A 230,686-nucleotide genomic window follows, 5' to 3' on the forward strand; every position below is an offset into this window, starting at 1 on the left:
GGGACAGACCTAAGAAAGGTTGTGAAAGCTACCTTGCCATCCGGATTGCGCAAGTGTTTTTTTTGAAAAAATTTTCGTGCCCTTTAGCCTTTGTCACGACAGCATCGCCGGCATGACTTTTGAAGAGATTTGTAATGCGCTGCCAAGCCAAGCCCGTAGGGAGGTTGCTCAATTTCCATACCCGAAAATTGCCAGTGGCAAAGTGCGGGAAATCTTCGACCTCGGCGACCGTTTGCTGATTGTCGCTACGGATCGCCTGTCGGCTTTCGACGTCGTATTGCCCGACGGCGTACCTGGTAAGGGCCTGCTCTTGACCCAGCTAAGCCTGTGGTGGTTTGAGCGCACGCAGTCCATTATTCAAAACCACCTGGTGCCGAATCACGCTGTGGAGCTATGTAAGGTGTTGGCGGATTTCCCCGAATGGATTCCCTACGCGATGCTCGTGCGCAAGCTGGCTCCGGTGAAGCTGGAGGCCGTGGTGCGTGGATATTTGTCCGGCAGCGGCTGGAAGGAGTATCAGCAAACTGGAGAGCTCTGGGGGCGCCCGCTGCCGGTTGGTCTGGTGGAGAGCAGTGCTTTACCCAAGCCGCTCTTTACGCCTACGACCAAAGCCGATGTTGGGGACAAGGACTTGCCGGTGAATGATGAGCAGGGGGCGGCGGTTATTGGTGAGGCGCGCTACGAGCAGGTTCGTTCCGTTGCACTGAAGCTTTACGATTTAGGGGTCGAGTATGCGGACAAGGCTGGCTTGATTCTGGCAGATACGAAATTTGAGTTCGGCGTCGACGAGGCGGGAGAGCTCTTTCTCATCGATGAGGCGTTGACGCCGGATTCGTCCCGCTACTGGCCCAAGCAAGGCTACGCGGCTGGCAAGCCGCAGCCAGCATTCGACAAGCAGTATGTGCGTGATTACCTGGAAACGCTGGATTGGGATAAAACACCGCCTGGACCGAGCTTGCCGGAAGAGGTCATCATGCAGACTCGTGAAAAGTATCTCGGTGCTCTCAAGGCGCTGATGGGGTAATGATTACTGTATTTGAAGCGGCAAATCGCCTGGTATCGCATTGCTTTTCTGCAATTTTACCGGACTTTTTTGCCGTGACACATCAGACTCACCCTCCGGAAAGCCACTAATAGACAGGGATTTAAGAAAGTTTAAATTTTTTGAAAGTTTCCCTTGCCAAGATGGAAACCCGCGGCATACTCCGAACACTTTATTGCCCGGTAGCTCAGCGGTAGAGCAGGTGGCTGTTAACCACTTTGTCGCTGGTTCGATCCCAGCCCGGGCAGCCATTTTAAGAGTTTCGGAGTTTTTCCTTTTTCGAGTGAGTGAACTTTCACTACACCGAAAACTTCGAGCGTTGAGCTTCTGTTTTTAGAAGCTTCACCAGCAACTCGGCGTGCGGATTAGGGCGCGTTGTGGAAAGGCCTATTGTGGCAGTGACTGGTTCAAACTTTGGGAAGAACGGTCGACACACAAGTGAGCGTGGTATGAATTCAATCACGCTATCGGCAAGGATCGCTGCAGCTTGGTATGCCTCTACGCTGGCGAAAAGGGTCGAGATTCCGTCTGTCTCCAAGGCTGAAAAGTGTGGCTTAAAACCAAAGGGTTTGAAGATCCTTCGGATGTGTGGAACGTAATCGGGAAAATTCGGCTGAGCCAACCCGACTAAAGGCACGTTGCGCAAGCGCTTGGGTGCAATGCGTTTCGATTCCGCCAACGGATGATTGGCGTGCATGACCAGCACAAGCGTTAACCGACGCAATTCGGTCCATTGAAATCCAGGTATGGCTTCGAGAGATGGTTCCAGTGCAATGATGACATTCAATTTGCCTTCGATTGCCATCTGCTTCATCTCCGGTGGTGAAAGATCCGCAAGTTCGATTCGGACCCTTGGATTCTCTGCCTGAAACTGCTGGAGAGCGCGGGGGAGAATACCAGCCGTTGCCGATGGGGAATAGCCGACGCGCAGCACTTCGCTAGCAGTCTCACCTCGCACACGGTGCACGGCGAGCTCCGCGCGGGCGAGCACTTCGCGGGCTTCATCGTAGAATAGCTCGCCAACTTCGGTCAGCTTCACCGCGTTCTTTCCGCGGATGAGCAACCGCACGCCCAGCTCTTCCTCAAGATCCTTCACCTGGCGGCTGAGTGCCGGCTGGGTGAGGTGCAGGATTTGCGCTGCCCGGTTAAATGAACCGTGCGCCGCTACGGCGACAAAGTAACGGAGGTGGCGAAGTTCCACATTTTTGATCTGACTCAAACTAAAAGTATTAGCGAGCCAAAAAACTCGGCATTGGACGTAGAGGAGACAATGCGGTATCCTACTCCAACTTCCGACCAATGAAAACAAACACGACCGATCACCTACCGAAACCGGTGGCAGAATACATAGAAGCGGTGAACCGCTTCGACGCCGCGGCTGCTGCCGCTTGTTTCACTTCAGAAGCGACAGTCCACGACGAGGGGGGCGACCATGTGGGGGCTGCCGCCATCGAATGTTGGGTTGCCAAAACGAGCCATCGGTATCGACCACATGCCACGATAACGAACGTGCAGGGGTTCGGAGAAAAGCTGAGGATGGCCGTGAAGGTGGCTGGTGATTTCCCCGGTAGTCCGATCGAACTCGACTATGAACTGCGGGTGAGTGACGGAAAAATCTTAGAACTGAGTATCCAATGAAAACGCAAAAGCCAGATATTCCAATTAGCGGAGATGAATTTGCCGGACAGCGTGTTTTCGTAACTGGTGGCACTAAGGGGGCAGGCGAAGCGATGGTGCGCAGATTTGCCGCCGCAGGTGCATCGGTCGCCACGACTGCCCGCCGGGCACCAACTGAGTCTAACCTCCCCGGGATTTTCTTCGCGGGCGACTTGTCTTCAGCAGAAGGCGCTAGAAAAACAGCCGCTGAACTCCTGGATGCCTTCGGCGTGCCGGATATCTTGATTCACAATCTCGGCGGCTCAAATGCGCCGGGCGGAGGCTTTGTAGCCCTCAACGACGAGCAGTGGGTCGAAGAGCTGAACTTGAATCTGTTGGCCGCTGTTCGTATCGACAGGGTCATCGTCCCGTCGATGGTGGAGCGCCAATCCGGCGTAGTGATCCACATTTCGTCAATACAGAGGCAGTTGCCGCTGCCCGAGTCTACCATTGCATATGCTGCGGCGAAGGCAGCGCTCTCTACATACAGTAAGGCATTGTCGAAGGAGGTAGGGTCCAAGGGGGTTCGCGTCACCTCTGTCTCCCCTGGATGGATCTATACCACAGCTGCACAAGCCATGGTATCCCGGCTTGCTGAACACGGTGGCACGGACGAGGAGACCGCGCGCCAAGGTATTGTAAATGCACTGGGCGGTATTCCCATTGGTCGCCCGGCCTGGCCGTGGGAAGTCGCAGAACTGGTGGCCTTTCTTGCCTCTGCGCGAGCCGGTTCTATCCACGGGGCCGACTATGTCATTGATGGCGGAACCGTTCCTACTGTCTGAGCGATTCACCTCAAAGTCCCCAAGGCTGGCGTATCAACACCCTTAGATGGCATTGTTTGAGTCAATTTTGGCACAACAAAAGCTACTTATTTACTACCAACTTTCCATGTTTTGCAGTAACGTTTCGATCAAAAGATTTAACCCAAAAAAGTATGAGTACCTTCACAACGAAAGACGGAACTTCGATCTATTACAAGGACTGGGGAACCGGTCCGGTCGTCAGTTTCAGTCATGGCTGGCCTCTGACGGCTGATGCCTGGGAAGCCCAGATGTTTCACCTCGCGAGCAATGGCTTCCGTTGCATCGCTCATGATCGCCGAGGCCACGGTCGTTCTAGCCAGCCTTGGCATGGCAACGATATGGATACTTACGCGGACGACCTTGCGCAGCTTTTTGAGTTTCTCGACGTAGACGACGTAATGATGGTCGGGCACTCGACGGGTGGCGGCGAAGTCGCCCGATACATCGGCCGGCATGGAACCCAACGTGTTTCCAAGGCGGTATTGATGGGTGCGGTACCGCCGATCATGTTAAAAACCGAGGCGAACCCGGGTGGTCTTCCCATGGAAGTGTTTGACGGATTTCGCGCTGCCTACATTGCGGATCGTGCTCAGTTTTTCCTGGACGTTGCGACGGGCCCGTTTTTCGGCTTTAACCGGCCAGGAGCGAAAGTTTCCGAAGGACTCATCCGCTCATGGTGGAGCCAGGGGATGATGTCCGGTCACAAGAACGCCTATGACTGCATCAAGGCTTTTTCTGAAACCGACTTCACTGAGGACCTTAAGCAGTTCGACGTGCCGACGCTTATCATCCACGGCGACGACGACCAAATTGTGCCCATTGACGCCTCGGCAAAGCGCGCTGTGCAGTTCGTCAAAAACGCTGAGCTTATTATATATCCTGGCGGGGGACACAGTCTTGGGGATACTGAAAAAGAAAGACTCAATGCCGACCTGCTTGACTTCGCCCGCTCATGAGTTCGAAGGCGTAAACTGACGCTAGATGAATCCATTGGCGCATTGATTTTAAGCCGAAAATCTAAGGGCGGTCGCCATCAGTCAGGTGGCTGCCCAGGTCTACAGGAACAAACGGGGAAATCTTGACCGTGGTGCAAGGGGTTCAGGCGAGAGTCTGTTTTTACGCGGCTCAATGCTTGGTTTTATCAATGTGCCCAGTTGAACTGAGTTTGCCCCGGTGTTTTCTGTCAGTTTGCCCATAGGTTTCGTGCCGCGAAAGGTATAGGCTTCGTGTCAGTTTGCCTAGGTGTTTCGTGTAACGAAAGGTATGGACAAACTGGCAGTTTCCCTATGTGCAAACTCGGATGTCAGTTATTTCCCTTTCAGGAGAGCGACTCTTGTCGCGGAAAATCGTGGATTTGAGTATGGAGTGCGCCAGCCCTCTGGCGCTTTAGCATTTTCAGAGGATTCTTCCCGACTGTAGTCGGTGTTGAACAAAGTAGATACAGAACCTTCTGAAGTATCCACAAAATCCCGAAAGCGCCAGAGGGCTGGCGCACTCCATAACTTGAGCGAATGTGGCGGGTGCCCTGGAGGTATTTTGGTGCCTGCTAGCCTCGCAGCTTGGCGAGGACGTCGAAGAAGTTGGGGAAGGTCTTGGCGCAGCAGCCGGGGTCGTTGATCGTGATCCAGGGGCGGCCGTCGCCGTGAAGGTCGTGGCTGCCGAGGATGCCGAAGCTCATGGCGACGCGGTGGTCCTCATAGGTGTCGATGGCCAGCGGGGCGTCCTTGGTGGCGGCAATGAGGGCGGCCTTATCGGGGTGGACGGTCATGCTGTCGTCGGTCTCGTCAACGCATTGGCCGAGCTTGCGCAGTTCGGTGGCCATGGCGTGGATGCGGTCGGTCTCCTGGTGACGTGTATGGGCTATTCCGGAGATCGTCGTCGGGCCGTCGAGCAGGGGCGTCACCGCCGCCAGCGTGAGGAAGGTGTCCGAGATCGGGTTGAAGTTGATGTCGACTCCGGGCGTCTGGCGCTCGGGGAACTCAGCCACCAGAGCGTTTTCGTCGACATTGAAGAACGCCCCCAGCGGCTGGATCGCCTCGATAAACTTGATATCGCCCTGCAGGCCAATGCCGTAGCAGCGCTCCAGCGTCAACGAGCCGCCGACGACCCAAGGTAGCATTGCGAAGTAGCTGGCCGCCGTGGCGTCGGGCTCCACGACGTAGGCTGGGCGCGGGTAGTAGTAGGTGCCCTCGCCGTTAAAGGTGAAAGGGCCGGTGTCGGACTCGCCCTGTGGCTGCACGCCGAACTGCTCGATCATGGCGAGCGTCATCCCGATAAACGGATGGGAAACGGTGGCACCGGCCAATGAAATCGTCAACGGAGCCGAGGCAAAAGGAGCAATCATCAGCAGCGCAGAGAGGATCTGACTGCTGGCGGAGGCGTCGACGCTCAGTTCGCCACCGGGCATGCCCTTGGTCTTGAGCGTGAAGGGGAAAAAGCCGGGCTCGCCGTGGTATTCCACTTCGGCCGCGCCATGGGCGACCAGCGCATCGAGCAGGCCACGCATCGGGCGCTTACGCATCGGGGCCGAGCCATCGAGCTTGAAAACGCCGTCCGGGCGCAGACAAAGCATGGCGGTCAGGAAGCGGGCGGCGGTGCCGGCGTTGCCAACGTAGATCTCGGCCTCCACATTGGGGATCTTGCCGCCGCAGCCGTTGACGAAAATCGTTTTGCCGGCCTCATCCTCGTCCACGGTGATGCCGAGCGCGCGCAGGGCGTTGGCCATGATTCGGGTGTCGTCGCTGAATAGCGCGCCTTCGAGCGTCAGTGACTCCCGCGAGAGCGCCGCGAGGATGAGCGCGCGGTTAGTAATGCTCTTCGAGCCGGGCAGGGTGACGCGGCCGCCAACGGGACGCGTAAAAGGCTGAATGGTCAAAGGATCGGTCATGGCAAAAGCAAGCAGTCAATCGACTGCGGTCACGGCTTCAAGCTTGAATGGGGTGGGTTTGCGTTCCGCTACATCTTCGACTTAAACTGGGCGCGGACGTCTTTGGTCTGCAGGGCCCAGATAGCGTAGCCGCCGCCGATGACCATGAGGATGCTAATCAACCAGAACATAATAAGCTGCGGGGTGGAAGCACCGCTGAGGGCGTCCGGGGTCCGCAGGACCATGATGATCTTACCCGCCGTGAAGATCACAAACACGTAGGCACAGGACAGGGCGAACGTACGCCACATGGCTTTGCGCTTAAGCAGGCCCCAACCAACGACCAGGAACACCATCAGGAAGTTCGGGGCGGCGAGGGGTTCGTAGATAAATGCCTGAACCGTCTGGATCAACGCCAACGCGCCAATAAAGATGAAAGCCCAAGCCACATAGACCAGGTGGTTTGTCTTTTTCTTTTCTTTCAGAGGTGCAGTTTCTGTCTCGGTAGGCTTTGGATCGTTTTCCATTACTTATAATCATGCAGGCAAAGCCCGCGCGGCGCTAGACTTTTTTCAGCGCCAAGCAGGGTTATACGTATTCCAGTGCGTTGCGACCGAGAAGGCGTTCTTTGGCCTCGATACAAAGACCGATGAAGGTTTCTTCAAATAAAGTCAGCTCGTGTTGGCGCGCCCAGTAGAAAGCCCACTTGCGTGTGGGGCCGCCCTCAGCAATGGGGCGGAAAGTCAGGCTGCCAACGGACTCATGAGTCGCGGCGACCCATTTTGGGGCAAAGGCGAGGCCTTGGCCGATCTTCACCATTTCGATGATGGCCTCCATACTGCCGACCTCGATTAACTCCGCGGGGCGGACGCCCTGACCGTGCAAGCGATCCTTGATGATGGCATCGGTCGGATTGTTCCCGCCATAAAGGTGAAGTGTCTCACCGCTGAGGTCGTTGAGGTCGATGATCTCCTTAGATGTCAGCGGGTGAAAAGGTGGCATGACGATCATCAGCTCGTCTTCGAACCAGTCGAGCGATTCCAAGTCGGCGGCGTCGGCTCCCACGCCAAAGGCGAGGACGAGGTCGATGTCGTTGTGGCGCAGTTGCTCCACGTTCTGCTTGCTGGGTGCCGGGTTGATGCTGATCGTGCAGCTGGGAAAGCTTTGCTTAAATTCGCGGATGATCTCGGGCAGCACGATGTGGGCGCAGGCCGGGGTGGCACCAACGCGGAGTCGGCCACGGCCCCAGCCATCGAAGTTGCCAATGCGCTCGCGCATGGATTCCAGGCGGGCCAGGATTTCGGTGGCTTCGCGTATAATATACTCGCCGGGCTCGGTCGGGCGGATGCGCCGGCCCTCGCGTTCAAACAGGCGGTGACCGACGTCAGTTTCCAGCGCTTTGACGGCGTGGCTGACGGCGGACTGCGTCAAATGTAGTGATTTGGCAGCCTCGGTGAAGCTCCGTGTTCGCGCGACGGCGACGATGGTCATCAGTTGTCTTGTGTCCAATGGAGCTATCATGGCATGGAACTGGCTAGCAAGCGCCATACCATTCATGGCGCAAACGACAGATAAAACTGACACAATGAAAATTGGGTTGGTGCGGCTTCTTGATGCCGCGCCCTATATTTTGGCGGGTGAGTTGGGCTATTACCAGGAGGTCGGGCTCAAAGTGAAGCTCACGTGGGAGCTTGGTTGGGCCACGATTAAGCACAAAATTGCTTATGGGGATTTAGACGCTGCTCACGCACTGGCCCCGCTGCCGCTGTCGATATCAATCGGTTATGAGGTCGCCGCTCGCGCGTGCAAGGCGCTGATGGTCACCAGTCGTCTGGGCAATGGGATTACGCTTTCCAACAATATTCGCGCGCGCGGGGTAAATAGCGCCGACGATTTCCGCGCGGAGGTCCGCTCAATGCGGGGGCAACGCCTGTACAAGCTGGGGGTGGTCTCGATGGACTCCTGTCACTGCTTTTTGCTGAAACAGTGGCTGACCAGCATTCGGCTGGACCCGGATCGCGACGTCAAGATCGTCGTCATTCCGCCGGGCCAGGCAGTGCGCAATCTTCGCGCCGGCACGCTGGATGGCTACTGTGTGGGTGAGCCCTGGAACAGCTTGGCAGTCCGTGAGGGCCTGGGCTGGACGGTGGCCATGAGCAATGACCTTTCACCGAATCACCCGGAAAAGGTGCTGCTCGCGCTCAAGTCGAAGATCGACGAGCGGCCCGCGCAATACAAGGCGCTCGTGGCCGCATTGACTAAGGCTTGCGCCTACTGCGCCGACCCGGAAAATATTACCCGGGTGGCTCGTCAAATGCGCCGCGTGCAGGTGTTGGGCAGTACGGCCCAAGGCGCGGAAAAGATTTTGCGCGGCGAGTATGACCGCGGAACCGGGCTGGGCGTGATGCCGGAGCCGGTTATTGACTTTTGCAAGAACGGCCAGACGCATATCTCTGCGGCCGATGTTGCCTGGATATCGCTCAGCGCCAAACAGGCGGAGTGGGGCGGTGTATCCTCGGAAGCCTTGATGAAAGCCGCTTCCAGCGCCTACGAACAAGCCGAGTAGTGGGCGTTTTCGACCGCTTGGGTCGGAATTGGCATGAATTTCGTGCCTATAATTTACCATTAGCGTGAATCTGCTGTGTTAAATTATCCATGAGGCGCGTTCATGTGCTTTCTGAATATTACAAGAGACGTTTCATGGCCAGATTTTGTGCGGTTTGCGCGATAGATGAATTTAATTCATGAATCGCATGAGATTAATGACCGATTGATTACGTGGGACTTACGTTATTTGGCATGTGCGGTGCAATAATTGGCACGAACAACTTTTGCACCGCTAACTTGCCAAATAACACACTCATGAAACGCACTCTCATCAACACCGCCGCTGCACTCGCCATTGGTATCACCTCGGTTTACGCCGATCTGAACCTCGAAAAGGATGAGCTCAAGTTTGGCTTTATTAAACTCACTGACTGCGCGCCACTCGTCATCGCTAAGGAAAAGGGCTTCTTTGAGGATGAAGGCATCCAGGCTGAAGTCATTGCCCAGCCCAACTGGAAGACGCTGCTCGACAACGTAATCAACGGCAATCTGGACGGCGCGCATATGCTCTCCGGCCAACCCATTGCGGCCACAATCGGCATCGGCACCCAGGCGGACGTCATTACCGCCTTCACGATGGATCTCAACGGCAACGGCATCACGGTTTCCAACGCCGTTTGGGAAGAAATGCAGTTTAACGACCCGGCTCTGGACACGCCCACGCCCAAGCACCCGATTTCCGCCAAGGCTCTCAAGCCTATCGTCGATGAAAAGCTAGACGCTGGTGAAAAGCTCCAGATGGGTATGGTGTTTCCGGTCTCCACGCACAACTACGAGCTGCGTTACTGGTTGGCCGCATCGGATATCCATCCGGGCATGTATACTGAGTCTGACACCGGCGGTCGCACCGATGCCGAGGTCGAGCTGTCCGTGACGCCCCCGCCGATGATGCCGACCGTGCTCGAAGCGGGTAACATTCAGGGCTACTGCGTGGGCGAACCGTGGAACCAGCAAGCCGTTGCCAAGGGCATCGGCGTCCCCGTGACCACCAACTACGACGTCTGGAAAAATAATCCCGAAAAGGTCTTCGGCGTGACCCAGGAGTGGAACGACGCCAACCCGAACACCCACGTCGCAGTGGTTAAGGCGCTGATCCGCGCGGGTAAGTGGCTCGATGAAAAAGACGCCGACGGCAACTTCGTCAACCGCGAGGAGGCAGTCCGCATCTTGTCCCAGCCGAACTATGTGGGTGCCGACTACGACGTCATCAAGAATTCCATGACCGGCACGTTCATCTTCCAAAAGAGCGACGTCCGCGAAATGCCGGAGTTCAACGTGTTCTTCGATCACTACGCGACTTACCCTTGGTATAGCGATGGCATCTGGTTCCTCACGCAAATGCGTCGTTGGGGTCAGATCACCGAGTCCAAGCCCGCCAGCTGGTATTTCGCCACTGCCGAAAAGGTCTACAAGCCAAGCATCTACCTGCAAGCCGCCACGCTGCTGCTGGAAGAAGGCCTGATCGAAAACGACGACATCCCGTGGAACACCGACGGCTATAAGCCCGCCACCACGGAGTTCATCGACGGCGTTGAATACGACGGACGCGACCCGATCGGTTACGTGAACAGCCACAAGATCGGCAACAAGGACCCTGAAGGCCTCGCCGCCAAGTAACGATTCTCACCCGTAATATGTCCCTGGGCCCGGCGGACTGCCATCTCGCCGCCGGGCCACAGGAACGACTTCGATATTTCAACTAAACGCTGACCGTTTCCATGAAATTCAAAATACTTAAAGCACTCGACGTCGCAGGCCTGCAGGTCTTCGATCCTGTTGTTCGCCTCATTTGTGGCGAAAATCCGCCGGAGCAATTTCGTAAAATCCTGCTCTTCATTGGCGTGCCGATTGTTACTTTTGTTGTCTTCCTGGGCGTGTGGACCTACCTGGCTCCGCGTCACACCACCAAGGCAGGCGAGGTGCCCACGCCCGGTGTGGTGAAAAGCGCGGCTGACGGTATCTGGACTTTCCACGTTCGCGAAAACCAGAAGGCCACTGACTTCCTCCTCGAAGGCGAAGCGCGGGAAGAAGCGCTGGCCACCGTCAAGGCCCGCATTGTCGAGCTGGAGCCACTGGCTGCCGCTGCCAAAGAGCAGTTGGACGAGCTTGAATCTGCCTCGAAGGCCAAGATCGACGCCGAGGTTGGCCCGCTGCAAGCGAAGTATAAGGAAATGCGCACGCAGTCGCGTGATGAGGCCAAGGCGCGCGAAGAGGCGCTGATTGCCGAGGCTCAGGCGCTGCCCGTTAATGACGCCGCTGCACGCGACGCGTTCCTGTTGAAGGTCGCCGAACATGAAGCCAAACTGGAGGCCGACAAGGAGGCGCAAAAAGATTTCAAGGCGCAGATCGACGCCGCCTACACGGCGAAGTTTCCCGAGATGGAAGCCGTGCGCGATCAATACAATGGCTACGAAGAGGAACTGCAGTATTTGAGCAAGCGCCTCGACTACCTGACTGCGGGCAACCAATCCGTGAAGGTGACCGGCGAGCAAAGCGAACTCACTGAGCTGCAAACCGCGTTCATGACCGCCACCGGTGGCAAGGAAACGTTCAGGGCTGCTGAGCAGGTGCTCAAGAAACAGCAAGCCATCGACCGCATTGCCGAGAGTGAATACTCCCGCCCATGGACTTTCCCGCGCCAGATCGCGCGCAGTGTCTGGTGTGTGTTTGTCGGCTTCTTCATTGGCACCACGATTGCCGTTCCGCTGGGTGTGATCTGTGGTCTGAGCCGCGTTTGTATGGCCGCGCTGACTCCGCTCATCGCGCTGTTCAAGCCGGTCTCGCCGATTGTCTGGCTGCCGATTGTTTTCATTATCGTTGGCGGATTTATCTCCGACCCGGAGCAGGCACCCGTCCACCCGGCGTTCCTTTCCTCGGCGATCACGGTGGCGCTTTGCTCGCTGTGGCCGACACTGGTCAACACCGCTCTGGGGGTTGCCTCGGTCGAGAAGGACCACGTGAACGTTGCCCGTGTGCTGCGTCTCGGCTTCTTCAGCCGTCTCTTTAAGATCGTGCTGCCATCGGCACTCCCGCTGATCTTCGCCGGGCTGCGCATCTCCCTTGGTGTGGGCTGGATGGTGCTCATCGCCGCCGAGCTGCTATCCTCCAGCGAAGGCATTGGAAAATTCGTCTGGGATATGTTCAACAACGGTTCTTCGCAGACCTTTGCCCAGATGTTCGTGGTGGTGTTCGTGGTTGGCGCGGTAGGCCTCTTGCTCGACCGCATCATGATCGTCCTGCAGCGCTCGGTGTCCTTCGATGGTGCCCCGACTGCAATCTAACTCTGCAACGCAAAGTAATTTCAACGACTGGTATTTTATGGCTTTCCTGGAAATGGAAAATGTCAGCGTGGGCTTCGGTCCGGAGGGTTTTCGGACCGAAGTCTTGCGCGACGCATCTCTCTCCGTGGAGGAGAATGAATTCATCGCCGTGGTTGGGTTTTCCGGCAGCGGTAAGAGCACTCTGGTTTCGCTACTCACCGGCTTGCTGCGTCCCGACAGCGGCGTCATCAAGCTCAAGGGTAAACCGGTGACGAAGCCCGGCCCGCACTTGGGCATTGTCTTTCAAAACTACTCGTTGCTGCCGTGGCTTTCGGTTTACGGCAACATCGAACTGGCCGCGAAACAGGTCTTCCCACACTACAGCAAAAAGGAGCGCAGGGCCCATGTGGAACGCTACATCGAAATGGTGAGCCTCACGCCGGCCCGCGACAAAAAGCCCAGTGAGCTCTCCGGCGGCATGCGCCAGCGCGTTTCCTTGGCGCGCACGCTCTCGATGCAGCCCGAGGTGCTGGTGATGGATGAGCCGCTCTCCGCGCTTGACGCCCTGACCCGGGCCAACCTGCAAGACGAGCTCGTCCGCATCTGGGAGGAAGACAAGCGCACGGTGGTCATGATTACCAACGACGTCGACGAAGCTGTGTTGCTTGCCGACCGCATTGTCCCGCTAACCATGGGCCCCGGTGCCACGCTGGCCAGGGACTTCCCCGTCACACTGGATCGCCCGCGCGATCGCACGACGCTGAACACCAATCCCCAGTTCAAGCACCTGCGCAATGAAATCATCCACTTCATGACCGCCATGAACAAAGAGGCCAAGATGCTTCGCGTCGATAAAGGCCTGGCCATGCCAGACATTCAACCAATCGATTTTTCCGCTGCTTAATCAAGCAACCAAAATACCTCAATCATCAACGCTGACACATCATGATTGACAACAGATATGTAGAAATTTCCAACCTCGTTAAGGCCTATCCGAATCCCTTCGGTGAAGCCGTGAAGGTTGTCGACGGGTTTAACCTGACCATCAAAAAAGGCGAAGTGATCGGAGTAATCGGTCACTCCGGTTGTGGCAAGTCCACGGTGTTGACCATGGTTGCCGGCCTCAACGATATTTCCGACGGTGGCATCGTGGTCGCCGGTAAAGAAATTGACGGCCCAGGCCCGGACCGCGCGGTGGTTTTCCAGGCACCTTGTTTACTTCCCTGGATGACGGCCTTTCAGAACGTCATGATGGGCGTGAAGCAAGTTTACCCGCACGCGTCCAAGCAACAGCGCCGCGTCATCGTGGAGTATTCGCTGAGTGTCGTTGGCTTGGCCGACGCCATGCACAAATACCCGCGTGAGCTTTCCGGCGGCATGCAACAACGCGTCGGCATCGCTCGCGCGATTGCGCTCAAGCCGAAGGTGCTGCTGCTCGACGAGCCGTTTGGGCGATTGGACTCGCTGACCCGGATGGAGTTGCAGGACGTTATCCTCGGCATCCTCGACCGTGAAAAGATCACGACGATGATCATCACGCATGACCCCGATGAGGCCATCTTCATGTGCGACCGCATTTGCATGATGACCAACGGGCCGCATGCGCGGGTGGGGCAGGTGATGCCGATCCATTTCGAGCGTCCGCGCAGCCGTGAGGAAATCATGGAGACGGACGAATTCTACCGCTACCGCCAGCGCCTGCTACAGTTTCTCGACGACTGCGAGGCCGAGAAGCATGGCGGCGGCCCGATCCGCTTCGATCCTGATATCGAGTCGGCCAGTGAGGCATTACCGCCCGCCGAAGCCGCCGCATCACACTGATCGCAGTATAAATATAGCCGAATGGTCAGCAGGCAGGAGTGCAAGATGTATAAAAATTACCGCCATCTTGTTTTCCTCACTGGCTCAGCGGTTTGGTTGTGGCTTCGAAATCTAGGCCCTGTGGGTGGAATGTTAAGCGTTCATGCCTATATGATAATCGTATGAATAATGCTCATACTTAGAATGAGCCGATTGATGTTTCTAAATCCCGCAGCAACAAGTAGTTGGCATGGCCGGTGCATCAATAGGAGCGAACATAATTTTTGAGTAATAATGATCTCCGAAGTCCATACGCTCGAGTCTGACGAAACGCCGATTGATCGGCTGTTGCGTGAGCAGGCGCGTCTCGAAACCCCCGTCACGGACTTTTCCCGCCGTTATGACGAGGGTGATTTCGAGGGACCGTTTCGTGACCTGTTGCCACTGGAAAACCCCAAGGAGGGCCAGCAGTTTGCCTTTGAGGTGGACTTGGATCGGTGCACCGGCTGTAAGGCCTGCGTGGCCGGTTGTCATAGCTTGAATGGCTTGGAGGAGAACGAAACTTGGCGCGACGTTGGCTTGATCCAAGGCGTGCGTGAAGGTAAGGCCTACCAGCAAACGGTGACGACTGCCTGCCACCATTGCGTGGACCCCGGTTGCCTGAATGGCTGCCCGGTCAATGCCTACGAAAAAGATCCGAAGACAGGCATCGTTCTGCACCTCGATGATCAGTGCATCGGCTGCCAATACTGCGTGCTCAAGTGCCCCTACGACGTGCCGAAGTACAGCAAGCGACTGGGCATCGTCCGCAAGTGCGATATGTGCTACAGCCGTCTTTCCGTGGGTGAGGCACCCGCCTGCGTGCAGTCGTGCCCGACGGAAGCCATTCGCATCGTCACGGTGGATAAGGAAGCTTTGCAACACAAAGCAAAGGAAGACGGCGCACCGTCATTCCTACCCGCTGCCCCGCATCAATCTTACACCAAGCCCTCGACGGCCTACATCTCCAAGCGTGACATCCCACAAGACGCAGTCGCGGGTGACGCCACTACGCTGCGCCCACAGCACGCGCACTGGCCACTGGTCATCATGCTGACCTTGACGCAGATTTCCGTAGGCTTGGCCGGTGCTGCCGCGATCTGGACTGCTCAGCAAGCTGCGCTTCTCGTCGCCTCAAGTATCTTTGCCGCGATTGGCTTGACTGCCAGTGTCCTGCACCTCGGCCAACCGCTCAAGGCTTGGCGAGCATTCCTCGGGGTGACGCATTCTTGGCTGAGCCGGGAGATCGTTACCTTCGGCGGTTACGCACCGCTGCTCTTCGGCCTGACCGCTGCGCAGTTTATCCCGCTGCCATTTGAAATTCCTGCCTTCGCACTTTGGGCGACAGTCGCTATCGGTCTGGCAGGCGTCTTCACCTCGGTGATGATTTACGCCGATACGCAGCGCCCATTCTGGCGGTTCACTTACTCCAGCGTCCGTTTCTTTGGTGCCTCGGCCATCGCGCTCGGTGTCGGCGGCTGCGTGTTTGGGCTGTGCTCGGTGAGCTTCCTGGCACTGTCACTCGGGGTGCTGGTAAAGGCAGCAGTGGACATCGCTGGCATGGTCGAGCTGGGCAACCCGCAGTTCAGCCCGGGCAAGCACAGTGCGTTGATCCAGCTCGAATGTGAACGGGAAGTGTTCATTGCCCGCTGGTTATTCACCTTAATCGGCGTGCTGCTAATCTGGTTTGGCGCGCAATCCGTTTTTGCCATAGGCGGTGCACTGCTCGTCCTGGGGGGCGAGATCGCGGAGCGCTACTTGTTTTTCCGGGCCGTGGCGGCACCCAAAATGCCGGGAGGAATTGCATCATGAACTCGACACGTTTTACCCAACGACCTGAAGCGAACACGCCGCTCCGCCAATGGAACGGCCCGCTGACGCAGGAGATCGTCCAGCGCCCGTCGGAGTTCGGCCTTGGCCAACTGCCCATGACGCAGCAGCCTGACGCCACCACCGAGAGCGTATGTGGCTACTGCGCCACCGGCTGTTCCCTGAAGGTTCACCTCAAAGACGGCCAAGCTTTTAATCTCTCTGCTGACAAAGCCTACCCGGTGAACATGGGCATGGCTTGCCCGAAAGGCTGGGAGTCGCTGGCCCCGCTTAAGGCCAATGACCGCGCCACCACGCCGCTGCTCCGCGACGCCGATGGCAAGCTGCAGCCGGTCTCTTGGGAGCAGGCAATGATGGAGATGGTCACCCGATTTAAGGGCGTTAAACAGGAGCATGGCGGACGGGCAATTTCCTGGCTCAGCACCGGCCAAATCCCCACGGAGGAGATGGCCTTTCTCGGCTCACTTTGTAAGTTCGGCATTGGCATGGTTCACGGCGATGGCAACACCCGCCAGTGCATGGCCACGGCGGTCGCCGCTTACAAGGAGTCCTTCGGTTTCGATGCGCCGCCCTATACTTATCAGGATTTTGAAGAGTCGGACGTGCTCGTCTTTGTCGGTTCCAACCTGTGCATCACGCACCCGATCATGTGGCAGCGCGTCATGCGCAATCGCCGCAATCCTGAGATCGTTGTCATCGATCCTCGCAGCACGGAGACAGCGATGGCTGCCTCGCATCACCTGCCACTGAAGCCGAAGTCGGACCTCGTTTTGTTCTACGGCTTGGCGCGCGCACTGATAGAAAACAACTGGATCGACCAGGACTTTATCGACGCGCATGTGGACGGCTTTGCCGAGCTGAAGCAGTTCCTGCTCGAAGGCGAATACGACCTCGCCAGTGTCGCAAAAATCTCCGGCCTCGATGAAGGTGCGTTGTTTGAAGTGGCCCGCCTGATCGGCAGCGGTAAACGCGTCTCCCTCTGGTGGACCATGGGCGTCAACCAAAGTCACGAAGGCACCCGCGTCGCGCAGTCGATCATCAACCTCGCTCTGCTGACGGGGAACATCGGCAAGCCTGGAACTGGCGCGAATTCCATCACCGGCCAGTGTAACGCCATGGGCTCGCGCTTGTTCAGTAACTCCACGAATTTGCTCGGCGGCCATAAATTCACCTGCCCAGATGATCGCGCCAAAGTCGCTCGTATTCTAGACATTGACGTGGCCTGCATCCCCACCGAAAACAGCTGGAGCTACGACCAGATTTTAGAAGGCGTCGAGCGCGGTGAAATCAAAGCCCTGTGGATCATCGCCACGAATACCGCGCACTCATGGATCAACCAAAACCGTTGGAACCGCCTCCGCGAGAAGCTGGATTTCCTCGTCGTGCAGGATATGTTTCACACGACCGAGACCGCGCAGATGGCAGACCTAGTCTTGCCCGCCGCCGCGTGGGGCGAGAAGGAGGGCACGCTAATCAACAGCGAGCGCCGCATCGGCCGCATTCGTAAAGTCAGCCGCGCGCCCGGACAGGCCCTGGCAGATTTTCACATTTTCCAACTCGTCGCACATTACTGGGGCTGTGGCGAAATGTTCAGTCGCTGGCGCTCGCCTGAGGCCGTGTTTAAAATCATGACGGAGCTCTCCAAAGGCCAGCCCTGCGACATTTCCGGCATTGAAAATTACGCGATGCTGGAGCGAAACGGCGGCATACAATGGCCGCTAGCTGAGTCCGTTGAAAAAGTCGAAAAGCAACGACGCCTGTTTACCGACGGCAAATTTTTCACCCCGAATGGCCGCGCGAAAATGATCTTCGATACGCCGCGAGAATTGCCAGAACCGACCGACGAGGAGTTTCCCTTTACACTACTTACGGGCCGCGGCTCGTCCTCTCAGTGGCATACCCAGACACGCACTGGAAAGTCCGACGTGCTGCGCAAACTTTACCCCGCCAAGGCATACATCGAGATCAATCCCGAAGACGCGCGTCGACTCGGTATTGGTTCCGAAGAATCGGTTGTGGTTCGCTCCCGTCGTGGCGCGATCACCGTGACTGCACACCTGACGCCAATCACGCCGGTGGGATCCATCTTTGCTCCGATGCACTACCGCCAAGTGAACCAACTCACGCACTCGTCCTTTGATCCGCATTCGCGCCAGCCCTCCTACAAGGCCTGCGCGGTGGCGGTGAAAAAGGCCTGAAATTTGACACTCATCAACGACTGACATCACCATGAGCACCAACCAGGAATTCAACCCGATACAGAAACAGTACTTGCAGGGATTTTTTGCAGGCGTTTCTCAGCGCGGTTACTTCGTTGGGCAGACCGCAAACGGGCAATTTACCCACGAGGCCGGATCGGCCGAAGGCGGAAACCTTGCCGAGGAAACCGTGCACGGCACGCCCATTGACGATCTCTCCAAAGAGGAAAAAATCAAATACGACCAACATGGCCTCGACGTGTGGGACACTATGCTCGATAACGCTGCAAGGGATAGATTTCCAGAGGGCGGCGATGTCTTCCGCTATAAGTTTCATGGCCTCTTCTATGTGGCCCCTGCGCAGGATGCCTTCATGCTACGCTGCCGGATTCCCGGTTGCGTACTGCGCGCGGATCAAATGATCGGCTTGGCGGAAATCGCGGAAGACTGGGGCGGTAATTGCGCGCACGTTACTACGCGCGGCAACTTCCAGATTCGCGAAATCAAAGCGAAAGACAGTGTTGATGTGCTGGTAAAAATGCGTGAACTCGGACTGACCGCGCAAGGCTCCGGTGCCGATAATGTGCGCAACATCACAGCCTCACCCACGAGCGGTTTTGACCCGCTGGAAGTTATCGACGTGCTGCCGCTGGCCAAGGCAATGCACCACTACATTTTAAACAACCGTGATCTCTACGACTTGCCGCGTAAGTTCAACATCGCCTTCGATAATGGCGGCGCGGTGAGCGTTTGCGCCGATACCAACGATATCGCATTTTACGCAGTGCGAGTCGGCGGAGAGCACGATGTCGAGCCCGGTGTTTACTTCCGCGTGCAGCTCTGCGGCATTACCGGACACAAGCAATTTGCCAGTGACTGTGGGCTGCTGCTCAAGCCGGAAGAATGCGTGGCCGTTGCCGCTGCGATGCTGCGTGTTTTTCAGGAACACGGTGACCGCACGAACCGCAAAAAGGCACGGCTGAAATACCTCGTCGACAACTGGGGTGTGGAAAAATACCTCCAAGAAGTTGGCAAGAAGCTGGCCTTCAAACTGCGTTACTTTGCATTGCAAAGTTGCGAGCCGCGCCAGCCCGTCACGCGCCATGGTTACATCGGCGTTTACCCACAAAAGCAGGAGGGTTTGAACTACGTTGGTGTCACTTGCCCGGTGGGCCACATGACTCCCGACCAGATGAAAGGCGCGGCCCGACTGGCCACGAAATATGGCAAGGGCGACATCCGCCTGACCGCCTGGCAGAACTTTATCATTCCGCACATCGCGACGGAGGACCTCGCTGCATTCAAGGCAGAGCTCCGTGCGCTCGGGATGAACTGCGAGCACGATTACATCATGAACGGTCTTGTAGCCTGCACGGGTAATGCCGGTTGCAAATTTGCCGCCTCGGCCACAAAGGCGCATTCGCTCAAACTGGGCGAGCACTTGAAGAGCGCAGTGACGCTGGACCAGCCGATAAACATCCACCTTACCGGTTGTCCGAACTCCTGCGCACAGCACTACGTGGGCGACATCGGCCTGCAAGGAGTGAAGATAAAAGTCGATGGCGAGTCCGTCGAAGGTTACCACATCGTGCTCGGTGGTGGCGTCGACAACGAGCAGGGGATTGCACAGGAGGTGTTCCAAAGCGTGCCATTCGAGGAGATCCCGCCGCTCTTGGAACACGTCCTCAAAACTTACCTGGCCTCACGCGACGGCACGGAGAGCTTTATTCAATTTACCCGCCGTCACACCACTGAAGAACTCAAACAAATTTTTGCGAACCATGTCCTCAACTAGTCCTCAAGCCCTCGTTCCGTTCTTGCCGGAAAACGCGCCATTCACTGCGGAGCAGCGCGCTTATTTAAATGGTCTGCTGGCGGGCATTTTCTCAGGCTCGCCTGCCAGCTTGCCAATGCCAGCCGAAAGTGCGGCCCCCGCACGCCCCCTAACGATCCTATTCGGTTCGCAAACGGGCAATGCCGAAACACTGGCCAAGCAAACCGCCAAAAAAGCCAAGGCTCAAGGCTTTGCCGCGGAGGTCTTCGACATGGAAGCATACCCGACGGAGCGCCTGCCCAATGAGCAGAATTTGCTCATCATTACCTCGACCTATGGCGAGGGCGACCCTCCCGACAATGCTGAGGAGCTGCACAGCTTTCTCCTGTCCGACGAGGCACCGAAGCTGGAGAAAGTCCGCTACTCGGTGCTGGGACTCGGCGACTCGAATTACCCGGATTTTAACCAGTGCGCCAAGGAGTTTGACTCGCGCCTAGCCGAGCTTGGTGCCGAGCGTTTGCACAATGGCGTGTATTGTGATGTAGAGTTCGACGACGACTTCGAGGAGTGGTTAAGCGGTACGTTGAGTAAAGCGAATGAAGGTGAAGCACCTGCGACAAACTCTGCGATGCAAAGTTTACCTGCGCCGACTGAAGCCGAAGAAGCACCCGGTTACAGTCGCAAGAATCCGTTTGCGGGCAAGCTGCTGAAGAACCACGTTTTGAATAAAGAAGGTTCGGCCAAAGAAATCCGCCACGTGGAAATCTGCCTGAACGGATCGGGGCTAGAATACGAAGCCGGTGACGCGCTGGGCGTGGTGCCGGTCAACTGCAAGGCGCTGGTCGAAGAGATTTTATCCGCGACCGGATTTACCGGCGAGGAGCCCGTTGCCAACCCCGAGGGTGGGGAGGTTGCTTTGTATGAGGCGCTATCGAAGTTTTACGACATTACGAATATCTCGAAGATATTTTTGGCCAACCTTGCGCCGTTTGCGAATCACCAAAAGCTGAACGAACTGCTGGCCGACGGCAGCGGCGATATCGACGATTACATGGCAGGCCGTCAGATCATTGATGCGCTGATCGAGTTCCCGGGTCAGTGGGAAACAACGATGGACTTCATCGGAATGTTCAAGAAGCTCGCGCCGCGCCTTTACTCGATTTCTTCCAGCCCGAAGGCACACCCCGGGCACGTGCATTTGACGGTGGGTGCCGTGCGCTATGAGACGCATGGGCGTAGCCGCAAGGGGGTTGCCTCGACCTTCTTGGCCGACCTCGAAGAAGGCGGCGAAGTGCGGGTTTACGTGCAGCCAAACAAACACTTTAAGCCGCCCGTCAATCCTAATACGCCCATGATCATGGTTGGTCCGGGCACCGGCATCGCGCCGTTCCGCGCGTTTCTCGAAGAGCGGATGTCGACCAAGGCACCGGGCAAGAACTGGCTGTTTTTCGGCGATCAAAAGAGCGAGTTTGACTTCATTTACGAACCGCAGCTCAAGCTGATGCAGGGAGAAAATTGCCTGACCCGGCTCGACCTGGCCTTCTCGCGCGATACGGCGGAAAAGGTTTACGTGCAGCATCGTATGCTGGAGCAGGCCGAAGAACTGTTTGCCTGGTTGGAAGAGGGTGCGCATTTTTACGTATGCGGCGACGCCTCGCGCATGGCCAAAGATGTCGACGCGGCGCTGCACGAAGTCATCGCGAAAGCGGGCGGTATGAGCTACGAAGATGCGACGGCTTATGTGGAAAAGCTACGCAAGGAGAAGCGCTACGTGCGCGACGTTTATTAAACGGTATTGGCTCAGCAGGGCGGCTATTCCGTTTTGCTGAGCTCTGCCTTGAGACGCGCCTTGCACTCGTCGGACATGCCTCGCGAAACGGCAGCCTCGCCGATGTCATCACAGCAGGCCCCGAGCTTGTTATGCATCAGGCCCACCTGCTTGTCGTAGCGGTCGGTGTAGGGGCACATGATGCACAATATCTTCAGCTTCAGCTTCTCGCTAAATGTCAAATTCCGCTCACACGACTCCGATACCAGGCGCGCGGCGTCCTGGCATGTTAAGAAGTTACGGGTGAACCATTTGTAAACGGCGAGAAGCATATATCCTGATTAATCCTTTTCCTTTAAGACGTAATTCTCCGCAATTCCTTGCATGCTTCAATTCAATTTTTTTATGGCAAGGACACGTTGAAGAGTTCGGCGATATTTGCGGCACCCGCTAAGTCGGATGCCGCCGCCTTGGGGCCAACGAGCGCTGCTTGCCAACCCGCACCAATCGCGCCTTGAGCGTCCTCTTTCAGGCTGTCGCCGACATGAAGCAAATGTGCTGAGGAGACGCCAACCTCCGCTTCAATTCGCCTGAAAATCTCGGGTGACGGCTTTTCAACGCCGAGCTCTGCCGAAACGAATATGGCTTCGAAATATTGGGCCAAGCCCAGGCCATTCAAGATGCCTCGCAGGCGCGAATCGTTGTTCGACAAAACGAACATACGGAAGCCGCGTTGCTTGAGGTCTTGCAAGGTTTCGCTGACACCTGGCAATACCCGCCAGCGATCAGGCATTGCGAAGGCATTCCAGAGAGCTTCAAAATGCGTGTCAAATTGGTCGCTTGGCGTCAGGCCATTCAGCGTTCCGGCGACGATGGTGCACCAGCTTTCTCGGTCGAGCACGGCGTCGGGCTTATTCTGTTTGAGTGCCTTAAAACTGGCCCGGAAATTTTGCTCCAACAGATCGGGATCAAGCGGGTAACCCAGGCCGCCAAGCACCTCGGCGTAAACCTCGCCCACCGACGGATGCGGAACGATTAACGTGCCCGCCGCGTCAAATGTGATGGCTTGAATACCATCGAGCTTCATGCCGGTGACTCCAAATGTTGGTCGAGCCCGACTGAGCAGCGGACGCGTTTTTCGTCCAATGTGGCTTGCAGCATTTGCTTGTTAGCGTCGTAGCGATCGCGGGACTGCTCAGGGTGGTTGAGATGCGCGAGCTGTCCGCGGCCATAGACAAATTTACGCTGCAAGCCGAGGTGGTAGAGGCGGGCGGCGAGATCGGAATCCTCGGCACCCCAGCCCTCGTAGGATTCATCGTAGCCATTCACGGCGATCAGGTCGTCGCGCCACATGCCAAGATTGCAGCCGAGGATGCCGTGCAGTTCGCAGTTGCGCTTAATGACTGGCCGGGGCCAGCGCACTGCCTTGAAGGCCCCGTGCAGGTTGCCACTGAGGAACAGGCTGGCGAGATTCGTTTGATTGTCGATCAACGCATCGACTTTACTTTGCACCACAAAGCAACGGCGCCCCTGCACGAAGGTTCCGCGCTCGGCGATGGCCCGGTGATCGGCAATGAAGCGCTTGAAGGGCAGGCAGTCGCCGTCGATAAAGACGAGGTAGTCGCAATGTGTTTGCGCAATGGCGAGGTTCAGAATGCGGGAGCGGCGGTAGCCGTTGTCCTCCTGCCAAACATGTCGCATCCTCCACAGTGGCATCTTGTGGCGCCAGACTTCGACCAACTCGCGCGTTTCTACAGTCGAGCCATCGTCGGCGATTAGGATTTCGTCGGGTGCCTCGGTGCCGGCGGCCAGCCAGCGCAGCACGGCGTCGAGCTTGCGCGGGGAGTTGTAGGTGTTGATCACCAGCCCAATGGCGGGGTGCTTGCTCATTGGCGCGGCTTAAATTTTTCCCGGACTTCCGGCGTGGTGTCGTATTCGTAAAGACGGCTGTGGCGGACGAAGGTTGCGAAGGAAGTCAGCACGGCCGCGTAAAATCCCGGAAAGCCGTCCATGAAACCGCGACGCAAAAAGTAGGCACGATAGAAGCGCCACGGCGGTCGCAAAATGGCGTGGCTGAGCGACCATTTTTTGCCGGCATCGAGCTGGCGCTGCAGGTAGATATCAGCAAAGTAATTGATCTTCTCGATCTGGTCGTTGAGCGTTGGGTTAGTGTAGTGATGCAGGTCCGCAGTGAGCTTTTTGGCGGTGCCTTCGAGGTCCATGCGGTCGTGTTCGCGGCTGCCGGCCCAGCGGCCTTTGCCAGTGCGGATCAGGCGTAGTGAGCGGTCGGGATACCAGTCGCCATGCGTCATCCAGCGCCCAAGGAACCATACTTTGCGCGGAAAAGACGCGCCGTTAAATGCCGGGTCGTCGGCCTCGATGAAGGCGCGTAGTTGATCGACAAGCTCGGGGGAAAGTTCCTCATCGCAGTCGAGGCAGAGCGTCCATGGCTGCGTGGATTTCTCCAGGGCGATGTTTTTCTGGTCGCGGTGGCCGTGCCAGGATTCCTCGAAAATTTGTGCGCCGTACTCGTCGCGGGCAATAGTCTCAGTGCCGTCGGTGCAGTCGTTATAAACGAGGATAATCTCGCTCGCGAGCGGCTTAACGCTGTCGAGGCAGCGGCGGATACGCGCGGCTTCGTTGTGCGCTATCAGGCAGACGGATAGCGGTAGGGTGTTCATTGGCTGCCCCCTTTAAGCAGTGCAAAGGCGGCCTCAGCGACGTCGGTTGGCAGCACAGTGTTGATGCACGGTATGGGCTGATCGCAGACGTGCAGGTGGCCGCTGCAAGGGCAGGGCGCACCTTGGATGCTCAGGTTTTGCGGGCCGAGCGGGGCCCAGCGGGAGGAGGCCGTGGGGCCGAAAAAGCCGACCGTTGGCACGCCTAGCGCCGCCGCCAAATGCAGGGGGGCCGTGTCGGGCGAAATGAAAAGCGAGGCGCGAGCGATGGTTGCGATATACAGTTCCAGCGAAGCAAAGGCGGGCAGGCAATGAGCCTCGGGAAGCGCGGCCTTGAGGGCTGTTAATAATGCCTGTTCACGCTCGGTGTGTCCGGCGGTGAAGACCATGGGCAGGCCGCTTTTTTGCATCAATGCGTGCAGCTCGACCCAGTGCTCGACGGGCCATTCTTTCTTGGGTTGGCTGGTGGACAGGTGGCCGATGATGCCGGGGTTGGGCAGGATTTTTTTGGCCTCGTCAGCCAAAGACGGGTCAGGCGTCAGTTCCAGGGAAAGCCCGTCGCGCAGGAAGGGGACGCTCCACGCCGAGAGCACATAGGCGTCCCGCACGATTTCATGGCGCGTGGTGTCGAGCTCTTCGATGGTTTGCGTGTAGCACTTGGCGCGGCCGGCGAAGCCCTTGGGAGCCATAACGCCGAGTCGTTCGCGGGCACCGATCATACGGGAAAGCACGGCACCGCGGTCGTTGCCGACGAAGTCCACACTGCGGTCAAATTGCTCGGCGCGCAGCTCACGGATCAGGGGCAGGCTGTCGCGGAGGCGGAGCTTTCCGCGCGTGCGCTTAAGCACCCAGACCTTGTCAATCCAACTGAGGCGCTGAAGCAGGGGGGCAGCTTCGGCGGCGACGAGGGCGTGTATCTCGGCCTCCGGCTGATGCTGGCGCAGCATTCTGAGCGCCGGGACCATCAGGGCCACGTCGCCAAGGAACTTGAATTTGATTGCCAGGATTTTTTCGCGTCGCACGGTTAGGGGGCGTTAAAACTCTCCACCAAAACGACTAAGCGATGAACGAGCAAGGCCGAAGCTTCTATGAACAAGCGCGCGATGCGCGGCGCCTGCTGGTGCTCGATTTGGGCTTTCTGGGCGACTCGGTCCACCTGATCCCGGCGCTGCATGAGATTCGCCGAGCCTGGCCGGATGCCCAGCTCGATGTGATGGCGGAGACGCGCGCAAGGCAGATTCTGCAAATTGTTCCCGGGCTCGACAATGTGCTTGGTTACCCGCGCTTTCCGAAGGGGCCGAAGTGGTATGAGAATTTTGGTTACGTGAAAGACCTGCGCGCCCGCCAATACGATGCGGTGATCAACCTGAACGGCTCGGACCGCTCCAGTATTCTGACCTGGGCCAGCGGTGCAAAGTGGCGGCTGGGCCGCGTGCCACCAAAGCAGTCGGCGTTTTGGCCGCATTGTTTCACGCACACGGTTGATGTTCCCCACGGCGGTCGCCCGGTCTTTGTTCAGCGTTGGGAATGCCTACCCGCAGCGGGAATTCCCGTCAGTGTGGCACCGGAATTTGCGGTAACCTTGCCCGCGGAAGTCGTGGCGGCGGTGGACGAAAAACTCGACGGTGAGCACGGCTATTTGCATATCAGCCCTTGCACGACGCAGGACCAGAAAGAGCTGCCCATGGAGGAATTAGCCAAGTTGGTCGCAGCGCTTATTGCCGATAAAAGCGGCCCCAAGGTGGTCATTTCCTGCGCACCGAATGAGCGTGAAAAAGGCAAAGTCGCCGAGCTGCTTAAGCGCTTGCCGGAACCGCCCTGGCGGGTATTTGCCGGAGAGTTGTCGCTGCTGGAATTAGCGGAGACCATGGGCCGTGCGAGTCGTCATTTTGGCGGCGATTCCGGTGCTCTGCACTTGGCGCTGATGATGAACACGCCGACGGTGTCCTGGTTTCGCGATTACGAGGGCAAGGACGAGTGGCTGCCCCCGGGCGACCAGCATCGCACAGTGCTCGGACAGGAGTCACCCAATGGCCTGCAGGGGCTCTCGGCCGAGCAACTGCTTCGTGCGTATCGCGAGGTGTAGATACAAGAAGGCGTCGGCTCACTCGAACCGACGCCACTCCTGCTGCTAACTATTACTCTACTATACTGACTGAACTCTTACGATTTTTCCGGGCTGTTGATAACGCCCTCTAAAGTTTCTACATATTTCTCGGCTCCGCCGCGCTGATAGCCCAACTGGGAAATCATTTCTCCGTCGGAGTTTAGAACAATGATTGTTGGAAATCCTCTGACACCGTATTTTTTGGAGAGTTCCTCATTTTGTGTGGATAGTGCTTCCGTTTGCGGCTTATTGTTAGGGAAGTCCAAGTAAAGGCGGACGAGGTTTTTCTCGGCGTAATCTTCAAAGGCAGCCTGGTCGAAAACTTCCTTATCAAGCTTCTTGCACCAGCCGCACCAGTCGGAGCCAGTAAAGTCGATCAGGACGGCCTTGCCTTCCTCTTTCGCCAAAGCGAGCGCGCCCTGATAGTCCGTCACCCAGCCTTCGGGGACGTTGGGCTGCTGCTCCATGGAAATGGTGCTAGCGCCAGATTCGGCGGGCGCAGCGGCGTTAGACGGCGTGCCGGCAAATGCGCAGGAACCGCTGGTGTTGAGGACGACCGCTGCGGCAACAGCGATAAAGGCGAAAATGAGAAGCAGGTCTTTCATAATTTAATTCTTTGGTTAATATGACATGAAGTCGGGGAAAATATTCCATCCTTTCAAAAAAAAATCTGTAGCGTTGATTTTCTTCAGCGAATTCTACACGATTACGCGCTTTACTCGTTGAAAATTAACCATTTCTAGAATTTTTGAAGGCTTTTGACGTCATTGTTGTGGGCTCCGGCATAGCCGGGCTGAGTTATGCTCTGGGAATTGGCCGCACCGGTCGCCGGGTTGCGATCATTACGAAAAAGAACCGCGCCGAGTCCAATACGAACTACGCTCAAGGTGGCATTGCCAGCGTGACTTCGCAAACCGACGACTTCGAATTGCACGTGAAGGACACGCTCACGGCGGGCGATGGACTCTGTGACGAAGGCGTCGTGCGCGAGATCATCAGCGATGGCCCGTCGCGCATTCAGGAGCTGATTGAGCTCGGGGTGGACTTTACGCATCTGGGCGACGGTCGGGTGTCCCTGCACCGCGAAGGCGGGCACAGTAAGCGCCGGATTTTGCACGTGAAGGACCTCACCGGTGCCGCGATCGAAGCCGCGCTGCTGGACGCCGTTGCCGCGTGCAAGGAGATCGAGGTGTTTGAGCACCACATGGCGATCGACCTGATCACCTACGAAAAATTGCGCCGCAAAGGCATGTCGATGGGGCCGATGGCCAATCGCGTGGTCGGCCTCTACGTGCTTGATTCGCAGCAGGGCAATGTGGAGACGTTTTCCGCGCGAGTAGTCATGTTGGCCACCGGCGGGGTGGGGCAGGTTTACCAGTACTCGACCAATCCCGATATCGCGACGGGCGACGGCATTGCCATGGCTTATCGGGCCGGTGCCGAGGTGCGCAACATGGAGTTTATCCAGTTCCACCCGACCTCGCTATTTACCTACACGCACGAGCGTTTCCTGATCTCGGAGGCTGTGCGCGGAGAGGGCGCGGTGTTGCGCAATCTACAGGGTGAGGCTTTCATGACGCGCTACGATGAGCGCAAAGACCTGGCCCCACGCGATGTGGTGGCCCGCGCGATCGACAGCGAGATGAAGAAGAGCGGTGCCCAGCACCTCTGGCTCGACATCACCGATCAATCCGAGGAAAGCCTGCGCGACCGTTTTCCCACGATTTTCGAGGCACTGCTCAAGCAGGGCGTCAATATGGCCAAAGACCCGATCCCTGTCGTGCCGGCTTGTCATTACCTTTGCGGCGGCGTGAAAACAGACCTCATGGCGCGCACGAGCATTCCCGGCCTCCTGGCCTGTGGCGAAGTGGCTTGTACCGGCCTGCATGGAGCGAACCGACTGGCCAGCAACTCACTGCTGGAAGCCTGCGTGCTCGCCCGCGACGGGGTCACGACCACGCTTAAGCTGCTGGAGGAGACCACCGCTATCCCCAGTAAATTGCCCGACTGGCTCGATGGCGACATGCGCGACCCGGACGAGCGCGTCGTTCTCTCGCACAACCTCGACGAGCTCAAGCGGACCATGTGGGACTACGTGGGCATTGTCCGCACAACCAAGCGCCTCCGCCGCGCCAAAACCCGTGTGGCCAACCTCCAGCAGGAAATCACTGAGTATTACTGGAATTTCAAAGTCGACGCCGCACTACTGGAGCTGCGCAACCTCATTCAAGTGGCCGAGTTGATTATCGACTGCGCGCTGCAGCGCAAGGAGTCGCGCGGGCTGCACTACACGCTGGACTTCCCTGACCGCGCGCCTGACCCGTCGGATAGCGTGGTCCGGCTGCATTCTTCGATGAAAAGTGGCTCTTTGATGCAACAATAGGGAGCCTGCGGGGTTGAGCAATTTAAGATGAAACGCCTGACTCTCGCTACCCTGTTCATTGCCCCTTTCACGCTGTTCGCCCACGGTGACCATGATCACGATTCCGACGTGGATTTGACCGCGGTGATTGCGCAGGCACCCAGTCTCGGGGCGGTGGAGATCGAGCAAATCGGCGACTATTTGGTCATCTCGTCGAAGGACCAGCCGGCGCATGAGACAGGGCAATTTCCCAACCGAAAGAATCCCAACGCGATTGCAGCGCAGTCGTTTACCTTTAAAGTCCCACTGCATCCTGAGCGCGCCGAGCGCCCGATGGCTTACGACGGCTACTTGTTCGGCGTGGCGATCAATGGCGTGCCTTTCGACCCGGGCACGGGCGAGACCTGGAATGGCGACCGCCGTTGGCGTGAGGAGGCGATTGTCGCGGGCAATCCCGGCAAACTGGGGGTCGATCAAAACAACGCGCACGTCCAGCCCAGCGGCATGTATCATTACCACGGCATTCCCTGGGGGCTGATCAACGAGCTCCGCGCCAAAAATCCCAAGGCGGGCAAAAGTGAGCCCTTGCTCATCGGATGGGCGGCTGACGGTTACCCGATTTATTACCAGGAAGGCATGCGCTCGAGTTGGCGGCTGAAAGAAGGCCAGCGCGACGGCGGACCCGGTGGTCGCCATAACGGTGCCTACACCCGCGATTACGAATACGAGGCCGACTCGGGCGACCTTGATTGGCTCAATGGCCGCTACGGCAGCACGCCGGAGTATCCCGAAGGCATCTATCAGTATTACGTGACGGAGGAGTTTCCCTTCGTGCCGCGCTATTTCCTCGGCTCGCCCAATGAAGGCTTCCGCAAGCATCATCGCGCTATGGCCGGCCGCCCACGTTAGCTGGCGGATCGCGAATTTCCACATTCGCTTACAATCCATCTGTATGAATATGATCGATTAGATGCGAATGTGGAAATTCGCGATCCGCTTGCCCCCATCCGCGGCAAAAATCCACTCTGTGTGAAAATTGACTGGCCAGCGCGGCGGCGGTGCGCGAGCGTAAAAGGCTATGGCGAAAGTCGATGTAGATTTAGTGAAGATGGTGATGACCCGCACCGGCCTGGATGTGCGCACGGTGGCCCAAGTCATCGAAGAGATTAACCTCGAACTCAAGGCGCAGGCAGACGAAGAGGAGAAGCCGCCACCCGTGAAAAAGCAGTTCGTGATGATGGTTTCCGACCCGGAAGGCAAACTGGAGGGCGTCGACCTCGTTGGCTGGGTGCTGCAAATCCCCGAAGAAGACTCTGTATACGTGACCGAAGAGCGCCTGTTCCGCTGCGCCTACGAATACAACATGAGCAAAAAGGGCCGACGCATGCCGGTGAAGACCATCGCTGAAGTTTGCGAACACGCCCCCGCCCGCATCGCCAAAGAACAGAAAGTTTGGATCAAAAACAAGGAACCCGTCCTCCTCCTGCGCACGAATAACAAAGTGCCGATGGAAACGAAGGACGCCGGTTTCTAGTGAGGAAAAAGGAAACGATTAAAGGAAAAAGGTTTGCTGTTGGCTCGGTTGCTACCTGCCGCAAGCTCCCGATAATTCCTGAGTAGTCGGCCATACTTTTTCCTTTTTCCTTTAATCTTTTTCCTCCATTCGCCGCAGGCTAATGGTTAGCCTTTACCTGTGCGGTTGGCTTGTTAACGTGGGTAACAAATCAACCCCGTTGCCCATGATCGCTGACTGTCCCCTGACCGAATCCGATATCGAACATTTTCTCGAATACGGCTTTGTTGTCGTGCCCGAGGCGATCGTGCCGGACGTCTGCGATGCCGCGGTAGAGGAGGCATTCGAGCGCTGTGGCTACGACCGTCGTGATCGGTCCACCTGGGTCGAAAAGAAGATCCACCTCGGCATCAGCCGCTCAACCGCGATCGCGGAGATAGCCCCCAAAGCCTGGGCGGCTACATGCCAGTTACTCGGTGGCGAAGAGCGGGTGAAAACGCCCGCGAACTACAACAACGCCTACATTTTAAACCTTGGCGTTGGCGCGGATGAGCCGTTCCGCGCGCCCGGTCCGACTTGTCCAGGCTGGCACAAAGACGGGGATTTCTTCCGGCACTTCCTCGATTCGCCTGAGCAGGGCTTGCTGACGATTGTCGCCTGGAGTGATGTGAAAAGCCACGGTGGTGCGACCTACATCGCCACGGATTCCGTGAGCGTCGTGGCACGCTATTTAGCGCAACATCCGGAGGGACTTAAGCCGGGCGATATCCCGATGCGGGATCTGATCAGCCAATGCTCGCAGTTTGTTGAGGCAACGGCGAACGCGGGCGACGTTTACCTGCTACACCCCTACATGCTGCACTGCCATTCTCAGAATATGCTGGAGGTAGCGCGGGTCATTATCAACCCACCCGCCATGCTCAAGGAGCCAATGCAATTCAACCGTTCCGATGGCCGCTATTCACCGGTCGAGCAGGCGGTGCTGCGCGGATTGGGTGTGGACCATTACGACTTCCAGCCAACCGGCCCACGCGAGGAGATTATTCCAGACCGCCGCAAAAAGCAGATGCAAATGCTCGAAGAGGAGATGAGGAGGAAAAAGGAAAAAGATTAAAGGAAATAGCAGGCTCGGTCTTTCGAGATAGGGACGCTACTTTTTCCTTTTTCCTTTAATCTTTTTCCTTAACTCGCTGCAGGCGAATGGTCTCAAACTCCGGGAAATTGAGCAGTTTGTCCACGGGTTCAAAGAGGTGTTCAAACTCCGGCATAAAGGCGTCACCCTCGGGCGATCCATACACGCGGGTCAACAGTAACTCGCCGCACATGGGCAGGGTCTGGCGGTAGATCTCCGCGCCGCCGGCAATGAATATTTTGCGTTCGCCGGGATCGAAGGTTTGCAGCTCTTCCAGTGAGCGCATCAGTAAGGCCCCGGGGACGTCCTCGGGGCTGGCCTGGCGGGAGATGACAATGGTCTCGCGGCCGGGCAGGGGGCGTCCGATGGAGTCCCACGTCTTGCGCCCCATCACGAGCACGTGGCCCATCGTGGTGCGTTTAAAGAATTTAAAGTCTTCGGACAAGCGCCAGGGGATGGCGTTGCCGTTGCCGATCACGCGGTTTTCGGCCATCGCGGCGATGGCAATCCAGTTGGCGTTGGGGGTGGTCATAAGGTGACAGCGGGCGTTTGGAATTCGTCTTTGCGCTTGAGCACGTAAATTAAGAGCAGAACGCCAAGGATGGTGCCGATGGGAAAATTGAGCATCCAGATAATGGAATACACGATCAAGAAAGTGAAAAACCACGGTGCTCGATATCGATGGCCAAAGAGCGCGATGCCGAGCATTACCAGGCCAATCAAACCGATTATAAAGCCGAACGCAGTCGTGACCAGGGCAACCCCCATCCCGCTTGCCAAGGCTTCGGGCTCCGCGGTTCCGCCCTCCGACATTTCATTGAACGTGGTGAGCATACCGATAATCGTCCCTAAGAGACCGATGACTGGTCCGAGCTGCATCCAGGCACCGTAAACGGCTAATTTTCTTCCGGGTAAATCGTTCATGGTATCTCTTTTGTTACATCATTTGCCATCATGTAACGCTGGCAATGGAAATTGCGTAAATCGCTCATTTCTCCGTTGCGTTGGGAAAAATTGAGATCAATAACTTGCTGATAACCAAAGAAAAAGGTTGCCAGTAGAGCCATTTTGCCACAGGTTACTTAAAACTCCTCCATGCGACTAGACCGGTATATTTCCAAGTCACGAATCATCGACATCGTTAGCTCGGATTTGGAGGGCGCGCTCAAAGAATTGCTCGAAGTCTGCAAGCTGCCCGAAGAGGCGGGGATGACCAAAAAGCAACTGCTGGGCGAGCTAATCGAACGCGAGCAAACGATGACGACTTACCTCGGTGGCGGCATAGGCTTGCCCCACGTGCGTATTCCGATGAAGCGCCCGTATCAGTTCGCCATTGGTCGGTGCCCGCAAGGTTTGGAGTTCGAGGGACACGATGAATACCGCGAAATCCGCTTGGTGTTCCTGCTGCTCGCCTCGGAAAAAGAGAAATCTTATCTGAATGTATTGGCGTCGCTGGCGCGAACTTTTCAGGAGCCAGGCGTCGTCGAAAAGCTCACCCAGTCCAAGGATGTTGGCGAGCTTCGTGATTCGGTGGCCGCTACCTTTGGTGGCAGCAGCACGAAGCAGGGCACGAAGGATAACAAGTTTAACCGCCTCATCTTGAAGGAAGCGGTCAAGGTCGCCAAGGGCTCTCAAAGCTCGGCGATCATGGTCTTTGGCGACACCTTCATCGGAGGCGTGGACTTGACGGAATCCTTCGGCGATATGAAGACGATCCTCGTCACGCAGTCAGCCTCAGAGGCAACCTTTGACAGTAAGACCGTCACGGCAATCATCCCGGCGCGATCGTTCGGGCACAGCCGCTTATCACAATTGCGCAGTGCAATGTTGATCGGTTTGACGCGCGGTATCATCAAGCACAACGAACGCTTGTGCTGCGTGGGTGGCCTGCCACACAGCAACCAATTTGACACGCTGGTTGTGGTCGACGTGGAGCGTGAATTCCAATCGGTGCTCACGCGGCAGACCGATATGCTACCCGCCGCCGTCAAGCCCGAGGTGCTAGAGCGCGTGCTTGCTATCGCCACGGAGCTTTCCATCGAAGGCCGCGAAGGCAAGCCGGTCGGCTCGCTGTTTGTGCTTGGCGATTCCCAGCAAGTGCGCCCACACACGAAGCAGCTGGTGCTCAATCCGTTCTTCGGCTACGAGGCCGAGGAGCGCAACATTCTCAACCCGTTCATGGACGAAACGGTGAAGGAATTTTCCCTGCTCGACGGCGCGTTCATCATTCGTGGGGATGGCGTGCTCGAAGCCGCCGGCACGCTGATTCACGCCAACGAACTACCTCAGCAACTGCCCAGTGGGCTCGGCACACGGCACGCCGCCGCCGCGTCGATCTCGATGGCCACGGACTGCATTGCGCTGGTGGTCTCGGCCAGTACCGGCCAGGTGACGCTTTTCCGCCGCGGCCAAATGCTGCCGCTGATTGAGCGCAACTCCAGTCGCGAGCTCTAAATTTCCTACCTGCTTGTTGCCACAATGAACCCCCAGCCAAACTAACCGAAACAACGAAGGCAGTTTGCCCGGGGATTTTTGTGGTCGTCGATAACCCCAACCCCACGCGACCATGGATCATTCAAAAGCCTGGCGTCCAATGCGGCGCTTGAGCCTGCTAATCACGCTGGCAGCCAGCCCGGCGTTTGCCGCCTACACGCAGTATTCGGCGACCGCTGAGGAACGTCATGACGAGATGATGGCCTTCTTCACCGACCACACCGAGGCGACCGTTCCGGACTCCGTGCAAAGTTGGTGGGACTATAAATACATGCTCGGCGACGGCTATTACCGCGACGATTTGGCCAAGGAGGGCCTGACGCTGTCGCTGAAATTCGTCACCGACAGCCTGGGCAACGTGAGCGGTGGCCGCGACCAGGGCTTTACTTATACGGGCTCAATGGGCTTCGACGCCGACGCGGATCTGGAGAAATTACTCGGCATCGAGGGTGCGGATTTTTACGTTTCAGCGGTCTGGCGCTCGGGCACGAGCTTGTCTAATAAATACATCGGCAATGTCTTCCAGACTCAGCAGATTTATGGTGGGCAAAACCTGCGGCTCTATGCGTTTTACTGGCGGCAAAGTCTATTCGACGACCAACTGCTGCTCAAGGTTGGCCGCATCGCGCAGGGTGACGATTTCCTTTCCCGGCCGATCTATTGGAGCTACGTGCAAAACGCTTTCGACGGCAACCCGGTGTCGATTTTCCTGAACACGCCGATGTATGCCTACCCGAATTCCACTTGGGGCGGTTTCGCTAAATACACGCCCAAAGAATCGGATTTTTTCGTGCAAGGCGGCCTCTATGGCGGCGCGAAAACCCCCACGCAGACTCGCAATAGCGCGCATGGTCTCGACTGGTCATTCGACTACGATAACGCCTACCTGATGGGTATGTTCGGTTGGCGGCCAGGGATGAAAATCAGCGGGCAAAGTGAGCTGCCGGGGAATTATTCGATGGGTGCGTATTACGTGACCGGCCACTTCCAGCAATTCCTGCCAGCGCCGGCACCACCAGGCACGAGCGCCGAGGTGGAGGGCAAGTGGGGCTTGTATTGGATGTTTGACCAGATGGTCTATTCCAACGGCGTCAATTCGAATGGTGATAAGACCGGCATTACCCCGTGGTTTGTGGTCAGTATCGCGCCGGACGAGCGGGTGAATCAGATGCCATATTCGTTCTACGGCGGCGTGCGCTGGGATGCGATTCTGCCTTCACGTAAAGACGACTTTCTCGCGCTGGGCTATGTTTACGGCATGTTTAGCGACGACTTCGCCCAATCGCAGCGCAATCGCGGCATTCCGGGGCAGAATTTCGAGTCCGTCATCGAGCTCACCTACATGATCCAGGTCAACGAGTGGTTCACCTTCCAGCCCGACCTGCAATACATCATCAATCCGGGCGGCGCGCACCAATATAGCGATGCCTTCGTGTTGGGCTTCCAGTCATCGGTGCAGTTTTAAAGTCTTCTAGCCGATGTCGAAAATCTCGCTGACCTCGGCCCAGATCAGGTCGGCTACATCATGCACGGCCAGCGAGCCATCCACGACGAAGAACCGCTCGGGCATTTGCTCGGCGAGGATCAGGTAGCCTTTGCGCACGGACTGGTAGAACTCGATGTTTTCCTGCTCCATGCGATCGGGCAGGTCGCTGGCGCGCTGGGCGGCACGCTGGAGGCCGATTTCGGCCGGCACGTCGACAACGATCGTCAGGTGCGGCATCGCATCGCCAACGGCGAAGCTGTTTATTGCGCTCACGGGATCTTCGGACAGCTGGCGGGCCACGCCCTGGTAAACTGTGGTCGAGTCGAGGAAGCGGTCGCAGAGGATGACTTTGCCTTCCTTGAGGGCCGGGATGATCACCTCGCGCACGAGTTGGGCGCGGCTGGCGGCAAAGAGCAGCAGCTCGGTCTCGGGGCACATGCCGAAGCCAGCGTCGGCGTGCTTGAGCAAGTGGCGGATTTCTTCGCCGATGGCGGTGCCACCGGGCTCGCGGGTCAGCAGAACTTCGCGTCCGGCTGCTCGAATTTTATCGGCGAGTTGGGCGATTTGCGTGCTTTTGCCGCTGCCTTCCGAGCCTTCAAAGGAGATGAGGATGCCTCCGTTTTCCGTCATTTAGGGAAGAAAACAATTCGGGCAGGGCGCCACAAGGTTTTTAGAACGGTTTTCGGGCGTTGGCCTGCTTTGCTTGGTCTTTCGTTGTGGAGAACGCCTGCCGATACTCCGAAAAACCGCTTGCCAAGTGCGGGGCCAATGATTTCCTAGGGCGTCATGGAATTGGCTGACTACCTGCCCGTATTGATTCAGATTTTGCTCGCTGTGGTGATTGCTGCGGCGATCCTGACGGCGAGTCACATCTTTGGCCAGCGCGCGCGCGGCAACTACGCGAAGGACGCCGCCTACGAGTGCGGTATGCTGGAGGAAAGTAAGCCACACCCGAAGTTTAGCGTGAAATTCTATGTCGTCGCGATGCTGTTCATCCTGTTCGACATCGAGATGGTCTTCATGATTCCGTGGGTGCTCGTTTACCGTGAGCTACTCGCTGTGGGTGTGCTTGATTTCTGGCCGATTCTGTTCTTCCTCTTCATTCTGACCCTTGGCTTGGTCTATGAAATGAAGAAGAAGGGCCTTGAGTGGGAGCGCTAATTCGCTGGTAAAATCTCCAGTCGGTAAAAGCAGAAGTCGCCTTCGCCCAAGCCGCCCACGGTAACGCTTTCAGTGCCGTCGCCATTGGATACCGGCGAGCCAATCTGCTCCAGTGCGCTGGCGCCGGTTTGCCAGTCTGCCAGATCGTCGCTGCAATAGACCTTATAAGTCACACCGCCAACGGTGTAGCCATCGACCGTTGAGCCGGTGCCCGAGCCTTCCAATCGGCGAAAGGTGAACAACAGACGATCGTTGTCTTCCTCGACTTTTGGCAGTTTAGTGCGCGCCTCCTCGGGGTCGTTATAGGAGCCGCCCGTGCCGTAGTTGACGATGTCGGAAATGCCGTCGCTGTTCGTATCCTGTTCGGCCAGGGTTTCCACGCTTTGGCCGAGGCCGAGGTTCTCGAAAATCCAGTGCTCCAGCTCGTTGCCGACGGTGAGGGTCCAGGTTTGCTCGTCGGAACCGGCGAGATTGCTCGCCGTCAAGGTGACGGTGTATTCGCCGGTGGCGTCAGGCTGGCCGGTGATTTCGCCCGTGGCCGCGTCTAGGCTCAGGCTGCCGGGCAATACAGTGGCGGTAAACGCTGTTGGGTAATTGGCAGCCGTGACGTCGAAGTCGAACGCCGCGCCGAGGAAACCCTGTGCCGAGGCCATGCTGGTGATCACTGGCGGCAGCAGGCCGTCGAAGAGGAAATCGTTCAAATTAACGCGCCCGCCGGAAACCGCTTTGCCCTCCAGATAAGTGACCGGCGTCACCGTGGCGAGTAGCATTGCTTTGATCTCGGCAGTGGTCAGCTCGGGCCGCAGTTGCATCATGAGCGCGACGCAACCCGCCACTTGCGGTGCTGCCATGGAGGTGCCACTCAGGTAGCCGTAGCGGTTGCTGGGCAACGTGCTGAGAATGCTGGATCCCGGCGCGGAGAGGTCCACGGTTTCGAGGCCGTAGTTGCTGTAGTAGGCGAGGTTGTCACTGGCCGTGTGCGCGCCGACGGCAATGATATTGGGCTCCTCACTAGAGGTCGGTATGTGAGAATTTATGTCGGTGTCCAAGCCGTCATTGCCAGCCGAAGCGATAAACGGCGTGTCGGTCATGGCGATGTATTCGCTGATCAGCGGGTGAACGCTGCCCAGTGCGCCCCAGGAATTACTGGTAATATCTGCGCCCATGAACGCGGCGTAGTAGATGCTGTTGAGGGCGTCGGAGAGCGAGCCGGAACCGGAGGCACTCAAAAATTTCAGGCCCATGAGCTTGGTTCGCCAGGCGACACCACTGACGCCGACGCCGTTGTTACCGACGGCGGCAATGATGCCTGCGCAGTGGGTGCCGTGCTGATTGTCGTCCATGGGGTCCCCGTCGTCGTTGGCGAAATCATAGCCGTGATAGTCGTCGATGAGGCCGTTTTCGTCGTCGTCAATGCCGTTGCCTTCTATCTCACCTGTGTTGGTCCACATGTTTGCAGCGAGGTCCTCGTGCAGGTGGTCGATGCCGCTATCGATCACGGCCACCACGACGTCGTCCGCGTGATTCAGCATGTCCCAAGCCTCGGTAGAATCCATGTCCGGATCTTTGGCGTGGGTTGAATTATGGCACCATTGGTTGGAGAAAAGCGGGTCGTCGGGCGTTGCGGTCGCAAACACGATTACGTCGAGGCTGGTCTGCTCAATGCCTTCGGCCTGGATTTGCTGAATGCTCAGCCCGAGCTGCTCCAGCGCGTCGAGCGATGGCTCCGGGCCACTGATCAACAACAGCCCAGGGGCCCAAAGCTGGCGGCGGACGCTGAGCCCGGCGTCGACCAAGGCGGCCATGGTGTCGTCAATGCTGGCGGGGTCCGCTTGCACGATTAGGTGGTCGGCCACCGCGACTTCGTCTCGCAAAAATTCGCTGTGTTCGTCCCAGATTGTTTTGACGCGCCAATGCGGATATTTTTCAGGGGTGCGGTAGAGGCGCGTTTCCTCCCGGCCGCCTGTGGCGCTGGTTTCGATGCGGGTGGCGAACTCGGCGGAGCGCGAAAGAATGTCAGCCAACACCGGGTTGCGCGCCGATAGATCACGGCGATTGGTTTGGGGCGCAGGCCAGGTCGAGGTGGCCTCGACAGCGGAGGCCATGTTGCAGCGCTTGTCCGATTGTGCGGCTTTCGTGCAGGGCTCTGAGTTGCGCGAAGCTTCTTGGCCCCAAACAAGCCATAGCGTAAACAAGGCGGTGAGTATTAAGCAGCCGCCAAGCTGGAAAATGCGCTTCATGAACACAGGGGATATTATACCACAGGAGTCTTAACGCGGCATTAAATTTCGGCTGGCGGCAGGTTTTAATTCATATTTACAAAGCCATTGGTGCACAAAAAACGCTGACTAATCTCTAGTCAGCGTTTTGGGGAAACTTTGGGATCTAGTATGCTAGATGAGAAAAGCTCTACACTTGAGCAGCCTCTTCGACGGCTTCGGGTTCGACCCATTTGCCGTGCTCGGAAATGAGGTCGACCAGGCGGTCGAGCGCCTCGACCTCGGGAATGTTGAACTTCACGCATTCCTTGCCGACGTAGAGGTTGATCTTGCCTGGGGCACCGCCGACATAGCCGAAGTCCGCATCTGCCATTTCGCCGGGGCCATTGACGATGCAGCCCATGACTGCGATCGTGACGCCCTTCAGGTGACCAGTGCGGCCCTTAATGCGCTGAGTGACCTCTTGCAGGTCGAAGAGGGTGCGTCCGCAGCTCGGGCAGGCGACGTATTCCGTCTTCGTGGCGCGCATGCGGGCAGCTTGGAGGAGATTGTAGGCGAGGGCGGTTGCCTGGTCGGCGCGGCCGATGTTTTCAACGGAAATCAAGTCGCCCATGCCGTCGACGAACAGGTTGCCCGCGACCATGGAGGCTTCGAGCAGTTGGTTACCAAAGCCGTCTTCTTGCAGCACCTGCATTTCCGGGGTCACGCGGACCCAGAGCGGTGCCTTGGTGCCGATTTCCTTCAGCGCGTCGCCCAGTGCGCGGTAAGCGCCGGTGGCGTGGGTGTCGCCCGGGACGCCTGTGCGGGTGAAGACGAGTCGACCGTCGCCTAGTTTGCGAATGGTTTCCGCCCACGCATGAACCTGTTGGGCGTTGGTGTCGATTGCCAAGAGAAAGTCATTTTGCACGGCCCATTGATGAGCGTGTTCAAGGCAATCTTCCTCATATTTGCAAATGAACATCCAGCGCACGTCTTTACTCCATTCCATCCCTTGAAGTGAGATGTCCTCGCTCATGCATTTTACGACGATGCATTCTACGGTAGTACCAAGTGCCTTGGCGAGGTTGGCGAGGTGCGGCAGATCGTCATTCGAGGCTACTTCCACCAGCAGGCCTTCGACCTTGGCGTCCTTGAACTTGCGGTTGATGTCGAGCACGTCCTTGACGATTTCCGCATGCTCGGAGAGCGGGCGGTGGGCCGGGGTGATAACGCGGGGCGGCTCCAGGTTGCCAATCGGGGCGTTGGCACCGAATGACAGGTCGACGATGTCGCGGCGCTGGTATTCGTAGAAATTGGCGTGCGCCTCACTGCGGTCGGAATCGGGCAGCTGGGCGGATTGCTCCCAGTGGGCATGCGCGCGTTTGACCAGCTCCTGGCAAACGGGGATTTCGTGCCAGGGGTCTTCCGTCAGGGAGACACGGACGGTGTCGCCGAGGCCATCGTAGAGTAGGGCACCAATGCCGACTGCGCTCTTGATGCGGGCGTCTTCGCCTTCGCCAGCCTCGGTCACGCCGAGGTGCAGCGGATACTTCATGCCCTCCAGGTTCATCTTTTCGACGACGAGGCGATAGGCCTGAATCATGACCTTCGGGTTGCTGGCCTTCATCGACAGGATGATGTCGTGAAAATTGTGGCTCTCGGCGATGCGAATGAACTCCAGCGCAGACTCGACCATGCCTAACGGCGTATCGCCATAGCGGTTCATGATGCGGTCGGAGAGGCTACCGTGGTTGGTGCCGATACGCAAAGCGCGGCCCAGTTCCTTGGCGCGGAGGACCAGCGGGCTAAACGCATTGTGCAGGCGCTCCAGCTCTTCCTCGTAGGCGGCGTCCGTGTATTCGGTGACGGCGAACTTCTTCTTGTCGGCGTAGTTGCCCGGGTTGACGCGGACTTTCTCCACGTGCTCCACGGCGACCATCGCGGCACTGGGCAAAAAGTGAATGTCTGCCACGAGCGGCACATGCTCAAAACCGGCGGCGGAAAACTGCTTGCGGATCGGGCCAAGGGCCTCGGCAGCAGTCTTGTTCGGCGCGGTGATGCGGACCACTTCACAGCCGACTTCCGCCAGGCGGATGCATTGCTTGACCGTGGCCTCGACGTCTTGCGTCAGGCTGGTGGTCATGGATTGGACACGGATGGGGTTACCACCGCCGACGCCGACGGGGCCTACCTTGACTTCACGCGTCTCACGGCGGGTGGCTTTAAAGCGGGAATGGCAATAAGGCTGCATAAGAAAAATGTGAACGAGCACTAGAACAGTAGCGCGGGGAAATATCAAACGGAAAGGTGGCCATCGCTATTTCATGCGCTTTTACCAAAAATCAGCCTGCGTATTCATTATCCCTTAACAGTCTTTATGGTAATATGGCCCCAATGAGATCGAGCCATATGCAGATGGGGTGCTAAAAATACCGTCAAAACCACGAATTGGAGCATTATCCTCTTAAAAACAGAGTCAAAAGGTCGTATATTCTTTAGCCTATTATACGCACTAGCCCCACTGCGTAAGACAACATCTAGTGCCAAATGAAAAACTATATCATTTCCACGAATATGCCTCAGCGGCGCTCGCCGGGGTTATCGCTCATCGAAATAATGGTCGGGATGACCATTCTGGGGTTGGTCATGGGCGCGAGCATTCTGGCTTTGCCGGAAATACGGCAGCTAAATTTTACCTCCGATAGCGTCCGCAGTGGTTACACCGTGCTGAATTCCGAGTTGGAGAATTTGCGCACGCAGACATTTGACCAACTTGCACAGGAGATTACCAGCTCCGGTAGCTCGCAGTCCGGCAGTGGGGGTGGTCTTTTTGGTGGTTTGGGAGGTCTTCTCGGCATCGGTGAGGAGGAGTCACCGACCGAGGTGAAGTCCAACTCCACCGCCACCGTCAATAACGTCGATTACGCCGTCACCCGGCAGTTGGAGTTCACGGATTCCTCGCAAGAGATTATCCAATCCACGGTGTCGATTAACTGGTCCGTCAAAAACCGCCCACACAGTATCGTAGGCCGCGCAATTTTCACCAAAGATGGTCTTTCGGATAAAAAGTTCAGCTCGGCAAACTAACGGCGCGCGTTCTGCATTCTCCCTGCCGGAGTTGCTGATTGCCTTGACCATTTTTGGCCTGCTCGCCGGAGGCATTACGGCGACTTTTCTGTGTTTCAGTAAAGGTCTCAAGGTGTCGATGGAGCATGCGGATCACGCTGCCCAGACCCAATTTGCCTTCGAGAAAATCAATAAAATGCTGCATTCAGTAAGCAGCGCGCACACGACCACGCCAACCAAGTTTGAGTTCACGACCGTCGATTTATCCGGTAACAAAGAGCGGCTCTCAATTTATTACGACGCTCAGAAGGAAGAAATCATCGAGACCGATGGCTCCACTTCACGCGTATTGCTGGACGATGTGCATTCGGCGAAGTTCACCTATTACGACCGTTTTGGCGCAGAGACCAGCACCCTGATTGACATCAATGCCGCCAAGTTGGAAATCGAAACCGAAGTCTCCACGACCAACGGTTCCAAGGCATACAAGACCGAAACTTCCATCATTACTTTCCGCAATCGCACACTATGAAATCGAACTTACCATCACGTCGCGGCTCTGTCATTCTGTTGGCGATGATCTTCAGCGCGGTGGCGATTTTATCGATCACCTTCTTGAGCCGTTCGCTTATTTCGCAACATCAGACTACTGTTCGTTATGGTCTGGGTTACTCGGCGTTTCATTTGGCGGAGTCCGGTATCGAGCTGGGTATGCACGCCATTGCCAACGAAGGCCTGGGTAGCGGTAGTTGGCCGAAGACCGCAGATTTGACCTGGGAATACCAAGACACCTCGCCGGTTGGCCAATATGGTTCGACGACCAAAGTGCGTATTGTCGAGCAAGGTGGTGGCGAGTATTTGATCACCTCACTGGCCAGCATTGATCTGGGCAAAAATCCCGTTGAACGCGCCGTAGAGACCCGGGTCAAACAAGCGGTCACCCAGGAGCAGGCAGACGAAAACACCGGCTCGGGCGTGTTTGCCTATGGCATGGTTGCCCGCGATTCCATTAAGCTGAACCACAACAATCCCGGGATGAAAATTTCCAGCTACGACAGCAACGTTAACAACGGCGTGCCGATTTGGGGCGTGAACACCGGCAGGTATGTCACCGTAGCGACGCCATCAGCAAACTATGGGGCCATTCAAGTCAACAACGCCGTCGTGCATGGCTCGATTCGTACGGGCGGCGGTAACATTACCTACTCTTCCGGCTTTAATAATCCAAACCAGCAAGCCCAGAATGCGACCATCATTGGGCCGGACTCGTCGCAAACGAGCGGTGTCGACAGCAATTACATTTCCAAGGATTTCGATGGGGAAATTCCGAATCCCGAGCTGCCAACAGATGGCGGTTACCTAAAATTGAGCTTCGACCAAAACTACTGGCAAAACACCAAGGATATTACTTTAGGGAACTCGCTGACGCCGACATGGGTGAATACCGAGCGCATCAGCACGAATCAAAACGCCACGCTGACCATTGTGGGTGATGTGGTGATCGATGCTCAGCGCAATTTGAACCTTGGTGGGAGTATTGATATCAAGCCCGGTGCCAGCCTGACGATCATGGCGGGTGAGAACATGCACGTGAATGCCAACTACATCGACCAGCAGTTCCCGTCGCAGTTTCAGCTAATTGCCAAGAACAGCCAGGACGTCGTGCTGAACAACTTCGATGTTTTTACCGGTGTGGTGAATGCGCCAAACTCAAACGTCCGTCTGGCAGGGGTTGGCGGCACGCCCAAGGCCCAGTTTCGGGGAGCCGTGGTTGCCAAATACATCGAAGTCACCAATGGCGTCGAGTTTTACTACGATGTCAACCTGGGCGATGGAGCGACTGACGACAGCGGTGACTATAGCGATGGTCAAGAGGAAGTCGGAGAATTGGAGCTCATTAGCTGGGCCGAGATTTCGCCTTCCAAAGCGCTGAAGTAGGCTACGTTAATCGATGCGCCTCAGGCGGTAAAAAGTCGGTTCATTGCTGTCGCTTTGGAAATCCAATCCGGCTTCGGTCTCATTGTTGACCACCTGCATGAGCGTGACTGGGGTGAACGTCTTTAGGTCCGTTGAGCTGCTTAGCTCGACCAGTCCGAATTCATAAAGTGACCATTCAGCGGAGCCTGCATTGCCCTTGGTGAACACAACTGTCGCGCTGAAATTGTCCGTCGGATCGGTGGGATCGGTCTCGCCGAGGAATTCCTGCATGTTGGTCTGGCCGTCACCGTCGAAGTCGTCGTCCGGCCCCATGTTGGCACCGGGGATCGTCTGACCAAAATGCTCGGTCATCCAGCTGTCCGGTAGGCCGTCGATGGCTCAGATGGGGTTTTGATCGAGGAACAAATTCTTCATGGAAAACGTCACTACTGGCGATTTATTAACGCCATCACTGACGCGATAGAGCATGCGTCGACCCTGGAAGAACGAGGTTGGCTCCGTGCTTAAGTCGAAGGACAGGCCTAAGGGCGTCAGTTCGATGCCGGTGTTGTCGTTGATGAAGGTATGCTGAATGCGCCCGGAATCGAAAGTGTCTAAGATTTCCACGGTCAGCTCGTCGCCATCTAGGTCGCCGACTGCGAGCCGATAGCGGTTAATTTCGTCGCTGAGGATTGGGCTCGGGGCGTTTACGAGCTTGAAGTATTGGCTGAAAGCGTAGGGCGGGTGATTGAGCGGGTGTATCAGATTCACGAATTGAACGTCCCAATCGCGGACCGATGCGCCGCGCCCGTCATTGCTGATGCGGAAATACATGGTGGCCGCTTTGAGAAAGGGGTCCGTTTCGTTCGGGTCTTCACTACTGTGCGAGAGGCCGATCACATGCCCCAATTCGTGGGTGAGCACTTGCTTGAGTTTCTCTAGCGATTGCAGAGACGTTTTCTCGTGGTCGAGCACCACATAGCCTTTGGTGGAATGGAAAAAATCGAACTCCCCAACAGTGCCGCCAACTGGCCCAATCGAGCTGGAAACCGCGGATCGTCCACCGACTCCCAGTGTGGTAGAGGCGTTGCTGATTTGGTCAAAATTATCGTGAAAATCGATCAGGATAACCTCGTCGCCGTAGATTGGAGTGGTGACTTCCCCGACCGTGATTTCGCGGGTGGACTTGATGAAATCCTCTTTGCCGATGATCTGGAAGCGCACTGTGCAAACGCCTTCCCACGCGGCTAGTGCTTCTTCCAGCGCTTCCAGGCATTGAGCCTCGGTGATGCCGGGTGGGCGTGTCGAGTCATTGTAGATAACGGGGATTGGGCGCCCACGGTCCGGGGCGAGAAAACGGCTCGGGGTGGTGTCGCCCAGTAAGCCCGTGCTGGTGGCATCTCGGGCGATTTTGGTGACGCCATAGGCGGTGAAGTCGACGCCGTCCTGCGGGTTGTCGGTGCAATATTCACGGATTTCGGTCAGCCAATATTCCGCGGCGTTTTCGGAGCTGGTCAGGTGGTCGGAATCCGGGTCGGCGGGGAGGGGCAACATACCATTGGGCACGATACAAAACTCCGGCCCATCCGGAGAATTGGCCAGCATGACGAGCGCCCGATCCTCGGGCGTTAGCGCGCTGTACATGCTGACGTAAGAATGCTCATTGCCGTAGCTGCCGCCGGATTGGCTGGCGTATAAGCGATCGGGTAGTGCGCCCTTAATGGTTTCATTGACGGTGATCAATGCCTTCGTGCGAATCTCACCCGTAGTGCTCAGATAGTATTCCAGATGAGAGATGCCTGCCACCGCGATGGCGTCCGCCTGTTCAACTGCCTGAGCGGCTGTTTGGCTCTCAGCGCAGGCTGCGTTTAAAACTGGTGCCGTGAGCCCAAGAGCAAACGTAATTAGTAATGCGAAACGGGTAGTCATTCGGTGCAAAATTCCGGTTAACGATATTGTATTTTTACAAGATCCGCTCGCGAAAGGCAATGATCCGCTCGATTTTCTAATGTTTATATCAACAAATCCAGATATATTGATTTAATGGCTTGATTTTCAGCCAAGCCTTCGCATGTTTTGGGACTCTTATGAGCAAATCTTACCACTTTTCTTCGGAATCGGTGGGTGAAGGTCACCCCGATAAAGTCGCCGATTACATTTCGGACAGCATCCTGGACGCCTGCTTGGCGCAGGACCCAAAGAGCCGCGTTGCTTGCGAGACACTCGTTAAGAGCAACGTGGTTACCGTAGCTGGCGAGATCACCACGAACGCCAAGTTTGACTACAACTCAGTCATTCGCGACGCCATTCGCGACATCGGCTACATTAACAACGACGACGTTTTCCACGCCGACGAAGTTTTCATTAATAACATCCTGACCAAGCAATCCGGCGACATCGCTCAGGGCGTAGACGCCGCTGCTGCCGCCGGTAAGGACACCGAAGAGCAGGGCGCTGGCGACCAGGGCATCATGTTCGGTATTGCTTGTAACGAGACGCCTGAGCTCATGCCCGCACCGGTCATGTATGCCCACCGCTTGCTGCGCAAGATGGCGGAAATCCGCAAGGCCGAGAACAGCCCTGCGCCATGGCTCCGCCCGGACTGCAAGAGCCAGGTAGCCGTTGCATACGAAAACGGCAAGCCGGTTAAGATCAACAACGTTGTTATCTCCACACAGCACGCGGAAGCCGTGACGCTGGCAGAGATCAAGGAGTTCCTGATCGAAAACGTGATCAAGCCAGAGCTGCCAGCCGACATGATTGACGAGGATACCCAGTTCCTGATCAACCCGACCGGCCGTTTCGTCATTGGCGGACCTCAAGGCGATGCAGGCCTCACCGGCCGTAAGATCATTGTCGACACCTACGGTGGCTATGGCCGTCACGGTGGTGGTGCTTTCTCCGGTAAGGATCCGTCGAAGGTTGACCGCTCAGCTGCCTACATGTGCCGCTGGGTTGCCAAGAACATCGTGGCCGCTGGCCTCGCTGAGAAGGTTGAGCTTCAGGTTGCCTACGCGATTGGTTATCCGCACCCGACTTCGATTCACATCGACGCATTCGGCACGGAAACAGTCGACACCGCCAAGATCGAAAAGGCCGTTAAGGAAGTCTTCAGCTTCAAGCCGGCAGACATCGTAAAGCAGCTCGATCTGCTGCGCCCGATTTACCGCGAAACCACGCACTACGGCCACTTCGCCAAGGAAGGCCTCCCATGGGAGTGCACCGCCAAGGCTGAAGAACTTAAAGCTGCCGTTGGCAGCTAAAGGCAAAATGATGAATGCAAAATTCAAAAACAAGAATAGCGCATTCATCATTTTTTGAATTTTGAATTTTAACTTTTGAATTAACACATGAGCACCGCAACAAAAACAACCACTGACTATAAAGTTCGCGACATCACGCTGGCCGACTTCGGCCGCAAGGAAGTCGAGATCGCTCAATTCGAAATGCCGGGCCTCATGGCCACGCGCGAAAAATATGCCGGCGAGCAGCCCCTCAAGGGCGTCCGCATCATGGGCTCCTTGCACATGACGATTCAGACCGCCGTGCTGATCGAAACCCTGAAGGCACTTGGCGCTGACGTGCGCTGGTGCTCCTGCAACATTTACTCCACCCAGGACCACGCTGCGGCCTACGTAGCGAAGAACCTAGGCGTGCCGGTCTTTGCCTGGAAGGGCGAAACCCTCGAGGAATACTGGTGGTGCACCGAGCAGGCTCTCACCTGGCCCGATGGCTCCGGCCCTCAGTTGATCGTGGACGATGGCGGCGACGCAACACTCCTCATCCACAAAGGTTACGAGCTCGAGAACGGCGAGAAGTGGGTCGACAGCGACTCCAGCAGCCTCGAAGAGCAGGTCATCAAGAAGCTCCTTAAGAAGATTCACGCCGACAAGCCTAACCACTGGCACAGCGTGCTCGAGGACTGGAAGGGTGTTTCCGAAGAGACTACGACCGGCGTTCACCGCCTTTACGAAATGCACAAGAAGGGCAAGCTCCTCGTGCCGGCGATCAACGTCAACGACTCCGTTACGAAGTCTAAGTTTGACAACCTCTATGGCTGCCGCGAGTCCCTCGTGGACGGCATCAAGCGCGCCACCGACGTGATGATCTCGGGCAAGGTTGCCGTGATCTGCGGTTACGGCGACGTCGGCAAGGGCTGCGCCCAGGCCATGCGCGCACAGGGTGCCCAAGTTGTTGTCACCGAAGTCGACCCGATCTGCGCACTGCAGGCCGCCATGGAAGGCTTCCGCGTATTGACCGTTGAAGACACCCTCGGCTGGGGCGACATCTACGTCACCACCACGGGTAACTTCGGCATCATCACCGCCGACCAAATGTCCAAGATGAAGGACCAGGCCATCGTCTGCAACATCGGCCACTTCGACAACGAAATCGAAGTCGACAAGCTCGATGACATGCCCGGCGTTGACCACGAGGAAATCAAGCCTGACCATCAGGGCGCGGTGGACAAATACACCTTCCCGAATGGCAACAGCGTCTACCTGCTGGCCAAGGGTCGCCTCGTTAACCTCGGTTGCGCGACCGGTCACCCGTCCTTCGTGATGTCCAACAGCTTCACCAACCAGGTCCTTGCTCAGGTCGAGCTCTGGAAGAACGTCGAGAAATACAAGCCCGGCGTTTACATCCTCCCGAAGAAACTCGACGAGGAAGTCGCCCGCCTGCACCTGCAAAAGATCGGCTGCAAGCTGACCAAGCTCACCGAAAAGCAGGCTGACTATATCGGTGTTACCGTAGAAGGACCTTACAAGCCGGAACACTACCGCTACTAAGCTGTAGCCCTCAGGCGATACTTTTCAAAGCGACCTCCGGTATAGGGGGTCGCTTTTTTTATCGCTATGGTTAATTATTCATTGGCTTGACTTAGATTGCTTGCAGCGACTTTAGCTTAAGTTTAGTAATATCCTGACGATATTTATTACATCGTTGGGATTGAATTTATAATGTCGCATCTTAATTACAGTAAATGGTTTACGCGTATTGGGGTCTTATGTATTTTCCTCAATACAGTCCAGACTGTATATAGCGTGGTGATATCGCAAGGTAGTGGCTCTCAGGTTTATAATAGCAATGTGGGTACGAATTCCACGATCACTATATTCAATGATGCCGATGCGATCTTTAACGGCAAAATTGGCACCGGCACCGATATCTTTATCCAGAATACAGCCATCGCGGTTTTCAACGGGGAACTGGCCAATAACGTGACGATTGACCTGCAGGGGGGCACCACGACGGTCAACTCCATCAAAAACAACGCGACGATTAACGTGAACGGCGGGACCTTGCTCCTGAATCAGTCGGTTGGGAATAGCGCGAGCGTTAACGTAAACAGTGGCACGCTTGAGTTGGGGGCGGATGATGTTTTCCCGACTTCAGGTAATCAGGCATCCCTTACGATGAACGGCGGCACCTTGGACACCCAAGGCTACAACGTGGAGTTTGACTCGCTGACGCTTAATGGCGATTCGACGATTGATTTGGGCGATAATCCCAATGTCACGGTTGATTTGGGCGCAATTAGCGGTTCTGGCACGCTGACGGTCATCAACTGGGTGGATACGAACTCCATCATCTTCAATCCCGGTTCTTCCAGCATCGATGTGGGCACTCAAGTGATGTTCGCGCCAGGCGGTGCCATTGTTGACCCCAATGACCCGAGCAAGATTATTCCCGTTCCCGTACCGGAGCCGTCCACATACGCCCTAGGCGCTTTGTTAGGAATTTTTGGGGTGATGTTCGAGATGAGGCGTCGGCACAAAACACAGCTCGCCAAGTGAGAAAATTTCGTCGATTACTTTTTCCATGCCGGAAAAAGAGTCAGGCAGTTTTGTCGAGCGCCTTCCGCTGATTCATTCGTTAATGGAAGTGGTGGACCCCGGTGTCTACCGTCGGCTGCCCGAGGACTGGCTGATCGCGGTGACCGACGTGCAGGGCTCCACGGAGAATCTGGCCCGCGGCCGATATAAGGAGGTCAACGGCGTTGGCGTGGCAGCGATCGCAGCCGTGCGCAATTTACACAAGCCCGAGGAAATCCCTTTCGTGTTCGGCGGCGATGGGGCGACTTTTTGCCTGCCACCGGAGCGCCGCGAAGACGTGGCTGCGGTTTTGCGCGCGAGTTGTCGCATGGCCCGGGAGGATTTCAATTTGTCGCTGCGTATTGGCATCGTGCCGCATCGCGAGATTCTGGCGCGTGGCCGCGAGGTGCGGGTGGCTCGTTTCAAATTAACCGACTGGGTGACGCAGACCATGTTTATGGGCGGTGGCCTGGAGCTGGCTGATGAACTCGTTAAAGACCCGCGCCCCAATAATCCCTACCGACTCAGCGAGAAAGGCCGCCAGAGCGCCGACTTCAGCGGCCTCGAATGCCGTTGGGAAAATATTCCCAGCCGCCACGGAGAGACGGTGGCCTACATTTTCCGGGCGATTGGCAATGAGCAGCAACGCGCGTCGGCGTTTCGCAAAATCATCACGCTGGTCGAGGAGGCCTACGGCGACGCTGAGCAATCCAACCCGTTGCATCTTGGCGGTCTCAAACTAGCCACCAAGCCCGCGCATCTTCGACTGGAGCATCGCGTGCGGACCTTCGCCGAAGGTGCGGTGCGACGTTGGAGTTATGGTAAATATTTGCGGCTGCAGGTCCTCGTCGGCCGGATCATTATGAAATACGGCCTCAAGTTTGCGGGTGCCGATTGGAGCCACTATCGTGAGGACTTGATCGCCAATGCCGACTTCCGCAAAATCGACGATTGCCTGCGCTTTGTGCTCTCCGGTACAGCCGCGCAGCGCCAGCAATTGCTTACCAGCGTGAAGGCTGCATTCTTGCCCAATGAGGTCGTGTATGGCCACCACGTGGCGGAATCGGCGATTGTAACATGTGTCATCGATAGCTACCAGCACGAGCACTTGCACTTCGTTGACGGCTCCTCCGGGGGTTACGCCCTCGCGGCCAAAGAGATGAAAGCGGCGATGAAAGCATTGGCACCGGCGAGTTGAGCTTTTCGGGTAATTTCCAATTGCCGCGCAGGGGCGAACTACCTTTATTGCCACCATGGCACTAAAGCTGAAACCCGTTGATATTATACGAAACAATTCTCCCGAGATGGAACCCGTGCCGACCGGCCAGTCGCCCAAGCTGAAGAAGCTTAAGGGCATCCGCGCGGTCATGTTCGACATCTACGGAACACTCTTTCAAAGCGGAGTGGGGGACATCTCCCTTGTCGCCAACGACAAATCCAAGACCCGCGAAAAGCTTATTCGGCAATCGATCGAAGAAGTCGGCTTCATCCTCACCGATGAAAAGACACCGATTAACGAGCTCTTCATGGACACCATCAAGGCCGAGCAGGACATCCGCCGCGATCAGGGAACGCCGTTTCCCGAGGTGGACATCATTGGCGTATGGGAGGACTTGATCGGCCAGTTGGAGGCCTATGAATTGATCCGTGGCCGCACGACCCGCAACAACCTCATGCAGCTCGCGACATTGTTCGAGGTCCGCGTGAACCCGGTTTACCCGATGCCCGGCGTGCTCGACGTGTTCGAGAGCTGCCTGGACAAGGGCAAGAGCCTCGGCCTCATTTCCAATGCTCAGGCCTTCACGCCGCTGCTGTTTGATGCGTTCTTCGAAGACAGCCCACATGATCTGGGCATGGAAGAGCTGCTCTGCATTTACTCTTACGAGCACAGTGTGGCCAAGCCAGGTGCCGGGCTGTATGAGATCGCAATGGAGCGCATGCAGGCGCTGGACGGGATTAAGCCGGAAGAGACACTCTTCATCGGCAACGACATCCGCAACGACATCTGGCCCGCGCAGAAACTCGGCTTCAAGACCGCGCTCTTTGCCGGTGATGACCGTTCTCTGCGTTTGCGCGAGGACGACGCCGATTGCAAGGACGTCAAGCCGGACGCCGTCATCACGGAGCTTGAGCAGATACCCGAGCTGTTGGGTTAATTCTACTTCGCAGTGCCGGACACCTTACGACTCGTCACCTTCAATATTGCGCATGGCCGCGGCCTGTCGCTTTACCAGAAATTCAGCTCGCCGGAGCGTATCAGGAAAAACCTGCGCGCCATCGGCGAGCTGATGGTGAAGGTCGATGCCGACATCGTCGCCATGCAGGAAGTCGACGAGGATTCGCATTGGAATTGGAATATCAACCTGCTCAAAGAAATCCAGGCGGTAGCTGGCTACGAATATGCCGAACTGGGCGTAAACAATCGCCGCACGGGCAAGCGTCCTCTGGCTTATGGCAACGCGATTTTGTCGCGCCATCGTCTTGAGCATTGGCACACGCAATCCTTTGGCGAGGCGACATTGGGCGAAAAAGGCTTTCTCTACGCGGAGATCGATTACAAGGGGCAAGTTGTGCCGCTACTGAATGCGCACCTGGATTTTCGCTCGCGCAAACGGCGGGTTGAGCAGGTGGAATCGATCATGGACTACATCATTGAAAACGCCCACCGAGGTCCTGATGAGCGTCCGCTGGCTCCGATCATTTGTGGCGATTTTAACAGCCGATCCAAGCCGCAGGCCGATGCGGTCAACCATCTGTTTCAGCACATTCTGAAGCACCGCGAGTATCACTTGTATCCGCGCGACAAACGAACATTCCCCGCACATTTACCAAGTAAGACGATCGACTTCGTCTTCTTGCCGGAGCCTTATCGGATGACGCGCTGTGAAGTGCTGCCCGGCTTTTTATCAGATCACAAGCCGGTGCTACTGGAATTCGAGCTGTAAGCGTTGTGGCCTACAGGTTCACCGGGCTTTCCAGCGTAAAAGCCAGCACTGAGCCCGAGGAATACTCGACATTGTCGCCCTTGTGTAAGAGGCCGCCCGCTGCACCACCTACGGCACCACCGGCCGCACCGTCGCCAGCGCCATCATTGAAGGCTCCGAAAATAGCGCCCATTGCTGCGCCCTTGGCGGCACCGCCCAACACGTCTTTGCCCGTTTCCCCAGCGGAGCTTTCCTGCTGAGTGCTGGTGCGCACAGCGACCATCTGGCCCTTGTAATTGATAGCGTTAATCGTCAGCACCAGATCGGCTTTTTTGCGAATGATGCCAGCGGACTTGGCGCTGACGATCTCTCCCTGCAGCTGTGTGCCAGCGGGCAAAATCACCTGATCGCCCACGCGTAAATCCGATACCAGGACGGCGGGGAAAGTCTCTCCGGCCTTCACGCTACCGGAGTTGATCGAACCCTGAAGCGAAGCAACCAGATTCGTGCCAGCCGGAATGGTCATGGCCGAAGGTGCCTCGGCTGGCGCGGCAGGAATGGGCCCAGGGATCGAAGCCGCCGCAGCACCTGGCCGATTCGGCGTCTCCTCGGAAAAGGTGATGCTGGCGATGTCCCCCCGGCTATATTCCTGTGTGGAGCCGTTGAAATAAAAGCGGACAACATCAGGCGTGCCGCCTTCGTAGGAACCTTTCAGCGTGGAGCCATTGCGTAACTCCAGCGTATCAGCGGATAGCGAAAATGATGCAAGCGCGAGCGCGGCAATCGTGAGTGAGCAGTGGTGGATAAGAAAAGATTTCATGGGCGAGCTTTAAAGTAGTTTTCGGTTCGGCTAAAGTACAAAACATTCAGTTTTACAAGACGGTCTTCAAAAATACAGCATTGTCACAATTGGCTGGTCATCGAGTAGGCAGCCGTTTGGATAACGGCCATATTATCGGCAAAAATTCCCCCACATGATGAAAACGCACGCCCCGATTATCCCTCATTTCGATGCGCTGCTGCACGGCGGCGACTATAACCCGGACCAGTGGCAGCACCGCCCGGACATTATTCAGGAGGACTACCGCCTGCAAAAACTCGCTGGCTGCAATGCCTTTAGCGTCGGCATCTTTGCCTGGACATCCTATGAGCCCGCCGATGGGCAATACGAGTTCGACTGGCTTGACCGCACGCTGGACGGCTTGGCTGCGCAGGGGAGTCGGGTCTTCTTGGCAACACCCTCCGGGGGCAAGCCCGCCTGGATGTCTCGCAAGTATCCGGAGATTCGCCGCGTGGCGGAGAATGGCTTGCGCGACACGCATAAGCGCCGACACAACCATTGCCAGAGCTCACCGGTTTACCGGGAAAAAATTGCCGCGATCAATGAGCGCCTCGCCGAGCGTTATGCGCATCACCGCGCTTTGGGTGGCTGGCATATTTCCAACGAGTATAGCGGCTCCTGTTACTGCGACGGTTGTCTGGGGGCATTCCGTCGCTGGCTGGAGGAACGCTACGGCTCGCTGGACCAACTCAACCGCGCCTGGTGGACCGAGTTTTGGAGCCATCGGTTTACCGACTTTGCCGAGATCGACCCGCGCGACGAAAGCATCGACTGCCTGGCCCTCGACTGGAAGCGATTCACGACGTGGATCACGTGCGACTTCATGCAGCACGAGATCGCTGCGGTGCGCCAGCATTCCGATCTGCCGGTGACGACCAACCTGATGGGCTATTTTGACGGGCTGGATTATTACCGCCTCGCTGAGCTTTGCGACTTCATCTCGGATGATAATTACCCTGAGTGGAATGGTCCCGATAAGGCGCATATTATTCAGTCGGTGGCGATGACTCATGACCAGCACCGGAGCATGAAGCAGAAGCCGTTCGTGCTGATTGAATCCACGCCCAGTAACACGAATTGGCAGTCCTGCATGCACCACAAGCGCCCCGGTATTCACCGGTTGCAGATGCTACAGGCCATCGGTCACGGCGCTGATGGTGCCATGTATTTTCAGTGGCGCAAAGGGCAGGGCGGCTTTGAGAAATTCCATGGTGCCGTCGTCGACCACGAGGGCAGTGAAAACAGCCGTGTCTTCCGTGAAGTTGCCGAAGTGGGTGCGAGCCTTAAGCAAATTGCAGCCGCGCGGGGTGGCCACGTGGACGCGCCGGCAGCGATTATTTACGACTGGGATGCACGCTGGGGCTTCGAGCTTTCGGCAGGCCCAATCAGTGGTCCGAAAAAGCAATATGTCGCCACGTGCCAGGCATTCCATCGCCCGCTGTGGGCTGGCAGCGTACCGGTTGATGTCATTGAAAGCACGGCCTGCTTTGATGGCTATCGGTTGATCATTGCGCCTCAGCTGTTTATGTTGAAGCCGGGTGTTGCCGACGCCATGAAGCGCTTTGTGAAAGCCGGTGGCACGCTGTTAATGACTACCCTGTCTGGCATCGTAAATGAAAACAACAGCTGCTTCCTCGGCGGGTGGCCAGGTGATGGGCTGCGTGAACTCTTTGGCGTGTGGGTTGAAGAGACCGACGAATTTAACGACCACCATCCGGTGAGCATGACTTTCGCTGCGGGCAACCGCCTGGGGCTCACGGGCGACTTCGCGATGAACGCCAACATTGATTGCGTCCATGCCGAAAGTGCGGAGGTCCTGGCGACTTTTAAGGATGGCTTCTACGCCGGCCAACCGAGTTTCACGGTGAAGGAGTCGGGTAAGGGGCGCGCCTATTATTTGGCCGGTCGCTGCGGCGAAGATGCGCTTACGGCGATCGTTGAAAGCATCTGCCGCGAAGCCGGTGTTGCGTCCTGCATCCCCGAAAAGTTGCCTCCCGGCGTCGTGGCCCAATTGCGCGAGAACGAGTCGGGCCGTTTTTACTTTTTGCAGAACACGACCGAGCAAGCCCAGGAGCTACAGTTGGCGCATGCCTACGTGGATTTAATTGCCGGGGATGCCACGGGCAGCGTGGTTCAAATGCCGCCGATGGGGTCGCTGGTGCTCAAAGCAAAATCCGATTAATCGGGCATGAGACCCACTTGACAAATGCGGGGAAGTGCACGATATTCTACTCTTTGATCTTTGAGAGGCATTTCAAGGTCATGCCTCCCCGATATGCAATGGGGGTGTTCCGGATTCGACCCGGAGCTGTAGGTTATGGCTGCAGGACGGAGATGATGGTTGGCTCCGTATCAAATCCATCAACACACTAAATGGCGAAAATAATATCGTCGAGTTCGCTCCTCAGGGCGAGCTTATGGCTGCTTAAGTTCAGCCTCGTCTCACCCCGGATGCTCGTTAAGGGAATGAGGCGTCAGCTAGCGAGTATAGTTTGCATCGGGTAACCGGGTGTAAACCGTATCTAACAGGTTAATTGGGAACCGGCAGCGTGTCTGTCCGCGTCTGGAACCTGAACACAAATGACTGACTATTTCTGTAGACGCTATAATTGAAACCTCCGGACACGCGGGTTCGACTCCCGCCACCTCCACCATTGCGCACTTCGGTGCTAAAAATTAAAACCGCTTCCGAGCTTGCTCATCGATTGGGGTGGGGCAACTTAGTCGCCATGAAGAAATGGGGAAAGTTCCTGCTCAATGTGGTGGCGCGCTGGATGCGGGCTGACGGGTTCGGGCTTTCCGCATCGATGTCTTTCTATATGCTGTTTTCGTCGGCACCGCTGATCGTGTTTGCGCTCATGATTGCGGGGAAATTTCTGGGCGAGGACGGGGCACGGGATGCAGCGGTCGACTGGATGCAGAGCTTTATGTCGCACAAAGAGGCGGCGTCGTTGATCGGGATGGTGAAGCCGGATGCCTTTGACCAACAAGGGTGGTGGCTGGCCGTGGTATCCGGGGTGACGCTGTTTTGGGCGGCCACCTTAATCTTTGTCCGCCTGCGCATCAGCGTGAATCGCCTGTTAGAGATCACCAGTTCGGACATGAAGCAGGCGGTGAAGCGCAGTTTGCTGGGCCGCTTGAATGCTTTTCTTTTTACATTGGCGGCAGGCCTGATCCTGGTGACGGGCATTCTGATCACGGCGATGGCACCGAAGTTAATTCCGCTGTTTTTGCCGCAACAATATGATTGGGCCAGCTACGTAATCGACGTCACCAACGCCTTCATGGTGTTTGGCGCGGTGGCGGCGATTATCAAATTGCTCGCCGTGCATGCGCCGAGTTGGAAGGCGACGCTGATTGGCAGCGCATTCGTGCTAGGCTCGTTTGAGATTGGCCGCTTACTGGTAAATGTTTACTTGAGCCAGAGTGAAATCGCCTCGGCCTACGGTGCGGCGAACACGCTGGTGGTCTTCCTGCTGTGGATTTATTATTCGACCCAGATGATGCTGTTTGGTGTTTGCATTGCAGGGGAGATTGATGGCGAAGTCGGGCAGAGGGATTAGCGGAATTTCTTGCTAAGCGGGCGACTTTCCGTTTGTTTTTCGCGTTTCGCCGATATCACGGCCACACATCATGGAAGGCATTCCCGACTTAGAACCATTTCGCAAAAGGCGCGCCGAGCTCGACGAGTTGATGGCGGAGCCTGACTTTTTCTCCGACCAGAGCAAGGCTACGGAAGTCTCCCGCGAGCACACACACATTTCCAACTTGCTTGAGCTTTACGACCGTTTGGCCAAGCTTGAGCGCGAGCTCGAGGAAAACCAGGCCATGGTCAATGACTCCTCGCTCGATGAGGAGCTCCGCGAAATGGCTCGTGAGGAGGTGGCCGAGGCCGAGAAAAAGCACGAGCCCTACCGACAGGAATTGCTGCTAGCCATGCTGCCGCCCGACCCAACGGATTCGCGTAATACGATCGTGGAAATCCGAGGCGGCGCGGGAGGTAACGAGGCCAACATTTTTGCCGGCGATCTATATCGCATGTATCAACGCTTTGCGGATCGCCAGGGCTGGCGAGTCGAAGCCATGGGTATGAATGAGTCCGATGCTGGCGGTTTCCGCGAAGTCGCATTCCTGATCAGCGGAGAGGACGTCTATAAAAAGCTTAAGTACGAGAGCGGCGTTCACCGCGTGCAGCGTGTGCCGGAAACGGAATCTCAGGGCCGCATCCACACCTCTACGGCCACCGTTGCGGTGCTGCCGGAAGCTGAGGAAGTCGACGTGGAGATCCGCACTGAGGACCTCGAAATCACCACCTGCCGCGCCAGTGGTGCCGGTGGTCAGCACGTTAACAAGACGGAGTCCGCGGTCCAGATGACCCACATCCCGACGGGCATCATGGTCTATTGCGCGGATGAGCGTTCGCAGCTCAAAAACCGCGCTAAAGCGCTCAAAGTGCTTCGCTCCCGCTTGCTCGAAAGGAGGCAGAAGGAGGAGGCCGAGAAGTATGCCGCGCACCGCCGCAGCCAGGTGGGCACTGGGGACCGCTCGGAGCGCATTCGCACGTATAATTTCCCGCAAAGCCGCCTGACCGACCACCGTATCGGCCTGACCTTGCACAGCCTGACTGCTGTCATGGACGGCGACTTGGACGAGATTATCGAATCCCTGACTCAAGCTGACAGCGCCGCGCGTTTGGAGGCACTGCTCGCCGAGGGTGCGCAAACTGTATAAGCCGGATGCCGGAGCTAACGATTTTTTCGCCTGCGAAGATTAACCTCGTGCTCGCGATCACCGGTGTGCGTGAGGACGGGTTTCACGAACTCGTCAGCCTGGTGGCACCGGTCAATTTCGGCGACGAGATTACTGTCGAGCTAGTGCCGGGGCAGGAGGGGGACGTCCTGACTTGCGATTTCCCGGGTGTGCCGACCGATGGCTCCAACCTGGCCTTGCGCGCGGTGACGGCTTTTCGCCAAAAGCACCACTTTGCCGAAGGGGTGCGTATTCAGCTCGATAAGCGCATCCCGGCGGGTGCCGGATTGGGCGGTGGCAGCAGTAATGCTTCGGCCGTGCTGGCTGCGTTGAATCAGCTTACAGGTGAACCGCTTACCAATGCCGAGCTGATAGAATTGTCGGCCACATTAGGCTCGGATTGCCCGCTGTTTCTGGCGAAAAAACCCGTAATAATGAGGGGGCGTGGCGAACATTTGTCGGACCTGGAGCCCGCAGCAAATGACGCCTTAAAAGGCCAGCGCCTTATCATCTTTAAGCCATCTTTTGGTGTCGAAACCGGGTGGGCTTACGGGCGGATGAAGGCTAACGGATCCTGGTATCTGCCGACCGAAAAAGCGGAGGACATGTTGTCTCAGTGGCAGGCATCTCCAAATAGCTCTAAAGTGCCGTTATTCAACAACATGCAGGATGCGGCGTTTGAGAAATATTTGGCGCTCCCCACTGTCCTGGAGCTGCTGCGTGAGCGCCATGCTGTCCGCTGCTTAATGAGCGGCAGTGGCAGTTCGTGCTTCGTGTGCCTGGAGGAGGGCGATGATGTTGCATCTATCACTGCCACGATTCGTGAGTGCTTGGGGGAGGATGTTTTTTGCGTCGAAACCTCAATTGTTTGATTAATATTCGTCTCTCAATTAGCGCCAAAAGGACTGAACGGAATTATCTTGCCTGTATCGTGAGTCGAACCAATCTGTAAAGAATACCGACACCGTCGGATACTTCCCCCTGCAAGACACTGATTGAATGGATTCCGATAAGCCTAAAGAGATCATCCTGGACGGCATCGCAGCTTCTCCTGGAGTTGCGCATGGATTGGCTTTCGTTATCTTGCAGAAGGAGTTAGAGATTCCGGTTTACGAGATTCCTACCAAACAGCTGGAGCACGAGAAGGAGCGTTTTGAAAAAGCGCTGCTGGAGGCCCGCCGCCAGATTGCAGAAATCCGCCACGAGATTGCCGGGCGTTTGGGGGAGAACGAAGCGCGCATTTTTGACGCACATATCATGGTCCTTGAGGACCGCGCTTTGATCGAGGAAACGCTTCGGGAAATGGAGGACACCGGCTACAACGTCGAGTATTGTTTCCGCGAGGTGAGTAACCGATTCATTGAAGCCTTTGAGGCCCTGCAGGATGATTACCTGAAGGAGCGCGTTAAGGACATCGAGGACGTCTCCCGCCGTGTTTTGCAGATCCTGCTTGGGCAGACTCAGCGCAACCTGATGGAGTTGGTCAACGAGCGCATTATCGTCTCCGAGGACATCACACCGTCGGAGGCCGCGAGTTTTGATAAAAAGAGAATTTTAGGCGTTGTGACGGACTCCGGCAGCCGCACCAGCCACGCCGTCATCATGGCGCGTTCACTGGGCGTCCCGGCTGTCGTTGGTTTGCACAATGCCTCAGAACAGCTTGATAATGAGGACTATATCCTGATCGATGGTTATGATGGCATTGTCATCATCAACCCCTCGGAGGAGACCCTGTTCCGCTACGGTGAGCTGAAAAGCGAACGCCAGAATATTCAGCGTGTCTTTGAGAGTTCGGCGCTTTTGCCGGCGACCACGGCCGATGGGCATCGCCTTGAGATCGGTGCCAATATCGGCGGTCCGGAAGACTGTGAATCCGCCCTGGAGCGAGGCGCAGAAGGTGTGGGGCTTTACCGCACGGAGGCGCTGTTTATGCAGCAGGACGCCTTTCCGGACGAGGAAGACCAGTATCAGGCTTACCGGGAGGTGGCGGAGGCCTTGTCCCCGCATCCGGTGATTTTACGAACGCTGGACTTAGGCGGCGATAAGCACCTGTCCGACTATTTTGTCCAGAACGAGAACAATCCATTTATGGGCTTCCGGGCGATTCGTTTCTGCCTGGAGCATCGGGATTTGTTTAAGGACCAGCTCCGCGCAATCCTTCGCGCCAGTGCCGTCGGCAACGTGAAGATCATGTATCCGATGATCAGCTCGGCCGAAGAATTGATTGCCGCCAATCTGCTGCTCGAAGAGGCAAAAAAGGAGTGCCGCGAGCGCGGACAGAAGTTTGATAAGGACATCCAAGTCGGCGCGATGATCGAGATACCTGGTGCCGCCTATACCTGCGATCTGCTGGCCGAGCATTGTGATTTTTTCAGTATCGGGACCAATGATTTGATCCAATACCTTCTCGCGGTGGATCGCGTAAATGATCGCATTGCCCACCTCTATGAGCCGAATCATCCGGCGGTCATCCGTACGTTAAAAGTGATCATCGAAACAGCCAACAAGCACAATGTCCATGTGGGTGTCTGTGGGGAAATGGCAGGCGATCCAATCTACGTGCCGCTGCTGTTCGGATTGGGTGCCGATGAGATCAGCGCGACTGGAACGGTTTTGCCGGAAATAAAATATTTAATCCGCAAAATGAAGCTGTCGGAGGCGAAGGATCTTGCAAAACGCATTCTCCGCGAATCGGACCCTCATGCAATTCGCAATCAGTTGACTAAGTTCTACGAGACGCAAATGCGCGACGTTTTGGAGCAAATCGACTAATTTTGCCGATTTTCAGACGATCAGGAGCGCGCCCAAACGCGCAGGCTGCTGAGGAGAAAATACTCCAGCGCCGCTGCTTCCTGGAAGTTTACTTCGAGCAGCCCGGCTGATTTTTCGAGTAGCTGAACCGCCTGATCCAAGCGTCGACCCGCACCGTTGGTGTCCTCGGTTTGCAAGGCGGCATTGCGGGTTTGTTCTTCGATTTCGGCGAGCATACGTCCACGCAGGCTCTTCATGTAGCCGGTCTCCATGGCGACGATTTGGTCATCGGTCATCGATTCAGGCAGGGTCAGCTTGAACTCCTTCCAAGCCTCGCCAGAGAGTTCGTTTTTGATGCCGACAAAGCGGGTGATGAGCCCGTAGGCACCAAGGATCAGCTCTGGTGCAGAGCTGCGGTTGGCACCGCGGCCGGCCAACTCCAGTAGAGTGGAGTAGTCGGCAAGCCATTGTTTCCAATCCGCAGACTGAATGCGGTCCCGATCTGCAGGGAAGTTGACGAGGAGGCATCGGCTGCGAATCGTGGCCAGCAAATCATAAGGGCGGGTGGTGATCAGGAAAATCGTTGTTTCCGCCGGTGGTTCCTCCAGTGTCTTGAGAAAGGCGTTGGCAGCCTGGGTTTGCAGGCGGTCAGCCTCGTAGATCACGGCGACTTTTGCGCCGCCCTGGTTGGAGGTTTGCTGAATGTTGCGGTTCAGGTCGCGAATGTCGTCCGTGCCGATGCGTCGCATCTTATTGGACGGGCGTACGCTGAAGAAGTCCGGATGGCTGGCAGGCTCCGGTGTATTCAGCAGACGGCTGGCTAGTTGGCGGCAGCCGTCATCCAAGGTTTCGAGGCTAGCCCCCTGCAGCAATAAAGCATGTGCTAGACGCCCTTGGGCAAATGCGTCTTGTAGGACGGTGAGGGGGCTGTTGGCGTCGACTGTTTCGTTCACGGAAGACAGGGAAGTGAATCCCGCATCTTCCGCCAACGAAAATCTTCGCCGATTTAGTACATTTCCAGAATCTGCTCGCGGCGCATGCTGTACTCTGCCGGAGTCATACCACCAGAGGCGTAGCTGCGGTCGAGCTGCTGCATTTGCATGACGCGTTTTTCGCTGGCAGTCATTTGCTGAGCTGCAGCTGCGGGTGATTCAGCCATTGGCTCGGCGGGCTTGGTCGTCGTCGTGTCTGCGGTATCAGTTGATTCGCAGCCAACGTTTACGAGCAGGCCAGCGAGTAGGGTGATGATGAGTAGCGATTTATTCATAGGTCTGTGTGTGTGGTTGTGTAGTGTGTCAATGTGCTACATTAAGCGCTTTTCGGCAAGCGTAATAATACAGCAGTCTTGGCGCCAGAGGTCTTGACAAGGCGCGCGGTCTTTTCATTATCGACGGTTAAAACAACTATCCGGTCAAACGATAGGTGGGTCTCGGCCCACTTTTTTTTATTTTAAAAACCCACACCAATGAGCAACGAAATCCTGTCAGTCCTCGAATACATGGAAAAGGAAAAGGGAATCAGTCGTGATGACATGATTCAGACTATTTCCTCTGCGATTCGCAATGCGGCGCAACGCGGCGTCAACGCAGGCCAGGAGCTGAAGGTAGAGATCAATCCCCGCAATGGTGCCCTCAAGGCCTGGGCGGAGCTTACGGTGGTCGACTCGGTCAGTGATCCTACCAGCGAAATCCATATTGAAAAGGCCGGCGTCTATAAGAAAGACGCCCAGATCGGTGACCTCGTTTACCGCGAAGTCGATCCAGCATTCCTCGGCCGCATTGCCGCTCAGACTGCCCGTCAGGCAATCATGCAGCGCATCCGCCAGTTTGAGAAGGAGCGTATTTTTGACGACTATAAGGACCAAGTGGGCGACGTCGTCACCGGTGTGGTTCGCCGCCGCGAGCGTGGCGACTTGATCGTCGACCTCGGTAAGGCCGAAGCCGTGCTGCCGCCGCGTGAGCGCGTGCCCGGCGAAGATTACGCCCCGGGTGAGCGCATTCGCTGCCTGCTGCTGAAGATTGACACCACCCCGCGCGGGCCGGAGCTAATCCTCAGCCGCGCCTCCCTGCATTTTGTCCGCCGCCTGTTTGAGCTGGAAGTCACGGAAATCGCTGATGGCACCGTTTCGATTGAAGGGATGGCACGTGAGCCAGGTTACCGTTCGAAGCTGGCCGTCCACAGCAACGACACCAAGGTCGACCCGGTCGGTGCTTGCGTCGGTGCGCGTGGTGCCCGCGTTAAGAGCATTGTTCGCGAGCTCGGCGGTGAAAAGATCGATATTATTAAGTTCGATCCGGACCCCATTGCCTTGCTCCACGAAGCGATCAAGCCGGCTATTCCGCGCAACATCCGCATGGACGAAGAGCACCGCCGCATCTACTTCGAAGTCAACGAGGAAGACCTTTCCATCGCCATTGGCCGTCGCGGTCAAAACGCGAAACTGACCTCAAAGCTCCTGGGCTGGCGCCTCGACATCGGCAAGCTCAAGGTGCAAGAGCAGGGATTCGACGAAAAGCGCCAGGAGGCGATTTTGTTGTTGGCGGAACGCACCGGCCTGCAAGTGCCGCGCGCGGCAATTCTCGTCGACAACGGCTTGAACAACATCGAGGCATTTGCCGGTGTTGAAGCCGACGACCTCATGGACATGGGCCTCAACGAAGAAGAAGCCAACATGGTCATCGCCAAGGTAGCCGAATCGATTTCTGGCTAAATTGAGCAGCAAGAATACTGAACGAAGAACAAGAATTAACTGTAGAAGAAGACACCAATACTAATTTATGAGCCGCAGAATATATGAGATCTCCAAGGAACTCGATATGGAGAACAAGGAGGTCATGGAAATCCTGCGCGAGCGGGGGTTTGAGGTGAAGAGTGCGTCCAGCACGATCGACAACATCTCAGCCGAAGCATTTATTGACGAATTTCGCAATCAGGCAAACTCCGAGGCTGAAAGCCCGGAGGAAACCGCGCCTGCGCCGGAAACTCCAACTCCAGCGCCCGCGCCCGCGCAACCCGTTAAGCCGAACATACCCGGTAACGCGATTGTAAAGTCCAAGGAAGACCTGCAACGCGAGCGCGCGGAAAAAGAGGCCGCTGAAAAGAAGGCCCGCGAAGATGAAATCAACCGTCGCCGCGAAGAACGTGAAGCCGCTGCCCAGCCGCAGCAGCCTTCGCAACAACCGGCCGCTGACGCCGGTCCGAAGTCCCCGAAAATGCCCACCATGCCGACGATGCCAGCAGGCAAGTCGCCGGGCATGCCCTCGATGCCGCGTCCGGCTACCAAGTCGCCCGCCGCGCCAAGTATGCCGACTCCGGTGGCACCGCCGCAAATGTCCATGCCCGCACCGACCAAGCCCAAGGATGAGGCTGGCCCGCAGGTAACTTTGCCGCCCAAGACTCCACCCGCACCGAGTATTCCTACTCGTGAGGAGACCAAGAAAAATGTCGTTATCGGTGCGACTCAGCCATCCAGGCCCGCTTCGGTCGAAGAAGGCAAGATCGTTGAGCAGGACGGCCAGAAGATCATCCAGGTCAAGCCGCCCATCGTGGTACGTGACTTTGCCGGCTTGATCGGCATGAAGCCCTTTAAGCTCATTTCCGAGCTGATGGATGCCGGTATTTTTGCCGGCATGAACCAGACCATTGAGGAGGATATCGCAGCAAAGCTCGCTGAAAAGCATGGCTTCAAGCTGGAGGTCCGCCACCGTGGTGAGGAGCAGGCGCAGGCCAAGGCCAAGAAAAAGGATAAGATTTCGGACGACGATCCGAGCCAGTTGGAGCCACGTCCACCGGTAGTCTGCGTGCTGGGTCACGTTGACCACGGTAAAACGACGCTGCTGGACTCGATCCGCAAGGCCAACGTCGTCTCCGGCGAAGCTGGCGGCATTACGCAGCACATCGGCGCTTATCAGGTCGAACAAAACGGCCAGAAGCTCACCTTTATCGATACTCCCGGTCACGCGGCTTTCTCCAAGATGCGTGAGCGTGGCGCGAATGTCACCGACGTGGCGATCCTCGTGGTGGCAGCGGATGACGGCTTCATGCCGCAAACCGACGAAGCCCTGAAGTTTGCCCAAAAAGCCAATGTGCCGATCGTAGTCGCGATCAACAAGATGGACTCCAAGGGTGCCAACATCGATCGCGTGAAGCAGCAGATGCAGGAGCGCAACATTGCCTCGGAAGACTGGGGTGGTGAAACGCTTTGTGCACCGGTTTCCGCCATTAATGGCGAAGGCATCGAAGAGCTTCTTGAGCTCGTGCTCTTGCAGGCCGAAGTCCTCGAACTGCAGGCCAACCCGAAGTGCCCGCCGCAGGGTATTATCGTGGAGTCTCAGGTCGAGCAGGGCCGTGGTTCCACGGCGACAGTCATCGTCCAGAAGGGCACGCTCAAGCCCGGCTGCGCACTTGTTTGCGGCCCGAACTACTGTAAGGTTCGCGCGATGTTAGACGAGAACGGCAAGCAGGTTAAGTCTGCGCCGCCCTCGACTCCGGTGCGCCTGATGGGCTGGTCTGATGCGCCGAGTGCCGGCAGCGAATTCATTACGCTCAAGAACGACAAGGACGCCCGCCGCGAAGCCGAAGAGAACGCGCAAAAAATCAAAAAGGAGCTACTCGACTTGCAGGCTAAGGCCAATGCGCCGATGGACCTCGATGAGTTCCTGGGCATGATCGATGAGACTCGCGCGAAGGTGCTGCGTGTCATCGTGAAGGCAGACGTGCATGGCTCGATGGAAGCCTTGGTTGGCATGCTTGAGTCGATCAAAAGCGACAAGGTCAATCTGGATGTCATCCAATCCGATGTGGGCCTCGTTTCCAAAAACGACGTGGTGCTCGCTACCTCGTCCCGCGCGACGATCGTTGCCTTCAACACGAAGATGGAGCCCGGCGTGCAGGCGCAGGCCAAGCACGGCGATGTGCACATCATCCAGCACAACATCATTTACGAGCTGATCGACCAGGTGAAGGAATCCATGGCCGAGCTGCTGGAGCCGGAGTTCCGCGAAAACAAGCTCGGTGCCGCCGAGGTTCGCGCGATCTTCCCCGTCGGCAAAGGCTTTGTGGCCGGCTGCATGGTTACCGAAGGTATCATCAAACGCGATGCTCACGCCCGCTTGTTGCGCAAGGACGAAGTGGTTCACGAAGGACGTATTGGCACGCTCAAGCGCTTCAAGGACGACGCCACCGAGGTGCGCGCCGGCTACGAGTGCGGTGCCAACATCACCGGTTGCAACGACTACGAGGAGAAGGACGTGATCGAAGTTTACGAGATCGTCGAATTCCGACCGAGTCTGTAAGGGAGTTTAAAGGAAAAAGATTAAAGGAAAAAGTGCGTGAACCGAATATAGTTGGTCTCAAACCTTTTGCTGATTTCTTTTTCCTTTTTCCTTTAACACTTTAATCTTACTCAATGTCTTCCCGCAGTGTCCGAGTTAACGAGCTGGTAAAGCGCGAAATCAGCACGGTGCTTCATACGAATTACCGTGAGCGCGCGGTGGCGGTGACGATTACCGAAGTGGATGTGTCGCCGGATCTCCGCAATGCGCGCATTTACTATTCGGTGATCGGCGATGCGGAAGCAGTCGAGAAGGCCGAGCAGTTCTTCAACAAAGAGCACAAAAACATCCGGCAGTTCCTGGCTAAGACGGTGGTGTTGAAATACCTGCCGAAGCTCAAGTTTAAGCACGATGATTCCATTGCCCGCGGCGTGCGGGTATTGGACTTGCTTAACGAAATCGATGAAGACGACATCGAGGACGACGAACAGGAGCCGCGCCAGTAATGTATTTTCCTGAGCAGAAAGAGGCCTTCGCCGAGCTATTGGCAGCGGTGAAGGGCCGGCGCGTTGCCGTGCTTGGGCACATGCGGCCCGACGGCGACTGCATCGGCTCGCAGGTGGCGCTGACCCGCGTGCTGAACGCCATTGGCTCTGATGCGGTGGCCGTGAACCGCCACCAAGTTCCGCGCGATATCGAGCCGATTGTTAAAGACACCCCGTTTCTGCTGTGGAATGAGTTTGAGAACAACGACCACATCCCAATCAATGTCGATTGCGCCGATCCCATCCGCGTATCTCAGAAGTTGATCGATATTTTTCCGCAGACCTACGCGAATATCGATCACCACATTTCGAATCCGGACTACGCCGAGTTGAACATCATCGACGCGGATTGCGCAGCCACGGCCGAGCTGCTCGCGGGCATGTTCTTCGACTTCGATTTACCGATCGATGCCACCACGGCGCAGGCGCTTTACGTGGGCATTGCGACGGACACCGGGCAGTTCCGCTCTCCATCGACTTCGGAGCGCGTATTCGGTGTCTGCTCCAAACTGATGGACTACGGTGCCTCGCCGAATGAGGCGGCTAAGCACCTTTTCGAAAACGAACGCTTTAACAAACTGGCGCTCTTGCAGCGTTTCCTGGCGTCGCTTCGCCTGGAGATCGGTGGCCGTGTTTGCATCGGTCGTCTGCCGCTCAAGGCCTACAAAGATACCGGTGCCTGGCGCGAGGAGGCTGAAGGTTTTGTCGACTACGCGCGCGACATCGCCGACGTGGAAATAGGCCTGCTGCTCGAAGAATACGAGGACGGCATGCTCAAGGGCAGCCTGCGATGCAAGAATCCGCTCTACCGTGTTGATCAGGTGGCGTCGTCCTTTGGTGGCGGAGGCCACACCTGCGCAGCCGGCTTTAATGTGGATTCCACCATCGAGCAATTCTACCTGGAGATCGTCGCCAAGCTGGAGGAACACCTCGCCGAAGTGGCACCCACCGCAAGCTAAGCGTTCGCTTTCGCTGGACAATGTTCCATAGCTTGCCTCAATTACACCCTTTTCAGAAATCCTAATGTCCCAAAGCACAAACGAATTTGAAGGCGTATTGCTGATTGATAAACCCGTCGGTTGCACCTCGCACGACGTGGTGGATCGCGTACGCCGTAAACTGAAAATGAAGAAGGTGGGCCACGCCGGAACGCTCGATCCGAATGCGACTGGCTTGCTCATTATTTTGGTCGGTAAGGCGACGAAGGTTTCCCAATACCTGATGTCTCTCGACAAGGAATACACCGGCGTCATGAAGCTGGGCGAGATCACCAACACCTACGATTGCGAAGGCGAAGTGATGGAAACTCGCGACGTGCCCGAGCTCAGCTCGGAACAGGTCAATGACGTGTTCGGGGAATTCCTGGGCGATCAATACCAGACCCCGCCGATGTTTTCCGCGAAAAAGATCGACGGTGTGCCGCTCTACAAGCTCGCGCGTAAGGGCAAGGAAGTGGAGCGCGAGCCGCGCTTTATCCGCATTTCCCACCTGGACGTGACGGAGATTGCATTGCCGGAAATCACGTTCGACGTGGCTTGTAGCAAGGGCACCTACATCCGCACGCTCGCGCATGACATCGGCGAGAAGCTAGGTTGTGGCGCGCACCTGAAGGAGCTCCGCCGCACACTGAGTGGCAGCTTCACGATTGCTCAGTGCACCGCGCTGGAGAAGTTCGAAGAGCTGACCGCTGTCGAAATTCGCCGCCGATTGATCCCCGTTTACCAAGCCGTGCCAAGTCACGTGCTGTAAACGCAACTTTCGCAAACGCTATGGCCGTGGTCGTCGACTCCTTGCAGCAAGCAGAAAGCAGCGGGCCGCTGCACTTGGCGCTGGGCATGTTTGACGGCGTTCACCTGGGCCACCAGGCGGTGATCGAATCGGCGGTACACTCGGCCCAACGCACGGGCGGGCAGGCCGGGGTGCTGACCTTTGACCCGCATCCGAGCACGCTGTTTCGCCCCGAAAGCCCGACGCGTCTCTTGCAGCCGCGTTCGGTCAAGGAGCGTTTGCTGCGTGAGCGCGGCGTCGATCTGATGATATTTCAACGCTTTGACAAGGCCTTCGCGGGTGTTTTGGCGGAGGACTTCCCCGCGATGTTGCGCGAGCATTTGCCGAGGCTGAAGTCATTGCATATCGGGGAGAATTTCCGTTTTGGTCGTGGGCGTCTTGGCGGCGTGAAGGATTTAATCGAAGCCTGCAAGCCGCTGGAGATCGGTGTGTTTAGCGTCGAACGCATCAAGCACAATGGCGACCCCATCAGCAGCACACGTATCCGCGAATCGTTGACCGCGGGTCGCATTGGCGAAGTGAATGAACTGCTGGGCTATACGTATTTTTCGTTGAGCGAGTGCATCCCCGGTCGACAGCTCGGGCGCACGATCGGCTTTCCGACGCTGAACCTCCGCTGGTCGCCCGAGCTCCAGCCGTGCTTTGGCGTCTATGCCGTGCGGGTGAAGCAAAGCGATTGCCCGGATGCCCGTTGGGAAAATGCGGTAGCCAACTACGGTCTGCGCCCAACGGTCGAGGCCGCGGCACCCGAACCCTTGCTGGAAGTGCACACACTTTGCGATACAAAGTTAACCACTGGCTCCAAGGTGATTGTCGAATGGGTGAAGTTCATTCGACCAGAGCAAAAGTTTGCCTCGCTGGATGCGCTCAAGGAGCAAATTGGCGAAGACAAACAGGCCGCGACTGCATACTTCGCTTAGGCCGATTAGAGTATTAAAAAAATGCGCTGCGCTTGAGCACGCTGAAGTTCAATGCGGCAACTTCCTGCTCGCACGCGCGAGCAAAGGTGGCGACTTCGCGGTAGCGCCGCACCAGGCTCAGGAAATTACCGAGCTGCTCGTTGTTTAAGTTCCTCGTCGCGTGCTCGACGCGGAGGAGTTTGGTCAGGCGTTTTTCCAGATTGATCCGGGCCTCGCGAAGGTTGTCATCGGTGCTGCTATATGCCGTTTGCTGAAAAGCTTCGCCGCAGCGTTGGAAGATGTCGGCCACCGCATGATCCATGGCTTGTAGCTCGGGGCGGAGGTGATCCAGAGAATTACGCTCCAGGTCACGCGCATTGGCCTGAGCCATGCCGCGCAGTGCAAAAGAGATGGCCTGCACTTGCAGGTAAACCTGAGTCAGCGCGTCTTTGTCTTTCTCCTCTCGATTGCGGAAACCAATTTGCCCGAGCCAATCGAACGTCTTCGCGGGCATACCTTCGATGTTGGCCAGATCGTGCTCCTGCGCGCGTTTGGCGGGCTCGGACTGCTGCACGGTGATGCGCTGATCCTGCTCACGCATGAACTGGCTGGCCTGCTGGAAGAAGGCGCTGAGCTGGCGGCAAAACTCCTGCTCCGGCAGCACGGGCCAGATGAGCCGGTGCACCAACGCGGCGACAAACACCCCCAGCAAGATGCCGAGAAAACGGTCCACACCGGCTTCGAGGTCCACGCTTTGCTGCGCGGAAATGGTGGTCATCAGCAGAAAAGCCAATTGCGCCTGAAAGCCCGCATAGGCGTATTTTACAGGTCCGTTGTTGATCCAGGAAAAGAAAGCAAAGATGAAAAACAGCGGCACGCAATAGCCGTAATAGGTGGCAAAGTTGGGCTCGATAAAGGCAAGCGTGAGCGCGCCAAATAACCCACCGAGCATGCAGCCTCCTAGGCGCAGCATGGACTTCTGGTTGCTGGCGACAGCGGAGACCTGCATCACGATCGCGCAGGTCAGGAACGAGGTGACGCCCGACGGCCACTGCAGCCAGAGGTAAAGATAGAGCGCGATCAAGCTCGCGATGCCGACCTTGAGGCAGTGGTGGACGCGTAGTTTGCTCAGTCCCCAGCCGGGTTTTTTCTCTTTGACGCGGGTGGGGAGCTGCTTGACCTCTTTGCCGCCGTAGATGGCGCGGTCGGCCTGCGCCAGGCGAATCAACGAGTCGTGCAGCGAATCGAGGTCGCCCATGTAGGCGTAAAAGTTCGTGGCGTCGTCGACAGGGTAAGTCATCGAGACGCCCTCACGGCGCAGCACGATGACTTTTTCGCGCAGCCGCTCCCGGGCGTCATGCACGCGCTGCAAGCGGCGTGCGGGTTCGTCCCGCTGCAAGTCTTCGACTATTTGCAGCAAGTCTGCCTGAAGCGCACTCACGTAATCCCGCAATTCGTCCTGCAGCTCCTTTTGAAATTCGCGTGGTGTTTCGCTAGCGGAGGCACGCATCACCGTCACGATCGCTACGTAGATTTGCCGAATCTCGCGGATAAATTCCTCCATCGCGTGCTTGTGGTGATGGATGCGGCTGCTGTCCTTGATTGCCGATTGATAGAGGCTCACCAGCGCGGGAAATTGTGTGGCGATTTTTTTGATGCGCTTTTCGAGGTCGGCGGGCAGCTGGGCACCCGCCTGGTAGTGCTCGACCGCGAGCGAGAGCAGGCCCTGGCAATCTTTCAACGTGTCGGAGGCCTTGAAGCGAAAGGCGTTGGACGCGCGCTGGGGGAAGATCAGGTTATTCACCGCTAGCGCGACAACGACGCCCAGGCAGACTTCCAGCGTGCGAAACAGCACGAGATGCCAGAGCTCTCCGGGGTTCACAATCGTCGTGCCCACGATGATACAGAGCGTGATGCCGCCGAGGATGAAAAAATACGGGTAGGTTGTTCCCGTGGCTCCATAGCCAAACAACGACAGGATCACGAACAGCGCGATGCTCATCAACACCTGGTCTTGCTCGAAAAAGCCAGTCAGTAAATACGCCAGGATGCCGGCCGCGAGGGTGCCGAGTATGCGCAGGATGGATTTCTCAATCGCCGCGCCGACGTAGGGCAAAAACGTGATGAAGACCGTGATCCCGGTCCAGTAAGGGCGCTCCCAGTTGAGCTTCATCGCGATGCCGAGAGCGATCACCACCGCGAGCGCCGTTTTAAAGGCAGTCAGCAATCGCAGTTGGTTCGCAGTGAGCATGTTAGAAGGGAATTAAAGAGGATTGTCTTTAGTCGCGAAATCTTTGCAATCATATGGCGTAGATGATTGGAGAGCTGCGAGCATTAAGTGATGTGACGGTCTGCCGCTGGCTGCCAGAAGGCATGTTTGCTCTGCTTGGCGATTGGTCGCTGAATCCGGAGATCGACGCGCTCGGCTTCTACCTGCCGTTTTCAATGATCGTGGTGGTGCTCGGGTTTTCCCTGGCCTGGGTGCTGGCCTGGGCGATGGACCTGGTCGGTTTAACGCGCTTCGTTTGGCACCCGCCGTTGTTTCTCTTTGCGATGATGGTGGGCTGTAGTTCGGGGCTGGCCTTGCTCCTGTTTCCCCGATGATGAAGAAACTGCTGAAAATCTTGATCACGCTGATCGCAGTCGCGGTGGCTACCTACGCCACGTGGCGCTTCTACCAGGAATACGAGAAGCATCCCTGGACACGTGATGGGCAGGTGCGGGCCTACGTTGTGGGAATTGCCGCGCGGGTGGATGGCCCGATGGTCGCCGTGAACGTGAAGGACAACCAATGGGTCGAGGAGGGCGCGCCGCTGTTTCAAATCGACCCGACGGATTATGAGAAAGAAGTCCGCCGCGCCGAGGCTGCCTTGGAGCGCTCTAAAACGGTGGCCGCCAACTTGAAGATGGAGGTCGAGCGTCGGCGTGGACTGGTGTCGCAGGAGTTAATTTCGCAGGAGATTTTTCAGGACTACGAAGCGAAATACCTCGAGGCCGTGGCTGATATCGCCGTGGACGAGGCCGAGCTGGAGTTGGCGCGCCTCAACCTGAGCTATACCAAGGTCAACGCCCCCGTCAGCGGCTACATCACGAATCTGGAGGTCACCGTGGGCTCTTACGTGACCACGGGACAGCCGCTCATGGCGCTGGTCGACGCCGATTCGTTCTGGATCTCCGCCTATTTCCGCGAGACCGATCTGCACGGCATCAAGGAGGGCGACCGTGTGCGCATTGTGATGATGGGCGACTTTTTCGAGCCGTTCCCCGGCGTGGTGGAGAGCATCAGTTGGGGCATTTTCCGCGAGGATGGTGCAATCAACCAAAACACCCAGCTGCCCATGGTAAAGCCGACGGTGGACTGGGTGCGCTTGGCGCAGCGTTTTCCGGTGCGCATTAAGCCGCTCGAGTTACCCGACGATATCCAACTGCGCGTCGGGCAAACGGTGTCCGTTCTGATTGAGCCTATCGATGAGAAATCAGCGCCGCCGCAAGCCGCCCAACCAACTGCCGGCTACCCGAAGACGCTCACCGATGGTCGCGGCGACCGCGTGACGGTTAAGGCGCAGCCGAAACGCGTCATCAGCCTGGCACCGAGCACCACGCAGTGGATGCGCCGCATGGGCCTGGAGTCGGCGTTGATCGGGGTTACCGAGCATTGCGAGGTCAGCGATGAACAAGCGGGCATTCAGCGTTACCCCGTTTATCCGTCCCCGAATTTCGAGAGTGTGCTTGGTGCGAATGCGGACCTGATCATTACGGCCGACATCGCCAAAGACAGCGATGTGCAGCGCCTGCGCGACCTCGGACAAACCGTGCTCGTGCTCAACAATGATGGCTACGATGGCATTTTGCGTGATGGGCAAACGCTGGCCGCAGCAATGGGCAGTGAGGCCGACGCGCAAGAGGTGCTGGCGCAACTTCAGGCCGACCGTGAGGCCGTGCTAGCCTCGGTGCAGAACCGGAACCTCTCGCCTAAGGCCTTGATCGCGCTAAGCCCGAAATTGGACTACGTTGCTGGCCCGGGGAGCTACCCCGATAGCTTGCTTGGCTTGGCCGGTGCGCAAAATGTTGCCGCCGATGCCGGTGCGCCGTGGCCATTGCTCAACCGTGAATCCGTGGTCCAAGCCGATCCGGATGTGATCATCGTGTCGCAGGATTTATCAGACGGCGAGGAGGCGGTTCGCATGCGCGTGCTCGACACCTTGAGCGAGGACCCGGTGTGGCAAAATTTGCGCGCCGTAAAAACGGGCAGGGTGGTCGTCGTAGACTCAAAATTGATGAATGTTCCCGGCCCGCGCATTGGCGAGGCGCTCAAGGCGGTGCATGCGGCCGTGGGCGAAAATTAGCCTTTGGGGTTGTCCACCTCTTTTGACGGGGGGACGGTATCGGACATAAGATAGGCGATGCCTTTGGTCTTTTCGCTGGATTCGAGCGCGACCTTGATCGCCATCGTGAGCGGCACCGATAAGAGCATGCCGACCGGCCCCAGAATCCATGCCCAGAGAAACAGCGTGACGATGATGATCATCGGCGAGAGGCCGAGCCCCTTGCCCATGTAGCGCGGCTCCAGGACGTTGCTCACGCCGACATTGATCGCGACATAGCCCACGGTGACGATTGCCGCATCACCCACGCCATGCAGGACCAGCGCCAGCAGGATGCCGGGAATCGAGGCGATGATCGAGCCGATGCTGGGCACGAAGTTAAACAGAAATGCGAGCACACCGAGCAGGACCGGGTAGTCGACCTTCATAATGAAGAGCAGGATCGAAACCAGGGTGCCGGTCAGCAGGCTCATCACGGCCTTCATGCCCATGTATTGCCGCACGTTGGTCACGATTTCGAGAAGATCGTCCCAGCGGTCATCGGTCATGCCGGGCAGGTGCCGGATTTTGTCTGGCAACCGCGCGGCCTCCATCAGGATAAAAATCGCAATCAGGATGATGATGAAGGCATTGGACAGCAGCACGCTGACGGATTTTAGCAAATTTGCCGTCTGCGCAAAGAGGGCGCGGGTATCGAGCGTTTTGGCCACGAGGTCTTCTTCGACTTCGACGCCGCGATCTTCCAGCCACGCGACGCCATTGTTTATCTGGCTGGATAGCTCGCGCTGATACTTATTCAGGTTGCCCGCAAAATCATTGACCGCGTTGGTAAAGAAGCTGGCGGCAAACATGCCCGTGCCCAGCATGCCCAGGATCAAGACGATCAATGCCGCCCATGAAGGTGCTCCCTTGCGTTGAAGCCAAAAATAGATCGGTGCAATGAGAATCACCACAAACACCGCCAGCAAAAATAGCACCACGATTGAGGCAGCTGCGCGCATGCCAGCGATGATCACCACAATCGCGGCCACTCCCAGGAGCGCATTCAAAGCAGTTGGGCGGATACTCGGCATGACGAGTTAAGCTAGGACCTGCCGCTCACAAATCAATGTGAATCGCTCTCGCTAAAGACGAACGGGCAGCGCTGCCGACGCCAGTGCTTCCTTGGCCTCGCGGATCGTGTAGGTGCCAAAGTGAAAGATCGACGCCGCCAGCACCGCGCTGGCCTTGCCGTCTTGCAGGACATCGACCAAGTGCTCCAAGTTGCCCGCGCCGCCGCTGGCGATGACAGGAATCGTAACGGCCTCGCTGACGGCCCGGGTGAGCTCGCAATCGTAGCCGTCCTTGGTGCCGTCGGCATCCATGCTGGTGAGCAGGATTTCGCCTGCACCGAGCTCGGTGACCTTCTGCGCCCATTCGATGGCGTCAAGGCCGGTGGGGTTGCGGCCGCCGTGGGTAAAGACTTCCCACTTACCGGGGGCCACGCGCTTGGCGTCGATGGCGACGACGATGCACTGGTTACCAAATTTATCCGAGGCTTCCTTGATCAGCTCCGGCGTTTTCACGGCCGAAGTGTTGAGCGAAATCTTGTCCGCGCCGGCATTGAGCATCGCGCGAATGTCGTCGATGGAGCGCAGGCCACCACCCACGGTCAGCGGCATGAAGCACTCGCTCGCCGTGCGCTCGACGACGTCGAGCATGATGTTGCGCTCGTCGCTGGAGGCCGTGATGTCCAAGAAAACCAACTCATCCGCACCTTGCTTTTCGTACGCCTTAGCTTGCTCAACCGGGTCACCCGCATCGATGAGATTGACGAAATTAACGCCTTTAACGACACGCCCGTTGTGGACGTCAAGGCAAGGGATGATGCGAACCGATAGCATTGCGAAAGTGCGGAGTGAGGAGTGCGGATTGCGGAATTAAGTGTTGGATTCAGTACGTTTACCGCCGCGTGCGGTATTGATGGAGGAGACGGTGATTGCGGTGAGCTCACCAGCTTCATCCATGAGTGACTGAAGACGATCAGAAGTCATGGTCTTCGAATCGCGGATCATTTCCAACCAGAAAAGCGTTTCGTCGGCTTCTTCTTCGACAATGCCCAGCTTGGCAATGAAATCTGCCTTTGACTTTGCACGACAAGCTGCCCGGTAGTTGGCCGCAACAGAACAAGCGCTGCGCCCAACTTGATTCGCGAAGATACGTCCAGCTCTGGTATCAGGCAAAGCTTCAACCAAATTCACCACTCGTAGCGCGAACTGCTTTGTACGGTCCTGTAGATTCTGATGACTCATTCCACACTCCGCACTTCGCATTCCGCACTCGACCTACTCGTCTGCCATGGCCAGGTCGGGCTCGAACTCTACCGTGAGGCGGTATTGCTGGCCGGGGCGCATGATGAGCGGATGGTCGCGCTTGAGCGATTGCAGGAAGTGGAGCTTGCCCCAGTAGGTCTTGTAGGCCGGGTCAGCGGTGACCGATTCGGTGTCCCACTCGGCATGGAAGTCGTCCTTAACGACTGCCGGGCGGAGGCCTTCAGCGCCGAGGGTAAACGTCATGCCGTGGCGGTATTGCGTGTGCGGCATGCCCAGGGCAATGACGTAGCGCATCGAATCCATGGTGACCTGCTGCTTCACGGTGAAGACGAACTCGCTGGTCATCTTGCCGCCGGTGAAGGTCCAGGTGACCTTGCAGGAACCGAGACCGCTGACGAATTTTTCGTCCTTGGTGATCAGGTCCGGCTGCTCGTAAGAGAAGGTGAGAGCACCGCGAAGGCCTTGGCGGATGGTGCAACGCTTGCCGTAGAAGGCGGGCAGCACAACCTTGTCGCCAAAGGTGAGCTCGGGCAGAAGAATCGGTGCATACTTGCAGACGGGCCAGTCGATGACGCCGGGTGCATGTGGGAAGGCGAGGGAGTCACTGAACTGCTCGCGGCCCTGGCTGATGAGCGGGATCTGCACGTGCAGACCGCTGTCCGGGTCGTGATACATGAACAGGCCTTGTTCCTTCTTGTGGGACTTGTCGAACACCACAAAGCGGCTGACGCGCTTAGGCTGGCTGGGCTTGGCATCCATGGCACCGCCGATGGAGCGGGCCAGGCGTGCCCATTGGCACAGGTAGCGCGCGGCATCGAAGTTGGCCATGCGCGTGGTGTGGTTGTCACCAGTGGTGCGCTCGTCGTCACGGATGACGAGGAAGCCGTGCTCGCGGTCGACGTATGTCAGGAAGAAGAACTGGAAGAGACGGCGCAGCAGGTCGACGTACTTCGGCTTGTCAGTCTCGGTGATCCAGCCGTCGCGCAGGGCTTGGAGGATCAGGCTGATGCAGTGCATCTGACCATAGGCACCGATGCCGCGGCCATAGGACCAGCCAATGCCGTCCATACGGACGATGTCGGGCAGCATCTTCAAATACTTTTCGGCGTGGGTGCGCAGGCTGGGCAGCTTGCGGTCGCGCAGGTGCATGTTGGCATGCAGTTGCAGGGCCTGGCGGATGAACACGAAGCTCAGGATGCCGTAAATGTCGAAGCAGCCGCCGATGCCTTCGGGCTCGTCGTCCATGAAGCCTGCGGTGCTGTTTTCCTTAATACGCTCAATGAAGCGGTCAACGAGCTTGCCGGTCTCATCCTTCTTGGAGAGTCCCATGGAGAAGCGGGTGACAGCCTTAGCGATGTTGAAGGACTGCAGGTGGTTGTCGTAGTCGCTGCGTTGGAGCAGGCGCTTGTCGAGCGTTTCCTGAGTCTGCTCCAGCAGGCGTTCCCATACCGGGTTACGTTCCTTAGCCGGGCTGAAGGACAGCAGGCCGAGTGCGGCGTAAGCCAGACCATTTTCCGCCTCTTCGTCGGTAAAGGTCTGCGCGGTAATGGTGCGCGCAGTCAGGTCGACCAAATCAAAGTCGCCGAACTTGGTTTCATTGGTGAGTCGGTAATACTCGCCAATGGCAAGCGCGGCATGGCCGGGCTCATCGGTGCGGGAATGTTCGCCCTCAATCGGACGAATGGTTCCATCTTCGTTGATGGCATCGAGATTGTGGCTCAGGATGGCCTGGGCCATATCAAGGCACTGGTCAGCAAAGTTCTGCATGTAAGGTCGGTTGGGTCTCCGCGCAGGGTGCGCTTTCAGAAAAAAGGTAATCAGTTGTGCGCTCCTCCGAACTGCTGTCAACCCCGTTTATGGAAGCGAATTTCATTTGCGGCGGTTTTTCTAATTTCTGACGCCATAATTGCCGCTTGCGCCAACAATCTCGGCCAAATAGCGTTTTCGTTACAGTGGAAATACACTTTTGGAAGATCATGCGCACACTATCGGCTTTGTTACTCACACTTTTTACGACGGTCAGCCTTGCGGGGTTCGACGGCGAATTGCTCGTTTTCAGCTCTGATGGCGGGCAAATCGTGGAATCGACGATGATCGTCAAGGGCAACCAGATGAAGCAGATTTTGCCTGATAGCCGGGGAAAGTTCATCATCGATTATGATGCCGGCACGATGACAAACATCATGGACAAGGCTAAAATGTTTACCGTTCAGGCCTATGATCCGGCCAAATCAGGTTTTAAAATCGATGGTCAGGTGCGGGATACCGGCAAGACCGATATCGTTCTCGGTTACAAGGTGAAAAAGCTCATCCTTGCCGAGAAGAATGGTAATGAAACCGTGTGCTGGGCCACCAACGAACTGGATAACCCTGCGTTGACCCGCCTGCCAGGCGTAAGCCCTCAAATGCGCCAGCAGCTGATTGAAATCTTTGGCGATGATCGCATTTTTGCGATGCAGATGGAGACCTTCGACCGAAATGGCTTACTGCTGCTCAAAATGGCGGTAAAGGAGATCACCGAGCGTGAGGTGTCCGCTGAGGAAATGCAGCCGCCTGCAGACTACCAGGAGGTAGGGTTGCCAGTATTCTCACCAAGCGGGCAGTAGGTTTGGCTGGGGTGAGCTCTCAGTTTACCGGTAGGCATTGCGACAGTTTGGGCATAGGTTTTGTGCCGCGAAAGGAAGAGCTTTCGTGGCACAAAACACCTAGGTAAACTGACAGTTTAGGCATAGGGTACGCGGCAGTTTGCCTACGTGCTTTGTGGCAGTTTGCCTATGCCTGATCAGGCGCGAAAAGCATAGAGGAAGATTTGGCCCGGGCAGCCTGCAATCGGTGGACGTCTTCGATCCAATACTGCGTCAAAACTGCCGCCTATTCGTAGCGCAAGGCGTCGATGACGGGTAGGCGGGCGGCCTTGATCGCCGGGAAGACCCCCGACAAAAAGCCAACGACGACGCTAAACATGAAGCCCCAGCCCATGGCGCGCATCGACAGGGCGACGTGCCCCTTGTCCGCGGGAATAAAGCCGCGCAACAGCTCCACGAGCCCCACGCTGGCAATGATCCCGATAAAACCGCCAATGATGCTGATGATCAACGCCTCGGCGACAAATTGGATGAAAATATCACTGCCTTTGGCACCGACTGCCTTGCGGATGCCGATCTCACGAATGCGCTGCGAAATGGATGCGAGCATGACGTTGGCAATGCCGATACCGCCAACGAGTAGTGTGATCGCCGCCACGCCGCCGAGTGAATAAACAAAGGATCGCTCTAGCTCCTGGAAGTCTTCCAGCTCCTTCTCGCGGGTCTCAACGGCAAAGTCTTGAATACCGCGGTGCGTGCTCAGCAGCGTCCGTTCGATTTGGTCGCTCAGTTCGGGGATGTCCTCCATGGTGGCGGCTTGGACGCCCAAGTCGTTAATCGTGTCGTCATCAGGGTCCGCGAAGTAATGGATGGCCGTCGAAATGGGAATGAACGTCACGCGGGAGCGACTCCACGAATCGGCCTCATCCGGCTCGATGACACCGATGATGGTAAACACGATGCCGCGTGTGGAAACATTTTGACCCACTGCGTCCGCAGGGTTTCCGAAGAGACGGCTGGCAGTGCGCTCGGAGAGCACCATGACGCGGTTTTTCTGAACGACGTCCCAGTCTGAAATGGCGCGGCCGCCTTCCTGAATGTAAAATCGCTCGATTTCAAAGGTCTCCGGTGTGGTGCCGCGAATGCGCGACCACTCGCGCTTGGTTTCGCTTTGCAGGGGGCTCCAGTTGATGTTTTTCTCGGCGGAGATGCGCCGCGCATTGGGCAAGGAGGCCTGCAGCGCGTAATAGTCCTTCATTGTGCGCTTGGGGGAGCGGTGGGCGAAGGGCCGCTGATTGATGGGGGGCTCCGCTTCCTCAATTTCCATTTTCTCGATGCCACCGGTGGCCTCAAAGGTCTTGCGAAAGCCGGACATCATGCCCTCGACGACGCCGACCATCGCCACCAGCGCGGCCACGCCGAGGATGATGCCGATCATCGAGAGCAGGCTGCGGAATTTGTGCGAGCTGATCTCGCGCACCCCGTGGACAATGGCGCTGGCGAGTATCATGATTTCACGCTCCCGGTTTGGTCTTCGTCCTTGGTGGGGCCGTCTTCCGTGCCGACCAAGTGGCCGTCGCGCACGAGGATAATGGACCGCGCGTGCTGGGCGACCTCCAGGTCGTGGGTGACGAGGATCAGTGTTTGCCCTTCATCCACGAGTGAGTCGAAAAGCTTCATGACGCGCTCGACGTTTTTGGTGTCGAGGTTGCCCGTAGGTTCGTCGGCCAGGATGAGCTTGGGCTCGTTGACCAGTGCGCGGGCGATGGCCACGCGCTGACGCTCACCGCCGGAGAGCTGGCCTGGGCGGTGGCCGACGCGGTGAGACATGCCCACGCGGTCGAGCGCATCCTTGGCGCGCGCGTCGCTCTTGCGGTCCTTGCGCGCGTAGTCCAGCGGGAGGCGGACGTTTTCCAGCACACTCAGCCGGGGCAGGAGGTTGAAAGTCTGGAAGACGAAGCCCAGGTGGTTCGCGCGATACCAGGCGCGCTTGGCAGCGCTCAGGCGGGATACGTCCGCGCCGTCGAAAAGCATCTTCCCCGAGGTGGGGAAATCCATGAAGCCGAGCAAGTGCATCAGCGTGGACTTGCCGGAGCCGGAGGGGCCAAGCACCGCGGCGTACGAGCCGGCCTCGATGTCCAGCGTAACGCTGTCGAGCGCCTTCACGGTCTCGTCGCCCATCTTGTAGTGCTTGCTAATTTGCTGGAGTTCGATCAGCGCCATGGTTTCTCAGGAATCCGCGGATGGGCCTTCGCCTTCGGGCATGGTCAAGCTGACGACGTCGCCCACCTTCAGGCCGCTTTTGACCTGCACATGGTGGACATCGCTCAGGCCGGTTTCGACGGGCGTTTTCTCCCACTGGTTCGCGCCCTTTTGCTTGTAGGCGACGAAGCCGTCCTTGGACTTGAAGAGCGCTGTGGGGATGACCACCGGCACGTCGTGGACTTCATCAATCGGCAAGGTGACGGTGGCGCTGATGCCGGGGCGGATGCGTTCGTCACCGGCTTCGAAGGTAACGAGCACGCGGAAAATGCGTTCGTTGCCCTCGGTTTCGGCGTAGCTGAAAATCTGCGAAACAACGCCCGAGAATTCTTCCTCCGGCAAGGCATCAAAGGTGACGCGCGCGGGCATGCCTTCAGATATCTGGTTGATGTCGAGCTCGTTGACTTTGGTGCGCACGTGCAGCTTGAGCAGGTCGTTGATCGTCATGAGCGTGGTGCCCTGGTTGACGGATGTCGCCCCGGTGATGACTTGGCCGGGGTTCAAATCGAAGTTACCCACGACGCCCTCATGCGGTGCGCGGATGGTGGTCTTGGCCAGGTTGTCCTTAGCCTTTTCCAGACGTGCGCGGCGAACTTCCAGCTCGATCTGCATCAGGCCAAGCTCGGTCTTAGCATCGAGGAAGTCTTTTTCGTTGGTGAAGTTTTTGGCGCGCAAATCCTCAAGCCGGGCATAGTCGCGCTTGGCCTGCTCCAGGCGGAGGTCCTGGGCTTCGAAGAGGCGCTCGGCTTCTTCGAGCTCGGTTTGGCGCTCGGTTTTTTCAAGCTCCAGCAGGATCTGGCCAGCTTGCACCTTTTGGCCGTCCTTGATCAGAATATTCTCAATGCGGCCAGTGATCTCGGAGCGCACTTCGGTGGACACCACCGGCTCGACGTAGCCGCCAGCGGTGACGACGTTTTCAATCGAGCCCAGCTCGACCTCGGACGTTTGCGGCGGCTTGGGCTTGGAGTTTTCAGACTCCTGCTCCAGCCGGTCCCAGGTCCACCAACCACCGGCTGCGAGGAGGGCGAAAAAGATTAACGTGGGGATGTGTTTCATTGTTCGGTCAGGGCGCCTTCGTAAGTTTCGGAAAGTGCATTGGGTGATTGGCCGTAGCTCGCGGGCAGCGTCGCCGGCTCATGGTTAAAGGTGTTAAATTCGGGTGCCGGCCAGCGGTCCTGGCTGAGCGGTTTTACGGGATCGGGCGGCGTTTGCGTTTCGTTGTCGATCTCCTGCCAGTCAAACCCATGGCGCGAGAGCAGGCGCCCATCAAGGCGGGCGAGCAGCACCACGGCTTCGCGGAGGTCATACAGTGCGGCGAGGTGGCGGAGCTTGGCGTCGTCGTAGTCACGCTGCGCTTCCAACACATTGCGGAAGTTGGACAAGCCCGCATCGTAGCGTGCGCGCTCTTGCTCAAAGCTTTCCATGTTGAGCCGCAGTGAGGCGCGCGTGGTGGCCAGCCGTTCGCGCCCTGAGGCGATGGAGCGCCAGGCCAGGCGCAGACGGCGCATCAGCTCTTGTTGAATTTCTGCCAACCGGGTTTCGGCTCGATAGATGTTTCGCGTGGATGTACGCAAACGGGCTTCCTCGGCGCGCATGCCCCAGGGCATGGAGAACTCCAGGCCAACGTTCCAGTCGTAGCCGCGCGACTCGAAGGCGCTTTGATAGGAGTCTGTCGCACTTTGTTCGCGGCCCAGCACGCCACCACCGGCAAAGAGATCGAGATCGGGGAGGGTGCTGTTGTTCGCCACGCGGCGGTCGACCTCCAGTTGGTCAATCAGTTCCAACTGGATCTGGCTTTCCATGTCGCTGGCGAGGGCCCCCGTCACGCTGTCGCGAAACTCGGGCAGCATCGGGTCGTTATCGGGTAGGGGCTCGACGTCGATCGGGTTCAGTCTCTCGGAATATAAAATCCCCAGGACTGAGCGGAGCCGGTCTTCGGCATTGTCTGCGGCTTCCTGCGCGAGAATCACATCTTCGCTGCGCGCGGCCAGTGATGCCTCGGCCTGAAGGACTTCCAAGCGGGTCGCCAGGCCCACGCGTTCACGCTCGGTATTCTCCTCTAATAAAGACTTGGCGAGACGCAGGTTGGACAAAAACAAAGCTTGGCGTTGGCGCGCCGCCGCCAGATTCCAATACGCGATCTCCACATCCGCAATCAGGTCCAGCACTTCGCGGCGGACTTCCAGGCGGCTGGCGCGCAGGCCAATTTGTGCCCGGGTAACGGAGGCCAGATTGACCGCCTCGCCAAAGCCCGCGAGCAGCGGCTGGCGCAAGGTGACGCCCAGGCGCGAAGAGAAATCCGGGTTCAACAGGGCGTTGCTGGAGTTGGTCGTGGCGCGGTTCAGGCGTGTGCCGACCGAGACCTCGGTGCCCAGCGAAAAGCGTTTGTCGACGCTGACATTGAACTGCTGGTCGGCGTTCACTGCGCGGCCGGAAATGACGCCAGCCAACGAAGTGGAGGGCGGAAACGCATCCTCGCCCGCTGTGAGTGAGGCGTTGATCGTTGGGTCAAATGATGCCTCGGCAACCGTGATTGCATCAAGCGAAATGCCAGGGGAATAACGGGTAATGCTTAGGCCGAGATTTTTTTCAAGTGCCAGATCCACGGACTGCCGCAGCGTGAGATGCATGGGGGCGATGTCGGCGTCGATATCCATGACCAGCGGGCTTTGTCGTACGAGTTCAAGAATGTCGTAATCCGCCTCCAGGCCTTCGACGTAATCCGGATAAGATTGCGGCGATTCATTCCAGGCATCGAGCGCAGCGCGACCAAAGTCAGATGAAAAATCGGCACCAGTGGTCTCACTCTCCATCGGTGTCTCAGGAAGCGTCTCGGGCTTAAGCGGATCATCGGCAAACGCCGCATTACACGCGCAAAAACTAACAAAAAGTGCAGGCGTGATTTTTATCCAATTTTGCCTTTTGGGGTTATGGTTGGATTGGGCGATGCGCATGGTCGCCATGCTCAAGCCGCTTTGTTGGACACGAATAATCCCCGCGGCCTGATTAACCAGGTAGGATGAAAAGCGCTCAAAGTAGGCAGAGAAAGCTGGCAGGAAAAAACGGGACATCGAAAACAGTGAAACGGTCAAAACAATGCACGTATCACCAGAAAGCCAGCGATTTCACTGATTTTTCATCCCGAAGGATAAAAAAATTGAGCAGTTGCCTCTCCGTTTAGCTCGGAGAGGCTGACTTTTCGCGTTCGATCTCGGACTCAGGCTCGTCGGAAGATCCAGACTCGGTCGATTCTTCGGCAACCTTGGCTTCGGGCTTGTCGGTTGACTCCTCCGTTGCTTCAGGCTTGGGCTCTTCAGCCTTGGTCGATTCCTCGGCAGGCTCAGCTTTAGCTTCAGGCTCAGCCGGTGTTTCCGGCTTGGGCTTTTTCTCGCCAGCAGGCTTGTCAGGCTTGGCGCTACTTTCCTCCATCGGGGGCGGCGCAAAGAGACGGCCGTCGCCGTATTCGGTAACGTAGCCTTCGGTGACGAGCCAACGCAGGTCGAACATCATCTGACGCAGTTGCGGGTCTTCCAAGTGGTCAACCGCGGGCTTGGCCGGGGCGACTGGCTTGGCTTCCTTTGCTGGTTGTGCTTCGACCGGTTCTTCCGACTTTGCTTCAGCCTCGGCCTCCGCTTGCTTGGCGGCGCGCTTTTGTTCGTGGGCTTCCACGATCTTGGCGGCTTCCTCCTCGGGTACCGACTCAATGTCCGGCGCTTTTTCCTGAGGCGGCTCAATCGTTTTGGCGGAAACATCAATGCCCAGATATTCTTCGGGCAGTTTGGTGACCTCGATATTCGGGTGCTTTTCGATGAAGTCCATCAGCTCCTGCAGCGACTCGGCAAGGCGGGTCGAGGAATTGCGGAACTTGCGCTTCACCGCGCAGACGAAGGAGGCACCCTTGGAGCCACGCTTATAGATGGTGAAGTGCATCCGGCGCAAGCGGCCGCGAAGGTTGTTCGCCGTCTCGAGCGGGAAGCGGGTCTGCTGTTCGCGCCAGCCGTCGATGGAGTCCTTCAGCGGGCCACGGGGCAGCAGCTCAGCCTGTTGGCCGGAGAAGCGTGCCTGATGCGTGGTGCGAACGATCTCCGCCTTGCGCTTGCTAAGCAGGTAAAATTTGAGCGACTCCAGATTGTCGAAGCTTTCGACAAGTTCGTCCGCGGTCTTGAGCTTGTAGCGCGTTTCCTTGCGCATCTTTTCCAGCCACTGGTTGACGACTTCTTCGTCGCGGACGGATTCAATGCGCGAGGTAAATTTCTCGAACGGCATGTTGGGCACGTTCATCGCGTGATGCTCGGTGAGCAGCGATTGGTAGCGATGGTAGTTGGGCGGTCCGATGAGCTCACCAGTCACGCCGCACTTGTTAACCACCGGGAAGTTACCGCTGGGCGGCTCGGCCTCGACTTCTTCGAGGTCAACGAACTTGTCGAGGTGGTTCTTTAAAACATGGGCGACGGCTTGGTCTTCACTGGAGAAGGGCAGGCCATCGGGCACGCTGACGTAAAATTCCTGAGGGCCTTCGTCCTTCTTCGGGTGCAGTACGACGACGAAACGGTCGGCCTTTTCCAGGATGAGGCGTGCGATCTCAAACAGCTCGTAGGTGCGGCAGTTGGAGCGCATCGCGTGGCAGAGGGCCTTAAAGGGAGCATCTTCCGGATAGAACGCCACGTCGACAATCGGCTTGAAGGGCGCGCGGGTCTCCTGGCGTCGGTCACCACCACGGGGACCACCGCGACGTTCACCGCGCGGTCCGCCCTGGCGTGGGCCACCGCGGCTGTCGCGTCGCTCGCCACCGGGCTGATCGCCGCCGAAGTCACGCTTGCGGGGCGGACGGTCGGGCCGTCGATCACGGGACGGGCCTTTGCCGGAGCGTGCCGATGGCTGCTGCTTATTCTTGCGGGCCTCCGCCGAACGGGCAGCATCGCTCCAGTCAGGACCTATGGAGAGATCCTGTAGTTGACTTAAATCGAGAGACAAGGAGTTCTCGGGTTTGGACTTATCAGATGTGTCGGACATGCGTAGCGCGGCAGCCGGAATTAGTTTTAGTTCAGGAAGAACGTTAGTAGAGGGGATTGGCGTTTGGCCAATAAAAAAGCGGGTTTCATGCCTGATTCATGCGATTTCATCGCTGAGGGCGAGCAAAAGATGACAACAATATCGAAATTAACTGAAATTTTTTGTTGATCCTTTGTGAAAGTGAGCTTTTCTAGCTCTCTTTCCTAGATTGCTCAGGTGGTGGAATTGGTAGACACGCTATCTTGAGGGGGTAGTGTCCTATGGACGTGCGGGTTCGAGTCCCGCCCTGAGCACCATTAATTTTTTAAGTTTAATGGTTGGGAGATGGCCGAGAGTTTAAGGCTATGCAGCGATCTTCGCCGGAAATGCTCAAGTGCAACTGCCACGCGTGATCCAGCCAATAACTTGGCACCTTTTGCGGCCATTCGATGGCGAGTACCCACGGTTCACGCTGGAGGTCTTCGATCAGCAAGTCTTCGGCGGCATCTGGATTGTCCAGCCGGTAGGCGTCGAGGTGCAGTAGCTGGCGCTTACCTTGATAGACGTTAAGCAGGTTGTACGTCGGGCTGGTAACTGGCTGGGTGATACCCCACGCGCGCGCCAGGCCACGAACGAAGGTGCTTTTGCCCGCCCCCAAGTCACCGGTGAGCGCGATGGTGCTATTGGCGGGGAGCAGCTCGGCCAGTTGGCGCGCGAGGGCCTCGGTGTCTTCCGGCGTGCGGGTGATGACGCCGTTTGATATTTGAGTGAGTAAATCGTCCATCGGTGTTGACTGAGTGCCTAGGAAAAAGATTCAATGCGCGCGTGACGAGACTTTGCTTAATGCTTTGCCTGGGAATGGCGACTGTGTTTGCCGGGGCGGATTCCCGGGTGTGGACGGATCGCAACGGGCGGCAAGTCGAGGCCGGTCTCCTTAGCCAAACAGAAGAAGCCATTACGATTCGCCGCGACAGCGACGGGCTTACTTTCACGCTGCCGATTGCTTCCTTGAGCGATGCGGATCAAGCCTATTTGCTTGAGCTGCAAGCGGCCGTGAAGCCCACCGAGCCCGAGAAACCGTTTGAAGGCCTGGAGTGGCCTCGCCGCGTGAAGCTGCCCGATGATTACGATGTGACCATTGTCAAAGAGGACAACGCGACCAATGAATACATCTATCGCACGCCGAATTTTGAGTTTCACTCCGACGTCAAGCTGGCACGCAAGACGGTGCGCGAATTTGGGAAAATATTTGAGACGACCTACGTGGCCATGCAGGCGTTTCCCCTCGAATGGAAGCCACAACCGCGTGATTCGCATTTCGTGACGCGTCTGTTCGCGGAAAAGGAGGATTACTATGAGGCAGGTGGGATGATCAACTCGGGCGGTGTTTATATACCGAGCCGTGGGGAAATTCTTACGCCTTTATCGAGCCTGGGCGTGGAAAAGGCGTCTAGCTCCTACACGCTCAGCAAGGACGGCGATCACTTGACGTTGATTCACGAAATCACGCATCAGGTGCATCATGACTGGTTGAACAAGCTGCCACCGTGGATCGTGGAGGGCATGGCGGTTTACATGGAAAGCGTGCCGTACGATGACGGCCAGTTCCGCTTCGATCGCCGTGAACTGGAGGATTTCCACCGCCTGCAGCGTGGCGGCGACGTGCTGATGGTGGCCCCCGATGAGCTGATGACGATGACCTACAGCCAGTGGTCGGCAAACTTCAAGGACTCCCCGGATCGATTGGGCGACTATTACCTTTCAGCATTTTTGCTGTGGAATTACTTTTTGCACCTGGATGGCGAGGGTGAGGGGCGCCGTGTTTACCAATACTGCCGCGCGGTGGAAAAAGGCTCCAGTGACGAGGAGGCGCGGGCAATCCTGCTGGGCGATCGCTCCTACGAAGAGCTGGATAAAGACATCATCGCTGCCTACAAGCGCGAGGGCGTTTCCATCGTCATGTTTTAGCGCCGCCGCGAGAATCCCGGCACCATGGCAACGACGAAAACGGGGAAAACGCCGTTGACGGCGAACTAATGGTCGCCAAGGGTGTCCCATTCGACAAATCGCCGATTCCCAATGATTGGATCTATTCTTAAGAAGTTTTCGGGCAGCCACTACCGCAAGTTTTACAAGCGGGCTCAACCCATTGTAGAAAAAATCAACCAGCTGGAGCAGGAATACCAGTCGCTCTCTGAAGAGCAGCTGAAAGCCAAGACTCCAGAGCTGATGGCCCGTTATCAGGACGCCTGGAAGGCGGGCGTGGAAAGACTCGGTGGCGAGAACGCGGAGCCAGACAAGTTGGTCGACCTCAACAAGGCGATCCTTGACGATATCCTGCCCGAGGCGTTTGCCGTGTGTAAAAACGCTGCCCGCCGCCTCTGCGGCACGCCAATTGAATACACTGGCACGCAGGACACCTGGAATATGGTCCACTACGATTGCCAGTTGATCGGCGGTATGGCACTCCACGATAATAAGATCGCGGAAATGGCTACCGGTGAAGGTAAGACACTCGTCTCGACCCTGCCGTTGTATTTGAATGCGCTGACCGGCCGCAATTGCCAGTTGGTGACCGTTAACGAATACCTGGCGCGACGTGACGCCGAGTGGATGGGCCACCTTTTCAAGTATCTCGGCCTGACCATCGGCGTGCTTTACAACCAGCAGCCCAACGAAGAAAAGCGCGCCGCTTACCAGTGTAATTTAACCTATGGCACCGCCTCGGAGTTTGGTTTCGATTACCTGCGCGACAACGGCATGGCTTCCACCAAGGAGCAGCAGGTCCAGAAGGAGCACTATTACTGCATCGTCGACGAAATTGACTCCATCCTGATCGACGAAGCGCGCACACCGCTGATCATTTCCGGCCCGATGGCCGAAGACCGCGAAGCACCGTTTCAGGAGCACAAGGCCGGCATCACCAAGCTCGTTTCCGCGCAGTTCAAGCTTTGCAACAAGCTTATCATCGAGGCCAAGAACGAACTGGAAAAAGAGGACGCCGACCGCAATGACGCCTTCCGCAAAATGCTCCAGGTCAAGCTCGGCATGCCGAAGAACCCGACCTTCATGCGCCTCATGGAAAGGGGCGATGTCCGCATGGCATACGAGAAGTATGACCTCGAGATGCACTCGGACTTCAATAAGGTGCAGCTCCACGCGCTCAAGGAGGAGCTTTACTACACGATTGACGAAAAGCAGCACCAGGCCGACCTCACTGAGGCAGGTCGTTCCACGTTGCGCCCCGGCGACCCCGACGCTTTCGTGATGCCGGACCTGCCGACCGAATTTACTGAAATTGACCGCGACGAGAGCCTCGACGATGAGGCCAAAATGAAGGCCAAGCAGGAAGCGGAGGCCAACTTCGCTCAACGCAGCGAAGACCTGCACTGCATTAGCCAGCTCCTGCGCGCTTATTCGCTCTACGAGCGCGATAAGCAATACGTCGTTACTGACGAGGGCAAGGTGGTCATTATTGACGAAAATACCGGCCGCCCGATGCCTGGCCGCCGTTGGTCCGAAGGGCTCCACCAGGCAGTCGAAGCCAAGGAAAACGTCAAGATCGAGAAGGAAACCAAGACCTACGCGACGATCACGATCCAGAACTATTTCCGCCTCTACGAAAAGCTTGCCGGTATGACGGGCACGGCGGAAACCGAGGTCCAGGAGTTTCATGATATTTACAGCTTGGAGGTCATGATTATCCCGACCAACAAGCCTTGCATTCGTGAGGACGAGAACGATGTCATTTACAAAACCGAGCGCGAAAAGCATGCGGCGGTCGTGGAAGACGTCGCCGCCGCCCACGAGCGCGGCCAGCCGGTCCTGTTGGGCACGGCGTCGGTTATTTCCTCCGAAGACATCAGCAAGCTGCTGACGAAGAAGAAAATTCCGCACTCGGTGCTCAACGCGAAATACCACCAGCAGGAGGCAGAGATCGTCGCCAATGCCGGTCAGCGCGGGTCTGTTACCGTGGCCACCAACATGGCTGGTCGCGGAACCGACATTAAGCTCGGCGAAGGTGTCCGCGAGTTGGGTGGCCTGATGGTCTTGGGCACAGAGCGCAATGAATCGCGCCGTATTGACCGCCAGTTGCGTGGTCGTTGCTCGCGTCAGGGCGACCCCGGCCGCACGAAGTTTTACGTATCGCTGGAAGACGATTTGATGCGCCTCTTTGCGAACGCGGGCCCGATTTCGAAGATTTTGCAAAGCACATTTAACGAAGGCGAAGTGCTCGAACACCCGTTGTTGAACCGTTCCATCGAGTCGGCTCAGAAGAAGGTGGAGCAGCAGCATTATTCGGTGCGCAAGCGCCTGCTGCAGTTCGACGAAGTGCTCAACCGTCAGCGTGAGGTGGTTTACGGCCTGCGGAATGACGCACTGCACAGCGATACACCGCGTGACATCATTTTTGAAATGATCGAGGAAGAGCTCGAAGAGCGCTGGGATGCCATCGCGCCTCCGGGCAAGGAGCCGAGTGCCGATGACTTGGAGAATCTCCTGAGCTGGCTCAATAGCCACTTCCCGATCTCGCTCAAGGCCGAAGACCTCGACGGCAAGGGCCGCTCGGAGGTCGTTCAGTATCTCTCAGCAGCCGTGAACAAGGTCTATGCCGAGAAGGAAGCACTGGAAGACCCGGATCACATCGTAGGCCTGCAGCGTAAGCTGATCACCATTTCGATCGATAATAACTGGCAGGATCACCTGACCGAAATCGAGGACCTGCGTCGCGCGATCTACCTGCGTGGTCACGCGCAGAAGGATCCACTGGTCGAGTTCAAGAACGAAGCTTTCACTTACTTCCAGGAAATGATGGGCCGTGTGCGCAACGAGCTCTGCCGCCGTCTGTTCCGTAGCTCCACTTCGCTGGAGGCTCACGTGCGCTCGCAGCAGATGATGCAGCAAAAGGCGCAAATGAGCGGCCCGGACGAAGGTGCCGTGGCGCAAGGGCAGGGTGTCGGATCAGCCGGTCTCGCCGTTGCCTCCCAGCCTCAGGCCAAGCTGCCGAAGGTCAAGAAGCCGGAGCCGGTCGTCAACTTGCCCAAGATCGGTCGCAATGAAGTGGTGACCATCCGCCGTGGTACGCAAACCGAGACGATGAAGTTCAAGAAGGCCGAGCCGCTCTTGCGGCACGAAGGCTGGGTGCTCGTCGAGCAGGTAAAGCAGTAAACGCGCCGCTAAACTTACCTACAACAAAGCCTGATTCGTAGTGAATCAGGCTTTGTTGCTAAATGGGTGGTTGAAGCGGTGCTTTAGCCGTCGCCGCGTCCGTCCGGGCGTTCGATATCGTCCATCGTTTCAATCAGGCGGAATTTGCCGCCAGTTGCGCCCGCAATACGTCGCATACCGGATGCGGCTTTTGGCTCGCCAAGTGCGATCGTGTGAATGCGCAGGTCGCGATTTTCACGCTTCCACTCATTGACCAAAGACATGGTTTCGACGATGTCTTCATCGCTGGTAGCCCCGTCGGTCAGGAAGTAAATGACCTCTGGTGCCGGTTTCAATGTACGGGCCAGGCGCAGTGGATTACTCCAAACCGTGCCGCCGGACATGTCCTGTTTCTTCAAATAAGTTAGCAGTTCGGAGCGGTATTTTGGGGTCAACCGGTTCCACTCGGGCTTTTTGAGGGCATCGAAATCCTTGGGGCGGTGACTGTGCCAATCACCCTTCTTGCCAGTGTAGAGGTCACGCACTTTGCCTTCGCTTTCTCCCACAGTCCAAGCAGGTCCGGAGAAGAGAATGACCGTAACGATAATATTTTCGTCCATGGCCTCAATGCTCGTTACTAGCTGTTCCTTGAGCAGTTGAAAACGAGTGATGTCGCTGCCCTTAATCGGGTCTTTCATGGACTTGGAGTAGTCCACAATGAAGCACACGCTTTCGGCCCGGTCGCGAATACCGCCAAAGCCGAGGTTGAGCTTGGAGAGATCAATAGCACCACCGCCGAGGCCGGAGCCGCCAAAACCACGGCCCGCTATGTTCGAGCGCTGCTCGATCACGGGCATATCGAAATCCATCTCAACCAAGGGCATCTGCTGATCAATGGCGATCACTTTTGCGGCTGGCGCTGGTGGCTTGGTGTCCGTCAATTGAACGGGAATTTGCTTGGGCGGAGGAATGACTTCCGCCATGGGAGGAGCGACCATTTCCACCTCTTCTTCGGTGATTTGATTAAAGATCGTGATACCTCCGAGGATCAGGAGCCCGACTATATGGATGACCAGGCTAACGATAATGACTTCAACGAGAGGAAGGTTAATTTTCTTCTTTTTCTTGGGCATTTGGGTGGGGGGATACTGTATTCAACGGTTTGCCTTACTATGAGCTTAAGGTGATTTAAGGAAATCATAAGCGCGAGCAATAGGTTGCTTTATCAGTAAATTACCACAAATGCGCGCAGCGTTAACGCTCACCGGCGGTTAAGCTATTAACTGACCGGTTGCGTTAGATTGCGAGGATGGCGGGCGATTAAATCGCGAGCGTGATCTTCGGCTGTACGTTTTCGTCGATGGCCTTTACCGCCATGTCTCCGCTCAAGGCTGCGCCTTCGATGGTGGCAGGTAGCCCGGTCTGTATCCAGTCACCGGCCAACCAAACATTGTCCCACGGTGCTTCATCCGTTCGCGGACGATTGCCGGCAGTAGTCGGGCGGGCGGAGAAGGTGGCATCCTTGCTTTTGTAAACCAATGAACGCTCGACCTTTACGTCGGTTGCGTCCGGGAAAAAACGGTTCAGCTCACCTTGAAGTTTATCCATGATCTCGTTGCTCTTGAGCTTCATCCAACCGTCGGCCGCGCTGACAATAATGGCGTAGAGATGCTTGCCCTGATGCTCGGGCGTTAGGGTGTTGGTGCGGTCAAAAATCCAGTGAATGGAAGAATCAAGCAGGCCGACGAAACCGGTGGGGTGCTTGAAAATTTCCTTATTAGTCAGGATGTGGATGCTGAGAATGGATGCAGACGGGATCGACGAAACGCGGTTTTTGATGGCCGTGCCCGAGGGCAACAGGCCGCGCAAAGCCGTCCAGGGAAGCGCGCAGATATGGATATCCGCCGAGATGCGATCGCCTTTGCTGGTTTCGATGGCGCAGGCCATATCGTCCACGGCGACGACGGACTTCACCTGCGACTTGCGGCGAATACCTCCGCCGATAGCCTGCAAGTAGAGCTCGGTTTCGGGCTCGAAAACTTCAGTGAGGCCAACCTTGGCCAAGTAGATCGCGGAGTCATCCACCGAGCCAAATAGCGAGCGGCGAATCGTTTCGTAAAGCAACTGGGCGCAAGCGGTGCTGAGCGGTTCGTTGAGCGCGGCCACGCAAAATGGCTCCCACAGGGCGCGCATGGAACCCTCTGTCTGGCCATTATCGCGAAGCCATTCGAGGGCAGTCTGCTGGTCGGCTGGCTGCGCGCCGAGGCGCATCTTGGCCCCCAGAGCAGTGATCGCCAGACGATCGTTCTTGGTGAGCGCGCTAAAATTCATCAGCCCGGCCAGCAGATGCAGCGGGGCGGTCACGTCCTTCGCTGCCAGCTCGGACCACTTGCCGCCGTCGCCGACGTAAGGCACGCAAAGGCGGTTCTGGCGCTCGAATTTGTGGCTGATACCGAGCGTATCCAGCAAATCGAGAAAGGCTTTGTAGCAGCCCATCACGATGTGAGCTCCGTTATCCAGCGTGAGGCCGGTGGGCGCATCACTGAGGCTATGGGCGCGGCCGCCGAGGTAGGACTTCGATTCCAGCAGTGTCGGCGTAAAGCCTTCGTAGCCAAGGCGTACTGCGGATGTAATGCCCGCAATGCCGCCACCCCAGACCAGGGCGGTCCCCGGCGCGCGTCGAACCGGCATCGGCTTGTTGATCGACTTCAGCGTGCGCCAGATCAGGTGAATTTTGCGACCTTTTGAAAGGCGTACCCGCTCCTTGGTTAGCCGGAAATCGCGGGCGGCGATCTTATCCAGAATGTCTTCGTATACGGCCCCCATGATGAGGGCGGCCTTGAGGTTGTGCCGCTCGGTAGCGGGTAGGAGGCGGCGCGCCTTGTTGAAGAAGTGCTTGCACCGGTAGTGGCACATGCGGAACAGGCGCTTGCAATTCTCGTTGTCGGCGGGGTGAGCGAGGTCAGCCTCCGTCACGCCAAAGGCCCGCAGCTCGGCTTGCGGCAGGTAAACGCGGCCAATGTCGTTGTAGTCTTCCACGACGTCGCGGAGGATGTTGGTAAACTGGAGCGCGTAGCCGAGTGTCTCGGCGTATTCGTCGATATTCGGGTGGTTGCAGCCAAAGATACGCACCGAAACAAGACCCACGGCCGAGGCCACGCCAAAGCAATATTCGCGCAGCTCTTCAAAGGTTTCGTAGCGCCGGTTGCCGATGTCCATCGATACGCCGTCCACGATCGCCAACAGGTCCTGTTCACGGATATCGAACTCCTTGATGATCGGAGCCAATTCGGCGGCCAGGCGGATCTCACCACGACCGGAATAGCAGGCCTGAATTTCCTGTCGCCAGGCGTTGAGTCCGGCAGCTTTGTCGGCATCGGGCTTGTCCGGATCATCGGCGATATCGTCCACGATGCGGCAGAAGTCGTAGAAGACGTTCATCGCGTCACGGCGTCGGCGCTCCAGCCAAAAGAGCGTCGCGGCGAGGTTGGACGACTTGCGGGCCTGGATGGCTTCAGCGGAGTCTGATGCCGGCGCTGGCGGCAGGGGCGTAGCAGTCACTTCAGCCATTTATCTTGCAAACATACATTCGGGGCAAACGGCGCGGCTACTTGCCATGCTCGCGGCTCAGGGCGTCGACCATGGCGTCGCTAATGTCTTCCTGAGTCAGCTTGAGTTGCTCGGCAATTTCGTGAATGGTGACCGATTCGATGTGGCGAATCACCTGATCGGCGCGGGACACGTCAATCAAAACGCCAAGGGCGTCGATGCGTTCTTTTTGCGTAGTGACTTCGTAAAACTCGCGGGCCAGACGTAGCAGGTCTACGCCTTGCGCCTCCTCGGAGAAAGCGATCTGTGTCAGGAAGGCGGCTTCCTGCTTGGTCAATTTCCAGCGGGAGGCGACGGCCTGTTCGATGACGGCAATTTCTGACGGGGCGACTTCTTCGTCCGCATTGGCCACGCGGGCCAGCAAAGCACCAAAGAGGATTAGACGCTGCTTTTCCTGCTGCGAAATATTCAGGTCGATTTCCTGTTCGGCAAAACGCTCTTCCAGGATCATGAGCAACTGTAAGCGGTCGCCTTGGCCGAGCTTCGTAATTTCGTCGGGGCGCAGCGATTTGCGGATGGCGTTATCGCGGCGTTTCAGGGATTCGTGAATGGCCTCCGAGAGGCCGTCGAGGTCGACTTTGTCCGACTCTTTGCGCAAGACGTAAGAAACTTCGCGAATGGCCTGCTGTTCTTCGGTGGTGATCACGCCGTCGGCCATAAACACACGGTTGGTCGCCTGGGTGATGAAGTCGCGGTCTTCATCGTTTTCCACGAGGTCGTGCAGCTCGGAAAGCAGTTCCTGGCGCTCGTTCTCATTGATCTGAGACTCCATGTACTGCGTGAGTTCCGTCCAGGCGGCATCGTCGACGCCGGGCAGGTGGAAAATGATGTCTTTCAGGCAATCAATCTCCTGTGGCTGAATCTTGCCATCCGCCCAAGCGGCAGCAAAGAGGGTTTTGCCTAAAATCAGGGAGAGTTGCTTATTATGGCTCATGGTTGGCGTTATATTTTTCTAGCCGTATTTGCTTAGAGATAAATAGGCAACACTAACAAGGCCTCTAGTTCTGGTGAAGCCATTTTTTACCTAATTGAAGCATCTAACGCGATGATCCTGAACGGGCTACAGTGGAAAAAATGCACGAAACAGCAAGGCGAACTTGTCCGGCTTGCCAATCTTGGGGCGTTCTTCCAAGGTGTTGTAATCCAACTGTTTAATCTTCTTCAGGATGCGAGTTCCGCCCAGCCAGGTGAGCCGTATTTCCATGTTTAGCGGGAAAGGGAGCTCGGTTGGCAGCGGTTTGCCTTCATTGAAAAGCACCTGAGCTTTTTTGACCTGGTATTCAATGCAAGCGCGCAGTTCCGGTGAGGTTGAATCCTGCTGAAACATTTCCTCAGTGACGCCGTATTCTTCCCAGTCTTCCATCGGAATGTAGATACGGCCGTCCTTGCGGATGTCCACCCCGACGTCCTGCCAGAAGTTCGCCAACTGCAGGGCAGTGCAGATATTGTCCGACCACTCGAAGAGCTGCTCGTCGAAGTGATTATGCAAAATCAGTACGAGACGCCCAACGGGATTGGCGCTCCGGCGGCAATAGTCGAGCACGTCGATAAATGTTTCGTATCGCAGCGTCGTGCAGTCTTGCTTAAAGGCGCTGAGCAGGTCGGTAAAAAGGTCCACGGGTGCCCCTGTGCGCTCGATCGTATCAGCGACTGCGATAAATATCCACTGGGTCTCGGGCTTGAGCGGCTCGCCGTTGACGGCGGCAATTAGCTGCGCTTCGTAGGCATCGAGCTGCTCCACGCGCTCTTCGGGGGTGGGGGCACCGGGCTCGCCCCAGCCCTCGTCGGCCAAGTCGTCAGCGTAGCGCGCAAAGGCGTAAACCGCGGCAACAAAGGGCCGAATGCGCTTGGGCACCAACCGAGCCACCGGAAAATTCTCATAGTGAGTCCGGGTCAGTTCGAGGCAGCGGCCGTAGGCTTCGTTAACAGTCATTGATTCAGTAGATCGGGCACTTAAAGCGGCTATCTTGCAAAGCGCAAAGGCAAAAGTTGGCTGGTTGATTTGAAACTGAGGCCGACTGATGCGTTTTTTACCTTTTCCTAGGCACGAACCTGCCTTACATCTTCCCGCTTATGTTTTTGCTACCGTCGAGCTTCAAGCAGACCTTCTTCGGGCTGCTGGCCCTGTCCGCAACCTTGAGCTTTATTCCGCAGGCCAGCGCTGCGAAGGACGAACACGTCGCTGCACAAGGCCTGATCAAGCCGAAGGGCGACCTGATCCACCTCGCCGCGCCCACTGGTCAAGCCGGCCAAGCCATCGTGCAAAGCCTGGAGGTCAAGCTCGGAGACTCCGTCAAGAAAGGGCAGGTCATCGCGACACTCGCCAATCGCGCCGTGGCCGAGGCCGAGCTAACTGTGGCTCAGCAAAACGCCGCGAGCACGGCTGCCGCACTGGACATTATTGAGGCCCGCTTGAAGGCGTTAGACAGTGAAATTTCCGCGGCGCAGTCCGAGGCCGACGCCATCAAGGCCCAGCTCACGGGCGTGGATGCTGCGGTCAAACAAGCGCAGGCTGGTGTCGACCAAGCACAGAAGGCACGCCGTGAAGCGTTGGAAAAACTGGATGCCGCAATGTCCAAGATCACCGGCACACGCGCGGCTTATCAGAACACGTTGGACGAACTCGATCCGCCGCGCCGCGAAACCGAGGAAATCAAATTTCAGCAAAAATTGCTCGATGAAGAATACCGCGAAGTGTCCGCTTCTCGTCAGGCCACCGTCGCGCGTTTGGATGCTGAGGTCGCAGCTGCCGAAGCTGCGGTTGCCGCTGCGCAATCGAAGACCGACGCGATCAATTCACAGGCCAAGAGCGCCGAAGCTGGTATTGCCACGATTGAGGCCAACAAGGCCGTGCTTGAAGCCGAGCTAAAGCAGGCGCAAGCCGCCACCGAGGCCGCCAATGCCGCCGTCGCACAGGCCAAGGCTTACCTGGCGTTGACTCAAGTGAAGTCACCCATCGACGGCACGGTGTTGCGCATTGGCGCACGGCCCGGCGAGGCGGTTGGCCCGGCGGGAGTCGTTGCGCTGGCCGACATGAGCGAGCTCCACGTGGAGGCCGAAATTTACATCGATGACGCGCGCAAGGTGAAGGCCGGGCAAAGTGTCATGGTCCGCTCCGACGCCTACGAGGGCGAGCTGCCGGGCACGGTGGTTGAAGTCGGCCAATTGGTAAACCCGCAGGGTGTCTTTAACTCCGATCCGCTGGCCTTCAGCGACAAGCGCGTCGTCCTTGCGCGCATCAAGCTGGAGCCGATTTCCGGCTGGGCACCGCCGGTGAACACCCAGGTGATTGCGCGCATCGCGGTGAAAGGCGCGGGAGAGTAGCATGTCACTCATGAACAAACTGATTCCGCTGGGCATCCCGCTGGCCTGGCTGAATCTCATTAAGGAAAAAAAGCGCTTCTTCGCGGCCGTCGCCGGGATCATCTTCGCGGTGACGATGATGCTCTACCAGATGGGCCTCAAAACCGCGATGTTCACGCAAGTCGTCTTCCCGCACCTGATGCTTAACTGCGACGTGGTCATGACGAGCCCGCAATATGAGTATTTTGGCATCAGCCGCGGCTTCACGGAGAAGCGCCTCAACCAGGCCTTTGCGTTGCCAGAGGTGGAGGATGTTGCGCCGCTTTTTTTGGTTAACTTGCCCATCAAAAACCCGAACACTCAGGTCAATCGCGACATCTTTATTATTGGGTTTGACCCGGCGGACAAGCCGTTTGACGACCCGGCGATCGAGGAGCAGCAGGGCATGTTGAAAATCCCCGGCAATGCGCTGTTCGATGAGCGCTCGCACGCGAAGTTTGGCCCGATTGTCGAGATGCTGGAAGAGGGCAGTGTGACCACCGAAACTAATGGACGTGCCACGGAAATCGTTGGTTCATTTGAAATGGGGACCACCTTCGCGGCCGACGGTAATTTGTTGGTCAGCAAGCAGACGTTTTTCGAAATCTTTCCCGGGCAAAACCCGAATCTGCCTGCCGTAGGCCTGATCCAATTGAAGGATGGCGCTGACAGCCAACTTGTTGCAAAGCGTCTTCGCGAGATGGTACCTACCGATGTGAAGGTCATGACGCGCGAGGAATTCATCCAAAACGAAAAGGAATACTGGGGCGAACGCACGCCGATTGGCTTCGTGATTTCGGCCTCGATGACGGTCGCGATTATTGTTGGCGCGGTCATCGTTTACCAGATTCTCTACACCGACGTCACCGACCACCTGGAGGAATATGCCACGCTGAAATCGATTGGTTTCAAGGACAGCTATTTCATCAGCCTGATCCTGCAAGAGTCAGTGATCCTCAGCGTGCTGGGCTTCATTCCCGGGGCGGCATTCACGGCCGGCCTTTACTACGTAACGCGCAATGTGGCCTACATGCCGACGTACTTCCAGTGGGACAATGCCGGCATTGTGCTGGGCCTGACGATTTTTATGTGCATGCTGGCTGGCGCGCTGGCCACCCGCAAGCTGCGCCACGCTAACCCGGCGGATATTTTTTAAGTCATGGCGGTTATTGAGATCAAAGACTTGCGCTATTCGTTTGGCCAGGGCGAGACCCGCCAAGAGGTTTTGCATGGTATCACGGCGGACTTCTCCCGTGGGGAAATTACCATCATTGCCGGGCCCTCGGGTTCGGGCAAAACCACCTTGCTCAAGCTGATCGCCGGTCTGCGCACAATCCAAACCGGCAGCATCGTGATCGACGGGCAGGCGCTGGAGTCATCCACGCAAAAGCAGCTCGTGGCCGTGCGCCGCAAGATCGGCTTCATCTTCCAGAGCCATCACCTGATCGGCTCCCTGGATGTGACGCAAAACGTGATGATGCCGCTGACCTTCGACCCGAAAATGACGGCGTCGAAGGCCAAAGAGCGCGCTCTGGAGATTTTGCACGAAGTCGACCTTAGCGAGCACGTGAACAAGAAGCCTGAGCAGCTTTCCGGAGGGCAAAAGCAACGCGTGGCCATCGCGCGGGCGCTCGTTCACCGGCCGACCATTATTCTGGCCGACGAGCCCACGGCTTCACTGGATGGCCCAACGGGGCGCGAAGTGGTCAACCACCTGCAGCGCCTCTCCAAAGAGTTCGGCAATACCATCGTGATGGTGACGCATGACAACCGCATCCTTGATGTGGCGGACCACCTCGTGACGCTGGTCGACGGCAAGCTTAGCGAGAATGCGCCAGAAGTGGGCTCGGACTTTTAAGCCTGCGGCGACGCCTTAGCTCGAAGTAACCCAGCGCGATCATGAGCGCGCCGCCCATCAGATAGGTCGAGGGCTCGGGCACGGGTGCTGGCACGCAGTTTAGCGGATCCGGCGCGGTCGCGTAGAGGAAGCTGCCGGGTGTCAGCGTGTTTCCATTGAGCGTGGCTTGGTAAAAGCCAAGGCCAGAACCATAGTCGCCATAAAAGCGGATTTGCTGCGCCTTGGAGTTACCGATGTTCAGGACCTCAAAGGTGTCCATGCCTTGCTGCCAGTTCATCACGGTCAGCATTGTGCCACTGGTAAATGTGCCCGCGCCATTGAAGTGCAGGCGGTTGGCACCGCTTGTCGAGCCAAAGTCAAAGGTCGAGTTTTTGCTAAGCGTCAGGCTTTGCAGGTTGGACTCCGAGAAGCCCTGCATATTGAAGATACCGCCCATCGCGTTGATGGTGTTGTCCGTCACATTGGAGCGGCTGAGCAGCAGGGTGCCACACTTGATGTCAATGCCCTGGTTCACGCTAGTATTGCCGTTATTCAGGTAGATTTTCGCGCCGCTGGTCACCTCCAACTTCTGCGTGTTCACCGTGGAATTGAAGATCGCGGTGCTGCCGTTGGACACCGAGGTAAGGCCGTTGCTCACGCTCACGCTGCCATTGAAGGTTGAGACGCTGCCGCCATCGATCAAGAGCTCGACAGCCGAGTTGAGGTTCACGTTGACGGTGTTGGTGCCGCTGTTGGAGAACTGGTAACGCACGCTGTTGACGTTGATCGTGGAATTGAACTCCGTGCTGCCCTGACCCACGAAATGCATGCGCTGGGCTTGAGAGAATTCCGAGGTGGCGTTAAAAACAAGTTTGCCCGTGCCAGTGTGGAAATTGAGGTCGGTGCCGTAGAACTTAACGGTTGAGCCGGACAGGGTCTGCGTGTTGGCGGTGTTGTTGTAGATGGCGTAAGTTTCGCCGCCCACATTGAAGCCAAATACTTCATACACCTGATTGCTGTTGATCGTGTAGCTGCCGCTGCCCGGGCGAAAATGAAAACCCGCCAAGTCCACATTGGGTTGGTTTACGTTCACGTTGTTGGTAACGGGCAGGGCGAAGTTCCAGACCTCAGATGACGACGAAAAAGTTGGCTTATTGCCGCCTACCCAGTTGTTCTGGTTGCTGATTTGGCTGTTTTGGCTGCCGTCCCAGTAGTAATTCTGGGCATGCAGTAGCCCCGTGCTCATGCACATAAAAATGACCCATACGCCTATGTGACGCATAACTTGCTGATAGCTCCTCTTCAATTAATCTAGTTTATCGACGCAATTTTTATAAATTAAGGCCTAATGCCCTAAAAAATACATTGTGCATCAAAGTTCTTGTAGGGCCGTAGGGCACTATTTCAATCAAATAGATTCCGTATTCCCCGCATTTTATTTGGGAATGGGGGCGCGCCGAAATATTCCCTGCATTCTGTACTTTATGCCCTAATCGTCAGGTAAGTCATCGTTGGACTTGTAACACGGTTGGGCAAATGTCATGGTTGCATCATGATTTCAAAATTCGGTGCGGCGTTAAGTTCAGGATTGGTCATTTGTCTGCTGGCAGGTTGCTCAAACAGCATTCCGGTGGCTGATAAATTCGAGCTTGCTGGCGAGCAGACACAGCGCGCAGTCGTTGGCTATGAAGTCACCGACTACGAATACCCAATCCAGGTGCCGAACACCAATCGTTACGTGACCATGAAGACCAAGGAGCCGCTCGACGAGCCGCCCACGTACGACGACTACCTGGCCTGGAAAAATTCTCAAAATTAGCGCATGGACGGCCAAGCGCCTAAACCAGCCGCTGGGCGAGGGCCGCGGCTGTTGCTGTTATTGATCCTTGTGGGCTTTGCCTATGCCGTGGCGCATTGTCTGTGGTATGCTGGTCAGCCAATGGGCGCTCATCCGGTACTGGATGGAAAAGAAAACCTCCAACTGGCTTGGGATATCGCCGACGGCGCATTGCCCAAGGAGCCGTTTTACCGCGCGCCACTTTATCCGCTTGTCATCTCGCTCGGGATGGGGCTGGGCTTACCGGAATCGCTGTGGCCGGACTTCGCGCGGCTGATCAATCTCCTGTCCTGGCTGGCCAGCCTGTGGCTGGTGGCACGCCTGGCGAGAGGCTTGTGGGACGACGATCGCGCCGCGCTTGGGGCCACTGCAATTTGGGCCTTTTATCCAGTGGGGCTCTTCTTCTTGGGCGATCCGCTGGACATCACGTTGAGCATCGCCCTGTTGCTCGGTGGCTTGGATCGCGCCGTCGCGTTTACCAAAACCGCGAGTGCGCAGGCGGCGTTGGCCAGCGGATTCCTCTTAGCGCTGGCGGCACTAACGCGCCCGCAGATGTGGGCTATCGCGCTGTCGATACCAGTATTGTTAATCTTTATCGCCTGCTATTTTGGCGGACGCGCACCGGAGATCGTCGACGAAAAGAATCCGCAAAAGTCGAAACGTCCGCCGCGTTGGACGGTGTTTTTCATTCTGGTTGGCTTGGCAATTCCCGCGCTAATGATGGGTGCCTTTAATCAGAAAATTTCGGGCAAATTTGCGATCATGCCGACGCAGGGGGCATTCAATCTTTGGGCTGCGAATAAGCCCGGGGCCCATGGTAAATACTATGCGCAGGGCATCGAAATCTATCAGCATGATCAGCACATGAACCCGGCGCGCGTGGAGTCGATTCACCAGTACCGCGAGGCGATGGGGCCCGACGCGCCGCTGGGCTGGGAGGAGGTCAACGACTACTGGCGGGCGCAGACTCGGGAGATGATTTCGGATGACCCGATTGGCTGGTTTGGCCGCTTGGCGCGCAAGGGCTATTACCTGCTCAACCACTACGAACAATACAATAACAAGACCTATTCCGTGCACCGGGAGTTGTCGCCGTGGCTGCGTTTCAATTTCCTGGGGTGGGGTATCTTGCTGGTGGCGGCCGCGCCGTTGATTTTCTTTGGGCGGAAAAATCCTTTTGCGCTCGCGGTTATTTTGTTCGCCTTTGCTGCGCTGTCCGCCGGGCTGATTTTAACCTACGTGAGCGCACGTTTCCGCCTGCCGTTGGCACCCCTGCTGGCGATCATCGCGGGCGGTTGGTTTACGCTGCCTTGGCGCGGCTCGAATGGACGCGGGTTAGCGCTGGGCGGTGTGGCATGTTTGCTCGCTGCCGGGCTGGCGTTTACGTCACTCTTTGCCGTGCGCGAGCCGGACACCCGCGTGCAGGATTATCTGCTGCTGGGTTACGCGGCACTCGATGCCGGGCAAGATGAAGTGGCGCTGGATTGGGCCAACACCGCCCTTGAAAACAATCCCTCGCGCCTTGCCGCGAAGGAGCTGCTCGTCGTCGCCCGATTTAATTTGGACCTCGCGCGCCTCATCGAATCTGGCGAGAAGCCCGATAATCTCGCGCTGGCGAGGCGTATCGAAGACGCCATGCCGATCAGCCAAATATCGCCGCGCGTGCGCTACGTTTACGGTGTGTATTTAAACTGGAGCACCATGCCTGATCTAGCGCGGCCGATCTGGGAGGGCCTGCTCGGATATGATGATTCTGTGACGCAAAGCGCGCTGACTGCCTTGATCATGGTCAGCGAGCCGACATCGCGTATGAAGATCGCGCTCGCGCAGTTGCCGCCGGAGGAATGGTCGCCGCCACTGCGCGTCGCGATCATGCATCGCAATGGACAGGCACTTTCCTCCGAGGACGAGGCGCTACTCGATCAACTTCAGTTGATCTACGACTAATCATCGGTTGGAGGCGGCTCGGGAATAGCCAACGCGGTGTCACGATTGGGCCCCAGTGGATTCACCAGAAAATACTCCTGAGATGAGAAATTCTCATCGGCTTTGGTGCGTCGAATCGGGCTATAGGCACCGTTGGCTTTGAGAACTTTTGCCGTGGTATCCTTGAGGTAGGCGGGCAGAATTCCCTTCACCACACGATCCTTCAACTCGGGGTCATAGATCGGAAAAACGCACTCGATGCGACGGAAGAAATTGCGCGACATCCAGTCAGCGCTGCCAACAAACAGCTCGGATTCACCATCTCCGTTTTCAAAGTAATAAATGCGGCTGTGCTCCAGGAAACGACCCACGACGCTGCGCACGCGAATGTTTTCGCTCATCCCGGCCACGCCTGGCACGAGGCTGCAAATGCCGCGAATAATCAAGTCGATCTGCACGCCGGCATTTGAGGCCTCGTAAAGGTTGTTGATCGTTTCTTTTTCAATCAGGCTGTTGCACTTGGCGATGATGCGCGCGGGCTTGCCTGCCTTGGCGTTTCGCGTTTCGCGCTTGATACGTTTTTGGATTTCCGAGTGAAGTGTAAAGGGTGCGACCAGCAGGTTTTTGAACTGCGGAGAGAGCGAGAAACCAGTCAACGTATTGAACAAATCCGCGACCTCGCTGGTGAGCTTTTCGTTGGCCGTAAAGAGGCTCAGGTCAGTATAAATCTTGGCTGTCTTCGGGTTGTAATTCCCGGTGCCCAGATGCGCGTAGCGACGCAGGCCATTGCCTTCTCGGCGGACTACGAGACAGCATTTGCAGTGCGTCTTGAGGTGCACCAAACCATAGACCACATGCACGCCGACTTCTTCCAGTTCACGCGCCCACTGGATGTTGTTAGCCTCGTCGAAGCGGGCCTTTAACTCGACGAGCGCAGTGACTTGTTTTCCATTTTCACAAGCGCGCTTGAGAGCGTCGATGATGGGTGAGTCGCCGCTGGTGCGGTAGAGTGTCTGCTTGATGGCAAAGACCTTGGGGTCTACTACCGCCTGGTTCAGGAAGTCCACCACCGGGGAAAAAGAATCGTATGGATGATGGAGCAGGTGGTCGCGGCTACGGATGTTGGCGAAGAGGTTCGACGTCGCTTTGAGCTCCTCGGGTACGTAGGCTTGGTGCGGTTTGTCCTTGAGGTCGGGGCGCTCAATCATCGAGTAAACGCTCATCAAGCGCAGCAGGTTGATCGGGCCATTGATGCGGAAAACGTAGTCCGACGGAATGTCATTGGCCTTGAGCAGGCTGTCCAACATTTCCTCGTCAACATCGTCCTCAATCTCCAGGCGCACGGGATCGCCCTTGCGCTTTTTGTTGAGCTCTTCCTCGATCTTGGTGAGCAGGTTTTCGACTTCCTCTTCGTCGATGTAGAGATCGCTGTTGCGCGTGATGCGGAAGGCCCAGGCACCCTTCATGCGGTAGCCGGGGAACAGCTCGTCATCAAACATTTTGATGAGGTCACTGAGGAAGATATACGTCTGCTGCTTGGCCCCCTCGACGTCCAGATAGACAACACGTGGCAGGATGCGTGGCACCGGGATGACGGCCATGCGCGGCTCTTTACGACCACGCCCGGGCTCAGTCAGCTTGACGAGGATGTTCAGCGATTTGTTGACCAGTTGCGGGAAAGGGTGGGAGGGGTCGATCGCCATAGGGGTGAGCACAGGGTAAACCTGCTCGGCGAAGTATTGCTTGGCCCAATTCAGCTCTTTGCGGGTCAGTTCCTTGCGCCCCTTGAAAACGATGCCTTCGTTTTTCATCTGTGGCACCAGTTGTGTGTGCCAGCACTTATATTGGTCTTTAACGAGTGAGGAGGTGATCGCGTGAATGCGGCGCAATTGCTCCTTCGGGCCAAGGCCATCGATGCCGACTTCGACTACGCCAGACTCTACTTGCTGCGCCAGACCAGCCACGCGGATTTCAAAAAACTCGTCCAGATTGGACGACACAATCGACAGGAATTTCAGCCGTTCGAGCAGCGGTTGCTGTTCGCTTTGAGCTTGTTCGAGGACTCGACGATTGAATGCGAGCCAACTCAGTTCACGGTTGAAGTAGGCGAGTTTTCGTTTGTTTTTTGCTTTTTTCTGCGTGGCCATTTCCTGTGTGTAAAATCCTCATCAGCAAGCAGTTTCAGGCAAGGCTAAAAGACAACGCCAAGCTGGGTTAATTTTATATTTTCCTGAATTCGACTCGCCTTGGGTCGGAGCCTAAATAGTTTGGTCGCAGTGAAGAGCCTTCTCATTAGCGGGCGTTGCCCGTATAACAACCATCAGGAAAATAGCCTTCAGGAAGCCGGTGTGGACGCCCGTATCTACGAAAACTGGGGCATCCATCTGCCCGAGCATTTGGATGCGATCCTCGACGAGCAACCCGACATCGTACACTTGCAATGGCCGGAGTCTGTTTGCCGCCACCAGGAGATCGCGCCAGAGGAAATCCTGAATGCATTTCCGGATGTTTTGGGTCGACTGCGAACCGCGGGGATCAAGCTCTTTTGGACAATGCATAATCTGCTACCTCATGATCGCGCGAAGGCCGATTTCTGGCGACGATTTTACCAGCTTTTCGCGGACCATTGCGACGTCTGTTGCCACCATTCGGAGTGGGGGAAGTCGGTTGCGCTTGATGCCTATGTCTATCCCCGAGCGCAGCACGTGGTGTTGCGGCATGGTTATTTCCATCAGGATGTTTTCCCTGCAGTGGAGAAAAGCAAGGCGCGGCAGGAGCTTGGCTTGCCGAGCGATGCACGGATTTTCCTGAACGTCGGATCGCTGCGTCCGGATAAGCAGGTCGCCGAAATCATTGACGTTTTCGAGGGGCGGCAAGACGTGTTGCTTCTGGCCGGTAGCGCCAACTCCGACTATGCGAAACAGCAAATTGCGCGCGCCGAATCGTTGAGCAATGTGGTCATCCATCCGGGCTTTATCGACGACCAGCAAGTTTCCCTGATGGCCAACGCGGCGGATTGCTTTCTCTTCATGCAGGGTGATCATCACCTGACATCCGGTGCTCCGCATTTATCGCAGGCTTATCTGTTGCCACAGATCACGCTGGATTTCCCCTACGCGCGGGAGGTGCTGGGCGAAGGCGCGGTTTACATCGAGTCCAGCGAACGCCGCTTCGAGCGCCTCGCAAGCACTCTGGATGCCCTCGATACCTCGCAGTTGAACCACGTAGTGCAATCCGTAAAAAGCAGTCGACGCCTATGGCATTGGAGCGTGATTGCCGAGGAAACCAGGGCCGCATACCTACAAGCATTGCGCTAAATGTTTGGCCGTTTACTATGACTGGATTCATTGGTAACATCTTCGTGACGCCATGAGTCTGCGCTTGTGCTCAGCGGATCCTTTCCCCAAGAACGGCTCATCAACAAGGGCTTATAAACCTTGCAGCCATGTTTGAATTCATTGCACTCATTTTCTTTCTATTCGTGGTGGCGCTGGCCTTTGCCTGGATTGAGATCAACACCGAGGGCACCCAAGGTGCCGGCTGGGCCGAGGATTTGCCAACGTGGAAAATCGACCACCCGCTCGTGGTCATGCTTTGGAGTGGGCGGCCGTTGACGGGATACCATTCCTCCATTCTGATCTTCATGCTCATCATGGTGCATTTTCCGTTCTTTGTAGGGCTGGAGTGGACCGCTGCTGCCGAGCGCAAGGTGATCGGGTTCTACATGCTGTTCTGGGTACTGGAGGACTTCCTGTGGTTCGTGATCAACCCGGCCTACGGAGTAAAGCGCTTCCGTAAAGAGTTGATTTGGTGGCATGCGCCGCGATGGTGGAAAGGCGCGCCGCTGGATTATTGGGTTTTCACGCCGCTCGGAATTATACTACTAGTTAGTGGATACTTTTAAACGCAACCCATCTCCACTCCATCTTTACCCATCTTGGCTAAGCAAAAATTAAAGTTCATGTTCATTGTCCAGGGCGAGGGCCGTGGGCATTTCACGCAGGCGATGGCCCTGCGCAAGCTGCTCGCCAGTCATGGACATGAGGTCGTGCAGGTGCTCGTCGGCAAAAATGACCGCCGCGATATCCCGCAGTTTTTCAAGGACGGTATCTTTGCACCGGTGCGGATGTTTCGTAGCCCGACTTTTGTCGTGGACGCCAACCGCCGCGGCATCCTGATCGGGCCGACTATCTTTAAAAACCTGCTGCGACTGCCGCTCTACATTAAGAGCTTTTTCGTGATCCGTCGCCGCATCCGCCGCGACAAGCCCGACGTGGTGGTCAATTTCTACGAACTGCTGGCCGGGCTGTCCTTCATGGCCTTCCGCCCACGCAAGACGAAGATCATGTGCGTGGGGCACCAGTATTTGCTGCATCATCCGGATTTCGAGTTTCCGCCTGGCAAGGTGGTCGATCGCTACTTGCTGCTGTTTAACAACTGGCTGACGGCTTTTGGCGCGGATAAATTGCTGGCGCTGTCGTTCCGCGAGATGGACGACTTGCCCGACCGAAAAATCTTCGTAATGCCGCCGCTGCTCCGCGATGAAGTTCTCGCGCTCAAACCAAGCAGCGGTGACTTCATTTTGCTCTACATCCTCAATGACGGTTACGCGGAGGAAATTGCCAAGTGGCAGAAGCAAAATCCGCATGTCGTGATCCACGGTTTCTGGGATCGGCCCGGTGCCGAGGAAGTCGAGGAGTTTCAGCCCAACTTGTTTTTCCACAAGCTGTCGGGGACAAAGTTTCTGGAGCGCATGTCGCAGTGTAAGGCCTTTGTGTCGACGGCTGGTTTTGAGTCCATTTGCGAGGCGATGTATCTCGACAAGCCGGTGATGATGCGGCCTACGGGCGGCCACTTCGAGCAGCAGTGCAACGCGATTGACGCCGTCAAGGCAGGTGCCGGTATGGCCGCCGAGGCCTTCCACCTGGACGAGTTCATGACCTTCATTGAGCGCGATCGGCCACCGAATGCCGCGTTTCGCAACTGGGCGCGCCGCGCTGACCAGCGTTTCCTCCAAATGCTGACGGGTGAAGCCTCCATTCAGCAGCCGGGCGAAGAAACTGCTGAAGAGCTAAGACCAGCCTCGCAATAGGGCGGGCCCGTTTGGTAATCTTGGTTTTGCAGTGAGTGACTTTCCTAAAATCATCCTCGCCCGCCATGGCGAAACCGACTGGACCATTAGCCGTCAGCACACCGGGCGCACCGACTTGCCGCTGACCGAAGGTGGCCGCAAGGAGGCCGAACACGTGCGCCAGCGTTTGGCCGACCAATGCGATGGCCACGAGTATTGCCCGATGCCGAAGCATGTCTTCAGCAGTCCGCTCAAACGCGCCAAAGAAACCTGCGAAATTGTCACCGGGAGCCATGGTTTCGGGCTGTGGGACGACCTCATGGAGTGGAACTACGGCGACTACGAAGGGCTGACGACGAAGGAAATCCAAGTCAACAACCCGGGCTGGAACATCTTTAAGGACGGCGCACCGGGCGGCGAAAGCGTGGCCGAAATCAGTGCTCGCGCCGATCGCGTGGTCGCCCGGTTAAGGGAGATCGACTCGCCCGAGCTTTTCGTCTTTTCGCACGGGCATTTCCTGCGCGTGCTCATGGCACGTTGGCTGAACCAACCGGCGGCAGCAGGTGCCTATTTTGTGCTGTCGACGGCGGCCGTTGTCGTTGTCGGCTACGAGCACAATCTCGACGAGCCGTGTATTCGGTTTTAGAGCAATTGTAGAAGCGGCAACATGCCGCATCTACTAGCCCGGCATCGCCACGCCTGCCTGCAAATCAATCGCCGAGGCAAAACCGCGTGAGAAAATAACTTTGGTCAACTCGGCTGAGCGACCGGAATTGCCGATGAACGCGGTGTGAAATTTCACCGGAAAACAGATGAACTGCAGCAGCGCCAGGCGGAGGTCGTAGAGCGCCTCTTGCCAATAATAATCGGTCACGCCTTCTGCGACGAGCGCCGCATACCAGGCGCGCAGGATTTCGATTTCGTGGCCGCGACGTTTTTCGGGCAGTGCGCTGGCAGCCATCAGGCGAGCCACGTCAAACACGCCCATGCTCCGCGTGGCCAACTGCCAATCAAGGATGATTACCTCCGTCTCCGCGCCCGATTCGTCGAAGAGCAGATTGTCCTCGCGCAGGTCATTGTGGACAATGGTCTTGGGCCGGTGCGCGATCTCGTTAAACAACCATGGAATGTGCGCCTTCATCCGGCGGCCCAGCGCCTTGCCTTCCTCGGGAATCAGGTGGCCGAAATGCTGTTCGCAGGAGTCCCAGTTCGCGTCGAAATTAAACTCGATGTCATTCGTTTCGGGCATCCAGTCCAGCGAGGCGAGGGCGTCGTTGTTCCAGTATTTTGCCTGTAGGCGGCCGATGATTGCCGCCGTTGCCAGGACGAGGTCGAGATCCATACCTTGCACTTGGTCGCCGGCCCGGCAGTAGGACAGGTCTTCCATGACGATGGCCATGTTGGGAGGTTCATCACAGGCAAAGTAAATCTTCGGCAGCCGCACGTCGACAGCGGGTGCCACATCTTTATAGAAACGAATCTCGCGCTGAAAGGCCTGCACCTCCTGGCCGATCTCGCGGAGCTTTTCGTGCTGGGTTTCAATCTTGATGACGACGGCCTCCGGTGCGTTGGGCTCTTTGGCGTCGTAGGTGAGCCCCAGGCGCGCCACCACGCTCAAAAAACCGATATCCTGGCCGAGTATGCGGCTCTCGATTTGCGTAATCGATGCCTGCTGGATGGCACCGCCAGAGCGGAGGATTTCAGTAACCCAGGCAGGGGAGATTTCGTCAATACTTCCGGGGACGGGAATATTCATAACGGTAGAGATGTGGCTATCGCTACAGAATCGACCCCAGCGCCGGGCCGCAAACTTTTTCTAAGCCTGGAGCGTTCGTAGTTCGTAAACCGCCGGACTGCGCTCGTCACCAAGGATGATCTCATTGACCGATTTAGTCAGGCGGCACACAAGCGCGCCGTCGTCCTGATGCAGGCGTCGCCCGTTGACCATTGTGCCGCGGCGCGTCTTGCGATCGCGCACCCAGATCGCGCCGTCCTCCTGCTCAATGGAGATGTGGTTTTTCGCGACTTGGCTCGGGTCGACGTTCACGAGCGAAAGGTCGTTTCTCTGGAGTAGGTCCGTGCCATTACCACCGGAGCGACCGATGCGAAAGGGGAATTTGGAGATAGGCACGCGCGGGCTGGCCAGCGTTTTTTGTGCCGAGGCCGACTTGGGGATGAGCACCAGTCCATTGCTAAAGAGTGGCCGTGTGCCGCGCTTGATCAGGGGGCTACGCGATGAGCCGTTTGCTTTCTCTGAAAGCTGTTTCGACAGGTCGAATACTTTCTCGTTCGCCGTGCGCAGGCGGTCGATCAGGCAGGCGAGGTAGGGGGCCAGCACGACAGGATTCGTGAAAAACGTCTCGGTGAAATCGCCCGGTTCCATGACCTCTACATCGCAGTCATCGACCACCGTCACCGTCGCCGAGCGCGGGCTTTCGTCGATCATCGCCATCTCGCCGAACACGTCTTCTTCGCCGAGCGTAGCCAGGACGACGTTGCTGCCGTTGCCCTGATCAATGCCCACTTCAACACGTCCGGAAACAATTCGGTAAACCTCCTGGGAGGTCTCACCTTGTTGGAATATCACCGATCCAGCAGAGTAGCGCCTTCTTTGCATTGAGGCAGGTTCTATCATAAATGAATTGTCGGATTCAATCCCCTGGATAACCCGATTGACCCTAGGGCGCGTCCGTAAAAATGCTTATTGGGAGGGCGATCCATTGGTCATGTTTCCGTGTCACGGCTTGCCTTTGCCGTCATATTAGTATTTATATTTTGGTAATGCCTGAATCGTCTCTCTGGAGTTTTTCGCTCTGCGAAATGCGTGAGCTGGATGAATGCAAATCCCAGTTGGCAGCCTATCTGCACCAATCTGGTGCGCCGGACGAGACGATTGAGGATGCCAAGCTCGTCGCCGAAGAGCTCATCAACAATGTGCTTCAGTATGGTGAATGCCCACAGGCACCGCAGGTAGAGGTATTGTGCGAATTAACACCCGCGATACGCCTGACGATCACGGATAACTGCACCGCCTTCAACCCGCTGGAGGAGATTCCGCCAGCGAATTTATCGGCCGATGACGAGGAGCGCGCCGACGGCGGTTTCGGTTTTCTTATCGTTCAGAAAATTGCGGCCAACTTGAAATATAATCGACGCAACCATCGCAACGTCCTACAAATAACTCTGCCATCCATACCTACTGAAACGTCATGCCATTAGAAATTGACTCTCTTGAATTGTCGAATGGTCGCATTACTTGCTTCCTCAACGGCTCGCTCGATTCAAACACGGCACAGGATTTCGACCAGCGGATTCTGGAGCTCATCGGTCCGAACACGAAAACCGTGGTGCTCGATCTAAAAGACTTGAAATATATTTCCAGCGCGGGCCTCCGTTCGTTCGCCAAGTTGCGCCGCCAATTGACCGGCCGCGGTGGCCAAGCAGTATTTGTCAACTTGTCTCCGCAAGTGGAGAAAGTCTTCGATATCGTGAAAGCGATCCCCCTGCGCGAAGTGTTCAGCAGCACAGCCGAAATGGACAACTATTTGAAAAACGTTCAGGAGAACGTTTAGGAGAGTATTAAAGTGAACAAATTAAAGTGTAGGGTCATCGTACCTTTAGTGACACAAAACGCCTACCTCTTTAATTTTTAATTTGCTCACTTTAATCTCTCGAACCTGCCTAAGCAGGTTCGAGCTCAAATCCATCTTTGCTGTCGAGGACAATCCAACCGGCATTTTGGATTTCAGCGCGGAGGGCGTCGGCTGTGGGCCAGTCCTTGGCTTGCTTGGCTTCCCAGCGTTGCTGGGCGAGCTGCTGCACGTGCTCCGGAGCGTCGGCTTTTTCGGCTTCGGGCTTGGTGAAGAGCTCAATGCCCAGGCAGTAGAGCAGGCCGGCTAGCGACAGAAGCTGCCCGGTGATTGCGCTCTTTTCGTAGCTTGGGTCGTTGAGGTCACCAATGGTACTGAAGATTTCTCCCAGCGCGCCGGGCACATTTAAGTCGTCGCAGAGGCATTCCCATGCGCGCACAAACATACCCGTCGTGGTCAGGGCGCTGGGCTCGCCGCAAAGCGCACGAAACTCCTCGGTGCTCATGCCGACGATTTCCAGGATCGGCTTCACGGCTTTTTCGAGCTTGGCCATTGCGCTGGCGGCGGCCTGCAAGCCGTTAAAGGTAAAGTTGAGCTGCGAGCGGTAGTGCCCGTTGATCAGCACGTAACGAACCTCCATCGGCGTGTGGCCCTTGTCGGCGAGGTCTTGCAGCGTGTAGAGATTGCCCAGGCTCTTGGACATCTTTTTACCCTCGACCATCAGGTGCGCGTTGTGAAACCAGTGGTGGCAGAACGGGCGGTTGCCGTTGGCGGACTCGCTTTGCGCGATCTCGTTTTCGTGGTGCGGGAAGCACAGGTCGACCCCGCCGCCATGCAAGTCAAACGACTCGCCGAGGTAGGCCGTGCTCATCGCCGAGCACTCCAAGTGCCAGCCCGGGCGACCGCTAATCGGCTCGCCAGTCTCGGGATGCTTTGGCCCTGGCCACTGGTTGTCGCCGTCCTCGGGTTTGTGCGCCTTCCACAGGGCAAAATCGCTGACCGACTCGCGGTCGTATTCATCGGCGTCGTTAACCTCGCCCGCGCTGTTTTCGTTCTGCGTTTGCAGCTGATCGCGGTCGAGGTGAGACAACTGTCCGTAGTGTTCGCAGCTTGAGACCTTGAAATAAACCGAGCCATCGCCGCCCACATAGGCATGCCCACCGGCAAGCAGTTTTTCCACGAGCTCGACTTGCTGCGCGATGTGTGCCGTGGCGCGGGGCTCCACATCGGGTGCCAGGCAGTTCAGCGCGGCGCAATCGACGTGAAATTTCTCCGTCCACTTTTCGGTAAAGGCCTTGAGTGTCTCGCCAAGCTCCTGGCTGGTGCGGATTGTCTTGTCGTCGACGTCCGTAATATTGCGGACGTGCTTGAGCTGAGTCGGGGCTTGGTTGGGCTCGGCCGAGGCCAGAAAATCCGTTTCGATCACGCGGCGCAACACGTCCTGCACGACAAACGCGCGGAAGTTGCCGATGTGCGCCGGGCCATAAACCGTGGGCCCACAGCAATAGAACCGATACGTTTCACCGTCCGAGGAGACGAGCGTTTTCCGGCTGCGGGTGAGGGTGTCGTGGAGTTCTATGGCCATTTGAACGGTCTAAGACATGCAATTACCGCCGCGATTCAATCATAAAGCTGTCTGAGCACACTTCGATGGTGCTATTGAAAATACTTGGATGCCATGGCGGCATTAGTAACATACCCACCAATGAGCGATATCGAGCCCAGTTTGAACTTAACCTACCGCCCGCGACGCCTGCGCCGCACCGACGCTATTCGCCGCCTCGTGCGCGAGACGGACGTGCGCGTCGATGACTTGATCCATCCGCTGTTTGTTATCGATGGCGACGGCGAGTGCGAGCCGATTGATTCCATGCCGGGGCAGTCGCGCCTGACTATTCAAGCGCTGGTTGACGAGTGCCTGCAACTGCGCGATCTCGGCATTCCCGGGGTTGCCATTTTTCCGAAGCTCGACAGTTCGCTGAAAACGCCTGAGGGCAAGGAAGCGCTCAATCCGGAAACGCTGGTGCTGCGCGCAGTGCGGGCGGTCAAGGCGGCAGCGCCGGAGCTGGCGATCATTACTGACGTCGCGCTCGACCCCTACACGAGCCACGGGCACGACGGCGTGCTGACCGCCGATGGGCAGGATGTCGCCAACGATGCCACGGTGGAAATCCTTTGTGAGATGGCCAAGCTCAACGCCGAAGCAGGCGCGGACTTCGTCGCACCTTCGGACATGATGGACGGCCGGGTCGGAGCTATTCGCACCGCGCTGGACGATGCCGGGTTGAGCAACACCGCGATTATGGCTTACTCGGCCAAATTTAACTCTGCCTACTATGGGCCGTTCCGCGACGCTGTGGGCAGCGCGAAGGCCGCTGGCACGAACCTGCTCGGCAAGCACACGTATCAATGCGATCCCGCCAACCGCCGCGCCGCAGTCATCGAAACCGAGCTCGACGAAATGGAGGGTGCCGACGTGCTGATGGTCAAGCCGGGCGGCCCGTATTTGGACATCATTCGCGAACTGCGCAACCGCACATCGTTGCCTGTCGCGGCGTATCAGGTGTCGGGCGAGTACTCGCAAATCCACGCCGCCGCCAAGCTTGGCTGGCTGGACTACACCCGCACCCGCGACGAAAGCCTACTGGGCATCAAGCGCGCCGGTGCCGACATGATTTTAACCTACTTCGCCAAGGAAGTAGCAGTTGGTAAGTAGCTTTTCGATCAAGCCTGACAACCTGTATGGAGTGCGGCAGCCCTCTGCCGCTTTAGCATTTTCAGTGCGCGTAAATACTGATGTGTGCAGTGTTGAATACTGTTAACGCGCGTCATTTAAACAGGCGCAAAATTCCAAAGCGGCAGAGGGCTGCCGCACTCCAAAACTTGGCATCCGTATTGCCGGTATGGATAATGTTATGCGGATAGGATTTCTTTCAACCGCTCCTTGAGGCCGGTCAGGCGACGCAGAGAATCTACATTGCGCACGGCCATGGCGTAGGCCGCCGGGTCGCCGACCAGAAACACTTTGCGTCTGCCGCGGGTGATCGCGGTGTAGAGCAAGTTGCGCTGGAGCATGACAAAGTGCTGCTTGAGCAGTGGCACAATGACAATGGGGAATTCGCTGCCTTGGCTCTTGTGGATCGTAATCGCGTATGCCAGGGAGAGATCAAGCAGTTCGGGGCGCTCGTAGTCGACCACGTCGCCGTCGAAGTTTACCGCCACGGTGCCCGCCTCAACATTGACGGCATTTACGCGGCCGAGGTCGCCGTTAAAGACGCCTTTCTCGTAGTTGTTGCGCGTCTGGATAACCTTGTCGCCGATGCGGTATTTATTGGCCCCGTAGGTGATACCGCGGCTCTGGGCATTGAGGGCGTTGGGCAGCTCTTCGTTCATGCGGCCTACACCGCCTGCGCCCTTGTGCATGGGCGCGAGCACCTGCACGTCCATAAATTTATCGGCCCAATTGAACCAGCGCGGCACGTGGTCGCGGATGAGCGACGTGACGAGCTTCAGTGTTTCCTCGGGGTCGTCGACGGACAGGAAATGCAAGTCCTGCTTGGGGTCGACGTCGTTGACATTTGTCAGCACAAACGGCGCTTGCGCGCGGCCCTGTAGTATCGCATGCGCGGTGGAAACGATCGCCGAGCGCTTACCCTGACGGAAGATTTTCTCCAGCCGAGTGACGGACATTTGTGCGCGCTGGCGCTCCTCGATAAAGGCGATGATGTCACTGAGCACGCTGCCAGCACCGACCGAGGGCAGCTGGTGAATGTCGCCCACGAGCAGCAAGTGCGCGGAGTCGGGCAGGGCGCGCAAGAGAGACGACGCCAGCCGCGAATCCAGCATCGAGCTTTCGTCGACGATCATGAAGTCGGTCTTCAGCTTGTTGTCGTCGGTGTGCAGGAAGCCGCCCGCCTCGTGGTCAAACTTCAGCAGGCGGTGAATTGTTTGCGCATAGGCACCCGCACTTTCAGACATGCGCTGGGCGGCGCGGCCAGTTGGCGCAGCGAGGGTCAGGCGAACTTTCTTGGCCTTTAGGATGTCGACCAGCGCGCGGAGAATCGTGGTTTTACCCGTGCCCGGACCACCAGTGAGGATGCTCACCTTGCAACGCAAGCCTGCGGCAACGGCGGCCGACTGTTCGGGGGCAAATTGAAAGCCCGCGCGCTCCTGCGCCCACTCGATGGCCTTGTCGATTTTGATCGGGGGCAGGGTAGATGTCGCCTCCGTCAATTCGGCAATAGCCTGCGCAATGGCGACCTCCGCCCGGCGCATCGCGGGCAACTGAATAAAGTCTTCGCCGTCGGCGGCTGTGGTTTTGACCAGGTGAGAATTCTCGATGAGTGCGCCGACGCGGGGGCCGATCAGGTCCTCGTGGACTTCGAGCATTTCCGAAGCCTTTTTGGTGAGCTCTGAGACGGGGTAGCCAGTGTGCCCGTCGACCTCCAGCTCTTGCAGTGCATAGAGTAAGCCGGCGTCGATGCGCTGGGAACTCTCGTTGGAATACCCAAGGTTTACCGCGATGCGGTCGGCGGTCTTGAAGCCGATTCCAGGCACCTCTCGCGCGACGCGATAGGGCTCGTTTTGCAAGATCGTTTTGGCGGCGTTGCCATACTGGCGGATCAGGCGCAGACAAAGATTCGTGCCGACGCCGTAGGTCTGCAGAAAGGTCATCACGTCACGCAGTGAGGCCTGCTCATCCCAGGCTTTTTTAATCTCCTTCGCTCGCTTGGGGCCGACGCCCGGGATCTCGCGCAGGCGCCCGGACTCTTCCGAGATGACGCGCAGGGTGTCCGCGCCGAACTTGGCGACGATCTTTTTGGCAAACTTCGGGCCGACTTTGGGTATCTGCCCGCTGCCCAGATACTTCTCGATGCCGTAGACCGAGGCGGGCAGCTCCGAGGAAAATTCCTTGATTTTAAACTGCTTGCCGTGGGTGGCGTGGTTGGTCCAGTCACCGGTCAGTTTAAGCGTTTCGCCGCATTGCACGCCGGGCAAATTGCCCAGCACGGTGATCGCGCCACGATGGTCCTTAGCCTTCACTTCGCCGATGATGAAGTGGTTTTCCTCGTTGTGAAAAACGATGCGATCAAGAACGCCTGTCAGGGTATCTGCCATTGGGTTAAGCAGTTACTGAAAACTATTTTTGCCGATTCGCCAACCAGCTTTCCCGTGTAATGCCCAGTTCGTTTTCTTCGACCCATTGGCCGCGTTTCTGGTATCCCTGCGGAATGTATCGGCGGAACTGCATACCGTTCTTTTTCATCACAGCTTCGCTGGCTTTGTTCCAAATGGCATGGCAGGCAATAATATCTTCTGCGCCGAGCTTCTCAAAACCGAGCGCCATGACGCACGGGATAGCCTCGCTCATGTAGCCCATATTTTGTTTTTCCGGGTGCGTGTAGAAGCCAAAGTTCCAAGTGGCTCCTTGCTCATGGCGGATGGAGATACGGCCAATGAACTCAGCGGTTCGTTTGTCTTCAATGGTGAAACAATACGCGGTCCCTGCATCCCAGGCGGCGAGCATATCATTAAAGTGCGGGATGAACTCATCTGGCGAATCCGGTGGCTCCCACAGCATACCATCGGTGAAGCCGGGGTAGCGCGACGCCGAAAATGAATACTGAATATCCGCTAAGGTGGGTTGCCGGTAGCGACAGCGTTCGGATGTGAGTTGGAATGATGATGGCAGTGTTAACATGGCAATAAAAAGGCCGCCCGTTGTTTAACGAGCGGCCTTTAAAGGTGAAAGACTTAGCAAATGACTATTTGCCGCTCGGGAATTGGATTGCGCCGTGATTGGTGGATGTAGCTTCTTCGCTGAGGCTGTTGAAGCGCTCAAGGATGTCGGCTTCCATCTGCTGAGGCGACATGCCGTTTTCGGCACGAAGCTCTTCCAGCGTGCTGCCATGGCCGACGAACTTGTCCGGCCAGCCAATGCGGACCACCGGTGTTTCGAGGCCAGCTTCCTGCAGCTCTTCCAGGACGCCGCTGCCGAAGCCGCCCATAAGGACGTTTTCTTCGATCGTGGCGATCATGCGGCACTTGTTGGCGTGGGCCAAGAGCAGCTCGGTATCGATCGGCTTTGCGAAGCGAGCATTGACCACACCGACTTGGAGACCTTGCTCGGCGGAAATCTTGCTGGCGAGCTTGAGCGCGTCGTGGACCATCGGTCCGAGGGCCCAGATCATGATGTCGTCACCGTCGCGGAGAAGCTCGGCCTTGCCGATTTCCACGGCTTCCGGCTCTTCCTTCATCTTGACGCCGACACCGTTACCGCGCGGATAGCGGATGAAGGTCGCGCCCTTGTGGTCGATACCGGTCTTCATCATGTCGACCAGTTCGTCTTCGTCCTTCGGGGCCATGATGATGGCGCGCGGAACGCAGCGCAGGTAAGACACGTCAAAGAGGCCGTGGTGCGTTGGGCCGTCGTTTGGTGAGAGGCCGGCGCGGTCCATGCAAAACATCACATCGAGGTCCTGCAGGGCGACGTCGTGGATGATGCAGTCGTAAGCGCGCTGGAGGAAGGTCGAGTAAATTGCGACAACCGGCTTCACATCGCTTGTGGCGAGGCCAGCGGCAAAGAGCACGGCGTGCTCCTCGGCAATGCCGACATCAAAGTATTGGCCGGGCAGCTCGTCGCGGAGGAACTTCATGCCCGTGCCGGAGGGCATGGCTCCGGTGATTCCGACGACGCGCTTGTCCTTCTTGGCAAAGTCCACGAGGGCGCGGCCAAAGACGTCTTGATAGACGGGTGGTTTGCCGGGCTTGCTGGGCTTGGACTGGCCGGTGGACGGGCAGAACGGGCTCGTGCCGTGGAACTTCTCAGGGTTGTTGAGCGCTGCTTCAAAGCCCTTACCCTTGGTGGTGAGGACGTGGAGCATGACCGGCTCTTCGCACTCCTTGGCGAATTCCATGTATTGATTGAGCAGCTCTTGGTCGTGGCCATCGATTGGGCCGATGTAACGCAGGCCGTACTTCTCAAAAAGCGATGACTCCTGGTCACTGAAGAAGTCCTTGGTCTCAGCCTTGACCTTCTTGCCGATTTTGCGGAGGCGATTACCTCCGGGAACGGACTCCAGGAAGCTCTCCAGGTCGTTGTGGAGGCGGTTGTAAACCGGATTCGTGATCAGCTCGTTCAAGTAGCTGGGGATCGCGCCGACGTTGGGAGCGATGGACCACTTGTTGTCATTGAGGATGACGATCAGCTTCTTGGTGGAGGTCTTGATGTTGTTCAGGGCCTCCATGGTGATGCCGCAGGTGAGGGCGGCGTCGCCGATCAGGGCAATGACGTGCTCGTCTGAACCGCGCAGGTCGCGGGCGGTCGCCATACCCAGGGCAGCGGAAAGCGCGGTGCCCGCGTGGCCGGCACCGTAGCAGTCGTGCTCGCTCTCTTCGCGGGTCAGGAAGCCGGACAGGCCGCCCGAGGAGCGGATTTTCTTAAATTTATCGCCGTAGCGGCCGGTGAGCAGCTTGTGCACATAGCCCTGGTGCGCGACGTCGAACACGAAGCGGTCCTTGGGCGTCGAAAAGTGCCGGTGCAGGGCGATGGTCAGTTCAACTACGCCGAGGTTGGGCCCGATGTGGCCACCGTTATCGGAAGTGACTTGAATGATTTCCTGACGGATTTCTTCAGCCAATACTGACAGTTGATCCGGAGTGAGCGCTTTGACGTCATCCGGGCCTTTGATACGCGGGAGTAATTCCATGTTTGCAGTCACCTTTACGGGATTATGATTCGGGCGCTTGCTTCGAAAGGTTGGACGAAGCGGCCTCATTTTCTACCCGTAATTGTTCTATTTTCAGTTCAGCGTTAGTTAGTTTGCGATTACAATTTTGAAAAAGTTTACTACCTTCTTCGTATTTTTCGACGAGTTCGGCAAGGGGAATATCGCCTTCTTCCAGGGAGCCGACGAGCACCTCAAGACGCTCCATGGCATTCTCGAATGAAATGTCTTCATCGTTTTCTGCGCTCTTACCCATTTAGTCACTCCTCAGCGATTAGCAAAACACGTGCCCAATGAAAGCCGTTCTTACAAGCTAAAATTGTCAGACGATCGTTTCAATCCTGGTAGTTTTAGCCCTGATTTCGGCCGTAAAGATGGGCCAGTTCGTTCAAATATCCCGCCACGTCGCGGCGCAGGAAGTCGATATTTTCCTGGCTGTAGCGCCACTGCCAGTTGCCTTGGGCGGCTCCGGGCGTGTTCAGCCGCGCATCGCTGCCCAGGTTGAGCATATCCTGCACGGTGACAATGGCCAGACGCGCCGGTGATCGGTAGCAGGCGCGGATAAAGTCCCACTGTGGGGCCTCATCGCCGATACCAAAATAACGGTGCACGTGTTCGCGCACGTGATCTCCCTCACTCCAGAACCAGCCGAGTGTCGTATCGTTGTCGTGGGTGCCAGCGTAGCAGACGCTGTTTTTCTCGTGATTGTGCGGTAGGTAGTCGTTGGCCGCATCGCCGCCAAAGGCAAACTGCAGCACGACCATGCCGGGCAGGCCGGTCTCTTCGCGCAGCACGTGGACGCCGTCGCTCAGGTCACCCAAGTCTTCTGCGATGAGCAGTGCCTCGGGCAGGGCTTCCTTGACCTTATTAAAGAAGTCCAGGCCCGGGCCGGCTTTCCATTCGCCGGTGCGGGCGTCCTCGGCCTTGGCCGGGATCGACCAATAGTCGTGGAAGCCGCGGAAGTGGTCAATGCGCACCACGTCGTAAAGTGTAAAGGTGGCCTTGAGACGCGCGATCCACCAATCGTAGTCCCGTTTTTTAAGGGCGTCCCAATCGAAGAGCGGATTGCCCCAGAGCTGGCCGAGTTCGGAGAAATAGTCTGGCGGCACGCCCGCTACGGCCTTCGGTTTACCGTCCTTGGTCATCTGGAAAATCTCCAGTGACGACCAGGTGTCCGCGCTGTCCATGGCGACGAAAATCGGCACGTCGCCAATGATTTTTACGCCTTTGCTGTTGGCATATTCGCGCAGCAACTTCCACTGGCCAAAGAACAGGTATTGGTAAAATTTCTCCGCCGAAATCGCGGCTTCGAGCTTCTGGGGGAGCTCGGACTCCTGCCAGAGTTCGTAAGTGCGGTATTTTTTGGCCCACTCGAACCAAGGCTTGCCCTTGAAGTGGTCTTTGGTGGCGCGATAAGCAGCATACGGGTCCAGCCAGTCGCTGTTTTCCTTGATGAAGGTCTTGTAGTTGCCGTAGCCGTCGAGGCTCGGTTCGCCGTCTTTGACGAAGCGCTTGGCAGCTTTGGCAAGCAGTGGCCAGAATGCCTCGTAGAGTGCGCCGTAGTCCACCTGATCATGCGGTAGTTCGCGCAGCGGAGCGAGGTCATCCTCTTTGAGCAGCCCGAAAGAAACAACCGGGTCAAGGTCGATCAAGTAAGGGTTGCCGGCGAAGGCCGAGAAGCATTGGTAAGGCGAGTCACCAAAACCGGTTGGCCCCAGTGGGCAAATTTGCCAGTAGCCGAAGCCGCATTCACAGAGAAAATCAACAAATTGGTATGCGCTGGGGCCAAAATTGCCAATGCCATGCGCGGAAGGGAGGGATGTCGGGTGCAGCAGAACCCCAGCGGAACGGGACTTTAACCAATTAAAAAGTGAGTCAGACATGATAGTGGTATCGAAGCCAAGCATATCAACCAAGACCCCCTGCGGCAGCAAGCCGTAAATCGGAACACAGATTAATACTTTACGTGGGGAACTTTTTGGGGACAATAGCGGTTTCTAAGTTTATGACGCGCATCAAGCACAGCTTTTGGTTGTTTTGTTTACTCCCGGCCGCGACGGCTTTTGCCCAAGCATCGCTGGAGGAAGCACGCGAGAGCATGTTGCAGAATTCTCCATTTCAAAAATGGGAAGCGCCGAAGCCGGTGGTTCAGCCGCCACCGCCACCCGTAGCGCCCGCTGGTGCATTAAGTCGGGAAATCGTTTTCAAAGGCGCGATGCGGATTGGCGAAGAGCAGTATTTTAACGTCTTCGACAAAGTTGAAAACCGCAGCATGCTGCTCGGGCTGAATGATAATTCCCGCGGCGCACGTTTTTCGGTAGTCGATTTTAGTGATTCCGGGGATCCCTCCATCACGCTGCAAGCGGGTAACGGAAACCGCGAAAAAATCTATCTGGCCAAGACCGACGGCAAGTCGATTCCCACGGCTTCGGCGGCTCCAATCAATCGCCCGCTTCCTCCGGAGCTGCGCCCGAATCCCGCGCCCACTACAAGTCGAGCGGCATCCACGGTAAACACCGAACGTCGCCGCCGCGTGATTCCTCGCCGCATTAACACCAATAACGGCCAATAATTTACTGGAATTCGGCCAATCGGTGGCCTAAATTTTTTCGTTTCCCACTTTGCGGGGGAGTAGCTCAGTTGGTTAGAGCGCTTGCTTCACACGCAAGAGGTCCCGGGTTCGAGTCCCGGCTCTCCCACCATTAATCCGCCTAACTCTCTGAATCGGACGGTGGGGCGGTATAGAGCGTTTCGACGACGCTGCCGTCACTGTCGACGGTTTCAACGCGGGTTATCAATCGCAACAAGGGCGATTCGACAAAGCCGGTAATGGTTTTCCGGTCATGGTGCGTTTCGGTGTGGCCACCACCTTCGGCGCTGAAGGTGACCTGGTAGCCAGTCTCGCCCGGATCCAGTGTCCTAATGCGGACTCCGCTGGCGCGGGCGGCTTTCTTTTTCGCTTTTGATGGTTTTTTCCCTGGTGTCGCGACATCGACATCCGGGGGTGGCAAGGGATACTCCTCGCCAAAGATTTCATGTATCTTCGCCTCGGTCCGGGCAATGCGCGCATAGAGAGCCTCCCGCTGGAGCAGGAGTTCCTGTAGCTGAATGCGCTGCTGCGTGGTCAATGCCATGCAATTAAATCAAGGGACCGGGCGACGGTTGGCCGCTACTCGGCTTTCGGAGCGTCGGGCTTAGGGGCGTCGGTGGCCGGAGTTTCGTCCGTGGCGGGCGCTTCCTTGGGCTCGGGCTTGGTGGGCGCAGGGGCCGGCTTAGGCGCAGGCTTTTTCTTCGCGGTCTTTTTGGTGACCGGGAATTCCGCAACGGGCTCTTCGGGCGCGGGGAACGGGAATTCCTCGTCTTCGCCAAGCAGCTCGTCGACTTGGGATTCCAGCTCGGCGATCTTGCGGTAGGCTTCGAGGCGCTCGGCCAGCAGCACGTCGATCTGCTCGCGGGCTTCCAGCGCGGCTCGAATGATGTCCGCATCAGCACCGAGGATGATGTCGTTGCGGCTCAGTTCTACGATTTTGGTGTTCTTCTTTGCCATGGGTTACCAGGGGTTCGTTGTTAAATCAGGCGGTTAGTTCGTCCGGCTCTTTACCGGCTAAAAGTTCGTTCAGGCGCTCAAGACAGGCGGCAATGGCGGCATCCTGTGCTTCGTTAACTTCGTCGGGCGCTTCACGGGTCGGCGTGGTTTCGTAGGCGGCGATTTTCACGCGTGGCGACGGATCGTCTTTGAGCAAGTTACGCTTCTCCAGCGAGAGCGCTTCAGCACCGGCGGCCAGGCGGCGCAGCGACGGCGAATGCAGCCCCGCCAAGGCGTCCGCGAGATCGCCGCGCATCCACGGCGTATCCGCATCGCAGGCGGCAAGGTGGAAAACCGCCTCAGCCGACACTCGGTCGTTGACCAGATATTGCATGACCTCGACCGGCGTCTGCTCGTTGCTCGCAAGGGCGGCGATGATGTTGGGTTTATTTTGCCAAGCCAGCTCCACGTAGAGCGCTTCGGGCATGGAGGGATTGTTGATGAGCGCCAGGCAGGCGGCCTCGTCTTCCCCGGTGACGAAGAACTCCGCCACTTCCGGCCAGAGCGAGGTATTGCGCGCCAAAGCCTCACGGACTTCAACCGCGTCATCCACCGCCAAATGGTGCTGCAACGCGGCGGGTAGCTCGGGGTGGGCGGCCATGGCCACGCGCTCTTCCACGTTTTTCACCTGGCACAGACGGAGCATTTCCACATGGCCCAGCTTCATGCGCTCCGCCGCGGCTTGGCGAACGGCCGCATGCGGCGAAAGTAACAACGACTTGACCAGCTTGTCCTTGAGCGAAGAGCGGCTCAGCAGCGCGAGTTGAATCTCCTCACGGTCGCTGTCGGCCCAGAATGGCAACAGGTCATCCGGTGCATGGCTGGCGGCAGCCAGCGCGTAGCGAACCATGGGGCTTGGGTCCGAGGACAAGGCGACCCACAAATCCGGGTGCAGCGACTTGTTCTGCGTCAGCGCGAGGCGGGAAGCCGGTTTGCCGTGCGCGGCGATGCGCGCTTGCGCGTTTAGCTTGAGCGCTGGATTGCCGGCCAAGGCTTGGACCACCTGTGTATCGCCGTCTTCAAGCAGCGTCTGCATGTCTCGCGCGGGCAAATTGGGATTGCAGGCCACGGCGGCTAGCACCTCGGCATCTGGATGCTTCAGCAAGGCACCCAGCTCAGTTGGCGGGGTGCGTGGGTTTTGCGCAAGTTCGACCAGGACCGGTGTGGTAAATTCCGTGTAACGCCGCACCATGCCTTCGAGCACGCTGCTGGGGGTGAGGTGATAGCGGGCCAGGAACACGCACATCGCCTCATCCGGCTGCGACTCGCTGGCGGTCCGGAGAATGGTGCTCGGGATCGGCGGTTTGCGAAAACGCTTGGCCACAGCCTCGGCCCCGTGCTTTTCCACCAGCGCAACCAAATCATCGACGTCTTCGGGCAATTTCATGTCAGCAGGCGTTCGGGGTTAGCGCGGCAGCTCTGCCGGGGTGATGAAAACTTCGCGCGGTGCCGTGCCGACCTGCGGGCCGATGTGGCCGCGCACTTCCAGCTCTTCGACGAGGGTGGCAGCGCGATTGTAGCCGATCTTGAGCTTACGCTGTAGGAAGCTCGTGCTGGCCTTGCCGGTGGTGGCGACGACCGTCAATGCATCGATCAGCAGGTTGTCCGCACCTTCTTCGAATAGCTCACCTTGCTCGCCTTCGGGCAGATCGTCGTCGTGGAGTTCGACGCGGTAGCGCGGCGGGGCCTGCTCGCGCAGGTAGTCGGTGATGCGGTTAATTTCGTCGTCGTCGACGAACGGGCTCTGCAGGCGCATCAGGCGGGACTGCCCAGGGGGTGTGAAGAGCATATCGCCCTTGCCTTGAAGCGTCTCAGCACCCTTGCCGTCAAGGATCGTCCGGCTGTCTATTTGCGACGACACCTTGAACGCAATGCGTGTCGGGAAGTTGGCTTTGATGACGCCGGTAATGACGTTTACGCTCGGGCGCTGGGTCGCCAAAATCGTGTGGATGCCGACCGCGCGGGACATCTGTGCGAGGCGCGCAACTGGCGTTTCGACGTCGTCCTTGGCCGTCATCATGAGGTCCGCCATCTCGTCGATCACCAGCACGATGTAAGGCAGCGGGTCAAAGCCTTCGTTCTTGGCCTTCTCGTTGTAGCCCATGATGTTGCGAACGCGCTTGGTCGCCATGCGCTCGTAGCGGGATTCCATTTCGCGGACGAGCCATTTAAGCGCCTGGCAGGCCTGCTTTGCGTCGTCCACCACTGGGTGGATCAGGTGCGGCAGGTCCTTGTACATCGCGAACTCGACACGCTTTGGGTCGACGAGGACCATCTCCAGCTCGCCGGGTTTGAAGCGGTAGAGCAGGGACAGAATTAAATTGTTGATACAGACGGATTTACCCGCGCCAGTGGAACCCGCAATGAGCAGGTGCGGGGCCTTGGCCAAGTCGAACACCTGGATGCGGCCATTGATGTCCATGCCGAGCACAACGGGCAGTTGATGCTGATTTTCGGTCCAGGCGTTGGCGTGCAGCGCCTCCTTGAGCATGACGGTGCGGGCGCGCGGGTTAGGTGCCTCAATGCCGACAAACGGCTCGCCCGGAATCGGGGCCTGGACGCGGACCGCGTTGGCTTTGAGCGCCAGGGCGATGTTGTTGTCGAGGTTGGCGATGGTCTCCACACGCACGCCATAGCCGGGCTTAACGCGATACTGCGTCACACGGGGCCCCACGGTCGCATCGCAGACGAGTGCGTCGATGGCGAAATTATCAAAAGTAGTCTGGAGTGCATCGCGTTGTTCGGCGAGCTCGGCATCGTCGAGTGAGGGCGTGGCATCGCCGCTTGGGTCGGCCAAAAAGTCCAGGCTTGGCGGCGTGTAGTCCTCCAGGTCTTCCTCGCGGTAGCCCTCGACCGGCTCCGGCTTGGGCGCAGCCTGAGGCGCGGGCATGGTTTCGGCGACGGCTTCCTGATCTTCCTCAACGTCTTCCACGACTTCCGCCTTGGCGTTGAGAATGGCTTCCACGCGAAAATGACATTCTGCCATCCGCTTGGCGTGCAGCTGTTTACGCTGCTTGCGAGCGGCCATCAGCTCGTCCAGTTCGGCGGCCCATTCGGCATGTTTGTCCCACTCGGCATGCCAGATGGCTTCACGATCTTCGGCGGGCTCTTCGACGACTTCCGGCTCTGCTTCGGCCAGCTTTTCCGTGGGGACGTAGGCGTCCGCAGGAAGGTTTTCCCCATCGATGCTTTCGTCGGTTTCCAGGGCTTCAGTCTCGTCTTCGCCGGCGTCCTGATCATCAGGCGCGAAGGAGGTTACCCACTGCTTGAGGCGGTCAGTGAGTCGGGATTGCGTTATGGATCCAGTCAGCGAACGAAACATTCCGATAAGTCAAAGCGGTCGAGAAAGCCGATTTTTGTGGTCCGCTTCAAGGGCATAGTTGCGGATTTTTTGCAACGGGTGCAGCAAAAGTTCAGATTTAATATTTACCTGAAGGAACGGGCGGCTAAACCATGATCCTTTACGATCCCCTTTATGTCTGAGATTTACAAAGATTCCTCCAAGCCGATCAATGAACGCGTGGCCGACCTGTTGGGCCGCATGACCATCGAAGAAAAAATTGGTCAGCTCATGCAGCTCGACGGCGGTCGTGGTGACCTCAACGAGCTCATCAACGAGAAACAAGTCGGCTCGCTGCTGCACATTCAAAACGAGCACGCGGCCAAGGCAATGGATATGGCCGGCCAAACGCGACTCGGCATTCCAATTTTGTTCGGTGATGATTGCATTCACGGCCACTCGTTTCACGCCGGGGCGACCATTTTCCCGACGCAACTTGCGATGGCTTGCAGTTGGAATCCGACGCTGATTGAGGAAGCCGCTCGCGTGACCGCCAAGGAAGTCCGCCTGACCGGCCTTAAGTGGACCTTTTCGCCGGTGCTTTGCCTGACGCGAGATCTGCGCTGGGGCCGGGTAGGGGAAACCTTTGGCGAGGACCCGTTCCTGATTGGGGAGTTTGGCTGCGCGATGATTCGTGGCTACCAAGGCAAGGGGCTCGACGACCCCGAGGCGATTCTGGCCTGCGCCAAGCACTACGCCGGCTACTCCGAAACGCAAGGTGGCCGCGACGCCTCCGAGGCCGATTTATCGACCCGCAAAATGCGCTCGTATTTCCTGCCACCCTTTGAGCGGGCCGCGCGCGAAGGCTGCCTGTCATTCATGACCGGCTACCAGTCGATTGATGGCCTGCCGTCGACCGCCAACCGCTGGCTCCTCAACGACGTGCTTCGTGGGGAATGGGGCTTCGAGGGCATTCTGGTGACCGACTGGGACAACGTCGGCCGCATGCATTGGGAGCAAAAAATTGTCCCAACCATGAAGGATGCGGCTGCGCTCGCGATCAAGAGTGGCAACGACCTGATGATGTCCACACCCGGATTCTACGATGGGGCACTGGAAGCCATCCGCGAAGGCCTCGTCAGCGAATCAGACGTCGATCCGATCGTGGAGCGCCTGCTCGCGCTAAAATTCCGCCTCGGCCTGTTTGAGGACCCGGGCAAGCCTGACATCGCGCGCCAAAGCGTTGTGATCGGCTGTGAAGAGCACCGCCGTGTCAACGAGGAGATCGCTCGCCGCTCCGTCGTCCTACTGCAAAACGACGGCCTGCTGCCGCTCAAGTCCGGTGGCTTGAAGCGCATTGCCGTGGTCGGCCCCAATGCGGACGACGCGCAAGTCCAAATGGGCGACTGGGCTGGGGCTAGCGGCCAAGTCGGCTGGATGCCCGATGGCCATCCGCGTGAACGCTCCGTGACTGTGCTGGAAGGGGTTCGCGCACTGGCAGGCGAGGGCTGTGAGGTTATTTACGCCAAGGGCGCGAAGCTGACTGAGCTTGTTGACGCCATCGACGATGGCTATGACGACGGCCAGGAGAAGCGCCAGGTGCAGGAGATTGCCGAGCCGGACGACGCCTTGATCGATGAAGCAGTCCAGGCGGCAAGTGGCGCGGATGTCGTTGTGACGGTCGTTGGCGACAATGTCCGCCTCTGTGGTGAGTGCCGCTCCACGGCAACCCTCGAAATGCAGGGTGGCCAATTGGAGCTTCTGGATGCGCTGGCCAAGACTGGCAAGCCGATGGTGGTGGTCCTCATTAACACCAAGCCGCTGGTCCTGCCGAAGTCCGTGCAGAAGTCGGCCGCCATTATCGAGGCGTTTAGCCCGGGTATGATGGGCGGTAAGGCGATTGCCGAGGCATTGTTTGGCGCGATCAACCCATCCGGGCGTCTCACCGTTTCGATTCCGTATCACGTTGGCCAGCAGCCGGTTTACTACAGCCAGGTGCGCGGTCAACATGGCGACCGCTACGCCGACCTGACGCAAAATCCGCACTTCGCGTTTGGTTACGGGCTGAGCTACACGACCTTTGAGTATACGGGCCTGAAGTTGGCAAACGGCGATGCGGCCTTGTCGCAAAAAGACACCGTGCAGGCGACCATCACCGTGAAAAATACGGGCGCCGTCGCCGGCCGTGAAACCGTGCAAGCTTACGTCTCGGATCTCGTCACCTCGGCAACCTGGGTGAACAAGGAACTGAAGGCCTACCGCCAAATCGATCTGGAGCCCGGTGAAAGCAAAACGGTGACGCTGACCATTCCGGTATCGGCCTGCAGCATTGTCAATTTCGCTGGTGAACGCGTTGTCGAGCCCGGTGAGTTCGAGCTACAAGTCGGCAGCAGCAGCCGTGACCAGGACCTGCAGAAGGTGCGATTCGTCGTGGCCTAAGACGGTGCATTTCGCCACGGGCAGTCGATTGTAAAGAACAGAACTTTCACGACGCCAACACTTTGCAGGCATGCATCGTGTTGGCGTTTTTTGTGGGCATTGCGAAGCTGGCGAGCTTGTAGTGGATGTGGGGTAGTGGGAATTAACGCAAATAATTTGCAACTTCACCAAAAATGAGCAGTTTATTTCAAACGACCGTTTACTCTTGAAGAATTAGTGATATTCTTTATAAATAACAGGAACAAAATCACCTGAGGTAACTCTAACCCTCAAAGACTATGGCTGAAAGAAACGAACAAGCGCAAGTTGACGCTATCCTGCTCGAAAGATACCGGAGTGGAGATGCAGCCGCATTCAATGAAGTTGTCACCAAGTATTGGGACCGCATTTTCGCCCGCGCCTTTCATTTGCTGAAAAATCGGGAAGACGCCGAAGAGATCGCCCAGGACACCTTTGTCCGTGCACAAAAGGGTCTGGAAAATTTCCGTGGTGATTCATCTTTCTCCACCTGGCTTTACCAGATAGCGACCAACCTTTCTCACAACCGTTATTGGTACTGGTTTCGCCGCAAGCGCAGCGCGTCCATTTCCCTGGACATGACGCTCGGCGACGACACGACCTCCACCCTGGAAGACATCCTGCCGGCAGAAGGCGAGGACCCGGGTGAGGCTACCCTGACCAACGAATTTGTGCAGGAAGTCTCCGCACGCATGAAGGACTTGAACCCGAAACACCGGGAGATTCTGGAGCTGCGGAACGTATACAACCTTTCCTATGAGGAGATTGCGGAAGAGTTGAACATTAGCGTTGGCACCGTCAAAAGTCGCATTGCGCGCGCTCGCGATAGCCTTCGTGAAAAACTGGGTCGTGATTTCGAATGACAGAAGGACGTTTTAACGAATTAGTTAACCTTTATTTGGATCACGAGATTAGCCCTCGTGACTTCCAACTCCTCCGCAAAGAATTGGCGGTTGGTGAGCGCAAGCAACAGTTTGAAGCGCTGCGCCGCATTCACAGTGCCGAAAAGCAGGTGCTGGCACAGCTCTGTGGCAACGCCTCGAGCGAACAGCGTCGCTGTAGCCTGGCCAAGCGTGCCACCCGTGCAATCAATGATGCGCGCGTCCAATTTGAAGAGCGCCGCAAAGGCTTGGTGCTTCTCGTACAATTTTCCGCGGCAACTGCCGCGGTAGCCGTGACGGTCAGTGTGCTCTATCAGGATTCGGTCCAAGCGCTCGACGTCGAGGTCAATGATGCCCAATTGGCCGAGGCACCCTCGGCGGAAGTTCGCGAGCTTTTCCTGGCCAATATGAATTCACCTAATGCGAATTCCCGTTTGGTGGTCGATCGGCAGGGACGCGCCTTGGCGTTGATTTCCTATCAAGACCAAGGCGAGGTGCAAATCCAGCCGCTACAAGCTGTCCCAGAGAGTAATATCTTCAGCCTCGGCAAAGTGCTTGAGTCCGCACGTCCGCAGATGCCCGATCCATCCGAGCTTTTGGAAAACCGCAGCCCGACGATTCCCGTGCGTCAATTGCCCGGCACGGCAGCACCCATCGTTTTGGTTGAGGAAACTCAAGGTGCTGGCGCAGTAGTTGGCTTTGCTTACTAATCCTTCTTGGACCGGGCCAATGGGCCTTCTGATAAGCTGCGAGTCTGTGATTGCGGAAATGTGTTTACCTAACTAACTTAAACATCATTTCACTTGGCTTTACGTGCAACTTTCTCAAACTGAGGCGGTTTAAGTAGATGACCAATCCGCAGTCTCAGCTCTAAATGTCAGATCCAAAGAAGCACCCCGGAAAATTTAACGCCACCGTGGCGGTCGCAATGGTGGCAGTCGTAGCCGCCATCATCATAGTTCTCGTATTGGTGTTGCAGGGCAACTCCAGATCACGCTTGGAGCCTTTTCCCACCGCCGAGTATTTGACCTCGCCGCAGAACTTTCTGGGCAACTCATACCGTATCGATGCACAGGTGGATTCTATGTTGTCCTACCGCCCGGGTCTGGGTCGCTTGCTCGTGATTAAAAGCGAAGGCAAGTCCATCCCGGTCTTTTTGGCCGACGGCCTTGCGGACAGCATTCACACCGGCCAGCGCTACCACATGGATGTGAGCGTCGGGGATGGTGGCCTTCTCTACGTACAAACACTTCAGAAATACTAAATTTTCAGCCAACGTATATTACTCCAGGAGCCAAGCCATGAAACCGATTTTCGCAGTCATCACATTCCTGACCACCGCATCGTTGGCCCTCGGGCAGGCTTATGATCAGTCCGGTGCCGCATCGCCCAACTTTTTCGGCGGCGGTGGCGGTGGAGGCGAATCCGCCGCAACCGGCAGTGGCGCAGGGGCTCAATCTCCCGGCAACCAAAACAACGTCATGAACCTTGGTTCTGGCGGTAGTATTTTTGAAAGCCAGACCTCGGAGAATATGGTCGATCGCGTGTTCAACGTCGACAGTGATTCCGTGAATTTTGAGGACGGCTCGTTCAACTGGAAAGGGCGTACGTTTAACATTGGTAACAGCCGCGTCGCCCGAGCGCGCTTTGAACGCTATCTTGCCACACCAGACCTGACGCAAAACGAAGAGATTTACCTGGGTATTCTCGAGCGGATCGCACAACTACTCTCACTCGTCGGCGAAAATAACATCAAGGACACTGAGACGCTGAACAACGAAGTCTTTACCGCCTGGCAGATGCTCTTCAAGGCAGGTCGCTATGAGATGGATCAGGGCATCTCGCTTACCGTTGCCAATCAGGTTTATAATATTTGGCGCATTCGCGACGAAAACAATAACATCACCCGTGCGCGCCAATTGATGAACGAAGAGCGCGAGACGACACAGGGTGACTTGCTGTCCTACTCGAGGCAGGATGAAAGCGAGTTTGAATACAAGCAGAAGATGAAGGCCGAGGGTCGCCACACCGGTGCCGAGTTTGACGGCGTCACCGATACCAGCACCACCGCCCAGAAGCTCTTGTCGATCGAAGCCCAGATTGCCGCCATGGACACCATGAAGGTGGCCAACGGACAAGTGGCGAAGTTACAGTTTCAGTCGCAATTGGTAAATCTGCTCCTCTCACGCCGCTTTGAGCATTGCCAGATTGCTGCGCAGTTTTACCGCTACGCCTTTAAAGGGTCGCACCAGACCATCACCGTGGGCAGTGAGCAGTTGGCTGGCTTTGTGCCGATTTCGGACTTCACCCCCACGGTGGAGACGGTTGAGCTGATGGCCCGCGAGGCGGAGTCGGACGTCAAGACCGGCATGAAGACCGTTGAGAGCCTCTACGAAAGTAATGAGCTTTACGGTGCTTTGGAGCGCTTACAGGAGACGTTTTTTCTCGGCGAATATCAGCCTGAAGTGCTGCAATTCCCTGCCGAGAAGAAGCGCAAATTACTGGAGCTCTACCGCATCACGCGTGAGCTTCAGGTGCTCCTCGATCACAAGGACTACGAGGGCATCGAGCGCGTTACCGAGCAGGCAAAACTGCTCGCCTACGATTTCCCTGCATCGCAGGTGCTGTCCGGCGTGCAATCCGTACAGCGCATGAGTAACTTGTCCCTGATGGCCGCCCGCCAAGCCGTGGGGCAGGGCGACTACGCCAAGGCGGAGTCCATGCTCGAGCGCGCCACCGGTCTTTGGCCGCAAAATCCCGCCATCAAATCCTACATGGGCGAAATGGCGAACAAGGCCGACATCGGCACACAGGCCTCCATGATGTTCGACGAAATGTTCAATCGCCAGGACTACCGCGCCATCTACGAAGAGAGTGCCAAGTTTAGCGGAGCGCTGATCAATGACCCCGTTCGCCGTGAGCAGTTGAAGGAAGCCGTGGATAAAATTGCCCGCGTGGACTTCCTGATTGTCGGCGCACAGGAGCTGGACGGGCAGGGGCACTCCTATGCGGCTTGGGAAACACTCGCGGATGCCGAAAAAATTTACTCGGATGACCACGTTCTCGCGCGCGCTCAAGCCAAACTTGCCCCACGCGTGGCAGACTTTGTCGGCGCGATCGACCGCGCCGAGCAAGCCGAGAACAGCGACCAGTTTGCCCTCGCTTTGACCCGCTACCTGGAGGCCAAGGAAATCTATCCGACTTCCAAAATCAGCCATCACGGCATTGAGCGCGTTAGCGAAGAAATCATGGACAGCATTCGTCTGCCCGCCAAGGCAAGCAGCGATAGTTAGGCCGTTTGAGAGCCTAAATCTACGCGGATCGAATCGGGAGCCCTTGCCCGTGAAATCGATAATTTTTCAGGAAATAAAGTTTTTTGCCGATCAGGGCTTGACGGCATGGTGACCGATCAGCATACACATCCCTTTTGATTTATTTGGCCCGCACGGAGAGGTGACAGAGTGGCCGATTGTGCATCACTGGAAATGATGTGTCGTGGAAACGCGACCGAGGGTTCGAATCCCTCCCTCTCCGCCACTTGGACGAAAATACGAACTTTTACCGGCCTTTTTGTAAACGTCTCTAAATAAGGATTTTATACAAAAATCGATATCAATTCGATACCAAGAAGTTCGTATTTGAGTGATGAAAGTCTCAGGATCGCACTGCGAACTATCTTTTTCGGGATCAAAAGCGGTAATTCGAATCCGCTCGATTAAGAGGTCCATCAGCTTGGTTTGGTCGTCGAAATTCAGGTGTCCGAATACTTCGGAAAAATTTGTCAGGGCTTGAGCAATCATGTTCTCGTCGGCGACAAAACCCTCCCGTTGCTGGATTTTAACCTGGAGCATGTTTTGCTGAAGCTCGACCTCTTCTCTTTCCTTGGCGATCTTGTCTGCTTCGGCCATCAGCGCCTTGCCAATGGAGGCGCCCGATTTTTTCACCGTGTCAGTGACGGCCTTAATTTCTTTGCTGAGCTCCCGATATCGCTTGTTGAGTTCCTTCAACTCGGATTTCAGGGGGCGGGTTGATTTCTTTAATTCTTTTTGCGAACCCTCAAGGGTGGCGCGGATAATGTCAGGATGCTTGCCGAATTCACTGATGATCGTGATAATGAAATCATCAAAGGTCTTGCCGGGCAGGTTGCGGACTGTGCACTCAGAATCCTTTCCGTAATTGTTGACATGCTGACACGTGTAGTAATTTCTCGGATTGCCCTCGTTATCACGTTTGCCCCCGGGCTTGGGTGACATCGCCTGATTACAATGGCCGCACTCCAGTTTTCCTTTAAGGAGCATTTCATGCTTATTGGCCCTGGGCGCGTGGATCTTGATGTCACGACTGCTGAGGGCTTCCTGTGCTTGTTTCCAAGTTTTATCCGTCACGATGCCTTTCCACCGTGCCGTGTATTCATTGCCGCCGGCATCGGTGGTGATGCCTCGATAGTGATTCTTGATCAGCAGTCGTTGAACTTTATCGGCAGTCCATTTCACGCCACCGATCCGCACGGTCTGCTTTTTGCGTATTTGCTCACGCACTTTGGTGCGGTAGCCACGTTTGTTCAATTCCTTGGCGACATGGGCAGGACTTTTGAGCTCAATGATGAGCTCATAAATTTCTTTGACGATCTTGGCCTCTTCAGGGATCGGGATTAGTGATCGGTTACCCGGGTCATTTTCGAAACCGAATGGTGCAACGCCAGGATGCTTCATGCCATCTTTGGCCTCACCGGCAAATTTTTCCTTAAGCCGGTCCGAAGTCAGTTCTCGCTCAAACTGGGCAAAGGTTAGGATAATGTTGAGAAAGGCCTTACCGATGCTCGTTGTGGTATCGATGTTTTCATAGCAGGATACTAAGTTTACGTTGTGCGCCTGCATGGTATCCCAGAGGTCGTAAAAATCACAGATCGAGCGGGTCAAGCGGTCGATGTGACTAACAATTACCTGGTCCACCTGCTCGCTCTTGATCAAGTGTAAGAGCTCTTTAATTCCAGGGCGTTTGAGGTCGCCTCCACTGAATCCGGCATCTTGCACTCGTTGGGTGATGACCCAATTGTCCTGAGCGTGAAATGAGCACAAACCTTCGGCCATCCTCAACTGCGATTCAATACTGGTCGTCTTGGCGGTCATCTGGTCCAGCGTGCTCACACGCGCATAGGCGATGCAACGGACGATCCTGTTGTCATCGGATTGTTGGGATTTCGATTTCTTCATTTTGTCTGAATGTTGTTAGTTCGTAAATTCGTTCTTATAAAATGTGTATCAATGCGAACTTCTTTCGGCAAGCCACACTTACGTAGACAAAAGCAGCATTTCGATTCGTATTATATGATATTTCGTGATTTTTTGTTCGCATTTGGTATCTAATGTTTTGCGGAGTGAAAACTGACCCTTCCGCACAAGAATTCTTTGGCGATGACATCGCCGAATGCGGTCTTGATCAAAATGGGCTTACCGGGATTCAAAAACGTCGCGCCTCTTTGCTGATTTTGGTAGTCATACCAAATCCGATCGAGGGTCTGCCGTGGAATACCGCCGAGCGATTTAATCCAGGCTGCTATGTCGTCAGTAATCAGCAATCGGTCGTAGGGATTTTGATTGGGTATGTCCCAGAAATCCTGAACAGATTTCGTGGACGCTTCGATGACGGGGTTCTGTGCAACCGGCATACGAAAGGAAAACGATTCCTCGCTGGAATTAAAGCAGAAGGCGTCCCCGGACGCCAAGTAGAGGCGAATTTCAAAACGCGCATTTTCAAGCCGCTCGGGAGCCATGCTCATGAGGTGCCTGGTTGATAAAAATTCAACATCAAGCACCTCACATTTGAAGGTGTTGATCAACGAGGAGAATTTTTCGGAAATGAATGCCGTATAGATTTTGGGTGGGTCCATGCTGAGCACGACGTATTTGTCCAATTGCATTCGCAGGATTTGGCGTGGACTTTGATCCGAGGTCACCCGCAGGGAGTTCTGGAGATTGATAGCTTGGAGAGGGATGAATTGCATTGTTGGAATAGGTTGGGGATGAACTAGGGCTTGGCGTTCGGATGCCAGTGCGCGGACACAAAAAAACGAGCCGTCGCGGCTCGCATGGAATATGGGTTAATGTTGGGTGGGGTATCGTTGTGACTCAGTGACCAGCAGAGACATTAAATCGGCAAGCCCACTACCGGAATACTGTCAATTAATGTCACCGGTCGGAGCTCTCTCTGTGAGGTGCATGGCCTCACCGTTGCAAGCGTTAAGACAAGAAGAGTATAGGAACTATTCTGCTCGATCAAAACTCAGCGGAACGTATATCTACCTTTATGTGGGGGCGTAAGCATTTAGGTTCATGCTACGAGGCGATAAGAGGTGCTCGGCCCCCTTCCGCGTTTGATTACGGCGCCATTGTCCAAATGAGGCTTCAAACGCCGTCGGACCGTGGAAGCATCAATCAGCATAGCATCGGCGATGCAGGCTGCCGTTGCTTCGCCATGGGTGGCGAGGACGCTTAAGACGTCCTCCTCACCGTCTACGTTTTTTCGAACCGCCTTTCGTCTTGCTTTCACAGGCAAATTCGGTTGACTAGTAATCGCTGAAGCAATTCCTCGGGCCAGAATTTCTCCAATTTCTTTTAACTTTTCTTCACGCTGGTGCATGAAAAGTGTAACTGAGAACTCTCGTTGAGAAAAGTAGTAAATTCGGACGGCCATCGCTAAGTATTAGAGAGGCTAATTCATGGGGGCCTTGAATTAATTCAACGAGCGAAGCTATAATAAGCCGAGATTAAGCAAAATTCGCCGAGTTACCTCGAAACCGACCACTGAGGATTGCCCAGGAATCGGTTTCTTCGGCTGGGGGATACTGGGATACCAATGAAATATGCCTAATTTTGTTTAAGGTTCATCAAGGACGATGATGCCGTCGAATGGGTTGATCACGTAGATGTCGCCTCTTTTCGTATAAAGACGAACTTCGATCTCTTGGGTGCCGACTCTCGCGTGATCTCGGCACAATAGAGGACGTATCGTGCTCAGTTCGACATCAACAATGTCACTACGCAGATCGCCGATGACGCTGCTTAGATCAGGCGAATCGACGCCGAGCATGACGTTTGTGGCATCGTAACTGACGACCAAGTATTGGTCGCCGCCTAGGCGGAACAGACGCCTGGGGGCTTTGGCGGAGCTAAGCAGCTTGGCCTGGGAAAAATCGATTTGGGCTGGAGTAAGTAACTTCATGAATAACTAACTTTGGTGGTTTGAAAAGTACGTTGTTGAGGCGCCTTTTGACGACCTGTGGAAGGAGGTCGTGGCGCTATAAAGAGCAAAGCCGAGCCCCGATATGGGACTCGGCTGAATTAATGAAATGCTGGCGGAATGTCGGCGTTGCGTTGGAGCAGACACTGACGGTAATTCCCGCCGACTATGGCAGGTCGAATAGCACCGTCCGATCAGGTTGAGGGGTGGCTAAAAAACAGGTAAACTCACCGTGGATCATGTATGGTGGTGCATCCGAAAAATCATTCTTGGGATTGCCGAGTGCCGTCTGGTAGTCGGTCCAGAAACGGAGAAGCATTTTGCTTTGATCGATTCCGCCGCTGTATTGCTCGATTGCGTTGACAAAGCGGTTGGACATTTTCATCGACTCTAGATATCCCTGATTTGTGATGCCCCAGATGTCTTCGGCCGTATACATCTTCTGATTCTTACATGAATCGCCGGTGAATGGATTAAGCAAAAAAATCTCGTCCCTCTCATTGAGCAAAACATTTTCGCGGTGCGATAGTCTGAGCCGCAATTCCCTGTGGGATGCGCCAGCGCCTTCAATGACCTGGAGTTTGACGAATTGAATTTCGACAACCTGAATGTTAGGCCGCAAGTCGAAATAATCACCGAGGATTTTTGACTTGAATGCAAAGATGATGGCAGTGGAAATACTATCGTGGAGCGTGAATTGGTATGTGCGGATTCGCGTCAGGACAATCGGACAGTTGGGGGTCGTAAGGACGGCGTGTGAATCCAGGAAGGATGGCTTGTATGGAATTTCTTTCATTGGTTTGTGTGTGGGTTAAAAAAATGGCGGAGCCATAGACTGGCTCCGCCGTGGATGTTCGCATTTAATTACTTGTTGGGGATGCTCATACGCCTTGGCGCTTAATGCTTGGTGCACATCTGAAGGATGCACGCATCAAGCTCTCATTCCATTCCCGTCATAATTCGAGTATACTGCTCCAGAAGCCGAGTTGGTTGGCCTTTCTGAAAAAAACAGCCTCCCAGAATGGCCCAGGATTCGCTTTAAGCGAACGATGCAGGTAATGGTATACCCCTAAACGGAGCATTTTCTCGTAGATGGTTGGGTTTGCGATGGCACTGACTCGGGAGGATCAGGCACGACAGCTCTTCTCTGCGAAGAGAACTTGCTGCCTAGTTTATCCTTTGCTGTCCGAAGTCCATATTAAAACCCATTGCCGACTATGAGGGGGAAGCCAACGGGTCATTATGGGCATGGCGTTGAGAGCTGAGATCGATTCTCTGGTTAAGAATTCTCGTAATTGATAAGAACGAAAGGCTAGCAGGGCATCGTTCCTATTTGAGCAAGAATAAAAGCCAAAGGCCGAGTCGCCAAAATCGATGACGTAAGCGCTGCCGACTGGTGTGATTCCTTCTGCCTCATCGGGTTGAAACAACTTTAGCATATAAAATTTTGGAATTAGCATAGATCAAATACAAATTGGTTGTTCACGATTTGACGGACGGAGAAATTAAACCACTCCCCAGAGATGATTACATTGTCCCCAAAAACTAGAGGAAAACGGCTCGCGTTAATCTTCGCCTCAAAATCACGCCACAGAATGTGCAAGATGTGTTCTTGTTGTTCACCGTCGGCTATTTCCACGATTTTCGTGATCAATCGCTCCGTTAATGCCATGTTGAGATACGGACTTCGATTGGGTACAGCCAGGATTTCAGTGGCGAGGTACTCATGGCACTGTAAGGTTAGTGGTGAAATTGCCCAGATACTAATGAATATCTCATCACAGTGAGTCAGGGTGATGAATCTACGATCATCCAGGCTGAGGCGAAGCTCCCGCTTTGCATCAAATTCCCCTGCACCGACTGAAATTGTTTGGATGATTTCGACCTGGGGGATCTTCAGGTCCGGATATTTCTCCAGGAAATTTTCAAGCGCATGACTTTCAAAGACGAGAATGACCTCGTCCCGGAATGTCTTGCTAAGAACATATACGCTTCCGCGCACATGAGAAAGCGTGATGGGTGAAGTAGGTTCGGTGAGTGGTGTTCGGTTCTTGATCGAATTGGGTTTTAGACTAATTTCTTTCATAATGGATATTGGTTAAAAAATAAGCGGAGTCACATGGGTGACTCCGCTTTTCAGATTCGGGTTTTATGGTTTCGCTAGGCCGATTCGGCTTCCATGAAGGGAAGCAGTGGTTCATGGACCGTAGCACTTATCTGGGAAATCCAGAGGTCAACAATCGCGTAGATCTGAGCCAGGTGTGGCATCAGAATGTAGGTGTCGACAAGCAAGGCCGCATTATACGCAGTCAACTGGGGCAGGTTCTCAGGATCGGTATGTAGGATTTCAGCAACCTTTTTAACTTGAGGTTTCGTTGCCGGGTAGTGATACCACTTTTTATTATCATGCTGGTAACGCTTGGGGAGCAGGCCAGAAATACTGGAAGCGGACGTCGAGGATTTCCGACTCCATTTTCCTTGAGCGTAGGCGAGCGTCAGGCACTCGCCGCATTCGTGATGGAGTATGTGCAGGGTGATTTTCCTCCCGAAGTCTTCCGCCGCAACGATATGCGGGTATGGCAGTTCGGGAAATTTCGCATTCCACCGGTAACGCTTGCCATCAGGCGTCGGCAGGTCCACGGCGAAGCTGGTGGTCTGGCTCGGAAGTGTGGTGTGATTATACAAGCCGTTGATGCGAGCCAGTATTTTCTTGGGCAGTCTTGGGCAGTTCTTGCCCGATAGGGTGTGTTTTTGGTTCATTTATTCTTTTATTATTGGGTTTAGATGACGCAGCGCGTCATTGGCTTACGAAGCCAACACCAATCCCCTTAAGAGGTCTCGAAGGGCGGGAACCAAACCGACATGAGACCTAATTTCCATGCCCCGCAGGCATGGTCCTTCTTGGCAGAATCCAAAGCGAAGCGTCCTCTTTTCTCACTTGCGGCACCCGTGATGGATGCGCCTTCGGAGCGAATCCTCACTGCAAAAAAGAATTCTGAAGCGAGTTCATGTTGATCAGCTTCAGCAAATAAACCAAATGTTATTCTTGTAATTGTTGGGTTATTTTGCTTGTACTACCATTATAAATCAGCTACAAGAGTATCCCTAATATGAAAAAAGAATCTACACCCATCAACGTTACCCAATTTTCTAAATCACTTGCCACTGAATATCTACCATGGACCCAGTGGCCCAAGCGCCTGCCTGATATTTTGCTGGATTATAAGGCAAACTATCCCATGGCCCATCTCCCCTCCTTGCAAATTGGCGAAGAACTCCACGAGCATTTATCGCGTTTCCTAAAATATGGAAAATGGATACCTCCTGAATATTACTTTCCATGCGTGACAATCGCAGACGCCTTATTGGCAATCGGGTTTCGACTTGAAGATATCAACTCGGAACTCAGCGTTCAGTGCGGGCCTGTGGCGGGCCAAGTCGATGTGTGCGGCGTGTTAGGAAATGGCCGTCCTTGCGTAGTTGAGGTCAAAGCCACGCAGGGCAAATATGTTTTGCCGCCTCGAGCGTCTGAAGTTGTCCAAATGGCCACTTATGCCTATGGCTTAGGCTATAGTGAGCCCGTATTGGCCTGCTTACGCGTGGCAGTGAGAAAATGCTGCGTCAGTGCATTTATCGTTGATGACGGAAGCGCCATGGTTACAGGTGCCCAGCAAGCGCTAGTCGCCTAGGATTGGCCAAGCTTTTTACGGATGCTTTGCAGTTTGGTGATTTCCTCATCCAACGTCTGACGATGCTTAGAGAGCATCGTTTCCGGCACTGCATCAAAAAAGGAACTGAAGGCTGAAATACGGCTTATCGCCGAATCAATAAAGAGCTGCTTATCCGCTTCGCTTTTCTTGTTGAAACGCATCATCGCTTTATCGGATTCTAGCTTGAGCAGCGAAGTGAAATCAACGGTCGCTTGCGACTTCGGTGGTCTTGAATCCCTCAATGTAAGCGCATGATCAATGCATGCTGGGATGAGTCCGACGGTTCGTTCGTAGAACTTCCTGAGAGCTACTCGGTCTTTGATGGAAGGGACCTTCAAGCTTTTATACTGAGCCATGCATTGGCAGTATTGAAGAGTGAGGCGTTGCTCCAAGGATTTTAAAGCCGAGGCTCCTTTACCAAGCACCTGGCCTAAATCATTCGTAAATTGCTTTTTGGCAGACCTGACGCTCACTTTGTCCATTAACGAAAATTGAATTTTCGCGTGGATTAGTGCAGCGCCCAGGTAAAGCGATACTTCAAGATATTGACGACTGCTTTGGCTATAAAGCGCCAGGCCTTGGGCGATTGATTGAATCATGCCAGTAATCTGTTCCATTGAAGTATTTTTGCTTAGCGCCGGCATGCCTGGTAGGATCTCGCTCCCCGTGGAAATGACCAATTCAATTTCGGCGGGCACTGCCGGAGGGTTGTCCTCATCGTCATCGGGCAATGTTTGAACACCCTGTTCCACCGGAAGGGCCGCGATATCCACTTTCCACATTTCCTTGGCGAGGTATTTGATGGGTTCTTTATTCTGGTGATTTTCGGCAATTGATCGAATTTCCTTTCGCGCCTCTTCCTTGATGGTAAATACACCTTCGGTCTCGGTTTCGATCAAAGCCTTATGTATCTTTTTGAGTGGAGCAGTATAGTTTGAGACAGCCGTATCTCCATTCACTTTCAAGTCATCGAGCGTCAACTTAGGGGCCCCCTTCGGCTTTTCAATGTACTGCTGGAGCTTCTTAACGAAGCCTTCATTCATGTATTTGGGATCAGACATAACCTAAAAGATGATTCAAATTGAATCTAAAATTGGGTGATTTTAAATATGATTTATGCTTATTCGGCCAGTTTTTCCAACTCGGTGGCGATAAAATTCGAGCGATTGCGATTTTGCGCGGTGGCAAGGACGTCAATGCGCAGGACAAGCTCAGCTGGCAGGCTGATCGAAATCTGAGTTTTTCCAGGGGCGCGTCTTATGGCTGCAGCCTTTTTCTTGTTGGCTGATTTCTTGGTCGGCTTCTTCGATGATTTCTTCCTGGGCATGGCAATCTACTTGTTATCCAGAGCGTTAAAGCATGTGACACTGAATGGAATTTCCGCGGAAGGCAAGTCGCCACTCCTGCCTGACAAGGCCATTTGATCCAGCACCAGATTGGACTATTTCTCTTCAGGATCGGCTACTTTTCGGACCTTCTTAATCCCGCCCTTTTTCGTTGGATTCTTGTTGGGGTTGGGAGTGGTCGTGAATCGTTTACAGTGGTTATTCATCCAGCTGCGGTTGTATTTGCAGATGTCTTCGAAGATGACCGCAGTCAAATAAACCATTTCATCAGGGCTGCATTCGGGATCTTTGCCAACCAAGAAGAAGGCGCTACGGGCTAAATCTTTCGCTGCTTTCGCGAGTTGGCTCTTCCAGAGGGCATAGTGGGGCAATTCGTCGTCGGGGAGGGCCTTCTGGCGATCAGGTGGTCCAGGGAGCTGACAGAGGGACTGAGTCTGCTTCGATTTCGTGGAGTCAGGCCTTTTGTCGACGTCGGAAGACGTAGCTGGGCGCTGTTGTTCAGGACCAGCCTCTTTAGCAGCAGATGCTTGAGCCTTCTGATATTCAGATGAATGACCACCTTCGATATGTGTATATTTGTTTATGTTATTCTGACTGGAGTTGGGCTCCTCAAATTCACCTGTGCTCTTTTTCGGCGTGGATACCGAGGTAGCTGTGGTCGTTGCTTCAGAGGCTTTGGCCTCCGATGGTAAGTCCTTTTGACCCGGCACAGGGGGCTTGCTGGTAGCAGAAGTCTTCTCTTGCTGAGACGTATTGGAGGCTACGGTCTGCTGGGACTTGGTTGGTTCAGTCGTCCCTGCTTCCACCCTCTGACTTTGCGCAGCGCGCTGTTGCTGATCATTGGACGACGCCTGGGAGTCAGGTGCGGCCTTGACTCCCGGCGAAGACTGGGGAACGCCACTGGGTCTTGACGTCTCGTGTTCAGTCCTCGCCGCGTCCGGTTTTCTTTCTGCAAGTCTCTGGGAAGCACCTTGCCCGGCCTGATTCTCCGTTGTTGGCTGAACCGGCTTTGACTGAGTGGCAGCCGTATGCTGAACGGCTTGAGCGGGAGTTGACGCCTGCCCACCTGCCGTTTGCCTGGTCACGTTGGCTAGCCGATCAGCGCCAGCTAAAGACTGTGCCTGTTGAGGCCCAGTCGCGTTATTGTCGTTTCGTTCGGCTGAAACCGAGTTCGAAGGTTTTTGAGTATCATTATTATTGTCCACAAGGATTCTAGTGGAACTATTTGAAGATAAAAAAAGAAAATAATGACTTTTTTTCTGAATTGATTGGCGGTGACTTCCGGCGCGGGACTGTTGGACACGAACCGTCTGCTGGTTTGGACTGAGCCCGCGAATCGCCGGTCAGAACTTCGCGGCGTTATGTCGTCGCTGGGATGTCGCCAGATAGTGGTTTGGGCCCATGAGGTGGGTTCACTGTCAAGATACGTTCATCCAGCATGTAGCTTAAGGCTTGGGTAGTTGATGTTTACTTGAGGCAATTCTGGCGGCTTCTTGTCGCGTTCATGGTTGGCCGAACCATGGTGCTTATCAGCAACTGTGGCTCGTTACGAGGCACAGTCGTCTGTTTCTACCTTGTGGCGCTCCGAATTGCACGGCGACTTCTACATGGTATAGGCAAGTAACATTGAAGTAACTTGCGAATTACTTGCTTCACGCGCTGAAGATTCATCGAGCGCACTTGTGCGCTACTTTCGATCTTCTTTATGGGCGCACTCGCAAAGCAGATCCACTACTTTGCTCATTCTTAAACGTCCGCACGAAGTAAGGACCGAGTGAAATTTGTAGATGTTCTCGGTTACATCCGAGAAACACAAATTTCTATACTCGCCTCCAATTTTCGACTAAAATTGGAGGATTTTTGATGGTTTCCTGACCATCGGCGCTGATCGGTTGATGGCGGATCAGCGACTGCTTGTAGCCAAAAGAAAAGCGCAGCCAAATAGATTCGTGTATCCAGGCACCAGAATTTCTAGCGCCGGATACACGGCCCGAGTGATCCCATCCACGGCGTCGTGCCAACACAGCGCCTTCCAGGCCTCGGGGACCTCGGGTATGCCATCGGGTTCTTACTGTTCAGGGAGCAGACAATAGTTCTAAACGGCGTCACCATAATAATGTGCGATTTTTGGAAAAACTAATGTCGCTATCGCCTTTTTTAACTATAGAATAAGATATGTCGCTTCCAGTTTTAGAACCAGTCGAGGTCGGAGAGGTCGCACACCTTTCGAAACATTTGATTCAAAAGTCGAAACGTCACATCCGTGACGCCGAATTCCTCGACCCCTGGTCGGAGCGGATGACGCTGCTGGATATGCCCACCATTAACGAATTCCGGGGCGGCGCTCGCGATCGTGATCACTTCCTGGAGCTCAATCAATTGGCCGTTGGCCGTCGAAACCGGAAATTCACGGCTTATCGGTTGACGGTTTCTCCGCCTGACATCGTCCAGGCTTTGCTCATGGTACTTCAACCAGATCAGCGAAATGAATTCATTGGGCTTTGGCTCAAAATGGTTGATGAGTTTTTTGTCGAACGATGCGGAGACGTGCCAAGGCAGTTCGCTTTCCATACGGACAAGATCCGTCTTCATGTTGAGATACTCTTTTTGCGCGCTAACGAAAAAGGCAAGGCCTATCCAATGCCCAATGGGCTTGGGGACACCCGCCGGCGAGACCTAATCTCGCTTGCAGTTTATGCCGGGCTCTATTGCATGCCAATGGCGGAGGACTACCATACGCCTGAATTGGCCTATTGGGCCTACGAGTTGACCACGATCACCAAAGAGTTCTTGCGGCAGAAAGTGGATGGCTGGAGTGCAGAGTCGGAAGTTCGACTAATGAGCTTGGCGGCTGAGGCATTATCGATTCTTGAAGTGTGTACATCCGATCCAACCTTGGACAATCGGCCCAAGTTTTGTGGGCAATTACGCAAAGCTTTCGGTCCCACATTCCCGGTGCCGGGATCGCATCCGAGTCAGCAATTGAAACAATTCTTAGACCGCCCGGCACCAGAGCTAATACCGGTCGCAGACGATATTCCTCGCTGGCTTGAAACTGGACGTCTTCGTCGACTCGAGGTTGAGGCGCGGCGGAAGGAGGATCAGGATATGTTCAAAGAGAGACCCAAAAGGCAAAGGACATACCTCAAGCAAGCGGCCTGCGAGAAGCGGGAGAAGTCAAAAGCAGGCCAAGCATCCCAGGTCGGTGGAGGGGCAACATCTGCTTCTGGAGAACAGAGCACTGATTTGGAGGATGTCATTGTTCCGCATGAGAAGTTGAGCACTTCGGAGGAAGTCTTGGCCCCAGTAGGGCCATTCATGCCACGCCAAAGCAAGCTGGATGAACACGCAAATAAAGATGAAGCCAATGAATATGCTTCAACCAACCTCGAAGCCTCCGGGCACGAGCCAGAATCTGAATTGGGTGAGGGTGACGCCGACGAGCCCGAAGCGTTCCCGCAGGAGGACCCAGATGAAGCCAAGACAGCCATCTCACCCGAGAAATTGATGAGCGTATCCGTTGCAGGCTTAGTTTTCGAACTCTACCGAGCTCCTCAGGTTAAAGTCTGGCGCGTTCACCACAGCGAAGAGCCAGACGAGAGCGAAATGTCCGACGAAGAATTGGAAGGATTTCAAGCCTGGATTCAACAAATGGATTTACGGATCGATGTGATGTTTGGAGAAGATGTCGAAAGACGCTTGCGCTACATGATAATGTGGTATCAAAAAGAGCGCAAGGCGATGGTAAAGCCAAGCCAGCCAGGTCGAGAACCGGAAAGTCCTGTCGAGCAACCGGAAGAGTTGACGGGGGGTAATTCAACGCCGCCCACGCTTGGAATTCACGAACCCAAAACCACCGAGTCAAATGGGGATGACATACCCGATGATGAACGAAAGGCCTTTGCTGAATGGGTGGAGAAGCAGGATATGAGACGCTTTATTCAACTAACATGGGACTCAAGCATCGATCCGGTGCTGTTGCAAACAGAGATGTATAACGCGTATTTGAAGGAAAAACGTGAGCAGAGTAAATTGCCCGAATCCCCGGAGAAGCCAAAGTTCGGGTCGCCGTAATTGCCTGCCCATGTGTTTGCAGGGCGCATGAAGAGATATCCTATATCCTCAGCGAAAAATGGTATTTACCATTTACCCAAGCAACCTTCAGATTAAATATTCATCATTCATGTCAGGATGCGGCTCAAAGCATGGGTATGAAACATAAATCAGGCCGTTTTCATCGCGGTATTTTGTGTGGCGGGCAAAGAGCTGATTTGCCATTTCGCATAGCGAGTCGGAGAGGTAGAATTGGTGTTTCCTCAGCCATTCAAGAATTGCGCACGCCCGGTCGTCGTCCAATGCGGAAAGACTTAACACCGCATTTACTTCCTTCTCTGCATTCTCAAGCTCGCTGCGCTTCAGTTGCGGCTTCAGGTTGGGTATCCATTCGGCGTTCCCATCTTCAGAAACTATGATTGCCATGCATTCATTTTTATCGGCGATGTAGCGAACGCTTGAATTGTAACGGGCTCCTCGGCCCGGATCGCCCAATTGCGTAGCCATACCGTCTAAAATGACACCAATTGCATAGCAAATGCCCGTGGGGTCGATCAATAGCGCCCCATCAATTGAAGTTAAACGACCAACCAGATCAGTTGTCAGCGATATCGGCTCAATCGGCGTGGCTTGGTTGGCCAAACGCTTTGCCTCGGATTCTGCGTCCTGAATAACAATCAATAGTGTTCCCTTTTTCTGGGCGTAGGCTGCTTGAGAAAGACCGACAAGCCGGTCTACATCCTTAGTGGCAATGTCAGGGAAAATCCTGCGAATGTCATCAGCAAGCTTGATCAGGTCAATTGGTGTCAGGGGCAATTCAGGAGTACCATACCGGACTCGCATTAATGCGTGCCCATCGTGGCGCAGTTCCCATAAATAATGTCCATAAAACCGCACCTCAAAGAGATCTGCGCTGGTCTGATCATATTTTCCCCGAACGTGGCCAAAGCCCAATATAGCACGCCCGTCACAAATAAGACGTTCTGCGTGCCCAACCATTTCCAGCAACTTGCGAACTTGGCGATATGAAGTTAGCGGTACGGGCTCCAAGAGGGTCAATGCAAACTCAATATTGGGATGGTTTCGATTGACGATAAGCATCCCTCCCGAAATTGCCGCCTTCTCATAGGTGAGTGAAGCGATGACATTACACGACCGGAAAAGGCCGTACAGGCCTTCAATTTTCTTTACCGCCCAAATGGGCGTGTCCATCAGTCTGGCCCCAGCCGCTCGCAAGGTCTCTGCTGGTGAGCGTTCACTAAAGATAGCAATGAACTCGGGCTCAGGTTTATACAGAGACCTACGACAATCCGTAAGAAATTCGGCGATTACCGCATCTAGAAATGACTTGGACGGACCGTAGCGTCTTTCCGCATGCACTTTGGCAAGGTTTAAAGCGCCATGTCCTTTCGGGTCATGAACATAGAGGACGACTCCAACATCATAATTCAGCACAGGCAATAAGCCTGAGAAATGGTAGGTTCCTGGGCGTTGATTTCTCCAGCCATTGAGAACGGATGATACCGCGTCGTGCATCGCATGTGCCCGCACCCTTCGCTGGATGGAGTCATAGTGCGATTGAACTGTCGTGATGATATCCCGCTCAGGGGCCAAGGCATACCGGTGCTCAGCATCTTCTCTGACTCCGGAAAAGTCCTCGGGCTTAAATCCACAGTTTTCAGGTTCGAGGCAGACTGGGTGCGAATTCTCCTCCTCTTCGCGGCGTAATCCCAGCAAGAAAACCTCGGTTTCAAAGTCGGGACTGAGTTCTTTAAACAGATTAGCAGCGGCATTCTTGACTGAAATCTGAAAGGTACGTTGATAGCCCCACATGAATAAACGTATAGTCTGCATGTTTGATTACTGCCTATCGGCATCCCCCTTCATGGTTTCCATCATTCGTGTGAACACCGCCACGCTGAATTGACCTGAAGACATCATGGTTCCGGTTTTCGGAGTGCCACCGAGAGTCGGATGCATGCCCGTCAACATTTCACACACCCAGCCGCCGATCGCGGGATGCGCTGCACGAGTTAAGTATTCATCAATGGACTCTCCCTTAAAGGCGCGTTTCGTATACTCACGCACTGCGGCAATCATGCAATCTGCCCCCCGGATCAGTGGTTGAATTTCTGAAGAGGCAAAAGTGAGGGATGTGATGTTTTCCAAGCCATAATTTATTCTCCTGCCGTCCTTAAATAGAATAGCCCCTGGCTTAGCATTTTTGTATAAACCAAAGACTTTTTCAAAGCATTGGGAAAACTCCTTGATTGAGTCATGCACAAGGTCAATCGATACTGGAAAATGATTTTCAATGTCTTGGAACATTCCTACGAATAAGGGCATATTTAAACTGCTCCAACCGGTGATTTGTTCGTTGATCGCTGCGGATTCTGAGCCCACATCCTCTCCGATGGTGGATTCAATCCCTTCCAGGCGACGTAAGCTTTCTTCGTCGTTAGTTTGCCTGAAGTATTCGATCCACGCCTGGTAGTTCGCCGTGATGGCACCGGCCTCGCCATCCTGATAGGCTTTTGCGAATTCCTCGATTAGCTGGTCTGGACCTTCATAAAATTTCTGCGCCCAGCTTTGGCGTGCGTCGGGATCAAGCAGCTCAGAATTTTCAATGTTGGCGTTATAGGCAGGGTCGTAGAATGATTCGACGATCTTTGCACATACGGCAAAACGCTTTTCGGCTAAGTAAAAATAGGGAATGGCTTTCTGCGCCATGAGTTGTATCAAGGATGCTATGTATTGGCGGCCTCTTTGAGATTTGATGAGTTGAGCTCCCTTCACTTCCTTGCCGGAATCAAAGCCATTATCACGCTCAAAATCCTCGATCGCCCTCATTAAGGATGGGCGATCTTCGTGTTTTACGAGCCACCCGCCATAAACGAAAATGGGTTGTTGCGGATCGATGAAATTTCTTCCGCTATTTCCTGTTTCGTCGCAGAAGAACGAATGGTCTGATCGGTTTATGGCATCCATTCTATCGGGTAGAATCTGAATAATTGTGTATGAGACCCTCCGCACGATCAACGTAAGTCGTAATCGTGGTTTCCCGCTCATTGGGACTAATCGGCCAGATCGGTTCACTGGCATGCTGATCAATCCTGGAACGAACTTCCTCTAAATCGATGGCCAATCCAAGTGCGTCGTAAACCTCGCCTATGGCATAGTCGAAGCGATCAAGGTCGATGGGGTGGAATGTGTTCCAAGTCGGTGTTTTGGCCCATTCTTCAATGGGGAAGTAGGGATCTGAGTCCATTCAAGCATCATGGGATGTTCGACTGCTAAATTCAATTAATTTTGGTTAGATCATTGTTCTTTGTATACTACATCTTTGTCGCCGGACTCCTGACCTCCAATATCCATTGCGATTTTAATGATCTTCGGCATAACTAACTTGATTTGATTTTTGATCTGCTTGCGATCGGCATCGTTAATTTTCAAATTCGGCTTTTGAAGAGATTTGCGCACATGCCAGCGAGTCCGTGCGCTACAGCGCCATGCCAACCAGCGTATGGTGTCATCCAATTCATCAAGCTGCTGAACGACATTTCCTTGATGGGCTTCTACTTTGTACTCCTGTATAGCTGGATGGAACATCAGTTCTTCGAATATGGACTCCGCTTCCCTCTGGTAGCTTTCCAGCGAGCTGATGAGAATTTTAATGTTCGTGGAGCCACTAAGCTTATAGGCAGCAACGGGATCTCGTTCCGATAACTGATCCAGCGCGCTATAGAAAGATGACTGAAATGCCTCTGGAAGCATCCCGAACTGCCGAAATATGCTGCTTAGCATTTGGTTTATCAGTCCGCTAATTTTTTGGAAAGCCTGATCAAACTCTTCATCGCTCTCAATCCCGTGCTCTCGAAATGAATCCTTAAAAATTTGCAGAAACTCATCCAAAAAGCTCTGAGGAATCGGTGTGTTTGAAATTCGTAGAGAATACCGTAGTTCCAAGAGGTAAAACAGAACGCGCTTAGCCATTCGCTTCTCTTCTGCTCGGGTGCGAAAATAGTAGGTGCCGGTCGCAGTTAGTATCGATATGGGAATCGCCAGATCATTGATCCAGGGCAAAATATCGGCTTTGAAGTCCATAGTTAAATGATCGCCTAGTAGGATCTTGCCTCGCAAAGGTTCAGATCGCCTATTCAATGAGGCCTCTGGCCTTGAGCCCTTCCATGAGTAGCTTTCGAGCCATTGCAGCTGTTGGACGTTCATCCTCCTTGGCGAGTTTTTTTATTATTTTTAAGACGTCGTCATCCACTCTTACGCCAATCGTGGTATTCTTTTTGTCCTTCATGCTAGCGAAGTTAGCTTTTTGGGCTTGCCGGCACGAATGTTTGCGCGCTTATTGTGTGCGCGTATGCTAGCAAAATAATAAACTCTACTATATATTCCTATGCGCTTAACATTAATTCGCCCCGTCTGTCTCGTCTTTCTATCCCTGCCTCTGCTTCCCTGCATTTGTGAGGCGGTTTTTGCTATCAATGATACCCTTGCTATAGATTTTTCTAAGCTGGACACGACAACAGGGCCAGCGGAAGACCCAAGTGGAGCATGGAACAATATCACTGGACCAAGCTTGGGTTTCGGCGTAAATGCAGATCCGATCCCAACAGCTACAAATCTCGTGCGGTACGCCGACGGGGCATCAACGGGTGTTTCCTTAAGCCTACTATTACCTGCGACATCGCAAGTTGGTATTAGCAGTTCTACCATACTGGTGGATCCCAGCGCCAGCTTTACTGCGACTGGGGCTATCCCTAGCAGTGCTCAAAGTGATGCCGTAGTCGGAGCGAAAATTCTGGACGCTCACTCAGAAACAACGGTTACCTTTCGTTTTAACAATTTGAATGATGGGTTGCTCTATAACCTTGAATTTCAGTCATGGAGCAATGCATACGATTATAACGTAAAAGACTATATCATTCAATTAGGCCTACTAAGCGAGCAAACGATTTCTGTCGACCCGAATAGCCTACCGTCTGTCTACGGTTTTAACAACATTGCGACCAATGGCTCAGGGCAGATCACTCTTACTATTCAGGGCCTTGAGAAAGGAGCGGATACAGCGGTTATCAATGCGATGGCCCTGACCGCGATTCCCGAACCAGCCACATATGCCTTAGTACTTAGCACGCTAAGCCTCCTTGGAATTCTCATCCGTTCAAACAACAAGCGGATGTAGGGTAAATTTCAACAACTGACGCTTCAGTTGTATACGAAAAATATCATATATTACTACATGTCACTGATCCCTCTGGCTTGGGCAATCCTGGGTGCATTATATTTCATATGGGATACGCTTGAAAATGAAACTCGCTGGACTCGGGAGGGAGGCGAGTTGACACCATACGTCCTAGCAGGACCATTAATCTGGCTACTGCTGGCTTGTGTCTATTTTATGGCGGTGGTGAGAGTATGCTGGGTACGGTCGAAATGACGTTTGCATTGTTTTCTTCTCGGAAGGGTAGCTGATCCTGAAAAAAAAGGTTCGGCGACAAGGGAGTTCTCTGCTTTAGATAAACGCAGCGGGTCAAAAAATGCAAGAATCTAGCACTCACGCTGGACCGATGATTGGGAGCACGTCACATAGTATTGAGGGAGAAGGATACAGTGTCATGCTCTTCTGTGATCTAAAGCCCATATCCGAGAATCGGGAGTAAGAATATGAGTTGACCGTTTATGCTTTCTTCAAGCTAAGGCTGTATGTGCCAGGGCTATATTCAGCTTCGGAGGCGGTGAATCCCTCCGGTATTTCTAGGCTGGCATGGGAACCTTCCGGAATCGTGATCTCTAGTTTGAGCTCTGATTCGGACAGTTGCCAGTTGATGGACACTAGCCCCTGCGGCGTCTTTAGAGAGGCCTTAGCCCATGTGATGGAACCACCGGGTCTTGGTCGAAAAATGATATGCCTATATCCGGGCTCATTTGGATCGAGCTCTAGGCCAGCCACTGTTTGATACATCCAGGCACCAACTGCACCGTAAGCGTAGTGATTGAAAGAATTCATGCTGATGTCCTGAAAGCCTTTTTCGGGAGTCCAACCATCCCAGCGCTCCCAGATAGTAGTAGCACCATTCTTGACTGGAAAGAGCCATGAGGGGAAGCTTTCTTGTTCCAGAAGTTGGTATGCAACATCCAAGTACCCAGCATTTTCGAGCACCTCCAGAACGTATGGGGTGCCGACAAATCCAGTGCCAATGTGCATTTCCTTGTTTTTGATATTGCGCACGAGCTCTTGCGCCGCAATAGGACGCAAATGCTCCGGTAGGAGATCGAAATGCAGTGCAAGCACGTAGGCTGTTTGAGTCGCTGAAACCAGCAGTCCATCCGGCGTTACAAATCGCCGCTGAAATGCAGAAACAACCTGCGCTCGAAGCGCATGAAATTTGTCTGCGTCTTCGGTGCGCCCGAGGATCGATGCTATCTTGGCCATCAACTCTGCGTCATAGGCATAAAACGCGGTGCCAATTAAATCGTATGCGGTTAGACCTTGAACGGTGGCACCACCATCCAGTGCCAGCCAATCCCCGAAGCCAGGGAAAAAGTCTAGGTCCGGGTGCGATGGAATGCAGTCCTTGCTCGCATGCTCCTTGAGATAATTCATGTAACGACACATACTCTCATAGTGGTCCATTAGGATTTGATTGTCGCCGTAACAGAGATAGATTGTCCAAGGGCATATGATCGTGGCATCGGACCATGCCGGTCCACCATTCTTGATCTCATTGAACATGTTAAAGTGAGGCACGACCGGTGGTATATTGCCAATTTCGCCTTGGGAGTCACGGTGGTCTTGCATCCATTTGTGAAAGAAGCGCTGCACGTCCATGTTGAAGCAAGCAGTACGGATAAATACTTGAGCGTCTCCGGTCCAGCCAAGGCGTTCGTCTCGCTGTGGACAATCTGTCGGCGCTTCCAAGAAATTACTTTTCTGCCCCCAGAGAATATTGTGCTGCAGTTGATTAAGCAGTGGATTGGAACATTCAAACTGCCCCGTAACCTCCATATCGTTGTGTAATACGACGCCGGTTATTTCGAAACTGTCTGATACGTTAAGTTCGGTTATGTCGACTTCAACATATCGGAACCCATGAAAAGTGAACTTAGGCTCCCAAGTCTCCGAGCCATTACCATTACATATGTAGTAATCGGTGGATTTAGCGGTACGCAGATTCTCGGTATATAAAGTTTTCTCCTGAGTTACCATTTCACCGTAGCGAAAGCGCAACTGGGTGCCTTTCGCCGCTAAGATGTGCAGTTTGATCCGACCAGCGAAATTCTGTCCGAAGTCAAAAATCCGATAGCGACGACCATCGGCGTACAGGTCCCACGCATTCTGAGCGGGCATCGTCTGTATCCGTCGAACAGGTTGCACGAGAGGTTCGCAAAGCTCAGGTTCCAATACTGGTGACGCCTTCTTTGCAGACTGCCAACCCGAATCATTGTAGCCGGATTGCGACCAGCCTACGAGTGCCTTGCGCGCATCAAAGATTTCGCCCATGAGGAGGTCATTGCCCACGATTGGGCCAGTGTTTTCTTTCCATGTGGCGTCAGTAGAAATGACTTCTTGGCTTCCGTCAGCATTATCGATGACCAGTGCAGCACGGAGGCAGCTTTGAGGACCGTAGATCCCACGTCCCATCCAAGCAACATGCCCACAATACCATCCATCACCTAGGGTGACGCCGATAACGTTCTCTCCCACGCTTAGCAACGCGAGGACGTCATATCGCTGGAAGGGAACGCGTTTCTCGTAGCAGGTCCAACCAGGCGCGAAGACTTGATCGCCAACTGTGGCAGCATTAATTTCTGCGTCATATAATCCCAGAGCGGTAATGACCAAATAAGCTGAGCTTGGCATATTTTTGATAATAAAACTTTTCCGAAAATAAGTTGCCGGGCTTGGCATATCATTTTGCGGTGCTGCTTGGCTGGATATCCAGGAGGTTGCTTCAAGTAGGGTTTTCATGGCACATAGTGTACACGATCCAAGTGATAGAATCCTTGAATTTTGCGTCAAACTTTAGCATTTTTACGCCATGTCAAATCAGCCCGTTCTCAAAGCCGACACCTACTACAGTCGAAATGCAGCGATTGGCATCTTCCGAATGCCTGACCAAAATACGATACCGGAACATGAACATGAGTTTGTTGAGATCGCGCTGGTCATCGGAGGAAAGGGGGTTCACGTAACGGGGCAATATCGGCATAATATCGGCCGGGGGGATGTACTCGTCATACGTGGACAGCGGAGCCACTTCTATGAGCAAACCCGCAAGCTAAGTCTGATCAATATCATGTTTGCTGAAGATCTGCTCCGCGAGTCGACACTACGTATTGGTGCATTAGACGGCTTTCACCCGCTCTTTACCTTTGAGTTCACACGTTGGGAACAGCGGGAATACACTGGACATTTCCGCTTGGGAGAATCAGATCTTCGTGCGTCTGTTGACTGTATCAATGGTATTGAGACCGAACTGAACTTAGGCGGCATCGAGTCAGACTATCTTGCTCGCTGCCGACTTCAGATATTGTTGGGCATGTTAGCCCGCTGCTATGGCCGGTCGGAGCAGTCACCGTCCAATCTTGATCGGCGATTGGGTGAGGTGCTCACTCGCATCGACAAATATCCCCATGTCCCCTACACGGTTACGGACATGGCTCTGGATGCTGGCATGTCCAAGCGATCGCTCTTGCGCTATTTCAAAAAGGCAACGGATCAATCGCCTACGGCCTATGTATTGAAAAAGCGCATACAGTTAGCTGAAATCCTCCTTAAAGAGGCTCGAGCTGATACGATGACGGACATTGCATTCCACTGTGGTTTTTCAGATAGTAATTACTTTAGCCGTCTGTTCAAACAACACACCGGGATGTCGCCCAGGCAGTATCGTCAGCTCGAGTGAAGTTCACTAAGCGGCCTTAAATCGCAATGGATCACGCATGGGGGGGGGAACAACTACCCAACCATTGCAAACCTGTACATGAGAATTGGCAGTTAGTTATAACTCTTCAACTCCCCGCTCCCAGATTACCTGGTCCTTGATGATTTAAGCTACTGGGCGTCAGGCGACATGGTGGGTATACTCATGCTCCCTCTCAATCCTATCCCAAATACGCTTCTCATATGATGTCATCATAAAAAGGCCCATTTGCAGACGTGTCGCCAAAACGCCAACCTGCTTTTCATTTAGGACACTCCCCGGTCGGAGCACAGTTTGACTATCAGTGTGTTGCTTACGATGTCGATCTATGGCAACACAAGCTTCATCGCGGCTTTTATAATGTGGGAATTTTACTATTCAGATTCGGCGAATTAGAACTAAGGCGATCATTGAAGCCTTTGTGATGCATGTGCGGATACCATCGGAGTCACAACCGTTATTTGCGATCACGACTTAAGCTTGTTGTCCTTCGAGCAAGGCTTAGGCTTGCGTGTAGTCAGTGTCATTACCGCCAACTAGCGAGAGTTTACCTACAATCGGAAATTCATAAAAGTCTTGGACTAGTCCAAGAAGGAAAGCTTGGTGGTCTACCTTCGACTTAGACATGATTAATCCATGTTCAGAATATCAAGCTGCCTTTTTTGCTCTCTAGCAATACTCGCTGCCATAACAGCTGCACAGGCGACCCAGGCCATTGCCAATTGGGATGTCGTCCCCTACCAACGTATTAGCGAACCCTTCAAGGCCGGTGTCGTCGCCTTTCATGAGAGCGGTGTCAATGTGCAGTTTCATATCAATGGGGAAGCTACCGCGCTGATCGAAGAACCTACTTTGAATCCGCGCACGAATGTCTGGGAATACTGGATCGAGATCGATCCGGCTAAATATCCGGATGGCCCATTGCGTGTATCCGCAACAGCGATACCCGACGACCACGGCCACGAAGCACGCGACTTGGAAACGATCACCCTCTACGCCAACAGCCAAGGCTCACTGAATTATAGCGAACCGGTCTGGGCCGACGCCGCCAAGGGTAGCGACGAGACCGGCAACGGCTCGGAGGCCAGTCCCTTTGCCAGTATCAAGAAAGCGGTCGAGTCTACTCAAAGTGGCGGTACGGTATATCTTAAGGCCGGCGACTACAAGTTGCAGGGCATGTGGGGCTTTAATGGCGACTACTGGACGACCATTAGTGCCGCTCCAGGACTCAGTCGTGAAGATGTCACCGTGCTGACGGCAGGCAAGGTCCCCGAGAGCAGCACGGCGCGTTATGCCGCCAATAAAATACGCTGGCAGAACCTGAGTCTCTACTGCGACCGCAATCCGGGTCCAGGCTACATTTTCTATATCAACAATGGCCAGCACGTCTGGTTTGATGGGGTGGACATCAGCGATAAGCAAGGACGTTGTGCGGGAACCGATTTTGCCAATCCACATGGGGGTAAAATCGTATATCTCACCGACAGCATAGTGCGTGACGTAGCCAATGTGCAGATCAACTTCCAGCGCAACTGCGAATATCTGCACATTCTGGGCGACGTTTTTCGCGGAGCCAGCAACCTGACTGCGATCAATATTAAGATTGTCGATATCAATCGTGAAGACAGCCAGGCGCACCCGGACTTCATTCAATTCTACAACCCAAATCAAGCGATTGAGAACGTCATCATCTACAATGTGAGTGCTTACGACATGAGCAGCCAGGGTTTCTTCGGAGGCGGGAACACTAGCGATGTTGCTTTCGTCAATATTCTGATCGAGAAGGATCCGGTCGATAAACCTTACTTCAGCCAAGTCGGTGGAATGACCCATGTATTGTTTTGGAACATCACCATGGTGGACCAGATTTTCAATTTTCGAGGAGCCGACAGTATGGATCAAATCTACGTAAAGAACGGAGCTTACACCGCACTCGCTTCGAAGGTTCCGGAAAAAGAAGGCTTCTTTATCGACGCCTGCCATTCATCCCAGAAGGTTTTCTCGATGAGAAAGCTGCTCGGCGTTCACGCGACGACGGGCGAGATGATATTTGCTGATGTCGAAAAAGACGATTACCGTCAAGCTCCGGACTCCCCCGCCTACGGCAATGGAATCCTGCCTCCCGGCGTGCCTGCCGACATGGATGGGATACCCTACGACACAACAGCTCCAAACCGGGGCGCTTTTGCCAAAAAGAATCCTGGTGGCCGAAAAGCCGTCGCACTTTATTAAAAGAAACATTCAAAAACAAACGGATTTATGAAATTCCCCAATTTTGATTCCAAACTTTCAGTAGCATTGCTTTTGTGTCTCTGCCTTTCCGTCGAAGCAGAAGAACCCATCTCAACTGGCCTGCCTCAAACCAAACCATATGTGCCCAGTGATCCGAATCAATTGATGACTCTGGGAGCTCCCGAAGGCGTTCGCTTCGAAGTGCCCCAGAACCTCATCTGGCCCGAAACCCCAGGCGAGGCGGATATCTGCCTCTGGAAAGACGATAAATTTGCGGCCGCAAGTATCACGATCGACGATAACTGTAAGCCCGACCACAAATACTGGCTCGAACTCTGTGATGAGCTTGGCATCAAGATCACCTGGTTCATGATTACCGGCGGCGAGAATCGGGGGAATCTGAGTTTCAACGGCACTTGGGAGGACTGGCAGAAACTCGTCGATGCAGGCCACGCGGTCGAAAGCCATACAACCGACCACAGGGCGGCAAACAAGTGGATCAAAGAAGAAAAACGCTTCGAGCCCCTTTTGACTGAAGAGGAAATACGCGAGGGCTACGGTGCTTCCCAATATCTGCTGAATAATGAAATGATGAATAGCCGCTGCCTGACCATCGCCTACCCGTATGGTGCGGGTAATGCCGAGATCGCCGCCCAGTATTTCATCGCGGCTCGGGGAACGAGCGGGAAGATCAACGAAGCCAATCGTATCAACTATATATATACCACAAAAGGTGGACTTCGACAGGCCTATATCGATGTTCTGCTGACTGGTCAGACCGAAAATGAACCGAGATGGCTAAACATGAGGAATAAGGAAAACATGCGTGGTTGGATAGCCCCCCTCTATCACTATATTTCTAGTGGCGGGACTGCTGAAGAAAAGGCGGCATCTCGCGAACGGGTTTTTGCAGATGTGCGCAACTTAGCCTCCTACAAGGATCGTATCTGGATCGACACCTTCCCTGCCGTCGCCAAGTATGGCCAAGAACGCGACAGCGCCACTCTAAAGGTAATTTCGTCCAACACGGACCAAATCAGCATAACGCTCATAGACCGAATGAAGGACGACATCTTCGATATGCCGCTCACCGTGAAGGTTCGCTTGCCTGATAGCTGGTCTGCCGTCACCGCAACCCAGAACGGCAAGCCTATCGAGGTGTCCTACCTCAAGCACGAAGGCAATCCATACGCCTTGGTGCAGGCTGTTCCAGATCGCGGCGAGATCTTACTTGTGCCCTAAATGTCTTTATCAAATTGATGTGGCGGTATGATTCAGCGCTGTTTTGCAGAACTGACAAGATTACGAGCCCTCACCGACTCGGCAGCGTCTCGCCTTCATGCCAGCCGCAATCTATGGTTTGCGTACAAGGAATTTCAGGTGGGCCCCAGCGCCCGCATTCAACTAGCATGGATAATTGGTCGATCGCCAGTCTGCCAATGATGTAGTTGGGCTGGCTAATTGCGGTAGTAGTATTAGGGTGTTCATCGTCATTGGCAACGAATCCAACATCTTCAGGGATAAGAACGCCATGTTGGCGCAATTCCTCCAATAAGCCGCTGGGCCCCATGATTACTGGCGCCTTGGATTTTGATAGTTGGCCAAGGATGTAGCCAGGAAGGTTGCGATAATCATCGACTTTGAATTTTATCTTTTGCCGGCCATGAATCGCCTGCAGAGCGCTAGCGGCACTAAGCCAACGCCGTTCAGCCCGCTTGTCAGTGTCTTGCTCAAAGGCAAAGATAATGGTTTGATATTTACGAGCGAAAGCGCGGTCCGCGAAGTCCAATATTGCTTTCTGATAATTGGAGTTGAATCGGCTCAATTCTGGTTTCACCACACTATGGCCGTAGGCAATGGCTGCGACAGAAGACCAATCGAGATCTAGTTTGGTATATGCTTGTCCACTGGGCCCGATGAGGAGGCCTCGAATGCCGCGGGAGAAAATGATCTGGCTAAGGCGTGCTCGGCTCATCTGCCCGGGATCGCATATGATGACCTCAAACGGATAGCCAAGCTTTTCCGCTTCGAACGATGCGCCCGCAATGATGTCTTGCTCGAAAAGATATTTGACGTGCCTTGGCTTGCCGCTAATTGGATCGAGACTGGACAGGTAGCATAGCGAATACTGGCGAGATTTCTCCACCTTACCTTTGCGCATTTCCTGCATATAAGCCTTAACCAGCGGATTCGGGTTGTAGCCGTTTACCTTTGCCAGCGCCTGAATCCGTTGCCGTACTGACTCGCTGATGCGTTGGTCGTTCTTCACGGCATAAGCTGCCGTGGTTTTGCTGACACCCGCCAAACGGGCAAGTTCTCGAATATTCATAGGATATTGTTCTAATAGACTGTCACAGGCAAGCCAAGTGGACTAGTCCAACGTGGAGGATATTGTTTTAAATTTCGCTGCCTACATACTGAATCCTGTTTTGCCTATTATTACGGCGAACAATCCCAATTCACACTTAACAAACACCTCTAAGACTTATGAAATTACCATCAACATTGTTTACACTCACCTTGGCATTGTCCAGCTTTTCGGCCTCCGCCACGGTCTTCACACTTATCTCGGATACAGCGGACACCTATATAGGCCTCAATTCTTCGGACGAGCCAGTCATTGGTGATGTTAACGGCGGACTTTTGCTGAACGGTGACAACAACTCTGCCTTTAACAATTTGGATGGTGCGTCGATCCTAGTTTTTGAACTCCCGGACCTGGCCGGCGAAACGCTCGCCGACGCTACTTTGGAGTTCACCATTACTGGCGGTAGTTATCTGGCACTCGGTGGATCGGGGACACTGCCCAAGGGAATTGACTTATATGGCCTGCGCTATAATTCGGCGTCTACCGTGCAGATATCTGATTATGGCTTTGGCGATAATCCCGGCAATGGCACAGAGCTCCAGCAGGATGTTTTTGAAATTACGACGAATGATAATGGGAGCGGCTGGCCCTCGACAATTAGCTCCGACATCCCAGGCGGCGCGAACATCGCCTCCTGGATACAGTCACTCTACGATTCAGGCGCTGTCGCTGGTGACTACGCATTCCTCCGCTTGAATCTAGACGATGGCACGAATAACGCGCTTTTCATTGCCTCGGGCAATTCTACTGACATCAGCGTTCGTCCGAACTTGACACTTACCACTGTGCCAGAGCCGTCGATTTACACTGCGTTGTTTGGCCTGTTGACTTTGGGTTTCGTACTGCAGCGTCGGCGCCGCTAAAGAATTCCCAGTTTGCGCCAAACAACTTAGACAAAAGCTCGTCCATTGGTCGAGCTTACGTAATTGAGTCCGCTTGAATCGTTAGTTTGGCGCTTTAGTGACCCGCTCCCAATCTTCATGCCATAGGCAGTGCTAGGGTTTTCCGCTTCGATTGGGTTGTTGTTGTCTTGGATGCAGCTTGCTGGGCGTATTCGGCCGGAGGCCGATAGCCCAGCGAGCAACTGTGTTTTCATGCAAGTGTTAATTGCTGTGTTTTTATTACCGACTGTATGTGGATGAGCAGCTTTCTCATGGCTGCGACGATGGCGCATTTATAGGGTTTGCCACGCTTACGCAGACCTTCCACGTACTTTTTGATTACGGGATTGTGAACTGCAGCGCAGGTTGCAGCCATATAGAGGCACTTTCGGACCTTGGCTCTCCCAGCATAGATGGAGCGCTTTCCTTGCCGCAAACCACTATCACGATTAAATGGTGCCAATCCGGCGAGGGCAACGAGTTGGTTGCGTCCTATTGAACCGACCTCCCCCAGGTAACCGAGTATGGTCCAAGCCGTGGTTTCTCCGATACCTTTGATTGCCTGCATGCACTGCGCTTGTTGGCTCATCTCTGGATGATTCTGTAAAAGTTTGCGTATATGGTCCTCGATTGCTTTCAGGCGAGTTTCGATGTAGTCGACCATGGCTCTGATGTCATCACGCAACTCGGAAACACACTTGGCCATACGATTCTTCTCTCGAGCCAGTTGCTCGGTGAGTTGGCTACGTCTGTCCAACCAGGCAGTTAATTGGGCTCGGCCTGGTGCAGGAGGAGGTGTTCCCAGCGGCTTCTTTTCCTGCGCATAGTTCAGGAGTATTTCTGCATCGATAGGATCCGTCTTGGCATTGATGCCTTCGCTTCGGGCAAAGGCACGTACACGTGCTGGATTAACGAGAGCGACAGCAATGGAACGTTCATGCAGGAAGTCCAATAATGTGCGTTCGTAACCACCTGTAGCCTCACAGACTACCAATGGAGCATGGTATTTCAGGGCGATATCCCGTAAACGAGCAAGCCCAGGTTCGGAGTAAGGTAAGCACGTCGTTTCAGAGATGCTTTTGACTTGCAGACTATCCTTGGAGATATCAATGGCGATGTAATTTACTGAGTTCATGGCTTATATCGGGCTTGTAGAGGGGAGCTCAAAAGCCTTACGGCTTATTGGCTCAGACAACTGTTTGATATTAAGCCAGGAAGCTTCGAAGGATCCCGGCTCACTGATGTACTCGGCAAAAGCCCGTACTCGCTGTGTGTGGATCTCATTCGAAGCCTTGCTGCTATGGCCGTCACCGCAGTAGCAAGCCCTGGCTCCCTTGATGCTTAAACATTCAAGGGTATTTTTCGAGTCCTTCCTCCGACGAGTTTCATTGACCCATTCTCGGAAGGACTCGAAAAAGCGTAACGCCGTATAACCTACAAGCTGTGTGGTCTATAGGTATTATAATCGAGGCGATATTCTTCAAGCTTTTCCCTGGCCTCGGACAGGGAAAAGAAAATCTCAGTGTTTAACAGCTCATCGCGTAGCTTGCCATTGAAGGACTCGATATAGCCATTTTCGGTAGGTTTGCCTGGTCGGATAAAATCAAGCTGGACCTCATTGGCATAAGCCCAGGCATCGAGCACTTTGCCAGCAAACTCAGGTCCATTGTCAACGGTGATTGCTTGTGGCAGCGCACCGGAAGTGCGGGCAGCCAGATCCAGGGCATCAGCAACTTTGGATGCGGTGATGGACCGGTCTGCGTAGAGCACTGGGCATGTACGGTCATACTGATCCACGACGGTCAGCACGCGAAAACGCCTGCCATCGTTGAGCTGGTCCGTAATAAAGTCCATCGACCAGCGTTGACCGGAAGCATCCGCCTGAGCTAATGGAGCGCGAACGCGGGAACCGCGCTTTTTGCACTTTTTACGCTTCAGATCCAGTCCTTCAGCCTTGTAGATGCGGTAAACCCGCTTGGGGCCAACTTGCCAGCCCTCACGCTTGAGCAGAACCGTTAGGCGGCGATAGCCATAGCGCACGCGTACAGATGCCAAATCAAGAATACGCAACCGCAAGGCGCCTTCATCCGGCGGCTCCACATGTCGATACGCGAAAGTCGAGCGGTTCAACTCCAGCAGCCTGCACCCGCGACGGTCGCTGATCCCATACGCATCAGATGCCCAGTGAATCAACTCCGCCTTGAGCGCAGGCTTCAGAGCTTTTTTGACACGATCTCCTGCAGGATATGTTTATCCAAACTCAAGTCAGCAACCAGCTTGCGCAAACTCTGGTTCTCATCTTCAAGCTTCTTCAGGCGGCGCAGCTCGCTCACACCCATCCCAGCATACTGACGCTTCCAGCGGTGAAAGCTCTGCTCGGTTACGCCAAGCTCTCGGCAGACATCAGCGATCTTCCGACCGCCTTCAACTTGCCGAAGTGCATAAATTATCTGTTCCTCTTTGAATCGTTTGCCGTTCTTTTTCATCTATTGAATTCCTTTCTGGTGGAACCCAATCTAGGCAGCAAATCATAACACTAGCGTGGCTCAGTTTCAGGGGAGCAGGTCAGATCTAAAGGACGGCATGCAAATAGCGTGGTATGAGAGTTGAGTTAACTTTGCCTTGAAAAGTGAGTTGACAGGACTGCGGTGATGCTTGGGATGTGGAGGCATGCCCACTGCCGAAGCCCAGTTTGAAGCGCTCGGCGGGTGTTTCGTGCTTGCCCGCCTTCAGAGCCCGACGCTCGTAAGCAATGCTTTGCGATGCAGAGTCTTCCAGTTTCCGCTCCAGCGCATTGAGCTGCAGGCGCAACTGCGCGGCATCCAGTCGTTCGCTTTTGCCCGAGCCAAAGAGCTGCTGCTTGAGCCAGCCAATCTGCTCCTTGAGTAGATTATTTTCCAGCTTTAGTTGCTGGTTCTCCTCAAGAATGACCTCGGCGCCGGACATGCGACCATGCCAATGATGGGCGCATTAATGTCAACTCACTTTGCATCGCAAAGTCGGATTAAGTTTCATGCCAGGCCTTCTGCATGCCGTCCTTCAGGTCGATCCCGTTAATCAACATCTTCAGTGCCGCGGGCTTGATCGTGAGCTTCTTGCTATCGCTGCCCAGCGGCCAGGTCAACCGACCTTGCTCGATACGCTTGAGTCCTGACACACACTACCCCTTAACTTCATATTGTTCATAAACAAGGGATTAGGATTTGGGATTCGTGCTCATGCGGGGCCTTTTGGCCCGCAATATGGGCGTTGACTTAGTTTTGGACTGCTGGTCGCTTAAGATCTTCGGCTTCGATGAGCCATGGAGCGCCTTTGGTTACTTGGTTTGCTGGCAACATGCGATGCCTTACCATGGTTCTAATAACGCATTCGCTAACACCAACCATGCAACCCAGTCCAACTTCCTTCAATTGTAAGCGTCACGCCAAGCACCTTCAGATAAGACTCCCGAGCAAGCTTAAGTCGTCATATTCATCGTATTATGTCCGCTACGACGAATACGATCCAGCTGCGTCAAGTACACGTCATAGGCGCTTCGCGTGACGCTTACCTTCAATTGGCATTATCCACTATTTCATCAGCGTCAAAAATAATAAGGAAGCTTAATAGAGGTGGCTGATTCATTGAAAATTAATCGGCACCCGTAATTGCCCCTCGGAGGGGGCAATTTTTAGCAGCCTTGAGAATTCGAGGCTTCCTTTAAACTGGTTGGCGATTCCCGCCACATGAGTGAATGAACCTTTGAATGCCCAAGGGGGGCATATAGCTAGCAGCTATGACTCCTGCATAACACGAGGGAACTCAAGGTAGGAATTCTCTGCTTGTCTTGTGTCTCAGATGTCTAGCTCCAGTGATCCCAAAGGATCACCAAGTGCGCTAGCGCTTAGAAGGTTATTATGCTTATTATATATAGGCATGTACTATATTTTAGCAACTAACTATGTAATGGGTGGCGATGATAGTAGCGTTTGGGGGCAGGCCGATCAGTTTAACTCTTCAAAGATACGCTCGTAGAAGTAACCATGGCGATTGGCTGCGATTAGCTGTCTTCAGGCCGGAGGCCCTATGGGAATTAGTGCAAAAGCATATTTTCTAATTGGATAAATTAGTTGAATGCGGTGGACTAGTCCACTTCCAACTCGCTTGTGAATACTTTTTATGTGCTTCATGGTTCTCATCGTAACTCCCAGTCAATTATTCGAACTCAAACCCCTAAATCGAAATAATAATGATAGCTTTTGCTCGTATTCTATTATGTTACTGTACTACCTCAATGTTGCTTGCTTCCACGTTCTACCTTGATCCAGTGAGTGGAAGCATGAGTGGTGATGGTAGCCAACAAGACCCTTGGGGGTCTTTGGAGGATGTTTTCTCTAGTGCTTTAATTGAATCCCAAAAGCCAGCTAGTTACCCCTATTCTGAAGGTGCGCCGCTTGTCGCTCGCAATCCCGGAGCTCCTGTTCAGCCGGGGGATACACTTATATTAATGAGTGGTGACCATGGAACAATTGATATTCTGGCATGGTACAATGAAACTCCTATTACAATTGAAGCAGCTCCTAATGAGACTCCAGTATTGGGCTCTTGGCGTTTGCGTGGAGGTAAGAACTGGGTGTTAAGGGGATTAACTATTTCTCCAGATGTTTATGATGGTACAGGACAAACAAATCTACTAGGCATAGAATCCCACGGTTGGCAAGGACCTGCAAGTGAGTGTGTAATTGATCGCTGCGAGATTTTTAGTGTAGATGATTCATCGTTATGGTCTGCTGAAGATTGGGCTAGTGCTGAGAGCGGAGTCTATATTAGTGGTAATGACTGCATCATTCAAAATTGTAATATCCGAAATGTTCGTTTTGGGATTGTTGTTTATGGAGACGATTGTCTTATTGAATACTGTGAGATAAATGGATTCTCCGGTGACGCACTGCGCGGTTTAGGGGATTTTGGCACATATCAGTACAATCTCATCATGAATAGCTACGATGTAGACTGGAATCATGATGATGCTTTTCAGTCATGGGGAAATAATGGTAACGGTCCAGGCAGTGGAACTGTCGAAGGCGTTGTGATCCGTGGTAATGTCATTTTGCAGACGGATGACCCAAATCGTCAATTCAACGGACCACTTCAAGGAATTGGCTGCTTTGATGGTAATTACGATGGATGGTTGATCGAGAATAACCTCATCATAATTGATCAGTGGCACGCCATTGCACTAGGTAGCCCAACTGAATGTATAATTAGAAATAATACTATTGTTGATCTAGAGGAAGGTGGAGCTTCGCCATGGATTAATATTGGAGTTGCAGGCAGTGGCGTCACGCCCGAGGGAAATATTGTTGCCAATAACATTGCCTGCTCATTTCCGCTCTATGAAGGAACTATCGACGAATCAAACTACATCATATTTCCCAGCGAATATATAGAGAATTTCCGAGATCCGGATAACTTTAACTTTCAGTTACTTTCAACTAGCTACGCTGTTGATCAGGCCGATATGTTATATGCTTCAAATATTGATTTACTTGGTACCCCTAGGCCGCAAGGTTCTGGTTTTGACATTGGGGCATACGAATATTTGACACCAATTGAAATTCTTGGATCTGAAGCAGATAATCATATTAATGACGACGGTACAGAGACATGGTCTGGGAATGTATCGTCTCGGATAGGGGGATCAAGTGGGACGACCGAAGGAGCAGTTGTATATGTATTTCAGCTCCCTGAATTATTAGATGGTCAAATGATTGCGAATGCGAATATTAGATTTAGTTTAATTACAATAGCAAACGGGCCATTCATTGGTAATGCTGATTTGTATGGCTTACCATGGCGTGAATCTCCTGTGGTTTCTGCAGCTACAGATTTTTACAATGGAGCGTTTGGAAATGATTATTATTCTACTCCAATTCAACAGGCAATAATGGTCAATTCGGAATCGATTGGTTCAATCTCTAGCAATGCGGACGGTAACTTTCACTTAGCACAATATTTAAATGCGCAATACGCCGATGGAGCAGAAGGTGGAGATTACGTTTTTCTACGCGTAAATTCAGATCAAATTGATCATTTACCTTACCGATATTGGTCTGTTGCGACCGCAGATCATACTGACCCTGATTTTCGTCCGGTACTAACTGTGGAAATCGGACTCAAATAAAGAGCCAGTGTTGTTTGAAGGAAAATCACTCCATCAGCAATGGATCACTTTTCGGGGGCCCAACCAATATGTCACTGATATTCAGTCAGATACGGCGTTTTTTAGGGGCGACTTTAATACTGGATTCAAAAAGCCAATCAAAATGCTTAGCTAGGTAAGCATTTTGATTTTTCGTGGTAATCATAGTTGCGTGTCTAGATGTTCTTGAAAAATCTGCGATTCGAGGTCAGCGTAGCTCTATGAATATCAGGGATTTGGCCACGATAATTGGAGTGAGCAAGTCAACTGTCGCTTACGCTCTTAAAAATGATCCGCGAATCTGCCAGGCTACCCGTATAATGGTTCAAGAAATGGCTAAAATTCACGGTTATAGAGCAAGCCCTGTCGTCAATCGCTTCATGAATGAAGTTAGAGGTGGTAGATTGAAAAATCGATCTATTAATATGGCATATATTGCTGGAGGGTCTGAATTAATAGCTCGTAAGCGTGGTTTACATGAGCGTCTGTTAATTGAGGGGGCCAAGTCAAAAGCTAAGCAATTGGGTTATCACTTAGATATAATTTCTTGGGAGGCGGAGCAGCTTACCGAGGGGCGACTAAATCAAGTTCTTAAAACGCGGGGAATTAGGGGAATTTTAATTGGTCCTGCTAATTCCACGCATGCTAGCATGAAGCTCAATTGGGATGAATTTTATTCCTTGGCAAGTGGATATACGCTAGAAGACCCTCAGCTTGATCGTATTGCTGCTAACTTATACCAATCCTCTTTTGATGTTGTTGATAAGGCATTCGGGCGCGGTTATCCCAAGGTTGTTTTGGCTGTCAATACAGTCTCAGATCAGCGAGTAGGGCATCGCTGGTTGTCGGGAACACTAGTTCAGCAATGGATATATGGAAAGGGGCGAGTGCAGATTCTATTTGGTGATTGGAATAGCCCATGTAAGCGGTTACTAGGTGCCATAGCGAAAAGCAGAGGGAGTGCAATAGTGGGGCACGACATTGTATATCGCGCATTGATGGAATATGGGTATCGAATTCCGGGGGATTTTGGATTTGTTGCACTTGATAGTTGCCCTGATACTAATTTTATATCTGCTGTGCAGCAGCCTCATAGAGGTTTGGGAGAGAAGGCAGTCGAGCGGATAGCTAGTATGATAGAGAGAGACGTGACTGGCCTGCCAATGGCCCCCCTTCGCTTGACTGTAGACTGCGGCTGGCATGAAGGCAGCACGCTTCCTTCAATTACATGTTAGTTTTCTTATTTGTTAGAGTTAAATTTTAATTTTTATGAAATGAAAGGAAAATGTATAAAGCCGCTTATTGATTAAAAATAAGCGACTTGGTTGGACCCCCATTAGGTGATCCATTGCTGATGGAGTGATTTTCCTGCAAGACAGGAGAATCAAATGAAGAAGAGCAGACGCACGACCGAACAAATCATCGGCATATTGCGTGTGGTCGACACAGGGCTGAGCGCCGAAGAGCTATGTCGCAAGCACGGTATCAGCTAGCAGACGTTTTACCGTTGGCGCGACAAGTACGGCGGCATGGACCTAAAGGAGGCGCAGCGTTTGCGGGACCTTGAGAAGGAGAACGCCACCGCTCCGGGCGGGCTATCAGCCGCTGGCTGGGCTTTAGTCGTTCCAGCCTCAGGTATCAAGCGAAGCCCCTGACCTCGAAGCAACGATTGCTAGAAGCGCAGATCGTCAAGGTGTCACGTGAGCATCCGACGTTGGGCTACAAGAAGGTCGCCGGGCTGCTGCGTACTCAAGGCCTCCATGTAAACAAGTAGCTCGTGCAACGGATGCGACGGGAGGAAGGCTTGCAAGTGCCGCTTCCGAGACCGCGTCTGCGCCGCTAGTGCCTGTCAACGGGGCTGCCACAGTAGGCGATGCACCGCAACCACGTCTGGGCTTGGGACTTCGTATCCGACTACACCCAGCGTAGCGGTAAGTTGCGCTACTTAAGTCTCATCGACGAGTTTACACGGGAGTGTCACTGCATCCACGCGTACCGAGCCATCCGCGCCGCCGATGTCCTGGAGGTCCTGCAGGACTCCATCTCTGAACATGGGGTGCCGCAGTATATTCGCTCTGATAACGGACCGGAGTTTATCGCCAAGGCCATCCAGAACTGGCTCGCCGAAAACGACATCAAAACACTCTACATCGACCCCGGCTGTCCCTGGCAAAAGGGCTATGCCGAGTCCTTCAACTCACGCTTCCGTACCGAGTGCCTCGACCGCGAGCTGCTTTACACACTCAGCGAATCTCGCGTCGTCTTCGCCGACTGGCGCGAGTATTACAATCACGTCCGACCGCATCGCTCTCTGGGCGTGCTCTGCCCAAGCGACTTTGCCAAAACTCTCACTCAACAAGGCCACGGCTACGGTCGTCCTACGAACTCCCTCCGCCTGGGCCTAAACACAACCCCAAAACAATCCAAGGAAGATACCCATCAAGACTGGATTAACTTAAGGGGGCCAACCAGGCTTTTTCATAAAAAACGAAACTGAATGTCATGTTAGCGAATCTCAAGAAATGTTTTTAAATTTTGATACGACGCCTGGAGTTTAGTGCTGTGAGCATTATGCTTAGGCCTATGAATATAGAATATAATTTAGGTTCTGGGATTGCAACGGTCGATACGTTGAAATTGTCGAAATTATCTGAGATACTCGAACTTACACCGCGGTTTGAAAAAACTAGATAATTCTTGCCGCCATCCCAAGTGCTGGTCAAACTTGTTGATGGGGTATCAGGGTCTAAGTCAATAGTGCTGCCTGCAACTGTCATAGATATTGTGAAGCTCGTACTGGCGTTGAAATTTTCTGTTAGTATTGTTAACTCCACGAAATCAAGTGAGCCTCCACCTGTCCAAGTGATCGCGCCATTTTGATCGCTAACATTTGTTCCGTTGGCGAAGATCGCCAGTCGACCATCGTCCTCCATCAGGAGTCCAATATCTGTATTGCTGCTGATGACTGGGCGGGTTGCAATAGGCGATGATGCACCTATGCTGAATGCCGAATAGCTTCCATCTGTTGGTGTCATATCGAAACTAACCGTAAAACCTTTTGCAGCTATAATATCGGAGTTAGTAGCAAAATCATAATCTAGAGATGCACCTGAATCTACCGGACTAGTTACTTCAGCATCCAACCTTCCGTTGATTATTCCGTAAATCCCATTTGAGTTGGTGATCCATGAGGTGCCTGCTTGGGTGCCAGCCTGACGCGTGTTGAGACTGGCGTTGATATCTGAGGTATCGTCTATATTGAAATCATCTGAGATGATGAGTTGAGCCGAGGTGGTGCTCGCAAGCAATATGCCTGTTAGGCTGATTTGGAGTATACTATTTATTTTCATAATGAGGATGGTTTGCATTCCACAATATTGATTCCAAAAGGTAAATTTAATTCAAGTTGGACACGTCCAAAATATTAGGGCTAACGGACATTCAACCGTCTTCATTTTAGGCTGTACATACTTTCGATTATTTGCCTTAAAGTCTTGATGGCCAATCGATAAGAACTGAGCAATGAACAATACGACTTAATCAAGGACCTGCTGCCAGGTAAGGCTAGCAATCCTGGGCGAACAACCGCAGACAACCATCGCTTCCTAAACGGTGTGATGTGGGTGCTGCGCAGCAGCGCCTTTTGGCGAGACATGCCAGCGCGCTACGGCAACTACGAAACCACCTACAAGTGTTTCAGTCGATGGGCCAAGAAAGGAGTCTGGGAGCAGGTTTTTGATCGATTACTTAAAGACCCCAAAAACGATTACGTGATGATCGACTCGACCCTCGTGAAGGCCCACGAAAACGCTACGACGGGAAAAAGGGGGCGGCCCATCAGGCTCTGGGGCGATCCCGCGGAGGACTGACCACCAAGGTGCACATGCTCTGCGACGCGCTCGGCAGGCCGCTTAAAATCAAGCTAACCGGCGGCAATCGCAATGACTGCACGCAAGCTCAAACCTTGCTCGAAGGGCAACAAGCCAAAGGCGTGATCGCCGATAAAGGCTATGACTCCGATGATATCCGCACCTTCATTACGAAGGCTAAAATGATCGCGGTCATCCCAACTCGCCGAAACAGAAAAGTCCAAATCCCTCACGATAAGAAGCGATACAAAGAGCGTAACCGCATCGAGCGCCTCTTCGGTAAACTAAAGCAAAACAGAAGAATCGCCACACGCTTTGACCGCAACGACGCAAACTACTTGGCCTTCATATACCTCGCATGCTCAATCCTATGGCTAAGCTGAATGTCCGTTGGCCCTAGTGCCTTTATCGCTATCACCGAAGTACAATGCTTGTGTGCTTATTAACCCGCTGAAAATATAGATGACATTTCCTAGCGCATACTTCATGCTTTGGTGCATGGAAAAACGGGATGCTCGGATGTTAGGGCAGCAGGCACAGGAGGAGGTGCGACGCCAAGCGGTTAAATTGTTGAAGTCTGGCTATACGCATGTCGCTGTTGCTGAGCGGTTGGATGTTTCTCGGCAGCATGTTTCTGAGTGGTGGAGTCGTTATCAGGAGGGCGACTGGGCGGCATTGAAGAAGCGCAAGCGCGGAGTGCCCAAAGGGGCTTCGCGCAAGCTTACGGCGGAGCAGAAGGTCGAAGTTCAGCGTCTGATTACGGACCAGATGCCCGACCAGCTCAAACTCTCCTTCGCGCTGTGGACGCGGGAAGCGGTTCGTCAACTGATCAAAGAGTGCTGCGGAGTAGACTTTGCGCTGCAAAGTATGAGCGTGGTTTTGAAGCGCTGGGGCTTTACGTCGCAACGACCGGTCAAGCGCGCCTACGAGCAGCGTCCGGCTGAAGTCAAACAGTGGCTCGATGAGACCTGCCCTCAAGTCAAGGCCCGCGCTGCTGCCGAGGGCGCGGTGATTTATTGGGGCGACGAGACCTCGGTAAAACCGAAGGCCACACGCGCCGTAGCTACGCGCCTAAAGGGCAAACGCCGGTAGTGCGCCAGAGTGCCAAGCGCTTCCACGCCAGCGTTATCAGCGCTATCAACAATCAGGGAAAAATGCGGTGGATGGCCCTGAAGAAGGCGCTCAATGCCGAGACCTTCATCGACTTTCTCAAGCGGCTCATCAAGCATCGAAAACGCAAAATATTCCTCATTGTGGACAACCTCCGCGTCCACCACAGCAAACGCGTCAAGCAGTGGCTCGTGAAGCACAAGGAGTGCATCGAATTGTTATTCTTGCCCAGTTACAGCCCCGAAATGAACCCAGACGAATACCTCAATCAGACACTCAAGCATGAGACCTTCAAGGCCGGACCAGCACACGATGAAATTACACTAAAAGCAAACGTCAAGGTCGCTATGTTCATGCTCTCAATCCAACCACATAAGGTCGCATCGTGCTTCCGGCACCCACTCACCAAATACGCCGCATAATGTCAGCTTTTGTATTAGCGGAATAATAATTCATGTTTTATATACACACCTATCGCAAGTTCTAGGTTTGAGCCTCAACTATAATTTACCACCGATGGGTATTCGCGTATCTGCTGGCTCGATTTACGCTCAAATTTCTCAACTTGACGCAATTGCCGCGATATTTGCAGCCATTATCCACGTTTTGTTAGTGTCGGGGATTGTAGAATTGAATCAATAGACCTGATTTGTTCCATAGCAGGAAGCTGTGAAAGCTTCCGAATTAAAGTCTCTGGAAAGGCGGATTTCGCCTTACTTGGTTCTATTTTCAGAATCTTATCAATGACTTCCTGCCTGAGGTTCGCTAGGCGTGTGATCTGCCTCACACGGCCAGAACTAAGGCCAGTTTCTCTGGCAATAGTTGAGCTGCTAACATATTTACTATCAACTATTTGCTTTTTCCACCTGATTGCCGTGAAGAGGATGTGCTTCGAGGTATCGATGGAGTATGTTGTTGATGCATTGGTGTCATTCAGGAGATCTAGGCCAAAGCTAAATGGGGTAACAATGGCTACGCCTGCTTGCCAATCGTCTGAAATTACTCCAACATTAAACGATTTCGTTATAGAGGTTCGTAATCCACGCTCCTGCTCTCCGCCATCTATTTAAGCGGGTTCCGGCTTGCCATTCAGTAGCATTCAGTGCAGAATAGCGCTCAAATGCCACTAAAACCCAAGCGCAAGGCTCTACGTGAGCCCTCAGTCTTCAAGAACGAGACCACGAATCAGTGGGTCTGTGAGTTCGAGGAATTTGATGAAGCGGGGAAGATCGTTACGCGCCGCAGATCATTCCGGCAATCGCTGATTAAGGACGGAAAAGAGGGTTCCTTGCCTGAACAGCGGGCAGCGGCGCTTACCTTCAAGAAGGAATTGATTCAAAAGCACGAGAAAGAGTATAACCTCAGCCGTGCCGAACGGCAACAAAAGATATTGAGCCCGAAACAGCTTGAGCAGGCTAAGACAGCATTTGGCCTTCTGGAACAGCTCCCGAAGAAGCAGCAGGACATTATCAAGGCAGTTACTGAGTATGTCAGCGCCTGTAAGCCAATTGATGCTTCACCCTCCCTGGAGATGTGTCTGCAAATCTTTTTGGCAAACTATGATCATAAGGATCCCCAATGCACCTATTCCGTGAATACGATCAACACGGTGCATCGTCACCTGCGACCGTTCCAAAAATACATGTTGGCGGTCGATCAGAAGATAAGAATCGGTGAAGTGACCAGTCAGCACATCATTGATTTCGTCAAGTCACGTGAAGTCAGTGGCAATACCCGGGGGAACTACTTAAATTACGTGAGCCAGTTTTTCAGGCGCTTTTCTGATCCCAAGGACAAACACCGATTCCTCAACGAGAATCCTGCAGATGCTGCGAAGCATCACTTTATCTATAAAGAAAAACATGTGTTGAAATCGTCTAGAAAGGGAAAGGTAAGGCTTGTTCGTATTCTTCAATATCCCGAAGCCAAAGACGCACTTAAGTTGGCTTACCAGGCTCGGAAGCATGGCATTTTAGGCTATGCCGTCCTGGCAATGCTGGTGGGCATGCGACCCAGCGAGATTTACGACCTGGCAAAGTTGCCAGATGTTTGGGAATCTTACATCAAGCTTGAGGAAGGCGTTCTCAATGTTGATGGCTTCGGCAAACAAATGGACCAACGGTCTGTTGATCTTCAACCGGTGGCCGTCGAATGGCTCAAATTGATCCACCGTGAAGGTTGGCCAATTTGCTACGACCACAACCCTGAAGGCCGGAATATCCGATACTCCAATTTTCGGGCGCTTAGTTTATTGCCAAAAGATGAGGGCGAGCGCTATGTGCGGATTCGACGGCTTGTCGACCAACAGAAGCCGATTTCGGCCGATGAGGAAGCGTTCCTCCAGTCACGCCGGCCACTACTATCGGGTAAGAGTGTGGACGTATTTCGCCACACCTACGGAACGAATTTATACTACCACTGTGGGAAAAAATTGGATTATGTCACCTCGCAGATGGGTAACAGCGAAGCGGTCTACTACAAACACTACAAGGGTAAGCTTGACCACCCGAAGGATTACGAGAAATTCTTCCAGCTCGGGCCAGCGGCAATCATGGAGCAGGATACTGGGTAATTTGATAATAAGCCCTTGAAGGGTAATCCTTCAGGCTTCCTGCAATCTTATTGAGATAATGCCTCAAACGTATCGCACCGTCTTGAATTCTGATCATTGACCTGCCAGAAAGCGCGCCGCTGGGCATTGACTGCACTCAACCATCCTCGTCCATTCGTGCCGAGTGTATCAATGCAGATGCCGCTCCCCCAAAACCTGGGCAATCCACTGCTTTGTTCTGTGTGTCCACATATGACAAACTTGCCTGATTGGTGAATGGGCGGATCTTCCAGAAACCGCCAGAGTAGGTCTGATTCGGACTGGGATGCCATGGGTATATCTGGGTCTAGATTAGCATGAACATAAATATCCCGTTCAGTCTCATGGTAGAGATGGCTGGATTGCAGGAGTGCCCAATCAGCTTCAGGAATATCGTCAAAGGTATTCGCCCGATAAGACTCCAGAGTGGCGTCTCCACCGCAATCTATCCAATGGGCAATCGCAGAACGATTGTTGCGGGCCTTCAGGGCCATTGCCTCGTGGTTGCCTCGCAGGTAGATAACCTTGTGCGTACGCTGCAACTGGTGAACCAGCGCAAGAACCCCAGCAGAATCTGGCCCGCGATCAATTAGGTCGCCCATGAATATGATTGTGTCCTCCCTGTGCAGGGGGAGGTAATCGAGCAGTGTCTTGAGCAGTTCTGCTTGTCCATGCACGTCGCCGATTGCCCAGGTTGTTGCCATCTTACCCTTGAGAAAATTATATAATGCAACTGAACCCTATGCCGCCAGTCTCAAGATGGCTGAGTCGAAAAGTTGCATTGCCAGTTTACTAAGATGAGCCACATCCACTTCCAGGCTGCAGCCTTGAATCGCGAAACCATAATATGACGACTGAACTTGTTTCTCTGGTAAGATTACAACAGGTCACTGCCAGCGAAGATTACTCTCGGAGCAGCGACAAGAGGGAATCGACATAACCGTGAGCGTCGGCCTGAATTGCTTCATCTGGCTGCCCCATGAGAAATTCTGCGGTGCGCATCGGACCGATGCTGTCGATGCTAGTGAAGTCATCTTTGAGAAAGGAAAGCGCCTGACCAGTAATCGGGTCATCCAGCAAGGATTGTATCTCCATGGCCACATCGTTGGGGCTACTGCCATAGTTACGGAGCAAATAGAATAAATCGTAGGCGTCCTTGTTTTCTCCCCGGTAATGGAAAGCCAGCGCCTTGAGGATGGTGAAAGCTCCGGCTCCGCAGACCCGGATGTCCCGCCTTGCCCGTTCCCCAAAAATCGTTTTTTCGTCAAGGGTAATGGTCTTAAAATTGCGGAAAGCCAGATGCAACCCGGGTGCAATTATGGCAGCCCAATCTTCGCTTAGGTGAAATAATTTACCTGCCTGCTTGGGGTCGTCTGATCGTGGGTCGATGAGAAAGTCGACTGTTATACGGGGCACACGGATGCGCCACCGCTGCTGGGTCTTGTTCCCCTCTCGGTTGGTGTCCGGTTCGAAGCCCGCGCTGGCCAGACGTTCGACCACCTCAGTGTAACGCTCCTCGTTGACTAGAGCGAAGGCGAGGCCTAGGTCAAGATCCATAGTGCCGGCATGTGGATCGGTGTCATGAGGAAGGTTTGCTTGGTCGATGAGCAGCGAGGGTACGAGGCCACCAACAACCACGATCTCCTCCATCAAGTCCCCCAGCTTTGTGGCCAAGTAAAGGCAGGCGCCACGTACTAGTTCGACCATTTCCGGGGCGTATCCACTAGCGGTTTTGGGTTTTTCACTCATAAATTACTTTCCATTCTTGCCTGATCGTGAGGAAAAAGCATCTCCAGCAACGCCTCCGACGCCTCATCCGCTCGCTCAGGATGCTGCTTCAAGTCGACGTAAACTTGGACGGGATGGACACACTGCACCTTGCTGCGCTCTTGGCTCCCTTGAAAAACTCCGCTGTCATTGGGCCGAACGAGCCATAGGTTGGCCCCCCTTGACTCCTCACGGAAATTCAGTTCCTTAATAAGCTTATCCGGTAGAGATTCGTCATGGTAGAGGATTGCCAGTCGGTAGCCAGCAAATGGATTGATGAGCCAGGCACCTGCTAGACCGGTTGCCGCATAAATGAGCCCGTGTGCTTCCATCTGCCGTGCAACCGTATTGATCAATTCCGTTCCGGAACGTGCGGCGACATGCCCCTTGGTGATTTGGTGCTTATTGAAATCATAGGCTTCCCGCCATGCTTCGAGTAGAAGCCTGGGATTGCTTGCCCGAACCGCGCCCTTATGATCGCGGATCAGCAAATCCTGGGATTCCATTTCCCGCACAATGCGACTGGTAAACCCCTCGTCCAGTCCGCTCTGCTCCGCCAGTTCGCGTTGTGTGAGTGCGGTGTCAGGCGACATCAGAAGACGGCGAGTGATGCGGGCGCTCTTCGGAGCAAACAGATTCTGGGGCCTTCCGGGTGATTTGAATCGGTTCGGCTTCCCTTCGATTTGGATGCGTAAACCAGGACGACCACTCAGTGACGCGTTGCCGGACAGGTCCAGCCAACTGACGCGGGCTTCGCCACAAAGTTTGCGGCCCACGTCCCCCATATAAGGAACAACCACCAGAGGAAGCGCTTTCGAACCCAGGGCGTCCGCACCACTCAGTACATGACGGATCGCCTGCCCGACCGAAGCCGCATCCCCTTTCTTTTTGATCTCAACGACAAATACCAGCCCGCCAAAGTCCACTACCATATCGGCCTCCGAGCTCCCCAGTTTGGCATTAGACCGAACCGTTGCAGCCTCGGTGCCCACGTCTAGTAAATCAGCTAGATGCACCAGCACCTTGCGACTGTCGGACTCTAGGGAAAGCTCTTTCATGTTGCAAATATGAACTAACTTGATTGCGCAATCAAGTGAATTAATTTAAGCAAGCTTGATTTTGCGTATCTATGCCTTCGGGCAAAGTTGAGACGTAACTATAGAATGAAAGCGTAATATAACGACTGAACTTGTTTCAGTCATTAGAGTCCAACTTCGCTTATTGCCTCACGTTGCAAGCTATATCCCTAAGTTCGTTCAACATTGTGGCGCATCAAGAAAGTGAAATGGCATTATGTGCACTACGTGATAGTGTACCCAAAGTAAGAGTGTATGACGATGATGTCGCCGCGCTTGAGGTGTAAACGAACCTCAAGTTCTTGGCCACCTACACGCTCTGATTCGCGACAGATCACAGGTCGTAATGTTGTCAGTTCGACATCAATAATTTCGCAGTTCAGATCGCTGATAATTGCATCCATATCCACTGATTCTATTGCGAGCATGGCCTTTGTGTTATTGCTACATTTAATAAGGAATTGGATACCGCCCAAGCGATAAAGCTGGCGCGGTGAACTGGATGAACTGATCAAGGTTGCTTTGGAAAAATCAATAAACCTTGGTGGTAGTAATTTCATGCTAGTGCCTAGAAATTTTTGGGGTCGGATAAAGAATCTGGAGAGGCACCTTGGGTCGACCCAATGAAGGAGGTCGGGCACCGTTTAAAAGGTAAAGCCGAGCCCGAGGTGGGCTCGGCCAAAACAAGACGTGACTAACTCGTACTACACTACGTGGCACAGTGAAAGCTGACACGGCCGCAGAGATATTCCGCTGCATAGAATTGGCCAAATTCGCCAATGATCAAAATTGGCTTGCCCGGTTTAAGCAGCTCCCGGTTTTTTGCGTGGCATTTAAAGTCGCGCCAGAATGCCTCAATGACCTGTTGGCAATTTCCTGATAATGTCAGCGTGCTAATCCACTTGGCAAATTCGTCGGTAACCAATATGCGATTAAACGGTCTTTGATTCGGCAATGAAAGTGCCTCAGTTGCCGGCTTTCTGCTTTCTTCTAGCAGGCTTTTCGCACTTTGCCCCTGAAGAGTGAATGATTCCTCCTCAGAAGTGAAAATGATGCTTTGGCCATTCTCGAGGTGTAACCGGATTTCAAAGCCGGTCGTTTGAGGGGCGATAGTGCGTGAGGTATGGATGTAGCGCGTTGCGATCACCTCAATATCGATAATTGCGCACCGCAGTGTATTAATAAGCTCAGAGAGCTTTTCCGATTCAAAGGCCGTGACCATTCTGGCCCTCTCCATGTCAACGATTACATATGTATCGAGATCAATTCGGAGGATTTGTCGGGGTGTTTGATCCGCGGTGACTCTGATGGAATGGTCGAGGCTAACCTCGCTATGTGGGATGAATTTCATAAGTATTGGATTTTAATGGTGGTTGTGAACAGCAATTTAATGCCCCGTGACGATCGACCTTTGGGGGTAGCGATAGGGCAGTAACAAGAATGCCGTCCCTTTTTAGTGTGGGACGGCTGCGGAAATAAACGAAAGTGCTGTCGGGTTATGTTCTGGCAAAAAGTGCAACCCAATGGCGGCGTGTTTTATCAGGCTGCCTTAAGAGCCAGATGGGGTAGGAGTCTATTCGGTGAACATCAGGAAGAATTTTCAGGATCTCACGTGTGACACTGCCATCATTCACTATCATTCCAGGATGACAGTCTCCTCTACAGCAGTTTAGTCCAATTAGGTGATTGCAAATTTTGAGTACCCAGACATCTCCGATTTTTACTTTATCTCCCGCTTGTTCGGGTTCGATCGTGTAGATGACTAGGTGTGTATATAGAAATACCTTCATGAGTTAGATGGAGTTTGGGGGTTGCTTCTCTGGGGGCACATCGAAAATGATTTTTCCATCATCAAGCGGTGTGACGAGGAAGGTGGTAAATTCGCCGCAAATTAGATGTGGCGGTTTACCATCAAGCTTTTTGCGCGGATTGAGACTGGCGGCGCGGTAATCCAGCCAGAAGCGTAGTAGCGTTTGTTTTTGGTTCAGCCCTCTACTGTAATGTTCGATGATATGTGCAAAACGATTGCTCATGAGTATTAGGCCCAGGAAGCCCTCGTTGGGCAGTCCCCAAATACATTCAGGCGTATAAGTGGCTTCATTGTTGCCACTAGTCCCCTTGAAACGCTGCAATATGAAAATCTCATCTCTCTCATTGAGAATGATCTTCTCCTGATGACTTAGCATGAGGCGCAGTTCCTTCTTCGAGGAAATTACTCCTTCACTTGCATGCAACTGGATAAACTGAAGATCGACCGCTTTTACGTTTGGGTTTAGGTCGAAGTAATCCCCCAAGGCTTTAGACGAGAATGCGTAGATCAGCGCGGTGGATACCTGTTCGCGGAGAATGAATCGGAAGGGTCGAATGCGGACTAATAAACAAGGACAGGATGGTTTTGTAAGGACTGCATTGGAGTCTTTAATAGACGGTTTGTATTTGATTTCTTTCATGAGATTTTGGGAAAAAAAAATTAGGCGGAGCCATATTGATGGCTCCGCTTGTTAGGGTGTGGATTGATGAGAATCTATGCTGATTCCAGCTCAGTAAATGGGAGCAATGGTGCTCTAGGACTGTGACCCAGCTCTGCGAGCCAAAGGTCGATCATGCCACGAATTCGCCGCATGTGTGGCATCAGGCGGTGAGTGTTGATGATCATATTGGCGTTGTATGCGGTGAGGGGAGGCAGAGAATTCGATGTATCTTTCAGGATTTTACGCATCATTTGGAGTTGGGCGGTGGTCGCCGGTTTTCGGAACCATCGTTTTGATCCATGCTTATGGCGGTTGGGGACATCCTTTTCTGCCACATTCAGTGTCTTCAAGGAACTGCGTCGCCACTCTCCATTTTCATAGCAAAGCGAGAGCACTTTGCACGATTCTTCATGAAGTAGGTGAAGTGACATGACCTCGCCACGATCATTGGAATCAATGATGTGTGGCAGCGTAAGCTGTTTCAGCTTACGGTTCCAGCGGAGTCGCTTTCCATTGCCGCAGGGTAAGTCGACAGAAAATGTCATCGTTTGCTGCGGTAGTGTCGTGTGTTGATGAAGGCTTTCCAGCCGGTCGATAATTTCAGGTGGCAGAGTACGGTCACCGTCTGAGTTCTTTTGGGTATGCATATTGAGTTTGGGTTATGTATTTCTTAAAAGACGCCTCGGCGTCTACTATTTGCCTAGTTGCAAACAACATTCATTTCATTAAGGACCTCGTGTGCGTAGGGAACCGACAGCACAGGACGGTCAATAAAATTGCGGTGATTACTCCTCGCCTGAAGATTACAGAATCCAGACGCTTTTGGGGGCATGATCACTCTAGCTCGGGGATAGTAAAAGGCGGAACCGCGATGCAGTTCCGCCTCATACTATTATTTTGAGCGCTTGATACAATTTATGCAGTCCTCTGAAGCTGCTGCTCTGAGTGCCAAATTCTGCAAAGTAGGTTGACGCGTCTCCAGTGCTTCATCATGAGCGCTGCGTCAATGACAAGAGCGGCATTGTATGCGCTTAGCAGTGGAAGCTCCTCAGTTGGAATAGACAGCAATTTGGCAATGTGGCTTTTCTGACCTGCAGTTGCAGACATTGGAACCCATGCGGCATTGGTGTAGTAGGTCTTTTGTTCCGAGGCGAATAGCTTCAAGGTGATGGTTTTGACTTTATGCCAGGCGCCGCAATTACACTGCAAAGTTAGGACGCTAGTTAGGTCCTTGGATAGGATATCCAGTGTGATCAGTTTTGACTGACTTTCTGAATCAATGCAGTGGTGATAAGGTAGGCACAGCATGGGTTTGTTCCAGCGTAACGCCTTTTTTCTCGAAACCGGCAGAAGCTCAGAGAACACATCTATCTGATCTTCGATTTCTTTGAAACTGTAGAGGCAGTCTAAGCGGGCGAAAACTTCGGGAGGTAGTTGGGGCATACATTGAAATGCCATTTTATTCTTTGGATACATTATTTGGGTTTATGGATGTTACACGCCAACGGCGTGACTGAATACGAAACATCAGCATTACCCAGTCTTAATACCGGTTTGTGTCACTGAAAGGGGCAACAGACTACCGGTACACCCAATGATCATCCTGTTAGCATTGACCTACTAATGCTTTTTCCTCGGCTTACCTGGCTCTTCGACAACCACTTTTAGATGATCCTTACGGGGCCAGTCATATGCCCCGATTTCATCCCGATGTTTGACGAGTCCTTCTACCCCTTCCACGACGAGTCGACGCATGATGGTCGATCTCTCAACTTCAAATCCATCAACCAGTTCATCGATCAGATCAGCGATGGTTTGAGGAATGCGAAATGAAACGGTAGTCATGACAGTCTTATTATCAGCCATGACCATATTCACGTAATAAATTATTGCATGGTCAAGGTTATTGGAGTAGCTTGTTGAAAATGCGAAATGTAAAATCCAGATCGGAGAGCCTAGCCAAGTCTCCACCAAGTTGGTCAATTTGGCCAAGACGGTTGAGCAACATGATTTACCGATATAGGTCTGATATGTTGCCTAAAGGGGATGCGCTGTGGGTTGGAGAGCGACTCCATCAGTGCCTAGAGGCTTGTATCAATGGCCAATGGGTGCGGTCTGATTATTACTTTCCTTGTCTGGCGATCCTGCATGCACTGGAGGAGTTGGATATGGTGCGAAGCTCGCTTCGATCCGAACTGTGTGTCAGTAAGCTTGGCTATCGTGGGCGCATTGATATTCATGGCCTCTTAGCAGATGGGCGCGTCTGTATCGTTGAAATTAAGGCAACGGTTGGACCTTATTTAAGGCGTCCCAAACCAGCCGAAGTGATACAGATGGGTTGCTATGCTGCTCTCAGCGATGCCCAAGCGCCTCGCCTTGCTTGTGTGAGAATTTCTCTCCCAAGTCGCCGTTTAGGCGTATTCATCATGGATATTTCCCCCAAGACCATGCAGCAAATTCGTCGCGACGTTGCATGATGAATTGTAAAAGAGGTGGGCCGCATTCTGTGCGACCCACCCCTTGTAATGGTTGCTACTTATGCTGCGAATTCAGGCCGTTTGACTTGATTGTCCCAGGGGGTATCCAGTGTAGACAGTCGATCTGAGACTTTTGCGATTACATCAGACTGGCCCCAGTGCTGTGTCATGGCTGCAGCTGCGCTTTTGGCGCCGCGAACCTTGGTGCCGTCGAAGATGCCATTCAGCATTTTCTCGAGTTCATCGATGGCCATTTCGATGCCAATGGCGGCACGTTCGATCGAAACCGCTGGCGGGACGGCGACAAAAATCCGCCGCCAGGTAGCTGTTGGCTTTTCATTCTCTTTGACCTCGCGGACAAAGCGGAAGCCTTCCGTCTTCAGTCTGTCGCGGATGATGTATGCCCCTCGGACATCGACGATGAGTTCGACGAATCCATCGGTGGCAATGTTCGCGGTGATCAGTAGGTTGGTGGTTACCTTGACGTTATTCTTTTCTAGATGAGTATTCATTTTATATTGTTTGTTGTTATTACTTTTTCGGGGTCACGAAAAAGGGCACAGCCATTCGGCCATGCCCTTGAATAATGAATCTGCGATAAACGACAGATCGAAATCCGGATGCGGCTATGATCCAGACCTTAATCCCTAATCTTAAGTGCTCGTAAGCCAACTCGAAGAGTAGGCTCATAGAGCTCATCATCGATTATTACAGGATCTACCTTCAGGAATTATACGTTGGCAAGCGGAGCAGAAAGCAACCGCAGCCTACTCATCCTACCCCCCATTTTCATCCGTGGCACCACGCCATCACCAAGGGAATTTTCAACCAGCGGCAATCAAGATGCGAGCGAATCAAGCGCTACGCTCGTGAAAGAAAGAATTAGTCCTAAGAATATAGGACCATTTATTATCCTCAACGTTCAAGATCTTCAGGCAAGCGTCCCCACGGTTTAGTCCTCGTCTAATGAGAGATGCTAATGCCGTTGCCTTCCTGCCACCTCCGTGCAGGTCCTTAGGTAGCGTTGAAAGATTTCATTGGCCTGGGATTTAAACGGGAACGATAATACCACGCATCCAGTGCCTGTACTACAGCGCGGCTATCAGACTTATCCTTGACGCTGACCGTCAGATATCATCCTCGGAGTTTAGCAAACCTCGCGTACCCAGCTTCGACCTTCTAGCGGTATTGTAGCTATCGCATATGTGATCGGGGCATGTGCTACATGGCTCAATCGCAGTCAAGGCTGTCACAGTAGTGCTGCATGTAACACTTACGCTGTAATGCTTGGTCGGCGTTATGTTTTTCATCTTTCATCACTCGGATTCTTTAGTCGGAATCCGGTACCGGCCAACTTTTTAAGCAAAGCTAAAGCCGTCTCATCAGGAACATCCTCCTATGGGTGACTGTGATTTGGTTGCATTACGTTGCGAGATCGTTAGATTATGTTCGCCGGGCGACGGGCGATTGAAAACATGATATCACGGCAATCTTCATTCTGGTCAAATAGGTCAATCCCCCTGCCAATTTGCAACCATCGTGCTTCGGCGTTTAGAAATCTTTCGTGTGGAAAGTCGTCGCCCCCCGGATAGTATTTAAGTTCTATGGAGTAGCCTACGTCTGCCCTCAGTTGATTGATGAATGCTTCTACTCGAAGTTGCTGATTATCTAATGTGTGGATTTTCAAGCGTGCCACTGTAGGATCCGAGAAGTTGTCGTTCAGCCAATGAATCCATTTTTTTAAATTAAATTTATGGTTTTCGCCGAAGTACTTACCGATCGAATAATCGACGATTTGCACGCTATCTGTGTGTTTGATCAGCTTGCGGAAATAGGTATTCCAGATGCCATGCGCATTGTCGTGACCTGGTTTTTTAATAACACAGGGACGATACTTTTGTCGAACCTCCTCGAATCGTGTGGCGTATACCAGTTGAAGATTGCATGCTTCCCACTTACACTCGGTTTGAATGATTGAATCGCTCGGGGTCAAAATAAAGTCGATTTCAGCGGTCTCTGCTTTTGATTTGGCGAGTTCCAATAGTGAACTGATCCCGTCATCACCTTCAATGAAGACAAACGGTCCATTGGAATAGATTGCAACTGCCAATTCGATCAGGAGTTTTCTTTCATGCTGAAATTCAATGGCTTGAATTTTCTCTTTAAGTTCTTCACCCAAACGCCATGAGTCAGTCTCGGAGAAAATGCAGTCATAGCGATGTTCGCGCAGAAAATTGATCAACTGCCCTAGGCCAGCTTCCCCCGTTTGGCTAGCGTCAGTGACTACCTCGGGGTCAATAAAAATGTAGGAATACATCGGGCTCGCGGTTAAAAGAGTTCTTCTAGGCGTTCTTCAAAGAATCCGTTGGGCCAGTCATCGACGAAGCGTCCTCGTTTGTCGATTTCCAGAGTGGTAAATTTGGAGCCTTTGGATCCACCTTGCACCCAGACGACTGAAATATCTTCAGGCGTCAGCTTCTTTTGCTCTTGGCGATTTGGCCAGTTCGATTCCCTAATACGTCTCATCAGCCGCAGGATGATATGTTCACTGTGCGTTTCCATGATGAGGGATTTGTAGTCCTCTGTTCCAATAAGCTTCTTGTAATAAGATTTACCAAACAAGGATTCAATAATGACATCGGCTAGATCACTCTGCATCTTCGGATGCAAATGCACTTCCGGCTGTTCGATGCATATCACACCATCTTGAACTTTCATGAGTTCTGCGATCAGCGGTAATACCTGACTAATGCCGAAGCCCACGTCGCAAAAGTCCACTTCTGCCCCATTTCGAGTATCGACGAGATATACCCCGGCTTTGGTCCTACCTTCAGACATTCGGGTAAGCGTTTCCCGTATGAAATTCTGGTTCCCTTGCGATCTCTCGCGTTCGTTGGAACGTTGAAGTTCCTCCTCCAGTTGCCGAATGTCTAGCGAGGGTGCAATCAGTCGTGCCTCCAGGCGGTAAGGACTGTTCAGGATATCCTGGAAGACATTGGTGATTTCCCGGACAAGGGCTGGGTCGGATGCTATCCGCCTTAAGGTTTGGTAACCTTGGTCAACTTCGTCTGATTCTGAATCTTTAGAGATTTGAAAGAATCGTTCCGGGATCGAACGATAGGGGCCGATATATTCTGTCCTACCGAGCCAATGAGCCATCCCGTTCAAACAGGCATCTATAACCAACTCTAAATCGAATCGCATTGCCTTGGCCAAGGCTTCAACGGGACTCTGTCCTTCAGCATCTGGCATGGTCAGGAAGAAATGCACGGGGTCGGCGATGGCTTCGGTTTCTTGAGTTCCACGCATTGAGGTGCCCGTGTCTTCTATTTCACCGCCTACAATTGAAACCAGTGGATCATACCGGGTTGAAGGGCCGCGTTTCTTGGGATCATTTACTAGCTGTAAACCCTGTCCAGCAATCCGAAGCTTGCGAACCGGTTGCTTAAGTTCGTCTTGTAGGGCTTCTAGTAATGGCTTTGCGCATCGTGCGAAGAGGTCCGAGTCCTCAAATAACTTGATGACTTTGTTCAACGCAATTGAATCCTCTGAGTCATGGTGATGAGGATCATTAGCACTTGGTTCGTTAAACAACTTGTCCTCGATTGTTTCACGCAGACGCTCTAGCTGCTCGCTGATGGATCGAAGGTCGCTGTCGAAGGCTTCGCTCCCATCCAATGCCAAGCCTTCAAGAAGCTCCCCAGGAGTATCGTCATTTTTTTCGCCCTCATGTTGAAGGTAGCTATGCAATAGATATGCCAGGCCTAAGTAAACAGCGGGGTTAGATTCATTGAGAGAGGCAAGCTCGAGGCCGTCCTTGTTGTCGTCAATAAAGGAAAGTAGCTTTTCTCCATCGGCATGTAGTTCAGCGCTGATCACCCGGTAATTTTCCTTGGAGCGGGTATTCTTTTGGGTGCGCCCGACTTCAAACCGAACCTCCAACAGGTCAATCTGATTAAGGAAGGAGAAACTCCAGCGCAACTTGCCCATACTTGTCCTTTCAAACAGGGCATCCTGAGGGGTGTTTTGTTTGTCTGCAGTATCCCGGCGAAAGCTGAAACCAAGCTGGAGCTTCCTATCCACCTCATGCTTGTGGATATACTGTCGAAAGCCGCCAAGATCAATTCGCTGCCCCCAGCGTTTGATCGATGAAAAGTCAAAGCTTCCACGATTCAGAGCATGCTGGCAGAGCAACAATGATTGTATTATGCTGGATTTGCCGGCACTGTTCTGGCCAAAGATCAAGGTGATCGGACGAATCGGTAATGTCTGCGGTTCACTAATCGCCTTGAAGTTCCCAATCGTGTAGGCCGTAGGTGTCATGATCTGAGGCTAGTAATGATGCTATAACAGTTGCAATATAATGTTTCAGCTGGCTAGAAGTTGAATGTCATTTGACGTCAGCGGACTATAAATAGCGACGTTTATCGTGTATAAATCATTTTATGACCGCAGAACAGAAGCATGTAGTTCTCCTCAGTCTTGTCGGCACCGCTCCTGCAGTGCTCACCGAGACCGTTTGGGCGCTCGCCCACGACTCCGAGCCAGTCATCCCCAATCGCATTATTGCGATGACGACGGCCACCGGTGCAGCCCGCCTCCGAGAAAAGCTTTTTGATGGAGGGCATTGGGAGCAACTCCAAGCGGATTTGAAAGCAGACGGTATCGAAATTGTGGGAAAGTTACGCTTTGGACCAATATCAGAGTCGATTCGGGTTTTCCCGGACGCAAGCCGATCCAGGGAGTTGGATGACATTCGTTCTGCCGAGGACAATGAAGCGGTCGCCGAGTTTTTCATGGAGATTATCCGCTCGTTCGTCGAAAACGACTCGATTAGGTTGATCGTCTCGATTGCCGGGGGTCGTAAAACGACCAGCGCTTTACTTTATTCGGTGATGAGCCTCTTGGGCCGAGCAGAAGATCAGATTCAGCACATCCTGGTTGATGACCAGTGGGTATTGCAGCCCGATTTCATGTATCCTGGTTGCAAGGGGCAGTTTATTGACCGTGACAGCGGGAATTCTCTCTGCAGTAAGGATGTGAACCTGCAACTGGTCGATGTGCCGTTTGTGCCTTTACGTTACCTCTTTGAACGTGATCTGCAGCATTCTGCAGGGAGTTTTGTCGCCCTGATCAATCAGGTTCGGAACCGTTCCATCAATGTGTCCGAGGATCTGGCCATCCAGTTGGGCACCCTGGCCGGACGTTTGCTCATCTCAGGGCAAGAGATCGCATTATCCGCAAATGAGTTTCTACTCTATCTCTACTTTGCACGTCGGGTATGTGAAGGGCGTGGTCCCATCGCCAGCTACGGGGTCATCACCGAGGACGAACTCTCGGATCTGGCCGAAGAATTCAAGGTATCCGACAACTTCAACCACTGGAGCCACAATGCCCTGAGTAATACTTTTGATTCCAATGAGGACCCCCGCAAGTGGCTTTCCAGCATCCGGGGCAAGCTACGGAAGGCAGGCTTTGAAGGGTATCAAGTTGACCGGCTCGTTCCCCGCGCCGGGCACATCGCTATCGAATTACCCCAAGAGAGCGTTAGCATCGAGGCGTGACGCACGGGCTGACAGCGTCAGCCGAAACGCAGACGTCAGATGACCGTCAGAAAGTCAGCAATTTTCGGGACTCCCGCTATGATGGGCATCATGAAAAATTTAACTAATCCAAATCCGTTCGCCACGAGTGAGTCCATCCGCGTCAAATGTCCCAATTGCGGGCACGAATTCCCCCTGAGCGAAGGTGTTTTGAGTGGACTCCGCGATACCCTGAGCCGCGAACTTCAAGGCGACATCAGTGCCCGTGAGCAGCAACTGACAGCCAGTAAGAAGGCGCTTGCAGCAGAACAGGCGAAAATGAAGCAGCAGCAAGAAGAGCTGAACGATAAGGTTCAGGCTCTTGTTGATCAGCAACTATCGAAAAGGGAGGCAGAAATCCGCGCCAAAGCTGAAGAGCGTGCTGCGAAGAAGGCAACTGAAGCATCGGAGACGCGATTGAAGGAACTTTCGGAAGATTTGGAATCCAAATCAGCTGCCCTCAAGAAGGCCCAGGATGCCGAACTCGAACTGCAACGCGAGAAACGCAAGCTGGCCGAGGAGAAGGAAGCCATGGCTCTAGAGGTCGAGCGCAAGCTCAATGCCGAGCGCGAGCAGATTCGTGACGCAGTTCAGAAACAGGCCGATGAAAGCAACCGCCTGAAATTCGCGGAGAAGGAAAAGCTGGTTGAGGATCTGAAGAAGCAGCTTCAGGAAGCTCAGCGTAAGGCCGAGCAAGGCTCCATGCAGGCGCAGGGCGATGTGCTTGAGGTCGATTTCGAGCAACAGCTCAAGCAGACCTTCCCTCTCGACAAGGTCGAACCAGTCTCCACCGGTGTTCGTGGTGCGGATGTTACCCAGGAGGTCATCAGCAATACAGGCCGCTCCTGCGGTAAAATCATCTTCGAGACGAAGCGCACCAAGAACTGGAGCAATGACTGGCCTGCCAAGCTTAAGGGTGACATGCGTGATGCCCGGGCAGATATTGCCATGATTGTTACCCAGGCACTCCCGGCGGACATTGAGCACTTTGGCCAGAAAGATGGTGTTTGGGTTGCCGATTACGCCTCAGCCATTCCGCTGGTTCACGCCCTCCGTTCGACCCTCCATGAAGTGATGATCGTCAAAGGCCACCAACAGGGCGCCAAGGAAAAGCAGGAACTGCTCTATGACTACTTGACAGGCAATGACTTCCGCCAGCGCGTGCAGGCGGTAATTGAAGCCTTTAGCTCGATGCGCGAGGATTTGGATAAGGAAAAACGCGCCCTCACCAAATACTGGGGCAAGCGCGAGAAGCAACTGGGCTTGGTGCTCGATAACATGGCGGGCATGTTCGGTGACGTTCAGGCACTGTCCGGAGGGGCAATAAAAAGCATCGACTCACTAGAGCTGGATGGTGATATCGAATAAATTTCCCAACGAACATGAATAGGCAATCAATCCCGAAGCTTTCGTGAACGTTTAACAAGTGCTTAATAATGACAATATACAAAAGAATACTAGGAGTCGGCCTATTGATTTTCGTTATGTTTGTCATCGATCTTCGGTTTTTGAACGAGCGTATGATTCAATATTCGGAGGACTATCTGGAAGAAAGTATTGGACTTGCTGCGACCACGTATGCCGTTAGCCGGGTAGTGAACGGCGGGGTTTCAATGCTTCAAGAATCTAGTGTTGCAATCACCCCGTTCGGCCTAGGGTTGGAAACCGAACCCGGGCAACTGCTGGACCCTATCAACGACGCGACTGAGCGCTTATCCGATCTATGCGTCTACTCAATCGGGCTTATGGGAGTCCAGAGAATTGCACTCGAAGTTGTCAACGAGTATACCATAATACTGTTTTATGGCGCAGTCGCTCTGGGATTTATGGTCATTTGCTTCACCAGATGGAATAATTTATCCGTATTTTTAAATAAGCTCATCATACTTTTCGTCCTTTTAAGAATCTCCACCCCTTTCATGTGCTTTATTGGACAGTTTGCAGACAATAAATACTTCCAGCCACAGATCGAAGAGAGTATCGACGGACTCAGCAAAGTTCAGGAAATCTTAGCCGAGGACTACGTATTCGAAGAAACGGAGTTCGATATCGATTTCAATTCAGATGGGGAGACCAGCGCACTAGAAGCAGTCAAACTCTTCTTTTTGGAAATGACTACAGCTGCAAAGAGACAGTTTAAAAAGATTCAGTTTATAGGAGAAAAAACTGGTGATTCAATCAACTACATACGAACAAATGAGGGCAGCATAGCACTGAACCTAACGGAATTATTCGCAGCAATATTCGGGAAAATTGTAGTTCAAGTCTTCCTTATCCCACTAGCAACACTGGTGATTATCCGCTGGGTGTTCAAGCAAGTATCCGGGGCCTCCTTGAATGCATTAATTCTCAATTGTAGAAAGTATTTAACGAAAGAAAATGACCAACGAAATATTTCAAATGCTTGAGTTTTTCGTGCAGAAATCCAAATGAGAGTTTTCAATAATTGAGAATATTACCACGAATATAACCTTAGAATTCTTATGATTACCGGAGCCGTGAAAAACCAAGTAGACCAGATATGGGACGCATTTTGGGCAGGTGGAATTGCCAGTCCGATTAGCGTCATTGAGCAGATGACCTATCTGCTCTTTATTAAGGGTCTTGATGAGGCGCAGAGCCGGAAAGAGAAGCAGGCCCAGTTACTCGGCGGTGAAATCGAGAACCCCATTTTCCCAAAAGGTGACTTCAACAACCCGGTGACCAAGGAAAAAGTGCCCTTCGAGCAGCTCCGCTGGTCGCGCTTCAAGAATCTTGAGCCCCGTGCAATGCACAAGATCGTCTCGCAGGACGTCTTTCCATTCATCAAGAACCTGGGGGACAAGGAGTCGGCATTCGTCCACCACATGCGTGACGCCATTTTCCTCATCCCGCCGGAAAAAGCCGGGCTGTTGGCTCGCGTGGTGGATATGCTCGATGAGATCCCGATGCAGGATCGCGACACCAAGGGCGACCTCTACGAATACATGCTGGGTAAGCTGAGCACTGCCGGTGACAGCGGACAGTTCCGCACGCCGCGTCACATCATCAAGCTGATGGTGGACATGGTCCAGCCGCAGACCACCGATATCATCTGCGACCCGGCTTGTGGCACCGCAGGTTTCCTTGTGGCTGCGGTCGAGTATTTTAATACCGAGGACAAGCTGAAGCTCTTTAACAACGAGGCCTTCAAACAGCATTACCACAAGGACATGTTCAACGGTTTCGACTTCGACAGCACTATGCTGCGCATCGCCGCCATGAACATGATGCTACACGGCGTCACCGAGCCACAGATTGTGAATCGCGACTCGCTGGCGGAGGACCACGCAACCGAGGAAGATAAATACAGCCTCATCCTCGCCAATCCTCCATTTGCGGGAAGCCTCGATTACGAGAGCACGGCTAAAGACCTTTTGCAGGTGGTGAAAACCAAGAAGACTGAGCTGCTTTTCCTCGCGCTCTTCCTGCGCCTGCTCAAGCCCGGTGGCCGCGCTGCCGTAATCGTGCCCGATGGTGTGCTCTTTGGCTCGTCCAATGCGCACCGGGAACTGCGTCGCATGTTGGTTGAAGACCATAAGCTTGACGGTATCGTCAGTATGCCCAGCGGTGTGTTCAAGCCCTACGCAGGGGTATCGACTGCCATCGTTTTCTTCCACCGCACCGACTCCGGGGGCACTGACAATGTCTGGTTCTACGATATGAAGGCCGACGGCTTGTCATTAGACGACAAGCGAACGGAATTGCTATCCTTTGACAAACTGGGATCACGCCCGAAGAATCCCCTTTCAGAGGACGAGCACCTGAAGAATAATTTACCCGATATCCTCAAGCGTTGGCAGAATATTGACACCGAGGTCGATCGAACCCGCACCGATCAAAGCTTCTTTGTGCCCAAGGATGAGATTGCCGAGAATGACTACGACCTCTCAATCAATCGCTACAAGGAAGTGGTTTACGATGCCATTGAATATGATGATCCGAAGGTCATCCTGAAGCGCATCATTGATATCGAAAAGGCTATCAATGAAGGAAGTCGAGAATTGGAGGGAATGCTGTGAAGCAGTGTGAATTCCACAAAAAGTTAGAAGGTTAGCTATAAATGAAAAGCAAATCTATCAAACTGGTAGCCTTGAAAGAACATGCTAAATTTCTTCGTGGTTTAACTTTCAAACCGACGGATAAAGTTGATTTTCTTTCGCCCGATTCTGTTGCGTGCATGCGAACCAAAAATGTGCAAGCTGAGCTAGACGAAAGCGATATCATTGCGATACCAAAAAGATTAGTTAAAAATTCCGAAAAGTTGCTCTGCGAAGGGGATATTTTAGTCTCCAGTGCCAACAGCTGGAATTTAGTAGGTAAATGTTGTTGGGTTCCGAAGTTGTCATATGAAAGCACTGCTGGCGGATTTATTTCAGTGCTGAGACCCAAAGACGAAAAGCTTAATAAGCGGTATCTCTATCAATGGTTCTCATCTGAAGTTATACAGCATCAAGTTAGGTCATTTGGGAACCAAACAACAAATATCTCTAACTTAGATCATAAAAGAACTCTTAATCTGGAAATCCCGCTTCCACCGCTGGAAGAGCAAAAGCGCATCGCAAAGATTTTGGATGCGGCAGACGGCCTCCGGCAGCAGCGCCGCGAAGCCCTCACCGAACTCGACACCTTCCTCCAGTCCACCTTCCTCGACCTCTTCGGCGACCCGGTTACCAACCCGAAGGGATGGGATGTTATCTCGTTTGATAAAATTGGAAAATTTATCAGTGGTGCAACTCCAAGCAAACAAAGGGCCGACTTTTGGGATGGCGAATTTCCTTGGGTAAGCCCCAAGGATATGAAAGTGAACCGAATCGTCGACTCCATCGACCATATAAGTGATTCGGCATTTAAAGAAACGAACCTTAAACGTATCTCACCAAGTCATGTGCTTATTGTTGTGCGAGGGATGATTTTGGCGCACTCGTTTCCAGTAGCAGTTAACGAAGTTGAAATCGCCATAAACCAAGACATGAAGGCGATTTCCCCCGATGAGTCGTTTGATACAATTTTTCTATCGGAGTGTATACGAGGCCTGAAAACAAAAATACTTTCCGAGGTGTCAACTGCTGGTCACGGAACAAAACGTTTCGATGCCATTGCTATGGCAAAGATTAATGTTCCTGTCCCCCCCCTCGACCTCCAGCAGCATTTCGCAAAGATTGTCACCAAGGTCGAAGAACAAAAGACCCGGATGCGCGAACAACTGACCGAACTCGACGACCTCTTCGCCGCCCTCCAACAACGCGCCTTCAACGGAGAACTGTAGGTATGTCTGATAATGCAGAGCAGATGACCCTTGAAATCGAACACCTGAGCCTTCCGGCTTTGGTGTTTGAGAAGGTTGTGCTCGGCTTGGGCAGGATTCTGCATCAGTTGCATGCACCTCAGCAAATTCAGTGTTCACCGGGGGTGAAGCTAAAGGGACGACGTAAAAACGAAGCGTGGGAGTATCGCTGCACGGATGGCGCTAGATACCTCGTCACCTCAACCACCTCAGACAAGAAACGCGAGGGATATACCGGAATTCTCCTCCGTGATGAACGTAGGCTAACATGGCTCAAACACTCCACACTTGAAAACGGTAAACTCGACTTTGACGAAGGTACCCGGAATCAGATAAGTCTTTCGTGGGCGAACCGATTTACTTATCGGAAAGAATCCAAGGAGCCCGAGCAAAAGGGCCTTCGACCTCCTCAAATTGGTGCCCTTCATGCCATCGCGGCCCATTGGTCCCTCTCTAACGAAGCTGCGACCATCGTGATGCCAACGGGAACCGGCAAGACCGAGACCGTGCTATCTGTGCTAATCACGGCTCAGCCCAAGTGTATGCTGGTGGTTGTGCCCAGTAAGGCGCTCAAGGATCAAACAGTTAGGAAGTTCCAAACCCTCGGAATTCTTCCCGATCTGGGTGCGGTGCCTCATGAAATTGTTCGACCAGTAGTTGGCGTCTTGGATCATCAGTTGAAGACAGATGAGCACCTTGAAATATTTGAACAGTGCAATGTGGTTGTCGCTGTCGTCAATTCGCTCACCAGCGGCAGCTCCGTTTCGTATATTCAGGAAATTGCAAAACGGTGCAGCCACCTTGTCCTGGATGAGGCACACCACGTCGCAGCACGTTCATGGAGTCGCCTTAAGGATGCCTTCGCCAAAGAAGAAAAACCAATTCTTCAGTTCACTGCGACTCCATTTCGAGAGGACCGCTCTCCACTGGGAGGCAAGGTCCTCTACAACTATCCGCTCAGCCGAGCACAAAGCGAGGGCTACTTCCTCCCAATTAACTTTGAGGGCGTATTTGAAGTTGAACAAAGGACAGCTGATCAAAAGATCGCGGAGAAGGCGGTGGAACGTCTTCGAGCCGATATCGAAGAAGGATTCGACCATCGCTTGTTGGCACGCTGTCAGAAGATTAACCGAGCAAAGGAAGTATTGCAGATCTACGAAGCGATCGCCCCGGACCTCAATCCTGTGCTGGTGCATAGCCAACTTGGCAATGTCGATAAGCAGATCGAGGCGCTGATTAGTGGAGAGAGCAAGATTGTCGTCACCGTTAATATGCTCTCGGAAGGTTTTGACCTCCCCAGTCTCAAAGTGGCGGCTATACATGATACTTTTAAAAGTTTGGCAGTCACATTGCAGTTCGCTGGTCGGTTTCCGCGAGTCGGTTCAGGTAACTATGGTAAGCCAACGATCATTGCTAATACTGGATCGGAGGATGTTTCCCGAGCACTTCAAGGATTATACGATGAAGATGCAAATTGGGACAATCTACTGAACGAGCTTCAATTTGAAAAAGTAGCCGAACGATTGAGGTTCGAGGAATTTAACCGGCAATGTCAGGATCTGGGTGATGGGGAAATTTCAGAAGAATCGATCGCGGCTAACTTGAACGCCAAAAATCTGAATTTCCGTTTTAATACGGTAGTCTATCGAAATGCCCGAGACTTTAACCAGTTTGGTATCCGTCATGGCATCGAGCAAAATCATCACCTGGTTAGATCATGGGAGGTTCAAGATCAGAAAGTCGTCTTCTTCGTTACTCGACTTGTCGAGAAACCTCGATTTACCGATAACCGGTTGGTTGAAGATTCGACCTTCAACCTATACGTCGTCTATCACGATGAAGACAATCATCTGCTTCACATTGGTTCGTCGACAACCAGTATGAACTGCCACGAGAAACTGGCAAAAGCCGTTTCGGGTGACAGTGTGGAACGGATTCAGGGCGAAGGGCCATACCGGGTGTTCTGCAAGATTGAGTCATTGATGCTCCAACAGGTTGGGTTGTTCAGTGGAGGTGGTGCTCGGAACCACCGCTATTCCATGTTTGCTGGCGCAGACGTCACAGAGGCGATTGACCGTATTACGAACGACAATGCCATGAAATCGAACTTTTTTGGCAACGGTTTCAAAGAAGGAGGACCAATCGGTATCGGTTGCTCATCTAAAGGAAAGATATGGGGACGTGACACCGGTTCCTTAAGTGAATGGATCGACTGGTGTGACGGTGTCGCTGTTGATCTGCTGGATACCACTCTGGACACGAGGCAGCTACTAGAAAACGTTCTGTTGCTAGAAGTCATCAAAGAACTTCCCAATCGGGAGTGTTGGTTTGTTGAATGGCCTGAGCGTTTTAACAGTATGAGAGAGAGGGCTCTCTCCTTCCTTTCAGATCAGCACGACGAACCGTTTTACCGATGGGAAATTTCAATCAAGGAATACAGTCACGAAGAGAATTCCTACAAAATCGAGGTGACTCACGTTGACGGTCAAATCCCTACCTCAACCTATATCTTTAAACTCACTGATGGAGAGGGATCAGGTTACAATGCAACACTTGATAGTGGGCCAAATCTTCGCATCAAGGGCGTCAAAGGGGAACCTCTTCTTCATGAATATTTCAACGAGTATCCTCCAATCTTGAGTTTCACTGACCATGCCTCTTTGGAAGGAGCTAACTTTGTCGACCCAAAGTCAACCCCGCCCTCATTCCCGGAGGGGCAGTTGGAGGTCAAGAACTGGAGTGGCGTAGACATCCTTAAAGAGTCACGCTGGAAGGACGGAGCAATGCGGGGAGATTCAATTCAGGCGATTGCCATGGAATGGTGCGTCCAAGAAGGGTTCGACGTAGTCGTAGATGATGACGGCGCGAATGAGGTTGCTGACATCGTTGCAGTCAAAGAGGAAGGAAATGGTCTGTGCCTTCGACTTCTGCATTGTAAGTATTCGGCTGGAGAAGATCCCGGGGCTAGGATAAAGGATGTTGTAGAAGTCTCTTCTCAAGCGGTTAAAAATGTTCCCTGGATGTGGTCTCTGAGCGACCTCCAGTCTAGACTGAATAAGCGGGATCAAGATCGCATGAAGAAGGGAGCGTCACGCTTCTTTCATGGAGATCGTCCCTCCCTTAAGAAAATTGCACGCATATCACAAATACGTCCTAAATATACCAAAGAGATTATCATTGTTCAGCCAGGGATTTCAGCAGCCAGTTTGACGCCAGAAATGAGCTCAGTCCTTGGTTCTGCGGACTCATATATCAGAACTCGTTTGGGATGTTGTCTCAAGGTCTGGTGCTCTGCATAGCAGTGTTCTTGTTATGAAAAATGCCTACCTCGATTACTATATCCCCTTGGTCCAGCAGTTTTGTCAGCAGATGCAGGATGGTTCATTTGAGGCTTTGGAACACCTCCCCCAGCCATTCCTTCCCCTATTCGGAACCGGCTACGAACAATCGGCCTTCAAGCTGCTCTTTGTCGGTCAGGACACAAAAGGATGGGGATCGACAAGTGATTTCATTGAACGAGAGCTCAAAAGCCCGGGGGAATGCTTGGAAGCCATGTTTGGAAACATTGAAGGGCGACCTTTCACTGGCTGGGGAAAAAGCACCAATTCGTTTTTTGGCTTCGTTATGGCTCTCCTTGCTTCTGTTCATGGCATCGAAAACTGGAATGTGCTCAAATGGGGCGGTCATGAAGCTGTGCTGTCATCATTCGGATGGGCGAATGCAAATGCAGTCGAGCTATGGCCGTCGCTTAAAAAGCATGAAAGCCGGGTGCCAAAGGCTACTTTAGATGCAGCCCGGCATGCGGCGGCACATCTCAACCGCCTAAAGCACATGCTCGTGACTTTAAAACCCAGGGTTGTGCTCATTACCTTCATGGGCCTGAGCAAGTCGGAATTCTTCGAAGACCTAGATGTGCAGGAGCTCGATACGACAAATGAGAGGTTTCACCATTACAGAATCGATGATTACGATGTGGACATATTCCACACCTGCCATCCTGGTTACATGCGGAATTACGGAGGGCCATGGGGATTCCTTAATGAGCTGCGAGAGATTCTCAGAGCAAATGGCTTTGCCCCGGATTTCCCTGAGTTCGTCTCCACAGGTAGCGAGAGTGAGTCGGTGCTTGCACACCTCTTTAAATCTGCACCGACCCCGAATGGAGACAGTCAAAGAAAATATGAATTAGTTGCATGGGTTGCCAAGGAATTGAATAAGCATGGAGCTTTCATGTCCGTTCCGAGCTTCGTGCAAATGGCCAACGAGCTTGGGTATCGAACTGACTATGGGACGGAATACTCCGGCGGTCGGGGGTCCTACCGATTGATTCGCGGGGCCTACTGGCGCTATTTCGAGCGCGAACCGAATACCGCTCGTGCCATTGCAGAAGCCTTCCGCAAGCCAGATTTTACCTACGCATATTAGCCCGTTTTTTGTGGAAAATTGCATGCGACAATGCTCGCATGCGAACAATCCAGCTAACCCAATCTGAAACCAGGCGTTTGAATTATATCATTGAGTCGGTCGTGTCCGGCTCACGACATCCGGCGACCTTCAAGGGCAAGGCTCTCCAGCGGATGAAAAACACTGTTTCTGTGCCTCTCGGGCGCAACAAACGGATACTTTTTGAGCGGTCAGAAAATAAATACAGGTTTCTGCAAGTCGTTACACACGAACGATATAATCAGATAATTGCCCGGACCTGAAGCGCGTTCCGATTTTTTTGTGGAAAATTCCGTGGTCAAATGTGGGCACCGGAACGAACCGGAAAACGATAACAACCCAACAAAGGTAATAACATGTCCAAATCAGATAAAAGCAATCCTATGACCAGTAGCCGGGCCGCAGCAATTCAATCCGCATCGGCTAAAAGCGGGGGAGGCCAGGTGTCCAAGGGCTCCTTTGCAGCGCGTGCCCAAAGTGCTGTTTCCCGGAACGCCGGTGCGGGCGGACGCGGCGGTAAATCGAAGTAAGGCACAGTCACCAAACGGGGTTGCGGAGAAATATCCGCAACCCCTAAACTTTCAACAAATTTGAATACCATGAGCCGACCTAAAGAACTGGACAGTGCCTCCGCCATCGTCGAGGCCATTTTTGGAGAAACCATTACCGCTGAGGCGAAAGCACATTACGAGGAGCGGTTGCGATCCAATTATTTGCATAAAAAGAATGAGGACAAAATTCCCGGTCACTACCGTTGGCGATCCAACTATGGTGAGCGACGCCGCAGCCACCTTACCACAGAAGCCCGACATTACTTTGAGAACCTGCTATTGTTGGACAGCATTTTCCTGATGCCGAAGAAGGTGTTCGAAGTCTTGGGGGATGAAGATAAACGAACTGTTGAGGAGCGCGTTCGCTATGCGAAACATATGATACGGCAGCGTCGAGCGGAGCTGGCCCCAATTCAAGCCCAACGACAAGCTGTGCTCAACCAATCGGCATCTTGGGAAAATCTTCCGGATGACTTTGATCTATACCGGGATAGCTTGGGGAGTTTGCTGATTCAGGGCGGTCGAGTGAATTCACCGAAAGAAAACGGTGAGTCTTGGAAGTTCCCTCTGGCAGACAAAATCCGTCGGATCGAAGAGAGTCCAGAGTGGCAGGCCGGAGACCTTTCGAAGGCAGCAGAGCGAGCTATGTGCTTTCACGACCTAGGGAATACGGAATTGGCGCATGTGCAGATAGATGAACTGCTGGCTGAAAACCCCATGGAACCAGTGCTTTACTATGTCAAAGCGGTGCTTCTGATTGAAGGTGCCGCTTATCACTGGAAGCAATCGTTTTTACATCGCCAGTTCGGAGCAACGGGTATTCCACTGACTGCTGAGGAGCGTTGGCATGATGAGCAGGCTTCGGACCAAGCGATGGATGCGATGACTAAGGAGCAGCACGCGCTGGAGCAGTTGCTATGCTGTTATCAGCATTGGGATGAGAATAAGTTTCCAAATTGGGCACGTTTTGGCCGACGTCATGATGCCGAACTTCTCTTGATTCAGAAGATTATTGCCAAGGCATGTCTGCATCTAGATACGACCGTTTATATTGATTACAGCCGTGAGAATTCGGTTTTAACTAAGATCAGGGCATTTATTGAGCGTGTTCACTCAAGTTCACGTTTCGAGCATAATTTCTACAACCCTGCCCAGTTTGCTTCTTTGCTGGGTTTCTGGAAGCTCTGTCGCTTTTTAAACTCAGAGTTGCATGGGGCTTCAGTGAAGCAATGGCACGTAGCAGTAACGGATTGTTTCAATGAAACGCAGGAGGGTATCTGGCGCACAAGGGATTGGTTTGAACCGCCGCTCGATGGGCATATGAAGTTTGAGCATCCGTTTACCAACCGGTGGCCAGAGTTAATCGTTCGGGTCTGTGGCAATGCGGAGTTTATGCATGCATTGGATATAGCCAAGATCCCTCAGGATTTCTTGTCATTGATCGATAGGGCGCATGCATCTCAAACCGCAGATGGGCATTTGTGGAGCCGTATTCAGCTTGAATGGTCCCGGCTGGTTACAGAGTCCTGCGATACGCCGTTGAAACGGATTCAAGTATGTCGGTGCGCTCTTGAACATCTGCTTTGGACGGAGTCGGACTTTGGTAAACGCTGGCGGACGCACTGGGAGTATGCGGAAGTGCGCTGTCATTTTGATGCAGCGATGCTCCTGGCCGATCAGGATAAGCAGCTTGCACGTGACCACCTTGGCATTATGGAGGCACGGCTAGATCAGTGCCCGGACATCCAGAAAAAGGCGATGACGCTTTTTACCTTGGATCAATCCTACGACGATCTTGATGTCGAGAGAGATTCCGATCTCATCGGGAATGATATTAACATATTTATGCACGAAGTGGAGCCAGCAACGGAAGCCGCCGATGGATGGTCCAGGGCTCCTAAATCGGAAACCTTTGATAGGCTAATCTTAAATATTCCTGGAGCAGACTTCATGACACCCTCCGAAATGGTCGACCGCTTTGATTCAGTCCGCCAGAAGCTTCAGGATTTGAAAGGAAGTCCATTTGAACGGCTGAAAGCCTATTTGGAAGGCTGAAAAATCATGTCGGGCGGACCGTCGTCTGACGTCAGAAAAGCTGACTTCTCACATCAGGTGTTTACTTTATGGTGTATTCCTAATTTAAATTACGAGACTGATGCCAGAGAATGCTACAGATTCCGAACCACCTTTCGTAGCCGATGATTGGGTGATCGACACCGCCAATGGCCAGAAGGCGCAGTTCACAGGACGTTCCCGGAAAGTGGGATCGCATGTGATGGTCGAATTGCGTTACCCGGATGGTTCAGTTGCACGGAGGCCCCTGGGGGCGATCAGGACTATAAGCGCGGAGACCGGCACCACCGTCGTCGATCAGTTACGCAATGGTGCTTTTGGTAAATTGCGGGACATCCAGCGCCTCATTACCTTTCAGAAGCTCAAAGGGACGCTGCACGAGGTGGTTTACTCCATGGAGGCGGCGCAGATTGATTTCTACCCCTATCAGTTCAAACCGGTGCTGAAGTTCATTAACTCGCCCACCGAAAGATTGATTCTGGCCGATGAAGTGGGTCTGGGTAAGACGATTGAGTCCGCGCTCGTCTGGACGGAGTTGCAGGCCCGGAAACAGGCCAAGCGTTTGCTGGTGGTCTGTCCGAAGATTTTGACCGAGAAGTGGCGCGATGAGTTACGTTCTAAATTTCTCTTTGATGCCCGCATCGTGGACTTTCGCAATCTTCAGCAGGAAATAGCGGAACTGAAAAAAGCGGGACCGGTGCATCCCTTTGTTTTGATCGCTTCTTATTCCGGGTTGAGACCTCCCAAAGACGAAATTACGCTGCTGGACCAACCTGTGGATGCGGATCAGGCCGGGTCTGCAAAGACACGCTTTTTGCGTGATATCCGGCACTGGGACTATTCGTTCGCTCCTTTTGACTTGGTGATCTACGACGAAGCCCACTATATGCGTAACGCCGCGACCTCGACATTCAATCTTGGTGAGAGCCTGGCGGCACATGATGACACGGCGGTCTTATGCGTATCTGCGACTCCGATCAATAACAGCAACAATGATCTTCACAGTCTGTTGCGCCTGATTGACCGGGACTTCTTCGAGACTCAGGGCATGTTCGAAGAATTGCTTGATGCAAATCGCCCGACCGTGCGCGCCATCAATACGCTCTCAAGGCCAATACTCGATATGCAGGCCCTGGAACAGGAAGTCGACGGCATGTCGAGAAGTAGCTTCATTAACGATTCCCCCTTGTTCAAGCAGCTCTTGGAGCAACTGGATGCACTTGAGTCGAATCCATCAAATAAGGCCTTACTGGCGCGTGCGCAAGATACAGCGGAAAAGCTGAATCTGCTTGGTAATTACGTGAACCGGACGCGACGTGTGCAAGTCGAGGGCAAGCGTCCTGTGCGTGAAGTTAAAGTGCTCCCGGTAGAATATACGGATGAGGAAATGAAGCTTTACAGCACCATACTTGAATTGGTGCGCCGCCTCTGCGAGCGGGATATGAAACCTTTCCATGTGTTCCGGGTATTGGGCCTACAACTGAGGGCGGCGAGTTGCCTGCCAGTAATTGCCCAGGACATTCGGAATGGCCGTCTGGGCGGCTTGAGCGCCACAGTCGATGAAATGAACGAACTCTTAGCTGAGGGCGTTGGCGATGAAGTGTTCGAAGAATTCTTTGGTGGAGTGCAACCCGACGAAGAATATGAAGCTCCCGACTTAGCCGAATTGGTTGATTACGATTTTGAAAAACATGACACTAAATTCAAATCCCTGGCCGACCTGCTATCAAAAACGGCTGCGAAGGGAGAGAAGATAGTCATCTTTGCCTACTACCGACCGACACTCGCTTACCTTCGGCGTCGCTTACAGGATGAAGACTACGAGGTGGCTGTGATACATGGTGGCGTTGAGCATGAACAGCGCTGGGCAGAGTTGGATCGCTTCAAAGATCCGAATGGTCCACGCATTCTGCTTTCATCCGAAGTCGGTAGCGAAGGTATCGACCTGCAGTTCTGTAGCCGCTTGGTGAACTACGACCTGCCTTGGAACCCGATGAAGGTCGAACAGCGAATCGGTCGTATAGACCGTGTGGGTCAAAAGTCGGAAAAACTCTCGATCTTCAATTTTAAAGTAAAAGACACCATCGAGGAGCGACTCTATGACCGTTTGCACGCAAAACTGCTAAGATTTTCGAATAGCCTGGGTGACTTGGAGAAAGTTATTGGTGAAGAAGTCCAGAAACTGACCATCAAACTGTTGAGTCAAAAGCTCACACCGGAACAGGAGCGGGACCGCATGGAACTTGCAGCCAACGTAATTGAGAACCAATTGCTCGCGATTCAGGATCTGGAGGATTCCGGTGAAGCTTTAGTCGCACTTTCAGATTACGTGCAAAAGAAGATCAAGGAGGACCATGAAAAGGGTCGCTTCCTACAGGCGTATGAACTGGAGGACTACCTGTCTGACTTTTTCGAACGCAATTTTCCCGGGACGGAGCTTAACTTTAATACCCCTGCGGATGGGTGTATGCGCTTGAGGCTGAGCTACGATGCCCAAAGCTCCTTGTCTGAATACATCCGTAACGACCACACCTTGAGCGCGCGACCACTACGCCAGCGTGAATTTTCAATTAGCTTCCAGCGCGAAGCGATGGCGAGAATGTCAGCGGCACAACGCAAAGGAGTGACTTTCATCAATCACCTTTCTCCTTTGATCCGTTGGGTCACGCAACTCAACGAGCAGAGCGACCATGATTTCCACAAAGTGTCTGCTCTCAAACTGGAGTCGGGACAATTCCCGGTCGGCTCATACTTGTATCGCGTAGAGCGCTGGCTGTTCAAGGGACTGGCAACCCGTGATTCGCTAAGTTATGCGGTTATCGATTTGGACACCGGCAAGGTGCTCTCAGAAGATGAAAGTGAGCTCTTGGTCCAGGAGGCCATGCGTAGTGGGATCGACTGGGACTATGCGAAGTGGAACAGTGAAGCGATCATGGAGGCGTATGATCGGGTCACTGATGTTCAAGGTGAGTGGATCGGTGAGGCGTTTACCCGCTACGAGGCCGAGAACGATACTAATATTCAAATTCGTGTTCGACGAGCCTCCAACCACTGGGACCGCCTGATCCGCCAGAGTGAGCAAGCAATTAGCACAATGAAGGCGCTCGGGCGTAAAGAAAGCCAAATTCGTGGGCGTGAGACTCGGTTGAAAAACGAGCGTGAAAACAAGGCGCAACGGATTTCCGAATTAGAGCGAGGCGGTGAGACAGAGCCGAATCAATCTGAGATCGCTGCTGGTATCATTCAAATAACCAAATCTTAGAAATAGCAAAGGAGGAAGCAATGGCGGGATTCTTCAAAAAGCTCAAACAGCGCATCTTTTATGAAAAATCAGACCAGAAGCCTTCGATCCGTCCCGGCGACATTCCTGATGGAAACGCCGCAATACCCAAGTTTACGTTACCACCTCGGGACGAAGCACCTCAGCAAGCCGAACGGGATGCTTATTTCGTTCAGATCGGATTGGATTTCGGCACCTCCTTTACCAAAGTGGTTTGCCGAGACATCATGATCGATAAGCCATGGGTTTACATGCCGGACTATCCCTGCGATCCTGAACTGCCTTTTCTGATATCCAGCACAGTGTGTTTCAATGATGGGCGCTTTTCCCACCCGAAACGCCTGGATGGAGCCTATACCTCGACATCGCTCGTTCATGTGAAGATGGCACTGCAATGTGTGGGAGCGGCTGACACGACGAACAAGCATCTAGACGGTTATCGGGCACTTGTTCCAGAGGGCCTCGATCTGTCTACTTTTGTGGAGGCTTCTTGCATCTATTTACTTGCAGGAATCATGGGCGAGGTAAAGGGCGCTATTCGTAGCCGTTTCACCGGCTCGGTCGAGGGGGACCAGATACATGTGAATATGGCTGTTCCGGTGGCTTCCGCCGATGATGATCGGGTCGGAGAGCTTTTCGAGCGAGTCCTACGTTTATCCTGGTCAATGGCCGATGAAATGACGGGGCATCCGGAGTGCCTACTGCAGGAGGTCATTGATTCAATAGCAAGACATGAAGCAAACGCGGCTTCAGAGTCCGTGAAGGAGATTTGCTTTATTTACCCGGAAGTCAGTGCAAATGTTCAAGGCTTTATCCGCTCCCGCTCATCGCAACCGGGCTTGTATTTGTTTTGTGACACAGGAGCTGGCACCGTCGATCAAAGCCTGTTCCAGTTCAGCCGTAAAAACAGTGGTGACGAATATCTAATCTATCTATCGGCACAGGTTTTACCTATCGGTTCGTGTCGCATCGAAGAACTGGCGCTGGAATATTCGCCCGAACAAGGATGGAAGGCACTTGAGGAGTTTCGTAGGTTCAAAGAATCCGGAGCAAATGATCCACACCTGCAGAAAGCAAGATATGCCATCGGTAATGAATTGGAAAAGCGAACCAACCAGACCATTGCACTTGGAAAAAAGAAGCTAACCTCACCCAAAAGCATCAACGAACTGCGTGTAATCTTCGGTGGAGGTGGGCACTGCACCGACCCTTATAAAATTGGGGTGATGAAGCAGTTTGACAGCACGATATTTCGGAACGAGTTGATTGCACAACGTCGACGTGCCGAGCCCAATTTTGATCGAGGAATGCCCGATTTGCGCACCGAGTTCAATCTGAAGCCCGGCCAGGAACGCTGGTCCCGCCGACTGTCTGTCGCCTATGGTCTAAGTTTTGCGAAGATTGATCTGGCAGCATTCCGCTTACCCAAGGATGTTAGCACTCCATCCGAGGATGAGATTGTTAAAAAACGTGCAGTTACTGCACATGCGCCGACAAAGGATGATTGCTAATCATTAATCGTCTTAACTAGGCTACATGACACATGTCCAACTTCACTTTCCTGCGAGATGAGTTTCCGAAGCTTTGGGAGTCCACCCGAAGCCTCGAATCGTTGGCCCTGAATGATCCCCGTGCCAGTTGCTTCTACGCTCGCCGAACCACTGAACTGCTTTTGCACTGGCTCTATGAACATGAGTCGGCGCTGCATTTCCCATACTCTAGAAAGTTGGCGGCACTTTTAGAGGAGCCATCATTGCGGAATGTCGTTCCTCCTGAAGTCTTAACCAAATTACAGTATGTGCGCCAACTCGGTAATCTCGCGGTTCACAGCGGGAAGCGAATCCGTCAGTATGACGCGGTCCAAGCAACGAAGGAGGTTTATCATTGTTGCTTCTGGCTCGTTCGCACCTACACCCGCTTTGACCCCAAAATACTGGATGGCATCACCTTTGAACAGACCAGGCTCCCGGATCATGGTCGTGCCGAGAATAAAGTCACTACGGAGAAGCTTAAGGCGCTTGAAATCGAGCTGGCACAAAAAGACAAGGAATTGCTCGATAAGAATGAAGCCCTGAAGGGTTACGATGCCCAGATCAAGCAACTCCGAGCTGAGATTGCAGAAGCTAAGAAGCGAAACCTTAGCCGGGCGGTGGCTCACGATTACGGTGAAGCTGAGACTCGGGATAAGTTCATCGATCTGCTTTTGAAAGAGGCCGGTTGGGACCCAGGCTTCAAAGACGGCTCCATAAGGACTGCCGAATATGAAGTATCCGGAATGCAAAATACGAAGGGAATTGGTTTCGTCGATTATGTTTTATGGAGTGATGAAGGTAAGCCCTTGGCAGTAGTAGAAGCCAAGCGAACTCGCAAGGACGCACGGCTGGGACAAACTCAGGCTAAACTCTACGCTGATTGCTTGGAGCAGATGCACGGGCAACGTCCTATTATATTTTACACCAATGGCTATGAGCATTGGCTTTGGGATGATGAACGTTTTCCGCCGCGCCGGATTCAAGGATTTCTAAAACAGGATGAATTGAAGCTCATGATTGAGCGTCGCCAAAGCGCGAGCGATCTTGGTAAAGCTTACGTGGACAAGGACATCGCTGGACGCTATTATCAAGAGCAGGCGATCCGTCACATCACTGAGAGCATGATGCAATGCCAGCGCAAATCGCTGGTAGTGATGGCAACTGGCTCTGGAAAGACTCGAACAGTCGTCGCACTCTGCGATCTACTCCAGCGGTGCAACTGGATAAAACGAGTTTTGTTTCTTGCTGATCGGGTAGCACTGGTGAACCAAGCGGTGAATGCGTTCAAAACGCACCTACCACACTGCAATCCCGTTAATTTGGTTACGGATCGGGAGCAAACTTCGTCCCGCGCCTATGTATCGACTTACCCCACGATGATGGGCTTAATTGATGATACGGATGATGGACTCAAGCGTTTCGGCGCCGGGCACTTCGATTTGATCATTATAGACGAAGCCCATCGCTCTGTTTATCAAAAATATCGAGCAATCTTTGAATACTTCGATTCTTATCTTGTCGGATTGACGGCAACACCCCGCGATGAAGTTGACCGGGATACTTACGCTCTCTTTGAATTGAATCGGGGAGTGCCAACCTATGCCTACGAACTCGAACAAGCCGTTGCAGATGGCTATCTGACGCCACCAAAGCTTGTATCGGTGCCCATACGGATACCGCGCCAAGGGCTTAGCTATAATCAACTGGACGATGATGAGAAAGAACAGTGGGACATGACTGAGTGGGATGACGAGGGCAACATCCCGACTGATGTGGAAGCTCCTGCGATCAATGAATGGCTGTTTAATATTGATACTGTTGACAAGGTTCTGGAGCACTTGATGCAAAACGGTCTAAAAGTCGACGCTGGTCAACAGATCGGAAAAACGATCATATTCGCTAAGAATCACAACCATGCGATGTTTATTCAGGAGCGGTTTGATGCGAACTACCCCCACCTGAAAGGTCAATTTGCGAGGGTGATCGACAATAAAGAAAGTTATGCGCAAAACCTGATCGATAAGTTTTCTTCAACGAAACCCATCAAAGACGCCCCCCGCATTGCAATCTCGGTAGACATGTTGGATACCGGCATCGACGTGCCAGATGTGGTCAATCTTGTATTCTTCAAAATCGTCCGATCTAAAACAAAGTTCTGGCAGATGATTGGTCGAGGAACGCGCCTTTGTCCGGATCTCTACGGAGTCGGGGAAGATAAAAACGAATTTTTCGTATTTGATTTCTGTGGAAACTTTGAGTTTTTCAACGAACACCCCGAAGGTGTTGATGGGAGCACACAAGAGTCAATCGGAACCAAAATCTTTCGACAAAGACTAGAGCTTCTCGATGCCGTTCGTAAGCTTGAACCCAAACAGGATGAAGTGGTTATGATGGTAGCGGAGCCTGGTGGTAATGAAACCGGTTTTGAATCTTCTCTTGTTGATATGCTTCACGGTGAGGTTGCGTCGATGCCACTGGAGAATTTTATGGTTCGTGCGAAACGTAAGCATGTGGTAACCTTTCAACACAGAAAGCGATGGTTCGATTTATCAGAAGAGGACTTGGGTATCCTTCACCGTGAAGTAGCCGGTCTACCAACAAAGCTACTGCCTGAAGACCCAACCGCCAAGTATTTCGATCTTTTGATTCTTCGGATACAGATTGGGAAACTAAAAAGTGATCCGGCAATAGCTAAGTTAATCGAGACAGTGAAGACGATTGCTTCAGACCTTGAACAGGTGCAAAGTATCCCGGCGGTCAGAAAGCAACTTGTCTTGATTGAGGCGCTTCAGTCGGATGATTACTGGCAAGATATTACTTTACCAATACTGGAAGTCGTCCGCCTACGTTTGCGTGATTTGATCCGTCATATCGAAAAGCGCAAAAGAAAGATCGTAACTACCGATTTCGATGATGAAATCGGAGAATCGGTAGAGGTTAAAATCGCCGGGCTTGGAGCCGCCATTGATAAAGCACAATACAAGAAGAAGTTTCTCTCGTTCATTGAGGGCCACGAAAACGATTTGGCCCTTCAAAAGGTGAAGCACAATCATTCGCTGACTCGCCTTGATCTTCAGGAGTTGGAGAAAATTCTATTTGAGTCCGGCGGACTCGGGGACCGCGAGCAATTTGAAGCTTGCTATGGTAAGCAGGAAAATCTCGGTCTGTTCATTCGCAAATTAATCGGACTGGACCGAGGTGCGGCAAAGAAAGCTTTTGACCAGTATCTTGACAACAGCCGTTTTAATTCAAAGCAGCTGGCATTTGTAAATCAGATCATCGATTACCTGACGCAAAATGGCATCATGGAGCCGAAGCTGCTTTTCGAGCATCCATTCACAAATATCGCGCCAGAAGGACCAATGTCGGTATTTGATGAAGGCGATGCCTCCAATATCATCCAAATCATTAAGGTGGTAAACCTGAATGCCGAGGGCACTGTATAAGTCAGTCCGAGAATGGTTCTCTTCGCTATTTCGTTAGCATGAGTTACGAATACACATAAACAATTAGCTATAAATAGAATAGAGTGACTCGACTCAAACCTCAAACACTTTCAAGGGGTTTTATTCCCATGTGATCGAGGTACTTCACGACGCTTAGTAGCTGTAATTTTTCATCGTCTGAATTTGACGATTCAGCAATGGCCTCGATTTTAGCCAGGCCTGAGCAAATCATATGGATGTTGATGCCAGGAATCTTGGCTACTGATAATGCATGCTTAAGAATCTCCTCGCGATTAGAGTCAATAATTTGAATTGAAGATTTTAGTTTGTCTCGGATATGGCTCTCACTCTCTGTTAGCTTTGCAAGAGCATCTTCGTCCATGTAACTGAGATTAAAAGGTTCTATCGTTGCTACGATGATTTGTCTGAGTTCTTTTAGATAAGCTTCGATTTTGCTCAGATCTTGGGCACATACAGATTCTGTGTGCAGATTCACCAGCGTATAGCTTCCATTCTTTCTAAGTTGATGCAAGATATCAAATGCATCGTTAATCCCCTTATTGATGCTTGTATCCCTGGGGGCTTCATTGAAGAAACTAAGATAGGGCTCCCATTCACTATTTTTGGGGGTCGACTGGAGTGACTGCGGGACTCCTTCCTTCTGTTTTTTTTGTTTCTCTTTGATTATTTCGTAGGCGCTTTTTTTCATCATATTGCGTCGGTTGAACTTGTTTCGATTGCTTTACTAAGCGGTGCATGCCTTGGGCAAGTTCACGCTTTTCTTGTTCTTTTTTCCGGTTTCGAATCCTATCGAATTCGTAGATTTCGATTAGATTCCATCTCAATTGATGGCATAGTCCAAAGTCTCTTTGACAACGATCTAATAGTGCTTCTTTGGCGTCTTTTGAGCGGCCATAATATAGGTTCGCGTCTCGGCAGTATAGACGTTTCACGTGGAGATGCTCTAGGACTCGGGCTTGAGTTCTACTGTTTAGTCGCTTCCACGCTTCGAAAAGCTCCTCGTTGGTATAGTTTTTCAACACATCGGCGGATGTCAGGTCGACTATTGGATCTGGAATAAGATTGTCTTCACGCTTGTAGTTGAAAACGGTCAACATCTTCCGAAGAAAATAGTGGATTGACCTGTAGTTGGGTAGAGCGCGTGGAGATGCGTCCAGAAGGCCTCCATTGCCGCCATAATTCGCTACGATGAAATTGAACTCGATTGCCCCATCTGTATGTATGTGCTGGTTGAAAAACAAAGGGTAGTTATAAAAGTACTCCATGATGAGAGCTCGGTAGATGATTTTTATTTCATTGCTTTCTAGCTTGGTTGCAGATGGAAATCTCATTACATGCCAGTGAAAGAGTGCGTGTGCGGGGTTTGAATTGGGTCTTATAAGGTTTCGCAGGGCATTTACTTTTTTTGTTCTAAAGGTGAAATCTTCCAAACTATTACAAAAGAATGGAATCAATTTAGTAACCTTGATGTCCTTATGGTTGGCGTGCCGCTGGTCGTTTAGATAGGCATACCCTCCGAGTAATTGAGGTATTGTTGAAATTGAAATTCGATTGCAGTAGGGTGCTGGCATGACTGTTTGTTCAATGGTTTTTTGTTTTGTTCATGCTGAATTGTTTCTATTATGCGCCCTGATTATCCTGCGCTAGTTCTGGGTCTATTTCTAAGATATATTTATAGACGTTAAGTCGAATTTCCGGATATTCCTCAAGGATTTCCCAAAGGCCTTCCAGCGAGTAATCGGGCTCGCGCTCAAAATTCCTGATTATCGCATTCTTTGTTCTATTGGCGCATTTACTCTCCAAATTAACCGAATCTGAATCATCAACTTTACTATCGATTACTCGCGATTTAATGCGCTTATAAGTTTCCTCGGTAATTGCAGCTCCATCGCCAATTTCAAGGGTCGCTTTGCGATGGATTTCCAGTATCTCATCAGGCTCAAGGCCTTCAATCGGACGTACCGCTGAATGCGATTCTGGTGGTGTCTCGCCATTGGCAGTCAAAAAAATAACAATGCAACCGTAATTGACCCAATAGCGGACACTGGCATATCCCCCCTTAAAACCTGGAAAGCGCGTTAAGACTGGAACAACATCTTTGATCTTGCTATATCCGCGAGCGAGGAACAGTTCTGCTGCAAATAGTCCTTTTTTGATCTCGCTAAAGTCAATGATGTCTGGATTCCGCAGTATTTCTTCGAGATTATCCTGATCGACCACGTGCCCATTGGTCATTAGGGCCTGCCAAGTGGATGACTCATGCTTTGGGTTGAGAGGCAGAGATTTTACTGGTTTATTAGCAGCTGGCTCATTTTCCTTTAAACCCTCGTCAACGTGCTTAGCTATTCTGGATTTTATGCTTTGGGATTTGTGACTCTTAGCCTTCACAATCGGCGATTTTCGTGGGAGCGGGTCGACTTCTATGATTTGCGTTAAATCACCATCAAACGGATGAGAAAGTACGATGCGGAATACTTTGATTTTAGTTAAATCAAGATCCCGGTGAACTGAAATGCGGGGTGTGCCATCGGTTCTGAGGACCCCCGGGGAGATGCCGGTGGCTATTATTTCTTGCACTGGAATAGCACAGGGTAAATCGGCCACTAGGCCGACAGTCGTAACTTTCGCTGTACGAAGCACTCCGATACGGCTGAGATCGAGTTCGAGACGGTGTCGATTGATTCTTCTAGATGTCGGTTTGTCACCCAAGATGCCTTTTCGCATATCACGGATCATTTTGGAAAGATCGCTCTGATCGATACAATAGATCTCGCTCATCTGCTTTTCCGAAGCCAAAATCGGTTGTTCGACTGAATAGAAATCTAGGCTTTGTATCGGCAAAAACTTGACCAACTCTTCTACCGTATAGGTTTTGTCGCCATCGAATTTGATTCTGTACGCTGCGCGGACCTGTGCTCGTCTCTCCTTTTCTTCTTTTGTCATTTTGAGTAGTCGGCTATGGGTTTGATGTTTAACGATTCGTTAAATTTTTCCCTAGAGTTGATTCATCGTTTACTTGGTAAAGTTCGATTCCAGATCCTCGATCAATTGTGCTGCTAGGAAGTAATAGCACTGCCGACGTTTACCATTCGGAACGGCATAAGCTCTAAGGTGGCCATCTTTGACCCATTTTAGTACCAGAGCTGGTTTTCGTTGAAAAAATCTCTCGGCGGCAACCTCAAGGGGAATGATTGGTGGTAGAGTGCGGTCATCAGCCAACAACGCTGTCAGCTCCTTCATGTAGACCATGATCTCATCGATTTTCTCCTCTAAATGTCCGCTACTTTCATCCATTGGGGTGAATATTTATTTGGTTAATATGAAAACGTCAAGAATCTAATTCGCCTTTGTGAAATTTTCATCTGGACAATTTCATGGTCGGGCCATGCAATCTTCGGCTCGAATGAAAAAAATAGTTAACATTCTGGAAATGAGCCCTGAAAAATTGGCGCCGCGAGTAAAGCAAGCCCGTGAACAACTAGGGTTATCGACGGCAGAACTGGCCCGCCAAGCCAATGTCGAGTTTTACAGCGTCACTAGAGTGGAAAATGAAAATGAGGACCCTGGCATTTTAACCTCACTAGCCGTTGCCGAAGCGGCAAAAATCATCAATTTTGATTCGCACGTTGTTGATCAGGACGCCACGCGCTTCGCCGAATTACTGGCCTCTGATAAGAGAGCCGCAGGGGTATTGTTTGATGAAATCACCACTAATTATCTTTCACCATCGATAGCAGGTGAGTGTCCGACAGGCATTTTTAGCCTTAATACGTCTACCAGAGCACGTGGTCGCTTTCAAATTGTCGAGACTGTGGCTCTAGAAGATCAGATCCGTAAATTCAAAGGCGATTTATTTTTAATCCTACCACGTGACCTTGGAAACATTTCGAAGAATTGCCTCAAGCTATCTAGACGAATGGGCCTAGAACAGGCAGATCAAAACCAAGACCAATTGTACTGGAACCACCTTGCCACCGGACGTGCCGTCAATGTTAGTTCACGACGTCTAGCTCATTCGGTAGAGGCGGTCACTGCGCTTTGCAAAGAATCTGGGTTTATGAGCCCTTCTTCTTACTTGGATATTGTATGGGCGGCTTTTATGAATCACTTTCATCTTGAAAGGACGCATCGTAGTGAATGCAAAAAGCATAATGTCGATGAGGTGGGTGGATTTTGGCAATTAATTTATGACTATATTCGCATGCTAAGGATGGTTCATTTGGATGATTCGCGCTCTGGCCGACCGCGGAGACAATTCACATAGCTTTCAGTCAGATTCAGAGCATTTGTAGGTTGGAAAGCGCCTATTATTGACGTAAAATCCAAATAATCAATTTCATAAACTTTTCATCAACAGGGATATACGTAAAAGTCACGGATGTTTCGAATCCCTCCCTCTCCGCCATTGCTTTGCCATCTTCACTGCGTTCCGTCGACGCGCTCCGCTTGCTCATGGCAGGCCGAGTAGATTGATTGGAGATTAGAAGGTTTGAAGCGCGTCGAATGCCCTGAGCCTGTCGAAGGGCTTTATTGGATTTATATCCTTTTGATGCGCAATGGTATGTTTTACGTCGGTCAAACGCAAAATGTTGCGAGTCGAATGCAGAGGCACTCTGATGGCACAGGTTCGAGGCAGGCGATGCAGTTGAAGGAATTCGTCTTAGTTTGCGTCGAAGGTCCAATGGAGGCAGACATCGTCACCAAGAGAGAGCGCCAGCTCAAAAAGTGGACTCGTGCTAAGAAGCTTCGCGCTGATTAGCGGCGATTTTAAAGCCCTAAAAAACCTTAGCAAGTCACATGAATCTTGAGTAGGGCGTGCTCTGTCTGAAATTTGCGATAAAACCACACCGACTTTCCGTTCAGTTGGATTCAAAAACTTTTCCCAGTCCTTGATTTCTGGCCCAATCATAGCTCTATTGTAGGCATTCGATTACGTTACACTACTTGAGAATCGGTCTCGTGGTATTTTCGTTTGCGTCCTGCCGAGAACACATCTTTAACCACCTAAGAATATGGCTACGGAGAACAATTACGCCTACAACAGCAAGATCGAGGGAGACCTCGTGGTGACGAAGCTGGACACGGCGATCAACTGGATTCGCAAGCACTCGGTTTGGCCGATGCCGATGGGGTTGGCCTGCTGCGCTATTGAGCTGATGGCCGTTGGCGCATCCCGTTTTGATATCAGCCGCTTCGGCATGGAAGTGATGCGTTTTTCCCCGCGTCAGGCTGACTGCATGATCGTCTCGGGCACCGTCACTTACAAGATGGCTGAGGTGGTCCGCCGCATTTACGACCAGATGGCCGAGCCAAAGTGGGTCGTCGCAATGGGTGCCTGCGCATCGACCGGTGGCATGTATCGCTCCTATGCTGTGTTGCAAGGGGTGGACCGTATCGTGCCAGTAGATGTTTACATCAGCGGTTGCCCGCCACGCCCTGAAGCGCTGCTCGACGGCATGATGAAAATTCAGGACAAAATTGAACGCGAACCATCAGTGAAAAATCTGATGAACCGGGACATGCACAAAGCGCCCGAAAAGAAATGCAAGCCCGCGCCGGCTCACGCTTAAGCGCTCGCGAATATAACCTGCTGACTGCGATATGGAATCTGCGTTAGTCGAAGAAATTACCAAAAAATTTGATGGGGCGACTCCCCGTGAGTCCATCGATCACCCGGCGGTAAATATCCCGGTCGACCTGCTGCTCAGCGTTGTTGAGTGGCTGCGCGACGAGAAGTCGTTCGACCTGCTCATGGACGTGACCGCGATCGATTGGTCGGAGGACGCCTCTCCGCGTTTCACCGGGATATATCACTTGGCCAGCACGACCAAACATGAATACATCCGCCTGGCTTCCAATTGCGAGGACGATGTCGAGCCCGAGCTGCCTACCTTATCCAAGCTTTTCCCGGCGGCAAACTGGCATGAGCGCGAGACCTACGACATGCTCGGCATTCGCTACAAGGGGCACCCGGATCTGCGCCGCATCCTGATGTGGGACGACTATCCTTACCATCCGCTGCGCAAGGAGTTCCCGTTGGCGGGTATCGACACGGATCTGCCCGCTGCCGACGTTGCTGAAGCGACCGGTGCTAAAGTCATTCCTGCGCCCATGATGGGCGGCCCATTCCACGCACCACAAACCGGTGCCATGTCCAAGCGCGAACCACGCGCCGCCGACCAGAGCTGGAACGAAGCGAAACCCAAGCCAAGCACCAACTAAAATGGCTAGCGAAACCGAAATTTCCTACGGCGACATCGCCGGACGTGCGGCACAGTTCGAATCCGACGACTTGCACGGCGAAGAAATGCTGCTCAACATGGGGCCGTCGCACCCGGCGACCCACGGTGTGCTCCGCCTCAAGCTCAAGCTCGATGGTGACGTCATTTCCGGCTGCGATCCGGTCATCGGCTACCTGCATCGCGGTGACGAGAAGATTGCCGAGAACATGACCTACAATCAGTTCGTGCCTTACACGGACCGGTTGGACTACCTGGCCCCGCTTGCGAACAACGTTGCCTACGCCATTGCCGTTGAGCGCCTCGCCGGCATCGAAGTCCCGGCACGTTGCCAGGCGATCCGTGTGATTTGCTGTGAGCTGGCCCGCATTTCATCTCACTTGTTGGGCCTCGGTGTTTACGGTATGGACACCGGCGCGTTGACCACGTTCATGTATACCTTCACCGAGCGCGAAAAACTTTACACGCTCTTTGAAGAACTGACCGGCGCTCGCTTCACCACCAGCTACACGCGCATTGGCGGCCTGACCCGCGATATGCCCGATGGCTGGATGGGCCGTGTGAATAATTTCTGCAATCAGTTGGTGCCGATCATCGATGAGCTCGACAAGCTGCTGACCCGCAACCGCATTTTCGTGGACCGCACGCGCGACGTCGGCACGATCACCAAAGAAGACGCGATCGCCTGGGGCCTGACCGGTGCCAACCTTCGCGCTTCCGGTGTAGAGCTCGATATCCGCAAGGCTCAGCCCTACAGTGGTTACGAAAACTACGATTTCGATGTGCCGATTGGCTCGGCTGGCGACGCCTACGACCGCTACCTGGTCCGCATGGAAGAGCTACGCGAGAGTATCCGCATCGTCCAGCAGGCGATCAGCAAAATGCCCGACGGCTTGTTCTACAACGACGAAGCCAAGAAGATTTTTGCCCCGCGCAAGGACAAGGTGCTTACGAGCATGGAAGAGTTGATCCAGAACTTCATGATCGTCACCGAAGGCCCGCAAATTCCCGCCGGTGAAGTTTATTTTGAAGCCGAAAACCCGAAAGGTGTCCTGGCGTTCTTCATTCACAGCAAGGGTGGGGGCGTGCCGTACCGCCTGAAGATTCGCGGCCCGTCCTTCTGCTCGCTGAGCATCCTGGAGCACATTTGCCCGGGCCACTACATGAGCGACGTGCCTGTCATCCTAGGCAGTCTCGACTTCGTGATGGGGGAGTGCGACCGATAAGCAAACGTTACTGACTCGATTCAAAATACTTAAATACCTGACACGGAAATATTTACTTTTGAATTTTGCCAGCTACACCCTGAACCTTGATTTTTGAGCATGGAACTTTCCGCTGAACTGACTGAAAAAATCGACAAGCTGATTCCGCGATACCCGGACAAGCGGAGCTGCACGCTGCCGCTTTGCCACCTCATCCAGGAAGAAAAGGGCTACCTGTCCAAGGAATCGGTCGAATGGATCGCCAAGCGCCTGGACCTTCAGCCGATGCAAGTCTGGGAAGTGGTCACGTTTTACCCGATGTTTCGCCGCGAGCCCATTGGCAAGGTGCACGTAAAAGTCTGCCGCACGCTTTCCTGCGCACTGCGCGGCTCTTACAAAACCTGCGAAAAGCTCGAAGAAGCCCTCGGCTGCAAACGTGGCGAAACTTCGCATGACGGAAAGTTTACCATCGAATTCGTCGAGTGCATCGCAGACTGCGGCTACGCGCCGGTGGTCCAGGTCGATGACAAGCTCTACGAAAACGTCACGCCAGACGGCGCTGCTGACCAATTGATCGAGAAAATCAAAAGCATGGCCGACGGCGAAGCTGTCGATGCCACCGCAGAAGGCGTTGCCCACCCGGCATTCAAGGGCTAACTATTACCTTCGAACTTATCCACTTTTCGAACCTCCGAACTTTACTCAATGGCCATCACTGAACGCAGAATGATTTACAAGCATGTCGACGAGGAAGGCTACTCGAACGACATCGACTGCTACATCAAAAACGGCGGCTACGAGGTGCTGAAAAAGGCCGTGCAAGCCAAGCCCGAAGACCTGCGCCAGGAAGTGCTCGACAGCGGCATCCGTGGCCGCGGTGGTGCCGGTTTCCCGACCGGCATGAAGTGGAAGTTCCTCGACTTTAAATCAGGCAAGCCGATTTACCTCGTTTGCAACGCAGACGAGTCCGAGCCTGGTACCTATAAGGACCGTCAGATCATTTACCAAGACCCGCATCAACTGGTCGAGGGTATGATGATTTCGGCCTTCGCCATTGGCGCGAAGTGCGCCTTCATTTACATTCGTGGCGAGTTCATTAACGGCGCTCGCATTCTCGAAAAGGCCATTGAAGATGCCCGGGCGAAGAATCTGCTCGGCGAAGACATTCTGGGCTCCGGCTACTCTTGCGACCTGATCGTCCACCGTGGCGGTGGTGCCTACATTTGCGGCGAAGAAACCGGCCTGATCGAATCTCTCGAAGGCAAGCGGGGCTATCCGCGCATTAAGCCGCCTTACTTCCCGGCCGCGCTGGGGCTCTACATGTGCCCGACGATTGTCAACAACGTCGAAACGCTTTGCTGGGTAAAGCATATCATCGAAATCGGCGGCAAAGAGTTTGCCAATATCGGTGTTAAGGGCGACAGCGGTACGCACATTATCGGTGTCAGCGGCCTGGTGCAAAAGCCCGGCTATTTCGAAATCGAAGCCGGTGCACATACCCTTGGCGAAGTGCTTTACGACGGCTGCGGCGGCCCATTACCCGGGCGCAAGTTCAAGGCAGTCATCCCTGGCGGCCTCTCGATGAAAATTCTGAAATGGGGCGAGCGCTGGAAGGGCAAGCACCCGAACACCGGCGAAGATTACGACTGGGGCGTGGAAGACATTCCGCTGGACTCCGTTAGTATGGGCCTGACAGGCTCGGCGCTTTCCACCGGCGGTGCGATGATCATGGATGACTCCACGGATATGTTGGAGGCCATGGCGAACATAAACGCCTTCTACGCACACGAATCCTGCGGACAATGCACGCCTTGCCGCGAAGGTTCGCTCTGGATGCACAAGCTTTCCAAGCGCATGACCGACGGCCAGGCCCGCGAAGAAGATGTGCCGCTCCTGCTCGACATTGCCGATCAAATCGCCGGTCGCACCATTTGCGCCCACGGCGAAGCGGCTGCATGGCCCGTCCAGAGCGCGGTTCCGAAGTTTAAAGACGAATATCTCGACAAGATTAAGAAACAGGCCAACGGTGAGCGTTATAACCCGGTGGGCTATCCTCTGATCTGACTTTCTCATGGCTGACAGCGAAACCAATTTGGTGACGATCAACATCGACGGCGTCGAACATAGCGTGCCAGGCGGGATGAATCTCGTCGACGCGTGTGAAAGCGTTGGCGTGGAGGTCCCACACTACTGCTACCACCCGAAGCTTTCCGTGGCAGGCAACTGCCGCATGTGCCTCGTGGAAATGGGCATGCCCATGCGCGACCGCGCGACCGGTGAGCCCGTGCTGGATGACGACGGCGTGCAAAAAATCGGCTGGATGCCGAAGCCCGCCATTGCGTGTGCATCCAAGACGATGCCCGGGCTGCACATCAAGACGAAGTCCGACCTGACCAAGGAATGCCGCGAAGGCGTCATGGAATTCCTTTTGGTCAACCACCCGCTGGATTGCCCGATTTGCGACCAGGCCGGGGAGTGTCGTTTGCAGGAGTTTGCCACCGATTACGGCCGTGGCTTTAGCCGCTTCGTCGAGGAGAAAAACGTCAAGCCGAAGCGCACGGTTCTCGGCCCACGCGTAACACTCGACGACGAGCGCTGCATCCTCTGCTCGCGCTGTGTGCGCTTCTGCGAAGAGATCGATGAAAACCCGGTTTTGGGCTTCACCGAGCGTGGCAGCTATAACACATTGACCTGCTTCCCCGGCACTCAGCTGGACAGCAATTATTCGCTCAACACGGTCGATATTTGCCCGGTTGGCGCGCTGACCAGCACGGATTTCCGCTTCAAGATGCGCGTGTGGTTCCTCAAGCCGACACCCAGCATTTGCACCGAGTCCAGCGTTGGCGTGAACACGGAAGTCTGGTCGCGCGAAGGCGTCATTTACCGCGTGACACCGCGCCGCAATGACTCCGTCAACGACACTTGGATGGCTGATACCGGCCGTGCGCTTTACCACCAAGTCGAGGCCAAAAGCCGCATGAAAAGCTTCCGCGTGGATGGCAACAAAGCCAGCCTCGGCGAGGCGATTCAGCGCGTTCGCGAGCTGATGACCGTTGGCCCGATCGCCTACGTCGGCTCCGGCCAAATGAGCGTGGAAGATCAGTGGATGCTGCGCAAGCTAGTGGAAACCGAGCCGGGTCCGATTCACTTTGTTTACCATCAAGGGGAGGGCGATGGTCGCCTGATTTCCAAGGACAAAACGCCCAACCTCCGCGGCGGATTGCTCACTGGCCTCATCAAGGACCTGCCCGATGCCCACCTGCACGCGCTGCGTGACCAGTTGGAGAAGGGCGAGATCAAGACGATCGTCGCATTTGGCGAGGATTTGGTAAAGGCTGGCATCGCGCCTGAACTGCTCAAGAAGGCCAACGTCATTTACTTCGGCGACCAACGCAACGACACCACGGATTTCGTGAAAGTGCTGCTGCCGACGTTGACCGTTTTCGAGCGCTCTGGCTCGTTTATTAACCAGCAGTTCCGCTTGCAGAAGTTTGCCCAATGCGTGCCCGGACCCGCTGGCCTGATGCCGACCACCGCACTGATCTCCCGCCTCATTGGTGAGATCAAGGGCGAGTCCAGCCTACCGCCCAGTAATCCGCAACTTTGGCGGGACATGGCAGTGGCCATTGAACAATTTGCCGGCATTGAATTTGCCAAGATACCGGCTACCGGCCTTGAACTCGACAGCTCTGCTTTCGCCCAGCTTCACTTTGTGGAAGAAAAGGGTTGGCATTATGAGCCCGTCGCCGAACCTGCTGGGGCTGAAAGCTCGCACCACTAAGCCATGACTGACTCACTTGTATTGGACATCGTTCTCAAGGTCGTCTTCGCCCTGATCTTCGTCGTGGTGATCATGACGCTGGCGGCGTATTCGGTGCTCGCAGAGCGCAAGGTCGCTTCGTGGATTCAAGGGCGTGTTGGGCCGAATCGCACTGCCTTGCCTGGCCTGTCTGCGATCCCGGTCATCGGTCCACATCTCGTTAAAATGGGCATGTGGCAGCCGCTGGCTGACGGCGTGAAGTTCCTCTTTAAGGAAGACCCGATTCCGGGCCATGTAAACAAGCTTTACTACGTGCTCGCGCCCTGTATCGCGCTGGTGCCTGCATTGACCACGATGGTCGTGCTGCCAGTCGGCCAGTATCTGGACGGCGACATCGTAAAGCCCATCGTGCTGGCCAATGTCGATATCGGCATCCTGTTCATCTTGGCGTTCAGCTCACTCGGTGTTTACGGCATCGTGATTGGTGGCTGGGCAGCGAACTCCAAGTATCCGTATTTCGGCGGCATCCGCTCTTCGGCGCAGATGATTTCCTACGAGCTCGCCATGGGCATGAGCATCCTGCCCGTTTTCATCTGGGCCAATGGTCCGGGCGCTGGCATCGGTGGCTTGTCGTTGTTCAATGTCGTGGAGTCGCAACAAGCGATGTGGCTTGGTGTTTGGATGCCGATTCCGGCCTTCATTTTTCTCACTTCACTCTACGCGGAAACGAACCGTTTGCCGTTCGACATGCCGGAGAGTGAAACCGAGCTCGTGGGCGGTTTCCACACGGAGTACGGCTCATTTAAGTTCGGCCTGTTCTTCGTGGGCGAATACGCGCACATGGTCATCGGCTCGGCGGTCTTCACGATCCTGTTCCTCGGCGGCTGGAACTTCCTCCCGACCTTCGGTGTACTGCCGGACTGGGTTGCCGATCCATGGTCACTCATGCCAAACTGGCTGGGCTCGACGCTGAGTGTAATCTACTTCATCGGCAAGACGCTGTTCTTCGTCTTCCTGTTCATGTGGGTCCGCTGGACGCTTCCGCGCTTCCGCTACGACCAGGTCATGACCCTCGGTTGGAAATACCTCGTGCCCGGCGCGCTGATCTGCGTGGTGGCCTACGCCATCATCATTGGCCTGTGGGATATCGCGTTCACCATCGAAGAAACCCCGGCAATCGTCGAATAAACAAGGAATTACCATGGCTGTAAAAGTTGTCGATCGATCACCGCTGAATTTCTGGGAAAAGACCTACATGCCGCAGGTTTTAGGCGGCTTGAAGATTACTCTGGATAATATGCTGCGCCCCAAAGTGACGCTGCAGTATCCTGAGGAGCGTCCCACGATTCCCGATAATTACCGTGGCGTGCCCACGCTCGTGCGCGACCCCAATGGCCGCGAAAAGTGCGTTTCCTGCCAACTCTGCGAGTTTGTTTGCCCGCCCAAGGCCATCCGGATCACCCCGGGTGAGATTGAAGACGGCGACGAACACGAACACGTGGAGAAGCGCCCCAAGGATTTTGAAATCAACATGCTGCGCTGCATCTACTGCGGCATGTGCCAGGAAGTCTGCCCGGAAGAGGCGATTTTCCTGCAAGACACCTACTCGGTTTCCGGCTACTCCCGCGAGGAGCTGGTTTACCACAAGGCCAAGCTGTATGAGCTTGGTGGCACGCTGCCTGACCAACACTACAAGTGGGACAGGAAAAAAGATGCGGAAGAAAAAGCCGCGGCTGGGGGGCACCACTAGAAAAGCGCTATTTTCGCTTTTCATGACTTGGCGCTTCAACTTAGCTTCACCTTCTTGCAAATGGCTGACTTTTTATTCTACCTGTTTTCCGCGCTCACGGTGCTGTCCGCATTGCTGGTCACCGTAAGCCGCAACGCCGTCAATGGCGCGATGTTCATGATCATGAGCTTCGTCGGTATGGCTGCGCTGTTTCTGCTGCTGGAGGCCTACTTCCTGGCGGCGCTGCAGATCCTGGTCTATGCGGGCGCAGTGATGGTGCTCTTCCTGTTCATCATCATGCTGCTCGATGCAGACAAAGGGCGCTCCGTGCGCCCGGACCGCCTGACGACGTTTGCCGCTGGTATTGGCGCGCTGTTGCTCGTTCTGGGCTTGGCTTACATCACTTTCGGCGAGAGTGCTTCTCCGTCCACGCCGCTGCCCGAAATCACGGAAATGCCGCAAAATGCATCCGCTGACGACATCCCGTTCACCACGGCGTCGCGCTCATTCGGCTACGGCCTTTTTACGAAATACATGCTGCCATTCCAGGTGACCGGCTTCTTGCTGCTGATCGCCATGGTTGGCGTGATTGTCCTGAGTAAAAAGATCGATGCTTCCGGTGAGGAGTCAACCAAACCGAGGATCGCCAAGTCATGACCATTTCGCTCAACGCTTTCCTGTTCGTTTCCGGCCTGCTGTTTGCCATCGGGTTCTTTGGTGTGCTGTTTCGCCGGAATACACTGGTCATCTACATGTGCCTGGAGTTGATGCTCAACGCGGTCAACTTGGCACTGGTCGCATTTTCGCGTTACCACAATTCGATGGACGGAAACTTGTTCGTTTTCTTCATCATTGCGGTGGCCGCGGCCGAGGTGGCCGTTGGCCTGGCGATCATTGTCGCACTTTACCGTAAACGCCAGACTGTCATGGTCGAAGAACTCGCCGAGCTGAGGAACTGACTGAATTACGCTGCAAATGGATACGCTCGCACTATTTAATGTTTTGATGTTTATCCCGCTGATCTCGGCGGGGCTCATCGCGCTGTTCCTTCGTCGTGGCGGATATGTGGCAGCCGCGGTCTCCGTGCTATCCGCACTGGGCATTGCCGTGGTGTCGTTTATCATCCTCTTTGGCTGGGATGGCCAGGATCTTGGTGGCCCGGAATACAGCTATACCTGGCTGAAATTCGGTAGCTACCAAATCGACCTTGGCTACTACTTCACCCACGAAAGCGCGACCATGCTCGCGGTGGTCGGCTTTATTGGTTTTTTCATCCACGTCTTCAGCGTGGGTTACATGGATGACGATAAAAACAAGGGCCGCTTCTTCGGAGGCCTGTCGATCTTCATGTTCTCGATGCTCGGTATCGTGCTTTCGAGTAACCTGTTCATGATCTTCATCTTCTGGGAGTTGGTCGGCTTCAGCTCATACATGCTGATCGCCCACTACTGGGACAAAGATTTTGCCGCTGCTGCCTCGAAGAAAGCATTCATCGTCAACCGCATTGGTGACTTCGGATTCCTCGTCGGTATCGCCTGGGCTTACCATTATTTCGGCACGGCGGATTTCCAAGAGATCAATGCACTCATCGCCAGCGGCGAGAAGCATGCGGTGACGGGCATTGGCCTGTTGCTCATGTGCGGCTTCCTCGGTAAGAGTGCGCAATTCCCGCTGCAAGTCTGGCTCACCGACGCGATGGCGGGCCCGACTCCGGTCTCTGCGCTCATTCACGCGGCGACGATGGTCGCGGCCGGTGTTTACTTCATGGTTCGCATCTTCTTCTTGCTCACTCCGGAAGTGCTGGAAGTGGTCATGTGGATCTGCGCCGCCATGTCGATGCTCGCTGGTTTCTGGGCACTGGGTCAGCGCGACATTAAGAAGTCGCTGGCTTATTCGACGCTTTCACACTTGGGCTACATGGGCACCGCACTGGGCCTTGGTTTCCCCGGCCTCGCCATCATGCACATGGCGATGCATGCCTGCTTTAAAGCCACACTTTTCCTTTGCTCCGGTTCGGTCATCCACGCCTGCCACCACGAGCAGGACATGTTCAAGATGGGGGGCCTCTGGAAGAAAATGAAGATCACGGGCACGGCATTCCTGATTGCCGCACTGTCGATTTCCGCCGTTCCGTTCTTTGCCGGTTATTATTCGAAGGACACCATTATCAACGCCGCTTACGGGCTTGGTGCCGAGACCGGCCACACCACTTATTACTGGGTTTATGGCCTAACACTGGTCGCCGCACTGACGACCGCGCTCTACATGGGCCGCATGTTCTTTGTCGTCTTCCTCGGCAAGCCGAACAGTGAGAAGGCCGAACACGCGCACGAATCCAGCCTGTGGATGACGGTTCCGCTGATCGTGCTCGGTATTTTCCTGTCGCTGGGAGCCGGTTGGTTTGCCAGCAAGTCAGAGTTTCTAAATTTCACTTGGGCAGGCGGTGAAATGACGTCCATGCTGCCGACGGACACCACTACCTTCATGATGGAAGGCTACGGTACCCAAGCTGCGGCTGAAGACCACGGACACCCGCCGCATCACGGTTACGGTGGCGGTTGGGAAGCTGCCCACCACGCGATCGAAGCAACCGGTAAGGTGACCATGCTGGAAGGCATTACGCTCGCCGCGATGCTGCTCGGATTCGTATTTACTTTCTTCTTCTACGGTCGTGGACCCAAGGAGGACAAACTGCAGGTCAAGGCTCCGGCGCTCTACGGCGCATTGGAGAAGCACGGCTGGTTTGATGACATCTACGACTGGTATGTCGCCGAGGTGCAGGAGCGTTTTGCCAACATTTTGGCCGCCCTGGACAACTGGCTCATTTCCGGATTCCTCGTCCGCGGGACTGCAGGCGTTGCCGGCCTGTTTGGCATGGTGTCCCGTTCCCTTCACGTAGGCAACATTCACGGTTACGTTTACTGGTTTCTGGCCGGCGTACTTTTCTTCGGCGCATTCGCCCTCGGACTGCTGTAAGTCATGTTTACCGATTTTAATTTGCTGCTTCTTTCGATCTTCATCCCGCTGTCTGCGGCGGTGGTGCTTTTCTTTGGAAAGGCGCTGGGCATTGCCGGCGTCCGGTTAATATCCGCCATCGGCTTCATGTTGCCGGCGGTTATTTCCGTGTATCTCTGGATTAAGTTCGATTCACAAACGGAGCTTCTTAATGGCTTTGCCTATGTTGGCGGGTGCGATCTCGGCCTACGCGATAGTGTGGGCATCACGCTGCTCCTCGGTTTGAACGGCATTTCGATGCCACTGTATCTGCTTGCGGGTATCGTGGGCCTCGCGGCTGGCATTCATGCGATGTATTCGCAGGCCGAACGCCTTAATCTCTACATGGGGCTACTCCTAGTGATGCAGGCCGGTCTGATGGGCGTCTTTTGCTCGATCGACATTTTCTTCTTCTATTTCTTCCACGAACTCGCGCTGATCCCGACGTTTATCATGATCGGCATCTGGGGCGGGGAAGGGCGCCGCGCCGCCGCGATGGAAATGACCATTTACCTGACCCTTGGTGCAATGCTTTCGCTCCTGGGCCTGATCTACCTATATGGTCAAACCGGCTGGGATCCGGCCACCGGCTTTAGTCTGATCGGCCTCAAGGAATACCTGACCGCCAACGGCGTCGCCAAGGTGGCGCAAAGCAATATCTTCGCATTGCTGCTCTTCGGCTTTGGTATTCTGGTGTCGCTCTTTCCGTTCCACTCCTGGGCACCCCGCGGTTACGCCAACGCGCCAACCGCCAACGCCATGCTTCATGCCGGCGTGCTGAAGAAATTCGGTCTCTATGGCTTGGTGCAGATTGCCGCGCCGTTGGTTCCGTTTGGCGCATTGGCCTGGAATGACTGGTTGGTCTGGCTCGCACTAGGCAACATCCTGGTCATCGGCTTCGTCACCATCGCCCAGCGCGACCTGAAGCTGATGATTGGTTACAGCTCAGTGATGCACATGGGCTACATTTTCCTCGGCATCGCGACGATGTCCGTTGTGGGCATTGGCGGCGCAGTCATGCTGATGTTCGCGCACGGGGTATCCGTCGCGCTGATGTTTGTGCTGGCGACTGCCGTTTACAACCGCACTGGCACTTATGACATGAAGGCGATTGGCGGGCTCGGGCCGAAAGCGCCGGTATTGGCCGCTTTCTTTGTTGCCGCGAGCATGGCCTCGATCGGCCTGCCTGGTTTCGCCAACTTCTGGGGCGAATTTACGATCTTCATCGCACTGTGGGAAAACCATGCTTGGGCCGTCGCGCCTGCGGTGTTGGGTGTGGTGATTTCCGCCATCTACGGCCTCCGCGCCGCCGCGAACATTTTCTTCGGCCCGCACACCAAGGAATTCAGCACTGCGCTCGGTGAACGCGAAATCGGCGACATTACGCCGGCTGAACGCGCGCCTGCCACCATCCTGTTGGTAACGCTGGCCTTCATCGGTCTGTGGCCGATGGGCATCTCGCAATCCATCGAGCGGGCAGTGGAGGCCGAACCCGTTTACGTGCACATGCCCAAGGAATTGAAGAAGGCTAATTTGAATAAGGCAGAATTGGAATCAGACTCCACTGATGGCGTTAAGCTCGCCGAGGCTCAGCCACAGGAAGGAGGGCAATCGCTATGAATTATAACGGTTTCCAGGAACTAGCATCCACCAACCAATGGGGTGCCATTTGGCCGGAACTGGTCATGGCGGGCATCGCGCTTGCCGTGCTCTGCCTCGACTTGTTTTTGCCATCCACACGTAAGCGTATTATTGCGACTTTCGCCATTGCTGCGCAATTCGGTTTGCTCGGATTCATGGTGATCGGCTGCGGATGTGGTGACGCGGTTTCCAGCGGTCCGCTTTTCGGTGGAATGATCGAAGCGGGGCCTTATTTGCCCTACATGCGGGCGTTCTTCGTGCTGAGCTCCGCGCTGGTGTGCTACCTTGGCGTTGCATATTTATCGAAGCAAAACCTGCCGCGCTCAGAGTTTTTCCTGATCACGATTCTGGTCAGTGCATCAATGATGCTGCTGGTGCAATCGAGCAATTTTGTGATGCTCTTTGTGGCGCTGGAAACGGTGACCATCGGCTTCTATATATTGGTGGCGTATTGCCGCTACAGTGCGTTCTCGCTGGAGGCTGGCCTGAAATACCTCATCCTGGGCGCGCTTAGCTCGGCGATCCTGCTTTTTGGTATCGTGCTGCTCTACGGCGCGGCCAGCAATCCGGCCCTCGAAGCAACCAGCAAGGATGCTATGAACTTTGGCGAGTTGGCCAAGTTCATTGCCGCCAATCCGCACGAACCGCTCGTAATGATCGGCACCGTGCTCGTTCTTTGCGGCATTTGCTTTAAGATTGGCGCGGTTCCATTTCAGATCTGGGTGCCAGATGTTTATCAAGGTGCACCTACTCCGGTTACTGCGTTCCTGGCGGTATCCTCCAAGGCAGCCGGTTTCTTTGTGCTGATGAATCTGATCACCGGTCCGTTTGCCGCGCTTAAAGACCTGACCCAGCCGCTACTGTCGGCCATTGCGATCATCACCATTCTCTTCGGCAACCTGACCGCCATTGGGCAAAACAACGTGAAGCGCGTGATTGGCCTGTCTGGCATTGCGCACGCGGGTTATCTGCTGATCGCGATTGTGGCTCTGGCCAGCTTGGGTGATGGCGCAGCATTAGCCCCGTGGGCGATTATTTTCTACCTGTTTTCCTACCTGTTTGCTTCGTTTGCGATCTTTGGCGTCATGGTGCACTTGGCTGGACCTGCCGACGAGTCGCAGGAGCTGGTGCATTACCAGAAGCTGGCTGAGCGTCAGCCATTCCTGGCCGGTGTGCTGGCGATTGGTCTGGGCTCACTGGCAGGGATTCCGCCCTTGGCTGGCTTTATCGGAAAGCTGCTCATCTTCATCGCAGCCTTCCAAGCCGGTCTCTATACCTTGCTCGGTGCGGCGATTATCGGGGTCGTGATCTCGATTTATTACTACTTCGGCTGGATGCGCGTGGCATTCTTTGTTAAGTCGCCCTTGCCCGGTGATGAAGCCAAGCAAGCTTACCCGATGCCCGGCGCGGTTAGCGTCATGCACAAGGTGATGCTGAGTCTGCTTGTCATCGTTACGGTGATCCTCGGCCTGTTCCAGCGCGGTCTGATTGGAGGCTAGCGCAATGGCGCAGGGCAGGGCGCTGACACCCGATTTCTTCGCGCGCGATACCGTTGTGGTCGCGCGCGAATTGCTTGGGCAGTATCTTTGCCGTCGGTTGCCATCCGGCGAAATCCTGCGTTGGCCATTGACTGAAGTCGAAGCCTACGATGGCCCGGAAGACAAGGCCTGCCATGCGCATCGTGGCAAAACACCGCGCAACGCCGTGATGTTTGGCCCGCCAGGGCGTTTTTATGTGTATCTCTGCTACGGGGTGCACTGGATGCTCAATATCGTGACTGGCCCCGAAGATTTCCCTGCCGCGGTTTTGATACGCGGTGCGGGTCCCATGAGTGGCCCCGGGCGCTTAACCAAAGCTATGGTAATTAGCAAAGAGCTCGATGCGCAGTTAGTGGCCGCTACAAGTGGCCTCTGGGTTGAGTCTGCTGATCCCGTTGCCGAGAGCGATATCGAGCGCACGCCACGCATCGGTATTAACTATGCGCCAGAGCCCTGGCTTTCCGCGCCTTATCGCTTTGTGAAAAAATAATTCGACGATTCGTTGGACAAAAAGTTGGCCCTGGGTTTGTCAAACGGCGCTGAGTCAGTAGGTTGTGGTATGAGCGATCATATCTACAAGAAAATCGAGTTAACCGGTTCCTCCGAATTATCCACCGATGACGCCATCAAGAACGCAATCGCGCGCGCATCGAAATCTGTCCGCAACATGCGCTGGTTTGAAGTCGTTGAAACGCGTGGCCACATCGAAAACAATGCTGTCATGCATTGGCAGGTGACGATCAAGGTCGGATTTACTTTGGACGAATAAGCTTCGGCCAATCGCAGGGAATTTTGGAAACAACGTGCGCTTGCGCGTTTCCTATTTCTCACTATGATTTTCTCTGTGAAATTCATTCTTACCTGTTTGCTCGCGTTGGCGTGGCTCCCGGCATTCGGCGAGCGCGCGACCATCAATCTTGGCGAAGGCAATACTGTCAGCGGCTCCGTCGTCTACGAAAGGCCCAATAGCATATTCGTCGATCTGGGATTTACCGTGCTGGAAATCCCTCGAGACAACATCATCGGGATTGACCTGGAGAACGTCACGCAGGTGGCGGTCGCGAACGCAACGACCAAGCAGGGCCTGTTTCAAGTATTGTCCGAACGTAATAGTCAAAGCGTCGGTGATTGGGTGGATGAGTACGGCGAAGCAGTCGTGTTGATTCGCACGCAAACGGGGCTTGGCAGCGGCTTCGTCATTAACCCGGATGGCTACCTGATCACCAATGATCACGTCATTGCCGGTGAACACGAAATTTCCGTAACGGTTTTCAAGGACGACAACGACTCGCTCTCCCGCGAGCAATATAGCAACGTGAAAATCGTCGCCAGTAACCCCAGTGCCGACTTGGCCTTGTTGAAGATTGATCTGGCCGACGGCGAACAGCTGACAGCGGTGCCGTTAGGCGAGTCGAACGACATCAAGCAAGGGCAGTCCGTGTTTGCCATTGGGGCACCGCTGGGACTGGACCGGACGGTTTCACAGGGCATCGTGAGCAATCGCAACCGCCCCATCAATGGCCGCGTTTACATCCAGACGACAACCGAGATTAGCCCCGGCAATTCCGGCGGACCGCTCTTCAACATGAATGGCGAAGTCATTGGTGTAAACAACATGAAGGTGGTCGCCATGGGGGCCGAGGGGCTGGCTTTCGCCATTCCCGCCAACGTGCTGAAGTTTTTCCTCGAGAACCGCGACGCATTTGCCTTCGATCCCAGAAACCCGAATACCGGATTTCGTTACAACACGCCACCTACCGCCGCTGGCAACTAAAGCCGCATGCTAAAATATTTATTGCCCATTTCCATTGCCTTGGTGAGTGCCTCGGCATTCGCTAAAGATTATCTCGAAGAGTATCTCCCGGAAAGCGCTGTCGTCAGCATATCGCTGGACGACTTTAAAGCCGTGATGGCGCATGCCGAAGATGGCAAGCTCAGCGAGTTCTTTTCCGCCAGCCAAAAAGAGAAATGGGACGCCGAGCTGAGCGAACCGTTTGAAACCGAGGACGGCGAACGCTTTGTGTTGCAAAGTGGCGATGAGCTTTCCCTGGCGAATCTCTCAGAGCTGCTCAACGGCCGCCTCTGCGCTTCCATCGTTGGCTTTGACCAGGCAAACGACATGGAGCCGAGCATCGTGATCATGGCAGACTTTGCCGGAGAGGTTGACGCTTTGCGCTACCTTCAAGTGCTGGACCGTGAGATGCCCACCGACCAAGTCGTGCTAATCGAAGAGCCGTATGCTGGCGTGACTCTCTACACAGAAGAGATCGCCGACGAGCCAGAAGAAGATTGGATGGCTGAGTATTGGACGCTCGTTGATGGCATTGCCATTGAGGCTACCTCCCTGGAACTATTGAAAAACGTGGTCGACTCCATCATCGATTCACGCAGCGACGGTCTGGGTAGCTCTCGTGGTTTTCTCCGCTCCATGGACATTGCCGGCGACTCGCAGATTCGGTTTTACGCCAACGCGGCCGAGGCGATCTCGTTGATCCAGGAAGCCATTGCCGCCGAGCAAGAGGAACTGCCGATGAATCCTTTGGGGCTGACCATGGAATCCATCTGGGACAGCCTGGGTCTGGATTCCTTCAAATCGTTTTTCTTCACGCTGAATCTCGACGGCGATAACCCGGAGTCGGTGCTAGGCGTGCTGTATGACGAACGGCGCGGCGTCCTCGATGTGTTGGCCTACACCTCGGATCCCATCAACTATCCGCACTGGGTGCCCAGTGACGCCGTCGACGCGAATATCGCGATGATCGATTTCAGCGAGGCATTTGCGTCCTTCGAGGCCCTGATGAATGACATGAGCCCCAACTTTGGCGGAATGTTCCAACTGCAGTTGGACAATATGCGAGAGCAGACCGGCATCGATTTGCGTGAATCGCTCATGAAGAATTTCGGCAAGCAATTCACCTCCTACACC

Annotated in this window: 198 protein-coding genes, 4 tRNA genes, 1 other RNA gene and 3 pseudogenes (1 of these 206 cut by a window edge); 117 read left to right on the plus strand and 89 right to left on the minus strand. The window is 54.2% G+C overall.

Annotated elements, in window-relative coordinates; translation table 11 throughout:
• Positions 1-112 precede the first annotated feature (112 nt).
• Both O3S85_RS03350 and O3S85_RS03355 read left to right on the plus strand, forming a co-directional pair.
• The gene (locus tag O3S85_RS03350) at positions 113-1,024 is read left to right on the plus strand and encodes a phosphoribosylaminoimidazolesuccinocarboxamide synthase (RefSeq protein WP_269537844.1); all 912 of its coding nucleotides are present in this window, start codon (positions 113-115) and stop codon (positions 1,022-1,024) included.
• 194 nt (positions 1,025-1,218) lie between these two features.
• Positions 1,219-1,293, plus strand: a tRNA-Asn gene (locus O3S85_RS03355).
• 47 nt (positions 1,294-1,340) lie between these two features.
• Here O3S85_RS03355 and O3S85_RS03360 read toward each other — a convergent pair.
• The gene (locus O3S85_RS03360; protein WP_269537845.1) at positions 1,341-2,261 is read right to left on the minus strand and encodes a LysR family transcriptional regulator; all 921 of its coding nucleotides are present in this window, start codon (positions 2,259-2,261) and stop codon (positions 1,341-1,343) included.
• An 80-nt stretch (positions 2,262-2,341) separates the two neighbouring features.
• On the opposite strand from O3S85_RS03360, the gene O3S85_RS03365 reads away from it, so the two are divergent.
• From O3S85_RS03365 to O3S85_RS03375, 3 genes are all read left to right on the plus strand, one after another.
• On the plus strand, positions 2,342-2,680 hold the full coding sequence (locus tag O3S85_RS03365) for a nuclear transport factor 2 family protein (protein ID WP_269537846.1): 339 nt from the start codon (positions 2,342-2,344) through the stop codon (positions 2,678-2,680).
• On the plus strand, positions 2,677-3,483 hold the full coding sequence (locus tag O3S85_RS03370; protein WP_269537847.1) for an SDR family oxidoreductase: 807 nt from the start codon (positions 2,677-2,679) through the stop codon (positions 3,481-3,483). The genes O3S85_RS03365 and O3S85_RS03370 overlap by 4 nt, the downstream gene beginning before the upstream one ends.
• Positions 3,484-3,635: 152 nt before the next feature.
• Positions 3,636-4,460: an alpha/beta fold hydrolase gene (locus O3S85_RS03375; RefSeq protein ID WP_269537848.1), complete on the plus strand. Its 825-nt coding sequence runs from the start codon at positions 3,636-3,638 to the stop codon at positions 4,458-4,460.
• Positions 4,461-5,050: 590 nt separating this feature from the next.
• Here the strand turns inward: O3S85_RS03375 and aroA are convergent.
• The 3 genes from aroA to O3S85_RS03390 all read right to left on the minus strand — a co-directional run bounded on the left by aroA (position 5,051) and on the right by O3S85_RS03390 (position 7,879).
• On the minus strand, positions 5,051-6,391 hold the full coding sequence (gene aroA, locus O3S85_RS03380) for a 3-phosphoshikimate 1-carboxyvinyltransferase (protein ID WP_269537849.1): 1,341 nt from the start codon (positions 6,389-6,391) through the stop codon (positions 5,051-5,053).
• 68 nt (positions 6,392-6,459) lie between these two features.
• A complete protein-coding gene (locus O3S85_RS03385) occupies positions 6,460-6,897 on the minus strand; it encodes a hypothetical protein (RefSeq protein WP_269537850.1) in 438 nt (145 codons plus the stop codon).
• Between the two features lie 61 nt (positions 6,898-6,958).
• A complete protein-coding gene (locus tag O3S85_RS03390) occupies positions 6,959-7,879 on the minus strand; it encodes a LysR family transcriptional regulator (RefSeq protein ID WP_269537851.1) in 921 nt (306 codons plus the stop codon).
• Positions 7,880-7,955: 76 nt separating this feature from the next.
• Between O3S85_RS03390 and O3S85_RS03395 the strand changes: the two genes are divergently transcribed.
• From O3S85_RS03395 to O3S85_RS03435, 9 genes are all read left to right on the plus strand, one after another.
• Positions 7,956-8,936, plus strand: a complete 981-nt coding sequence (locus O3S85_RS03395) for a CmpA/NrtA family ABC transporter substrate-binding protein (RefSeq protein ID WP_269537853.1) — start codon at positions 7,956-7,958, stop codon at positions 8,934-8,936.
• Positions 8,937-9,232: 296 nt separating this feature from the next.
• Complete coding sequence (locus tag O3S85_RS03400; RefSeq protein ID WP_269537854.1) at positions 9,233-10,594, plus strand: CmpA/NrtA family ABC transporter substrate-binding protein; 1,362 nt, start codon at positions 9,233-9,235, stop codon at positions 10,592-10,594.
• A gap of 101 nt (positions 10,595-10,695) precedes the next feature.
• Entirely contained in the window at positions 10,696-12,258 is a 1,563-nt protein-coding gene (locus tag O3S85_RS03405) for an ABC transporter permease (protein ID WP_269537855.1), read from the plus strand.
• Positions 12,259-12,295: 37 nt separating this feature from the next.
• Positions 12,296-13,141 carry an ABC transporter ATP-binding protein gene (locus O3S85_RS03410; RefSeq protein ID WP_269537856.1) on the plus strand — a complete coding sequence of 282 codons (846 nt, stop codon included), beginning with the start codon at positions 12,296-12,298 and terminating at the stop codon, positions 13,139-13,141.
• A 41-nt stretch (positions 13,142-13,182) separates the two neighbouring features.
• Positions 13,183-14,058, plus strand: a complete 876-nt coding sequence (locus tag O3S85_RS03415; protein ID WP_269537857.1) for an ABC transporter ATP-binding protein — start codon at positions 13,183-13,185, stop codon at positions 14,056-14,058.
• A gap of 273 nt (positions 14,059-14,331) precedes the next feature.
• The gene (locus tag O3S85_RS03420; RefSeq protein WP_269537858.1) at positions 14,332-15,888 is read left to right on the plus strand and encodes a DmsC/YnfH family molybdoenzyme membrane anchor subunit; all 1,557 of its coding nucleotides are present in this window, start codon (positions 14,332-14,334) and stop codon (positions 15,886-15,888) included.
• On the plus strand, positions 15,885-18,104 hold the full coding sequence (locus O3S85_RS03425; RefSeq protein ID WP_269537860.1) for a molybdopterin oxidoreductase family protein: 2,220 nt from the start codon (positions 15,885-15,887) through the stop codon (positions 18,102-18,104). Before O3S85_RS03420 ends, O3S85_RS03425 begins: the two co-directional genes overlap by 4 nt.
• Before the next feature lie 31 nt (positions 18,105-18,135).
• On the plus strand, positions 18,136-19,899 hold the full coding sequence (locus tag O3S85_RS03430; protein ID WP_269537861.1) for a NirA family protein: 1,764 nt from the start codon (positions 18,136-18,138) through the stop codon (positions 19,897-19,899).
• Entirely contained in the window at positions 19,886-21,667 is a 1,782-nt protein-coding gene (locus tag O3S85_RS03435) for a sulfite reductase subunit alpha (protein ID WP_269537863.1), read from the plus strand. The genes O3S85_RS03430 and O3S85_RS03435 overlap by 14 nt, the downstream gene beginning before the upstream one ends.
• A gap of 23 nt (positions 21,668-21,690) precedes the next feature.
• Here the strand turns inward: O3S85_RS03435 and O3S85_RS03440 are convergent, their stop codons facing one another.
• The 5 genes from O3S85_RS03440 to O3S85_RS03460 form a co-directional block, all read right to left on the minus strand.
• Entirely contained in the window at positions 21,691-21,978 is a 288-nt protein-coding gene (locus tag O3S85_RS03440; RefSeq protein WP_269537864.1) for a hypothetical protein, read from the minus strand.
• Between the two features lie 71 nt (positions 21,979-22,049).
• On the minus strand, positions 22,050-22,733 hold the full coding sequence (locus O3S85_RS03445; protein ID WP_269537865.1) for an HAD-IA family hydrolase: 684 nt from the start codon (positions 22,731-22,733) through the stop codon (positions 22,050-22,052).
• Positions 22,730-23,536, minus strand: coding sequence for a glycosyltransferase family 2 protein (locus tag O3S85_RS03450; protein WP_269537867.1), 807 nt, complete (start codon positions 23,534-23,536; stop codon positions 22,730-22,732). Before O3S85_RS03450 ends, O3S85_RS03445 begins: the two co-directional genes overlap by 4 nt.
• Positions 23,533-24,327, minus strand: coding sequence for a glycosyltransferase family 2 protein (locus tag O3S85_RS03455; protein ID WP_269537868.1), 795 nt, complete (start codon positions 24,325-24,327; stop codon positions 23,533-23,535). Before O3S85_RS03455 ends, O3S85_RS03450 begins: the two co-directional genes overlap by 4 nt.
• Positions 24,324-25,346 carry a glycosyltransferase family 9 protein gene (locus O3S85_RS03460; protein WP_269537869.1) on the minus strand — a complete coding sequence of 341 codons (1,023 nt, stop codon included), beginning with the start codon at positions 25,344-25,346 and terminating at the stop codon, positions 24,324-24,326. Before O3S85_RS03460 ends, O3S85_RS03455 begins: the two co-directional genes overlap by 4 nt.
• Positions 25,347-25,387: 41 nt before the next feature.
• On the opposite strand from O3S85_RS03460, the gene O3S85_RS03465 reads away from it, so the two are divergent.
• The gene (locus tag O3S85_RS03465) at positions 25,388-26,410 is read left to right on the plus strand and encodes a glycosyltransferase family 9 protein (RefSeq protein ID WP_269537870.1); all 1,023 of its coding nucleotides are present in this window, start codon (positions 25,388-25,390) and stop codon (positions 26,408-26,410) included.
• Between the two features lie 77 nt (positions 26,411-26,487).
• On the opposite strand, the gene O3S85_RS03470 is transcribed toward O3S85_RS03465, so the two are convergent.
• Positions 26,488-27,036, minus strand: coding sequence for a thioredoxin family protein (locus tag O3S85_RS03470; RefSeq protein WP_269537871.1), 549 nt, complete (start codon positions 27,034-27,036; stop codon positions 26,488-26,490).
• Positions 27,037-27,179: 143 nt separating this feature from the next.
• Between O3S85_RS03470 and nadB the strand changes: the two genes are divergently transcribed.
• From nadB to O3S85_RS03490, 4 genes are all read left to right on the plus strand, one after another.
• Positions 27,180-28,814: an L-aspartate oxidase gene (nadB, locus tag O3S85_RS03475; protein ID WP_269537872.1), complete on the plus strand. Its 1,635-nt coding sequence runs from the start codon at positions 27,180-27,182 to the stop codon at positions 28,812-28,814.
• 27 nt (positions 28,815-28,841) lie between these two features.
• Positions 28,842-29,702: a YHYH protein gene (locus O3S85_RS03480; protein WP_269537874.1), complete on the plus strand. Its 861-nt coding sequence runs from the start codon at positions 28,842-28,844 to the stop codon at positions 29,700-29,702.
• Between the two features lie 169 nt (positions 29,703-29,871).
• On the plus strand, positions 29,872-30,327 hold the full coding sequence (locus tag O3S85_RS03485; RefSeq protein WP_269537875.1) for a hypothetical protein: 456 nt from the start codon (positions 29,872-29,874) through the stop codon (positions 30,325-30,327).
• A gap of 205 nt (positions 30,328-30,532) precedes the next feature.
• Positions 30,533-31,420: a phytanoyl-CoA dioxygenase family protein gene (locus tag O3S85_RS03490; protein ID WP_269537877.1), complete on the plus strand. Its 888-nt coding sequence runs from the start codon at positions 30,533-30,535 to the stop codon at positions 31,418-31,420.
• A gap of 55 nt (positions 31,421-31,475) precedes the next feature.
• Here the strand turns inward: O3S85_RS03490 and O3S85_RS03495 are convergent, their stop codons facing one another.
• From O3S85_RS03495 to O3S85_RS03505, 3 genes are read right to left on the minus strand one after another with little or no spacing between them, the layout of a single operon-like run.
• The gene (locus O3S85_RS03495) at positions 31,476-31,970 is read right to left on the minus strand and encodes a dihydrofolate reductase (RefSeq protein ID WP_269537878.1); all 495 of its coding nucleotides are present in this window, start codon (positions 31,968-31,970) and stop codon (positions 31,476-31,478) included.
• A complete protein-coding gene (locus O3S85_RS03500; protein WP_269537879.1) occupies positions 31,967-32,362 on the minus strand; it encodes a MotA/TolQ/ExbB proton channel family protein in 396 nt (131 codons plus the stop codon). The genes O3S85_RS03495 and O3S85_RS03500 overlap by 4 nt, the downstream gene beginning before the upstream one ends.
• Complete coding sequence (locus tag O3S85_RS03505) at positions 32,359-32,505, minus strand: hypothetical protein (protein WP_269537880.1); 147 nt, start codon at positions 32,503-32,505, stop codon at positions 32,359-32,361. Before O3S85_RS03505 ends, O3S85_RS03500 begins: the two co-directional genes overlap by 4 nt.
• Positions 32,506-32,533: 28 nt before the next feature.
• Between O3S85_RS03505 and O3S85_RS03510 the strand changes: the two genes are divergently transcribed.
• Positions 32,534-33,892 (plus strand): diadenylate cyclase, encoded by a 1,359-nt coding sequence (locus O3S85_RS03510; protein ID WP_269537882.1) that lies wholly within the window; start codon positions 32,534-32,536, stop codon positions 33,890-33,892.
• Positions 33,893-34,004: 112 nt separating this feature from the next.
• Entirely contained in the window at positions 34,005-35,396 is a 1,392-nt protein-coding gene (locus O3S85_RS03515; protein ID WP_269537883.1) for a carbohydrate porin, read from the plus strand.
• 6 nt (positions 35,397-35,402) lie between these two features.
• Here the strand turns inward: O3S85_RS03515 and tmk are convergent, their stop codons facing one another.
• Positions 35,403-36,047 carry a dTMP kinase gene (tmk, locus tag O3S85_RS03520; RefSeq protein ID WP_269537885.1) on the minus strand — a complete coding sequence of 215 codons (645 nt, stop codon included), beginning with the start codon at positions 36,045-36,047 and terminating at the stop codon, positions 35,403-35,405.
• A gap of 156 nt (positions 36,048-36,203) precedes the next feature.
• On the opposite strand from tmk, the gene O3S85_RS03525 reads away from it, so the two are divergent.
• Positions 36,204-36,578: an NADH-quinone oxidoreductase subunit A gene (locus O3S85_RS03525; protein WP_269537887.1), complete on the plus strand. Its 375-nt coding sequence runs from the start codon at positions 36,204-36,206 to the stop codon at positions 36,576-36,578.
• On the opposite strand, the gene O3S85_RS03530 is transcribed toward O3S85_RS03525, so the two are convergent.
• A complete protein-coding gene (locus tag O3S85_RS03530) occupies positions 36,575-38,818 on the minus strand; it encodes a S8 family serine peptidase (RefSeq protein ID WP_269537888.1) in 2,244 nt (747 codons plus the stop codon). The genes O3S85_RS03525 and O3S85_RS03530 overlap by 4 nt on opposite strands.
• A gap of 169 nt (positions 38,819-38,987) precedes the next feature.
• A complete protein-coding gene (gene ispG, locus O3S85_RS03535) occupies positions 38,988-41,027 on the minus strand; it encodes a (E)-4-hydroxy-3-methylbut-2-enyl-diphosphate synthase (protein WP_269537890.1) in 2,040 nt (679 codons plus the stop codon).
• A gap of 296 nt (positions 41,028-41,323) precedes the next feature.
• On the opposite strand from ispG, the gene O3S85_RS03540 reads away from it, so the two are divergent.
• From O3S85_RS03540 to O3S85_RS03550, 3 genes are read left to right on the plus strand one after another with little or no spacing between them, the layout of a single operon-like run.
• Positions 41,324-41,863, plus strand: coding sequence for a prepilin-type N-terminal cleavage/methylation domain-containing protein (locus O3S85_RS03540; protein ID WP_269537892.1), 540 nt, complete (start codon positions 41,324-41,326; stop codon positions 41,861-41,863).
• Positions 41,826-42,374: a PulJ/GspJ family protein gene (locus tag O3S85_RS03545; RefSeq protein WP_269537894.1), complete on the plus strand. Its 549-nt coding sequence runs from the start codon at positions 41,826-41,828 to the stop codon at positions 42,372-42,374. The genes O3S85_RS03540 and O3S85_RS03545 overlap by 38 nt, the downstream gene beginning before the upstream one ends.
• Positions 42,371-43,780 (plus strand): DUF7305 domain-containing protein, encoded by a 1,410-nt coding sequence (locus O3S85_RS03550; RefSeq protein WP_269537896.1) that lies wholly within the window; start codon positions 42,371-42,373, stop codon positions 43,778-43,780. The genes O3S85_RS03545 and O3S85_RS03550 overlap by 4 nt, the downstream gene beginning before the upstream one ends.
• A 6-nt stretch (positions 43,781-43,786) precedes the next feature.
• On the opposite strand, the gene O3S85_RS03555 is transcribed toward O3S85_RS03550, so the two are convergent.
• Positions 43,787-44,131, minus strand: a complete 345-nt coding sequence (locus O3S85_RS03555; protein WP_269537897.1) for a hypothetical protein — start codon at positions 44,129-44,131, stop codon at positions 43,787-43,789.
• Positions 44,132-44,158: 27 nt separating this feature from the next.
• Positions 44,159-45,688 (minus strand): matrixin family metalloprotease, encoded by a 1,530-nt coding sequence (locus O3S85_RS03560; RefSeq protein WP_269537898.1) that lies wholly within the window; start codon positions 45,686-45,688, stop codon positions 44,159-44,161.
• 158 nt (positions 45,689-45,846) lie between these two features.
• On the opposite strand from O3S85_RS03560, the gene metK reads away from it, so the two are divergent.
• The 6 genes from metK (at position 45,847) to O3S85_RS03590 (ending at position 52,520) form a co-directional block, all read left to right on the plus strand.
• Positions 45,847-47,022 (plus strand): methionine adenosyltransferase, encoded by a 1,176-nt coding sequence (metK, locus tag O3S85_RS03565; RefSeq protein WP_269537899.1) that lies wholly within the window; start codon positions 45,847-45,849, stop codon positions 47,020-47,022.
• Between the two features lie 87 nt (positions 47,023-47,109).
• Positions 47,110-48,549, plus strand: a complete 1,440-nt coding sequence (ahcY, locus tag O3S85_RS03570; RefSeq protein ID WP_269537901.1) for an adenosylhomocysteinase — start codon at positions 47,110-47,112, stop codon at positions 48,547-48,549.
• A 300-nt stretch (positions 48,550-48,849) separates the two neighbouring features.
• Positions 48,850-49,557: a PEP-CTERM sorting domain-containing protein gene (locus O3S85_RS03575; protein ID WP_269537902.1), complete on the plus strand. Its 708-nt coding sequence runs from the start codon at positions 48,850-48,852 to the stop codon at positions 49,555-49,557.
• Between the two features lie 25 nt (positions 49,558-49,582).
• A complete protein-coding gene (locus O3S85_RS03580) occupies positions 49,583-50,773 on the plus strand; it encodes a DUF3095 domain-containing protein (protein ID WP_269537903.1) in 1,191 nt (396 codons plus the stop codon).
• A 55-nt stretch (positions 50,774-50,828) separates the two neighbouring features.
• Positions 50,829-51,731, plus strand: a complete 903-nt coding sequence (locus O3S85_RS03585; protein ID WP_269537904.1) for an HAD family hydrolase — start codon at positions 50,829-50,831, stop codon at positions 51,729-51,731.
• 12 nt (positions 51,732-51,743) lie between these two features.
• On the plus strand, positions 51,744-52,520 hold the full coding sequence (locus tag O3S85_RS03590; protein ID WP_269537906.1) for an endonuclease/exonuclease/phosphatase family protein: 777 nt from the start codon (positions 51,744-51,746) through the stop codon (positions 52,518-52,520).
• A 10-nt stretch (positions 52,521-52,530) separates the two neighbouring features.
• On the opposite strand, the gene O3S85_RS03595 is transcribed toward O3S85_RS03590, so the two are convergent.
• Positions 52,531-53,319, minus strand: coding sequence for a hypothetical protein (locus O3S85_RS03595; RefSeq protein ID WP_269537908.1), 789 nt, complete (start codon positions 53,317-53,319; stop codon positions 52,531-52,533).
• 154 nt (positions 53,320-53,473) lie between these two features.
• Between O3S85_RS03595 and O3S85_RS03600 the strand changes: the two genes are divergently transcribed.
• The 6 genes from O3S85_RS03600 to ptsP all read left to right on the plus strand — a co-directional run bounded on the left by O3S85_RS03600 (position 53,474) and on the right by ptsP (position 60,861).
• Positions 53,474-55,522, plus strand: coding sequence for a beta-galactosidase (locus O3S85_RS03600; RefSeq protein WP_269537910.1), 2,049 nt, complete (start codon positions 53,474-53,476; stop codon positions 55,520-55,522).
• Positions 55,523-55,622: 100 nt separating this feature from the next.
• Positions 55,623-55,994, plus strand: a transfer-messenger RNA (tmRNA) gene (ssrA, locus tag O3S85_RS03605).
• A gap of 75 nt (positions 55,995-56,069) precedes the next feature.
• Positions 56,070-56,903, plus strand: coding sequence for a YihY/virulence factor BrkB family protein (locus O3S85_RS03610; protein ID WP_269537911.1), 834 nt, complete (start codon positions 56,070-56,072; stop codon positions 56,901-56,903).
• 70 nt (positions 56,904-56,973) lie between these two features.
• Positions 56,974-58,071: a peptide chain release factor 1 gene (prfA, locus tag O3S85_RS03615; RefSeq protein WP_269537912.1), complete on the plus strand. Its 1,098-nt coding sequence runs from the start codon at positions 56,974-56,976 to the stop codon at positions 58,069-58,071.
• Positions 58,072-58,076: 5 nt separating this feature from the next.
• Positions 58,077-58,961 (plus strand): 4-(cytidine 5'-diphospho)-2-C-methyl-D-erythritol kinase, encoded by an 885-nt coding sequence (gene ispE, locus O3S85_RS03620; RefSeq protein ID WP_269537913.1) that lies wholly within the window; start codon positions 58,077-58,079, stop codon positions 58,959-58,961.
• A gap of 127 nt (positions 58,962-59,088) precedes the next feature.
• On the plus strand, positions 59,089-60,861 hold the full coding sequence (gene ptsP / locus O3S85_RS03625) for a phosphoenolpyruvate--protein phosphotransferase (protein WP_269537915.1): 1,773 nt from the start codon (positions 59,089-59,091) through the stop codon (positions 60,859-60,861).
• Positions 60,862-60,881: 20 nt separating this feature from the next.
• Here the strand turns inward: ptsP and O3S85_RS03630 are convergent, their stop codons facing one another.
• Complete coding sequence (locus tag O3S85_RS03630) at positions 60,882-61,793, minus strand: hypothetical protein (protein ID WP_269537916.1); 912 nt, start codon at positions 61,791-61,793, stop codon at positions 60,882-60,884.
• A 53-nt stretch (positions 61,794-61,846) separates the two neighbouring features.
• Positions 61,847-62,107 carry a hypothetical protein gene (locus O3S85_RS03635; RefSeq protein WP_269537918.1) on the minus strand — a complete coding sequence of 87 codons (261 nt, stop codon included), beginning with the start codon at positions 62,105-62,107 and terminating at the stop codon, positions 61,847-61,849.
• 198 nt (positions 62,108-62,305) lie between these two features.
• Between O3S85_RS03635 and nusA the strand changes: the two genes are divergently transcribed.
• From nusA to ribF, 6 genes are all read left to right on the plus strand, one after another.
• A complete protein-coding gene (gene nusA / locus O3S85_RS03640) occupies positions 62,306-63,550 on the plus strand; it encodes a transcription termination factor NusA (protein ID WP_269537920.1) in 1,245 nt (414 codons plus the stop codon).
• 67 nt (positions 63,551-63,617) lie between these two features.
• Positions 63,618-66,134, plus strand: coding sequence for a translation initiation factor IF-2 (gene infB / locus O3S85_RS03645; RefSeq protein ID WP_269537921.1), 2,517 nt, complete (start codon positions 63,618-63,620; stop codon positions 66,132-66,134).
• Between the two features lie 113 nt (positions 66,135-66,247).
• Entirely contained in the window at positions 66,248-66,619 is a 372-nt protein-coding gene (rbfA, locus tag O3S85_RS03650; protein WP_269537922.1) for a 30S ribosome-binding factor RbfA, read from the plus strand.
• Positions 66,619-67,617, plus strand: coding sequence for a DHH family phosphoesterase (locus tag O3S85_RS03655; protein WP_269537923.1), 999 nt, complete (start codon positions 66,619-66,621; stop codon positions 67,615-67,617). The genes rbfA and O3S85_RS03655 overlap by 1 nt, the downstream gene beginning before the upstream one ends.
• 64 nt (positions 67,618-67,681) lie before the next feature.
• Positions 67,682-68,407 (plus strand): tRNA pseudouridine(55) synthase TruB, encoded by a 726-nt coding sequence (gene truB, locus O3S85_RS03660; RefSeq protein ID WP_269537924.1) that lies wholly within the window; start codon positions 67,682-67,684, stop codon positions 68,405-68,407.
• A 20-nt stretch (positions 68,408-68,427) separates the two neighbouring features.
• Positions 68,428-69,366: a riboflavin biosynthesis protein RibF gene (ribF, locus tag O3S85_RS03665; RefSeq protein ID WP_269537925.1), complete on the plus strand. Its 939-nt coding sequence runs from the start codon at positions 68,428-68,430 to the stop codon at positions 69,364-69,366.
• Positions 69,367-69,379: 13 nt separating this feature from the next.
• Here ribF and O3S85_RS03670 read toward each other — a convergent pair whose 3' ends face one another.
• Positions 69,380-71,596, minus strand: a complete 2,217-nt coding sequence (locus tag O3S85_RS03670; RefSeq protein ID WP_269537926.1) for an FUSC family protein — start codon at positions 71,594-71,596, stop codon at positions 69,380-69,382.
• A 122-nt stretch (positions 71,597-71,718) separates the two neighbouring features.
• Here O3S85_RS03670 and O3S85_RS03675 point away from each other — a divergent pair, with 122 nt between their 5' ends.
• Both O3S85_RS03675 and O3S85_RS03680 read left to right on the plus strand, forming a co-directional pair.
• On the plus strand, positions 71,719-71,949 hold the full coding sequence (locus O3S85_RS03675; RefSeq protein WP_269537927.1) for a DUF1656 domain-containing protein: 231 nt from the start codon (positions 71,719-71,721) through the stop codon (positions 71,947-71,949).
• Positions 71,946-73,691 (plus strand): efflux RND transporter periplasmic adaptor subunit, encoded by a 1,746-nt coding sequence (locus O3S85_RS03680; RefSeq protein ID WP_269537928.1) that lies wholly within the window; start codon positions 71,946-71,948, stop codon positions 73,689-73,691. Before O3S85_RS03675 ends, O3S85_RS03680 begins: the two co-directional genes overlap by 4 nt.
• Here O3S85_RS03680 and O3S85_RS03685 read toward each other — a convergent pair.
• From O3S85_RS03685 to O3S85_RS03700, 4 genes are read right to left on the minus strand one after another with little or no spacing between them, the layout of a single operon-like run.
• Positions 73,688-74,743, minus strand: coding sequence for an AI-2E family transporter (locus O3S85_RS03685; RefSeq protein ID WP_269537929.1), 1,056 nt, complete (start codon positions 74,741-74,743; stop codon positions 73,688-73,690). The genes O3S85_RS03680 and O3S85_RS03685 overlap by 4 nt on opposite strands.
• 51 nt (positions 74,744-74,794) lie before the next feature.
• Positions 74,795-75,553 (minus strand): imidazole glycerol phosphate synthase subunit HisF, encoded by a 759-nt coding sequence (gene hisF, locus O3S85_RS03690; RefSeq protein WP_269537930.1) that lies wholly within the window; start codon positions 75,551-75,553, stop codon positions 74,795-74,797.
• A gap of 36 nt (positions 75,554-75,589) precedes the next feature.
• Complete coding sequence (locus tag O3S85_RS03695) at positions 75,590-75,961, minus strand: four helix bundle protein (RefSeq protein WP_269537931.1); 372 nt, start codon at positions 75,959-75,961, stop codon at positions 75,590-75,592.
• A 33-nt stretch (positions 75,962-75,994) separates the two neighbouring features.
• Positions 75,995-77,749 (minus strand): hypothetical protein, encoded by a 1,755-nt coding sequence (locus tag O3S85_RS03700; RefSeq protein ID WP_269537933.1) that lies wholly within the window; start codon positions 77,747-77,749, stop codon positions 75,995-75,997.
• Positions 77,750-77,958: 209 nt separating this feature from the next.
• On the opposite strand from O3S85_RS03700, the gene O3S85_RS03705 reads away from it, so the two are divergent.
• Positions 77,959-78,588 carry a DUF4412 domain-containing protein gene (locus O3S85_RS03705; protein ID WP_269537935.1) on the plus strand — a complete coding sequence of 210 codons (630 nt, stop codon included), beginning with the start codon at positions 77,959-77,961 and terminating at the stop codon, positions 78,586-78,588.
• Positions 78,589-78,853: 265 nt separating this feature from the next.
• Here O3S85_RS03705 and O3S85_RS03710 read toward each other — a convergent pair whose 3' ends face one another.
• From O3S85_RS03710 to O3S85_RS03730, 5 genes are all read right to left on the minus strand, one after another.
• Entirely contained in the window at positions 78,854-80,077 is a 1,224-nt protein-coding gene (locus tag O3S85_RS03710) for an ABC transporter permease (protein ID WP_269537936.1), read from the minus strand.
• Positions 80,074-80,790: an ABC transporter ATP-binding protein gene (locus O3S85_RS03715; RefSeq protein WP_269537938.1), complete on the minus strand. Its 717-nt coding sequence runs from the start codon at positions 80,788-80,790 to the stop codon at positions 80,074-80,076. Before O3S85_RS03715 ends, O3S85_RS03710 begins: the two co-directional genes overlap by 4 nt.
• Positions 80,791-80,796: 6 nt before the next feature.
• On the minus strand, positions 80,797-81,885 hold the full coding sequence (locus O3S85_RS03720) for an efflux RND transporter periplasmic adaptor subunit (RefSeq protein WP_269537939.1): 1,089 nt from the start codon (positions 81,883-81,885) through the stop codon (positions 80,797-80,799).
• Entirely contained in the window at positions 81,882-83,900 is a 2,019-nt protein-coding gene (locus O3S85_RS03725) for a TolC family protein (RefSeq protein WP_269537940.1), read from the minus strand. The genes O3S85_RS03720 and O3S85_RS03725 overlap by 4 nt, the downstream gene beginning before the upstream one ends.
• Positions 83,901-84,006: 106 nt before the next feature.
• Positions 84,007-85,842: a hypothetical protein gene (locus O3S85_RS03730; RefSeq protein WP_269537941.1), complete on the minus strand. Its 1,836-nt coding sequence runs from the start codon at positions 85,840-85,842 to the stop codon at positions 84,007-84,009.
• A 210-nt stretch (positions 85,843-86,052) separates the two neighbouring features.
• Here O3S85_RS03730 and O3S85_RS03735 point away from each other — a divergent pair.
• Positions 86,053-86,138, plus strand: a tRNA-Leu gene (locus O3S85_RS03735).
• 14 nt (positions 86,139-86,152) lie between these two features.
• Here the strand turns inward: O3S85_RS03735 and tsaE are convergent.
• Positions 86,153-86,605, minus strand: a complete 453-nt coding sequence (gene tsaE, locus O3S85_RS03740) for a tRNA (adenosine(37)-N6)-threonylcarbamoyltransferase complex ATPase subunit type 1 TsaE (RefSeq protein WP_269537942.1) — start codon at positions 86,603-86,605, stop codon at positions 86,153-86,155.
• Between the two features lie 59 nt (positions 86,606-86,664).
• On the opposite strand from tsaE, the gene O3S85_RS03745 reads away from it, so the two are divergent.
• Positions 86,665-87,789 (plus strand): hypothetical protein, encoded by a 1,125-nt coding sequence (locus O3S85_RS03745; protein WP_269537944.1) that lies wholly within the window; start codon positions 86,665-86,667, stop codon positions 87,787-87,789.
• 111 nt (positions 87,790-87,900) lie between these two features.
• The gene (gene secA, locus O3S85_RS03750) at positions 87,901-90,990 is read left to right on the plus strand and encodes a preprotein translocase subunit SecA (RefSeq protein WP_269537945.1); all 3,090 of its coding nucleotides are present in this window, start codon (positions 87,901-87,903) and stop codon (positions 90,988-90,990) included.
• Positions 90,991-91,073: 83 nt separating this feature from the next.
• On the opposite strand, the gene O3S85_RS03755 is transcribed toward secA, so the two are convergent.
• The 4 genes from O3S85_RS03755 to hpnC all read right to left on the minus strand — a co-directional run bounded on the left by O3S85_RS03755 (position 91,074) and on the right by hpnC (position 96,511).
• Positions 91,074-92,102, minus strand: coding sequence for a vWA domain-containing protein (locus O3S85_RS03755; RefSeq protein ID WP_269537946.1), 1,029 nt, complete (start codon positions 92,100-92,102; stop codon positions 91,074-91,076).
• A gap of 187 nt (positions 92,103-92,289) precedes the next feature.
• Positions 92,290-94,539 carry a hydroxysqualene dehydroxylase HpnE gene (hpnE, locus tag O3S85_RS03760; protein ID WP_269537947.1) on the minus strand — a complete coding sequence of 750 codons (2,250 nt, stop codon included), beginning with the start codon at positions 94,537-94,539 and terminating at the stop codon, positions 92,290-92,292.
• Between the two features lie 37 nt (positions 94,540-94,576).
• Positions 94,577-95,512, minus strand: a complete 936-nt coding sequence (locus O3S85_RS03765; protein ID WP_269537948.1) for a tellurite resistance TerB family protein — start codon at positions 95,510-95,512, stop codon at positions 94,577-94,579.
• Between the two features lie 126 nt (positions 95,513-95,638).
• Positions 95,639-96,511, minus strand: coding sequence for a squalene synthase HpnC (hpnC, locus tag O3S85_RS03770; protein ID WP_269537950.1), 873 nt, complete (start codon positions 96,509-96,511; stop codon positions 95,639-95,641).
• A 140-nt stretch (positions 96,512-96,651) separates the two neighbouring features.
• Between hpnC and O3S85_RS03775 the strand changes: the two genes are divergently transcribed.
• The 3 genes from O3S85_RS03775 to O3S85_RS03785 are packed head-to-tail and all read left to right on the plus strand — an operon-like array spanning position 96,652 to position 99,778.
• The gene (locus O3S85_RS03775; protein WP_269537951.1) at positions 96,652-97,902 is read left to right on the plus strand and encodes an HlyD family efflux transporter periplasmic adaptor subunit; all 1,251 of its coding nucleotides are present in this window, start codon (positions 96,652-96,654) and stop codon (positions 97,900-97,902) included.
• A gap of 10 nt (positions 97,903-97,912) precedes the next feature.
• Positions 97,913-99,076 (plus strand): ABC transporter permease DevC, encoded by a 1,164-nt coding sequence (gene devC / locus O3S85_RS03780; protein ID WP_269537952.1) that lies wholly within the window; start codon positions 97,913-97,915, stop codon positions 99,074-99,076.
• 3 nt (positions 99,077-99,079) lie between these two features.
• Positions 99,080-99,778: an ABC transporter ATP-binding protein gene (locus O3S85_RS03785; protein ID WP_269537953.1), complete on the plus strand. Its 699-nt coding sequence runs from the start codon at positions 99,080-99,082 to the stop codon at positions 99,776-99,778.
• Here O3S85_RS03785 and O3S85_RS03790 read toward each other — a convergent pair.
• The gene (locus tag O3S85_RS03790; protein ID WP_269537954.1) at positions 99,741-101,003 is read right to left on the minus strand and encodes a hypothetical protein; all 1,263 of its coding nucleotides are present in this window, start codon (positions 101,001-101,003) and stop codon (positions 99,741-99,743) included. The genes O3S85_RS03785 and O3S85_RS03790 overlap by 38 nt on opposite strands.
• Positions 101,004-101,309: 306 nt before the next feature.
• Between O3S85_RS03790 and O3S85_RS03795 the strand changes: the two genes are divergently transcribed.
• Together O3S85_RS03795 and O3S85_RS03800 are read left to right on the plus strand one after the other, a co-directional pair.
• Complete coding sequence (locus O3S85_RS03795) at positions 101,310-101,576, plus strand: hypothetical protein (protein WP_269537955.1); 267 nt, start codon at positions 101,310-101,312, stop codon at positions 101,574-101,576.
• Positions 101,577-101,627: 51 nt separating this feature from the next.
• Positions 101,628-103,541, plus strand: a complete 1,914-nt coding sequence (locus O3S85_RS03800) for a transglutaminaseTgpA domain-containing protein (RefSeq protein ID WP_269537956.1) — start codon at positions 101,628-101,630, stop codon at positions 103,539-103,541.
• On the opposite strand, the gene ppk1 is transcribed toward O3S85_RS03800, so the two are convergent.
• Positions 103,538-105,667 carry a polyphosphate kinase 1 gene (ppk1, locus tag O3S85_RS03805; protein WP_269537958.1) on the minus strand — a complete coding sequence of 710 codons (2,130 nt, stop codon included), beginning with the start codon at positions 105,665-105,667 and terminating at the stop codon, positions 103,538-103,540. The genes O3S85_RS03800 and ppk1 overlap by 4 nt on opposite strands.
• A 129-nt stretch (positions 105,668-105,796) precedes the next feature.
• Here ppk1 and O3S85_RS03810 point away from each other — a divergent pair, with 129 nt between their 5' ends.
• The 4 genes from O3S85_RS03810 (at position 105,797) to O3S85_RS03825 (ending at position 109,237) form a co-directional block, all read left to right on the plus strand.
• The gene (locus O3S85_RS03810; RefSeq protein WP_269537959.1) at positions 105,797-106,837 is read left to right on the plus strand and encodes a glycosyltransferase; all 1,041 of its coding nucleotides are present in this window, start codon (positions 105,797-105,799) and stop codon (positions 106,835-106,837) included.
• A 128-nt stretch (positions 106,838-106,965) separates the two neighbouring features.
• Positions 106,966-107,424: a hypothetical protein gene (locus O3S85_RS03815; RefSeq protein ID WP_269537960.1), complete on the plus strand. Its 459-nt coding sequence runs from the start codon at positions 106,966-106,968 to the stop codon at positions 107,422-107,424.
• Between the two features lie 33 nt (positions 107,425-107,457).
• Positions 107,458-108,612 (plus strand): glycosyltransferase family protein, encoded by a 1,155-nt coding sequence (locus O3S85_RS03820; protein WP_269537961.1) that lies wholly within the window; start codon positions 107,458-107,460, stop codon positions 108,610-108,612.
• Between the two features lie 31 nt (positions 108,613-108,643).
• On the plus strand, positions 108,644-109,237 hold the full coding sequence (locus O3S85_RS03825) for a histidine phosphatase family protein (protein WP_269537963.1): 594 nt from the start codon (positions 108,644-108,646) through the stop codon (positions 109,235-109,237).
• 33 nt (positions 109,238-109,270) lie between these two features.
• Here O3S85_RS03825 and O3S85_RS03830 read toward each other — a convergent pair whose 3' ends face one another.
• Positions 109,271-110,347: a phosphotransferase gene (locus O3S85_RS03830; RefSeq protein ID WP_269537964.1), complete on the minus strand. Its 1,077-nt coding sequence runs from the start codon at positions 110,345-110,347 to the stop codon at positions 109,271-109,273.
• A 60-nt stretch (positions 110,348-110,407) separates the two neighbouring features.
• On the minus strand, positions 110,408-111,226 hold the full coding sequence (locus tag O3S85_RS03835; protein WP_332107532.1) for a cyclic nucleotide-binding domain-containing protein: 819 nt from the start codon (positions 111,224-111,226) through the stop codon (positions 110,408-110,410).
• Between the two features lie 146 nt (positions 111,227-111,372).
• Here O3S85_RS03835 and O3S85_RS03840 point away from each other — a divergent pair, with 146 nt between their 5' ends.
• Both O3S85_RS03840 and O3S85_RS03845 read left to right on the plus strand, forming a co-directional pair.
• Positions 111,373-111,810 carry an ATP-binding protein gene (locus O3S85_RS03840; RefSeq protein ID WP_269537967.1) on the plus strand — a complete coding sequence of 146 codons (438 nt, stop codon included), beginning with the start codon at positions 111,373-111,375 and terminating at the stop codon, positions 111,808-111,810.
• Complete coding sequence (locus O3S85_RS03845) at positions 111,801-112,163, plus strand: STAS domain-containing protein (protein ID WP_269537969.1); 363 nt, start codon at positions 111,801-111,803, stop codon at positions 112,161-112,163. Before O3S85_RS03840 ends, O3S85_RS03845 begins: the two co-directional genes overlap by 10 nt.
• A gap of 109 nt (positions 112,164-112,272) precedes the next feature.
• Here the strand turns inward: O3S85_RS03845 and cysS are convergent, their stop codons facing one another.
• Positions 112,273-113,766 carry a cysteine--tRNA ligase gene (cysS, locus tag O3S85_RS03850; protein WP_269537970.1) on the minus strand — a complete coding sequence of 498 codons (1,494 nt, stop codon included), beginning with the start codon at positions 113,764-113,766 and terminating at the stop codon, positions 112,273-112,275.
• Positions 113,767-113,886: 120 nt separating this feature from the next.
• Here cysS and hemB point away from each other — a divergent pair, with 120 nt between their 5' ends.
• On the plus strand, positions 113,887-114,897 hold the full coding sequence (gene hemB, locus O3S85_RS03855) for a porphobilinogen synthase (RefSeq protein WP_269537971.1): 1,011 nt from the start codon (positions 113,887-113,889) through the stop codon (positions 114,895-114,897).
• Positions 114,898-115,094: 197 nt separating this feature from the next.
• Here hemB and recD2 read toward each other — a convergent pair whose 3' ends face one another.
• The 5 genes from recD2 to malQ form a co-directional block, all read right to left on the minus strand.
• Positions 115,095-117,299 (minus strand): SF1B family DNA helicase RecD2, encoded by a 2,205-nt coding sequence (recD2, locus tag O3S85_RS03860; protein ID WP_269537972.1) that lies wholly within the window; start codon positions 117,297-117,299, stop codon positions 115,095-115,097.
• Positions 117,300-117,321: 22 nt separating this feature from the next.
• Positions 117,322-117,882: a GNAT family N-acetyltransferase gene (locus tag O3S85_RS03865; RefSeq protein WP_269537973.1), complete on the minus strand. Its 561-nt coding sequence runs from the start codon at positions 117,880-117,882 to the stop codon at positions 117,322-117,324.
• A 64-nt stretch (positions 117,883-117,946) separates the two neighbouring features.
• A complete protein-coding gene (gene dxs / locus O3S85_RS03870) occupies positions 117,947-119,890 on the minus strand; it encodes a 1-deoxy-D-xylulose-5-phosphate synthase (RefSeq protein ID WP_269537975.1) in 1,944 nt (647 codons plus the stop codon).
• A gap of 22 nt (positions 119,891-119,912) precedes the next feature.
• On the minus strand, positions 119,913-120,164 hold the full coding sequence (gene xseB / locus O3S85_RS03875) for an exodeoxyribonuclease VII small subunit (RefSeq protein ID WP_269537976.1): 252 nt from the start codon (positions 120,162-120,164) through the stop codon (positions 119,913-119,915).
• 94 nt (positions 120,165-120,258) lie between these two features.
• Positions 120,259-121,791: a 4-alpha-glucanotransferase gene (malQ, locus tag O3S85_RS03880; RefSeq protein ID WP_269537977.1), complete on the minus strand. Its 1,533-nt coding sequence runs from the start codon at positions 121,789-121,791 to the stop codon at positions 120,259-120,261.
• 122 nt (positions 121,792-121,913) lie between these two features.
• Here malQ and O3S85_RS03885 point away from each other — a divergent pair, with 122 nt between their 5' ends.
• Both O3S85_RS03885 and O3S85_RS03890 read left to right on the plus strand, forming a co-directional pair.
• A complete protein-coding gene (locus O3S85_RS03885) occupies positions 121,914-122,480 on the plus strand; it encodes a hypothetical protein (protein WP_269537978.1) in 567 nt (188 codons plus the stop codon).
• A gap of 53 nt (positions 122,481-122,533) precedes the next feature.
• A tRNA-Val gene (locus O3S85_RS03890) sits at positions 122,534-122,610 on the plus strand.
• A 9-nt stretch (positions 122,611-122,619) separates the two neighbouring features.
• Here O3S85_RS03890 and O3S85_RS03895 read toward each other — a convergent pair.
• Genes O3S85_RS03895 through O3S85_RS03910 form a run of 4 tightly spaced genes read right to left on the minus strand, consistent with a single transcriptional unit; the run spans position 122,620 to position 126,816 of the window.
• On the minus strand, positions 122,620-123,042 hold the full coding sequence (locus tag O3S85_RS03895) for a hypothetical protein (RefSeq protein WP_269537979.1): 423 nt from the start codon (positions 123,040-123,042) through the stop codon (positions 122,620-122,622).
• Between the two features lie 35 nt (positions 123,043-123,077).
• Entirely contained in the window at positions 123,078-123,455 is a 378-nt protein-coding gene (locus tag O3S85_RS03900; RefSeq protein WP_269537980.1) for a hypothetical protein, read from the minus strand.
• Between the two features lie 25 nt (positions 123,456-123,480).
• Entirely contained in the window at positions 123,481-124,881 is a 1,401-nt protein-coding gene (locus O3S85_RS03905) for a hypothetical protein (RefSeq protein WP_269537981.1), read from the minus strand.
• 18 nt (positions 124,882-124,899) lie between these two features.
• Positions 124,900-126,816, minus strand: coding sequence for a DNA translocase FtsK (locus tag O3S85_RS03910; protein ID WP_269537982.1), 1,917 nt, complete (start codon positions 126,814-126,816; stop codon positions 124,900-124,902).
• Positions 126,817-126,969: 153 nt separating this feature from the next.
• Here O3S85_RS03910 and O3S85_RS03915 point away from each other — a divergent pair, with 153 nt between their 5' ends.
• From O3S85_RS03915 to O3S85_RS03945, 7 genes are all read left to right on the plus strand, one after another.
• The gene (locus O3S85_RS03915; RefSeq protein ID WP_269537983.1) at positions 126,970-129,213 is read left to right on the plus strand and encodes a glycoside hydrolase family 3 N-terminal domain-containing protein; all 2,244 of its coding nucleotides are present in this window, start codon (positions 126,970-126,972) and stop codon (positions 129,211-129,213) included.
• 278 nt (positions 129,214-129,491) lie between these two features.
• Positions 129,492-130,094: an RNA polymerase sigma factor gene (locus O3S85_RS03920; protein WP_269537985.1), complete on the plus strand. Its 603-nt coding sequence runs from the start codon at positions 129,492-129,494 to the stop codon at positions 130,092-130,094.
• On the plus strand, positions 130,091-130,822 hold the full coding sequence (locus O3S85_RS03925; protein WP_269537986.1) for a hypothetical protein: 732 nt from the start codon (positions 130,091-130,093) through the stop codon (positions 130,820-130,822). Before O3S85_RS03920 ends, O3S85_RS03925 begins: the two co-directional genes overlap by 4 nt.
• A 164-nt stretch (positions 130,823-130,986) precedes the next feature.
• Positions 130,987-131,376 carry a hypothetical protein gene (locus O3S85_RS03930; RefSeq protein ID WP_269537987.1) on the plus strand — a complete coding sequence of 130 codons (390 nt, stop codon included), beginning with the start codon at positions 130,987-130,989 and terminating at the stop codon, positions 131,374-131,376.
• Positions 131,377-131,413: 37 nt separating this feature from the next.
• Complete coding sequence (locus O3S85_RS03935) at positions 131,414-133,405, plus strand: hypothetical protein (RefSeq protein ID WP_269537988.1); 1,992 nt, start codon at positions 131,414-131,416, stop codon at positions 133,403-133,405.
• 154 nt (positions 133,406-133,559) lie between these two features.
• Positions 133,560-133,649 (plus strand) — tRNA-Ser (locus tag O3S85_RS03940).
• Positions 133,650-133,867: 218 nt separating this feature from the next.
• On the plus strand, positions 133,868-134,143 hold the full coding sequence (locus tag O3S85_RS03945) for a hypothetical protein (protein ID WP_269537989.1): 276 nt from the start codon (positions 133,868-133,870) through the stop codon (positions 134,141-134,143).
• A gap of 135 nt (positions 134,144-134,278) precedes the next feature.
• On the opposite strand, the pseudogene O3S85_RS21240 reads toward O3S85_RS03945, so the two are convergent.
• From O3S85_RS21240 to O3S85_RS03980, 7 genes and pseudogenes are all read right to left on the minus strand, one after another.
• Positions 134,279-135,325, minus strand: a pseudogene (locus O3S85_RS21240) (recombinase family protein); the annotation flags it as partial.
• Between the two features lie 149 nt (positions 135,326-135,474).
• Positions 135,475-136,002, minus strand: coding sequence for a hypothetical protein (locus O3S85_RS03955; RefSeq protein ID WP_269537991.1), 528 nt, complete (start codon positions 136,000-136,002; stop codon positions 135,475-135,477).
• 440 nt (positions 136,003-136,442) lie between these two features.
• A complete protein-coding gene (locus O3S85_RS03960; RefSeq protein WP_269537992.1) occupies positions 136,443-136,751 on the minus strand; it encodes a dimerization/docking domain-containing protein in 309 nt (102 codons plus the stop codon).
• Positions 136,752-136,988: 237 nt separating this feature from the next.
• Positions 136,989-137,333 (minus strand): hypothetical protein, encoded by a 345-nt coding sequence (locus O3S85_RS03965; RefSeq protein ID WP_269537993.1) that lies wholly within the window; start codon positions 137,331-137,333, stop codon positions 136,989-136,991.
• Positions 137,334-137,517: 184 nt separating this feature from the next.
• A complete protein-coding gene (locus tag O3S85_RS03970; protein ID WP_269537994.1) occupies positions 137,518-138,147 on the minus strand; it encodes a hypothetical protein in 630 nt (209 codons plus the stop codon).
• Positions 138,148-138,804: 657 nt separating this feature from the next.
• Positions 138,805-139,437, minus strand: coding sequence for a hypothetical protein (locus tag O3S85_RS03975; protein WP_269537995.1), 633 nt, complete (start codon positions 139,435-139,437; stop codon positions 138,805-138,807).
• A gap of 74 nt (positions 139,438-139,511) precedes the next feature.
• Positions 139,512-140,111, minus strand: a complete 600-nt coding sequence (locus O3S85_RS03980) for a hypothetical protein (RefSeq protein ID WP_269537996.1) — start codon at positions 140,109-140,111, stop codon at positions 139,512-139,514.
• A 350-nt stretch (positions 140,112-140,461) separates the two neighbouring features.
• On the opposite strand from O3S85_RS03980, the gene O3S85_RS03985 reads away from it, so the two are divergent.
• Complete coding sequence (locus O3S85_RS03985) at positions 140,462-141,040, plus strand: hypothetical protein (protein ID WP_269537997.1); 579 nt, start codon at positions 140,462-140,464, stop codon at positions 141,038-141,040.
• Here O3S85_RS03985 and O3S85_RS03990 read toward each other — a convergent pair.
• From O3S85_RS03990 to O3S85_RS04000, 3 genes are all read right to left on the minus strand, one after another.
• Positions 141,037-142,122, minus strand: a complete 1,086-nt coding sequence (locus O3S85_RS03990) for a hypothetical protein (protein WP_269537998.1) — start codon at positions 142,120-142,122, stop codon at positions 141,037-141,039. The two genes, O3S85_RS03985 and O3S85_RS03990, sit on opposite strands and share 4 nt — an antisense overlap.
• A 59-nt stretch (positions 142,123-142,181) precedes the next feature.
• On the minus strand, positions 142,182-142,388 hold the full coding sequence (locus O3S85_RS03995; RefSeq protein WP_269537999.1) for a type II toxin-antitoxin system HicB family antitoxin: 207 nt from the start codon (positions 142,386-142,388) through the stop codon (positions 142,182-142,184).
• A gap of 114 nt (positions 142,389-142,502) precedes the next feature.
• Positions 142,503-143,612 (minus strand): hypothetical protein, encoded by a 1,110-nt coding sequence (locus O3S85_RS04000; RefSeq protein ID WP_269538001.1) that lies wholly within the window; start codon positions 143,610-143,612, stop codon positions 142,503-142,505.
• 970 nt (positions 143,613-144,582) lie between these two features.
• Here O3S85_RS04000 and O3S85_RS04005 point away from each other — a divergent pair.
• On the plus strand, positions 144,583-146,481 hold the full coding sequence (locus tag O3S85_RS04005; protein ID WP_269538002.1) for a hypothetical protein: 1,899 nt from the start codon (positions 144,583-144,585) through the stop codon (positions 146,479-146,481).
• Between the two features lie 87 nt (positions 146,482-146,568).
• Here O3S85_RS04005 and O3S85_RS04010 read toward each other — a convergent pair whose 3' ends face one another.
• From O3S85_RS04010 to O3S85_RS04030, 5 genes are read right to left on the minus strand one after another with little or no spacing between them, the layout of a single operon-like run.
• Complete coding sequence (locus O3S85_RS04010; RefSeq protein ID WP_269538003.1) at positions 146,569-148,293, minus strand: diadenylate cyclase; 1,725 nt, start codon at positions 148,291-148,293, stop codon at positions 146,569-146,571.
• A 27-nt stretch (positions 148,294-148,320) separates the two neighbouring features.
• On the minus strand, positions 148,321-149,448 hold the full coding sequence (locus O3S85_RS04015) for a DUF3800 domain-containing protein (RefSeq protein WP_269538005.1): 1,128 nt from the start codon (positions 149,446-149,448) through the stop codon (positions 148,321-148,323).
• Between the two features lies 1 nt (position 149,449).
• On the minus strand, positions 149,450-149,728 hold the full coding sequence (locus O3S85_RS04020) for a hypothetical protein (RefSeq protein WP_269538006.1): 279 nt from the start codon (positions 149,726-149,728) through the stop codon (positions 149,450-149,452).
• A 50-nt stretch (positions 149,729-149,778) separates the two neighbouring features.
• Entirely contained in the window at positions 149,779-150,564 is a 786-nt protein-coding gene (locus tag O3S85_RS04025) for a hypothetical protein (RefSeq protein WP_269538007.1), read from the minus strand.
• Between the two features lie 49 nt (positions 150,565-150,613).
• Entirely contained in the window at positions 150,614-150,769 is a 156-nt protein-coding gene (locus O3S85_RS04030) for a hypothetical protein (RefSeq protein WP_269538008.1), read from the minus strand.
• 99 nt (positions 150,770-150,868) lie between these two features.
• On the opposite strand from O3S85_RS04030, the gene O3S85_RS04035 reads away from it, so the two are divergent.
• Positions 150,869-151,657, plus strand: coding sequence for a PEP-CTERM sorting domain-containing protein (locus O3S85_RS04035; protein WP_269538009.1), 789 nt, complete (start codon positions 150,869-150,871; stop codon positions 151,655-151,657).
• Positions 151,658-152,152: 495 nt separating this feature from the next.
• On the opposite strand, the gene O3S85_RS04040 is transcribed toward O3S85_RS04035, so the two are convergent.
• The gene (locus O3S85_RS04040; protein WP_269538010.1) at positions 152,153-154,444 is read right to left on the minus strand and encodes an alpha-L-rhamnosidase; all 2,292 of its coding nucleotides are present in this window, start codon (positions 154,442-154,444) and stop codon (positions 152,153-152,155) included.
• Between the two features lie 70 nt (positions 154,445-154,514).
• Here O3S85_RS04040 and O3S85_RS04045 point away from each other — a divergent pair, with 70 nt between their 5' ends.
• From O3S85_RS04045 to O3S85_RS04055, 3 genes are all read left to right on the plus strand, one after another.
• The gene (locus O3S85_RS04045; protein WP_269538011.1) at positions 154,515-155,381 is read left to right on the plus strand and encodes a helix-turn-helix domain-containing protein; all 867 of its coding nucleotides are present in this window, start codon (positions 154,515-154,517) and stop codon (positions 155,379-155,381) included.
• A gap of 654 nt (positions 155,382-156,035) precedes the next feature.
• On the plus strand, positions 156,036-157,631 hold the full coding sequence (locus tag O3S85_RS04050) for a hypothetical protein (RefSeq protein ID WP_269538013.1): 1,596 nt from the start codon (positions 156,036-156,038) through the stop codon (positions 157,629-157,631).
• A gap of 27 nt (positions 157,632-157,658) precedes the next feature.
• A complete protein-coding gene (locus O3S85_RS04055) occupies positions 157,659-158,873 on the plus strand; it encodes a polysaccharide deacetylase family protein (protein WP_269538014.1) in 1,215 nt (404 codons plus the stop codon).
• Positions 158,874-158,943: 70 nt separating this feature from the next.
• Here the strand turns inward: O3S85_RS04055 and O3S85_RS04060 are convergent, their stop codons facing one another.
• Positions 158,944-159,960, minus strand: coding sequence for a LacI family DNA-binding transcriptional regulator (locus O3S85_RS04060; protein ID WP_269538015.1), 1,017 nt, complete (start codon positions 159,958-159,960; stop codon positions 158,944-158,946).
• 158 nt (positions 159,961-160,118) lie between these two features.
• Here O3S85_RS04060 and O3S85_RS04065 point away from each other — a divergent pair, with 158 nt between their 5' ends.
• Positions 160,119-160,862, plus strand: coding sequence for a PEP-CTERM sorting domain-containing protein (locus tag O3S85_RS04065; RefSeq protein WP_269538016.1), 744 nt, complete (start codon positions 160,119-160,121; stop codon positions 160,860-160,862).
• Positions 160,863-161,091: 229 nt separating this feature from the next.
• On the opposite strand, the gene O3S85_RS04070 is transcribed toward O3S85_RS04065, so the two are convergent.
• The 5 genes from O3S85_RS04070 to O3S85_RS04090 form a co-directional block, all read right to left on the minus strand.
• Positions 161,092-162,015 (minus strand): IS110 family RNA-guided transposase, encoded by a 924-nt coding sequence (locus O3S85_RS04070; protein WP_269538017.1) that lies wholly within the window; start codon positions 162,013-162,015, stop codon positions 161,092-161,094.
• A 299-nt stretch (positions 162,016-162,314) separates the two neighbouring features.
• Positions 162,315-163,073, minus strand: coding sequence for an IS3 family transposase (locus tag O3S85_RS04075; RefSeq protein WP_269538018.1), 759 nt, complete (start codon positions 163,071-163,073; stop codon positions 162,315-162,317).
• 20 nt (positions 163,074-163,093) lie between these two features.
• On the minus strand, positions 163,094-163,366 hold the full coding sequence (locus tag O3S85_RS04080; RefSeq protein WP_269538019.1) for a transposase: 273 nt from the start codon (positions 163,364-163,366) through the stop codon (positions 163,094-163,096).
• A gap of 85 nt (positions 163,367-163,451) precedes the next feature.
• Complete coding sequence (locus O3S85_RS04085; protein WP_269538020.1) at positions 163,452-163,826, minus strand: transposase; 375 nt, start codon at positions 163,824-163,826, stop codon at positions 163,452-163,454.
• Between the two features lie 58 nt (positions 163,827-163,884).
• Positions 163,885-164,037, minus strand: a complete 153-nt coding sequence (locus O3S85_RS04090; RefSeq protein WP_269538021.1) for a hypothetical protein — start codon at positions 164,035-164,037, stop codon at positions 163,885-163,887.
• 1,116 nt (positions 164,038-165,153) lie between these two features.
• Here O3S85_RS04090 and O3S85_RS04095 point away from each other — a divergent pair.
• The 4 genes and pseudogenes from O3S85_RS04095 (at position 165,154) to O3S85_RS04110 (ending at position 169,558) form a co-directional block, all read left to right on the plus strand.
• A complete protein-coding gene (locus O3S85_RS04095; RefSeq protein WP_269538023.1) occupies positions 165,154-167,043 on the plus strand; it encodes a right-handed parallel beta-helix repeat-containing protein in 1,890 nt (629 codons plus the stop codon).
• Between the two features lie 239 nt (positions 167,044-167,282).
• Complete coding sequence (locus O3S85_RS04100) at positions 167,283-168,296, plus strand: LacI family DNA-binding transcriptional regulator (protein ID WP_269538024.1); 1,014 nt, start codon at positions 167,283-167,285, stop codon at positions 168,294-168,296.
• Between the two features lie 153 nt (positions 168,297-168,449).
• A pseudogene (locus O3S85_RS21245) lies at positions 168,450-168,638 on the plus strand (transposase); the annotation flags it as partial.
• 296 nt (positions 168,639-168,934) lie between these two features.
• Complete coding sequence (locus O3S85_RS04110; RefSeq protein ID WP_269538026.1) at positions 168,935-169,558, plus strand: integrase core domain-containing protein; 624 nt, start codon at positions 168,935-168,937, stop codon at positions 169,556-169,558.
• Between the two features lie 31 nt (positions 169,559-169,589).
• On the opposite strand, the gene O3S85_RS04115 is transcribed toward O3S85_RS04110, so the two are convergent.
• Positions 169,590-170,429: a hypothetical protein gene (locus O3S85_RS04115; protein WP_269538027.1), complete on the minus strand. Its 840-nt coding sequence runs from the start codon at positions 170,427-170,429 to the stop codon at positions 169,590-169,592.
• A gap of 147 nt (positions 170,430-170,576) precedes the next feature.
• Here O3S85_RS04115 and O3S85_RS04120 point away from each other — a divergent pair.
• The 3 genes and pseudogenes from O3S85_RS04120 (at position 170,577) to O3S85_RS04130 (ending at position 174,612) form a co-directional block, all read left to right on the plus strand.
• Positions 170,577-171,313, plus strand: a protein-coding gene (locus O3S85_RS04120) for an IS5 family transposase (protein ID WP_269539057.1) whose coding sequence is annotated in 2 segments (ribosomal slippage) — positions 170,577-170,886 and positions 170,886-171,313 — 738 coding nt in all. Because the reading frame shifts where the segments join, the coding sequence is not laid out codon by codon here.
• Between the two features lie 136 nt (positions 171,314-171,449).
• Positions 171,450-172,462 (plus strand): annotated as a pseudogene (locus O3S85_RS04125) (IS630 family transposase).
• Between the two features lie 698 nt (positions 172,463-173,160).
• The gene (locus tag O3S85_RS04130; RefSeq protein ID WP_269538028.1) at positions 173,161-174,612 is read left to right on the plus strand and encodes a site-specific integrase; all 1,452 of its coding nucleotides are present in this window, start codon (positions 173,161-173,163) and stop codon (positions 174,610-174,612) included.
• A gap of 47 nt (positions 174,613-174,659) precedes the next feature.
• Here the strand turns inward: O3S85_RS04130 and O3S85_RS04135 are convergent, their stop codons facing one another.
• The 9 genes from O3S85_RS04135 to O3S85_RS04175 form a co-directional block, all read right to left on the minus strand.
• On the minus strand, positions 174,660-175,334 hold the full coding sequence (locus tag O3S85_RS04135; protein ID WP_269538029.1) for a metallophosphoesterase family protein: 675 nt from the start codon (positions 175,332-175,334) through the stop codon (positions 174,660-174,662).
• Between the two features lie 199 nt (positions 175,335-175,533).
• Positions 175,534-176,379, minus strand: coding sequence for a hypothetical protein (locus O3S85_RS04140; RefSeq protein WP_269538031.1), 846 nt, complete (start codon positions 176,377-176,379; stop codon positions 175,534-175,536).
• Positions 176,376-177,455, minus strand: a complete 1,080-nt coding sequence (locus tag O3S85_RS04145) for a type IV toxin-antitoxin system AbiEi family antitoxin (protein ID WP_269538032.1) — start codon at positions 177,453-177,455, stop codon at positions 176,376-176,378. Before O3S85_RS04145 ends, O3S85_RS04140 begins: the two co-directional genes overlap by 4 nt.
• Positions 177,456-177,697: 242 nt before the next feature.
• Complete coding sequence (locus O3S85_RS04150) at positions 177,698-178,033, minus strand: hypothetical protein (RefSeq protein WP_269538033.1); 336 nt, start codon at positions 178,031-178,033, stop codon at positions 177,698-177,700.
• 149 nt (positions 178,034-178,182) lie between these two features.
• On the minus strand, positions 178,183-178,824 hold the full coding sequence (locus tag O3S85_RS04155; protein ID WP_269538034.1) for a hypothetical protein: 642 nt from the start codon (positions 178,822-178,824) through the stop codon (positions 178,183-178,185).
• Between the two features lie 442 nt (positions 178,825-179,266).
• Positions 179,267-179,923 carry a hypothetical protein gene (locus tag O3S85_RS04160; protein WP_269538036.1) on the minus strand — a complete coding sequence of 219 codons (657 nt, stop codon included), beginning with the start codon at positions 179,921-179,923 and terminating at the stop codon, positions 179,267-179,269.
• Between the two features lie 74 nt (positions 179,924-179,997).
• Positions 179,998-180,591 carry a hypothetical protein gene (locus O3S85_RS04165; protein ID WP_269538037.1) on the minus strand — a complete coding sequence of 198 codons (594 nt, stop codon included), beginning with the start codon at positions 180,589-180,591 and terminating at the stop codon, positions 179,998-180,000.
• 268 nt (positions 180,592-180,859) lie between these two features.
• Positions 180,860-181,420 (minus strand): hypothetical protein, encoded by a 561-nt coding sequence (locus O3S85_RS04170; protein ID WP_269538038.1) that lies wholly within the window; start codon positions 181,418-181,420, stop codon positions 180,860-180,862.
• Between the two features lie 144 nt (positions 181,421-181,564).
• A complete protein-coding gene (locus tag O3S85_RS04175; protein WP_269538039.1) occupies positions 181,565-181,810 on the minus strand; it encodes a hypothetical protein in 246 nt (81 codons plus the stop codon).
• A gap of 164 nt (positions 181,811-181,974) precedes the next feature.
• Here O3S85_RS04175 and O3S85_RS04180 point away from each other — a divergent pair, with 164 nt between their 5' ends.
• On the plus strand, positions 181,975-182,421 hold the full coding sequence (locus O3S85_RS04180) for a hypothetical protein (protein ID WP_269538040.1): 447 nt from the start codon (positions 181,975-181,977) through the stop codon (positions 182,419-182,421).
• A 59-nt stretch (positions 182,422-182,480) separates the two neighbouring features.
• Here the strand turns inward: O3S85_RS04180 and O3S85_RS04185 are convergent, their stop codons facing one another.
• The 3 genes from O3S85_RS04185 to O3S85_RS04195 all read right to left on the minus strand — a co-directional run bounded on the left by O3S85_RS04185 (position 182,481) and on the right by O3S85_RS04195 (position 186,744).
• Positions 182,481-182,933, minus strand: a complete 453-nt coding sequence (locus O3S85_RS04185) for a hypothetical protein (RefSeq protein ID WP_269538041.1) — start codon at positions 182,931-182,933, stop codon at positions 182,481-182,483.
• Positions 182,934-183,859: 926 nt separating this feature from the next.
• Positions 183,860-184,738 (minus strand): hypothetical protein, encoded by an 879-nt coding sequence (locus O3S85_RS04190; RefSeq protein WP_269538042.1) that lies wholly within the window; start codon positions 184,736-184,738, stop codon positions 183,860-183,862.
• Positions 184,739-184,749: 11 nt separating this feature from the next.
• Complete coding sequence (locus tag O3S85_RS04195) at positions 184,750-186,744, minus strand: AAA family ATPase (protein WP_269538043.1); 1,995 nt, start codon at positions 186,742-186,744, stop codon at positions 184,750-184,752.
• Positions 186,745-186,866: 122 nt separating this feature from the next.
• On the opposite strand from O3S85_RS04195, the gene csm6 reads away from it, so the two are divergent.
• The 13 genes from csm6 (at position 186,867) to O3S85_RS04250 (ending at position 208,633) form a co-directional block, all read left to right on the plus strand.
• Entirely contained in the window at positions 186,867-187,985 is a 1,119-nt protein-coding gene (csm6, locus tag O3S85_RS04200; protein WP_269538044.1) for a CRISPR-associated ring nuclease Csm6, read from the plus strand.
• Positions 187,986-188,075: 90 nt separating this feature from the next.
• Complete coding sequence (locus tag O3S85_RS04205; protein WP_269538045.1) at positions 188,076-189,371, plus strand: DUF2130 domain-containing protein; 1,296 nt, start codon at positions 188,076-188,078, stop codon at positions 189,369-189,371.
• A 116-nt stretch (positions 189,372-189,487) separates the two neighbouring features.
• Complete coding sequence (locus O3S85_RS04210; RefSeq protein WP_269538046.1) at positions 189,488-190,411, plus strand: hypothetical protein; 924 nt, start codon at positions 189,488-189,490, stop codon at positions 190,409-190,411.
• 75 nt (positions 190,412-190,486) lie between these two features.
• Positions 190,487-192,043 (plus strand): type I restriction-modification system subunit M, encoded by a 1,557-nt coding sequence (locus O3S85_RS04215; protein ID WP_269538048.1) that lies wholly within the window; start codon positions 190,487-190,489, stop codon positions 192,041-192,043.
• Positions 192,044-192,084: 41 nt separating this feature from the next.
• Positions 192,085-193,290 carry a restriction endonuclease subunit S gene (locus O3S85_RS04220; RefSeq protein WP_269538050.1) on the plus strand — a complete coding sequence of 402 codons (1,206 nt, stop codon included), beginning with the start codon at positions 192,085-192,087 and terminating at the stop codon, positions 193,288-193,290.
• Between the two features lie 2 nt (positions 193,291-193,292).
• Complete coding sequence (locus tag O3S85_RS04225; RefSeq protein ID WP_269538051.1) at positions 193,293-196,607, plus strand: DEAD/DEAH box helicase; 3,315 nt, start codon at positions 193,293-193,295, stop codon at positions 196,605-196,607.
• 13 nt (positions 196,608-196,620) lie between these two features.
• A complete protein-coding gene (locus O3S85_RS04230; RefSeq protein WP_269538053.1) occupies positions 196,621-197,733 on the plus strand; it encodes a hypothetical protein in 1,113 nt (370 codons plus the stop codon).
• Between the two features lie 38 nt (positions 197,734-197,771).
• Positions 197,772-198,014, plus strand: a complete 243-nt coding sequence (locus O3S85_RS21250; protein WP_425499843.1) for a ParE family toxin-like protein — start codon at positions 197,772-197,774, stop codon at positions 198,012-198,014.
• A 120-nt stretch (positions 198,015-198,134) separates the two neighbouring features.
• Entirely contained in the window at positions 198,135-198,281 is a 147-nt protein-coding gene (locus tag O3S85_RS21195) for a hypothetical protein (protein ID WP_425499848.1), read from the plus strand.
• A 69-nt stretch (positions 198,282-198,350) separates the two neighbouring features.
• Complete coding sequence (locus O3S85_RS04235) at positions 198,351-200,357, plus strand: hypothetical protein (RefSeq protein ID WP_269538055.1); 2,007 nt, start codon at positions 198,351-198,353, stop codon at positions 200,355-200,357.
• A gap of 100 nt (positions 200,358-200,457) precedes the next feature.
• Positions 200,458-203,637 carry an SNF2-related protein gene (locus O3S85_RS04240; protein ID WP_269538057.1) on the plus strand — a complete coding sequence of 1,060 codons (3,180 nt, stop codon included), beginning with the start codon at positions 200,458-200,460 and terminating at the stop codon, positions 203,635-203,637.
• Between the two features lie 20 nt (positions 203,638-203,657).
• Positions 203,658-205,166, plus strand: coding sequence for a hypothetical protein (locus O3S85_RS04245; RefSeq protein ID WP_269538058.1), 1,509 nt, complete (start codon positions 203,658-203,660; stop codon positions 205,164-205,166).
• A gap of 32 nt (positions 205,167-205,198) precedes the next feature.
• Positions 205,199-208,633, plus strand: coding sequence for a DEAD/DEAH box helicase family protein (locus O3S85_RS04250; protein WP_269538060.1), 3,435 nt, complete (start codon positions 205,199-205,201; stop codon positions 208,631-208,633).
• Between the two features lie 100 nt (positions 208,634-208,733).
• On the opposite strand, the gene O3S85_RS04255 is transcribed toward O3S85_RS04250, so the two are convergent.
• The 4 genes from O3S85_RS04255 to O3S85_RS04270 form a co-directional block, all read right to left on the minus strand.
• A complete protein-coding gene (locus tag O3S85_RS04255) occupies positions 208,734-209,342 on the minus strand; it encodes a hypothetical protein (protein ID WP_269538062.1) in 609 nt (202 codons plus the stop codon).
• Complete coding sequence (locus O3S85_RS04260; protein ID WP_269538064.1) at positions 209,251-210,225, minus strand: hypothetical protein; 975 nt, start codon at positions 210,223-210,225, stop codon at positions 209,251-209,253. Before O3S85_RS04260 ends, O3S85_RS04255 begins: the two co-directional genes overlap by 92 nt.
• 49 nt (positions 210,226-210,274) lie before the next feature.
• Complete coding sequence (locus O3S85_RS04265) at positions 210,275-211,597, minus strand: hypothetical protein (protein WP_269538065.1); 1,323 nt, start codon at positions 211,595-211,597, stop codon at positions 210,275-210,277.
• Between the two features lie 69 nt (positions 211,598-211,666).
• Entirely contained in the window at positions 211,667-211,948 is a 282-nt protein-coding gene (locus tag O3S85_RS04270; RefSeq protein WP_269538067.1) for a hypothetical protein, read from the minus strand.
• Between the two features lie 55 nt (positions 211,949-212,003).
• Between O3S85_RS04270 and O3S85_RS04275 the strand changes: the two genes are divergently transcribed.
• The 19 genes from O3S85_RS04275 to O3S85_RS04360 form a co-directional block, all read left to right on the plus strand.
• On the plus strand, positions 212,004-212,918 hold the full coding sequence (locus O3S85_RS04275) for a helix-turn-helix transcriptional regulator (RefSeq protein WP_269538068.1): 915 nt from the start codon (positions 212,004-212,006) through the stop codon (positions 212,916-212,918).
• Positions 212,919-213,143: 225 nt separating this feature from the next.
• Positions 213,144-213,413: a GIY-YIG nuclease family protein gene (locus O3S85_RS21255; RefSeq protein WP_425499844.1), complete on the plus strand. Its 270-nt coding sequence runs from the start codon at positions 213,144-213,146 to the stop codon at positions 213,411-213,413.
• 253 nt (positions 213,414-213,666) lie between these two features.
• Complete coding sequence (nuoB, locus tag O3S85_RS04280) at positions 213,667-214,224, plus strand: NADH-quinone oxidoreductase subunit NuoB (protein ID WP_269538069.1); 558 nt, start codon at positions 213,667-213,669, stop codon at positions 214,222-214,224.
• A gap of 31 nt (positions 214,225-214,255) precedes the next feature.
• Positions 214,256-214,876, plus strand: a complete 621-nt coding sequence (locus O3S85_RS04285; protein ID WP_269538070.1) for an NADH-quinone oxidoreductase subunit C — start codon at positions 214,256-214,258, stop codon at positions 214,874-214,876.
• 1 nt (position 214,877) lies between these two features.
• Positions 214,878-216,119: an NADH dehydrogenase (quinone) subunit D gene (gene nuoD, locus O3S85_RS04290; protein ID WP_269538071.1), complete on the plus strand. Its 1,242-nt coding sequence runs from the start codon at positions 214,878-214,880 to the stop codon at positions 216,117-216,119.
• Positions 216,120-216,218: 99 nt separating this feature from the next.
• On the plus strand, positions 216,219-216,755 hold the full coding sequence (locus tag O3S85_RS04295; protein ID WP_269538072.1) for an NADH-quinone oxidoreductase subunit NuoE family protein: 537 nt from the start codon (positions 216,219-216,221) through the stop codon (positions 216,753-216,755).
• Positions 216,756-216,803: 48 nt separating this feature from the next.
• Positions 216,804-218,162 carry an NADH-quinone oxidoreductase subunit NuoF gene (gene nuoF, locus O3S85_RS04300; RefSeq protein WP_269538074.1) on the plus strand — a complete coding sequence of 453 codons (1,359 nt, stop codon included), beginning with the start codon at positions 216,804-216,806 and terminating at the stop codon, positions 218,160-218,162.
• Between the two features lie 7 nt (positions 218,163-218,169).
• Positions 218,170-219,879, plus strand: a complete 1,710-nt coding sequence (locus O3S85_RS04305; protein WP_269538075.1) for an NADH-quinone oxidoreductase subunit G — start codon at positions 218,170-218,172, stop codon at positions 219,877-219,879.
• Between the two features lie 3 nt (positions 219,880-219,882).
• On the plus strand, positions 219,883-221,046 hold the full coding sequence (locus O3S85_RS04310) for a complex I subunit 1/NuoH family protein (protein ID WP_269538077.1): 1,164 nt from the start codon (positions 219,883-219,885) through the stop codon (positions 221,044-221,046).
• 13 nt (positions 221,047-221,059) lie between these two features.
• On the plus strand, positions 221,060-221,608 hold the full coding sequence (locus tag O3S85_RS04315) for a NuoI/complex I 23 kDa subunit family protein (protein WP_269538078.1): 549 nt from the start codon (positions 221,060-221,062) through the stop codon (positions 221,606-221,608).
• Between the two features lie 60 nt (positions 221,609-221,668).
• Positions 221,669-222,244 (plus strand): NADH-quinone oxidoreductase subunit J family protein, encoded by a 576-nt coding sequence (locus O3S85_RS04320; protein ID WP_269538079.1) that lies wholly within the window; start codon positions 221,669-221,671, stop codon positions 222,242-222,244.
• Positions 222,241-222,546, plus strand: a complete 306-nt coding sequence (nuoK, locus tag O3S85_RS04325) for an NADH-quinone oxidoreductase subunit NuoK (RefSeq protein WP_269538080.1) — start codon at positions 222,241-222,243, stop codon at positions 222,544-222,546. The genes O3S85_RS04320 and nuoK overlap by 4 nt, the downstream gene beginning before the upstream one ends.
• A gap of 16 nt (positions 222,547-222,562) precedes the next feature.
• Positions 222,563-224,563, plus strand: a complete 2,001-nt coding sequence (nuoL, locus tag O3S85_RS04330) for an NADH-quinone oxidoreductase subunit L (protein ID WP_269538082.1) — start codon at positions 222,563-222,565, stop codon at positions 224,561-224,563.
• Positions 224,564-224,566: 3 nt separating this feature from the next.
• Positions 224,567-226,201 carry a complex I subunit 4 family protein gene (locus tag O3S85_RS04335; protein WP_269538084.1) on the plus strand — a complete coding sequence of 545 codons (1,635 nt, stop codon included), beginning with the start codon at positions 224,567-224,569 and terminating at the stop codon, positions 226,199-226,201.
• Complete coding sequence (locus O3S85_RS04340) at positions 226,198-227,721, plus strand: NADH-quinone oxidoreductase subunit N (protein WP_269538085.1); 1,524 nt, start codon at positions 226,198-226,200, stop codon at positions 227,719-227,721. The genes O3S85_RS04335 and O3S85_RS04340 overlap by 4 nt, the downstream gene beginning before the upstream one ends.
• 4 nt (positions 227,722-227,725) lie before the next feature.
• The gene (locus tag O3S85_RS04345; protein ID WP_269538087.1) at positions 227,726-228,250 is read left to right on the plus strand and encodes a DNA-3-methyladenine glycosylase; all 525 of its coding nucleotides are present in this window, start codon (positions 227,726-227,728) and stop codon (positions 228,248-228,250) included.
• Between the two features lie 69 nt (positions 228,251-228,319).
• On the plus strand, positions 228,320-228,529 hold the full coding sequence (locus O3S85_RS04350) for a dodecin (protein WP_269538088.1): 210 nt from the start codon (positions 228,320-228,322) through the stop codon (positions 228,527-228,529).
• A gap of 75 nt (positions 228,530-228,604) precedes the next feature.
• Positions 228,605-229,534 carry a S1C family serine protease gene (locus O3S85_RS04355; protein WP_269538089.1) on the plus strand — a complete coding sequence of 310 codons (930 nt, stop codon included), beginning with the start codon at positions 228,605-228,607 and terminating at the stop codon, positions 229,532-229,534.
• 6 nt (positions 229,535-229,540) lie between these two features.
• Positions 229,541-230,686 carry the 5' portion of a hypothetical protein gene (locus O3S85_RS04360; protein WP_269538090.1) on the plus strand. The gene runs 573 nt beyond the window's last position, so the window shows 1,146 of its 1,719 coding nt (coding positions 1-1,146); it begins with the start codon at positions 229,541-229,543; the stop codon falls past the right edge of the window.

It is taken from the genome of Cerasicoccus sp. TK19100 (assembly GCF_027257155.1).
Classification (GTDB): domain Bacteria; phylum Verrucomicrobiota; class Verrucomicrobiia; order Opitutales; family Cerasicoccaceae; genus Cerasicoccus; species Cerasicoccus fimbriatus.

Bases quoted from the DNA above. Each gene is read 5' to 3' on its own strand.
- O3S85_RS03350 (WP_269537844.1), top strand. From the start codon at position 113: ATGACTTTTGAAGAGATTTGTAATGCGCTGCCAAGCCAAGCCCGTAGG.
- O3S85_RS03365 (WP_269537846.1), top strand. From the start codon at position 2,342: ATGAAAACAAACACGACCGATCACCTACCGAAACCGGTGGCAGAATAC.
- O3S85_RS03370 (WP_269537847.1), top strand. From the start codon at position 2,677: ATGAAAACGCAAAAGCCAGATATTCCAATTAGCGGAGATGAATTTGCC.
- O3S85_RS03375 (WP_269537848.1), top strand. From the start codon at position 3,636: ATGAGTACCTTCACAACGAAAGACGGAACTTCGATCTATTACAAGGAC.
- aroA (WP_269537849.1), bottom strand. From the start codon at position 6,391: ATGACCGATCCTTTGACCATTCAGCCTTTTACGCGTCCCGTTGGCGGC.
- O3S85_RS03385 (WP_269537850.1), bottom strand. From the start codon at position 6,897: ATGGAAAACGATCCAAAGCCTACCGAGACAGAAACTGCACCTCTGAAA.
- O3S85_RS03395 (WP_269537853.1), top strand. From the start codon at position 7,956: ATGAAAATTGGGTTGGTGCGGCTTCTTGATGCCGCGCCCTATATTTTG.
- O3S85_RS03400 (WP_269537854.1), top strand. From the start codon at position 9,233: ATGAAACGCACTCTCATCAACACCGCCGCTGCACTCGCCATTGGTATC.
- O3S85_RS03405 (WP_269537855.1), top strand. From the start codon at position 10,696: ATGAAATTCAAAATACTTAAAGCACTCGACGTCGCAGGCCTGCAGGTC.
- O3S85_RS03410 (WP_269537856.1), top strand. From the start codon at position 12,296: ATGGCTTTCCTGGAAATGGAAAATGTCAGCGTGGGCTTCGGTCCGGAG.
- O3S85_RS03415 (WP_269537857.1), top strand. From the start codon at position 13,183: ATGATTGACAACAGATATGTAGAAATTTCCAACCTCGTTAAGGCCTAT.
- O3S85_RS03420 (WP_269537858.1), top strand. From the start codon at position 14,332: ATGATCTCCGAAGTCCATACGCTCGAGTCTGACGAAACGCCGATTGAT.
- O3S85_RS03425 (WP_269537860.1), top strand. From the start codon at position 15,885: ATGAACTCGACACGTTTTACCCAACGACCTGAAGCGAACACGCCGCTC.
- O3S85_RS03430 (WP_269537861.1), top strand. From the start codon at position 18,136: ATGAGCACCAACCAGGAATTCAACCCGATACAGAAACAGTACTTGCAG.
- O3S85_RS03435 (WP_269537863.1), top strand. From the start codon at position 19,886: ATGTCCTCAACTAGTCCTCAAGCCCTCGTTCCGTTCTTGCCGGAAAAC.
- O3S85_RS03440 (WP_269537864.1), bottom strand. From the start codon at position 21,978: ATGCTTCTCGCCGTTTACAAATGGTTCACCCGTAACTTCTTAACATGC.
- O3S85_RS03445 (WP_269537865.1), bottom strand. From the start codon at position 22,733: ATGAAGCTCGATGGTATTCAAGCCATCACATTTGACGCGGCGGGCACG.
- O3S85_RS03450 (WP_269537867.1), bottom strand. From the start codon at position 23,536: ATGAGCAAGCACCCCGCCATTGGGCTGGTGATCAACACCTACAACTCC.
- O3S85_RS03455 (WP_269537868.1), bottom strand. From the start codon at position 24,327: ATGAACACCCTACCGCTATCCGTCTGCCTGATAGCGCACAACGAAGCC.
- O3S85_RS03465 (WP_269537870.1), top strand. From the start codon at position 25,388: ATGAACGAGCAAGGCCGAAGCTTCTATGAACAAGCGCGCGATGCGCGG.
- O3S85_RS03470 (WP_269537871.1), bottom strand. From the start codon at position 27,036: ATGAAAGACCTGCTTCTCATTTTCGCCTTTATCGCTGTTGCCGCAGCG.
- O3S85_RS03480 (WP_269537874.1), top strand. From the start codon at position 28,842: ATGAAACGCCTGACTCTCGCTACCCTGTTCATTGCCCCTTTCACGCTG.
- O3S85_RS03485 (WP_269537875.1), top strand. From the start codon at position 29,872: ATGGCGAAAGTCGATGTAGATTTAGTGAAGATGGTGATGACCCGCACC.
- O3S85_RS03490 (WP_269537877.1), top strand. From the start codon at position 30,533: ATGATCGCTGACTGTCCCCTGACCGAATCCGATATCGAACATTTTCTC.
- O3S85_RS03495 (WP_269537878.1), bottom strand. From the start codon at position 31,970: ATGACCACCCCCAACGCCAACTGGATTGCCATCGCCGCGATGGCCGAA.
- O3S85_RS03500 (WP_269537879.1), bottom strand. From the start codon at position 32,362: ATGAACGATTTACCCGGAAGAAAATTAGCCGTTTACGGTGCCTGGATG.
- O3S85_RS03505 (WP_269537880.1), bottom strand. From the start codon at position 32,505: ATGGCTCTACTGGCAACCTTTTTCTTTGGTTATCAGCAAGTTATTGAT.
- O3S85_RS03510 (WP_269537882.1), top strand. From the start codon at position 32,534: ATGCGACTAGACCGGTATATTTCCAAGTCACGAATCATCGACATCGTT.
- O3S85_RS03515 (WP_269537883.1), top strand. From the start codon at position 34,005: ATGGATCATTCAAAAGCCTGGCGTCCAATGCGGCGCTTGAGCCTGCTA.
- tmk (WP_269537885.1), bottom strand. From the start codon at position 36,047: ATGACGGAAAACGGAGGCATCCTCATCTCCTTTGAAGGCTCGGAAGGC.
- O3S85_RS03525 (WP_269537887.1), top strand. From the start codon at position 36,204: ATGGAATTGGCTGACTACCTGCCCGTATTGATTCAGATTTTGCTCGCT.
- O3S85_RS03530 (WP_269537888.1), bottom strand. From the start codon at position 38,818: ATGAAGCGCATTTTCCAGCTTGGCGGCTGCTTAATACTCACCGCCTTG.
- ispG (WP_269537890.1), bottom strand. From the start codon at position 41,027: ATGCAGCCTTATTGCCATTCCCGCTTTAAAGCCACCCGCCGTGAGACG.
- O3S85_RS03540 (WP_269537892.1), top strand. From the start codon at position 41,324: ATGAAAAACTATATCATTTCCACGAATATGCCTCAGCGGCGCTCGCCG.
- O3S85_RS03545 (WP_269537894.1), top strand. From the start codon at position 41,826: ATGGTCTTTCGGATAAAAAGTTCAGCTCGGCAAACTAACGGCGCGCGT.
- O3S85_RS03550 (WP_269537896.1), top strand. From the start codon at position 42,371: ATGAAATCGAACTTACCATCACGTCGCGGCTCTGTCATTCTGTTGGCG.
- O3S85_RS03555 (WP_269537897.1), bottom strand. From the start codon at position 44,131: ATGACCGAGCATTTTGGTCAGACGATCCCCGGTGCCAACATGGGGCCG.
- O3S85_RS03560 (WP_269537898.1), bottom strand. From the start codon at position 45,688: ATGACTACCCGTTTCGCATTACTAATTACGTTTGCTCTTGGGCTCACG.
- metK (WP_269537899.1), top strand. From the start codon at position 45,847: ATGAGCAAATCTTACCACTTTTCTTCGGAATCGGTGGGTGAAGGTCAC.
- ahcY (WP_269537901.1), top strand. From the start codon at position 47,110: ATGAGCACCGCAACAAAAACAACCACTGACTATAAAGTTCGCGACATC.
- O3S85_RS03580 (WP_269537903.1), top strand. From the start codon at position 49,583: ATGCCGGAAAAAGAGTCAGGCAGTTTTGTCGAGCGCCTTCCGCTGATT.
- O3S85_RS03585 (WP_269537904.1), top strand. From the start codon at position 50,829: ATGGCACTAAAGCTGAAACCCGTTGATATTATACGAAACAATTCTCCC.
- O3S85_RS03595 (WP_269537908.1), bottom strand. From the start codon at position 53,319: ATGAAATCTTTTCTTATCCACCACTGCTCACTCACGATTGCCGCGCTC.
- O3S85_RS03600 (WP_269537910.1), top strand. From the start codon at position 53,474: ATGATGAAAACGCACGCCCCGATTATCCCTCATTTCGATGCGCTGCTG.
- O3S85_RS03610 (WP_269537911.1), top strand. From the start codon at position 56,070: ATGAAGAAATGGGGAAAGTTCCTGCTCAATGTGGTGGCGCGCTGGATG.
- prfA (WP_269537912.1), top strand. From the start codon at position 56,974: ATGGAAGGCATTCCCGACTTAGAACCATTTCGCAAAAGGCGCGCCGAG.
- ispE (WP_269537913.1), top strand. From the start codon at position 58,077: ATGCCGGAGCTAACGATTTTTTCGCCTGCGAAGATTAACCTCGTGCTC.
- ptsP (WP_269537915.1), top strand. From the start codon at position 59,089: ATGGATTCCGATAAGCCTAAAGAGATCATCCTGGACGGCATCGCAGCT.
- O3S85_RS03635 (WP_269537918.1), bottom strand. From the start codon at position 62,107: ATGAATAAATCGCTACTCATCATCACCCTACTCGCTGGCCTGCTCGTA.
- nusA (WP_269537920.1), top strand. From the start codon at position 62,306: ATGAGCAACGAAATCCTGTCAGTCCTCGAATACATGGAAAAGGAAAAG.
- infB (WP_269537921.1), top strand. From the start codon at position 63,618: ATGAGCCGCAGAATATATGAGATCTCCAAGGAACTCGATATGGAGAAC.
- rbfA (WP_269537922.1), top strand. From the start codon at position 66,248: ATGTCTTCCCGCAGTGTCCGAGTTAACGAGCTGGTAAAGCGCGAAATC.
- O3S85_RS03655 (WP_269537923.1), top strand. From the start codon at position 66,619: ATGTATTTTCCTGAGCAGAAAGAGGCCTTCGCCGAGCTATTGGCAGCG.
- truB (WP_269537924.1), top strand. From the start codon at position 67,682: ATGTCCCAAAGCACAAACGAATTTGAAGGCGTATTGCTGATTGATAAA.
- ribF (WP_269537925.1), top strand. From the start codon at position 68,428: ATGGCCGTGGTCGTCGACTCCTTGCAGCAAGCAGAAAGCAGCGGGCCG.
- O3S85_RS03670 (WP_269537926.1), bottom strand. From the start codon at position 71,596: ATGCTCACTGCGAACCAACTGCGATTGCTGACTGCCTTTAAAACGGCG.
- O3S85_RS03675 (WP_269537927.1), top strand. From the start codon at position 71,719: ATGTTTGCTCTGCTTGGCGATTGGTCGCTGAATCCGGAGATCGACGCG.
- O3S85_RS03680 (WP_269537928.1), top strand. From the start codon at position 71,946: ATGATGAAGAAACTGCTGAAAATCTTGATCACGCTGATCGCAGTCGCG.
- O3S85_RS03685 (WP_269537929.1), bottom strand. From the start codon at position 74,743: ATGCCGAGTATCCGCCCAACTGCTTTGAATGCGCTCCTGGGAGTGGCC.
- hisF (WP_269537930.1), bottom strand. From the start codon at position 75,553: ATGCTATCGGTTCGCATCATCCCTTGCCTTGACGTCCACAACGGGCGT.
- O3S85_RS03695 (WP_269537931.1), bottom strand. From the start codon at position 75,961: ATGAGTCATCAGAATCTACAGGACCGTACAAAGCAGTTCGCGCTACGA.
- O3S85_RS03700 (WP_269537933.1), bottom strand. From the start codon at position 77,749: ATGCAGAACTTTGCTGACCAGTGCCTTGATATGGCCCAGGCCATCCTG.
- O3S85_RS03705 (WP_269537935.1), top strand. From the start codon at position 77,959: ATGCGCACACTATCGGCTTTGTTACTCACACTTTTTACGACGGTCAGC.
- O3S85_RS03710 (WP_269537936.1), bottom strand. From the start codon at position 80,077: ATGATACTCGCCAGCGCCATTGTCCACGGGGTGCGCGAGATCAGCTCG.
- O3S85_RS03715 (WP_269537938.1), bottom strand. From the start codon at position 80,790: ATGGCGCTGATCGAACTCCAGCAAATTAGCAAGCACTACAAGATGGGC.
- O3S85_RS03720 (WP_269537939.1), bottom strand. From the start codon at position 81,885: ATGAAACACATCCCCACGTTAATCTTTTTCGCCCTCCTCGCAGCCGGT.
- O3S85_RS03725 (WP_269537940.1), bottom strand. From the start codon at position 83,900: ATGTCCCGTTTTTTCCTGCCAGCTTTCTCTGCCTACTTTGAGCGCTTT.
- O3S85_RS03730 (WP_269537941.1), bottom strand. From the start codon at position 85,842: ATGTCCGACACATCTGATAAGTCCAAACCCGAGAACTCCTTGTCTCTC.
- tsaE (WP_269537942.1), bottom strand. From the start codon at position 86,605: ATGGACGATTTACTCACTCAAATATCAAACGGCGTCATCACCCGCACG.
- O3S85_RS03745 (WP_269537944.1), top strand. From the start codon at position 86,665: ATGCTTTGCCTGGGAATGGCGACTGTGTTTGCCGGGGCGGATTCCCGG.
- secA (WP_269537945.1), top strand. From the start codon at position 87,901: ATGATTGGATCTATTCTTAAGAAGTTTTCGGGCAGCCACTACCGCAAG.
- O3S85_RS03755 (WP_269537946.1), bottom strand. From the start codon at position 92,102: ATGCCCAAGAAAAAGAAGAAAATTAACCTTCCTCTCGTTGAAGTCATT.
- hpnE (WP_269537947.1), bottom strand. From the start codon at position 94,539: ATGGCTGAAGTGACTGCTACGCCCCTGCCGCCAGCGCCGGCATCAGAC.
- O3S85_RS03765 (WP_269537948.1), bottom strand. From the start codon at position 95,512: ATGAGCCATAATAAGCAACTCTCCCTGATTTTAGGCAAAACCCTCTTT.
- hpnC (WP_269537950.1), bottom strand. From the start codon at position 96,511: ATGACTGTTAACGAAGCCTACGGCCGCTGCCTCGAACTGACCCGGACT.
- O3S85_RS03775 (WP_269537951.1), top strand. From the start codon at position 96,652: ATGTTTTTGCTACCGTCGAGCTTCAAGCAGACCTTCTTCGGGCTGCTG.
- devC (WP_269537952.1), top strand. From the start codon at position 97,913: ATGAACAAACTGATTCCGCTGGGCATCCCGCTGGCCTGGCTGAATCTC.
- O3S85_RS03785 (WP_269537953.1), top strand. From the start codon at position 99,080: ATGGCGGTTATTGAGATCAAAGACTTGCGCTATTCGTTTGGCCAGGGC.
- O3S85_RS03790 (WP_269537954.1), bottom strand. From the start codon at position 101,003: ATGAGCACGGGGCTACTGCATGCCCAGAATTACTACTGGGACGGCAGC.
- O3S85_RS03795 (WP_269537955.1), top strand. From the start codon at position 101,310: ATGATTTCAAAATTCGGTGCGGCGTTAAGTTCAGGATTGGTCATTTGT.
- ppk1 (WP_269537958.1), bottom strand. From the start codon at position 105,667: ATGGCCACGCAGAAAAAAGCAAAAAACAAACGAAAACTCGCCTACTTC.
- O3S85_RS03815 (WP_269537960.1), top strand. From the start codon at position 106,966: ATGTTTGAATTCATTGCACTCATTTTCTTTCTATTCGTGGTGGCGCTG.
- O3S85_RS03830 (WP_269537964.1), bottom strand. From the start codon at position 110,347: ATGAATATTCCCGTCCCCGGAAGTATTGACGAAATCTCCCCTGCCTGG.
- O3S85_RS03835 (WP_332107532.1), bottom strand. From the start codon at position 111,226: ATGATAGAACCTGCCTCAATGCAAAGAAGGCGCTACTCTGCTGGATCG.
- O3S85_RS03840 (WP_269537967.1), top strand. From the start codon at position 111,373: ATGCCTGAATCGTCTCTCTGGAGTTTTTCGCTCTGCGAAATGCGTGAG.
- O3S85_RS03845 (WP_269537969.1), top strand. From the start codon at position 111,801: ATGCCATTAGAAATTGACTCTCTTGAATTGTCGAATGGTCGCATTACT.
- cysS (WP_269537970.1), bottom strand. From the start codon at position 113,766: ATGGCCATAGAACTCCACGACACCCTCACCCGCAGCCGGAAAACGCTC.
- hemB (WP_269537971.1), top strand. From the start codon at position 113,887: ATGAGCGATATCGAGCCCAGTTTGAACTTAACCTACCGCCCGCGACGC.
- recD2 (WP_269537972.1), bottom strand. From the start codon at position 117,299: ATGGCAGATACCCTGACAGGCGTTCTTGATCGCATCGTTTTTCACAAC.
- O3S85_RS03865 (WP_269537973.1), bottom strand. From the start codon at position 117,882: ATGTTAACACTGCCATCATCATTCCAACTCACATCCGAACGCTGTCGC.
- dxs (WP_269537975.1), bottom strand. From the start codon at position 119,890: ATGGAATTACTCCCGCGTATCAAAGGCCCGGATGACGTCAAAGCGCTC.
- xseB (WP_269537976.1), bottom strand. From the start codon at position 120,164: ATGGGTAAGAGCGCAGAAAACGATGAAGACATTTCATTCGAGAATGCC.
- malQ (WP_269537977.1), bottom strand. From the start codon at position 121,791: ATGTCTGACTCACTTTTTAATTGGTTAAAGTCCCGTTCCGCTGGGGTT.
- O3S85_RS03885 (WP_269537978.1), top strand. From the start codon at position 121,914: ATGACGCGCATCAAGCACAGCTTTTGGTTGTTTTGTTTACTCCCGGCC.
- O3S85_RS03895 (WP_269537979.1), bottom strand. From the start codon at position 123,042: ATGGCATTGACCACGCAGCAGCGCATTCAGCTACAGGAACTCCTGCTC.
- O3S85_RS03900 (WP_269537980.1), bottom strand. From the start codon at position 123,455: ATGGCAAAGAAGAACACCAAAATCGTAGAACTGAGCCGCAACGACATC.
- O3S85_RS03905 (WP_269537981.1), bottom strand. From the start codon at position 124,881: ATGAAATTGCCCGAAGACGTCGATGATTTGGTTGCGCTGGTGGAAAAG.
- O3S85_RS03910 (WP_269537982.1), bottom strand. From the start codon at position 126,816: ATGTTTCGTTCGCTGACTGGATCCATAACGCAATCCCGACTCACTGAC.
- O3S85_RS03915 (WP_269537983.1), top strand. From the start codon at position 126,970: ATGTCTGAGATTTACAAAGATTCCTCCAAGCCGATCAATGAACGCGTG.
- O3S85_RS03920 (WP_269537985.1), top strand. From the start codon at position 129,492: ATGGCTGAAAGAAACGAACAAGCGCAAGTTGACGCTATCCTGCTCGAA.
- O3S85_RS03925 (WP_269537986.1), top strand. From the start codon at position 130,091: ATGACAGAAGGACGTTTTAACGAATTAGTTAACCTTTATTTGGATCAC.
- O3S85_RS03930 (WP_269537987.1), top strand. From the start codon at position 130,987: ATGTCAGATCCAAAGAAGCACCCCGGAAAATTTAACGCCACCGTGGCG.
- O3S85_RS03935 (WP_269537988.1), top strand. From the start codon at position 131,414: ATGAAACCGATTTTCGCAGTCATCACATTCCTGACCACCGCATCGTTG.
- O3S85_RS03955 (WP_269537991.1), bottom strand. From the start codon at position 136,002: ATGGACCCACCCAAAATCTATACGGCATTCATTTCCGAAAAATTCTCC.
- O3S85_RS03960 (WP_269537992.1), bottom strand. From the start codon at position 136,751: ATGCACCAGCGTGAAGAAAAGTTAAAAGAAATTGGAGAAATTCTGGCC.
- O3S85_RS03965 (WP_269537993.1), bottom strand. From the start codon at position 137,333: ATGAAGTTACTTACTCCAGCCCAAATCGATTTTTCCCAGGCCAAGCTG.
- O3S85_RS03970 (WP_269537994.1), bottom strand. From the start codon at position 138,147: ATGAAAGAAATTCCATACAAGCCATCCTTCCTGGATTCACACGCCGTC.
- O3S85_RS03975 (WP_269537995.1), bottom strand. From the start codon at position 139,437: ATGAAAGAAATTAGTCTAAAACCCAATTCGATCAAGAACCGAACACCA.
- O3S85_RS03980 (WP_269537996.1), bottom strand. From the start codon at position 140,111: ATGAACCAAAAACACACCCTATCGGGCAAGAACTGCCCAAGACTGCCC.
- O3S85_RS03985 (WP_269537997.1), top strand. From the start codon at position 140,462: ATGAAAAAAGAATCTACACCCATCAACGTTACCCAATTTTCTAAATCA.
- O3S85_RS03990 (WP_269537998.1), bottom strand. From the start codon at position 142,122: ATGTCTGATCCCAAATACATGAATGAAGGCTTCGTTAAGAAGCTCCAG.
- O3S85_RS03995 (WP_269537999.1), bottom strand. From the start codon at position 142,388: ATGCCCAGGAAGAAATCATCGAAGAAGCCGACCAAGAAATCAGCCAAC.
- O3S85_RS04005 (WP_269538002.1), top strand. From the start codon at position 144,583: ATGTCGCTTCCAGTTTTAGAACCAGTCGAGGTCGGAGAGGTCGCACAC.
- O3S85_RS04010 (WP_269538003.1), bottom strand. From the start codon at position 148,293: ATGTGGGGCTATCAACGTACCTTTCAGATTTCAGTCAAGAATGCCGCT.
- O3S85_RS04015 (WP_269538005.1), bottom strand. From the start codon at position 149,448: ATGGATGCCATAAACCGATCAGACCATTCGTTCTTCTGCGACGAAACA.
- O3S85_RS04020 (WP_269538006.1), bottom strand. From the start codon at position 149,728: ATGGACTCAGATCCCTACTTCCCCATTGAAGAATGGGCCAAAACACCG.
- O3S85_RS04025 (WP_269538007.1), bottom strand. From the start codon at position 150,564: ATGGACTTCAAAGCCGATATTTTGCCCTGGATCAATGATCTGGCGATT.
- O3S85_RS04030 (WP_269538008.1), bottom strand. From the start codon at position 150,769: ATGAAGGACAAAAAGAATACCACGATTGGCGTAAGAGTGGATGACGAC.
- O3S85_RS04035 (WP_269538009.1), top strand. From the start codon at position 150,869: ATGCGCTTAACATTAATTCGCCCCGTCTGTCTCGTCTTTCTATCCCTG.
- O3S85_RS04040 (WP_269538010.1), bottom strand. From the start codon at position 154,444: ATGAAAACCCTACTTGAAGCAACCTCCTGGATATCCAGCCAAGCAGCA.
- O3S85_RS04045 (WP_269538011.1), top strand. From the start codon at position 154,515: ATGTCAAATCAGCCCGTTCTCAAAGCCGACACCTACTACAGTCGAAAT.
- O3S85_RS04050 (WP_269538013.1), top strand. From the start codon at position 156,036: ATGTTCAGAATATCAAGCTGCCTTTTTTGCTCTCTAGCAATACTCGCT.
- O3S85_RS04055 (WP_269538014.1), top strand. From the start codon at position 157,659: ATGAAATTCCCCAATTTTGATTCCAAACTTTCAGTAGCATTGCTTTTG.
- O3S85_RS04060 (WP_269538015.1), bottom strand. From the start codon at position 159,960: ATGAATATTCGAGAACTTGCCCGTTTGGCGGGTGTCAGCAAAACCACG.
- O3S85_RS04065 (WP_269538016.1), top strand. From the start codon at position 160,119: ATGAAATTACCATCAACATTGTTTACACTCACCTTGGCATTGTCCAGC.
- O3S85_RS04070 (WP_269538017.1), bottom strand. From the start codon at position 162,015: ATGAACTCAGTAAATTACATCGCCATTGATATCTCCAAGGATAGTCTG.
- O3S85_RS04080 (WP_269538019.1), bottom strand. From the start codon at position 163,366: ATGAAAAAGAACGGCAAACGATTCAAAGAGGAACAGATAATTTATGCA.
- O3S85_RS04085 (WP_269538020.1), bottom strand. From the start codon at position 163,826: ATGTCCGGCGCCGAGGTCATTCTTGAGGAGAACCAGCAACTAAAGCTG.
- O3S85_RS04095 (WP_269538023.1), top strand. From the start codon at position 165,154: ATGTTGCTTGCTTCCACGTTCTACCTTGATCCAGTGAGTGGAAGCATG.
- O3S85_RS04100 (WP_269538024.1), top strand. From the start codon at position 167,283: ATGAATATCAGGGATTTGGCCACGATAATTGGAGTGAGCAAGTCAACT.
- O3S85_RS04110 (WP_269538026.1), top strand. From the start codon at position 168,935: ATGCACCGCAACCACGTCTGGGCTTGGGACTTCGTATCCGACTACACC.
- O3S85_RS04115 (WP_269538027.1), bottom strand. From the start codon at position 170,429: ATGCAAACCATCCTCATTATGAAAATAAATAGTATACTCCAAATCAGC.
- O3S85_RS04130 (WP_269538028.1), top strand. From the start codon at position 173,161: ATGCCACTAAAACCCAAGCGCAAGGCTCTACGTGAGCCCTCAGTCTTC.
- O3S85_RS04135 (WP_269538029.1), bottom strand. From the start codon at position 175,334: ATGGCAACAACCTGGGCAATCGGCGACGTGCATGGACAAGCAGAACTG.
- O3S85_RS04140 (WP_269538031.1), bottom strand. From the start codon at position 176,379: ATGAGTGAAAAACCCAAAACCGCTAGTGGATACGCCCCGGAAATGGTC.
- O3S85_RS04145 (WP_269538032.1), bottom strand. From the start codon at position 177,455: ATGAAAGAGCTTTCCCTAGAGTCCGACAGTCGCAAGGTGCTGGTGCAT.
- O3S85_RS04150 (WP_269538033.1), bottom strand. From the start codon at position 178,033: ATGAAATTACTACCACCAAGGTTTATTGATTTTTCCAAAGCAACCTTG.
- O3S85_RS04155 (WP_269538034.1), bottom strand. From the start codon at position 178,824: ATGAAATTCATCCCACATAGCGAGGTTAGCCTCGACCATTCCATCAGA.
- O3S85_RS04160 (WP_269538036.1), bottom strand. From the start codon at position 179,923: ATGAAAGAAATCAAATACAAACCGTCTATTAAAGACTCCAATGCAGTC.
- O3S85_RS04165 (WP_269538037.1), bottom strand. From the start codon at position 180,591: ATGCATACCCAAAAGAACTCAGACGGTGACCGTACTCTGCCACCTGAA.
- O3S85_RS04170 (WP_269538038.1), bottom strand. From the start codon at position 181,420: ATGTATCCAAAGAATAAAATGGCATTTCAATGTATGCCCCAACTACCT.
- O3S85_RS04175 (WP_269538039.1), bottom strand. From the start codon at position 181,810: ATGGCTGATAATAAGACTGTCATGACTACCGTTTCATTTCGCATTCCT.
- O3S85_RS04180 (WP_269538040.1), top strand. From the start codon at position 181,975: ATGTTGCCTAAAGGGGATGCGCTGTGGGTTGGAGAGCGACTCCATCAG.
- O3S85_RS04185 (WP_269538041.1), bottom strand. From the start codon at position 182,933: ATGAATACTCATCTAGAAAAGAATAACGTCAAGGTAACCACCAACCTA.
- O3S85_RS04190 (WP_269538042.1), bottom strand. From the start codon at position 184,738: ATGTATTCCTACATTTTTATTGACCCCGAGGTAGTCACTGACGCTAGC.
- O3S85_RS04195 (WP_269538043.1), bottom strand. From the start codon at position 186,744: ATGACACCTACGGCCTACACGATTGGGAACTTCAAGGCGATTAGTGAA.
- csm6 (WP_269538044.1), top strand. From the start codon at position 186,867: ATGACCGCAGAACAGAAGCATGTAGTTCTCCTCAGTCTTGTCGGCACC.
- O3S85_RS04205 (WP_269538045.1), top strand. From the start codon at position 188,076: ATGAAAAATTTAACTAATCCAAATCCGTTCGCCACGAGTGAGTCCATC.
- O3S85_RS04210 (WP_269538046.1), top strand. From the start codon at position 189,488: ATGTTTGTCATCGATCTTCGGTTTTTGAACGAGCGTATGATTCAATAT.
- O3S85_RS04215 (WP_269538048.1), top strand. From the start codon at position 190,487: ATGATTACCGGAGCCGTGAAAAACCAAGTAGACCAGATATGGGACGCA.
- O3S85_RS04220 (WP_269538050.1), top strand. From the start codon at position 192,085: ATGAAAAGCAAATCTATCAAACTGGTAGCCTTGAAAGAACATGCTAAA.
- O3S85_RS04225 (WP_269538051.1), top strand. From the start codon at position 193,293: ATGTCTGATAATGCAGAGCAGATGACCCTTGAAATCGAACACCTGAGC.
- O3S85_RS04230 (WP_269538053.1), top strand. From the start codon at position 196,621: ATGAAAAATGCCTACCTCGATTACTATATCCCCTTGGTCCAGCAGTTT.
- O3S85_RS21250 (WP_425499843.1), top strand. From the start codon at position 197,772: ATGCGAACAATCCAGCTAACCCAATCTGAAACCAGGCGTTTGAATTAT.
- O3S85_RS21195 (WP_425499848.1), top strand. From the start codon at position 198,135: ATGACCAGTAGCCGGGCCGCAGCAATTCAATCCGCATCGGCTAAAAGC.
- O3S85_RS04235 (WP_269538055.1), top strand. From the start codon at position 198,351: ATGAGCCGACCTAAAGAACTGGACAGTGCCTCCGCCATCGTCGAGGCC.
- O3S85_RS04240 (WP_269538057.1), top strand. From the start codon at position 200,458: ATGCCAGAGAATGCTACAGATTCCGAACCACCTTTCGTAGCCGATGAT.
- O3S85_RS04245 (WP_269538058.1), top strand. From the start codon at position 203,658: ATGGCGGGATTCTTCAAAAAGCTCAAACAGCGCATCTTTTATGAAAAA.
- O3S85_RS04250 (WP_269538060.1), top strand. From the start codon at position 205,199: ATGTCCAACTTCACTTTCCTGCGAGATGAGTTTCCGAAGCTTTGGGAG.
- O3S85_RS04255 (WP_269538062.1), bottom strand. From the start codon at position 209,342: ATGAAAAAAAGCGCCTACGAAATAATCAAAGAGAAACAAAAAAAACAG.
- O3S85_RS04260 (WP_269538064.1), bottom strand. From the start codon at position 210,225: ATGCCAGCACCCTACTGCAATCGAATTTCAATTTCAACAATACCTCAA.
- O3S85_RS04265 (WP_269538065.1), bottom strand. From the start codon at position 211,597: ATGACAAAAGAAGAAAAGGAGAGACGAGCACAGGTCCGCGCAGCGTAC.
- O3S85_RS04270 (WP_269538067.1), bottom strand. From the start codon at position 211,948: ATGGATGAAAGTAGCGGACATTTAGAGGAGAAAATCGATGAGATCATG.
- nuoB (WP_269538069.1), top strand. From the start codon at position 213,667: ATGGCTACGGAGAACAATTACGCCTACAACAGCAAGATCGAGGGAGAC.
- O3S85_RS04285 (WP_269538070.1), top strand. From the start codon at position 214,256: ATGGAATCTGCGTTAGTCGAAGAAATTACCAAAAAATTTGATGGGGCG.
- nuoD (WP_269538071.1), top strand. From the start codon at position 214,878: ATGGCTAGCGAAACCGAAATTTCCTACGGCGACATCGCCGGACGTGCG.
- O3S85_RS04295 (WP_269538072.1), top strand. From the start codon at position 216,219: ATGGAACTTTCCGCTGAACTGACTGAAAAAATCGACAAGCTGATTCCG.
- nuoF (WP_269538074.1), top strand. From the start codon at position 216,804: ATGGCCATCACTGAACGCAGAATGATTTACAAGCATGTCGACGAGGAA.
- O3S85_RS04305 (WP_269538075.1), top strand. From the start codon at position 218,170: ATGGCTGACAGCGAAACCAATTTGGTGACGATCAACATCGACGGCGTC.
- O3S85_RS04310 (WP_269538077.1), top strand. From the start codon at position 219,883: ATGACTGACTCACTTGTATTGGACATCGTTCTCAAGGTCGTCTTCGCC.
- O3S85_RS04315 (WP_269538078.1), top strand. From the start codon at position 221,060: ATGGCTGTAAAAGTTGTCGATCGATCACCGCTGAATTTCTGGGAAAAG.
- O3S85_RS04320 (WP_269538079.1), top strand. From the start codon at position 221,669: ATGGCTGACTTTTTATTCTACCTGTTTTCCGCGCTCACGGTGCTGTCC.
- nuoK (WP_269538080.1), top strand. From the start codon at position 222,241: ATGACCATTTCGCTCAACGCTTTCCTGTTCGTTTCCGGCCTGCTGTTT.
- nuoL (WP_269538082.1), top strand. From the start codon at position 222,563: ATGGATACGCTCGCACTATTTAATGTTTTGATGTTTATCCCGCTGATC.
- O3S85_RS04335 (WP_269538084.1), top strand. From the start codon at position 224,567: ATGTTTACCGATTTTAATTTGCTGCTTCTTTCGATCTTCATCCCGCTG.
- O3S85_RS04340 (WP_269538085.1), top strand. From the start codon at position 226,198: ATGAATTATAACGGTTTCCAGGAACTAGCATCCACCAACCAATGGGGT.
- O3S85_RS04345 (WP_269538087.1), top strand. From the start codon at position 227,726: ATGGCGCAGGGCAGGGCGCTGACACCCGATTTCTTCGCGCGCGATACC.
- O3S85_RS04350 (WP_269538088.1), top strand. From the start codon at position 228,320: ATGAGCGATCATATCTACAAGAAAATCGAGTTAACCGGTTCCTCCGAA.